We start from the raw sequence: 230686 nt of genomic DNA, 5'->3' as shown, positions 1-230686 counted from the left end.
CCGGGACGGATCAGCCGAGGTCCAGACCGCGCAGGACCAGTCCTGTGGCGGGCTTGGGGCCGAACGACGTCGACTTGCGGGGCATGGTGACGCCCTGCCGGGCCAGGTCCCGGACCAGGCCCTCGCGTACCGGATGCATCAGCACCGCGGTGGAACCGTGCCGCTCCGCCTGCTCGACGGCGGCCGCCGTGTCGTGGATGTAGGCGATCCGGGACGGATCGTCGTCGGGGACCCGCCAGACCTCGCCGAGGAGCGCCGCGTGCAGGACCGTCGCGTCCAGGGAGCGGTAGGCGGCCGGGCGGTCCGCCGGGACGGTCCGGGCGAGCAGGGCCTCGTCCGGCCGGTCGACGAGGTGGAAGGCGCCGTCGCCCGCCAGCAGGAACGCGTTGCCCTCCGCCGCCGCACCGGCCAGCGCGTCCAGGGCGCGGGGGAGCGGCCCCTCCACGGTGCGGACCCGGAACAGGCCCGTCAGCGCGGCGAGCGCATCGGCCACGGGAAGCCCGTGCAGCAGCCGGTGGATCGAACGGACCCGCAGCGGATAGTGGGCCGTGTCCACCAGCAGGACCAGGCCGAAGTCCCAGGGGCCGGGCGCGGAGTGCTCGCGGCGCAGCCGCAGATAGGTGGCCCAGCGGTGGTGGCCGTCGGCGATCAGTGCCTGGTGGCCGGCCAGGTCCCGTTCGATCTCCGCCCGGTCTCCGGCGTCCGTGACCGCCCAGAGCCGGTGGTGGAACCCGTCCTCCGTCGTCGTGTCCAGCAGCGGCGGCAGCTCCACCGTCCGCCCGATGACCGCGTGCGTGCCTGTCGGGCCGCCGTCGCCCGGATAGGTCAGCAGCAGCGGTTCGAGGTGGGCCCGCGTCGTCCGCATCAGATCGGCGCGGTCCTCCACGACGTGGTCCATCACGTCCTCGTGCGGGAGCACGATCCCGTCACCCGGCTCCGACAGCTCCAGGGCGCCGATCACCCCGCGCTGGAGGATCCCGTCGCCCCGCTGCTCGTACACGTACAGGACGGGTTCGGGATCCGGGGCCAGGACGCCCTCGGCCCGCCAGCGGCGCAGGGTCGCGGCGGCCTGCTCGTGCCGGGCGGTGGCCGACTCCCCCTGGGGGAGGATCAGACGCACGATGTTGTGCGGATCGGCCGATTCGAGGTGGTGCAGCCCGTCGGGGCGTACGACCACGTCGTACGGGGGCGAGGTCACCGCCGAAAGACTGCCGACCCGGTCGGGGACGTAACGCAGTCCGCGGAACGGAACCAGACGCAGTCCCGGGATCGCCGGGCCTCGTGTGTTCATCCCAGCATCGTAGGTGCGCCCGCCCGATGCGCGATGATCGGGGGATACGCAGCGATGAGGAGTGGCGGACATGAGTGGCGCGAGCAGGACCAGGCCCGGCGGGAGCAGCACCCCGCTGAACGAGGCGTACGACACGGCGCTGCTCGATCTCGACGGAGTGGTGTACGCCGGGGGGCAGGCGATCGGGCATGCCGTCGCGTCCCTCGGCACCGCGCGGGACGGCGGCATGCATCTCGCGTACGTCACCAACAACGCGCTGCGCACCCCGGCCGCGGTGGCGGAGCATCTGACGGAGCTGGGGGTGCCCGCCGAACCCGCCGACGTCATCACCTCCGCCCAGGCCGTCGCCCGGCTGATCGCCGATCAGCTGCCCGCCGGGGCGCGGGTGCTCGTGGTCGGCGGCGAGGGGCTGCGGGTGGCGCTGCGTGAACGCGGGCTCGTGCCGGTGGAGTCGGCCGACGACGACCCGGCGGCCGTGGCGCAGGGGTACGGGGGCCCGGACATGGCGTGGGGGCGGTTCGCCGAGGCCTGTTACGCGATCAACCGCGGGCTGCCGTGGTTCGCGTCCAACACCGATCTGACGATCCCCGGTGCCCGGGGCATCGCGCCCGGCAACGGTGCCGCCGTGGAGGTCGTGCGGATCGCCACCGGCGCCGAGCCGCGGGTCGCCGGGAAGCCGTTGCCGCCGATGCACCGCGAGACGGTGCTGCGGACCGGGGCGGAGCGTCCGCTCGTCGTCGGGGACCGGCTCGACACGGACATCGAGGGGGCGTTCAACGGGGGCGTGGACTCGCTGCTCGTGCTCACCGGGGTGACCGGCGCGGCGGGGCTGCTGTCCGCCGTGCCCGCCCACCGGCCCACGTACGTCGACCGCGATCTGCGCGGGCTGCTGACCGGCCAGCCCGAGGTGGTCCCGGCGGGCGACGGGCATGTCTGCGGCGGATGGACGGCCTCGGTGCGCGGTGAGGCCCTGGTGCTGGACGGTGACGGCGACCCGCTCGACGGGCTGCGCGCCCTGTGCGGTGCGGCCTGGACGCACGCCGGGGACGGGGCCTGCGGGCTCGACGCGGGCAAGGCGGTCGCGCGGCTCGGGCTGTAGGGCGCGGGGAGGGTCCTTCCGGCCCGGGGGGTCGCGGTCCCGATGCCTCCCGACCGGCCCCGGGGCTCGCGGTCCGGATTCCTTCTGTCCGGCCCCCGGGGGCTCGTGGAGCGGGCCTGTCCTTGACCGGCCCCGGGGGGCTTGTGGAGCGGGCCTGTCCTTGACCGGCCCCGGGGCTCCCGGACCGACCCCGTCCGGCCCCGGGCCGGACTCCCCGGCCGCCCATCGGTGGCATGGGGAGGCTAGGCTAACCTAACCGCGTGTTGGTTGAGAGTCCTCCGAACCCCCGTCCGGGCCCGTCCGCCGTGCCCGCCCCGGCCCCGCCGCCCCGGCGACGCGCGATGCGTGCCGCGGGACTGCTGGTGGCCCTGGGGCTCCTGGTGCTGGTCTGTCTGGCGAGTGTCGCGGTCGGCGCCAAGGCGCTGCCGCTCGCCGATGTGTGGGACGGCCTGTTCCACCCCGGCGGCAGCGGCGACGACGTCCTCGTCCGCGAGGTGCGCGTCCCCCGGACCGTGCTCGGACTGCTGGTCGGGGCGGCGCTCGGACTCGCCGGCGCGGTGATGCAGGCGCTGACCCGCAATCCGCTGGCCGAACCGGGGCTGCTCGGCGTCAACGCCGGAGCGTCCGCCGCCGTCGTCTCCGCGATCAGCTTCTTCGGCGTCACCTCGCTGACCGGATACGTCTGGTTCGCGTTCGCCGGGGCCGCGCTCGTCTCGGCCGCCGTCTATCTGCTCGGCGGCAGCCGCTCCGCCAACCCCGTGCGCCTCGCGCTCGCCGGGACGGCCGTCACCGCCGCGCTGTACGGCTACGTCAACGCCGTACAACTGCTGGACTCCGCCGCCCTCGACCGGCTGCGGTTCTGGACCGTCGGTTCGCTGGCCTCCGCGACCCCGGGGACGATCGGCAAGGTCTGGCCGTTCATCGCGCTCGGCGTGCTGCTCACCGCGCTCATCGCCCGCCCGCTCAACGCGCTGGAGATGGGCGACGACACCGCACGCGCGCTCGGCGCGCGGCTGACCCGGACCCGGATCCTCGCCATGCTCGCCGTCACCCTGCTGTGCGGGGCCGCGACCGCCGCGTGCGGGCCGATCGTCTTCATCGGGCTGATGATCCCGCATCTGGTGCGCACGATCACCGGCCCCGACCTGCGCTGGATCCTGCCGTACTCCGCCGTCCTCGCCCCGGTGCTGCTGCTCGGGGCCGACGTCGTCGGCCGGGTCGTCGCCCGTCCGTCCGAACTCCAGGTCGGCATCGTCACCGCGCTGCTCGGCGGACCCGTCTTCCTCCACCTCGTACGCCGCAAGAGGATGGTCCAGCTGTGAGCACCACCACCGGGAAGCGGTCCGTGCGGGCCGTCCGGACCGCAGGCGGGTACTCGTTCCGTACGGACGTGCGTGCCGCCCTCGTCGTCGTGCTGCTCGCCGTCGTGGCGGCCGGCGCGGCCGTCGTCCTCATCGGCACCGGCGACTTCTCCCTGACCCCCGCCGAGGTGGTCCGCACGCTCCTGGGACACGGCACGTTCCAGCAGGAGTTCATCGTCACGGACCTGCGGCTGCCGCGGGTCCTGGTCGGGCTCCTGGTCGGCGCGGCGCTGGGCGTCGGCGGCGCCGTCTTCCAGACGCTCTCGCGCAACCCGCTCGGCAGCCCCGACGTGCTCGGCTTCGGCCAGGGCGCCACCGTGGGCGCGCTGAGCGTGATCGTCCTCTTCCAGGGCGGGGCGACCGCCGTCGCGGGCGGCGCGGTCGCCGGCGGACTGCTCACCGGGGTCGCCGTGTACCTGCTGGCGTGGAAGCGCGGGGTCCACGGATTCCGGCTCGTCCTCGTGGGCATCGGCGCCGCCGCCATGCTCACCGCCGGCACCCAGTACCTCATCACCAAGGCCAACCTGGTGGACGCCACCCGGGCCGTCGTCTGGATGACCGGATCGCTCGACGGCCGCGACTGGGCCCAGGTCTGGCCGCTCCTCGCGGTCTGTGCGGTGCTGCTGCCCGTGGTCTTCCTGCACGGACCCGCCCTGCGGGTGATGGAGATGGGCGACGACGCCGCGTACGCGCTCGGGGTACGGGTCGAACGGACCCGGCTCGTCCTCATGGGCGCGGCGGTGCTGCTCGTCGCGGTGGCCACGGCCGCCGCCGGGCCGATCGCCTTCGTCTCGCTGAGCGCCCCGCAGCTGGCCCGCCGGCTCACCCGCTCCACCGGGCCCAACCTGGTCGCCGCGACCTTCATGGGCGCGGCACTGCTCCTCGTCGCCGACTGGGTGTCGATGCGGGCCTTCGGCGACCGGCAGCTGCCCGTCGGCGTCGTCACCGGTGTGCTCGGCGGCTGCTATCTGCTCTGGCTGCTGGTCACCGAACGCCGGGCGGGCCGCATATGAGGACCCGCACCCGGGACACCGGCCGCGCCGGCGCCCCGTCCACCGCAACCGAACCGAACGACCCCCGGAGTACGACCATGCAGCGCCTCACCGCGGACTCGGTGACCCTCGGCTACGACCAGCGGGTCATCGCGGAGAACCTCTCGGTCGAGATCCCGGACCGGTCGTTCACCGTGATCGTCGGCCCCAACGCCTGCGGCAAGTCGACCCTGCTGCGGGCGCTCTCGCGGATGCTGCGGCCGAGCCGGGGCCGGGTGCTGCTGGACGGGGAGTCCATCCACGCCCTGCCCGCGAAGAAGGTCGCCCGGACCCTCGGGCTGCTGCCCCAGTCCTCGATCGCGCCCGAGGGCATCACCGTCGCCGATCTGGTCGCCCGCGGCCGCTACCCGCACCAGGGGCTGCTCCGCCAGTGGTCGCCCGAGGACGAGCGCATTGTCGAGGAGTCGATGGCGGCCACCGGCGTCGGAGCGCTGGGGGATCGCTATGTCGACGAATTGTCCGGCGGTCAGCGCCAGCGCGTCTGGATCGCCATGGCGCTCGCCCAGCAGACCCCGCTGCTGCTGCTCGACGAGCCCACCACGTATCTCGACATCCAGCACCAGATCGACGTGCTCGACCTCTGCGCCGAACTCCACGAGACCCAGGGCCGCACGCTGGTGGCCGTCCTGCACGACCTGAACCACGCGGCGCGGTACGCCACGCACCTCATCGCCATGCGGGAGGGCCGGGTCGTCGCGGAGGGCGCGCCCGGCGACGTCGTCACCGCGGAACTGGTGGAGCGGGTCTTCGGGCTGCGCTGCCAGGTGATCGACGACCCGGAGACGGGGACGCCGCTGGTGGTGCCCGCCGCCCGGCAGCGTGCCGCGAAGACTGCCGGGGCCTGACCGGCTACAGCAGGGACCGCAGTCTCAGCAGATCGCGGAAGCCCGCCTCCAGCCGGACCCGGCCCGATCCCCACGCGCGCGCGAAGTTCAGCCGGCCGTCCACCATCGCCACCAGATCGTCCCCGGTCATCGCCAGCCGGATCTCGGCCTTCTCCCGGGGCGGCCCCTCGACCGTGTCCAGCACCCGGATCCGGCCGTCCCCGAGCCGGCCGGTGAACGTCACGTCCAGATCCGTGATGTGGCAGCTGAGGGAGCGGTCCAGGGCGGCCGCGCCGCGCACGTCGCCGTCGGCCCCCGCGAGGGTGTCGGAAAGTCTGTCGAGTGCGCCGCGGCACTCCTCCATGGTCGCCATCACGACCGACGGTACCCCAGCGCTTCGGGGTAGCGTTCGCCGTATGAGCGACTCGATGCCGGGGCCGGAGGAGGCCGCCGCACCACCGCCCGGCGCGCCCCCGCGGGACGTGCCGGCCGAGCCCGCCGCACCCGCGCCGCTGGGCCTCGTCCGCACGCCCACGGGCGACGCCGGGGTGGACGCGGCGCTGGAGCGGCTGGCCGACGCGGACCACCTCGCGGCGGACGGACACATCGAGGTGTACGAGGATGTACACCGTGGTCTGCGCTCCGCGCTGACCGCGCTGGACGCCGGGCCCGCACCGGCTCCCGTCCCGACGCCCCCGTACGACAACAGGAGCTGAACCGAACGTGGCAGGAGTGGCCCGTCGCCGCCTCGACGCCGAGCTGGTACGCCGAAAGCTCGCCCGCTCACGCGAACACGCGAGCCAGCTGATCGCCGCGGGACGGGTGACCGTCGGCGGCACCACCGCGACCAAGGCGGCCACCCAGGTCGAGACGAGCGCCGCCCTCGTCGTCACCAAGGACGACAGCGACCCCGACTACGTCTCGCGCGGCGGCCACAAACTCGCCGGCGCCCTCGCCGCCTTCGTCCCCCTCGGCCTGGCCGTCGAGGGGCGGCGGGCCCTGGACGCCGGGGCGTCCACCGGCGGCTTCACCGATGTGCTGCTGCGCGCCGGGGCCCGGCAGGTCGTCGCCGTGGACGTCGGCTACGGCCAGCTCGCCTGGTCGCTCCAGTCCGACGCCCGGGTGGTCGTCAAGGACCGGACCAACGTCCGCGAGCTGACACCGGAGGCCATCGACGGCGAGCCCGTCGACCTGGTGGTGGGCGATCTGTCGTTCATCCCGCTCGGACTCGTGCTGCCGGCCCTGGCGCGCTGCGCCGCCCCGGACGCCGACCTCGTCCTCATGGTCAAACCGCAGTTCGAGGTGGGCAAGGAACGGCTCGGCAGCGGCGGTGTGGTGCGCAGCCCCGAGCTGCGGGCCGAGGCGGTCCGCGAGGTGGCCCGGCGGGCACGGGCGCTCGGACTGGGCGTCCGGGGCGTCACGGCCAGCCCGTTGCCGGGGCCCTCGGGGAACGTCGAGTACTTTCTGTGGCTGCGGGCCGGAGCACCGGAGCTGGATCCCGCGGATGTCGACCGTGCAGTGGCGGAGGGGCCTCGTTGACGACGAATGCGGCACGAACAGTCTTCCTTTTGGCGCACACCGGCCGCCCGGCCGCGATCCGCAGTGCCGAACTCGTCGTCCAGGGACTGCTCCGCAGCGGACTCGGCGTCCGGGTCCTGGCCACCGAGGCGGCGGATCTGCCGCTCCCGCCGTCCGTCGAAACGGTCACCGACGCCACGGCCGCCCCGGTCGAGGGCTGTGAACTGCTGATCGTCCTCGGCGGCGACGGCACCCTGCTGCGCGGCGCGGAACTCTCCCGCGCCTCCGGGGTCCCCATGCTCGGCGTCAACCTCGGCCGCGTCGGCTTCCTCGCCGAGGCCGAGCGCGACGACCTCGACAAGGTCGTCGACCGGGTCGTCACCCGCGCCTACGCCGTCGAGGAGCGCATGACGATCGACGTCGTCGTGCACAGCAACGGCGACGTCGTCCACACCGACTGGGCGCTCAACGAGGCGGCCGTGCAGAAGGTGTCGCCCGAGCGGATGCTGGAGGTCGTGCTGGAGATCGACGGCCGTCCGGTCACCGGCTTCGGCTGCGACGGCATCGTCTGCGCCACCCCGACCGGCTCGACCGCCTACGCCTTCTCGGCCGGCGGCCCCGTCGTCTGGCCCGAGGTCGAGGCGCTGCTGATGGTCCCGATCAGCGCCCACGCCCTGTTCGCCAAACCGCTGGTGACCTCGCCGACCTCGGTGCTCGCCGTCGAGGTCCAGCCGCACACCCCGCACGGGGTGCTCTGGTGCGACGGCCGCAGGACCGTGGAGCTGCCCGCCGGCGCCCGTGTCGAGGTGCGGCGCGGCACCGTGCCCGTCCGCCTCGCCCGGCTGCACCAGGCCTCCTTCACCGACCGGCTGGTCGCCAAGTTCGCCCTGCCGGTCTCGGGATGGCGCGGCGCGCCGCACTGACACCCGGCGCCGCGCACCACCCGATCCGGCGTCCCGGCCCCGACCCGTGTGCACGCGGGGCACGAAACCTCGTATGGTCATGTGCGTGTTGGAGGAGATGCGGATACGGTCGCTCGGAGTCATCGACGACGCGGTGGTGGAGCTGTCACCCGGCTTCACCGCGGTGACCGGTGAGACCGGCGCGGGCAAGACCATGGTCGTCACCAGCCTCGGGCTGCTGCTCGGCGGGCGCGCCGACCCGGCCCTGGTGCGGATCGGTGCCAAGGCCGCCGTCGTCGAGGGCCGGATCACGGTGGCCGAGGGCGACGCGGCGGCGCTGCGCGCCGAGGAGGCCGGGGCCGAGATCGAGGACGGTGCGCTGCTCGTCAGCCGTACCGTCTCCGCCGAGGGGCGCTCCCGGGCCCACCTGGGCGGCAGATCCGTGCCCGTCGGCGTCCTCGCCGAACTCGCGGACGACCTCGTCGCCGTGCACGGCCAGACCGACCAGCAGGGGCTCCTCAAGCCCGCCCGGCAGCGCCAGGCCCTGGACCGCTACGCGGGCGACGGCGTCGCCGTGCCCCACACCGCCTACGCGACCGCCTACCGGCGGCTGCGCGAGGTGGCCGGGGAACTGGACGAGCTGACCACCCGCGCCCGCGAACGGGCCCAGGAAGCCGATCTGCTGCGCTTCGGGCTGGACGAGATCGCCGCCGTGGAACCGCTGCCCGGCGAGGACACCGAACTGGCCGCCGAGGCACAGCGGCTCGGCCACGCCGACGCCCTCGCCTCCGCCGCCGCCCTCGCGCACACCGCGCTGGCCGGCAATCCGGAGGACCCCGAGGCCCTGGACGCGACGACCGTCGTGGCCGCGGCCCGGCAGGCGCTGGACGGGGTGCGCTCCCACGACGCCGCGCTCGCCGCGCTCGCCGACCGGGTGGGCGAGATCTCCATCCTGCTCGCCGACGTCTCGGGCGAACTGTCCGGGTACGCCGACCAGCTGGACGCCGACCCGCTGCGGCTCGCCGCCGTCGAGGAGCGGCGCGCCGCGCTCACCGCCCTCACCCGCAAGTACGGCGAGGACATCGACACCGTCCTGGCCTGGGCGCGGGACGGTGCGGCCCGGCTGACCGAGCTGGAGGGCGACGACGACCGGATCGGCGAGCTGACCGCCGAACGCGACGCGCTGCGCGCCGAACTCTCCGTGCTCGGCGAGGCGTTGAGCGACGCCCGGACGGAGGCCGCGGACCGCTTCGCCGGGGCGGTCACCGAGGAACTGGCCTCGCTGGCCATGCCGCACGCCCGGGTCTCCTTCGCGATCCGGCAGACCGAGGCGCCCGACGAGGCCTCCGGCATCGAGATCGGCGGACGGAACGTCGCGTACGGGCCGTCCGGCGCCGACGAGGTGGAACTCCTGCTGGCCCCGCACCCCGGCGCCCAGCCCCGGCCCATCGCCAAGGGCGCCTCGGGCGGTGAGCTGTCCCGGGTGATGCTCGCCGTGGAGGTCGTCTTCGCCGGCTCCGACCCGGTGCCGACCTATCTCTTCGACGAGGTCGACGCGGGCGTCGGCGGCAAGGCGGCCGTGGAGGTGGGCCGCCGGCTGGCGAAGCTCGCCCGCTCGGCCCAGGTCGTCGTCGTCACCCACCTGCCCCAGGTGGCCGCCTTCGCCGACCGGCAGCTGCTGGTCGAGAAGACCGTGGACGGCTCGGTCACCAGCAGCGGCGTCACCGTCCTGGAGGGCGAGGACCGGGTGCGGGAGCTGTCCCGGATGCTCGCGGGCCAGGAGGACTCCGAGACCGCCCGCGCCCACGCGGAGGAGCTGCTCGCCACCGCGCGGACGGACGCGTAGGGCCTGTGTGCGCCCCCTGCGCGGAGCCGGACCGGCTCCGCACATGGGGCGCACGTATTTCACCCGTGCGAGTGGTGCGCCACGCCGGGTTTGTCGGGGTGAGTCCCGGAGCGACGGTCCGGGCGTGCCGGAACGGGCGTACGGGCTGGCATCCTTGGCGTGTAACGGAGAGGGCCGGCCAGTCCCGGACACGGGACCTTCTGCCGCCGGCCCGGGAGCCCCGGGAGCCATTCAACGTGTCACAGCTGCGTACGGTCCAAGTGCTGGGCGGCGGCAGTGCGGGCAGCAGCGCCCATGTCGGATCGCTGGCCGCCGGACTGATCGCCCGGGGCGTCCAGGTCACCGTCTGCGCCCCGGCCGCGCTGGAACGCGCCTACGGGTTCTCCGCCGCCGGAGCCCGTTTCGCCCCCGTGCCCCGCCGCGCCGACCCCGCCTCGCTCGCCGCGCTGCGCGCCGCCTGCGCCGACGCCGACGTGGTGCACGCCCATGGACTGCACGCCGCCGTGCGCACCGCGCTCGCGCTCGGCGGCCGCCGCGTCCCGCTCGTCTTCACCTGGCACACCCGGGCGCACGCCGAGGGCGCGCGCCGCCGGCTCCTGCACCTGCTGGAGCGGCGGGCGGCCCGCACCGCGTCCGTGGTGCTCGGCGCCTCCTCGGACCTGGTCGACCGGGCCCGGCGGCGGGGCGCCCGCGACGCCCGGCTGGCGCCCCTCGCCGCCCCCCTCGCCCAGAGCGCCGCCCCGGTCGACGGCGACAAGGTGCGCGCCGGACTCGGCGCGGTGGGAAGGCCGTTGGTCATGGCGGTCGGCAGCCTCGTCCCGCAGCACGGCTACGGCACCCTGCTCGACGCGGCGCACGCCTGGCGGCGGCTGGACCCCGCGCCGCTGGTCGCCATCGCGGGGGAGGGGCGGGAGCGGGCCGCCCTGCGACGCCGGATCAAGACCGAGGACCTGCCCGTCGCGCTGCTCGGCACCCGCGAGGACGTTCCCGAACTCCTGGCCGCCGCCGATCTGGTGGTGCTCCCCAGCCGCTGGGAGGCCCGCTCCCTGCTGGCCCAGGAGGCGCTGCGGGCCGGGGTGCCGCTGGTCGCCACCGCCGTCGGGGGCGTACCCGAACTCGTCGGCGACGCCGCGGAACTGGTGCCGTACGGCAACGCGGAGGCGCTGGCCCGTGCCGTGTCCCGGCTCCTGGACGACCCGGAGGAACGCGACCGGCTGGCCGCCGCGGGCATCCGGCAGGCCGCGGGCTGGCCGACCGAGGACGACACCATCGCCCATGTCCTCAGCGTCTACGACGAGTTGGCGCAGCCCCTGGGAGTGCCGCGGACCCGCTGAGCCCCCGGTGCTCAGCCCGCGTGACGGCGGGCGCGCAGGGCCAGGCTCAGCGCGAGGACGGCCTGCGGATCGTCCAGATCGGTGCCCAGCAGCTCACCGATGCGGGCCAGCCGGTTGTACAGCGTCTGGCGGTTCAGATGCAGTTCGCGCGCCGTCTCCGCCTTCCGGCCCGCATGCGCCAGATAGGTCTCCAGCGTCGGCAGCAGCGGCGGCCTGGAGGTGCGGTCGTGATCCCGGAGCGGGCCGATCGCGCGCTCCACGAAGGCCGCCAGATCCGGATGGTCCCGCAGCCGCCACAGCAGCAGGTCGATGTCCAGGCGCCGGGCGTCGTACCAGGGCCGCTGGTCGAGCCCCTGCGCCGCCGTCGCCGTCTCCGCCGCGTGCCGCAGCCCGGCACCGGCCGCCGCCCAGCCGCCCGCGACCCCGACCACCACGACCGGCGGACGGGAGCCCGCCCGTTCCAGACCGGCCCGCTCCACCCCGGCCCGCAGCGCCGCCGCCACCCGGTCGGCCACCGCCGTACGCTCCGTCTCCGAACGCAGCCCCAGCAGCAGCGGCACCCGGCCCTCCACCGGCCGCACCCCGAGCAGCACCGGCACGCCCACGGACGCCAGCTCCTCCAGGACCGCACGGGCCAGCAGCGCCCAGTTGCCCGACGGGGACAGCTCCGGGGCGAGCCGCATCACCACCGGCAGCAGCGGCAGCTCACCCGGCCTGAACCCCAGCACCCGGGCCTGCGCGGGCGCGTCCTCGGGGGTGATCCGGCCCTCCGCGAGATCGGTCAGGAAGTCGCCCCGGCCGCGCGCCGCCAGCTCCTCCTCCTGACGGGCCTGCATCAGCACCACCGCGAGGATGCCCGCAGCCCGCTCCGCCGCCATGCGGTGCACCGTCACCAGCGGACCGCCCACCGCCAGCAGCACCAGCCGGGCCCGCACCGCGCCGGTGCCCGGACCGCCGCCCGGCACGTCCACCAGCACCGCCCCGGACGGCGGCGACTCACGGGCCGCCCGCCCGCCCCGCATGCCCTCCCACACCTGGAGCGGATCGGCCGAGACCGGACCGGAGCGCGGGCCCGCCGCGTACAGCAACTGGCCGTCCGGCGTCTCCAGGAACACCGGATTGGCCGCGAAGTCCGCCAGGATCCCCAGCACCTGCGGCACCCCGCCGCCCCCGAGCAGCGCCTCGGTGCAGCGCCGGTGCACGTCCTCGGCCTGCCGCAGCAGCGCGTAGTGGCCGTTGACGATCTCGGTGTGGATCTCCTCCGTCACCGTCACGAACGGCACCTCGCGGTGGAGCTGCACCAGCGGCAGCCCGGCCGCGCGGGCCGCGTCCACGATCGAGGAGGGCAGCCGGCCGAAGCGCGGGCCGAGCTCCACGACGAGCGCCGCGATGCCCCGGTCGGCCAGCCTGCGGACGAACGCCCGCTGCTCGGCGGGCCGGGTGCCGAGCCCGAGACCGGTGGTCAGCAGCAGTTCGCCGCCCTTGAGCAGCGAGGCGATGTTGGGGACCTCGCCCGCGTGCACCCAGCGCACGGTCCGGCCCAGCCGGTCGGCGCCCGCCACCACCTCGGGCAGCCCGCCGCGCAGTCCGGGCAGCTCCAGGGCACGCTGCACGGTGATGCCGCCTTGGGTCTCCATCGACTCTGGCCTCGCGCTTCGCTTCGGTCGTACCGGGCGCGCGCACGCGCGGGCGCCCTGGTCAGGAAGGTACCGGCCCGCCGCCCCGGCGGCACCGCCGGGGCGGCGGGCCGTTGACAGCCCGCGGCCCCGCTGCGATCTTGACCCTTCGGCACCGGCACGGGGGAGGACCCATGGACGACGCGACAGCCCCGTACGAGGAGGCCCCGCCCGGCCCGCTCGTGGGACCCGACTGGCTCGCCGCCCGGCTGGGGCGGCCCGGACTGCGGGTCTTCGACGCCTCGGTCGGTGCCCACCGGGGAGCCCACGTGCGGATCCCCGGGGCGCGCCCCTTCGATCTGGACGGCGCCCTGTCCGCCCCCGGCGGACCGCTGCCGCACACCATGCCCGACGCCGCCCGGTTCACCGAGGAGATGCGCGCGCTCGGCCTCCACGACGGCGACACGGCCGTGGTCTACGACGCGGCCGGCCTCTACTCGGCCGCGCGAGGGTGGTGGATGCTCCGGGCCATGGGCTTCGACCGGGTCGCGGTCCTCGACGGCGGGCTGCCCGGCTGGACGGCCGCTGGCCTGCCGGTCGAGGAGGGCGCGCCCGGCGGGCCTCCCGAGCGCGGCGACTTCACGGCCGTGGAGCGCCCCGGCCTGTTCGTGGACGCCGACGAGGTGGCCGCCGCCCTCACCGATCCGGCGGCCGCCGTGTTCGACGCCCGGTCCCGGGAACGCTTCCGGGGCACCGCGCCCGAACCGCGTCCGGGCCTGCGCGGCGGCCATATGCCCGGTGCGGTCAGCCTGCCCTTCACCGAGGTCCAGCACGAGGGCCGGATGCGTCCGGCGGCCGAGCTGCGGGCCCTGTTCGACGCCCTCGCCCCGGACCGGAGCAGGCTGCTGTTCAGCTGCGGATCGGGCGTCACCGCCTGTGTGCCCGCGCTCGCCGCCGCACTGGCCGGACGCGGCGGGACGGCGGTGTACGACGGCTCCTGGAGCGAATGGGGCCTGCCCTCGCGGGACCGCCCGGTCGCCACGGGCGACTGAGACCACGACGCGGCGCGGCGGGCCCCGGGGCCCGCCGCGGTCCGGTCCGTCAGCCCACGTACGCCCCGCTCGCCGTCAGCCGCAGGGCCGTGTCGATCAGCGGCACATGGCTGAAGGCCTGCGGGAAGTTGCCCACCTGGCGCTGGAGCCGGGCGTCCCACTCCTCGGCCAGCAGACCCAGGTCGTTGCGGAGCGAGAGCAGCCGCTCGAAGAGCTGCCGGGCCTCGTCGACCCGGCCGATCATCGCCAGGTCGTCGGCCAGCCAGAACGAGCACGCCAGGAACGCGCCCTCGTCGCCCTCCAGCCCGTCCACGCCCGCGTCCTCGCCCGAGGTCGGGTAGCGGAGCACGAAACCGTCCTCGGTGGACAGCTCCCGCTGGATCGCCTCGATGGTCCCGATGACCCGCTTGTCGTCGGGCGGCAGGAAGCCCATCTGCGGGATCAGCAGCAGGGAGGCGTCCAGCTCCTTGGAGCCGTAGGACTGGGTGAAGGTGTTGCGCTCCTTGTCGTAGCCCCGTTCGCAGACGTCCCGGTGGATGTCGTCGCGCAGCTCCCGCCAGCGCTCCAGCGGGCCCTCGGAGTCCCCGGACTCGACGAGCTTGATCGTCCGGTCGACCGCGACCCAGGCCATCACCTTGGAGTGCACGAAGTGCCGGCGCGGACCGCGCACCTCCCAGATGCCCTCGTCGGGCTCGTCCCAGTGCTTCTCCAGGTACTCGATCAGCTTGAGCTGGAGGCCGGTGGCGTAGTCGTTGCGGGTCAGCCCCGTCATGTGCGCCAGGTGCAGCGCCTCGGTGACCTCGCCGTACACGTCCAGCTGGAGCTGGCCCGCCGCCCCGTTGCCCACCCGGACCGGGGCCGAGCCCTCGTAGCCCGGCAGCCAGTCCAGCTCCGCCTCGCCCAGCTCCCGCTCGCCCGCGATCCCGTACATGATCTGCAGGTTCTCCGGGTCGCCCGCGACCGCGCGAAGCAGCCACTCGCGCCAGGCGCGGGCCTCCTCGCGGTAGCCGGTGCGCAGCAGCGAGGAGAGGGTGATCGCGGCGTCCCGCAGCCAGGTGTAGCGGTAGTCCCAGTTGCGGGAGCCGCCGATGTCCTCCGGCAGGGAGGTGGTCGGCGCGGCGACGATGCCGCCGGTCGGCGCGTACGTCAGCGCCTTCAGCGTGATCAGCGAGCGGACGACGGCCTCGCGGTAGGGGCCGTGGTACGTACACTGCTCGACCCATTCGCGCCAGAAGTCCGCGGTGGCCTCCAGGGACCCCTCCGGGTCCGGCAGCGCGGGCGGCTCGTGGTGCGAGGGCTGCCAGCTGATGGTGAGCGCGATCCGGTCGCCCGGGGTGACGATGAAGTCGGAGTACGTCGTGAGGTTCTCGCCGTACGTCTCCGCCGGGGTGTCGAACCAGACGGAGTCGGGTCCGGCGACGGCGACCGTACGGCCGTCCACCTTGTGCACCCACGGGGTGACGCGTCCGAAGCTGAACCGCATCCGCAGCTCGGAGCGCACCGGAACCCGGCCGCTGACCCCCTCCACGATCCGGATCAGCTGGGGCGCCCCGTCGCGCGGCGGCATGAAGTCCGTCACCCGGACGGTGCCGCGCGGGGTGTCCCACTCCGATTCCAGGATCAGGGAGTCCCCGCGGTAGCGGCGGCGGTCCGCCGCCGGGGGGTCGGTGCCGTCCGCGCGGGCCGGTCCCAGGCGCCAGAAACCGTGTTCCTCGGTGCCCAGCAGTCCCGCGAAGACGGCATGGGAATCGAAGCGGGGCAGGCACAACCAGTCGGCCGTGCCGTCCCGGCAGACCAGGGCGGCGGTCTGCATGTCTCCGATGAGTGCGTAATCCTCGATGCGCCCGGCCACGTGCGTCTCCAGTCGAACGGCCATGTCGCCCCGTGGGGCGCTTACTGCGGGTCAAGGGGTCGTTGCGGGGGGTTGAACTGGGGGAACCTGCGAAATTCGTACCCTCGCCCGGGGCGAGTGTCCGAGCAGGATACGACGCACCCGGGTGATCCGCGCGACGCTCTTGACAAGACTGGTGAGCTGATTGGGTGGGACGGGGGAGACCGGGGGTCACAGGGGTTGCGCCGGTGCCCCGCGGTGTGCGGAGTGGCCGGAAGCAGGCTCCCGCCGTCGCTGATACCCTGGTAGCCCGTGGACCGGTGGTCGTCCGCAACCGCAGACGAGGCCCCCGAACCGCAGCGACGGCATCTCCGGAAATCTCCGGACGGCGGCCGGCACGCACCTCATGATCGCGACCACGGGAGCCCCCTTTGGCTATGCAGCCCACATCCACGACGACCAAGCACATCTTCGTCACCGGGGGTGTCGCCTCGTCCCTCGGCAAGGGTCTGACTGCCTCCAGCCTCGGCGCCCTGCTCAAGGCGCGCGGCCTCCGGGTCACCATGCAGAAGCTCGACCCCTATCTGAACGTCGACCCGGGCACGATGAACCCGTTCCAGCACGGTGAGGTGTTCGTCACCAACGACGGCGCCGAGACCGACCTGGACATCGGCCACTACGAGCGCTTCCTCGACGTCGACCTCGACGGCTCCGCCAACGTCACCACCGGCCAGGTCTACTCCCAGGTCATCGCCAAGGAGCGGCGCGGCGAGTACCTGGGCGACACCGTCCAGGTCATCCCGCACATCACCAACGAGATCAAGCACCGCATCCGCCGCATGGCCACCGACGACGTCGACGTCGTCATCACGGAGGTCGGCGGCACGGTCGGCGACATCGAGTCGCTGCCGTTCCTGGAGACCGTCCGCCAGGTCCGCCACGAGGTCGGCCGGGACAACGTCTTCGTCGTGCACATCTCGCTGCTGCCCTACATCGGCCCTTCCGGCGAGCTGAAGACCAAGCCCACCCAGCACTCGGTGGCCGCGCTGCGCAACATCGGTATCCAGCCGGACGCCATCGTGCTGCGCGCCGACCGCGACGTGCCGACCGCGATCAAGCGCAAGATCTCGCTGATGTGCGACGTCGACGAGGCCGCCGTGGTGGCCTGTGTGGACGCCAAGTCGATCTACGACATCCCCAAGGTGCTCCACACCGAGGGTCTGGACGCCTACGTCGTGCGCAAGCTCGACCTGCCGTTCCGCGATGTCGACTGGACCACCTGGGACGATCTGCTGGACCGCGTCCACAACCCCGACCACGAGGTCACCGTCGCCCTGGTCGGCAAGTACATCGACCTGCCGGACGCCTACCTCTCGGTGACCGAGGCCATCCGGGCCGGCGGCTTCGCCAACAAGGCCCGGGTCAAGGTCAAGTGGGTCGCCTCCGACGACTGCAAGACCCCCGCCGGTGCCCGCACCGCGCTCGGCGACGTCGACGCGATCTGCATCCCCGGCGGCTTCGGCGAGCGCGGCGTCATCGGCAAGGTCGGCGCGATCCAGTTCGCCCGCGAGAACAAGGTGCCGCTGCTCGGCCTCTGCCTGGGCCTGCAGTGCATCGTGATCGAGGCCGCGCGCAACCTCGCCGAGATCCCCGACGCCAACTCCACCGAGTTCGACGCCGCGACCGCCCACCCCGTCATCTCGACGATGGAGGAGCAGCTCGCCTACGTCGAGGGCGCGGGCGACCTGGGCGGCACCATGCGGCTCGGCCTGTACCCGGCGAAGCTCGCCGAGGGCTCGCTCGTCCGCGAGGCCTACGACGACCAGCCGTACGTGGAGGAGCGCCACCGCCACCGCTACGAGGTCAACAACACCTACCGGGCCGAGCTGGAGAAGAAGGCCGGACTGGTCTTCTCCGGCACCTCCCCGGACAACAAGCTCGTCGAGTACGTCGAGTACCCGCGCGAGGTGCACCCGTACCTCGTCGCCACCCAGGCCCACCCGGAGCTGCGCTCCCGCCCGACCCGCCCGCACCCCCTGTTCGCGGGCCTGGTCAAGGCGGCCGTGGCCCGCAAGGTGAGCGCGGCCGAGGGCAAGTAACGGCGGCCCGCCAGGCGTTACGGTGGACCGGGACACGCATCCTTCGAGGATGCGTGTCCCGGTCACTGTTTTTTGTGGGAGGACGTAGATGGGTATCCAGGACACGCCCGAGGAATGGCCGGTCACCGCGACCGAGACCCCCTTCCGGGGCAACAAGACCAGCGTCCGCACCGATGACGTGGAGATGCCCGACGGTTCGGTCGTGCGCCGCGACTACCAGGTCCACCCCGGCTCGGTCGCCGTGCTCGCGCTCGACGACGAGGGCCGCGTCCTCGTCCTGCGCCAGTACCGCCACCCGGTGCGCCACAAGCTGTGGGAGATCCCGGCCGGACTGCTCGACGTCCCGGGGGAGAACCCCCTGCACGCCGCGCAGCGCGAGCTGTACGAGGAGGCCTACGTCAAGGCCGAGGACTGGCGGGTCCTCACCGACGTCTACACCACGCCCGGCGGCTGCGACGAGGCCGTACGGATCTTCCTCGCCCGGAACATCTCCGAGGCGGACGGGGAGCGCTTCGAGGTCTCCGAGGAGGAGGCCGACATGGAGCAGGCCCGGGTCCCGCTCCAGGAGCTGGTGCGGGGCGTCCTCGCCGGGGAGCTGCACAACAACTGCCTGGTGGTGGGCGTGCTCTCGCTGGCCGCCGCGCTCGCGGGCGACGGGCTCGACGCGCTGCGGCCCGCCGAGGCGCCGTGGCCCGCCCGGCCGTTCGAGGCCTGACCGTCCCGTACGGCCGACGGGGCGGCCCGCACACCCCCGGTCGGACAAGATGCTGATCCGATCGGGGGACGTCCCCGCCGCGCTCCGCCCGATACGGCCACCCGCCTGAACTACGCTCTGTCTGCCCGGACCGGAGTCCCGGCGGGCGACGCGTGCGGCGAAGTGGAGCGTGGCCCGTGACGGATCAGGCGGTGGACACCAGCGGCCCGGCCGGGACGACGGGGACCGAGGGGCCCGTCACCGTCGCACCACCCCGATTCTTCGGCCGCGCACGCGAGTTGAAGGAGCTGCGGGCCGACATCGAGCGGGCCGGTCTGGACACCATGGCCGGCCGCCGCAGCGGCCGGGCCCGGGTCCTGCTGATCGCCGGACGCCCCGGCTCCGGCCGCACCGCACTCGCCGAGGAACTGTCCCGCCTGCTGCTCGACACCGGCGACTACCCCGACGGGGTGCTCCGCGCGCGCCTCGGCGAGCCCGGCGGCGCCCCCGTCCCCGGCGAGCGCGCCGCCCGGGAACTGCTGAGCCGGCTGGACGTGGCCGGGCCGCCCGGCGCGGACGAGGACGAACTGACCGAGATGGTCCGCGAGGCCCTCGCCGTGCGCCGGGCCGTTCTGCTGCTCGACGACGCGGTCGACGCCGCACAGGTCGACCCGCTGCTGCCGGACAACCCCGACTGCCTCGTCGTCGCCACCGCGCAGGGACCGCTGACCGGCATCCCCGGGGTGCGGCCCTGCACCCTCGGGGGGCTCGACGCCGCCTCCGCAGTCCAGCTGCTCTCCCGGGAGATCGGGGACGTCAGGGTCACCGTCGACCCGCTGACCGCCGAGACCCTGGCCGAGGAGTGCGGCGGACTGCCCGCCGCGCTCGTCCTGGTCGCCGGCCTGCTCGCCGACCGCCCCACCGCCTCGGTCGCGGACGTCACCAAACAGCTGCGGGAGCTGCCCGAGGACACCGAACTGCCCACCGGGGCACGGCCCCTGGCGCGTGCCTTCCGGCTGGTCCACGACTCCCTGGCACCGACCCCCGCCCGGATACTGCGGCTGCTCGCGCTGGCCCCCGCAGGACTCGCCGACGCCCACACCGCCTCGGCGCTGGCCGGCTGCTCCGTCTCCGCCGCCCGCACGACGCTCGACGACTTCGTCCGGCTCGGTCTGCTGCGCGGCGACGGGGCCGGGGAGCCGCAGTACGAGGTGCCCGGCTGTCTGGCGCCGATGCTGCGGGCGCTGCTGGAGGAGCGGGACCGCCCGGCCGAGATCCAGCTCGCCAGGGCCAGGCTGCTGGAGCGGACCGTGCGCCTGCTCCAGTCCTGCCGGGCGGTCACCGACCCCGAGGGCTCCCCGTCCCGGCGCAAGCTCGCCGGGCTGCCGCGCTCGCTGCGCTTCCCGCACCCCGAGGCCGCCGCCGACTGGCTGCGCCGGCGCAGGCCCGCGCTGCTGGCCTCCGCCGCGGTCGCCGTCGAGGACGGTGAACTGGACACACTGGCACGGCGGTTGGTGGCGGCCCTGGTGCGCGCGCTGGCGGTGCACGAGGGCACCGAGGCGGCCGCCCCGGACCTCTACGGACTGCACGGGCTGGTGCTCGCCGTGGCGGAGCGGCGGGACCTGCCCCGGGAGCGGGCCGCGGCCCTGCTCAACCTCGCCGACCTCGACGCGGGGACCGGCCGGACCCGTGAGGCGCTGGTCCGCTACCGGGCCGCGCTGGACGCGGGCCGGGCCGCGAAGGACCCGTACGCCACCGGCCGGGCGATGGAGTCGATCGGCGGCGCCCACGCGGAGCTGGGCGACTACCAGCGGGCCTCCGACTGGTACGGACGGGCGCTCGCCCAGCGCCTCACCCAGGGCGAACGGGCCGACGAGGCACGGCTGTACGGGCGGCTGGGCGCGGTCCACACCTATGCCGGGCGGTACGGCGAGGCGCTGCGGAACTGGCGGGCCGCGGCGGCCGGTCACCGCAGGCTCGGCGATCTGCCGGCCCAGGCGCGCGCCCTCAGCGAGATCGCCCGGGTGCAGGAGTACGCGGGCCGTCCGCAGGAGTCGCTGCAGACCTGCCGGGAGGCCGTGGAGTGGGCCCGGCGGGCCGAGGACGTGCGGCTGCAGGCGGCCCTGGAGCTGCGGCTCGCGGACACCCTCGACCGGCTCGGTGACCCGGCCGCCGCGGGGCTCCACCGGGGCGCGGCCGAGAGATTGCTGGGCGAGGAGAGCACGGCCTACGAAATCCGTAGTGCCGCGACGGAAAATTAATGCTTTGTAAGGCTAGACAGCGAGAAACCCTTCATTAGACTGGCTGTGCCGCGGGTGTTCGCGGTGTCTCCATTTACGCGGTGTCTATCCGGGTATGTATAGCCATGTCCTGATAACCCTCTGAGCCCAAGGACCGTGATCGACGTGAAGGTCGGCATCCCCCGCGAAGTCAAGAACAACGAGTTCCGCGTGGCGATCACGCCTGCCGGTGTGCACGAGCTCGTCCGGCACGGCCACGAGGTCGTCATCGAGCAGAACGCCGGGGCCGGCTCGTCCATCACGGACGAGGAGTACGTCGCCGCCGGGGCGCGGATCCTGCCCACCGCCGACGAGGTGTGGGCCACCGCGGACCTGCTGCTCAAGGTCAAGGAGCCCGTCGCCGAGGAGTACCACCGCCTCCGCAAGGACCAGACGCTCTTCACCTATCTGCACCTCGCCGCCTCCCGCGAGTGCACCGACGCGCTGCTGGAGTCCGGCACCACCGCCATCGCCTACGAGACCGTCGAGACCGCGAACCGCGCCCTGCCGCTGCTCGCCCCGATGTCCGAGGTCGCGGGCCGGCTCGCCCCGCAGGTCGGCGCGTACCACCTGATGCGTTCGGCGGGCGGCCGCGGTGTGCTGCCCGGCGGCGTCCCCGGCACGGCGGCCGGCCGTGCCGTCGTCATCGGCGGCGGCGTCTCCGGCTGGAACGCCACCCAGATCGCCGTGGGCCTCGGCTTCCACGTCACGCTGCTCGACAAGGACATCAACAAGCTCCGCGAGGCCGACAAGGTCTTCGGCACCAAGGTGCAGACCGTCGTCTCCAACGCCTTCGAGCTGGAGAAGGCCGTCGTCGAGGCGGACCTGGTCGTCGGTGCCGTGCTGATCCCCGGAGCGAAGGCCCCGAAGCTGGTCACCAACGAGCTCGTCGCCAAGATGAAGCCCGGAAGTGTACTTGTCGACATTGCAATTGATCAGGGCGGCTGCTTCGAGGACTCGCATCCCACGACGCACGCCGAGCCGACCTTCATGGTCCACGACTCGGTCTTCTACTGCGTCGCCAACATGCCCGGCGCGGTCCCCAACACCTCGACGTACGCCCTCACCAACGCCACGCTTCCCTACATCGTGGAGCTGGCGAACCGTGGCTGGGCCGACGCCCTGCGCCGTGACGCCGCGCTGGCCAAGGGCCTCAACACCCATGACGGACAGGTCATTTACCGCGAGGTGGCCGAGGCGCACGGTCTGCCGCACGTCGACCTGAGCACCCTTCTGGGCTGACGGGTCAACCCCCGGCGTCAACCTCGCGACCGCGGCCGGACCTTGCCGAGCAAGGTCCGGCCGCCGTCGTGCCGGGCGCGGGGCAACTCGCCTCGAACGTAACCGTTCAACCGATTCGTTCCCCGCCGAAAAGTGTGCCCGAGGGGCTGCGCACCCTTGACAGCGGGGTGTTCGATTGCCGACACATCGGGCCGGGTCCGGCGGATTGTGTTGCTGCGGACCGGTGACACGCCATAGAGTCGCCCATCGTCGGCATGGTGCCACGCTGACCTATCGATAAGTTTCCTGGTCACGTCCAAGGAGGTAAGACGACTTGTGAATGAGTCGACATTTACTCCCGGGGGTGTTCAACCAGGGATGCCCGTACAGGGCCAGAGCCCGGAGGGGCTGGAGGCTGTCGGCTCCGTCGCTGTCCGCACCTTCGCCACCCACCAGCACATGACGACAGCCCCCCAGACGATGGACGGCCTACACGTGAACGCCATGGCCGGCAACGAGAGCGGCCGCGACACCGCCCGCCTCGCCGACTTCGACGAAACACCCCAGGGGCACTTCTACGACCCCGACGCCGAGTACGAGCCCGACCCGGAGTACGCGGCCACCCTCGCGCCCGACGCCGCCCGGCAGCGCCGCGAGCGGATCGGCCCGACCGGCCGGCCCCTGCCCTACTTCCCGATCCCGGGCCCGCTCACCGACCACGGCCCCGCGAAGATCATCGCGATGTGCAACCAGAAGGGCGGCGTCGGCAAGACCACGTCGACCATCAACCTGGGTGCCGCGCTCGCGGAGTACGGACGGCGCGTCCTGCTCGTCGACTTCGACCCGCAGGGAGCCCTCTCGGTCGGCCTCGGCGTGAACCCGATGGAGCTCGACCTCACCGTCTACAACCTGCTCATGGAGCGGGGCATGGCGGCCGACGAGGTCCTCCTGAAGACCGCCGTGCCCAACATGGACCTGCTGCCGAGCAACATCGACCTGTCGGCCGCCGAGGTCCAGCTCGTCAGCGAGGTGGCCCGCGAGTCCACCCTGCAGCGCGCCCTGAAGCCGCTGATGGCGGACTACGACTACATCGTGATCGACTGTCAGCCCTCGCTCGGCCTGCTCACGGTGAACGCGCTGACCGCCGCCCACAAGGTGATAGTGCCGCTCGAATGCGAGTTCTTCGCGCTGCGCGGCGTCGCCCTGCTCACCGAGACCATCGAGAAGGTCCAGGAGCGGCTCAACCCCGACCTGGAGCTCGACGGCATCCTCGCCACCATGTACGACTCCCGTACGGTGCACAGCCGCGAGGTCCTGGCGCGCGTCGTCGAGGCATTCGACGACCACGTCTACCACACGGTCATCGGGCGCACGGTCCGCTTCCCCGAGACCACCGTCGCGGGTGAGCCCATCACCACGTACGCCTCCAACTCCGTCGGTGCCGCCGCCTACCGCCAGCTCGCCAGGGAGGTGCTCGCCCGGTGTCACGCCGAGTGAGTCTGCCCGGGGCCGACGAACTGTTCCGTACCACCGGAGGGATGGGCCTCCAGTCCTCCTCCCCGGCGGAGCGCCGCCGGAAGGCGAACGGCGAGGCGACGCGGGTACCGGCTCCGGCCGGTGAGGGCGGGACCGGACCGTCCGGCGAGGGCTCCGAGGCCCCCGAGGGCGCCGACCCCGCCCGGGAGGAGCACTCCGCCGCGGGCGCCGACGCCGGGGACTCGCGCAGCCGGTCCGGCGAACGCGACCGGGCCGCGGTGGCGCCGCAGACCCGCCGCACCCCGCCGCCCGCGCCGGAACCGGCGCAGCAGCCCGCCGTCCAGCCGCAGCGAGGCCGCGGCGGCCGGGGGGCGAACCGCAGGCCCAGCGGCCGGGAGCGCCACGACGAGAAGATCACGGTCTATGTCTCCGCCGAGGAGCTGATGGACCTCGAACACGCGCGGCTGGTGCTGCGCGGCGAGCACGGCCTGGCCGTGGACCGCGGCCGGATCGTCCGCGAGGCCGTCGCCGTCGTCCTGGCGGACCTGGAGTCCCGGGGCGACGCGAGCATTCTCGTACGGCGGCTGCGCGGCCGCTGACCGGCGCGGCGCCGGTAGCCTGCACCGGGGGCCCGCACCCGGCCGACGGGGTCCGGATCCTCCCGCCCGTGTCCCGCCGCACCCTGGATCCCCATGCCGACGCCCGACCAGCCCGCCCGCTCCACCCGCCGCCCCCTGGGCCGCGGGCCGGGGGGCGGCGGCGTGGAGCGGGAACCGTCGGCGGAGACGCCCGTACCGGAGCCCGCGCCCGCGCCCGAGACGGCACCCGAGACCGAGAGCGCGCCCGCGCCCGAGACTGAGCCCGAGACCACCCCTCGGGCTGCTTCCGAGGTCCAGGTGGAGCCGGAACCCGCCGCCGAGGCCGCTCCCCGGCCCTCGGCCGAGGACGGCGACGGTCGCTTCACCGTGCGGCTGGCGAACTTCGAGGGCCCCTTCGACCTGCTGCTCCAGCTGATCTCCAAGCACAAGCTGGATGTGACCGAGGTCGCCCTGTCCAAGGTCACCGACGAGTTCATGGCCCACATCCGCGCCATGGGGCCGGACTGGGACCTCGACCAGACCACCGAGTTCCTGGTCGTCGCGGCCACCCTGCTCGATCTGAAGGCCGCCCGGCTGCTGCCCGCCGCCGAGGTCGAGGACGAGGCCGATCTGGCGCTCCTGGAGGCCAGGGACCTGCTCTTCGCGCGGTTGCTGCAGTACCGCGCGTACAAGCGCATCGCCGAGATCCTCAGCGAGCGCCTGGAGTCCGAGGGGCGGCGCTTCCCCCGTACCGTGGGGCTCGAACCGCACCACGCCGAGCTGCTGCCCGACGTCGTCATCAGCATCGGCGCCGAGGGCTTCGCCCGGCTCGCGGTGAAGGCCATGCAGACCAGGCCCCGGCCGCAGGTCTACATCGACCACATCCACGCCCCGCTGGTCAGCGTGCGCGAGCAGGCGGGCGTGGTGGTGGAGCGGCTGCGCGGGGCCGGGGCGGTCAGCTTCCGGGAGCTGACCGCGGACGCCCCGGACACCCTCACCGTGGTGGCGCGGTTCCTGGCGCTGCTGGAGCTGTACCGGGAGAAGGCCGTCGTGCTGGACCAGGACGAGGCGCTCGGGGAGCTGATGGTGCGCTGGACCGGGGGAGAGGGAACGGGGCCGACGGTGACCGACGAGTTCGACCAGGAGGCGGCGGACGTGCGGGACGAGCGGCGGGACGTGACGGAGTGAGCGGGCCGGAGACCACCGGAGGCGTGGCGGACCTGGACCTCAAGCCGGCGCTGGAGGCCGTGCTCATGGTCGTCGACGAGCCGGCCACCGAGGAGCACCTGGCCAAGGTGCTGGAGCGGCCCCGGCGGGCCGTGGCGGACGCGCTGCGGGAGCTGGCCGACGACTACACCGTGCAGCGCCGCGGTTTCGATCTGCGGCTGGTGGCCGGCGGCTGGCGCTTCTACACCCGGCCCGCGTACGCGGCGGCGGTCGAGCGCTTCGTCCTGGACGGGCAGCACGCCCGGCTCACCCAGGCCGCGCTGGAGACCCTCGCGGTGGTCGCCTACCGGCAGCCGGTCAGCCGTTCCCGGGTCTCCGCGGTCCGCGGAGTGAACTGTGACGGGGTCATGCGGACCCTGCTCCAGAGGGGGCTGGTCGAGGAAGCGGGCGCGGAACCCGAAACAGGTGCGATCCTGTACAGGACGACGAACTACTTTCTGGAGCGGATGGGCCTGCGTGGCCTGGATGAGCTCCCGGAGCTCGCGCCCTTCCTCCCCGAGGCGGACGCGATCGAGGCCGAGACGCTAGAGGGTGTGCCGTCGTTCGATCCGGACGCACCGGACACCCCGGATACTCACGCAGACGACAAGACGGATTTTTGATGCGAAGCAGTGGCAGGAACAGCGGAAGCGGCAGCGGCGGAGGCCGGAGCGGCGGAACCGGCGGCACGGGCCGCGGCGGCTCCGGAGGCAGGAGCGGCGGCGGCCGGAGCGGAGCGCGGAACAACAGCGGCACGGGCCGCAACAGCAACCCGAACGCCCGCGCCCCCCGCTCCGAGCGCGACCAGCAGTGGGAGGAGCGCCCCCGCAAGCCCCGGCCCGAGGAGCGGCGCTACGACACGGCCCCCGACCGCCCCGGCGGTGACGGCGGCGCCCGCAAGGGCCGCGGCGCCGCGGCCCGGGGCGGCGCCAAGGGCGGCCCCAAGGCGGCCTCGGGCGGCTCCAAGGGCGGTTCCCGGCGCGCGCCGTACGGGGCCCCCTCCCGGCCGCGCGAGCTGGACGCCAAGATCGAGCAGCGCAACCGCGACCGGTACGCCGGCAAGGCGGACATCAGGACGCCCAAGACCCACCCGGGCGCCGAGCAGGAGGGCGAGCGGCTGCAGAAGGTCCTCGCCCGCGCCGGCATGGGCTCGCGCCGCGCCTGCGAGGAGCTGATCGAGCAGGCCAGGGTCGAGGTGAACGGCGAGATCGTCGTCGAGCAGGGCATGCGGGTCGACGTCCACAAGGACGAGATCAAGGTCGACGGCCTCACGGTCGCCGCGCAGTCCTACCTCTTCTTCGCGCTGAACAAGCCCGCGGGCGTCGTCTCCTCCATGGAGGACCCGGACGGCCGCCAGTGCCTCGGCGACTACGTCACCAACCGTGAGACGCGGCTCTTCCACGTCGGCCGGCTGGACACCGAGACCGAGGGCATCATCCTGCTCACCAACCACGGCGAGCTGGCCCACCGCCTCACGCACCCGAAGTACGGCGTGAAGAAGACCTACCTCGCCGCCATCCAGGGCCCGCTCCCGCGCGACCTGGGCAAGCGGCTCAAGGACGGCATCCAGCTGGAGGACGGCTACGCCCGCGCCGACCACTTCCGCGTCGTCGAGAACACCGGAAAGAACTACCTGGTCGAGGTGAGCCTCCACGAGGGCCGCAAGCACATCGTGCGGCGGATGCTGGCCGAGGCCGGCTTCCCCGTCGACCGGCTCGTGCGCACCGGCTTCGGCCCGATCCCGCTGGGCGACCAGAAGTCGGGCTGGCTGCGCCGGCTCACCAACACCGAGGTGGGCATGCTCATGCGCGAGGTCGGCCTGTAGACGGACCGCACCCACCCGCTCCGGCCCGCGGCCGGTTCCCGTACGGCGAGATTCCCGTACGAGAACCGGCCGCGGGCCTTTTGCCGCCCCCGATCCTTCTTTATAGTCAGTATGACTATTAAGGAGGCGGGCGTGAGTCTCGCGGATGTACTCGATCCCCTGCAGGAACCCCTGGTGACGGTCCTGGACACCCCGGTCAGCTGGACCGAGGTCCTGGGCTTCGGCAGCGGAGCGCTCTGCGTCTGGCTCGTGGCCCGCCAGCACCTCGCCAACTGGCCCATCGGCATCGCCAACAACGTCTTCTTCATCCTGCTGTTCACCCAGTCCGGGCTGTACGCGGACGCGGGTCTCCAGATCGTCTTCATCGCCCTTGCCGCGTACGGCTGGTGGACCTGGACCCACGGGGGTGGACCAGGGACCGGCGCCCTTCCGGTGCGGCGCACCACCCGCACCGAATGGGCCTGGCTGCTCGCGGCAGGGGCGGTGGGGATCCTCGCGCTGACCGTTCTCCTCGACCGGGCGACCGACTCGACCGTGCCCTTCTGGGACGCCCTGACCACCGCGCTCTCGCTCACGGCGACCTACGGGCAGTGCCGCAAGCTCCTGGAGTCCTGGTGGCTGTGGATCGCCGCCGACGTGGTCTACATCCCGCTGTACGCGTACAAGGAGCTGTATCTGACCTCGCTGCTGTACGCCGGATTCCTGACGCTGTGCCTGATCGGGCTGCGCTCCTGGGCGCGGGACACGGGCCCCGCCGTCCCCCGCCACGAGACCGAGGGAGCCGCCGCGTGAAGCGCTACGCCCACGGACTGGTGCTCGGGAAGTTCTACCCGCCGCACGCCGGCCACCACCACCTCGTCCGCACCGCCCGGGACCGCTGCGAGCGGCTGACCGTGCTGGTCTGCGCCGCCTCGGTGGAATCCGTGCCGCTCGCGGACCGGGTCGCCTGGATGCGGGAGGTCCACCCGGACGTGACCGTCGTCGGCGCCATGGACGACACCCGGATGGATCTCCACGACCCGGCGATATGGGACGCCCACATGGCCGTCTTCACCGGAGCCGTGCCCGAACGGGTCGACGCCGTCTTCACCTCGGAGTCGTACGGGGACGAACTGGCCCGCCGCTTCGGCGCCGAATCCGTCTGCGTCGACCCCGGCCGCACGGTCTTCCCGGTCTCCGGCACCGCCGTCCGCGCCGACCCGGCCGGCTGCTGGGACTTCCTCGAACCGCCCGTCCGCGCCGCCCTCGCCCGCCGCGTCGTCGTCCTCGGCGCCGAGTCCACCGGCACCACCACCCTGGCCCGCGACCTCGCCGGCCACTACCGCAGGCGCGGCGGGATCTGGGCGCACACCGGCTATGTCGCCGAGTACGGACGCACGTTCAGCGAGCAGAAGCTCGCCGCGCTGCGCGAGCGGTGGCCCGGGGCCCAGTGGGAGGACGTCTCCTTCACCACCCACGACTTCCCGCTCATCGCCGAGACCCAGAACGCCCACGAGGACGCCGCCGCCCGCACCGGCTCCCCGCTGCTCGTCTGCGACACCGACTCCTTCGCCACGACCGTCTGGCACGAACGGTACGTCGGCGGGCGCAACCCCCTCGTCGAGCGGATCGCCGACCGGGTGGGCCACCACCTGTGGCTCCTCACCGACCACCGGGGCGTCGCCTTCGAGGACGACGGACTGCGCGACGGCGAGGAGCTGCGCCCCTGGATGACCGAGCGCTTCCGGGCCGAACTGACCCGCACCGGACGCCCGTTCACCGAGATCACCGGCAGCCGCGAGGACCGCCTCGCCGCGGCCGTCGAGGCGGTCGACGCGCTCCTCGCGCGGGGCTGGGACTTCGCCGCGCCCCTCCCGGAGCGCCGATGAGCGCCACCGCCCCGCCGGGCTACGACCCGCACGCCTTCGAACCGTTCGCCGTCACCGTCGACCTGGCCGTCTTCACGGTCCGCGAGACCCGGCTGCACGTCCTCCTCGTCGAACGCGGCGAGGACCCGTACAAGGGCCACTGGGCGCTGCCCGGCGGCTTCGTACGGCCCCGGGAGTCCGCCGAGGACGCGGCCCGCAGGGAACTGGCCGAGGAGACCGGACTCACCGATGACACCGTCTCGGCCCTCCACCTGGAGCAACTGCGCACCTACAGCGACCCGGACCGCGACCCCCGGATGCGGGTCGTCTCCGTCGCCTACGCCGCCCTCGTCCCCGACCTGCCCGAGCCGCGCGGCGGCGGCGACGCCGCCAGCGCCCGCTGGTGGGACGCCGGACGGCTCGGCCCCCTCGCCTTCGACCACGACCGGATCCTCTCCGACGCCCGCGCCCGGATCGGCGCAAAACTCGAATACACCTGTCTGGCCACCGCGTTCTGTCCGCCCGAATTCACCCTGGGAGAGCTCCAGCAGGTGTACGAGACGGTCTGGGACGTCGAGCTGGACCGGCCCAACTTCCGGCGCAAGGTCCTCGCCACGCCCGGCTTCGTCCAGGCCGTGGAGGGACCGCCGCGCCGCACCGGCGGACGGGGCAAACCGGCCGCCCTCCACCGGGCGGGCGCCGCCACCGCGCTGCACCCCCCACTGCTGCGACCGGAAGGAAGAAGCACGTGATCGTGACCAGGACCCTCACCAAACAGGCCGCCACCGGCGCGCTCACCGGGCTCGCGCTCGGCGACGCACTCGGCTTCCCGACCGAGTTCAACAACGTCCCCTCGATCCTCGCCAAGTGCGGCCCGTGGCGCCAGATGCGGCTGCCCAAGCCGGCGTTCGTCACCGACGACACCCAGATGACCCTGGCGCTGGCCCGGGGCATCCGGACCGCGACCGACCGCGGACTGCTCACCCCGCTGCGGCTGGTGCGCCCGGTGCGCGACGAGTTCGTCGACTGGTACCACTCGCCCGACAACAACCGCGCCCCCGGCCGCACCTGCATGACCGCCTGCCGGCTCCTGGACAGCGACCGCCTCTGGCAGGAGGCCAGCCAGACCGGCTCCAAGGGCTGCGGCGCCAATATGCGCGTCGCACCCGTCGGCCTCGTCCCCGGCCTCAGCGAGGAGCAGCGGGCCGGTGCCGCCCAGCTCCAGGCCGCCCTCACCCACGGACACCCCACCGCGCTCGCCGCCTCCGACCTCACGGCCCGCGCGGTGTACCTGCTGGCGCAGGGCGCGGAGCCGATGGGGCTGGTCGGCCAGTTGCGCAGCTACGCGTACGAGAACGGCCACCGCTACCTCACCCGCTGGCTCGGCGACCTCTGGCGCTACGCGGGGGACTCCTCGCCCGAGCAGTACATCCAGCGCGGCTGGGACGAATGCCTCGCCGCCCTCGCCCGGGTCCAGGACGCCCTGCGCCACCCGTCCCCGGAGACCGACCCCTGCGAGGCCACCGGCGACGGCTGGACCGCGGAGGACGCCCTCGCCACCGCCCTGCACTGCTTCCTCCTCTTCCCCGACGAACCCGTCACCGCCCTGCGCCGCGCCGCCTGCACCCGGGGCGACTCGGACTCGCTCGGCTGCCTGACCGGGGCCTTCGCCGGAGCCCACCTCGGCTCGGCGGCCTGGCCCAAGGAATGGTCCGAGCGCATCGAGTACCGGAGCGACCTGCTGTCCCTGGGAGCCCTCTGGGACGCTTGAGCCATGCATACGGACACCGCACCCCTCCGGGACGCCGGGCTGCCGGTCACCGACCTCGGCCCGGTCGTCGCCGCCGAGACCCACCCGCTGCTGTTCGCCACGGTCTCCGGGGCGCATCTGTACGGGTTCCCCTCCCGGGACTCGGACGTGGACCTTCGGGGGGTCCACGTCCTGCCCGCCGAGGACCTGCTGGGGCTGCGCGCGCCGGAGGAGACCCGTTCGCGGATGTGGGACAGCGACGGGGTGGAGATGGACCTCGTCACCCACGACCTGCGCAAGTTCGTCCGGCTGATGCTGAAGCCGAACGGCTACGTCCTGGAGCAGTTGCTCTCGCCGCTGGTCGTGCACACCACCGCGGCCCACGCGGAACTGGCGGCACTCGCCCCGGACGTCCTCACCCGCCACCACGCCCACCACTACCGCGGATTCGCGAACACCCAGTGGCGGCTCTTCGAGCGCACCGGGCTGCTGAAACCGCTCCTCTACACCTTCCGGGCCCTGCTCACCGGCATCCATCTGATGCGCACCGGCGAGGTGCTGGCCCATCTGCCCACGCTGCTCGACCGGGTGCCCGCCCCGGGCTACCTCCCCGGCCTGATCGAGGCCAAGACCGACGCCGAGTACGGCGGGGCGGACGGGGTGGACCGCGAGGCGGCCGCGCGGGACGTGACGGCCCTGCACGCGGTCCTGGAGACCGCACGGGAGGAGACGGGGCTCCCGGACGCCCCGGTCGCCTTCGACGCGCTCCACGAGCTGGTGGTGCGCGTCCGGCTCGGCTCCTAGGCCATGCCTCGGCCCCGCGCCTCAGCCCCGCGCCCCGGCCAGGGCCGAGGCGCGGCGGGCGCGGACCAGGAAGTCCTCGACCCGGGCGCGGTCGGGAGCGGCGGGGAGCGGTGACCGGGGGGCCGCCTCGTCGTTCTCCGCGGCCAGCCGGTTCATCCGCCGCTCCACCTCCTCCCAGGTCACCTCACCGCGCTTGACCGCCAGCAGGGACTCCCGCTCCGCGCCCACGCCGATGACCAGCTCCCCGGTGCGCAGCAGGTCCCGGGCGGACGCCAGGAGGCGCAGGAGATGCATGGCGTGCTTCCAGCGCGGCGCACCGTACCGCCGCACATCCGCCTCCAGCTTGCGGCGCTGCCCGGTCGCGTACCGCGCGAAGGTCTCGTGCACCCGCCGGGACAGGAACGCCCCGCGCAACGACAGCAGCTCCCGGCCCGTCGCGTCGATCCGCTCCACCAGCGGCGAGTGCAGGCACTCCAGTACATTCGGATTGGCCCGCAGCGCCAGGGAACAGAACCGTTCCAGCTCCCAGGAGAACTGCTCCTCGGCCGGACCCTCGACATGCGTCGGCGGCTTGTCGAACCGCCAGTACAGCGCGGTCGGGGCCAGGAACACCCCGCGCCGGTCGGTGTCGCTGTCCTCCGTGGCCAGCCCGAAGGCCCGCGAGCCCATCACACAGGAGTAGACCGTGTGGTCGCGCACCAGCGCCTCGTCCTCGGGGGTGATCATGCGGGGGAGCGTACGGGAAAGTCCGCACGCCGGGGCGTCTCACGGACAGAGCGCACGGGCGCCCGGCCCGCCGGTCCCTCTAGGGTGAAACCCGGCACACACACGGGGCAGGCACAGGCGAGGAGTACGACGTGGCGGTACGAGCGGTCCGGGGAGCCGTCCAGCTGGACCGGGACGAGACGGGGCACATGGGCGAGCGGGTCGGCGCGCTGCTGACCGAGGTCCTGGAGCGCAACAGCCTGGTCCCGGACGACCTCATCAGCATCTGGTTCACGGCGACGCCCGATCTCCACAGCGACTTCCCGGCCGCGGCCGCCCGGAGCCTGGGCATCGTCGACGTCCCGCTGATCTGCGCCCAGGAGCTGGACATCGAAGGCGCCATGCCCCGGGTGGTGAGGGTCCTCGCCCATGTGGAGACCTATCTCGCCAAGTCGGAGATCGCCCACGTCTACCTCGGCGCCACCGCCGCCCTGCGCAAGGACATCGCCCAGTGAGAACCGCCGTCGTCATCGGAACCGGCCTCGTCGGCACCTCCGCCGCCCTCGCCCTCGCGGGGCGGGGCATCACGGTCCACCTCGTCGACCACGACCCCGAGTCCGCCCGCACCGCCGCCGCGCTCGGCGCCGGTACGGACGATCCGCCCGAGGGCCGGGTCGACCTCGCCGTGGTCGCGGTGCCCCCGGCCCACACCGCGACCGTCCTGGCCGCGGCCATGAACGACGGGGTCGCCCGCGGCTACCTCGACGTGGCCAGCGTCAAGGGCGGACCCCGCCGCGAGCTGGAGGCGCTCGGCGTCGACCTCGCCCCGTACATCGGCACGCACCCCATGGCCGGCAAGGAGCGCTCCGGCCCGCTGGCGGCCACCGCCGACCTGTTCGAGGGCCGGCCCTGGGTGCTCACGCCCACCCGGGACACCGACACCGAGGTGCTCAACCTCGCCCTGGAGCTGGTCGCGCTCTGCCGGGCCGTCCCCGTCGTCATGGACGCCGACGCCCACGACCGCGCCGTCGCCCTGGTCTCCCACACCCCGCAGCTGATCTCGTCCATGGTCGCGGCCCGGCTGGAGGACGCCGACGAGACCGCGGTGCGCCTGTGCGGCCAGGGCATCCGCGACGTGACCCGGATCGCCGCCTCCGACCCCCGGATGTGGGTGGAGATCCTCTCCGCCAACCCCGGGCCCGTCGCCGACGTCCTCGCCGGGGTCGCCGCCGACCTCGGCGAGACCGTCACCGCGCTGCGCGCCCTCCAGTCCGCCGACGAGGCGAAGCGCCGCGAGGGCACCGAGGGCATCCAGGACGTCCTGCGGCGCGGCAACGCCGGCCGGGTCCGGGTGCCCGGCAAGCACGGCGCCGCCCCGTCCTCGTACGAGGTCGTGGCCGTCCTCATCAGCGACCGGCCGGGCGAGCTGGCCGCGATCTTCGCGGACGCGGGCCGCTCCGGGATCAACATCGAGGACGTGCGGATCGAGCACGCCACCGGCCAGCAGGCCGGCCTGGTCCAGCTCATGGTCGAACCGAGCGCCGCCCCGTCCCTCGCCGCGGCCCTGCGCGAGCGCGGCTGGTCGATCCGCCCGTAGGGCGCGTCCGGCCCGGACCGTTGTCCACAGGGGTGGTCGGGCCCGCCCCGGCACTCGGTAACCTGGTGCGGGGCGGGTTTCACGCGTCCCGTCCCGCCCGCCCCGTGTACCAGGAAGGTGTCCACCACCGTGGAAACCGCAAGCGCCGCCGTCCGGACCGCCCCGGCCGCCGTGATCGTCGCCATCGACGGCCCCTCCGGCACCGGCAAGTCCAGCACGTCCAAGGCCGTCGCCGCCCAGCTCGGCCTGAGCTACCTGGACACCGGTGCCCAGTACCGGGCGATCACCTGGTGGATGCTGAACAACGGGATCGACGTGCACGACCCGGTCGAGGTGGCCACCGCGGCCGGCAAGCCGGTCATCGTCTCCGGCACGGACCCGGCCGGTCCGACCATCACGGTCGACGGCGAGGACGCCTCCGCCCCCATCCGCACCCAGGAGGTCACCTCCAAGGTCAGCGCGGTCAGCGCCGTCCCCGAGGTCCGCGCCCGGATCACCGAGCTGCAGCGCTCCATCGCGGCCGGCGCGGAGAAGGGCATCGTCGTCGAGGGCCGCGACATCGGCACCACCGTGCTGCCCGACGCCGACATCAAGATCTTCCTCACCGCGTCCGCCGAGGCCCGCGCCGCCCGCCGCAGCGGAGAGGTCAAGGGCTCCGACCTGGCCGCCACCAAGGAGGCGCTGATCAAGCGGGACGCGGCGGACTCCGGCCGCAAGACCTCCCCGCTCGCCAAGGCGGGCGACGCCGTCGAGGTCGACACCACCGAGCTGACCCTCCAGCAGGTCATCGAGTGCGTCGTCACCCTCGTCGGGGAGACGCGGGCCGCGAAGTGACACCCGTCACGGCCGCGCCCTCGCCGCGCGGAGCGGCGATCGGACGCGGCATCGGGATCGGCCTGATGTACGGGCTCTTCCGGCCCCGTGTCCTCGGCGCCTGGCGCGTTCCGGCCTCCGGACCCGTCATACTCGCGGTGAACCACTCGCACAACATCGACGGGCCGATGCTGATGGGCACCGCGCCCCGGCCCGTCCACTTCCTGATCAAGAAAGAGGCGTTCGTCGGCCCGCTCGACCCGTTCCTGCGCGGAATCGGTCAGCTCGACGTGGACCGCACGACCGCCGACCGCACCGCCGTCACCCGGGCCCTCGGGGTGCTGGAGGGCGGCGGGGTGCTCGGGATATTCCCCGAGGGCACCCGGGGCGACGGGGACTTCGCCTCGCTGCGCGCCGGACTGGCCTACTTCGCGGTACGCAGCGGGGCGCCGATCGTCCCCGTGGCCGTCCTGGGAAGCACCGGGCGCCGCGGACGGTTGATATCGGCACTGCCGCCGCTGCGCAGCCGCGTGGACATCGTCTTCGGAGCACCCTTCGAAGCCGGTGACGGAAGCGGCAGGCGTACGCGCAAGGCGCTGGACGAAGCCACGCTGCGCATTCAGGCCCGGCTGACCGGCCACCTGGAGCACGCCGGACGCCTCACCGGGCGTACCGGGTAAGACATGAGTAGTGGACGGCGCGCTGCGCGGTCCATCGATGATGATGCAAAGAGGAACGGACTTCATGAACGACCAGATTCACTCCGGCGGCTCGGACCACGAGCACGGAGCGCTTGGCGATGCCGAGTACGCGGAGTTCATGGAGCTCGCCGCGCAGGAGGGGTTCGACCCCGAGGACGTCGAGGGTGCCATCGGCGAGGCCGGTCACGGCCCGCTGCCCGTGCTCGCCGTCGTCGGCCGCCCGAACGTCGGCAAGTCGACCCTGGTGAACCGGATCATCGGCCGCCGCGAGGCCGTCGTCCAGGACAAGCCGGGCGTCACCCGCGACCGCGTCAGCTACGAGGCCGAGTGGGCGGGCCGCCGCTTCAAGGTCGTCGACACCGGCGGCTGGGAGCAGGACGTGCTGGGCCTGGACGCCTCCGTGGCCGCCCAGGCGGAGTACGCCATCGAGACGGCCGACGCCGTCGTCTTCGTCGTCGACTCGACCGTCGGCGCCACCGACACCGACGAGGCCGTCGTCAAGCTGCTGCGCCGGGCCGGCAAGCCCGTCGTGCTCTGCGCCAACAAGGTCGACGGGCAGAGCGGCGAGGCGGACGCCACCGCGCTCTGGTCGCTCGGCCTCGGCGAACCGCACCCGGTCTCCTCGCTGCACGGCCGCGGCACCGGCGACCTGCTCGACGCCGTCCTGGAAGCGCTGCCCGAGGCGCCCGCGCAGTCCTTCGGCAGTGCCCCCGGCGGCCCGCGCCGCATCGCGCTGATCGGCCGCCCCAACGTCGGCAAGTCCTCGCTGCTGAACAAGGTGGCCAACGAGGAGCGCGTCGTCGTCAACGAGCTGGCCGGCACCACCCGCGACCCGGTCGACGAGCTGATCCAGCTCGGCGGCATCACCTGGAAGTTCATCGACACGGCCGGCATCCGCCGCCGCGTCCACCTCCAGGAGGGCGCGGACTACTACGCCTCGCTGCGCACCGCCGCCGCCGTGGAGAAGGCGGAGGTCGCCGTCGTCCTGATCGACGCCAGCGAGTCGATCAGCGTCCAGGACCAGCGCATCGTCACCATGGCCGTGGAGGCCGGGCGCGCCGTCGTCCTCGCCTTCAACAAGTGGGACACCCTCGACGAGGAGCGCCGCTACTACCTGGAGCGCGAGATCGAGACGGAGCTGGGGCAGGTCGCCTGGGCCCCCCGGGTCAATGTCTCGGCGCTCACCGGCCGGCACATGGAGAAGCTGGTCCCGGCGATCGAGACGGCCCTGGAGGGCTGGGAGACCCGGGTCCCCACGGGCCGGCTGAACGCCTTCCTCGGCGAGATCGTCGCCTCCCACCCGCACCCGGTGCGCGGCGGCAAGCAGCCCCGCATCCTCTTCGGCACCCAGGCGGGCACCAAGCCCCCGCGCTTCGTCCTCTTCGCCTCCGGCTTCCTGGAGCACGGCTACCGCCGCTTCGTGGAGCGCAGGCTGCGCGAGGAGTTCGGCTTCGAGGGCACCCCGATCCACATCTCGGTGCGGGTCCGCGAGAAGCGCGGCCGTAACAAGTAACCCCGCACGGGGGACACGACGGAGCCCCTGGCCCACTCGTCCGGCGAGTGGGCCAGGGGCTCCGTCGTGCGGGGGCGGCCCGCGTCAGGCGTCCCCGGAGCCGGGCGGCAGGGCCGCCGGCGGCCTGCCGCGGCCCGCGTGCCGGCCGACCCGCTGCCAGGAGCCCAGGGAGCCCGCACGGCTGCCCGTGGAGGCGCCGGGGCCGCTCATGCCGCCCCCGGGGCCCGAGGCGGCCGCGGGGACGCCCAGCGGGGCGCGGGTGGCGAAGAAGCCGGCGCCGAAGGCCGGCATCGCCAGACTCTCCTCGCCGCTCCGGTCACCCGGCAGCGCCCGGAACGACCGGCGGTACTCGGAGTACAGCGCGTCGTAGATCGGGGTCTGGGACGGGCCGCCCGACGGGTCCCGCGCGGGGCGCATCGCGGGGATCGGGCTCGGACGCTGGTGAGAGGGGTCGTATGCGTGCACGTATGTGCCAACGACCCCGCCCTCCGTGGGATGCGGCCGAACGGGAGAAAGACGGGAGTGCTCCGGTCGTGCCGCCATGATCAGGTCCCGGCCAGCGGCATCGCGGCGGCGACCAGCAGCCCGCTCGCGGTGGCCTTCTCCAGGGCGTCGCGCAGCAGGTCCTCGCGCGGCTGCTGGCCGATGGAGCCGGAGGGCGCCGCGTACACGAGCACGGTCTGCGACTTGTTGGCGGCGGTCCGCCAGCCCTCGGTGACCTGGAGCGGCGCGTGCGCCTGCCACCAGGCGACCGGGGCGCCGCCGCCCGTGCCGGGCTGGAGCACCGCGTGCAGCTGCCCCATGGCCAGCAGGATCGACCAGCCGTGCAGCACCTCGGGGACCTGGTCCATCCGGTGCACCGGGCGGAAGCCCTGCTCCAGCAGGAGCGGCAGGAACTCGTCGCCGCCGCCCCCGCCGGTCCCCGGCCGGGCGATCGGCCCGGTCGGCTCGACCACCAGCGCGGGGTGCAGCTCGTCGTCGATCAGGACGAGGCCGCTGGTGATGCCGAGCACCGCCTGCTCGGGCGCCCGGTCGAGGTCCTCCGGCTCGCTTCCGGTGATGCTGCGCACGGCCCCCTGCAACTGTTCCTCGGCGACCTGGACGACCTGGGAGGGAATGCAGGTCGCGTGGGCGAAGGCGAGGACGGCGGTCTCCTCGCCGACGAAGAGCACCGTGCTGGTGCGCTCCTGTTCGGAATCGCCGGGGGTCCGGCAGGAGGTGCAGTCGTAGCTGCCGGGGGCGTTGTCGCCGATGAGCAGCCGGTCGGCTTCGGCATCGCCGATCTCGGCGCGTACGTCCTCGCTGACGTCGAGCATGCGCGGCACGGGTGGCTCCTCGAACTCGGTACGTGCGCCGGGCGGTTCCCGGCTCATGAAGGAGACAACGGGCGATCCGCCGCCGGGGTCACGCGGGAAGGCGAACGGAATCGAACCGGGGCCGCGGACGAGGGGCCCCGGGGGCCCGTGCGGACGGGGCCGGGGAGCCGTCCGGGGACACCGGCCGCGTCCGTCGGCGGGGGTCCGGCGCCGGGACGGAATGCGGAGGATCCGGATGTCCGGTATACGGGCGGAAGCGGGCCGAAGGGGCGGGGCGGTCGGATGGTGTGGATATCACCTCCTCCGGATAAGGCTGCGATAAGGATGAGTGAATTCCCGGTGGTGTGTTCATTTACGGGTGGCCATTGCCGGGGGAAACGGACGTCAACCGGTGGTTGTTATTCCGCTTGTTTCCGTCCCCCATTCGGGCCGGTGTGATGATCCTTTCAGAGACTGTGTGATTACTGTGTGTCCGTCGCGGAATCGCACGTTCGGCCGAGGGGTTATGGGGCGAACGTGTGTAGTGATCTTGTGACACAAGTGTGACCGGCGCGGGGCATGCGGATGCCCTGCGACCGGGTGACGCCCCCGCTTCCGCCGCCGTCCCGGGCCGCCTACGGTGAGGGGTATGGCACCCGTACCGAACCCTCCGGCCCGGCCCGACGACCCGCCGGGCGCGTATGTCGGCCTCACCTCCGAGGCCGCCGAGCGGCGCGCCCGGGAGCGCGGCTGGGCCACCGTCAGAGCGCTGCCCCCCGGCACCGTGATCACCATGGAGTTCCAGGCCGGCCGGATCAACTTCGAGGTCGACGCGGGCGTCGTCCGGCGCTGCTGGACCGGCTGAGTCCGCCGCGGCGCGGCCCGGACACGGCGAAGGCCCCGACCGGAGTCGGGGCCTTCGGTGTGCGCGGGGTCAGCCGCCGGCCACCGGCCGCGGGGCCGCGCCGCCGCGCGGTGCGCGGTCCGCGTGCGGCGCCGGGCGGCGGCTGCCGGAGGGCGGGACGGGGGGCCGCTCGGAGCGGGCCGGGTGGCCCTGGTGCCCGGACGGCCCGGACAGGGTGCGTGGACGGCCTCCCGCGGCCGTGACGACCGCCGGGGGGTGCCCGCTCCCGGTGGTCTCGCGGGCGGCGCTCTGCGGGGCGCCCTCGCCGACGGCCGGCCGGGCCGAGGGCGCGGGGCGGGGGGTGCCGGCGGCGACGGGCGCCGGGGCCGGGGTCCGGCCGCGGGCGGACAGCCACTCGCGGGCGGCGAAGATCCAGTTCTCGGCCCGGGTGATCAGCGGTTCGACCCAGGGCAGGCCCAGCAGGATCAGCAGCCCTGCGGCCCAGCCGAGGAGCACGTCGCTGAGCCAGTGCGTACCGAGATAGACCGTCGTGAGGCCGACGCCCAGGGAGACCAGCGCGGACATGGCCGACAGATAGCGCCTGGCCCGCGGGGTGGCGGCCAGGTAGGCGAGGATGCCCCAGGTCACGACGGCGTTCGCGGTGTGACCCGAGGGAAATATATCGCCGCCGGCGAAGAGCTCCGCCGATCCGATCCGGGTCGCGTAGTGCGGGCCGAGCCGGCCGAGGCCGATCTTGACCGCTCCCACCGACAGGTTGAGCAGCAGCAGCGAGGCGCCGAGCGTCAGCAGCGGCCGCAGCGTGTGCTGGCGCCAGGAGCGCCAGCCGAGCCAGCAGGCGACCATGACGGCCGTCGGTCCGCGCTGGCCGAGGACGACGTAGTAGTCGAGGAAGGCGTGGATGCCGGGCCACTGCTGGTACGGCCGGAAGAGCATGACCTTCCAGTCCAGGGCCACCAGCCAGGACGACATGAGCACGGCAATGACGATGGCCACGTAGAAGGCCAACGTCCCGCCGAAGAGAGCGATGCGGTGACGGCTCATCCGCGGTGTCTCTATCTTCGGCGGCTCCGGCTCCCGGTCCAGGCGGGCAAAGATGTCGGTACGCACCCAATCGACGTTACAGCGAGTGAGTGGGTGACCCGGTCGATCCGGGCGCTTTGTGATGACGATGTGATGTGGCCCGCGTCTCGTCGGGGCCTGTTTTCCCTGGCCGCTCCGGATTTCCCGATCTCTTTTTCCGTATTCCGCCGGAGGTCTTTCCATAAAAGCATTCGGTGATGGACGGAAAAAACTACCGGCGCGTATTCCGGCCGTATCCGCGGGTCCGTCGAGCTGAACGGACGGTGGCGGTCCGGTTACGGGAAGGCTTCGCCCGAAGGGCGCCGAGGGGTCCGGACGGCCCCGGATCCGGCCCTCCGGACCGGTCCGCGCAGGTCGCGCACGTGGCCGGGAAGGGGGGCGGCCGAACCGCCCGCCGTGGCGTACGCCACACTCGACGGCGCCGGGGGCTATGAGATCGGCCACGTGTGGCCCTGCCGAACTCGCGTACGCTGCGGATCACTCGCCCGTCGATGCCGGGTCCGGGGGACAGCGGTGCCGCGTCCCCGGGGTGCCCGCCGAGTGCGAGGGACTTCTTGGGAGGTAGCTGCATGTCAGGGACGACCACGGCCCGCATCCGTCTGCGCGAGGCCGCCGGCGGCGCCAACCGCTGGGTCGTCCTGGTCGTGCTCTGCCTCAGCCTGCTGCTCGTGGCGCTCGACGCGACCGTGCTGCACGTCGCCGTCCCCGCCGTCACCGAGGACCTGCGCCCCGGCGCCGAGGCCCTGCTGTGGATCGTCGACGCCTATCCGCTGGTCTGCGCCGCGCTGCTGATCCTCTTCGGCACGCTCGGTGACCGGGTGGGCAGACGGCGCGTCCTGCTGCTCGGCTACGCCCTCTTCGGCATCGCCTCGGCCGTCGCGGCCCTGGCCGGCAGCGCCGGGGTGCTCATCGCCGCCCGCGCGCTGCTCGGCGTCGGCGGCGCGATGATCATGCCCGCCACCCTGTCGATCCTGCGGCAGGTCTTCCCCGACCGGCGGGAACGGGCCGTGGCCATCGGCGTGTGGAGCGCCGTCGCCGCCGTGGGCGCCGCCACCGGACCGGTCATCGGCGGCTTCCTCGTCGAGCACTTCTGGTGGGGCTCGGTCTTCCTGGTCAACATCCCGCTGATGGCCCTGATGCTGCCGGTCGGCCGGCTGCTCCTCCCGGAGTCCCGGGGCGCCCACGACGGACCCTGGGACGTCCTCGGCGCGCTGATGGCCGCCGCCGGGGTCCTCGGCGTGGTCCTCGGGGTCAAACGGGCCGGCGGGGGCGAGGGACTGCTCGCCCCGGCCACCGTCCTGCCGCTGCTGGCCGGGGCCGGGCTGCTGGCCGCCTTCGTCCGCCGGCAGAAGCGGCGCACGCATCCGCTGGTGGACATCGGCATGTTCGCCCGGCCCGCCTTCTCCACCGCGGTCGGCTGCATCGTCCTCGCCATGCTGGCCCTGGTCGGCCTGGAGCTGATCGCCGTCCAGTACCTCCAGCTCGTCCTCGGCCTGAGCCCGCTGGAGACCGGGCTGCGCCTGCTCCCGCTCACCTTCGCCGCCATCGCGGCCGGCGCCACCGGTTCGTACACCCTGCGCCGGGTCGGCCCGCGCCGGATGGTCGGGGCCGGTTTCGTGCTGACGGCCGCCGCGGTGCTCACGCTGACCGCGATGGGCACGCACGACCGGCCCGCGCTGCTGACCGCCGCCTTCGTGGTGCTCGGCTTCGGCCTCCAGTCCACGCTGTTCGGCGCCTACGAGTCGATGCTCAGCGACGCGCCCGCCGACCGGGCGGGCGGCGCCGCCGCGATCGGCGAGACCTCCTACCAGCTGGGTGCCGGCATGGGCATCGCGCTGCTCGGCAGCGTCATGAACGCGGCGTACGCCCCCGGCCTCGCCGGGCTCCCCGACGAAGGCGTCCCGGCCTCCGCCGGCGCGGCCGCCGCGCACTCCCTCGGCGAGGCCTACCAGGAGGCCGCCCGGCTCGGCGGCCCGCTCGGCACCCTGCTGCGCACCACCGCCCGGGACGCCTTCGTCTCGGGACTGCACCTCACCCTGCTGGTCAGCGCCGGTCTGCTGCTGCTCGGAGCGCTCGCCGCACTCCGGCTGCCCCGCCTGATGGAGTGCCCGCCGCCGCACCGCGAACCCGTCCGCACCGGGGCCGGCCGGACGATGCCCGCGCCCCGCCCCGCGACGAGGAGCGCCGCGCCCGGCGCCGTCCCCGCCCCCGGCGAGCAGCCGGCCCGGGAGCGGCCCGAGGTGCTGCCCCGTCTTCCCGCGCGCCGCCGCCCGGCCGAGGCCACGGGCTCTGGACGCACGGCACACTGAGCCGTAACGTCGGCACGTCGCCCAATTAACACTGCTAGTTTTCGACGCGCCGACCCGGGCCGTCCACCGGCCCCGGTCGCCATCGACCCCGTACCGTGCGAGCCGCCGGAGGCACCCCCTCATGTCCACCGCCCCGTCCGCCAAACTCCCGCCCTTCGACCCCCGCGACCCGATCGGCATCGACGATCTGCTGGGCGCCGAGGACCTCGCGATCCGCGACACCGTCCGGTCCTGGGCCACCGACCGGGTCCTGCCGCACATCGCCGAGTGGTACGAGAACGGCGAACTGCCCGGCATCCGCGAACTGGCCCGCGAACTCGGCTCGCTCGGGGCGCTGGGCATGTCCCTGGAGGGCTACGGCTGCGCGGGCGCCACCGCCGTCCAGTACGGACTGGCCTGCCTGGAGCTGGAGGCCGCCGACTCGGGCATCCGCTCGCTCGTCTCCGTCCAGGGCTCCCTCGCCATGTACGCGATCCACCGCTTCGGCTCCGAGGAGCAGAAGCGGCGGTGGCTGCCCGGTATGGCGGCCGGCGAGACCATCGGCTGCTTCGGCCTCACCGAACCGGACCACGGCTCCGACCCCGCGGGCATGCGGACCTTCGCCGAGCGGGACGGCGAGGACTGGGTGCTCGACGGCCGCAAGATGTGGATCACCAACGGTTCCGTCGCCGGGGTCGCCGTCGTCTGGGCGCAGACCGACCGGGACGGCGGGGCCGCCGGCATCCGCGGCTTCCTGGTCCCCACCGACGCCCCCGGCTTCTCCGCACCGGAGATCAGGCACAAGTGGTCACTGCGCGCCTCGGTCACCAGTGAGCTGATCCTGGACGGGGTGCGGCTGCCCGCCGACGCGGTGCTGCCCGGCGCCACCGGACTGCGCGGCCCGCTCAGCTGTCTCAGCCACGCCCGCTACGGCATCGTCTGGGGGGCCATGGGCGCGGCCAGGTCCGCGTTCGAGACGGCCGTCGACTACGCGAGGACGCGTGAGCAGTTCGGGAAGCCGATCGGCGGCTTCCAGCTCACCCAGGCCAAGCTCGCCGACATGGCCGTCGAACTGCACAAGGGCATCCTGCTCGCCCACCACCTCGGCCGCCGGATGGACGCGGGCAGGCTCCGCCCCGAGCAGGTCAGTTTCGGGAAGCTGAACAACGTGCGGGAGGCCATCGAGATCTGCCGCACCGCGCGCACGGTCCTCGGCGCGAACGGGATCTCCCTGGAGTACCCGGTGATGCGGCATGCGACGAATCTGGAATCGGTGCTCACCTACGAGGGAACCGTGGAGATGCACCAGCTGGTACTGGGCAAGGCGCTCACCGGTCTGGACGCTTTCCGGTGAGCACCCTGCTCAGCTCTGGTTGAAGAAGCCGTCGGCCGGCCGGCCGACGGCTTCGCCGCTGACGACGTGGGTGTCGGCGGGGCTCAGCAGGAAGACCCGGGTGGCCACGCGGTCGATCGAGCCGCGCAGTCCGAAGATCAGGCCCGCGGCGAAGTCCACCACGCGCTTGGCGTCGGCCGCGTCCATGGACGTGAGGTTCATGATCACCGGGACGCCGTCCCGGAACAGCTCACCGATGCTCCGGGCGTCCCGGAAGCTGTCGGGGGTCACGGTGGCGATGCGGCGGCCCGTCTCCTCGGCCGTCTCGGTGGCCACCCGCACCCGCGGGTCGGTCACCCAGGCCTGGGCCTGGCCGGTCGTCCCGGTCCGCGCGCCCTCGGCGTACTCCTCGTCGTCGTAGTACCGCTCGTCGTTGTCCTCCACGAGGCCCAGCCAGGCACTCGCCTTGCGCACCGATCCCATGGACGCCTCCTCTCACCGCGGTTCCTTGGTGTTCCGCATGTCTTTCGTATCCCTATGGTCGTCCATGATGCGGATCGTGCGCCAAGGGGATAGGCGGCGCGCAGGGCATTCGTGACGGTACTGGTGCAGAACATGTGGCGATTCGTCAAGGTACGTCCCGCATACGGCCCCTGGACATAGGAAAATATGCTCCTCCGGTCCGTACGGGTGACATGGGGGACGTACGGGTGAACGGATCACTCGATACGATGCACGTCGCGCAGGCGGCCGAGCGCCGCGCACAACTGAACGACTCCCGGGGGATGGCCGTGTTCGGAATCGTCAGGCCCTGTGCCCACCGCCTGTCGGAGGGGCTGAAGACCGAGTGGATGGCCCATCTCTGCGGGCTCTGTCTGGCACTTCGCTCCGACCACGGGCAGTTCGCCCGGATCGTCACGAACTATGACGGTCTGATCGTCTCGGTCCTGACGGAGGCTCAGACCGAACGCACCCCCGCGCAGCGCCGCACCGCGGGCCCCTGCCCGCTCCGCGCGATGCGGACCGCGCCCGTCGCACGCGGCGAGGGCGCCCGGCTCGCCGCCGCCGTCTCCCTCGTGCTGGCCTCTGCCAAGGTGCGCGACCACGTCGCCGACCGGGACGGCCTGTTGGCGCGTCGCCCGGTGGCCGCCGCCGCCCGCCGGGTGGCCGCGGGCTGGGACCGGGCCGGGGCCCGCGCCGGAGCCCGGCTCGGCTTCGACACCGCCGTCCTCGTCGACGCCGTCGACCGGCAGACCGGCATCGAACGGCTCGCCGGCCCCGGCACCCCCGTGCTCACGGTCACCGAACCCACCGAGACCGCCACCGCGGCCGCCTTCGCCCACACCGCGATCCTCGCGGGCCGGCCCCGGAACGCCGGACCCCTGGCCGAGGCGGGCCGGCTCTTCGGGCGCCTCGCCCATCTCCTGGACGCCGTCGAGGACCAGGAGGCCGACGCCGCGTCCGGGGCCTGGAACCCGCTCACCGCCACCGGCACCTCGCGCGCCGAGGCCCGCAGGCTCTGCGACGACGCGCTGCACGGCATACGGCTGGCGCTGCGCGACACCGAGTTCACCGACGGCCGGCTCGCCCATGTGCTGCTCGCCCACGAACTGCGCCGCTCCGTCGACCGGGCCTTCGCCACGGACAGCTGCTCGCACCGGGAGGGCGGACTGCTCACCGCGTCCGGCGGCCCGTCAGAAACCGGGCCCACGGGCGCGTTCGGCCCGCCGCCCGGCAATCCGTACGCCCCGACGGGACCCGGCGCGCCCTTCGGCCCGCCGCAGCCGCCGCCCGAGCCCCCGCGCGACCGGCGCGGACTGATCATGGGCTGTCTGGTGTGGGCGGGACTCGCCTGCACCTGCCAGATGTGCTGCGGCACCTTCGAGGACCCCTGGAGCCACCAGCGGCGCGAAGGGTTGTGCAGCCAGTGCGACTGCGACTGCGGAAGCTGCTGCGACGCATGCGACTGCTGCAGCAACTGCGGCGACTGCTGCGACGGCTGTGACTGCTGCGACTGCGGCTGCGACTGCTGAGGCCGCGTCACCTTCGGGAACGGCGTACGGCCGTGGTCCCGTCCGGGGGACGGGACCGGTGAGGGGAGGGTGGTGCGGAGCTGTGTGTCCGGGGGCGCGCAGGGAAAGGGGCTCAGGCGCCGGTCACGGCGCGAGCGGGAAACGGAGAAGCAGAGGGCGCGCTCAACAGGAACAGGACCACACGCGACCGAAGTCGATGTGGGAGCGCCTGACCAGCCACTGCTGCGCATACATGGCACCAGTGGACCAGGCATCCGGGTGAACCGTCAACTGCCCCCGGACGCACGGCTCACAGTGTGGACGGGCTTGACAGCGCCCCGCGCACCGGGATTGTCTCGGAGCATCGGACCGGGCTGAGGGGCCCGTCCGGACGCCGTACCGAAAGCTGTTCTCCGTGCCGGGGGCGCGCGCCGTGCTCGACCGCCGCATCCACGGAGCTTCCGCATGCCCGCGCAGCCCTTCCCTCGTCCGCCGGTGCCTTCCGCACCCGTTGCCCCCGCCCCCGGCCCGCACCGCCGCACCCGCGCGGGTGCCCGGTGACGCCCGCCGCGTCTCTTGTCGTCGTCGGCGCGGGCCCCCGCGGCACCGGCCTCGTCGAACGCCTCGCCGCCAACGCCCCCGCCCTGTGGGACGGCCGCCCGCTCGACCTCCACCTCGTCGACCCCTACCCGCCGGGCGGCGGCCGGATCTGGCGTGACGGCCAGTCACCCCTGCTGTGGATGAACTCCATGGCCGAGGACGTCACCATGTTCACCGACGAGACCGTCCGCATGGAGGGCCCCGTGCGGCCCGGCCCCGCCCTCGACGCCTGGGCCGCCGCAGCCGGATCCGTCACCGACGACCCCCGGCTCCGCGCCGAGATCGAGGGCCTGCGGGGACAGGACTTCCCCAGCCGGCGGCTGCAGGGCGCCTATCTGCGCTGGGTGTACGCGCAGGCCGTCGCCGCGCTGCCGCCCTCCGTCACCGTCCACGAGCACCGCCGCCGCGCCCTGCGCGTCACCGGCCCCCGCGACGGCCGGCAGCGCGTCCACCTGGAGGGCGGCCCCCCGCTCGACGCCGACCTCGTCGTCCTCACCCTCGGCCACCTCGACGGCGAACCGGACGCCGAACAGCGCCGGCTCGCCCGCTTCGCCCGCCGCCACGGCCTCGTCCACCTGCCGCCCGACTTCACCGCCGACACCGATCTCGACGTCCTGCCCGCGGGCGAGCCCGTCATCGTGCGCGGTTTCGGACTCGCCTTCATCGATCTGATGGTGCTGCTCACCGAGGGCCGGGGCGGCCGGTACGAGAACGGGGCGTACGTGCCCTCCGGCCGGGAGCCCGTCCTGTACGTCGGATCGCGGCGCGGCGTCCCGTACCACTCCAAGATCGGTTACGGCTGGCAGGGCGAGCGGCCCGCCCTGCCGCGTTTCTTCGGGCCCGAGCGGACCGCCGAACTCCTCGGGCGGGGAGGCCCGCTCGACTTCCGCCGCGACCTCTGGCCCCTTGTCGACAAAGAGCTGGGCCACGCCCACTACCACCGGCTCTTCACCACCCATCCCGGGCGCACCGCCTCCGACCGGGCCTCCTTCGAGGAGAAGTACGCGGCCGCCGCACCGGGCAGCGCCGAGCTGAGGGAGCTGATAGCCGCCGCCGTCCCCGACCCCGCCGACCGGCTCGACCTGGACGCGCTCGACCGTCCGCTGGAGGGCGTGCGGTACGACTCCGCCGAGGCCCTCCAGGAGGCGACGCGCGCCTACATCGCCGCCGATCTCGCCCGCCGGCACGATCCGGAACACAGCGAGGACCTCGCGGTCTTCCTCGGACTCCTCTCCGTATACGGCCAGTTGGCCGGGATCGGGGACATCGGCGACCACTGGCACGGCTTCTTCAGCTATCTCGCCTCCGGCCCGCCCGGCCCCCGGCTGCGCCAGCTCCTCGCCCTGTCCGAGGCCGGGATCGTCCGTTTCCTCGGTGCCGGCACGACGGTCGAGACCGACGAGGACAAGGGCCTCTTCCGCGCCCGCGGCACCACCGTCCCGGGGGCGTGGACCGAGGCCCGCGCCCTCGTCGAGGCCCGGCTCCCGGACCCCTCGACCCGGCACACCCGTTCCGCCCTGCTCCGCGCGCTGTACGAGGACGGGGCCGCGGCCACCGCCTCCGGGCTGCTCGCGGTCGACCCGGCCGACGGCCGGATCCTCGGCCGCGACGGAACCCGCCACCCCCGCCGCTTCGCGCTCGGACCCCACACCTCGGCCCGCACCAGCGGCGCCTTCACCCGGCCACGCACCGGAGGTGTGACGTTCGCCCAGAACGACGCCACCGCGCGCGCCGCGCTGGAGGCCCTGCTGCGGATCACGACCGGGGCCACCGGGCTCCGGACCCACGGGGAGGGTTCCCACGCGGGGCCGGCCCCCGAATCCGTCCCTGCCGACGGGCCGGCTTCCGAAGCAGCCCCGGTCTCCGGGGCTGTCCCTGCCTCGGCCTCCGGACCCGTCCTCGTTCCCGGGCCCGCTGCTGGGCCCGCCTCCGAGTCAGCCCCCGTCTCCGGGGCCGTCCCCGCCACCGCCCTCGGCCCCGTCCTCGCTCCCGCCTCCGAGCCAGCCACCGCGTCCGAAGCAACCCCCGCCCCGGAATCCGACCCTGCCTTCGGGCCCGCCTCCGAAGTAGCCCCTGCTTCCGGGCCCGCCTCTGCCTCCGCCTCCGGACCCGTCCCCGCCCCCGGGCCCGTCCTCGCTCCCGCCACCGCGTCCGAAGCAACCCCCACCCCCGAACCTGCCCCCGCCCCCGAACCGCCGGACCGGTTCTGACCCTTCTGCGGGGTTCCGCCGCCGGGCGCCGTGCGGCCCGGTGCCGTAGTGGCCCGTCGGGGCGCGGACCCCGCACCGACCTTCGAAAGAGCCCGTCATGTCACCCTTCCGACCGCTCCATCTGGCCGCCGAGATCGGCGGCCCGCCCCGGTACGACCCGGCCCACTACACGGGCCTCGCGCGTCTCGCCGAGCGCGGGGCCCTGGACTTCGTCACGCTCGGGGACTCCTTCGCCCGGCCCGGCCCCGACGCGCTCGCGGTGCTCTCGCGCGTCGCGCCCGCCACCCGCAGGGTCGGGCTCGTGCCGAGGATCGCCACGACCCACGGCGACCCGTTCACCGTGGCCTCCGCCGTGGCCACGCTGGACTGGGTCAGCCGGGGCCGGGCGGGCTGGTGCGTGGACGTGTCGACGACCGAGGCGGAGGCCCGGCTGTTCGGCCGCCGCACCGCGCCCGCCGCAGGACTGTGGAGCGGGGCCGCCGCATCCGCCGCGGCGGGGGAGCGGCTGTGGGACGGCTGGGCGGAGGGGGCGCGGGAGCCGGACGGCGCTCCCGCTTCCCGGCAGCGGGAGGCCGCCCCGCCGCCGCCCCCGCAGGGCCGCCCCGTGACCGTCGTGGACGGCACGGCGGATCCGGCCAGGGAGGTCGCGGCCCGCCACGCCGATGTGGTCCTGGTCCGGGCCACCACCCCGGAGCGGACCGCCGAGATCGGCGGCGACGTGCGCCGCCGCGCCGCGGACCACGGACGCGACCCCGGTGAGCTGCGGGTCCTCGCCGCGCTCACCGTCGACCTCGGGGACGCCGAGGCGCCGCCGGAACCCGGACTGGCGAGCGGGCCGCCGCTCGCGGGGCACGGCACGTACTACCGGGGCGGCCCGGTCGACCTCGCCGATCTCATCACCCGCTGGCACCGGTCCGGGGCCGTCGACGGATTCCACCTCACCCCGATCACCCCCGGACGCGACCTCGAACGGATCGTCAACGGGACCGTGGCCCTGCTCCAGCACCGCAGCCTCTTCCGCACCTTCCACCCCGGCGGCACCCTGCGCGAGCACCTGGGGCTGGTCCGCCCGGCCGGCCGGCGCAGCCGGGCGGGGGAACGGGTATGACGACCGCCCCGGAACAGATGTGCCTCGCCGTGCGCTTCCCGGATGCGAACGGTGGAACGGCCCGGCGGGAACCCGGCGCGCCGGACCGGAACGAGTTCTCCGCGCTCGAACACCTCGCGCGTACGGCCGAACGCGGGCTGTTCGACTTCCTCCTCCTCCCCGGGCCGCCCCGGCCGCCGGCGCACGCGGGAGCGCGGGGCCCGGGGAGCGGTACCGGCTACCCCGACCCCCTCACCGCGCTGGGCGCGCTCGCGGCCGTCACCGACCGGATCGGCCTGGCCGCCACCGCGGGCACCGCGCCCGGGGAGCCGTACCTCCTGGCCCGCAGGCTCGCCACGCTCGACCACCTCAGCGCGGGCCGCGCCGGATGGCACGCCGCCGGGGAGCCCGGGGGCGGTGACCAGGAGGACGCACGCGCCGAGGAGTTCCTCACCGCCGTCCGGACCCTGTGGGACTCCTGGGCCCCCGACGGCACCCCGCGCCCCTTCGCCCACCGGGGCCGGCACTTCGTCTCCGAGGGCGAGTTCACCGTCCCGCGCTGCCCGCAGGGGCGCCCGGTGGTCATCCGGACCGGGGACACGCCGCGGGACCGCGCCGCGGCCGCGGCCTCGGCCGATGTCCTCGTCGTCCCGCTCGGCACCCCCGCCCGGGGCCGGGCGCTGCGCGCGGACCTGGACGGGCGGCTGGCCGCGCACGGGCGGCGCCCGGACGAACTGAAGATCCTGCCGGGCATCGGGGTGGTGCTGGGGGACAGCGACGCCGAGGCGCGGCGGCGGGCGGCGGGGATCCGGCCGCAGCGTTCGACGGACCGCCAGCCGTTCGTCGGCAGCCCGCGGACCGTGGCGGCCGGGCTGGCGGAGTACGTCGCGGAGGGGGCCGCCGACGGATTCCTCCTCGTGCCCCGGCTCACCCCGGGCGGTCTCGGCGCATTCGTCGACCGGGTGGTCCCGCTCCTCCAGGAACAGGGGGTGTTCCGCACCGCGTACACCGGCTCCACGCTGCGGTCGCACCTCGGACTCGACGAGCCGGTGTGGAAGGGTTGATCCCATGAGCACGGATGCGCAGGCGGAACGCGACTGGAACCACTGGCACGAGGAGCGGACCGCGACGGTCGCGTCGCCGTACGGACCGCTCTCCCTCACCGGCACCCACTGGCTCTCCGACCACCCGGAGGGGCGAATTCCGGCCGTCCCGGGTCTCTGGCGGGAGGACGGCGACCGGATCGCGCTCACGGCGGGCCCCGAGGACGGGCTGACCGTCGACGGGGAACCCCTCACCGGGCAGGTCCTGCTCGGCGCCGACCGGGGTCCGATCGAGGCGTCCCGGGTGGCCGCGGGGCGGCGCAGGCTCGTGGTGCTGAGCCGTGAAGGACTGTGGGCGGTACGGGACTTCGACCCGGACGCGCCGGCCCGGCGGGCCTTCCGGACCATCGAGGCCACGCCCTACGACCCGCGCTGGAGCGTGCCGGGCACCTTCCGGCCGTACGAGACCGCGCACAGCGTGCGGGTGGAGAACGCCGACGGCGTCGAGCGCGGGCTGGGGCTCGGCGGGGAGATCGCCTTCACCCTGGACGGCACCCCGCACACCCTGCGGGTCGCGGTGGAGGACGACGGCTCGCTCTGGGCGGTCTTCGCGGACACCACCAGCGGGAACAGCAGCTACCGCTTCCGGTTCCTGCGGCCGGCCGCCCCGGCCGCGGACGGTTCGGTGACCGTCGACCTCAACCGCGCGCTGCTGCCGCCGTGCGCCTTCGCCGACCACTTCATCTGCCCCTTCCCGCCGCCCGGCAACACGCTCCCGGTGGCCGTCGAGGCGGGGGAGCGGCGGCGGATCGACGGCTGAGCGGCCCGGCGCGACGGCCCCGGCGGAGCGTTCTCCGCCGGGGCCGTCCGCTGTCCCGGACGGTGCGACCTCAGGCCAAAAGGTGGTCTTGCGCCGGAAGTTGACGCCTTGAATACTCCGCTGCAGCGCTTGTCAGGGACACGGCGGTTCCGGAATGCGGACGCGTGCCGTGCGCCTGACTGCGCCTCACGGGTCCGACCACCCCACAGGCGGACCCCCGACCCCCCTCGGGAGGGAACAAGTGAGGATCAAGCGCACCACCCCCCTCAGCGGTACCGCCAGACGCAGCCGGGCCGTCGCCCTGGCCGCCGGTCTCGTGGCGGTCGCCGCGCTCGCCGTCCCCAGCGCACAGGCCAGCACCACCGGTACGTACAGCGTGAACCAGCTCTCCGCCGCGAGCGACGCCGTGCTCGGCGCCGATGTGGCCGGCACGGCCTGGAACGTCGACCCCGTGACGAAGAAGGTCGTCGTCACCGCCGACAGCCGGGTCACCGACGCGCAGATCCGGCACATCAAGGAAACCGCCGGCGCCAACGCCGGAGCCCTGCGTGTCGAACGCACCTCCGGCACCTTCAGCAAGCTGCTCTCCGGCGGCGACGCCATCTACGCGCCCGGCTGGCGCTGCTCCCTCGGATTCAACGTCCGCAGCGGCAGCACGTACTACTTCCTGACGGCGGGCCACTGCACCGACGGCAACCCGCCCTGGTACACCAACTCCTCCAACACCACGTACATCGGTCCGACCGTCGGGTCGAGCTTCCCGAACAACGACTACGGCATCGTCCGCTACGACAACGCCTCCGTGGCCCACGCGGGCACCGTGGGCAGCGTCGACATCACCAGCGCGGCCAACGCCACGGTGGGGATGTCCGTCACCCGCCGCGGCTCCACCACCGGCATCCACAGCGGCAGCGTCACGGGGCTGAACGCCACGGTCAACTACGGCAACGGCGAGATCGTCTACGGCATGATCAGGACGAACGTCTGCGCCGAGCCCGGCGACTCCGGCGGCCCGCTGTACTCCGGCTCCAAGGCGATCGGCCTGACCTCGGGCGGCAGCGGCGACTGCAGCTCGGGCGGCACGACGTTCTTCCAGCCGGTCACCGAGGCGCTCAGCGCGTACGGCGTCAGCGTCTACTGACGCCGGGTCCGGCCGGCTCCGCGCTCCGGAGCCGGTCGAGCCTCGAATGCGCCGGTCGAACACCCCGAGCCCCCGCCCGAATTACGGGCGGGGGCTCCCGCGGACCCCGCGGCTTTTGAGATGATGTGCCGCAGGACGGTCGCGCAGGAGCAACGGGGGCGGATGCTGTGCCGCCCGGAGGAATGCCCTCCGGGAACCCCCGGCAGACACCCCAGGGGGTTCCAGGTCCGTGAAACGCATCGGAGTGACCGGCCATCGCAGCATTCCGCAGGAGGTGCACGAGCATGTGCTCGCGGCGATGCGGGCGGCGCTCGGCGGCATCGACGGCTGTGTGGAGGCGCTCTCCAGTCTGGCCGTCGGGGCCGACCAGATCTTCGCCGACCTCGCCCTCGCCCAGGGCGCCCGGCTGACCGCGGTCATCCCCAGCGGCGACTACGAGGACTGCTTCGCCGACGGCGCCGAGCTGGCGCGCTACCGGGCCCTCAAGGCCCGTGCCGTGCGCGAGGTCAGGCTCGACTTCCCGCACTCCACCGACGAGGCCTACTACGCGGCCGGCGCCTATATCGCCGACCACTGCGACCGCCTGCTCGCGGTCTGGGACGGCCGCCCCGCCCGGGGCCTCGGCGGCACCGGCGACATCGTGACCTACGCCCGCGGCCTCGGCCGCCCGGTCACGGTGATCTGGCGCGACGGGGTGGAGCGCGCCTGACCCCGACGGCCCGTCACATCTGGTGGCGGGCCAGCCAGTCCGTGTGCTGCGGGGAGACGATCCGCTCCGTCTCGAAGACCGCGCGCGGCCACTGCCGCTCGGTGAGCGTCGTCTCCATGGCCACCTGCATCGACTCCAGGTCCTTCTCCACCAGCGAGTGGGCCGAGATCAGCGGGTGGTGGCGGCGCATCTCCACCCAGGCGAGACAGGAGGCCGCCGCGGCGGAGAGCACCCCGGTCAGTGCGAAGGACTGCCCGGCCGAGAAGGCCCTGAACAGCGAGAGCAGCAGCGCGAGCGCCGTCAGCGCGGCGATCGTCGACGACCAGACGAGCGTGGCCCGCCGGGACACCTCCTGCCGCCTGCGGTACCAGGTGCGCTGCTCGATGAGCCGGTCGCGCACATAGGTCTCCTTGCGCACCGTGAATGCCTTGTCCCGCAATGCGCGCATGGAATCCGTGATCAGCCCGCCGGAATCCGCCGTGAGATCCCGGGGATCGGCCCACCCCACCTTCCGCAGCTCCTGAAGCCCCTCCTCCAGCCGGTTGGCGAACACGGCCTCCGGGTGCTGGGTGCCCGTATCGAAAGGTGAGCCATGCACGGAGTAGCGCCAGCACATCGATTTGATGAACTCCGCCGCGGACCGATTCAGTTGCCAATGCGACTTTGCTTTCCGCCGCGACGCCAGATACGTCGTCACCAGCACCCCCGCGTACGCCAACACCGCCGCACAGTCCGTGAGTTGGAGCCCCCCGGCCACCTCCGCCCGCCACGGCAGCGCGGCCGGTACCGTGCCCGCGACCAGCAGGATCAGCTGCCAGCGGGTCGTATTCACCGCCTCCCGCTGACGGGAGACCGCAATGGCGTCCGTGTGGTGAAACAGCTCCGGCAGATCAGCGTTCCTGAAGACCATGCTCTGCAGTGGTCCGGGAATCGCCGTCATGTTCGCTCCCGTCTGCGGTTATGTCGTCACCCAGATGGCGGAATCTTAAGTTCCGCTTGATCGGGGCCGGTCCCGTGTGACGCTCTCGTTCCAAGTCGGCGACCTCAGTTGCCAACCGAGGTCATGAGAGTAAAGTCGTGCCGCCGGACACTGCAATGGTGCAGGTACCAACGCTGGTTTCCTGTCCGGAACCATTCCATCGGAACGAATCCCCTCAAGGACGGCCGTGAAGACCATCGAATCCTCCCTCTCCTTCGCCGGTGCGAAGAAGAGCCGTGTGCCGCTCGCCGCGATCGACGCGCGTGGTGGCGAAGCCGCCAGGAAGCTCGGTCGGGTGCATGTCGCCTCCGCCGGCCGCCCCAGCCAGGCATCCACGTTCAACTCATCACTCTGACAACACCCGTATACGGAACACTCCGCCCGCGCGGTCGTCGTCCGGATCACCCTTCCGGGCTGGCTAGACTGGTGGAATGACAGGACCCCTGGTCCCTTTCCGTGAAGTAGTACTCAAGGTTCACAGCAGGTGCGATCTTGCCTGTGACCATTGCTATGTCTACGAACATGCAGATCAGAGCTGGCGAACCCGTCCGAAAACAATCTCTGACGAAGCCATCTTCAGGACTGCTCAGCGGCTGGCTGAGCATGCCAAGACACATGCACTGCCCTCCGTGTCAGTAATCCTGCACGGAGGGGAGCCCTTGCTGGCGGGCCCCGCCCGGTTGCGCCGGGTGTGCGAGGAGCTGACCGCCGCCTTCGACGGCATCGCCGCGCTTGATCTCCGGATCCATACCAACGGCCTGCAGCTCAGCCCGCGCTATCTCGACCTCTTCTGCGAGTACGACGTCAAGGTGGGGATCTCCCTCGACGGCGACCGCACGGCCAATGACCGCCATCGTCGCTTCGCCGACGGGCGCAGCAGCCATCCGCTGGTCCTCAGAGCGGTCGAACTGCTCCGGCAGGAGCGCTACCGCCATCTCTACCTCGGTCTGCTCTGCACGATCGACATCCGGAACGACCCGCACGCGGTGCTCGACGCGCTCACGGAGCTCGAACCGCCGCTGATCGACTTCCTGCTGCCGCACGCCACCTGGGACGATCCCCCGCTGCGGCCGGACGGTTCGCCCACCGCCTACGCCGACTGGCTCCTCGCGGTCCACGACCGCTGGCAGGAGCAGGGGCGTCCGGTGCCGGTGCGGATCTTCTCCTCGGTCGCCTCGACGCTGAACGGCGGCCCCAGTCTGACCGAATCGCTGGGCCTCGCCCCGACCGACCTCGTCGTCGTCGAGACCGACGGCCGGCTGGAGCAGGTGGACTCGCTGAAGAGCGCCTACGAGGGCGCGGCGGCCACCGGCTTCGACGTGTTCTCGCACCCCTTCGACGAGGTCGCCGCGCACCCCGGGGTGCGCGCCAGGCAGCTCGGTCTGGCGGGCGTCAGCGAGACGTGCCGGTCCTGCCCCGTCGTACGTTCGTGCGGGGGAGGGCTGTACACCCATCGCTACGCCTCCACGGAGGAGGGCGACGGCTTCGACAACCCCTCGGTCTACTGCCAGGACCTCGCCGCGCTGGTGCGGGGCATCGAGGCCCGTACCCCGGTGTACGCGGTGGCTCCCGCCGTGACCGACCCCGGTGAACTGCTCGCGGCCCAGGAGGACCTGACCCGCACCCTGCTCGCCCGGCTCCACGCCGATCTGGACGGCAGGGGCGGCGAGGCCTGGGCGGCGGCCTGGGAGCTGGCGGGCGTGCTGGAGGGCTCGCCCGAGGGCGCCGGGGCGCTGGACGCCGTGCTCGCCCACCCGTACGCGCGCACCCGGCTGCTCGACGCGCTGGACGCCCTGCACGAGGAACGGGCGGACGCCGTGGCCGGGGCCGTGGACGGGGTGCGGGCCCTGCTGGCCGCCGCCGCCGTGCGCGCCGGTCTCGACGGGCTCCGGGTGCCGGTCTCCCTGCGCGACGGCGAGGTCGTCCTGCCCTCCGTCGGCCGGCTCACGGTCGCCGGTCCCGACGGGAACGGCACCGTGCTGCTGCGCGCGGCCGGCGGCGGGTTCCTGGTGGCCCCCCCGGCCGGCGGCCCCGAACGGCGGATCCGGCACACCGGGACGGCGGAGCCCGGCTGGCTGCCGGTGCGCGCGTTCGCCGCGCCCGGGGACCTGCCGGGCGGCGGCTTCGTGATCGACGACCTCGACCCGTACCGCGACTGCTTCGCCGCACCCGCCGCCACGCTCGACGCGGCGTCCGCCGAGCGGCTGGGCGCCGCGCTCACGGCCGCCCGCGCCCTCGTCGAGGAGCGGGCCCCCGCCTTCGGCGCGGCCTGCGCCGACCTCCCGTTCGTCTTCACCCCGCTCACCGGCACGGAGCCGGGCGAGCCCCAGGTGGGCCGGCACGGATACGGCGCGCTGGGCATCGGCGCGGACGAGCGCGCGGACACCCTGGCACTCGCCCTGCTGCGCGGTGTCCGCCGGGCGAGAATCCGCGCACTCGTGGACGTCACGGATCTTTACGCGGCGGACGGCTCCTGGGACCATCGAATGCCCTGGGGGGAGGAATTGGTTCCGTTTTCCCGGCTGTTGTCGGAGACCTATGAGCGGATCGCGCTCGCCGCATTCGACGCGCACTACCGGGACGGAGTCGCCCAGGCGCTCGACGCCTTGGAGGGGGCCGCCGAACTCACCATCGGCGGAAAGCATCTGCTGGCCCTGATGCGAAAAGAATTCTGAATCCTGGATTCCGGTTCGAGGGGAGTGATGTGGGGGAGGCGGACAACTGGGAGGAACGGTCGCAGACCCCACGCGATCACGCGTGCGACCGCGAGGGTCGGGGAACGGATGACTGAAAAGTGGCGTTGAATGACCGAACGCCATGGGGGTGGAGCAAGGTCCGCTCCGGAATGATGAATTCGCTCGCATTCACTTCACTCCTCGGGTGCGGGTGCTCACACAGGACGGGGGTCGTGTGCACGGGACGACGCAGCAGCGAGCGGCGGACCATCGGCCGTACTTCTTCTTGAGTTACGCCCATACACCGGGGTACGGCGGTGGCACGGACCCCGATATGTGGGTCGAGCGGCTCTTCCAGGATCTCTGCGGCCATGTGATGGCCATGACCGATCTTCCGGCCGGCGCCCCCGCGGGCTTCATAGACCGCGAGATACGCTCCGGCGAGGGCTGGTCGGAACGGCTCGGAGAGGTGCTCGCCACCTGCCGGGTGTTCGTACCGCTGTTCTCGCCGCGCTACTTCGCCAGTGAGATGTGCGGCAAGGAGTGGTACGCGTTCGCCCAGCGCGCCATCCACCACCGGGCCCGCTCCAACCAGCCGGCCGAGGCGATCGTCCCGGCCCTCTGGGTGCCCGTGCCGCCCAGTCAGCTGCCCGGACCCGCCGAACGATTACAGTTCAACCACCGTGATTTCGGGGACCGTTACGTCAGTGACGGACTCTACGGACTGATCAAGCTCAAACTCTTCAACGAGGAGTACGAGCGCGCCGTCTACGAACTCGCCAAACGCATCGTCAGCGTCGCCGACACGGTTCGGCTCGGCACCGGCCGGCCCGTCGACTACCGGCTCGCCCCCAGCGCCTTCGGCTCGGCCGGCGGCGGGGCGGGCGGCCCCCGCCCGATGCAGGTCACCATCGCCGCCGCCACCCGCCACGACCTGCCCGAGGGCCGCAACGCCGACTACTACGGCGACAACCCGCAGGACTGGAACCCCTACCACCCCGACGCCGCCCGGCCCCTGGCCTACGTCGCCGAGGACCTGGTGCGCTCCCTCAACTACCAGGCCACCATCGCCTCCTTCGACGAGGACCCCGGCCCGCCCGGCATCAAGCAGGGACCCGCCACCCCGGAGATCCTCCTCGTCGACCGCTGGGCGCTCCGCGACGAGGAGCGCTGCCGCAGACTCGCCGCCTTCGACGCCGAACACCGCCCCTGGGTGACGATGATCGTCCCCTGGAACCGCGACGACCACGAGAGCCGGGCGGCCGAGGCCGAACTGACCGCCAAGCTGGAGCGGACCATGCCCACCAAGATGCGCCAGGGCCGCGCCTACTGCCGGGCCGCCGCCAAAGGCGTACCGAGCATGGAGGCCTTCGGTCAGATCCTGCCGCAGGTGGTCGAGGTCGCCGCCCAGCAGTACCTCAGACACGCGGCCGTCTATCTGCCCGCCACCGGCGGCGGAGGCCCCACCGAACGGACACGGCTGATGGGACCGATGGCGCAGACCCAGTACATCCCCGAGACACATGACGCTGCGACGGATGCGGAGGACACGGATGACGGCCGGTCGTGACGGGCGCATCGTCACCTTCTACTCGTACAAGGGCGGCACCGGGCGCACCATGGCCCTGGCCAACACCGCCTGGATCCTCGCCGCCAACGGCAAGCGGGTCCTGGCCGTCGACTGGGACCTGGAGGCGCCCGGACTCCACCGGTTCTTCCACCCCTTCCTCGACCCGTCGACGCTCGGCGCCACCACCGGCGTCATCGATCTGATCACCGAGTACGCCTGGGCCGCCACCAGCCCGGTGCAGCGGGCCGACGACTGGCACCGGGACTACGCGCGGATCCAGCCGCACGCGGTCTCGCTCACCCCCGAGGCGCTCGGCTGGGAGTTCCCCCAGGGCGGCACGCTCGACTTCGTCTCCGCCGGACGGCAGAACCGCGAGTACTCCGCGACCGTCTCCACCTTCGACTGGGACAACTTCTACGACCGGCTCGGCGGCGGCCACTTCTTCGACGCGCTGCGCGAGGACATGAAGGCCAACTACGACTACGTCCTCATCGACAGCCGTACCGGCCTCAGCGACATCGCCGACATCTGCACCGTCCACCTGCCCGACGTCCTCGTCGACTGCTTCACCCTCAGCGACCAGTCCATCGACGGCGCCGCCTCGGTCGCCCGGCAGATCTCCGAGCGGTACACCGGCCGCCCCATCTCCATCTTCCCCGTCCCGATGCGCATCGACGAGGGCGAGAAGGAGAAGGCGGACGCCGGCCGCGCGCTGGCCCGGCTGAAGTTCGACCGGCTGCCGCGCGACCTGTCGGGCGACGAACTCACCGCCTACTGGGGCGCGGTGGAGATTCCGTACCGCCCCTACTACGCCTACGAGGAGACCCTGGCCACCTTCGGGGACGAGGCAGGGCTCACCAACTCGCTGCTCTCCGCCTTCGAACGGCTCACCGCCGTCATCACCGACCAGCAGATCACCGCGATGCCGCCGGTCGGGGAAGAGGTGCGGCTGCGCATCCGGGACGCCTTCACCCGGCGCAGGCCCGCGCTGCCCGCCGATCTCTTCCTCAGCTATGTGGCGGAGAACCGGATGTGGGCCGACTGGATCGAGTCCGTCCTGACCCGGGCCGGTTTCCGCGTCGTGCCCCGTGACGTCTCCGCCGACCGGGAACCCCAGGACACCGCGGTCACCTCGGAGAACGCCGCCCGTACCGTGGTGCTGCTCTCCAGCGCCTACCTCAAGTCGCAGCGCGCGGTGAACCTCTGGGACCGGGCCGTCGCCGAGGACCCGGGCGGCGGGCGGCGCCATCTGCTGCCGCTCAGGGTCGGTGACGTCCGGCTCTCCGCGCCCTACATCGACCGCAACCCCGTCGATCTGTTCCGGCTCGACGAGGTGCACGCCACGGCCGCCCTGTTACGCGCACTGGACCGGCCGGTGCAGCTCACCGACGCCGTCTCGCCCGGCCCGCGCTTCCCCGGCACCGTCCCCCGGATCTGGAACGCGCCGCCGCGCAACCCCGGCTTCACCGGCCGCTCCCTGGTCCTGGAGCGGATGCGCGACCAGCTCGGCGGCGGCATGGCGGTCGTCCTGCCGCAGCCGCAGACCCTGTACGGACTCGGCGGCGTCGGCAAGACCCAGGTCGCCCTGGAGTACGTCCACCGGTTCATGGCCGACTACGACCTGGTCTGGTGGATATCGTCCGAGCAGACCGACGACGTGGTCGCCGGTCTCGCCGAACTCGCCGTCCGGCTCGGGGCCCAGGGCGGCGACGACATGGCGGCCGCCTCGCAGGAGGCCGTTGACCTGCTGCGGCGGGGGGTGCCGTCGGACCGCTGGCTGCTGGTCTTCGACAACGCCGACGATCCCGAACGGCTCCGCCGCTACTTCCCGCAGGGCGGCTCCGGCCACATCCTGGTCACCTCCCGCAACCAGGCCTGGTCGCAGCACGGCGACGCGCTGCCGGTCGACGTCTTCCTGCGCGAGGAGTCCATCGAGCACCTCCAGCGCAGGGCGCCGGGGCTGAGCGACGAGGACGCCGCCCAGGTGGCCACCGCGGTGGGCGATCTGCCGCTCGCCGTCGAACAGGCGGCGGCGTGGATCGCGGAGACCGCCACCCCGATCGACACCTACCTGGAGATGCTGGCCCAGCAGGCCCCCGAGGTCCTGGCCCTCAACCAGCCGGCCGGCTACCCCGAGCCGGTCGCCGCGACCTGGAACATCTCCATCCAGCGCCTCAAGGAGCGCTCGCCCGCGGCGGTGCGGCTGCTCCAGCTCTGCGCCTTCTTCGCACCCGAGCCGATCTCGGGGAACCTCCTGTACAGCAAGGAGATGATCGAGGCGCTGAAGCCGTACGACGCCTCGCTCCAGGAGAAGCTGGTGCTGGGCCGGGTCATCCGGGAGATCGGCCGGTTCGCCCTGGCCAAGGTCGACCAGGTCTCCAACTCCATCCAGGTGCACCGGCTGGTCCAGGCCGTCATCCGGGCCCAGCTCACCGAGGAGGAGCAGCAGGACGCCCGGCACGCGGTCCACCGGATCCTGGCGGGTGCCCGTCCCGATGACGACGAGCCGATCGACAACCCCGCCAACTGGCCGCAGTTCGCGACGATATGGCCGCACCTCGGCCCGTCCGACGCCCGCAACTGCAAGGAGCCCGAGGCCCGCAGGCTGCTGATCGACCGGGTGCGCTATCTGTGGAAGCGCGGTGACTTCAGGACGGCGAGCACGCTCTGCGAGGAGCTGCGCGAGATCTGGCGCGAGACGCTGGGCGAGCGGGACATCCAGTACCTCTACCTCTGCTTCCACCTCTCCAACCTCTACCGCTCGCGCGGCCGGTACGTGGAGGCGAGGGAGCTCGACGAGATCACCCTGTCCACCCAGCGCGAGGTGCTGGGGCCGGAGCATCCGCACACGTACATGAGCACCAGCAGCCTGGCCACCGACCTCGGCACGCTCGGCGAGTACACCAGGGCGATCGAGCTGGCGACGGAGGCCACCGACGGGTTCAACCAGATCTTCCACGAATCGCACCCCAGGGCGCTGGCCGCGGCCAACAACCTGGCCTTCACCCTGCGGTCCATCGGCCAGTACGCGAGGGCCCGCGAGATCGACCAGGACGTCTTCGACCGGCGGCGGGAGGTGCTGGGCGAGGAGCATCCGTACAGCCTCTCCTCGGCCATGAACCTCGCCCGCGACCTGCGGGACGTCGGCCGGTACGAGGACTCGGTCGGCATCCTCAGCCGGACCTACGACAGCTACAAGGCGACGCTCGGCCGGTCCTTCCCCGGCACGCTCAGCGCGGCCAAGAGCCTCGCGGTCTCGCTGCGCCGGGCCGGCCGGCTGGAGGACGCCCGCCGTCTGACGGTGGCGACCCGGGCCCGCTACCGGGCCAAGTACACCTCCGCCAACCCGGAGTCGCTGGCCTGCGACCTCAATCTGGCCGCGGACCTGTTCGCGGCGGGCGAGGCGGCGGAGGCGCGGGACACCGCGCAGGAGGTCGTCGACCAGTACATGAAGGTGCCGGGGGAGAAGCACCCGTACACCCTGGCGGCCCTGAACAACCTGGGGGTGTACCTCTCGGGCACCGGCGCGGCCGAGGAGTCGGAGATCGTGCTGACCCGGGTGGTCGCCTCGATGCGCGAGGTGTACGGGCCGGAGCACCCCAACACGCTGTTCAGCGTGATGAACCTGGCCAACGCCACGGCGGACCGGGGCGATCTGGACCTGGTGCTGACGACCGAACGACGGCTGACGGTGCAGTTCCGGGACGCCCTGGGCGCCCACCATCCGGAGACGCTGTCCATGAAGTCGAACATGGCGGTCACGCTCGACGCGATGGAACGGGGCGACGAGGCGGCCCAGGTCAGGGCCGAGACGGTCGAGGAACTGTCGCGGCAGCTCGGTGACGACCATCCGCTGACCCGGATCGCCCGGGACGACAGCAGGTTCCAGCGCGAACTGGAACCGCAGGCGGTGTGAGGAGGGAGCGCCCGGTTCCGCCGGGCGCTCCCGGCCCTCAGGTGTCCAGCAGCCAGTTGAGGATGCGGGGCAGGGCGTGCAGCGCGTCGAAGTGCGCTGCCGCCGGTTCCACCACGACCGTGGCGCCGGGGATGCGGCTCGCCAGCCAGCGGGTGTGCGAGACCGGTGAGAACACGTCCTTCTCGCCGTGCCACAGCAGCACCGGGCCGGTGATGGAGGCGGGGTCGAAGCCCCAGGGATGGCTGAACGCGAGGGCGTCGTCGATCCATCCGTACGCCGAGGTCCGCAGCCCCTCGCTGTAGTTGCGCAGCAGCATCGTGCGAACCCCGGCGTCGTTGACCACCATCCGGTCGGAGTCGGTCAGCTCCCGCCGCAGATCGTCGATCAGCCGGACCGGGTTGTGCCGGATCACCGCGGACCGCGAGATGAAGGACTGCGCGAGCCCGTCGGGGTCGGCGGTCGCCGCGGTGTAGGCCAGCACATTGGAGGGCGCCATCCCCTCGAACCAGTCGAGCCCCTCGGCGTCCCGGGGCGCCAGACCGACCAGGGCGGCGGTCCGGGTGACCCGGTCGGGCATCAGCGCGGCGCAGGCCAGGGCGTGCGAGGCCCCGCCCGACCGCCCCACCACCGCGAAGCGGTCGAGGCCGATGTGGTCGGCGATGGCGCGGACGTCCTGGACGGCGTCGGCGACACAGCGTCCGGGCAACCGGTCGGAGTCGCCGTAGCCCGGCCGGTCGTAGGTGATCAGCTGTGTCTTGCGCTGGTAGAGCACCATGCCGCGCGGCGCCGGGCCGAGTCTGCTGCCGGGCATCCCGTGCAGCAGGAAGACCGGTCTGCCGCGGGGATCCCCCAGCCGCTCCACCACCAGTTGCCGCCCGTCGGCCGCGCGCACGCGACTGCGCACTCCGTGCCTCCTCGCGAATCATGCGGACACGGCGCGTGTCCGGCTTTCCCCGCTCCACTAGATGATGACCCATCAAAGTCGTTACGGGGATGGCGCGTGGAGAGAAACTCGGGGGCCTTGAGGTGGTGCGCCGCGCCCGCGCGCGGGGTGTGCGGCGGGAATGTGCGGAGGGAATGTGGGGTGTGTGTATGCGGGGCGTGGCGGGGTTGTCAGGAGGGCGGTGGGGCGTCAGGCCGCCGTGGATCCGCCGCTGAGCGCACCCCCGTCCCGGCCCGTCGTCGTCGGTGCCGGGTCCGGTTTTCTGCGCATGGCCATCAGGAGGTTGACGGCTGTGCCGGCCACGGCCCAGGCGGAGAGGACCAGGAGGGGGCCGGTGACGGCGTTGCCGCGGAAGTAGGCGATGGAGCGGGCGGTCCAGGTGCCGGCGCCGGGGGGCAGGGCGGGGCCGATCGCGCGCCAGAAGTCGGGGAGCATGGGGAGGGGGAAGGCGCCGCCGGCGCTCGGGTTGCCCGCGATGACGACGATCAGGACGGCGAGGCCGATGCCGACGATGCCGGTGAGGGCCTCCAGGGCGAGGGTGATCATGCCGACGGCGAAGACGGTCAGCGCGCCCAGGCCGGACAGGCCCCAGAAGCTGCCGGGCAGTGCGCCGAGGATCGGGCCGATGATGAGCGCGCCGCCGATGCCGCCGGCGATCGAGTACAGGGCCATGACGCCGGTGCGGATCACCGCGCGCCGGCGGTTGGCGGGGCGGGTGCCGGCGCTGATCGCGAGGATCGAGGCGCAGAGGTAGCCGCCCACGCACCAGCCGACGACGAGGTAGAAGGACGAGAGTCCGTCGAAGTCCTCGTCCGAGGCCGGGGCGACGTCCACGGTGCGCACCGTGCGGTGCTGGGGGAGCTCGGCCGCCTTGACGATCCTGTTCAGTGACTGGGCCAGTACCGTGCCGCCGCCGGAGGCGACCATCAGGGTGTCGCGCGTGCTCCTGGGGTCGACGATCAGGGCGCCGTCGAGTTCGCGGTCGAGGATCTGCTGCCGGGCGGCGTCCGCGTCGGAGACCGTACGGGGGTCCAGGGGGCCGCCGGGGAGGTCCTTCAGCGCGGTGACGAGCTGGGCCGACGCCTGCTGGGGTGCGACGACGCCGAACGGGACGTCCGTGGGCTTGGGCTTGTGGAGCGCCCCCACGTACGAGGCGATGAACAGCAGCTGGAGTGCCAGTACGCCGAGGACGAGCAGGGTGGCCCGCGGAGTGACGGCGTTCTTCACCTCGTCAGCGAAAGTCATGCCCCCACGGTCCGGGGTGCCCGGCGTTCACGCAGGCGGGGCCGGGCCGAATGGCTGAGAGGAGGAGCCCCGCTCGGGTATCGTACGAATGTTCGAAGCTTGGTCTATGGTGGAGAGCGAGGGGGTGGTGAGTACGGATTTGTTCAGGAGGTGCGGGTGCCCGGGTTCACGCATCTGCATACCGTTTCCGGGTTCTCCCCGCGCTACGGCGCCTCGCATCCGGGGCGGCTGGCGGAGCGTGCCGCCGAACGGGGGATGGACGCCCTCGCGCTGACCGACCGCGACACCCTGGCGGGCGCGGTCCGCTTCGCGAAGGCCTGCGAGCGGGAGGGGATCCGGCCGCTCTTCGGGGTGGAGCTCGCGGTGGCACCGGACCCGCGCGTGAACGGCGGAGGAGCAGCCCCGCGAGCGGGAGGCGGCGGGTGGCCGGGTGCCGAGTTCGGTGGGGTGCCGGGTGCCGTGCCCGGTGGGTCACCGGGCGTCGGGATCGTCGGGGCGCCGGGTGCCGGGGTCGGTGGGGTATCAGGTGCCGAGTTCGGTGGGCGTACGTCGCGACCGCGTACCCCGGCCCGCGGGGGTGCCTTTGTCGATGAATCGGCTCCCCGTGTCACCTTCCTCGCCCGTGACGGGGCCCTCGGCTGGGCCGGGCTGTGCCGGCTGGTCACCGCCGCCCACGCCGATGTGCCCGACGGGAGCCGCCCCCTGCTCGCCCGCTCCGCGCTGCCCGCCGAAGGGCTCACCGTGCTGCTCGGCCCCGCCTCCGAGGTGGGCCGGGCGCTGGGCGCCGGCCGCCCCGACCTGGCCGCCGCGCTGCTCGCCCCCTGGCGCGAGCTGTACGGCGACGCCCTGCGGCTGGAGGCCGTCCACCACGGCCGCGACGGCACCGGGCCCGGTTCGCTGCGGCTCGCCGCCCGTACCGTCGGCTTCGCCGCCGAACAGGGGGTGCGGGCCGTGCTGACCAACGCCGTCCGGTACGCCGACCCCGGTCAGGGCCCGGTCGCCGATGTGCTCGACTCCGCCCGCCGGCTGGTTCCGGTCGACCCGCGCCGCGCCCCGCTCGACAGCGGTGAGCGCTGGCTCAAGGACGCCCGCGCGATGGCGGAGACCGCCGAGCGGATCACCTCCGCCGCCGGTCTCGCCCCCGGCGCCGGGGCCGGACTGATCGAGGAGACCCGGCGCACCGCCGACGCCTGCGTCGTCGACCCCCGGGCCGACCTCGGCATCGGCTCCGTCCACTTCCCCGAGCCGCGCCTGGTCGGCGCGGACCGGCGTACCGCCCAGCGGGTCCTGGCCTCGCGCGCCGCGGCCGGCATGGTGCTGCGCGGATACGACCGCAGGCCCGCGTACTGGGAGCGGATGCACCACGAGCTGGACATCATCGCCCACCACGGGTTCGCCTCCTACTTCCTCACCGTCGCCCGGGTGGTCGACGACATCCGGGCGATGCGGGTGCGGGTGGCCGCCCGGGGCTCCGGGGCCGGTTCGCTGGTCAACCACCTCCTCGGCATCGCCCACGCCGACCCGGTCGAGCACGGACTGCTGATGGAGCGCTTCCTGTCCAAGCGCCGCTTCGTGCTCCCCGACATCGACATCGACGTCGAATCGGCCCGCCGCCTCGACGTCTACCGCGCGATCATCGGCCGCTTCGGCACCGAACGGGTCGCCACCGTCGCCATGCCCGAGACCTACCGGGTGCGCCACGCCATCCGGGACGTCGGCGCCGCGCTCTCCATGAACCCGGCCGAGACCGACCGGCTCGCCAAGGCCTTCCCGCACATCCGGGCCCGCGACGCCCTCGCGGCCATGGAGGAACTGCCCGAACTGCGCGAGGTGGCGCGGGAGAAGGAGAGGTACGGACGGCTCTGGGAGCTGGTGGAGGCGCTGGACGCGCTGCCGCGCGGGACCGCCATGCACCCGTGCGGGGTCCTCCTCTCGGACGCCTCGCTGCTGGACCGCACCCCCGTCGTGCCCACCAGCGGCGAGAGCTTTCCGATGTCCCAGTTCGACAAGGAGGACGTGGAGGACCTGGGGCTGCTCAAGCTCGATGTGCTCGGGGTGCGCATGCAGTCGGCGATGGCGCACGCGGTCGCCGAGGTGAAGCGGGTCTCGGGGCGCGAGGTGGATCTGGACGCCGTGGAGCCGGGCGACCCCGAGACGTACCGGCTGATCAGGACCGCCGAGACGCTGGGCTGCTTCCAGATCGAGTCGCCCGGCCAGCGCGATCTGGTCGGCAGGCTCCAGCCCGCCGACTTCCACGACCTGGTGGTCGACATCTCGCTGTTCCGGCCGGGTCCGGTCGCCGCCGACATGGTGCGCCCGTTCATCGAGGCCCGGCACAGCCGGGCACCGGTCCGCTATCCGCACCCGGACCTGGAGGAGCCGCTGCGCGAGACGTACGGCGTGGTGGTCTTCCACGAGCAGATCATCGAGATGGTCCATCTGATGACCGGCTGCGGCCGGGACGAGGCCGACCGGGTCAGGCGCGGGCTCTCCGACCCCGAGTCACAGGGCCGGATCAGGGTCTGGTTCGCCCGGCACGCGGCGGCGCGGAAGTACGGCGCGGAGGTGATCGCCCGTGCCTGGGAGATCATCGAGGCGTTCGGCAGTTACGGCTTCTGCAAGGCGCACGCGGTCGCCTTCGCCGTGCCGACGTACCAGTCGGCCTGGCTGAAGGCGCACCACCCGGCGGCCTTCTACGCTGGGCTGCTCACCCACGACCCCGGGATGTACCCGAAGCGGCTGCTGCTGGCGGACGCGCGGCGGCGCGGGGTGCCGGTGCTGCCGCTGGACGTGAACCGGTCGGCGGCCGCTCATCAAATCGAACTGGTGTCTGATGAAAGAGGAGGGGAAGGGCGCTGGGGGCTGCGGCTCGCGCTCTCGGACGTCCATGGGATCAGCGAGGCCGAGGTCGCCCGGATCGAGGCCGGGCAGCCGTACACCTCGCTGCTGGACTTCTGGCAACGGGCCCGCCCCGGCCGCCCGGCCGCCGAACGGCTGGCCCAGGTCGGTGCGCTGGACGCGTTCGGCGCCAACCGCCGTGATCTGCTGCTGCACCTGTCCGAACTGCACCGCGCCCAGCGCGGCGCGGGCTCCGGGGCGCAACTCCCGCTCGGCGGCGGCCACCGCACCGGTTCGCTCGGCCTGCCCGACCTCAACGAGGCGGAACGGCTCAGCGCCGAACTGGGCGTGCTGAGCATGGACGTCTCGCGCCATCTGATGGGCGATCACCGGGCGTTCCTGGAGGAGCTGGGCGTGGTCAGCGCCCAGCGGCTGCGCGAGGCGCGGCACGGGGACACCGTGCTGGTCGCGGGTGCCAAGGCGGCGACCCAGACGCCGCCGGTCCGCTCCGGCCGCCGGGTCGTCTTCACCACCCTGGACGACGGTACGGGCCTGGTCGACCTGGCCTTCTTCGACGACAGCCACGCCGCCTGCGCCCACACCGTCTTCCACTCCTGGCTGCTGCTGGTGCGGGGGGTGGTGCAGCGGCGCGGGCCGCGCAGTCTGAGCGTGGTCGGCGCGGCCGCCTGGAACCTGGCGGAGCTGGCCGAACTGCGCCGCACCGGCGGGCTCGACGCGGTCGCGGACCGGCTGGCGCGGCCCTCCGGGGCGGAGGCGGCCGGTGAGGAGGGCGCCGCCCCGGAGGAACCGGCCGCCGCCGACGACGGCGGACGGCGGATCAGGATGCCCACCGGATACGAGATGAACCCCTGGGCCGACCTCCGGCCGGCCGGTGAAGGGGCGCCCACCGGAAGGAAGTTGTGGCACCAGAGCCCGGGGAGCGCGGGATGAGCGGGCCGGCCGGCATCCTCTGCCTGCGCTTTCGCACGGTCGACGGCGACCCCCCGGACGGCGCCGGTTACGCCGGACTGCTCGCGCTGCTCGGCTCGTTCACCCCGCTCGTCGAGGCGGCGCCACCGGACGGGGCGCTCGCCGATGTGCGGGGCGCCCTGCGCTACTTCGGGCGCGATGTGGCCGGGCTGGCCTCGGTCATCCGGGTCCGCGCCCTGGCCCTGCACGGGGTGGACTGCGCGATCGGGGCGGCCGGCAACCCCATGCTGGCCCGGATGGCGGCGCGCCGGGCCGTTCCGGGGACGACCTTCGTGGTGCCCGCCGGGGAGGAGGCCGCCTTCCTCGCCGACCGGCCGGCCGCCGCGCTGGACGGGGTCGGACCGGCGACGGCCCGCGCCCTGTGCGGCTACGGGCTCGACTCCGTCGGCCGGATCGCGGCCGCCCCGCTCGGCACCCTCCAGCGGATCACCGGGGTGCGGACCGGCCGCGAGCTGTGGGAGCGGGCGCAGGGCATCGACCGCAGCGCCGTCGTGCCGGACGCCGCCGCCCGTTCGCTCGGCGCCGACCGGACCTTCCCGCGCGACGAACTGGACCGCGAGCGGCAGCGGCGCGCGCTCATGTCGCTCACCGAGGAACTGGGGGCGCGGATGCGCGGCACGGGACAGGTGTGCCGCTCGCTCGCGGTCTCCGTGCGCTGCGCCGACCGGACCGGTTACGCGACGCTGACCCGCAGCCGTGCGCTCCGGGAGCCCACCGCGCACTCCGCGGACCTCACCGCGCTCGCCTACCGGATCCACGACTCCTTCGGCCTGCAACGGGCCCGGGTGCGGGGGATCGCGCTGCGCGCCGAGGGGTTGGGCGACGCCGGGCGGGCCGCGCACCAGCTGACCTTCGATCCGGTGGACGAGCGGGCGCGGCGGATCGAGGCGGTCGCGGACCGGCTGCGGGAGCGGTTCGGGCCGAGGGCCGTGATGCCGGGGCGGCTCGCGGCCTGATCCGTGCGCCGGACTTCCCCGAGGGGCGGGGCGGTGTCGCGCGTCCGCACCGTGGGATCGAACATTTTTTACCGACGCGTAACTTCCCAGGGAACCCTACTCCTGCGTAATTTGGCATGAGCACGCTGAATCTCGCGTGTCGCAGAACCCGTGGTCCGGGCCGCAGGGCGCACAGACATCGCACCTCCCTCGAGCCGCAAGGAGACCCCACGATGCCGTCCCGAACCCGCGCGCCGCGCACCCGCACCGTACTCGCCGCACTGCTCCTCGCCGTCGCCGCCGCCGTCCCCACGGCGACCGCCGCGACGGCCGCCCCCGCCGCCTCCCGCGGCTGGAACGACTACTCCTGCACCCCCTCGGCGGCCCACCCCCGCCCCGTCGTCCTCGTCCACGGAACCTTCGGGAACTCCGTCGACAACTGGCTGGTCCTCGCCCCCTACCTGGTAGCCCGGGGCTACTGCGTCTACTCGCTCGACTACGGGCAACTGCCCGGCGTGCCGGTCTTCAACGGCCTCGGCCCCGTGGAGAAGTCGGCCGGACAGCTCTCCGCCTTCGTCGACAAGGTCCTCGCCGCCACCGGCGCCTCCGAGGCGGACCTCGTCGGCCACTCCCAGGGCGGCATGATGCCGAACTACTACCTCAAGTTCCTCGGCGGAGCGGCCAAGGTCAACGCCCTCGTCGGGCTCGCGCCCGACAACCACGGCACCACCCTCCTCGGCCTGACCAAGCTGCTGCCGTACTTCCCCGGCGCGGCCTACCTGCTCGAAGCGGGCACGCCCGGACTCGCCGACCAGGTCGCCGGATCCCCCTTCGTCACCAAGCTCAACTCGGTCCCCGACACCGTCCCGGGAGTGCGCTACACCGTCATCTCCACCCGGTACGACGAAGTCGTGACGCCGTACCGGACCCAGTTCCTGGACGGACCCGGTGTGCGCAACGTCCTGCTCCAGGACCTGTGCCCGGTCGACGTGTCCGAGCACGTGGCGATCGGCACCGTCGACCGGATCGCCTTCCACGAGGTGGCGAACGCCCTCGACCCGGCACACGCCACTCCCACCACCTGCGCCTCGGCCATCGGCTGAGTCCGCAGGCCTGACCGCATCCGGTCCGGGCGGGCGGGCGTGGCCGGTTCCCGCCCGGACCGGCACCACTGTCAGTGGCGGATGGCACGATCGTTCCATGACGACGATCGACTGGGACTCGGCCGCCGGCTCCTTCGACGAGGAACCGGACCACGGACTGCTCGACCCCGTGGTGCGGCACGCCTGGGCGCAGCGGCTGGAGAGCTGGCTGCCGCGCGGGCGGTGCGACGTGCTGGACCTGGGCTGCGGCACCGGAAGCCTCTCGCTGCTCGTGGCGGGCCAGGGCCACCGGGTCACCGCCGTCGACCGGTCGCCGCGCATGGTCGAGCAGGCCCGCGCCAAGCTGCGGGGCACCGGCACCGAGGTGCTCACCGGGGACGCCGTGGCGCCACCGGTCGGCGCGCAGCGCTTCGACGTGGTCCTCGCCCGCCATGTCGTCTGGCTGCTCCCCGACCCCGAGGCCGTGCTGCGGCACTGGTTCGGACTGCTGAAACCCGGCGGCCGGCTGGTCCTGGTGGAAGGCGTGTGGAACGGGGTCGGGCTCTCCGCCGCCCGGCTCACCGCCCTGCTCTCGCCCCTCACCGAACGGATCCACCACGAACCGCTCTCCGGCGACCGCGACCTGTGGGGCAAGGAGGTCCACGACGAGCGCTACGCCCTGGTCGCCCGCGCCGAACCGCCCCGTCGGCACACCGAGGTCGTCGACGTCCATCTGATCCTGCGCCGGGGCCCCGACGTCCTGCTCGCCCGCCGCTCCGGCACGGGATACGCGGACGGTCTTCTGCACGCCCCGTCGGGGCACGTGGAGGACGGCGAGGACGTCCGCGAGGCGATGCTCCGCGAGACGGCCGAGGAGATCGGCGTCGCGCTCGAACCGGAGGAACTGCGCATGGCGTTGGTCATGCAGCACCGGGGGCCCGGCGGGAATCCCCGCACCGGCTGGTTCTTCGAGGCGGCGTACGACCCGGACCGCCCGCCCGTCAACCGGGAGCCCGACAAGTGCTCCGAGCTGGGCTGGTTCCCGCTGGACGCCCTCCCCGACGACATGGTCGCCTACTGCCGGGCCGGCCTCGACGGATACCGGGCGGGGGAGCGGTTCCTGATCCACTGGCACGAGGACGGCGACCCCGTCGCGTACGCGCCCTCCGCCGCCCGCCGGGCCGTCCCGCTGCCGCCGGGAGGGGCGCGCACCGGACGGCTCCACCACATCGAGCTGTGGGTGCCCGATCTGGCGGCGGCCGCGCCCGGCTGGGGCTGGCTCCTGGGCGAGCTGGGCCATGTCCCGTACCAGCGCTGGGAGCACGGGCGCAGCTGGCGGCGGGGCGACAGCTATGTGGTGATCGAGCAGTCGCCCGATCTGGCCCCCGGGGCGCACGAGCGGCGCCGCCCCGGCCTCAACCACCTGGCCTTCCACGTCGAGGACCGGGCCGCCCTCGACGCGCTGGTGGCCCGCGCCCCCGGCCACGGCTGGCGGCTGCTCTTCGCGGACCGCCATCCCCACGCGGGCGGGGACGAGCACGTGGCCGCGTATCTGGAGGACGCGGCGGGGTACGAGGTGGAGCTGGTGGTGGGCTGAGCCCGGGGCCCGGACCGGCGCCGGACGGCCGGCCCCCCCCGGGCCCCGGCGCCGGGCGGGTCAACGGGGTGGGAAGACCAACGGGCCGGACAGGCCGACGGGCCGAGAAGACCAACGGGCCCCGCAGGTCAACGGGGCGGGCAGGCCGGCGGTCCCGGACGAGACGGCGGGGAGCGGGCCGGTGCCCGGGGGCGGGGTCAGGCGAGGAGGCCGGTGAGACCCCGGTCCGTGCGCGCCAGCCGTTCCAGTTCGTCCAGGGCCGCCACCGCGGCCCGCGCCGCCCGGGGATCGCGCACGGCCAGGCCGCTCTCCTCGAACTCGTCCTCGTCCAGCCGCAGTACGGCGGACCGGTCCGCCGACACCCACAGATCCAGGTCCAGGTCCTCGACCAGCAGCTCCCCGTCCCGCAGCACGGCCGGGCGGGTCACATCGCAGTACCAGCCCTTGAGCTCGCCCGCACCGGACCGGACCTCCTTCACCGCGAACCAGGCGTCGCGCCAGTAGTGCTCGGTGAAGACGTCGCCCGGTTCGAACCGTACGAAGCCGAAGTCGCGGACCCCCGGCGCGGCCCAGGGCGCCCGGACCGTCACCCGGCTCCCGTCGTCGCGCACCAGGGCGGCGGGATACCGGATCTTGGTCCGTCCCGCCTTGACCAGGACGACGGTCAGGGCGGTGCCGTCCGCCCCCGTGGCCGGGGCGTCAGCCGAGGGCGCGGACATGACGCACCTCCGTGGCGCAGTGGGCGTATCCGAACCAGCGGTTGACCGCCAGCATCGGCGCGTTGTCGGCGTCGTTGCCCGTGTAGGCGTCGGTGTAGCCGGCGGCGCGCGCCCGGTGCAGCGAGTCGTTCTTCGCGAGCTTGGCGAAACCGCGGCCGCGGTGCGCCCGCCGGGTGCCCGTCATCCCCGACCAGTAGCGGTCCACCCCGTCGGTCTCCGCCACGCTGAACGCCGCCACCTGTCCGCCGGCCATCACGACCGAGGTCAGCGCGTGGTCGAGGCAGGGGCTGTTCCAGGTCTCCGCGAGCCACTCCTCGTAGTCCGCGAGACGGGTCGGGATGTCGCCGGGTTCGTCCTCGGTGGTCTCGGCGTCCGCCTCGAACAGCGGGCGCGGATCGTCGGCGAAGTCGGCGGCGGTGCGCAGCTCCACCCCGGCCGGCGGCTCCTGACGCGGCGGCAGCGTGCCGCCCGCCAGATCGAGATGGAGGAAGTGCGCGGAGCGGCTCGGCGCGTACCCGTGCTTCTCGGCGAACGCCCGGTTGCCCGGGGTGTCCAGCACCCAGCTGTAGACCTTGGTCGCACCGGCCAGGGCCAGATGCTCCTCGGCCGTGCGCAGCAGCAGCGAACCGGCTCCGCGCCCGGTCCGATCCGGATGGGTGTACGGGTTGAAGAACGCCTGTCCGGGATCGGGGCTGTCGTGCGCCAGGCCGACCTGCGCCGTCGCGATCAGCTCGCCGTCCTCCTCGGCGACCAGCAGCCGGTAGTGCTTGCCGGGGGCGGCGCTCTCCAGATCGAAGACGACCTGTTCCGGGGTGGTGACCATGAACGGGAGCGCCGCGCGCCGCACCCGTACCCAGTTCTCGGCGTCGGAGGGGCGGAAGTCGCGCACGATGACAGTCATGCGCCGGACGCTACCCACCGGTCCGGCCCGCCCGCCTCCGATTTTCCGGCGGTGGGGCAGAATCGGGGCCGTGACTCCCAAGATCTCCGTGGACCCGGACGCGGACGCCGCCCCGTACGAGCAACTGCGCACCCAGATCTCCGAACTGGCCCGCTCCGGTGCGCTGCCGGTCGGCCACCGGCTCCCGACCGTACGCGGCTTCGCCGAGGAACTGGGCCTGGCCGCGAACACCGTCGCCAAGGCCTACCGGGCGCTGGAGGCGGACGGGGTGATCGAGACCCGCGGCCGCAACGGGACCTTCGTCGCCGCCGCCGGGGACGCCGCCGAACGCCACGCGGGCACCGCGGCCCGCACCTACGCCGAGGACGCCCACCGGCTGGGCCTGTCCCGGGAACGCGCCCTGGAACTGGCCCGGGACGCGATCCGGGCCGTCTACCCGGACTGACGGCCCGCCGGCTCCCCGGGATCCGCCGCCGGCTCCCCGGGACCCGCCGCCGGACCCCGGACCTCCGCCGTCGGCCGCCCCAGGGTGCGCACCACCGAACCGAGGACCTGGTCCATCGGGCAGGGGCCGTGACTCCGGGAGTCCTCGCTGTGCGGGTTGTCCCCGACCACCGCCAGGCAGCCGGCCGGCACCGGCGCGCCGCCGAACGGCTCGCCCGCCAGGGCGACCGCGCGCTTGATGTACCACTCGGTCGCCGCCAGGTCCCGGCCGACCGGCGCCTTGCCCCGCCACGCCGTGCCCGGCTCCGGGCAGGCGACCACGACGATGCCGTCCCGGCGCACGCCGCGCGTCCCGCGCCGGATCAGCACCCGGGTGCCCGGCCGCAGCGTCGGCATCATGCTGTGGCCGCGCACGGTCACGGCGACGTAGGCGTACCGCACCCACCAGGCGGCCAGTCCCGCCGCGAGCAGACAGACGGCCACCCCGCCCAGGACCGCCCCGGTCACGAGACCCGCCCGTCCCGCACCCGGACCACCCGGTCGCAGCGCTCCACCGCATGGGCGTCGTGCGTGGCCAGCACCACCGTGACGCCCGTCCGCTCCCGCAGCCCGGCCAGCAGGTCCAGCACGTCCTCGCCGGACCGCGAGTCCAGATTGCCCGTCGGCTCGTCCGCGAGGATCAGCCGGGGACCGCCGATCAGCGCGCGGGCGACGGCCACCCGCTGCTGCTGGCCGCCCGACAGCTTCGAGGGCAGCGCCTGCTCCCGGCCCTCCAGCCCCACCGAGGCCAGCAGTTCACGGGCGCGGGCCCGCCGGTCGAAGTCCACCCGGTGGGGCAGCACCGGAGCGATGACGTTGTCCAGGGCGGTCAGCGCGGGCAGCAGATGGAAGCGCTGGAACACGAACCCCACCCGGCGCCGGTACGCCGCCAGCTCCGCCCGGCTCATCGAGGTGACGCGCTCCCCGTCCACGTCGATCGTCCCCGAGTCGGGCCGGTCGAGCGCGCCCAGCAGATACAGCAGCGTCGACTTGCCCGAACCCGAGGGTCCGGTGAGCGCGACGAACTCGCCCCGGCCGATCTCCAGATCCACCCCGTCACAGGCGCGGACCGGGCTGCTCGTGCCGGCCCCGTACGTCTTGTGCAGGGCGTTCACCCCGATCATCGCGGTGCTCACACCTCCACCTCCCTGTCCTGCGCGTACCCGGACGCCTGGAGGGTGAAGAGTCTCGCGTACTCGCCCTTCAGGTCCATCAGTTCGTCGTGGCTGCCGCACTCCCGGGTCCGGCCGTCCTCCAGGACCACGATGCGGTCGGCCCGGCGCACGGTGCCCAGCCGGTGCGAGATCAGCAGACTCGTCGTGCCCTCGCGGTAGGAGCGCAGCCGCTCGTGCAGCCGCTGCTCGGCCGCCGCGTCGAGTCCGGCGCTCGGTTCGTCCAGGACGAGCAGGTCGCGGCCCTCCCGGAGCATCGCCCGCGCCAGCGCCAGGCGCTGCCACTGACCGCCCGAGAGCGTGACGCCCACCGCGTCCGGGTCCTCGTCGTCGGCGTCCGGGAAGATCCGGGACAGCATCGTGTCGTAGCCGCGCGGCAGCCGGGAGACGAAATCGTGCGCGTCCGCCCGGCGCGCGGCCCCGGCGATCCGCTCCGGATCGTCGAGATGGCGCAGATCGCCCATCGCGATGTTGTCCCGCGCCGACAGGTCGTACGCCACCCGGTCCTGGAACACCGCGCTGATCCGCTCCCTGAGCAGGGCCGGGTCCATGGTGCGGATGTCCGTGCCGTCCCAGCGGACCGTGCCGCGCGTCGGGTCGTACAGCCGGCACAACAGCTTGACCAGCGTGCTCTTGCCCGCGCCGTTGAGCCCCACCAGCGCGACCGACTCGCCGCGTCCGAGGGTCAGGCTCACCCCGCGCAGCACCCACGGTCCGTCGTCCCCGTACCGGAACCAGACGTCGTCCAGTTCGATGCGGTCGCGCAGCGGGGGTACGGGCAGCGGGTCGGCCGGGACCGGAAGGTCGGTGGGCAGCCGCCGTATGTCTACATAGTGACGGAAGGTCAGCAGGGCCTGGTAGCCGCTGGTGACATGGAGGATCGAGGAGTTCAGCACCCCCTGCACCCCGGCGGAGGCGCCGAGGAACGCCGAGACGTCACCGGCCCCGAACCGCCCGGACCGCGCCCCGTGGATCATCCAGGCGAGCCCGCACACGGCGATGACCGCGCCCAGCGCGGTGGTCGGCGTCTGGAAGGCGAGGACCCGGCGGTCGAGCCGCTCCTCCGCCGCGTTGATGTCCCGGGTCTCCGCGTTCATCCGGCGGAGGAGGAAGCCCCCGGCGCCGAACAGCCGGACCTCCTTCACGGCGGCCAGGTCCAGCATCATGCTCTGGTAGAAGAGCTGGCGGCGGTTGCGGGGGCTGATCGTCCACATCATCCGGGCCTGCCGGCGGCTGAGCGACACCTGGACGAACAGTGCCGGCACCGCCGCCGCCACGGTGAACACCGTCAGCCAGGGCGAGATCGCGGACAGCACCACGGCGAGCCCCGTCACGGCCGTGGCCTGCTGCACCAGCCCGAACAGCGCGGTGGTGATCTGGTCGGGCGCCCCGGTCGCCGAGTCCTGCGCCAGCCGCAGCCGGTCCAGGAACTCCGGGTCCTCGAAGCGGGACAGTCCGACGAACCCCTCCACCTTCCCGTACAGCTCCTTCTGCGCCCGGTAGGCGATCCCGCGGCGCAGCCGGGACTTGGTGTAGTCCGAGGCGTACGGAAGGACCGCCAGCAGGGTGCCGCACAGACCGAGCCCCGCCACGAGGGTCATCGGCCCGACACCGCCCGGTGTGCGGCCGTCACTCACACAGTCGAAGAGCCACTTGGTGAGCAGGGTGACCCCGGCGGGCAGCAGCCCCTGCACCACGGTCAGCAGGACCTGGCAGACGAAGGCGGCCGGCCCCGCCCGCCAGGTCAGGGCCAGCGCCGCGCCCGCTCCGGTGAGCAGTCCGCGCGGACCGCCCAGCCGGTGGACGGCGGACTCCTGGCCCGCGCTCACGCCGGGAGGCCTTCCAGCACCGGGTTGGTGCCGGCCTGGGCGTAGGTGACCGTGCCGTCGGGGTCCGTCAGCACGGTGGTCGGCGTCGCCTCGATCGAGTACAGCGTGGAGAGCGGTCCCGCGGTCTCCTCGACGACCACGGTCGCGATCTGTGCCAGCGGCTCGGCCATGCGGAGCGCGTCGTCCGCGTCCCCGGCGATCACCACGACCATCTGGCCGGCGTCCATGCCGGTGCGCCGGGCGAACTCGGGGAGGTCGGCCACCGCCATGGTGCAGGCCGAGCAGTCCGTGGAGAGGAAGGTCAGCGCCCCCTGACGGCCCTTCAGGGACGCCGCGGTGACCGTCCCGCCCGCCACCGTGGCGGCCGTGAAGTCCGGAAGCGGCGCACCGGTCTCGGGGCCGGAGTCGATCGTGCCGAAGGGCTGTTGCCGCTCGGACTCCTGGCGGCGCAGCCGCCGGACGACCGCGAGGGTCAGCAGCAGGTTGAGTACGGTGACGGCTCCCACGAGCACGAGCGCGGCGGTCAGATAGATCATGCCCATTCCTCTTTCATGAGATCTTCAGCAGATCGACGATGTCGTCGTAGAAGGCGGTCACCGCGGTGACGACCACCGCGGCCGTCGCGCAGACGACGAGCGCCGGGACGGCGGCCGAGAGCACCCCGGCCGCTTCGGGACCCCAGCAGCCCAGACAGGCCAGGGCCAGCAGGAAGCCGTTGCGCACCACATGGCGCCGGCCGAGCCGGGCCGTGGGCCGGCCGAAACAGGCGCAGCGCACCTCGGTGCGCGCCACCGTCGCCAGGACCGCGAGGGCGGTGAAGCCCGCGGTGAGGACGGCGGCGGCGGCGAGGCCGGGACCGGCGGTCTGCCGGGGCCCCAGCAGTGCGAGACCGGTGGCGGCCTCGGCGGTGACCAGCAGCAGTGCGGCGGGCCGGGTGAACCGCCGCGCGAGGCCGTGTCCGGACGCTCCCGGGCCGGGCGGGGCCTTCCGGACCCGGCCGAGGGCCCGGCCCGTCCGGGTCAGCAAGGGCCGCACCATCTCCAGGGTGTCCGGGAACGCCCGCACCTTGGCGAGCGCGGAGACCAGGAAGATCCCCGCGAGCGCCCAGCGCACCGTCAGTACCGCGTAGTCCACGGCGATCACTCCTCCGCCAGCAGCCGGGCGGTGGGGTGCCGCCGCTGGATCAGTACGGGGACGAGGGCCGCGGCGGCGGAGAGCAGGGTGCCCGCGGCGACCACGGCGCAGGCCGCGGGCACGAGGTCCGTCCAGCCGCCGGGGGAGAGCCGGAGCGCCGCCGCCCCGCCGAGCAGCGCCCCGCCGAGCGAGCCCAGCAGCCCGATGAGCGCGCCCTCCAGCAGCACCAGCCGGGTGACGACCGCGTCGCCCCAGCCGACCGCCCGCAGCAGGGCGAACTCGGCGGCCCGCTCCTGGACGCCCAGATACATCACGTCGCCCACGGCCACGACGGACAGCACCGCCATCGTCACCACCGCGGCCACATCCGTGGCACGGACCTGGACGGAGACGGTCTCGCCGAGCAGCGAACCGGCGAGCGTCCCCTTGAAGGCGTAGGCCGCCGCCAGCAGGACCAGCGCCGCCGCCGACGCCGTCGCCACGGCGGCGGCGCCCAGCAGGCTCCGCCCCCTGGCCCGGACCGCGCCCGCGAGGGCCAGCCCGGTCACCCCGGCGAACATCCGGGCCCGGCCGCCGGTGGAGAGCGCCGGGCGCAGCGCGGTGGCGGGCGGCACCCGGGAGGCCAGCCAGGCCGGGACCGCGCCCGCGGCGGCCGCGACGGCCAGCGCCACGGGCACGGCGGCCAGCAGATGCCCGGCCGGGGCGTCCACCCCGAGGGCGCGCGAGGCCGCCCAGGCCACGCCCGCCCCGAGCACCCCGGCCACGGTGCCGAGCAGCAGCACTTCGCCCAGGACCAGGCCGAAGAGATGGCGCCGCCGCCATCCCACCGCGGCGAGCAGGCCCAGTTCGGACCGGCGGGCCCGGACGGAGGAGGCCGCCGCGTTCCCGACGAAGAGCACACAGACCACCAGCACCAGCGCGAGCAGGACCAGGGACTTCGTGTCGGAGGCCCGGATGATCCGCTCGGCCACGTTCTTCCTGCTCCACCACTCGGTGAGCGCCAGCGCGGGCCGGCCGTTCGTCCCGGCGGGCAGTGCGACGGTGAGCGGGGCCGGGGACGAGCCGAGCGTGATGTCCACCCGCAGTCCGGGGATCCGGCCGAGGGACTCGGCGGCCTGCCGCACGCGTTCCCGGGAGACCGCGTCCGCGCCGGTCACCCCGGCCACCTTGACCCGGATCGCCGAGACCGGTGCGGCGGCCTGTTCCGACGTCAGATAGCCGTGGTCGCCGAGCCAGCGCGCCGCCACCGTCGAGGTCAGCAGCAGCGGCGGCTGCTGGATGTACGAGGTGGGGGACGAGGCGGGGCGCAGGGCCCGGCCGCCGAGCAGCTTCCTGGACCGGGCGTCGGCGCCGGTGAGCGCGGGCTGCCCGTAGGTGCCGAGCGGCAGCCGGCTCCCGGCGTCGAACTCCGGCAGCCGTCTTGGATCGAACGTCCCGACCACCTCCGGCAGCGCCGAGGGGCGTTCGAACTGTTCGCCCTGCGGCACCAGCGAGCGGAACCAGACGTCCTGCCCGTCCAGCGGCAGCAGGGTGGCCGCCTTGTCGGGCCGGGGCACGGTCCGGGGCCGTACGGTGCCGTCCGGACCGGAGTCGTAGGAGACGGGGCCGGTGGCCAGGAGCGAGCCGAGACCGACGGCGACCCGCTCGCCGGACCGTTGCTCGGGCTGCCGGGACGCGGCGTCGAACCGCTGGTCCAGCAGGGGGCGCTTCGCGCCCTCGCGGGTGAGGGTGACCTCCACCGTCAGATCGCCGGCGGCGCGGGAGGACCGCAGGACGGGCAGCACCGCCCCGGGCGCCCCGTCCGCCCCGGCGGGCACGGTCCGGGGCGCGGCGGAGGTCAGATAGCGGCCCTCGGTCACCGCCCCGGCCAGCCCGAAGAGCCTGGACTCGGCCTCCGGGTCGATGCCCGCGACGAGAGAGGTGACCGGGAAGGCGAAGACGACCCGGGTGCGGGGGCCGGAGCCGCCGGACGCGGCCCGCTCGCCCCGTGCGGTCACCCCGGACCAGGACAGACAGGTCACGGCGGCGCTGAGTCCGGTGGACTGCTCCTCGGCGCGGAGCCCTCCCTTGCACACCTCGCGGCGCTTCCCGGAGGGCAGCACCTCGAAGTAGCGGTCCGTCAGGTACTGGGCCTTGCCGTCCGCCTCCTGCCGGGACACCGGCGTGCCGGGCGCGGTCTCCAGCGGGTACGGCGTGATGAACACGGTGTGCGGCCGCTGCGGGAGGGCGGACAGACCTCCGTCGTAGTGCCAGGTCCGGCCGAGCTCGAAGACACCGCGGGTGCCCCGGGGCACCAGACCGGCCAGGTCGACGGAGACCGCGCCCGGTTCGGTGGCGTAGCCGAGCACCTCCAGCGGGGCGGCGACCTCGACGCCCGGCACCCGGCGCACGGCGGCGAGCTGGGCGAGCGTGATGCCGCCGTAGACGTCGGAGAGCGAGTTGGGACGGATGAGGCCCTGTGCGTTCTCCAGCTCCTGGGCCGCGCCGGGCGGGCGGACCAGCAGGTCGTACGCGCCCCGGCTCTTGGCCACGGTGCCGGTGACGGTGAGCCGGGCGGACCGCGTGGTGGCGGACAGCACGGCGAAGGAGGAGACGGCCACCAGGATCCCGACGAGGAGCGCCAGCGAGCGCGCCCAGTGGCTCAGCAGGCGGTGCCGGATCAGCCGGAGCACAGGCCCTCCTCGTCGGGATCCATGGGGACGGGGCGCGGCGGATCAGCGGTCGGCCGCGCCGGTCAGCCGGCGTACGTCAGCAGGAGATGCCGCAGTACTTCCAGGCGCCGCAGTACGGGGCGGTGCAGGAGCTGCCGTTGGCCATGTAGCAGCACCGCGCGAACTGCCGGATGCCCTGCTCGCACTTGTACTGCTTGTACGAGGAACAGCCGGTGCCGCAGGTGACGCAGGCGGCCTGCGCCTCGGCTTCGGGCGCCAGCTTGCTGAGCAGGGTGTCGCCGAGTGCCGTAAGGAACTTCACGGGATTCGCCTCTTCTCGTCGGTGCGCCTCGGTCGGAGAACTGCGGCCCGGCACGGTGGTTCGGGCCGCGGCGGTTCCGTGCCGGGCCCAGGGGCGCGCACGGGTCGCCGCGATGCGCCGGGAGCCGCAGGAGATGACTCCTGTCCGCGGGGCATTGGCATAGACCAATGGAGTAGACCATCCGTCCGGAGGGGCTGCAACCCCTGGTGTCCCATGTGACGCAGGGCACATTGTGGGAGTGCTGCGAGGCAAGTGGCGTGTGATGCCTGTGTGTTGATGCACCGTCCGTCACATCCCGGTTCCGTGCGGGGCGAGTTCGGGTGGCGCGGGTGCGCGGATTCCGCCGCCGTGCGGTCGGATCCGGATATGACGCGATCTCAGAAGGGCGTCTACAGAACATCATGCGATGGACTTGGCATGGACACTACCGAAGTGGGCTTCGCTGCTGCTACCACTGGGTAGGCAGAGATCCTGCTGGTCGGTCCCAGGGAGGTTCCCCCCGTGAAATTGTCCAGACTCGTGGCCTTCTCGTCCTCACTGTTCCTCGGTGCCGTCATCGCGCTCACCGGGGCCGCCACCGCCAACGCGGCGGCCACCGTGCAGGGCGTCGACTACGTCGCCCTGGGCGACTCCTACTCCTCGGGGGTCGGCTCCGGCAGCTACACCAGCGAGAGCGGCAGCTGCAAGCGCAGCACCAAGGCCTACCCCCAGCTCTGGGCGAACGCCCACGCGCCGTCCTCCTTCGCGTTCACCGCCTGCTCCGGGGCGATCACCAGCGATGTGACCGCCAAGCAGCTCGGCCCGCTCACCTCCTCGACCGACCTCGTCTCGATCTCCATCGGCGGCAACGACGCGGGCTTCGCCGACGTCATGACGACCTGTGTCCTCCAGTCGGAGTCCACCTGTCTCAACCGGATCGCCACCGCCCGCGGTTTCGTGGACTCCACGCTGCCCGGCCGGCTGAACACGGTGTACTCGGCGATCCGCGCCAAGGCCCCGAACGCGCACGTCGTCGTCCTCGGCTACCCCCGCTTCTACAAGATCGGCGGCAGCTGCGTCGTCGGTCTGAGTGACAAGGTGCGCTCCGCGATCAACGGCGCCGCCGACTACCTCAACGCCGCCACCGCCAAGCGCGCCGCCGACCACGGCTTCTCCTTCGGCGATGTGACCTCGGCGTTCACCGGGCACGAGATCTGCTCCGGTGACGCCTGGCTGCACAGCCTCAACTGGCTCAACATCGGTGAGTCCTACCACCCCTTCGCCTCCGGTCAGTCCGGCGGCTACCTGCCCGTGCTGAACGCGCTGGACTGATCCGGCGGGGGCCGGCGGACCGCCCTCCTCCGTCCGTCGCCGGGCGGCTGTACGGACGGTCCGTCAACCTCCGTATCCGGGTACGCAATCCTTCGCCCGGGATACACGGGTGTCGGCGCGGGACGATAGGGTTAACCTGCCCGGACCGGGTGCCCTCGTACGGGTGGGGAGTGACATGGAACAGATAACGGTGCGGAGCAGGCCACGGGTGCCTGCGATCACATGCGGGAGCGGTGCGACCAGTTCGCGCCTGGACCGTCATCTCGCGGTGCTGGGCGGCCCCGTCGTCCCGCAGCGCGAGTCCGCGGAGGCGACCTTGCTCATGCGTGAGCTGACCTCGCGCGACGCCGCGCACAGCCGTCGGAGCAGGAGCGCGCGCGTCTCGCTCTTCGCGCCGCTGCGGCGACTGCGCCGCTCGCTCTTCGGCAGCCGCCGCTGACCCGACGCCACCGGTCCCGGCATCGCGCCGCTGTCCGCTCTTCCGTCATCCCCGGAGCGGGCAGTGGCGCGCAGCCATGTCCGGGTGCGCGCGACGGGAGGGGTACTGAAATAATTCGGTGCCGAAGTACTTCTACACTGTGCGCATGTCCGAGAAGCGAGCCGCGCGCCTGAGCCCCGACGAACGAAGGGCGCAGCTGGTGGCGATTGGCGTGGACATGCTTGCGGAATGCTCGCTGGACGAGCTGTCCACGGACGAGGTGGCCCGCCGCGCCGGCATATCGCGCGGGCTGCTCTTCCACTACTTCGACTCCAAGCGGGACTTCTACCGCGCCGTCGTGCGGCGCGAGTGCGACGACTTCGCCGCGGCCACGGAGCCCGATCCCGCGCTCGAACCGGTCGCCTGGCTGCGCGCCTTCATCGCCGGCTTCGCCGCGTACGTCACGGAGCACCGCCGGGTCTACCTCACCCTGGTGCGCGGTGCCGCCGGCAGCCTCCCGGCCGTCGAGGACATCGTGGAGTCCACGCGTACGGTACTGGCCCGGCGGGTGGAGGAGGGGCAGCGGCGGCTCGGCATGCCGGACTCGCCGCGACTGCCCGTCGCCAGCCGGGCCTGGCTGGCCTTCGCCGAGGAGGCCGTCACCACCTGGCCGTCCGGTGGACCGGCCGGTCTCGGGGAACTGGGCGCCTTCCTGGAGTCCGGCTTCGTCTCCCTGCTCGGCGCCCTGGACCGCCCGGTCGCCCTGCGGGGCTGAGCCCCGGCGGACGGCTGCCGCCGGGGACGGGGGTACGGGGGCGGGCCACGCGTCGCCGCGCGCGTGCCGGCGCACCGCGAGGGGCACCGCGACCGCGAGCAGGACGGCCGACCGGGGCAGCGTCCCCGCCACCGGGTGCGCGACCGGCCAGGCGGCTCCGGCGGCCGGTGCCGCGTTGCCGCACAGCGCGCGGACGGCCGCGGCGGCCGCGCTGACCGGGTTCCACTCCGCGAGGGTGCGCAGCCGGTCCGGCAGGTTCCCGGTCGGGATGCAGGCGTGGGAGAGCAGCGGCAGGACGAACGTGGCGCTCTGAGGAGTTCCCCGACGCCCGCAGGGCCTCCGGCCGGGCCCGCCGTCCCTCCGGTCACAGCAGCGCGAACTGCCCGTCCGGGCCCTCCTCGCGGTGGTCGAGGACCGACGCGGGCCGCCGGGCGGCCGCCGGCACCGGCAGGACGCCCGCCGCGCGCAGCTCCCGCACCCCGATCTCCGGCCCCTCGGCCAGCGCCTCCTGCCGGGGGCGCAGTTCGGCGAGCAGCGCGAGCAGCGTGATCAGCTCCAGCAGCTCCGAGGTCCACTCCTGCGGCCAGCCGCGGGGCCGCACGGCGGCCAGCCCCGTCGCCGTCTCCGGCGCCGCCCGGCGGCCGAACCACAGCTCCAGCATCCGCACCCCGCCCACCCGGAACTCCCAGGCACCGGCGGGCACCGGGGCGATCCGGCCGGTGCCCACGGAGAGGGTCTGCTCCTCGGCGTCGTACACGAGACCGTCCGGGACCGGCGGCAGCGCCGCCCGGACGTAGGGACGCCAGCCGCCCGGCAGCCGGGGCCGCTCCCCGCCGCGCGCCCCGCGCAACTGGAGCCGGCGCAGCTCACGCCCCAGCTCCACCCCCGCCCACCAGCGCTCCGTGTCCTTCGGCAGCGGTACGGCGCAGCCGCCCGGCGAGGGGCGGGCGGCCGCGAGGATCCAGGCCTGGACGGACTCGGCGGTGACCGCGTCCCCGTGGTGGCCGCGCACCACGGCGAGCAGGCCCGGGGCGAGATTGGGTTCGGTGCCGCCGGGGCGGCGGTACAGCGGGCGGATCCGGCCGGGGCGGCCCGCCGGTGAGTGGCCGTCGGGCAGCAGGGCGGTCACGGAGACCGCGGGACCGGTGTCCTGGGGGACCCGGCCGTGCTCGACGAGGAACAGCTGATGGCCGTCGGCGACCCGCCACAGCTCGGGCCGCGCCTCGTCGATCAGCCGGTGGTCGGGGAGCAGCCACTGTTCGTCGAACGGGCCGTGCAGGATGCGGACCGGATCGGGGCAGGGCCCCGGCTCTCGGGCGAACGGGCCGGTCCCGGCGGACCGGCCGGGCAGCGCGGCCACCGGCATCCGCGGCGTCCGCGCGCGGGTGGGGGCGAACAGCTCCTCCCGCTCGGACTCCGGCGCGGTCACCAGCCGCTCCCAGCGGGCCCGGAGCGACGCCGCGTCCGGGGCGGTCACCCAGGACCGTCCGGTCCGCAGCGGGCGTACGGACCAGGGCATCAGATCGTCGAGCAGCGGGGCGTGCGGGACCCGGCCGGGACCGGCCGCTGCCGGAACTGCCACCGTGTCGCCTCCCCGTCGCCCCGAGCGTGCCGCCTTCCCCGGCATCGTAACGGCGCGGCCGGGGCCCGCGGCAGGGCGCCCGGGGCCGGCCCCGGCCCTCGGCCGGGGTCAGTGCGCGTCGACCGTCACGGAGAAGGAGAAGCGGTCGCCCCGGTAGCGGATCTGCGCCACGTCGACCACCCGGCCGCCCTCGTCGTACGTCACGCCCGTGTAGTACAGGATCGGGCTGAGCAGCGGGACCCGGAGCAGATCGGCGGTGACGGGGTCGGCGAGCCGGGCCTCGACCGTGTCGGTGATCCGGGCGATGGGCACGCCGACGCGGTCGCGCAGCACCTTCGTCATCGGCCAGCGGTCGAGGTCGGCGGGGTCGAGCCCGGCCGCGGTCCCGGGCGGGAGCCAGTTCTGCGCCCAGTTGGTGGGCTCGCCGGTCTCCTCGTCGCACCGCAGCCTGCGGTAGCCGACGACCTCCTGGCAGCCGGGGAAGTACTCCGCCAGCTCGCCCGGGACGGGGGAGGGGCCGTGGTCGAGCAGGGTGGTGCGCTCGCCCGACTGCTGGGCCACGATCGCGTCGATCGAGCCCAGCAGCCGGACCGGCGAGACCCGCCGGGCGCGCGGCTCGATGAAGGTGCCGCGCCGCCGGTGACGGCTGATCAGCCCCTCCGCCTCCAGCTCCTTGAGCGCCTGGCGCATGGTCAGGACGCTGACCCCGTAGTGCGCGGCCAGTTGCTCCTCGGTCGGCAGCCGCAGCGTGGCGTCCGCGGTGCGGCCGAGTATCGAGGCGCGCAGCGACTGCGAGACCTGGTACCAGAGCGGCAGCTTGCGGTTCAGCACCAGCGAATCGGGGGCGAACGCGGCCCCCTGGGGCGCGGGGGGTGTGAGAGGGGGCTGCGTCACCTGGGTCACCTGCGATTCGTCGTCGTGCCGGACGGGCCCGGAGCGGTCCGGGCGCCGCCGGCGCCGGTCAGGGGCGGAAGTTGCGGCTCAGACCCTGCCACACGTCGTCGTACCCCTGCTGAAGATGGCCGGCCGTCGCCGCGCGTTCCGTCGTGACGATCGGCCAGCGGGTCTCGAACATGAAGGCCAGGCCGTCGTCGATCTTCTGCGGCTTCAGCTCGGCCGCGCTCGCCCTCTCGAAGGTCTCCCGGTCCGGGCCGTGCGCCGACATCATGGAGTGCAGCGAGCCGCCGCCGGGGACGAAGCCGCCGCTCTTCGCGTCGTACGCGCCCTCGATCAGGCCCATGTACTCGCTCATGACGTTGCGGTGGAAGTACGGCGGGCGGAAGGTGTCCTCGCCCACCAGCCAGCGCGGCGCGAACACCACGAAGTCGACGCCGGCCAGCCCCGGGGTGTCCGAGGGGGAGGTCAGCACCGTGAAGATCGACGGGTCCGGGTGGTCGTAGCTGATCGACCCGATGACATTGAAGCGGCGCAGGTCGTAGACGTACGGGGTGTGGTTGCCGTGCCAGGCGACGACGTCCAGCGGGGAGTGGTCGTACGTCGCCGACCAGAGGTTGCCGCAGTACTTGTTGATCACCTCGACCGGACGCTCCACGTCCTCGTACGCGGCGACCGGGGCGCGGAAGTCGCGGGCGTTGGCCAGGCCGTTGGCGCCGATCGGGCCGAGGTCGGGCAGGACGAAGGGGCTGCCGTAGTTCTCGCAGACATAGCCGCGCGCGGTGGCGTCCAGCAGCTCGACGCGGAAGCGGACCCCGCGCGGGATCAGCGCGACCTCGCCCGGACCGGCGCTCAGCAGGCCCAGCTCGGTGCGGATCAGCAGACCGCCCTGCTCGGGGACGATCAGCAGCTCGCCGTCGCTGTCGCCGAAGACGCGGTCGGTCATGGAGGTGTCCGCCGCGTACAGGTGCACGGCCATGCCGGAGCGCTGGGCGGCGTCGCCGTTGCCCCCGAGCGTCCACAGGCCGGAGACGAAGTCCGTGCCGGGCGCGGGCTGCGGGAGCGGGTCCCAGCGCAGCCGGTTGGGGTCGGGGACGGTCTCGGTGAACGGGGCGGTGCGCAGCGCGCCGTTGTCGGTCCGGGTGTACGGCGGGTGGGCCGCCGAGGGGCGGATCCGGTAGAGCCAGGAGCGGCGGTTGCGGGCCCGGGGCTCGGTGAACGCCGATCCGCTCAGCTGCTCCGCGTAGAGCCCGAGGGGGGCGCGCTGCGGGGCGTTGCGGCCGTGCGGCAGGGCCCCCGGGACCGCCTCCGAGCTGTGCTCGTTGCCGAAGCCGGAGGAGTAGGCGAGCCCTTCCGCCGCTTTCCTGGCCTGCTCGTTGCCGCCCATGTGCGCTCCCGTGTCCGAGGAATCCATCAATCCTATGGTCAACCGTAGGAATGGATTCTCCGCGCGTCAATGTCATTCGTGGTGCACAGGGGGGTCTCAAAACATGAACATTGCTCTACTCTCCCGCACATGTCGTGGACACGAAGACTTCTGGTGGTCCTGGCGGCGCTCGCCGCCGCCCTCCTCGCGGCCCCGGCCGCCCAGGCGCACGAGGAACGGCCGGTCACCCTGCCCGACGGGACCGGCAGCGTCCCCGTGTACCGCACCGGCGAGCCCGATCTCCTCGTCTGCAAGACCGACCGGGCCGACTTCGAACGCCGGATCTCCGGCTTCCCCGCCGGACTGCGCACCCGGAACCTGACGCTCTTCGACCGGTGCGTGACCTCCGGCTACCGCCACCTCCAGCAGGCCGTCGACGCCGTCGACCGGCCCGGCATGAACATCGCGGTGCTGCCCGGTCTCTACGAGGAGGAGCCCTCGCTGCCGGAGCCCACCGGGGAGTGCTCCCGGCTGAAGGCCCCCAACTCGCAGCTCGGCTACCAGATCCTGAGCTACGCCCAGCAGGCGAAGTGCCCGCACAACCAGAACCTGGTGGCGATCCTCGGCAAGAAGGACCTCCAGATCGAGGGCACCGGCGCCGAGCGCACCGACGTCGTCATCGACGCCAAGTACCGCAAGCTCAACGCGATCCGCTCGGACAAGTCCGACGGCGTCTACTTCAAGAACTTCACCGCCCAGCGCACCACGTTCAACTCGCTGTACGTGCTGGCCCAGGACGGCTTCGTCATCGACGACGTGCTGACCCGCTGGAACGACGAGTACGGCTTCCTCACCTTCGCCAGCGACCACGGCCTCTACAAGAACTGCGAGTCGTACGGCAACGGCGACTCCGGCATCTACCCGGGCAGCGCGTCGAACATCAACGACGGCTACGGCTACGACGTCCCGCGCTACTCGATCGAGATCACCGGCTGCCGCAGCCACCACAGCATGGTCGGCTACTCCGGCACCGCCGGGGACTCGGTCTACGTCCACGACAACGAGTTCGACCACAACATGGGCGGCGCCTCGATGGACAGCGCCTTCCCCGGCCACCCGGGCCTGCCGCAGAACCACGCCCGCTTCGAGCGCAACCTCATCCACGACAACAACGCCGACTACTACCCGTACGTCGCCGACGGCACCTGCGCCAAGCCGCCCGTCGAACGCGGTTACGAGGACGGCGTCGTCTGTCCGCAGATCTCCATGCCGCCCGGCACCGGCATCATCACCGCGGGCGGCAACTGGAACCTCTACGAGGACAACTGGATCTACGGCCAGAAGCGCGCCGCCTTCTTCCTGAGCGCCGTCCCCGCCTTCATCCGCGGCGAGAACGCCCTCGGCAAGCAGACCGACACCTCGCACCACAACCGCTACGCCGACAACCACCTGGGCACGGACAAGCAGGGCCGCTCCCGTCCCAACGGCTCGGACGTCTGGTGGGACGGCCAGGGCGACGGCAACTGCTGGCAGTCCGGCACCGGCGACTCCACCCCGCGCTCGCTGCCCGTCTGCGGCAGCTCCCGCGGCTCCGTCAGCGGCTCCACCGACCGGCTGGTGGGCGAGCCCGTCAAACTGGCCCAGCTGCTGGTCTGCGCCGACTACAACGTGCAGGCGCGACGGCTGCCGGCCGGCTGCGACTGGTACGGGGCGCGCGGCATCGAACGCATCGAGGTGCAGGCGGCCCTGGGCATCGCCGTGGTGCTGGTGCTCGTCGGCGGGGTGCTGTGGTGGCGCCGGATGCGCACCAGCCGGCTCGCCGCCGCCGCGAGCCTCCTGGGCCTCGTCGGCCTCGGACTGGACGTGGCCGGATCGACCATGGGGCTCGCCGCCACCTATGTGCCCGCCCTCGCCCTGCTGCTGACCGGGCTCTGGTGGACCGGCATCGGCCTGGTGCTGCGCCGCGACCGGCCCTGGCTGGGCTGGACCACCGTGGTGCTGGGTGGCCTCACGCTGCTGGACGCCCTGGACAAGGGCGTGTTCATGATCCCGTGGATCCCGCTCAGCCCGGCCTGGGTGCGCGGACTCCTCGGACTCGTCTGGGTCGTCTGGGCCGTGATCGCCGCCGCCCGCCACGGGGAGCAGGGCGCCCGGGAGAGCGCTGGGGACGACGGGAACGGGGACGGCCACGGGGACGGCAACGGCGACGGGAACGGGGGCCGCGACGGGGACGGCGGTGGGGAAGAGGTTGACGGCGCTCTCGTCCCGGCCACCGCGTCCGGCGCTGCGGAGTCGGGTGCCACGGAGCCGCGTGCTACGGAGCCGGGCGGCACGGAGTCGGGCGGCACCGCCTCGGCCGGCACCGCCTCGGCCGGCACCGCGTCGGGCGGCACCGCGTCGGGCTCCGACGCCCCGCCGTCGACGCCCGGCCCGTCCGCCCCGCCCTCGACGCCCGCCCCGCCCCCGTCCACCCCGTCCACCCCCTCCTCCGCACCCGAAGGGGACCCTTCGTGAACCGCCGGCCGGCCCGCGCCGCCCTCGCCCTGGTCACCGCCGCCGTCCTCGCCCTCGGAGCGGGGGCGTGCGGTGGCCGGGCCACCACCCACCACAAGCCCGGCACCAGCCACGCGGAGGACACCGGCAGCAACGGCCGGCTGCTGACCGCCGAGGACGGCGACGGCCACCGGCTGCGCCGGGTCGACGCCGACGGCGCGCCCGAGGTGGGCGTCACCGTACGGCCCGACTCGGAGGACGGCTGGAACGTCCGTCTCACGGTGCGCAACTTCCGCTTCACCCCCGACAGCGTCGGCGGCGCCGCACTCGCCGGACGCGGCCACGCCCGGCTCTTCCTCGACGGCCACCCGCTCGCCCGGGTCTACGGCCTCTGGTACCACCTCCCGAAGTCGCTCGTCCGCGCCGCGGGCGGCGGCACCCGGCTCATCGCGGGGCTGTACGCCGACGACCACACCGCCTGGGCCGTCGGCTCCACCCCGGTCCGGGTCTCCGCGAGCCTCGCCGAGGCCGCCCCGGGCGCGGACGCCTCCTCCGGTGCCCCCGACGACGGCGCACCCGACGACACGGTCACCGTCGACGTCGCCGTGCGCGACGGCAAGGTCAGCCCCGCCCCCGGCCGCACGGAGGTCGAGAAGGGCCGCACCGTGCGCCTGCGCGTCCGCAGCGACCGGGACGACACCCTGCACGTCCACGGCTACGACAAGGAGGCGCGCCTGCCCGCGGGGCGGACCGTCACGGTCACCTTCACCGCCGACCGCACCGGACTCTTCGAGGTCGAGACCCATGAGTCCGATCTGCTGCTGACCCAGCTCGTCGTCCGGTGACGGGCACCCCCGCGCCCGGTGCCGTGAGCGTCCTCGCCCACGGCATCGGCGCCCAGCACGATCTGCCGCTCTCGCCCTTCTACGCCTTCGCCGGCGCCTTCACCGCACTTTTTGTCTCCTTCCTCGCCCTCGGGCTGCTCTGGTCCGACTCCCGCTTCCGCGGCGACCGGGCCGGCCGGCCGCTGCCCGACGCCGTCCGGCGCGCCGCCGACGCCCCCGCCACCCGGACCGCCCTGCGCGCCCTCGGCCTGGCGGCGGCCCTCGCCGTCCTGCTCTGTCTGCTGCTCGGACCCGACGACCCGGACCGCAATCCGGCCCCCGGCGCCGTCTACGTACTCCTCTGGGTCGGGCTCGTCCCCGCCTCCCTGTTGTGCGGACCCGTCTGGGCGCTGCTCAACCCGCTGCGCACCCTGCACCTCGCCCTCTGCCGCGTCCTCGGGCGCGACCCCGCGGCCGGCCCGCCGCCGCCCCCGTGGCTGGGCATGTGGCCCGCGGCGGCCGGGCTGTTCGCCTTCACCTGGCTCGAACTCGTCGCCCCCGACCCCGCGTCCGCGACCGCGCTGCTCTCCTTCCTCGCCGCCTACACCGTTCTCCACCTCGCCGGTGCCGTCCGGTACGGCGCCCGCTGGTTCGACCACGCCGACGCCTTCGAGGTCTACTCACGCCTCCTCGGCCGGCTCTCCCCCCTCGGCCGCCGGGCCGACCGGAGCCTCGTCGTCCGCTCCCCGTTCAACGGACTCGACGCCACCCCCCGCCTCCCCGGACTCGTCGCCACCGTCTGCGTCATGCTCGGCTCCACCGCCTACGACGGCTTCTCCGACGCCCCCTCCTGGATCACCACCGTCCAGACCTCGGCACTCGGCCGGACCACCACCGCCACCCTCGGACTCCTCGCCGCCGTCGTCCTCGTCGCCGCGCTCTACACCCTGTGCGCCGGGGCCACCCGGCTGATCTCCGGCCGCTTCGACCACCCCCTCACGGCCTTCGCGCACTCCCTGGTCCCGATCTCCCTCGGCTATCTGATCGCCCACTACTTCACACTCTTCGTCACCGAATCCCCACGCACCGTCATGATGGCACTCGGCACTGACAACCCCGCCCCGCCCGAACCGCCCCTCGGGCCGGGCGGCATCGCCACCCTCCAGGTCCTCGCGATCGTCACCGGCCATGTCCTCGGTGTCGTCGCCGCCCACGACCGGTCCGTGCGGCTCTTCCCGCCCGGACGCGCCGTCGCGGGCCAACTCCCGCTCCTGGTCCTGATGGTGGCGTACACCTGCGGCGGCCTCGCCCTGCTCATCGCCTGAGGTCGCGCACCGCACCGACCCGGAGAGGCGGCCCACGGCATCATGGAACCCGTGCCCCATGCGAACGCGAACCTCCGTCGTGCCCCCGTGCAGCAGCGCAGCGCCGAGCGTCTGGTCCGGATACTCGACGCCTGCGCCGAACTCCTCGACGAGACCGGTTACGAACAGCTCTCCACCCGTGCCGTCGCCGCCCGCGCCGGTGTGCCCATCGGCTCCGTCTACCGCTTCTTCTCCAACAAGCGCGCCCTCGCCGACGCCCTCGCCCTGCGCAATCTGGACAGCTACGTCGAACGGATCGCCGCCCGGCTCGCCGCCGTCCCGGCCGACGACTGGCGCGGCGCCATCGACGCCGTCCTGGACGAGTACCTCGCCATGAAGCGCACCGTCCCCGGCTTCGCCCTCATCGACTTCGGCGCCCCCGCGCCCGACGAGGACCCGGCCGACGACGCCAACCAGCGGGTCGCCGGCCGGCTCGCGGACCTGCTCTCCGGCCACCTCGGCCGCCCCGCCGACGAGGACCTGCTCCGCTCCGTCCTCATCTGCGTGGAGGCCGCCGACGCCCTGCTCAAGCTCGCCTTCCGCTCCGACCCCGCGGGCGACGGGGCGATCGTCACCGAGACCCGCGTCCTGATCCACGCCTATCTGGCCCGGATCCTGGACTGAACGGCCCCTCCCCGGGGCTGCGGAGCGACCGGACCGCCGGAAGGACTCCCCGGCATGCGTACCGGTCGGTATGCTCAACCCCGCCCGGCCGTGTCCGCCGCAGCCCCGGGGAGGGCCCATGTCGCACGACCCCAGCAACTCCCGTACCGCCCTGCGCATCTGCCCCCTCTGCGAGGCCACCTGCGGGCTCGTCCTCACGATCGAGGACGGGACGGTCACCGGCGCCCGGGGCGACCGCGAGGACGTGTTCAGCAAGGGGTTCATCTGCCCCAAGGGCGCGTCCCTCGGGGGACTCGACGCGGACCCCGACCGGCTGCGCACCCCGCTCGTCCGCAAGGACGGGGTCCTGACCGGGGCGACCTGGGCCGAGGCCTTCGACGCCGTCGCCCGCGCCGTCCCGGACATCCTCCGGGACCACGGCCCCGACTCCGTCGGCGTCGTCCTCGGCAACCCCAACGTGCACACCGTGGCCGGCGCCCTCTACCCGCCCGCCCTGCTCGCGGCGCTGCGGACGAAGTCCCTCTTCACCGCCAGCACCCTCGACCAGATGCCCAAGCACGTCTCCAGCGGACTCCTCTTCGGCGACCCCCACAGCATCCCCGTACCGGACCTGGACCGCACCGACCACCTGCTGCTCCTCGGCGCCAACCCCCTGGAATCCAACGGCAGCCTCTGCACCGCCCCCGACTTCCCCGGCCGGCTCAAGGCCCTGCGCCGGCGCGGCGGCACCCTCACCGTCGTCGACCCGCGGCGCACCCGCACCGCCCGCCTCGCCGACCGCCACGTCGCCGTCCGCCCCGGCACCGACGCGCTGCTGCTCGCCGCCCTGGTCCACGTCCTGTTCGAGGAGAAGCTGACCGACCCCGGCACGCTCGCCCCGCACCTGGAGGGACTCGACGAACTCGCCGACGCCCTCGAGGACTTCTCGCCGGAGGCGGTCGCCGGGGCCTGCGACGTGGACGCCGCGACGCTGCGCACCCTCGCCCGTGAACTCGCCGCCGCCCCCACCGCCGCCGTGTACGGCCGCATCGGCAGCTGCACCGTCGACCACGGCACCCTCGCCAGCTGGCTCGTCGACGTCCTCAACGTCCTCACCGGCAACCTCGACCGCCCCGGCGGCGCCCTCTTCCCGCTCTCCGCCACCGCCCGCGCCCCGCGCCCCGCCGCCCCCGGCCGGGGCTTCGCCCTCGGCCGCTGGACGAGCCGGGTCTCCGGACACCCCGAGGCCAAGGGCGAACTGCCCGTCGCCGCGCTGGCCGAGGAGATCACCACCCCCGGCCCGGGGCGGATCCGCGCGCTGTTCGTCCTCGCCGCCAACCCCGTGCTCTCCGCCCCCGACGGCGACCGGCTCGACGCCGCGCTCGCCGACGGGCTGGACTTCATGGTGAGCGTCGACCCCTACCTCAACGAGACCTCGCGCCACGCGGACGTCGTGCTGCCCCCGCCGCCGCCCGCGCAGAGCGCCCACTTCGACTTCGCGTTCAACACCCTCGCCGTCCGCAACCAGGTCCGCTACACCCGCCCCGCCGTCCCCCTGGACCCGGACCGGATGGACGAGGGCGAGATCCTCGCCCGGCTCGTCCTCGCCGTCTCCGGAGCCCACGGCACCGACCCCGCCGCCGTCGACGCCCTGGTCGTCGACGGCGTCCTCGGCAAGGCCGTCGCCGACCCGCTCTCGCCCGTCCACGGCCGCGTCCCGGCCGATCTCGCCGCCGCGCTCACCGGCCGCACCGGCGCCGAACGGCGTCTGGACCTGATGCTGCGGCTCGGCCCGTACGGCGAGGGCTTCGGCGCCGATCCCGAGGGGCTCACCCTGGACCGGCTCCTCGACCGTCCGCACGGCATCGACCTCGGCCCCCTCGCCCCGCGCGTCCCGGAGATCCTGCGCACCCGCAGCGGACGCGTCGAACTGCTCCCCGGACCCATCGCCGACGACCTGCCCCGGCTGCGCCGGGCGCTGCGCGAACGCCGCGAGCCCGACGCCCTCGTTCTCGTCGGCCGACGCCATCTGCGGTCCAACAACAGCTGGCTGCACAACATCGAGGCCCTGCGCGGCGGCTCCAACGTCTGCACCCTGCACATCCACCCCGAGGACGCGGCACGCCTCGGACTGACCGACGGCGGACGGGCCACGGTCGGGTCCGACGGGGGCACCCTCACGGTCCCGGTCGAGGTCACGGACGACATCAGGACCGGAGTGGTGAGCCTGCCGCACGGCTGGGGCCACCACCGCCCCGGCACCCGCACCTCGGTCGCCGCCCGGGAGCCCGGGGCCAACGTGAACCAGCTCGTCGACGGCAGCCGGCTCGACCCGCTCTCCGGCACCGCCGTGCTCAACGGCATCCCCGTGACGGTCGCGCCCGCGCACTGAACGGACCGGGCGTCGCGGCGAGGGGCGAGCGGCCGGACGTTCCGGACGGAGGGGGAGCACCGGGCGGACCGAATGTTTCGAGCGAACCGGAATCCCTCCTGACACTTCCGGCACGGAGGATTCCGTACGCCCCAACCTTTGCGCGAGTCATTCCCTCACCCTGCGTCATGGGTTAATTTCGGCCCACTGCTGCCGCTCCCCACCGCTCCACCATCACCCTCCCGGGCGGAACCAACATGACTCGCGCCATCACCCTGAACAACGTCAGCAAGGCCTACGGACGGTCCTCGCGTGCCGTCGACCGCCTCTCCCTCTCCGTCGAGCCGGGCGAGTTCGTCGTCCTGCTGGGCCCCTCCGGCTGCGGCAAATCGACCGTGCTCCGCATGATCGCCGGACTGGAGGACATCACCGAGGGCGAGATCCTCCTGGACGGCGAACCCGCCAACCACCTGACCCCCCGCGAACGCGGCATGGCCATGGTCTTCCAGAACTTCGCGCTCTACCCGACCATGACCAACCGCGCCAACATCGGCTTCCCGCTGAAACTGGAGAACCCGCGCCAGGACCACAACGAGCGCATCGAGAACACCGCGCGGATGCTCGGCATCGAGAACGTCCTGGACCGCCTCCCGGGCCAGCTCTCCGGCGGCGAGCGCCAGCGGGTCGCCATGGGGCGGGCGATTTCGCGCCAACCTTCGGCCTTCCTGATGGACGAACCGCTCTCCAACCTGGACGCCAAGCTCCGCAACCATCTGCGGGCCGAGATATCCCAGCTCACCAAGGAACTCGGCGTCACCACCGTCTACGTGACCCACGACCAGGCCGAGGCCATGTCGCTCGGGCACCGGGTCGCGGTGATGCGCGGCGGAGTGCTCCAGCAGGTCTCCACCCCGCGCGAGGTGTACGGACTGCCGGAGAACGTGTTCGTCGCCGCCTTCATCGGCACCCCCCGGATCAATCTGCTCCAGGCCGTCGTCCACGCGCCCCTGGAGGGCCGGATGTCGATCGACCTGGGGCGCCAGCGTCTGCCGCTGCCCGAACCGCTCAGCCCCGACCACCAGTTGCTCCGCATCCAGCAGGGCCGGCGCATCATCGTCGGACTGCGCTCCGAAGCCGTCCGGATCGCCCCGCCCAGCCAGGCCCGCCCCGGCGAGGTCGCGCTCAGCGGCATCGTCGAGCACGTCGAGTACCAGGGGCACGAGGCGCTGGTGCACCTCAACACCGGCTCGCAGCCCGCCGTCGTGCCCGACCTGGAGTCGGCCCGCCAGGACCGCTCCGCCGCCCGCGGCAGGCGCCGCGGCCAGGGCGGCATGGGCATGCTGGAACGGCTCAAGGAGCGGGCCACCGGTCAGTCCGGCGGCTCGGTCGCCGTCCTGGACGCCCCGGACGACTCCCTGCCCGCCGGGGTGCACAGCCCCGACCGGCCCGCGATCACCTCCAGCGACCTGGTCGTCCGCACCGGCCCCGACATGCGGCTGCGCACCGGGGGCCAGGTTCCGCTCCTGGTCGACCTCGCCCATCTGTACGTCTTCGACCACCAGGGCCGCCGGATCTGCCCGCTGCCCAAGGACGTCCCCGGACTGGAGGTCTGAGCCGCCGGAGGGACCCGGGCGTACGGGCCGCCGCGCGGACGGACCCTCAGTCCGCGTCCGTGAGCGGCCCCGCCGCCTCCCGGGCCTGCCGCACCCGGTGCGCACCGGCCGGGTAGGGGAGTCCGGCGGCGAGGGCCGCGGCCCGGCCGAACTCCTCGTGGGCCGCCGCCCGCTGCCCGCAGGCGGCCAGGGCCGCCCCCAGGACCGTGCGCGCCTCGGTCTCGGTGAGCCGTTCACCGACCCGCTCCGCCCGCTCCGTCTCCTCGGCGGCGCGGCGGACGGCCGCGCGCGGATCGCCGGAGCGCAGCTCGGCCCAGGCCAGCAGATGCGCGGTGCCCGGTCCGTGGTCCCGGCCCAGCAGGGTCACGGCCTCGGCCGGACGCCCCTCGTGGACCAGGAGTTCGGCCTGCGCCGTACGGACCTCGTGCAGGGCCTGCCGGTCGGCCTGCTCCTCGGCGGCGCGCCCGGCCCGCTCCAGCAGCTCGCCCGCGCCCGCCCCGCCGGTCAGCAGCCGGACCCGGGCCAGGGCCGCCAGGGCGTACGCCGTGCACCAGCTCTGCTCCGGGCCGCCGTCCCGCACGGCGGCCAGCGCATGCTCCTCGGCCTGCGCGAACTCCCTCAGCAGCAGATGGAGTTCCGCGAGATTGGCGCGTTCGAAGGCGACCGCCGTCGGATCGCCGGTGTGCTCGGCCAGCTTCATCGCCCGCTGCCCGATGGAGACGGCCTCGCCGAGCCGGCCGGACCGGCGGGCGTGCTCACGGAAGACCGAGAGCGTGGTGACCAGCACGTCCTGGTCCCCGTACGCCTCCGCGTGCGGCAGCGCCCCCTCGGCGGCGGGCCGGGCCAGGTCGAAGCGGCCGGCGAGGGCGAGCGAGGTCGCCTGCATGCCCAGCGCGCGGGCGAGCAGCCCGCGCCGCTCGCCGCCCGGGACGGAGTGCGCGGCGGCCTGGGCCAGCCGGGCCGAGATGTGCGCGTCCTCGTAGCGTCCGGAGACGAACCGCAGCCCGCCGGCGGCCAGATGGTGCGTCGCCACGGTCAGCGCCGGGGTCTGCGGTCCCGGGCGGTGGACCCGCAGCAGCTCCTCGCCCTCCTCGGCCCCGCGCATCTTCATCAGGACCTCGCTCAGCCGGGCCGCCGCCAGCACCCGGCCGTCCTCGTCGCCCCGCCGCACCATGTCGTCCAGCGCCTCGCGCAGCACCGTCGCCGCCTCCGGGTAGCGGGCCATCCGGCGCAGCACCGCCCCCCGGTCGATCCGGGCCCGCGCCGCCTCGGCGGCCGAGGCGTCGAGCCGGGCGGTCAGCTCGGCGTAGTAGCGGTCGGCGGTGTCGTTGGCGCAGAGCGCGGCGGCGCGTTCGGCGGCCTGCCGCAGATACCCGGTGGCGCGCGGGTCGTCGGCGCGGGCGAGCTGGGTGGCCAGGGTGTCGACGGCGTCCGGACGGTGGCGCAGCACCGCCTCCGCGTACGCCGAGTGCAGCTGCCGGCGGCGGGCCGCGGACAGGCCGTCGTAGCAGGTCAGCCGGACCAGCGGATGGCGGAAGGCGAGACCGGGCAGCGAGCGTCCGCCCACCACCACGGGCCGCTCCGTCACCACCGAGGCCGTCACCGCCGCGTCCACCGCGTCGGTCGCCTCGGCGGGGGAGAGCGCCGGGTGCAGCCCCTGGCCGGCCACGTCGAGGATCTCCGCGAGGGCCGCGCTGCCCCCGGTGACGGAGATCGCCTCGACCACCCGACGGGCCGCCGGACCCAGCCGGGCCAGCCGCGCCGCGACCAGCCGGCGCACGCCCTCCGGGGCACCCGGGGCGTCCCCGGCCGTGTCGTCCTCGCCCTCGTGGACCGTACGGGCCAGCTCCAGGGCGAAGAGCGGATTGCCCAGGGAGAGCTCCCACACCCGGTCCAGGCCCGTCTCGGCGCCCGCGTCCCGGGCGATCGCCAGGCACTGGTCCCGGTCCAGCCGCCCCAGCTCGACCTTTTCCGCGAGCCGGCCGTGCACCAGGGCCTCCAGGGCCGCGCGGCGCGGATCGTCGGCGTCGAACTCCTCCGCGCGGTAGGTGACCACGAAACGCAGCCCCGCCCCGGTCGTCGCCGCCCGCCGGGCCAGCCGGCTCAGCAGTTGGTACGAACCGGCGTCGGCCGCGTGCAGATCGTCCAGGACCACCAGGACCGGCGCGCCCGCCGCGAGATCGCCCAGCAGCCCCGCCGTGGCCCGGAAGAAGCGGTCCCGCTCCTCCTCGGGGCTGCGCTCGCGCCCGGCGCCGATCTGGCCGAGGGAGGGGAGCAGGGTGGCGAGTTCCGGGTACTCGCCGCCGATGCGCGCCCGCTCCACGGGCGGCCGGTCGGCGAGCCAGGCGTCCAGCGCCTCCACGAAGACGCCGTACGGGGTGTGGCCCTCGGCGTCGTGGCCGGCGCCCCACAGGACGGTGGTGCCGGCCCCGGCGGCGGCCCGCGCCACCTCGGTGGTCAGCCGCGTCTTGCCGACCCCGGCCTCGCCGCCGATCAGCCGGACCGGCGGCCCCTCGGCGGAGAGCAGCGCGCGCAGCGCCGCGTCCCGGCCGCGCAGCGGGGGACCGGCGGGGGCGCGGATCGCCGCGGGCAGCACCGGGGCGGCCTCGGCGGGCAGGACGGCCGTGGTGGCGTCGAGCGCCAGCAGGTGCAGCCGCTCGGTGCCGGGCCCCGGCCGTATGCCCAGTTCGCTGTCGAGCGCCTGCCGGCACAGGTGGTACTGGCGCACCGCCTGCCGCCGCAGCCCCTGGCGCAGATACGCCTCGATGAGGACCCGGTGGGCCCGTTCCTCCGCGGGGGCGGTGGCCAGAGCGCGCAGCGCCACCTCGGTCGCCCGCTCGTTCTCGCCGTCCGCGAGGTGCGCCTCGGCCAGGGCGAGCCGGACCCGGTCGCGCAGCGCGTCGAGCAGGGTGCGCCGGGCCTCGGACCAGGGGGCGTAGCGGTCCTCGGGCAGCAGTTCGCCGGTGAACGCGGCGAGCGCGGTGGCGAGCGAGGCGGTGGCGCCGTCGGCGAGCGCCTGTTCGGCCAGGACCTCCGCCTCGTCCGCGTCGATGACCACGGTCCGCGGATCGAGCCGCAGCAGGGTGCCCTCGGAGGTGAGGTAGGACGAGGAGGCGCGGGGGGCCAGCTCCGGTTCGATGGCGCGGCGGGCGGCGTGCAGGGCGACCCGCAGGCTGCCCAGCGCGGCCTGGGGGTCCGCGTCCGGCCAGCAGATCTCCATGGCCTGTTCGCGGTGGAGGCGGTGGCCGGGGGAGACGGCGAGGAGTTTGACGAGGGCGCGGGCGCTGGGGCGGGGCCACCGTTCGGCCAGGGCCGGACCGCTGTCACGAGTCACCCGGAAACCGCCGAAAAGGTGCAGGCGGAGGAGAGGGGGAGCGAGGTCCGTGCCGTGGTCCGTCGCGTCTGTGCCCATCAGGGCGCAACCTTAACCCGTCAATCCGGACACGCCGAAGCCCCCGGGTGGATGCCCGGGGGGCTGCGACGACCGCGCCTCGGCGGTCCCGCCGCCGGTCCTGAGCGGGCCGCCGTGTCGGCGGCGGCCGGGGCGCGGCGGGGGCCGGTGTGCTGCCGGGGCGGTATGAGCGGCCCCCGCCCCCTCCGTGATCGGGGCACGGAAGGGGCGGTCCCGGTCGGGGACGCTACGGGGTGCCCGTTACTGGCGCGTTACCCACCGCCCGCCGTGCCCTCCGGGGCCCGGTGCCGCCGTGCCCTCCGCCCTCCCGGGGACCGTCCCGCCGTTCGGCGGACGGGGCGGCGGCACGTGACCGGCGTCTCTGGCGCCGGAAAACTAACAGCGCTAGTTTGGGGCGCGGACGACCCCGTCCGCCCCGCACCCGGAAGGAACAGCCATGAAGGCCCATGACGGTATGTACATCGGCGGTGCGTGGCGGCCCGCCGCCGGAACGGACACCATCGCCGTGGTGAACCCGGCGGACGAGCAGGTCATCGCCCATGTACCGGCCGGCGCGGCGGAGGACGTCGACGCGGCGGTCCGCGCCGCGCGCGCCGCCTTCCCCGGCTGGGCCGCCACCCCGCCCGCCGAGCGCGCCGCCCTGATCGGCGCCCTGCGCGATGTGCTGGCCGCCCGCGCCGAGGAGATCGCCGGGACGGTCACCGCCGAACTGGGCGCCCCGCCGCAGCTGGCCCGCTCCGTCCACGCGGGCCTGCCCGTGCTGGTCGCCGGCTCGTACGCCGAACTGGCCGCCACGTACGCCTTCGAGGAGCGCCACGGCAACTCCACCGTCCTGCTGGAGCCGGTCGGCGTCGTCGGTGCGATCACCCCGTGGAACTATCCGCTGCACCAGATCGTCGCCAAGGTCGCCCCCGCCCTCGCGGCCGGCTGCACGGTGGTCCTCAAGCCCGCCGAGGACACCCCGCTGACGGCCCAGGCCTTCGCCGACGCCACGGCGGAGGCCGGGCTGCCCGCCGGGGTCTTCAACCTGGTCACCGGCCTCGGTCCGGTCGCCGGACAGGCCCTCGCCGAGCACCCGGACGTCGACCTCGTCTCGTTCACCGGCTCCACCGCCGTCGGCCGGGCCATCGGCGCGGTGGCGGGCGGCGCCGTCAAGCGCGTCGCCCTGGAGCTGGGCGGCAAGTCCGCCAACGTCGTCCTGCCCGGAGCCGACCTGGCCAAGGCCGTCAACGTCGGCATCGCCAACGTCATGTCCAACTCCGGCCAGACGTGCAGCGCCTGGACCCGGATGCTGGTGGACGCCGAGCGGTACGAGGAGGCCGTGGCGCTCGCCGCCGAGGCCGTCGCCAAGTACGTGCCCGGCGAGCGGGTCGGTCCGCTCGTCAACGCCAAGCAGCGGGCGCGGGTGCGCGGCTACATCGAGAAGGGCGTGGCCGAGGGCGCCCGCCTGGTGGCCGGCGGCCCCGAGGCCCCGCTGCCCACCGGCTACTACGTCAGCCCCACCGTCTTCGCCGACGTCACCCCGGAGATGACCATCGCCCAGGAGGAGATCTTCGGCCCGGTCGTCTCGATCCTCCGGTACGAGGACGAGGAGGACGCCCTGCGCATCGCCAACGGCACCGTGTACGGCCTGGCCGGCGCGGTCTGGGCGGCCGACGACGAGCGGGCCGTGGCCTTCGCCCGCCGGATGGAGACCGGCCAGGTCGACATCAACGGCGGGCGCTTCAACCCGCTCGCCCCCTTCGGCGGCTACAAGCAGTCCGGCGTCGGCCGCGAACTCGGCGCCCACGGGCTGGCCGAATACCTCCAGACCAAGTCCTTCCAGTTCTGAGTTCGTCGTCCGTCCCCCCCGCACCCCGATCAGCAAGGAGTCAGTCCGTGGTCCGCGCCGCCGTACTGTCCGCCGTCGGAGCTCCGCTGGAGATCACCGACATCACGCTTCCGGAGCCCGGCCCCGGCCAGGTGCGGGTCCGCCTCGCCGCCGCCGGGGTCTGCCACTCCGACCTCTCGCTCTCCAACGGCACCATGCGGCTCCCCGTCCCCGCCGTCCTCGGCCACGAGGGCGCGGGCACGGTCGTCTCCGTCGGCGAGGGCGTCGGCCACGTCGCCCCCGGCGACGGCGTCGTCCTCAACTGGGCGCCGTCCTGCGGCGCGTGCCACCACTGCGGCATCGGCGAGGTGTGGCTCTGCGCCGACGCCCTGGCCGGGGCGGCGAACATCCACGCCCATGCCGCCGACGGCACCGCACTCCACCCCGGGCTCAACGTCGCCGCCTTCGCGGAGGAGACCGTCGTCGCCGCCCACTGCGTGCTGCCCGCCCCCGAGGGCATCCCCCTCACCGACGCCGCCCTGCTCGGCTGCGCGGTGCTCACCGGCTACGGCGCGGTCCACCACAGCGCCCGGGTCCGCGCGGGCGAGTCCGTCGTGGTTCTCGGCATCGGCGGCGTCGGCCTCGCCGTGCTCCAGTCCGCCCGGATCGCCGGCGCCTCGAAGATCATCGCGGTCGACGTCTCCCCGGAGAAGGAGGACCTGGCCCGCCGGGCCGGCGCCACCGACTACGTCGTCGCCTCGGACACCACACCCCGCGCGATCCGCGGGCTCACCGGCGGCCGGGGCGCGGACGTGGCCGTCGAGTGCGTGGGCCGGGCGTCCACCATCCGCGCCGCCTGGGAGTCCACCCGCAGGGGCGGCCGCACCACGGTCGTCGGCATCGGCGGCAAGGACCAGCAGGTCACCTTCAACGCCCTGGAGATCTTCCACTGGGGTCGCTCGCTGACCGGCTGCGTGTACGGCAACAGCGACCCGGCCCGCGATCTGCCCGTGCTGGCCGGCCACATCCGCGAGGGCCGCTTCGACCTCTCCATGATGGTCACCGACCGGATCGGTCTGGACGGCATCCCGGAGGCCTTCGACCACATGATCGCGGGGAAGGGCGGCCGGGCGCTGGTGGTCTTCTAGGCCGTGTCGTTCAGACGATGTCCGACCGCCCCGGCGTGAGCAGCCGGGAGGCCATCTCGCCCTTCTCGAAGAGCTGGGAGGCCGGGCCCACGATCAGCGGGTCCGGCTCCCGGGCCACCTCCGGGTCCTTGCCCGGGTAGTCGAAGCGGTGCAGGACGTGGCGCATCGCCTCCAGCCGCGCCCGCTTCTTGTCGTTGCTCTTCACCACGGTCCACGGGGCGTCCGCCGTGTCCGTGTGGAAGAGCATCAGCTCCTTGGCCTCGGTGTACGCGTCCCACTTGTCGAGCGAGGCGAGGTCGACCGGGCTGAGCTTCCAGCGCCGCACCGGGTCGATCTGGCGGATCATGAACCGGTTGCGCTGCTCGTTGCGCGAGACGGAGAACCAGAACTTCACCAGGTGGATGCCGTCGCGGGCGAGCATCCGCTCGAAACCCGGGGCCTGGTGCATGAACTCCAGGTACTCCCGGGTCGTGCAGAACCCCATCACCCGCTCCACACCGGCCCGGTTGTACCAGGAGCGGTCGAAGAGCACGATCTCGCCGGCCGTCGGCAGATGGGCCACGTACCGCTGGAAGTACCACTGCGAGCGTTCGCGCTCGGTCGGCTTCTCCAGCGCCACCACACGCGCGCCGCGCGGGTTGAGGTGCTCGGTGAACCGCTTGATCGTGCCGCCCTTGCCCGCGGCGTCGCGCCCCTCGAAGAGGACGACGAGGCGTTCGTCGTGCTCCTTGACCCAGTGCTGGAGCTTGAGCAGCTCGATCTGGAGGGCCCGCTTGGACTTCTCGTACGCCTTGCGGCCGAGTTTCTCGGTGTACGGGTAGTCCTCGCGCCAGGCGTCCCGGGCCCGGCCCTCCGGTGTCACCAGGACCGGATCGTCGTCGCCGCTGTCGAGCACGTCGAAGCCCTTCAGCGCGGGCCCGCCGTGCCGGGCCGCCTCGGCGAGGGCGGCGTCGCCCTTCGCACGGCCGTCGCGCCGTTCGGTGCTCCTCGCCATGACGGGTCCTCCCCACGGCGGCGCCGGACGCGTCCGCGTCGCACCAGTCTGCGGACGCGGCGGGCCGGCCGCCACCCCGGCCGCGTGCTCAGGGGCGCGGCGCGTACTGCAGCGCGAGCCCGTCGATCAGGGCCCGCAGTCCCGTCTCGAAGGCGCCCTCGTCGACCTTCCGGTCGTGCTCGGCCAGCAGATGGGCCTGGCCCAGGTGCGGATAGTCGGCCGGGTCGTACGCCGCCGCGTCGTCCACGAAGCCCCGGGCGAAGGAGCCGAGGGCCGATCCGGTGATGAAGTAGCGCATCAGCGCGCCGATGTACGTGGCCTGGGCCGGCGGCCAGCCCGCCCGGACCATCGCGCCGAACACCGCGTCGGCGACCCGCAGCCCGGCCGGACGGCGTCCGGGCCCCTGGGCGAGCACCGGCACGATGTGCGGATGAGCGGCCAGCGCCGCACGGTAGGAGACGGCCCAGTCGTGCAGCGCGGCACGCCAGTCGCGCCCGTCGGAGGCGTCGAACATCGACAGATCGACCTGTGCGGAGACGGCGTCGGCCACCGCGTCCAGGATCTCGTCCTTGTTGCGGAAGTGGTTGTAGAGCGAGGGCCCGCTCACCCCGAGTTCCGCCGCGAGCCGGCGCGTGGAGACGGCGTCGAGCCCCTCGGCGTCCACGAGGGCGCTCGCCGCATCCACGATGCGGTCTCTGCTGAGGAGGGGCTTGCGCGGGCGGGCCATGCGGCACATAGTAGGCCCTGCGCCAAGAAAACTAGCAGTGCTAATTAACCTGGAGGGCCGAGCGGTGGACCTGGAGCTGAGCGAGGAGCAGGCGGCCGTCCGGCAGCTCGCCGAGGACTTCGTCGCGCGGGAGGTGACCCCGCACGTCGTCGCGTGGGACCGCAGCGAGAACGTCGACAAGTCGATCGTGAAGAAGCTGGGCTCCCTCGGCTTCCTCGGGCTCACCGTCCCCGAGGAGTACGGCGGCTCGGGCGGCGACCACCTCGCGTACTGCCTGGTGACCGAGGAGCTGGGCCGCGGCGACTCCTCCGTGCGCGGCATCGTCTCGGTCTCCCTGGGGCTGGTGGCCAAGACGATCGCCGCATGGGGCGACGAGGAGCAGAAGCGGCAGTGGCTGCCGCGGCTGACCTCCGGGGACGCGGTCGGCTGCTTCGGCCTCACCGAACCGGGCACCGGCTCCGACGCCGGCAATCTGGCCACCCGGGCCGTGCGCGACGGCGGCGACTACGTCGTCAACGGCACCAAGATGTTCATCACCAACGGCACCTGGGCCGATGTCGTGCTCCTGTTCGCCCGCACCAACGACACCCCCGGCCACCGGGGCGTCTCCGCCTTCCTGGTCCCCGCCGACGCCCCCGGCCTCACCCGGCGCACCATCCACGGCAAGCTCGGCCTGCGCGGCCAGGCGACCGCCGAACTGGTGCTGGAGGACGTCCGCGTCCCCGCCTCCGCCCTGATGGGCCCCGAGGGCAAGGGCTTCTCCATCGCCATGTCCGCCCTGGCCAAGGGGCGGATGTCGGTCGCCGCCGGATGCGTGGGCATCGCCCAGGCCGCCCTGGACGCCGCCGTGCGCTACGCCGGTGAACGCGAACAGTTCGGCACCCCGATCGCGGGCCACCAGCTCGTCCAGGAACTCATCAGCGACATCTCCGTGGACGTCGAGGCGGCCCGGCTGCTGACCTGGCGGGTCGCCGATCTGATCGACCGGGGCCAGGACTTCGCCACCGCCGCCTCCCGGGCCAAGCTCTTCGCCTCCGAGGCCGCCGTCCGCGCCGCCAACAACGCCCTCCAGGTCTTCGGCGGCTACGGCTACATCGACGAGTACCCGGTCGGCAAGCTGCTGCGCGACGCCCGGGTGATGACCCTGTACGAGGGCACCAGCCAGATCCAGAAGCTCATCATCGGCCGCGCCCTGACCGGCGTCTCCGCCTTCTGAGCCGCCCCGGGTGCTGAGTACCGCCTGAGTATCCGTACGGATGTGGTACGCGCCACAGCGGCGGATTCTGGGCCGTATGAGTGACACCACATCGGTCAAACATCAGAACACCGCGGCCTTCTACGGCCAGGCCGTCGCGTCCTTCGGGGTCGCGATCGGCGCCGTCGCCGTCGGCATCTACTCCCTGGACGCGGACGCCTGGGTGCGCGGCTTCCTCGCCATCGGCGTGCTCTACCTGGTCACCTCCGCCTTCACCCTGGCCAAGGTGATCCGGGACCGTCAGGAGGCCGGCCAGCTGGTCAGCCGGGTCGACCAGGCCCGGCTGGACAAGATCCTCGCCGAGCACGACCCGTTCCAGAAGCTCTGAGTCACCGGCGTCCCACCCACCGAACCCTTCCCGGGCCGACCCTAAGCGCTTGCTCAGGATCGGGGTATGGTGTTCGTCCTGCTGACGGAGAGGGGCGAGGGCGATGAGCACGGCGGAGGAGACCGACGGCGGAACGCCGTGGGAGGAAGTGACGCCGGAGGCCGCCAGGCGGCTCCTCGTCGCGGCCGTCGACGCCTTCGCCGAGCGCGGGTACCACGCCACCACCACCCGCGACATCGCGGGCCGGGCCGGCATGAGCCCCGCCGCGCTCTACATCCACTACAAGACCAAGGAAGAGCTGCTCCACCGGATCAGCAGGATCGGCCACGACCGGGCCCTCACCCTCCTGGAGACCGCCGCCTCGGGCGGGGGCACGGCGGCCGAGCGGCTCGCCGAGGCGGTGCGCTCCTTCTGCCGCTGGCACGCCGAGCGCCACACCACGGCGCGCGTGGTCCAGTACGAACTCGACGCGCTGGCCGAGGAGCACCGCGCGGAGATCGTCGAACTGCGCCGCCGCAGCGACGCGGTCGTCCGGCGGATCATCGACGAGGGCGTGGCCGCCGGGGAGTTCGACGTCGCGGACGTGCCGGGCACCACGCTCGCCGTGCTGTCGCTCTGCATCGACGTGGCCCGCTGGTTCAACACCCGCGGCAGCCGCACCCCCGACGAGGTGGGCGAGCTGTACGCCGGGCTGGTGCTGCGCATGGTCGCGGCGCGGGGCTGACCGCACGGCACACGAGGGCGCCGGTCCCCCGGGGGGACCGGCGCCCTCGTCGTGTGCGCACCGCCCGGAGCGGGCCGTGCCGTACCGCTCAGAAGTAGTAGCGCGACACCGACTCCGCGACACAGGCCGGCTTCTCGCCGCCCTCGCGCTCGACCGTGACGACGGCGGTGACCTGGACGCCGCCGCCCGCCTCCTCGACGCTCTTCAGGACGGCGGTCGCGCGCAGCCGCGAGCCCACCGGGACCGTGGAGGGGAAACGGACCTTGTTGGTCCCGTAGTTGATGCCCATCTTCATGCCCTCGACGCGCATCACCTGCGGGACGAGCGCGGGGAGGAGCGAGAGCGTGAGGTAGCCGTGCGCGATCGTGGTGCCGAACGGGCCGTCCGCGGCGCGCTCCGGGTCCACGTGGATCCACTGGTGGTCCCCGGTCGCCTCGGCGAAGAGGTCGATGCGCTTCTGCTCGATCTCCAGCCAGTCGCTGTACCCCAGCTGCTCGCCCACACCGTCGCGCAGCTCCTGCGCGGATGTGAAGATCCTCGGCTCCGCCATGTCCCTGGTCCCTGCCTTCCGCTCCGACGTCCGTTCCGAGCGCTGTCTAAGCGCTTGCTCAGCATCGTGGGCGGGCCGGTTCCTGTCAACGGCCGATGGGCCGCGACCGGGCCACGTAGGGTTCGATGAGTGCCCCAGATCCCACAGACGCTCCATGAACTCACGGTCGGCCAGCTCTCCGCGCGCAGCGGGGCTGCCGTGTCGGCCCTGCACTTCTACGAGGCCAAGGGCCTGATCAGCAGCCGCCGCACCAGCGGCAACCAGCGGCGCTACGCCAGGGACGCGCTGCGCCGGGTCGCCTTCGTCCGCGCCGCCCAGCGCGTCGGCATCCCGCTGGCGACCATCCGCGAGGCGCTGGCCGAACTGCCCGAGGAGCGCACGCCGAACCGTGAGGACTGGGCCCGTCTCTCGGAGGCCTGGCGCTCCGAGCTGGACGAGCGCATCCGGCAGCTGGGCCGGCTGCGGGACCACCTCACCGACTGCATCGGCTGCGGCTGCCTCTCGCTGGAGACCTGTGTGCTCTCCAACCCGGACGACGTCTCCGGTGAGCGCATGAGCGGTTCGCGTCTGATGCCCGAGCGCGGGAAGGCGGTCCGCCCGGCCCGGGAGGGGTGAGCGCGGGCGGCGGCCGGTCCGGTCAGCCGACCGGGGCCAGGCCCTCCGCCGGGGTCCGGCGGGCCCTGGCCAGGGCCTGGGGGGTGAGCACCGGCTGCGGTACGACGATCCCGCAGTCCGCGCAGACCGGGCCGGACCACGGCTCGCCGTCCAGGTCCTGGCGCCAGGCGAGCCGGTGTCCCGCGCACACCGGGCAGCCGCTGCCCGGTCCGGCCTCCAGGGCCGAGATCAGCCGCACCAGCACCTCGGCGAGCGCCGCCCGCGGATGGACGGCCGGATCGTCGCAGCGGGCGACCCCGTTCCCGCCCCAGGTGCGCAGATGCCAGTCGTCGAACGCGGCGGGCCGCCGCAGCCCGTCGTGCTTCTCCCGTCTGCGCCGCGCGGCGAAGCCGGCCTCGTAGGCGAGCCAGACCCCCCGCGCGCGCTCCAGCTCCTCCAGCGCGCGCACCAGCCGCGCCGGGTCGGGGGCCCGGTCCTCCGGGCCGATTCCGTGCCTCCGGCACAGATGGTCCCAGGTCGCCCGGTGACCGTAGGGGGCGAAGCGCTCCAGGCACTTGCGCAGCGAATACCGCCGCAGTGCCAGGTCGCTCCGCGGGTCGCGGACCTGTCTCGCCAGACTCCGGAAACCGGCCATGGCGTCGCCACCTCCGTCGCTCGTGATCCGTCGCCCGTTCTTCGGCGTCACTGAATGGACGAACGGGAGCCCGGATCGGCTCCCGTTCCCGTCCGCCGAATGAGATGACGGGTCGTCATCCGGCCGGATGTGGTGATTCGGAAAAGGTGACCGATGTTCACCTTACCGACGGGTCATACCGTCGGTAACCTCCGGCGCATCCGGCCTCTCCGAGGAGCACGCATGCCCCCACGCATCCGCATGTCCCCACGCACCGGCAGGACGCGGGCCGCCACCGTCGCGGCCGTCCTCGCCCTCGGTTCGTCCCTGCTGGCCTCCGCACCCGGCGCGGGCGCCGCCGAGGCGGACCCCGCGCCCGTCGACTACTGCCAGGGGCAGTGCGCCGACATCCTGCCGCCCGGCGAGAACGGCAACGCCACCCTCGTCGAGATCCTCGGCAACAAGACGGTCGGCACCCATCCCGCCCACAGCGACGACCAGCTCGACCGGTACAACGCCCTGGTCGACGGGCACACCGCCCTGACCGACCGGAAGATCACCGACTTCTTCAACGACGCCTCCTTCGGCGTCCCGCAGGACCGGGTCGAGTCCGTGACCTCGCCCCGCGACGACGTCACCATCACCCGGGACAAGGCCACCGGCGTCCCCCACATCAAGGGGACCACCCGCTACGGCACCGAGTTCGGCGCCGGATACGCCGCCGGACAGGACCGGCTCTGGCTGATGGACCTCTTCCGCCACATCGGGCGCGGCGAGCTGACCTCGTTCGCCGGCGGGGCGCTCGCCAACCAGGGCCTGGAGCAGCAGTTCTGGCCGCAGGCCCCGTACACCGAGGCGGACCTGGAGGCGCAGGTCGAGTACATCAGGACCCATGAGGGCGCCCGGGGCGAGCAGGCCATGGCGGACGCCCAGGCCTATGTGGACGGCATCAACGCCTACCGCAAGAAGTCCAAGGACGGCCGCTACTTCCCCGGTGAGTACGTCCTCACCGGCAAGATCGACGCCATCACCAACATCGGCGAGATCCAGCCCTTCAAACTGACCGACCTGATCTCGATCGCCTCGGTCGTCGGCGGCCAGTTCGGCGGCGGCGGCGGGGGCGAGGTCCAGGCCGCGCTGTCGCTGCTGTCCGCGCAGCAGAAGTACGGCGTCGCCGAGGGCACGAAGGTCTGGGAGTCCTTCCGCCAGCGCAACGACCCCGAGGCCGTGCTCACCATCCACGACGGCACCGCCTTCCCGTACGCGGGCAAGCCCGCCGAGGCCGTCGGCACCGCGCTCCCGGACCCCGGCTCCGTCACCGCCGAACCCCTGATCCACGACCGCACCGGCTCGGCCGGCACCGGGGTGAAGGCCCCCGTCAAGGCCCCGGCCGCGCTCAAGAAGGTCCAGGGCGTCTACGACGACGGCGTCATCCCGGAGGGCTCGCTGCCCGGCTCCGGGTCCGGCGCCCAGAAGCGCGGGATGTCCAACGCCCTGCTGGTCTCCGGCGCGCACACCGCGAGCGGGAACCCGATCGCCGTGTTCGGCCCGCAGACCGGCTACTTCGCCCCGCAGCTGATGATGCTCCAGGAGCTCCAGGGCCCCGGCATCAGCGCGCGCGGCGTCTCCTTCGCCGGTGTCGGCATGTACATCCAGATGGGACGCGGCCAGGACTACGCCTGGAGCGCCACCTCGGCCGGCCAGGACATCACCGACACCTACGCCGTCGACCTGTGCGAACCCGACGGCTCGGCGCCCACCAAGGACTCCACGCACTACCTCTACCGGGGCGCCTGCACCGCGATGGAGAAGATGGAGAAGACCAACTCCTGGAAGCCGACCGTCGCCGACTCCACCGCCAAGGGCTCGTACCGGATGCAGGTGTGGCGCACGGACTACGGCATCGTCACCCACCGCGCCACGGTGGGCGGCAAGCCCGTCGCGTACACCACGCTGCGCTCCACCTACCGGCACGAGGCCGACTCGATCATCGGCTTCCAGATGCTCAACGACCCGTCGTACGTCACCGACGCCGCCTCCTTCCAGCGGGCGGCGAGCAATATCGACTACGCGTTCAACTGGTTCTACGCCGACTCCCGCACCGCCGCCTACTACAACAGCGGCATGAACCCGGTGCGCGCGTCCGGCGTCGACCCGGCACTGCCGGTCCGGGCGGAGAAGGCGTACGAGTGGCAGGGCTACGACCCGGCGGCCAACACCGCCGCGTACACCCCGTTCGCCGAGCACCCGCACTCCAGCGGGCAGGACTACTACATCTCCTGGAACAACAAGCAGGCCGAGGGGTACGCCGCCTCGGGCTTCGGGCTCAGCGCCGTGCACCGGGGCGACCTGCTCGACGACCGGGTGGCGAAGCTGGTCGACGAGGGCGGCGTGACCCGCGCCTCGCTGACCCGTGCGATGGCGGACGCGGCCCTCACCGATCTGCGCGGGGAGCAGCTGCTGCCCGAGCTGCTGAAGGTCGTCCGCTCCCAGCCGGTCACCGACCCGGACCTGAACGCGGTGGTCCAGCAGCTGGACTCCTGGCGGGCGTCGGGCGCCCAGCGCAAGGAGAGCAGCCCCGGCTCGCACACGTACACCCACGCCGACGCGGTGCGGATCATGGACGCCTGGTGGCCGCGGCTGATCGAGGCGGAGTTCCGTCCCGGTCTCGGCGACGACCTGTACGGGGCGCTCACCGCGAACCTCGCCACCGACGAGTCCCCGGCCGCCAGCCACGGGCCGAGCGGGGCGCACAGCGGTTCGGCCTTCCAGTACGGCTGGTGGGGCTTCGCCGACAAGGACCTGCGCCAGGTGCTCGGGCAGCCGGTCAGGGGCCCGCTGGCCAGGCCGTACTGCGGAGGCGGCGATCTGAGCGCCTGCCGTACGGCGCTGCTGGACTCGCTGAAGGCGGCGGCCGCGGTCCCGGCGGCCGAGGTCTACCCGGCCGACGCGAACTGCAAGGCCGGCGAGCAGTGGTGCACCGACTCCATCGTCCACCGGGCGCTCGGCGGCATCTCCCAGAAGGCGGTCCACTGGCAGAACCGGCCGACGTACCAGCAGGTCGTGGAGTTCCCGGCGCACCGCCCGTGACGCCGTGAGGGCGGGCCCGCGTCCGGCGGGCCCGCCCTCCCCGTCTCACCGGTACTGCAGGTACCGCTTCCGCACGGCCCGGAACGCGGCCAGGTCCGACGCCCACGCGCCCACGACCTCGTCCGTGCCGGCGCCCGCGTCGATCATCGTGCGGACCCGGGTGTTGCCCGTCAGCTTGTCGATCCAGTTGTCCGGCCGCCAGGCGAACCCGCTCCAGGACCGCTTCGCCGTCACCAGCAGCGCGATCCCGGTGCGCACCGGGTCGAAGGCCTCGCGGTCCAGCACGTGCAGCTGGACCCCGCCGACGGTCTTTCCCTGGAACTTGGAGAACGTCGGCGCGAAGTACGCCTCGCGGAAGGCCACCCCGGGCAGTTCCAGCGCGTTCGCCGCGTCCGCCCAGGTGTGGTCGACGCCCTCCGCGCCCAGCAGTTCGAACGGCCGGGTGGTGCCGCGCCCCTCGGAGAGGTTCGTCCCCTCGAACAGGCAGGTGCCCGCGTAGACGAGCGCGGTGTCGGGCGTCGGCATGTTGGGGCTCGGCGGGACCCAGGGCAGGCCCGTGGCGTCGAAGAAGTCCCCGCGCGACCAGCCCGACATCTTCACGATGTCCAGGTCGGCCGGGCGGTCCTTCAGGAACTCGCCGTTGAACAGCAGCGCCAGCTCGGTGACGGTCATGCCGTGCGCCTGGGAGATCTCGCGGCGGCCCACGAAGGTGCCGAACGCCGGGTCGAGCACGGGCCCGAGCGCCGCCCGCCCGGAGACCGGGTTCGGCCGGTCCAGCACGACGAACCGCTTCCCGGCGAGGGCCGCCGCCTCCATGCAGTCGTAGAGCGTCCAGATGTACGTGTAGAAGCGGGCGCCCGCGTCCTGGATGTCGAAGACGATCGTGTCCACGCCCGAGGCCGTGAAGACGTCGGCCAGCGCCTGCCCGCTCTTGAGATACGTGTCGTAGACGGGGAGGCCCGTCGCCGGGTCGTCGTAGCGCCCCTCGGAGCCGCCCGCCTGGGCGGTGCCCCGGAAGCCGTGCTCCGGGCCGAAGACGGCGGTCAGGTCCACCCGGTCGTCGGGGTGCATCACATCGACGATGTGGCGTACGTCGGAGGTGATCCCGGTCGGGTTGGTGACGACGCCGACCCGCTGCCCCTTCAGCATCGCGTAGCCGTCCGCCGCCAGCCGGTCGAACCCGGTCCTGACCCGGCCGTGCCCCTTGCCCTTGCCGTTCGGGGGGCCGGCCGCCGCGGGGCCGGCCGATGCGGCCGTCGCCGCGAGCGCTCCCACCGCACCGCCGGCGGACAGCAATCCACGTCGGGACAGGGTCATGCGGCTACCTCCATGATCGCGATCTCTGTCATGGTCACGCACGCTAGCGCGGGGGACGGCCGGGGGGAACGTGTCGGACGAGGTGTTCCGGACGCCGTCCCGGGCCCGCCGGACCCTTCCCCCACGACATACCGACCGGTTAGTCTGCCGGTGCAGTCGGCTGAGAGAGGCGGGACCGATGAGTCAGGTGCACGGCGCGGGCGTAGTGGTCACGGGGGCCGGAGGCGGCATCGGCGCCGCCCTGGCCCGCAGATTCGCCGACGGGGGCGCACGGGTCGTCGTCAACGACCTCGACGAGGCCCGGATCAAGCCGCTCGCCGAGGAGATCGGCGCCGTCGCGGTCGCCGGGGACGCCTCGGAGATCGTCGGCGCCGCCCGGGACGCCCTGGACGGCACCGTGGACGTCTACTGCGCCAACGCCGGACTCGCCTCGCCCGGCGACCCCTTCGCCGACGAGGAGGTGTGGGCCGCCGCCTGGGACGTCAACGTGATGGCGCACGTCCGCGCGGCCCGCGCCCTGCTCCCGGACTGGCTGGAGCGCGGCAGCGGCCGGTTCGTCGCCACCGCCTCCGCCGCCGGACTGCTCACCATGATCGGCGCGGCGCCCTACAGCGTCACCAAGCACGGCGCCGTCGCCTTCGCCGAATGGCTCGCCCTCACCTACCGCCACCGCGGCGTCAAGGTCCACGCGATCTGCCCGCAGGGCGTGCGCACGGACATGCTCACCGGCGCCGGATCGGCCGGCGAGCTCGTCCTCGCCCCCGGCGCCATCGAGCCCGAGGCCGTCGCCGATGCGCTCTTCGACGCCATGGCCGAGGACCGCTTCCTCGTCCTGCCGCACCCCGAGGTCGCCGGCTACTACGAGACCCGCGCCACCGACACCGACCGCTGGCTCGGTGGCATGAACCGCCTTCAGCGCACCTGGGAGGGGACCGGCGCATGAGCGAGTCGATCTACGCGGCGAAGCCCTGGCTCCCGCTGCTCAGCGAGGCCCAGCGGGCCCCCGTCCACCCCGCCGCGACCCTGGTGCACGCCTTCCGCGCCTCGGCCGCCCGCACCCCGGACCATCCGGCCCTGGCCTATTTCGACGGACGCCTCACCTACCGCGAGACGGACGCCCTCTCCGACTCCGTCGCCGGGCACCTCGCCGCCCGCGGCCTGGAGCGCGGCGACCGGGTCGCGATCATGCTCCAGAACTCCCCGCAGTTCGTCCTCGCCCTCCTCGGCGCCTGGAAGGCCGGGGCGACCGTCGTCCCGCTCAACCCGATGTACAAGTCCGCCGAGGTCGGCCATGTCCTGGAGGACGCCGAGGTCACCGCGCTGATCTGCTCCGACCGCTCCTGGGAGGCGTATCTGCGGGAGACCGCGGCGGCCGCCCCGTCCGTCCGGATCACGGTCACCGCCTGCGAACTCGACCTCCAGACGACGAACGACGAGCGCGTCCTCGGCTTCCCGCGGCTCCCCGCCCCCGACGACACCGACGACCTGGTGACCGTCGCCCGCCACGGCCTCGCCGCCCCCGCCGGCCGGGAGCCCGCCGCCGAGGACGTGGCGCTGATCAGCTACACCTCGGGCACCAGCGGCACCCCCAAGGGCGCCATGAACGCCCACGGCAACATCATGGTCAACGCCGAGCGCCAGCGCACCGGCCACCCGGTCCCCGAGGGCGCCGCCTACTTCGCCCTCGCCCCGCTCTTCCACATCACCGGCATGGTCTGCCAGCTCGCCGCCTGCCTCACCAACGCGGGCACCCTGGTCCTCGCCTACCGCTTCCACCCCGGCGTCGTCCTCGACGCCTTCGCCGAGCACCGCCCGGCGTACACCGTCGGCCCCTCCACCGCCTTCATGGCCCTGGCCGCGACCCCCGGAGTCACCCCGGACCACTTCTCCTCGTTCCGGGTGATCTCCTCCGGCGGCGCGCCGCTGCCGCCCGCGCTCGTCGAGAAGTTCCGCGAGGGCTTCGGCCCGTACATCCGCAACGGCTACGGCCTCACCGAGTGCACCGCCCCCTGCGCCTCCGTGCCGCCCGAGCGCGAGGCTCCCGTCGACCCGGTCTCCGGCACCCTCTCGGTCGGGGTGCCCGGCCCGGACACCGTGGTGCGGATCGTCGACGAGAACGGCGCGGACGTGCCCTTCGGCGAACAGGGCGAGATCGCGGTGCGCGGCCCCCAGGTCGTCTCCGGCTACTGGCGCCTGCCCGAGGCCACCGCCGCCGCCTTCCCCGACGGCGAGCTGCGCACCGGCGACATCGGCTTCATGGACCGCGAGGGCTGGCTCTACGTCGTCGACCGCAAGAAGGACATGATCAACGCCTCCGGGTTCAAGGTCTGGCCGCGCGAGGTGGAGGATGTCCTCTACACGCACCCGGCCGTGCGCGAGGCCGCCGTCGTCGGCGTCCCCGACCCGTACCGGGGCGAGACCGTCCGCGCCTACGTCAGCCTGCGGCCCGGCGCCACCGCGGCCCCGGACGAACTCGGCGCGTACTGCAAGGAACGGCTCGCCGCGTACAAGTACCCGCGTGAAGTCGAGATCCTGGAAGAACTTCCCAAGACCGCGAGTGGGAAGATCCTCAGGCGGGAACTGCGTTCACCCCGTTAGACGCACGCGCGGACGCGCTACGCACGAAGGAAGCACGAAGGAAGGTGGCGGCTATGGCCAAGGCGACGGACGGGGACGGTACCCCCGTCCCCCAGCGGCTGCTGGCCGCCGCCACCCGGCTCTTCGCCGAGCAGGGGTACGACCGCACCTCGGTCCAGGAGATCGTCGAGGCGGCCGGCGTCACCAAGGGGGCGCTCTACCACTACTTCGGCTCCAAGGAGGACCTGCTCCAGGAGGTGTACGCGCGCGTGCTGCGCCTCCAGCAGGAGCGGCTCGACGCCTTCGCCGAGGCCGACGCCCCCGTCGAGCAGCGGCTGCGCGACGCCGCCGCCGACGTGGTCGTCACCACCATCGAGAACCTCGACGACGCCTCGATCTTCTTCCGCTCCATGCACCATCTGAGCCCGGAGAAGAACAAGCAGGTCCGGGTGGAGCGGCGCCGCTACCACGAGCGGTTCCGGGCCCTGGTGGAGGAGGGGCAGCGCAGCGGGGTGTTCTCCACGGCCACCCCGGCCGATCTGATCGTCGACTACCACTTCGGCTCGGTCCACCACCTCTCCACCTGGTACCGGCCGGACGGCCCGCTCACCCAGCAGCAGGTCGCCGACCACCTCGCCGACCTGCTGCTGCGCGCCCTGCGCCCTTAGGGCCTGTCGCGACGGCGTCCGTTCCGGCCCGTCCCGCCCCTCAGCCGTCCCCGCCGGTCAGCCGGGTCAGCAGGGCCTCGGCCGCCGGGTTGCGCGGCCGGGGCGCCCGGCCCACCAGGAGGACGGTCCGGCCCGGTTCGGGCTGGCGGATGCGTACGCACGGCAGGCCCGCGTCCTCGCCGATCCGGCGCGGCACGATCGCCACCCCGATCCCCGCCCGCACCAGATCCACCAGCAGCCGGATCTGGGTGACGTCGCAGGTGATCCGGCGCTCCAGACCGCAGTGCGCGGCCAGCCGCCGCACGGCCGTCTCCAGTCCCGTGCCCGCCCGGAAGTCCACGAACGGCTCGTCCGCGAGATCCTTGATCAGGGTCCGGCCCGCGTGGGCCAGCCGATGGCCCGGCGCGGTGATCAGCACCAGGTCCTCCCGCCAGGTCGCGAACGCCTCGATCCCGTCCGGCAGCCCGGCGTTGTCCGGGGCCAGGAAGGCGAGATCCAGCTCACCGGCCCGCACCCCCGCCACCAGCTCCGGCGTCGTCGCCTCGCGCAACGAGATCTGCACCCCGGGCCACAGCCGGTGGTACGCGGCGAGTTCGGCCGCCAGGTCCACGCAGGTCAGCGTCTGGATCGTGCCGACCCGCACCCGCCCGGTCGCCAGCCCCGACACCGCCGCCACCGCGTCCCGCGCCGCGTCCGTCCCGGCCAGCACCGTCCGGGCCGAGGGCAGCAGGGCGCGGCCCGCCTCCGTCAGCACCACCCGGCGGCCGGTGCGCTCGAACAGCTCGGCGCCCAGCTCCCGTTCCAGATTGCGCACCGAGGTGCTGAGCGCCGACTGCACGATCAGCTCCGCACGCGCGGCCGCGGTGAAACTGCCGTGCGTGACCACCGCCATGAAATGGCGGAGCTGGCGAATCTCCATCCATCTACGGTAGCGATGCCAGCCAGCGAATCCATCTGTTGGACCGAAGGCGCGGTCGGGGTGACGCTGGATGCATGGCACACCTCCAGACGACGACGCGCGTGCCGGCCCTGTGGGCCGTCGCGTACGGCCCCCGCCGCTCCGGAACCGTCCGGTTCCTCGCCCGGTGCCTGCTGCGCGTACGGACCTTCGCCCGCGATCTGGCCCTGGCCGACCACACGGGGTCCGGCGGGTACTGACCGACGGCCGTGGACCGTCGCGTACGGGCGCGGCGGGTCACCACGGAAGGCGCGGGCACGCCGGTCCGCCCCGGGCCGTCCGGGGCCCGAGCGCGTCCCGGAATCGCGCTGGTCGGCCCGGACGCCGCGCGGTTAGCATCCGACGATGCGCACGCCGGCCGACGAACCCCGCCTCGCCCCGGACCGACCGGTCGGCGGCGACCCCGGGCAGCGGCACCGGGCCCTGATCCGGCTGGACGTCCACCTGCGCGCGCACCCCCCGGCCGATGACGCCGAGGCGGTCCGCCTCGCCGCGCTTCTCCCGGCCGAGCCGACCGGGGTGCCGGAGGCGGACCTCCTCCTGGCCGGGCTCTACCGGCGCCTCGGCCACCACCGGGGCGACCGCCCCCGCCCCGCCTGGCGCACGGCCGAACCGCTCCCCGCCCGCGTACGGATCGCCTGGCTCCGCGCCGATCTGCTCCACGACCCGGCGGCGGCCCTCGCCGACGAACCGCCGGGCGAGGCCCTGTACCAGGCCGTCCGCGCGACGGACCCCACCGCCGCGCACCACCCCGCCCGCCTCGTCGGCGCACTGGCGGACAGCGGCGACCCCGTCCTGCGGACCGAGGCGCTGCGCCTGGCCCGCGAGGGGCTGTACGCCGCAGTGCTCGCCCCGTCCCAGGTGCGGCGGACGCTGCTCGGGCTCCTGGCGACGGGCGGCGACCCCGTCGTCGCGGGCGCGCTCGGCCTCCTGGCGGAGCCGTGGGCGGCGACGGCGCCGCTGCGCGCCGGTGCGCTCGAACCGTTCCTGTTCCCGGGGGCCGGGAGGGACGGGGCGCGGTCCGCGTACGAGCACGAGGGCACAGGCCCGCGCCCCGCCGGGTCCGGAGAACCGGCCGGGACCCGGCACGCGGACCCCGCCGTCGCCGAGGCCGCCCTGCGCGCCGCCGCGTGCCACGGGCACCGTGACCTCCTGTTCCGGGTCCTCGCCGACCCGGACCGCCCGCCGCTGCTGCGCAGGCGGGCGGCGGAGGCGCTGGGCGGGCTCGCGGAGCGGGGCGACATCGCGGAGCTGACGGCCCTCGCCTCCGGCGACCCGCTGCTGCTCGGCGGGCCCGCCCTGACCTGTCTGCGCGGGCTGCACCGGCGCGGCCACTTCCCGGACGGTCCGGCGGTCCCTGCCGTCGTCGGGCTGGCCCTGGCCGATCACACGCTTCCGCCCGACGACGTGGCGACGGTCCTGCACACCGTCCGCCACGAGGCGCTCCGGGTGCTCACGGACGCCCCGGCCGCCGATCCGGGGTGGCCGCGCCGGCTCGCGCTGCTCGTGGCGCTGGCCGGACAGGGGGCCGGGGACCTGCCCGCCGGAGAGGCCGTCGTCCGGCTGCTGCCCGAGGCCCAGGACCCCGTGCCCTTCCTCGCGGCGATCCGCGCCCTGCGTCCGGCGGACGCCGAAGAGGCCGTTCTCGCCCTGCTGCCCCGGGCACCCGCCGCCGCGCTGGACGCCCTGGAGGCGGTCGGCGGCGAGCGGACCGTACGCGCCCTGCACGAGGGACTGGGCACCACGACGGGCGCGACGGCCCCGTATCTGCGGTCCGTCGCCCCCCGCGCGGTCGAACTGCTCCGGGCACTGGACGACGACCCGGACCGGCGGCGCGCCCTGCTGGACCGACTGGATCCGGACGATCTGCCGCCCCGGATCGCGGCCGGGCTCGGCGCACCGGACGCCCGGGAGACGGCCCTGCTCACCGCGCACCTGGCGGCGGAGGAACCGGAAACGGCGCTGCGCCGGCTCGCGGCCCACGGCGACGCGGGGACACTGCCCGCCCTCGCCGGACTGCTGCTGCGGATCGTCGAGAGGACGGCCGCCGGGTGGAGCCCCGACGCACCACCCCGCGCCGGCGAGGACGGCCGGCCCGCCGGGGAACCCGCCGTGGCACAGGACGTCCTCGACGCGCTGGCCGGGCTCGGCCGGCGGCTGTACGCGCGGGGCGCGATCCGGCCCGTCTGCCTGCTCGACGCCCCCGACGCCGTACCGGCGGGACACGCCCTCGTCGCGAGCACCGCACTGGACCTGCTGGACCGGCCCGGACTCTCCGACGACGCGCGGGTGGTCCTCCTCGAACTGCTGCTCAGGACCCCCTGGCCGGGCACCCGCGCCCGGGTCCACCCGCTGCTGCGCCACCGCGACCGGCACGTCCGCAAGCACGTCGTCGCCCTGCTCGGCCAGGACACCACCGGCCGGGACGCCCGAGCGCTCTCCGCTACCCTCGTCGCGCTGACCCGGGCCCCCGACATCCAGACCGTCCGCCAGGCCCTCCTGGCCCTGGGCCACGCCCGCGCCCACTGGGCCTCCGCCGCCGTCGCCGCCTGTCTCGACCACCCGAACACGAACATCAGGAAGACCGCGGCCCAGGTGCTGGGCCGCGTCCACGAGGACGCCCCCGACGGCACCGCCGCCCCGGCCGCCCTGCCCGCCCTGCTCGACCGGCTGGGCCGCGACACCAACCCCGGACTGCGCACCGCGCTCGTCGCCGCCCTGCGGGCCGTCCTGGGCCGAGTCCGGAGCGACCCGCCCGGCCCGCGGCACCCGGCACCCGCGCACACCGCACCGGCCGGATTCCCGCACCGGACACCGCGGGCCACGCCCCACGGGCGTACGGCGGAACCTTCCGGGCTCGGCACGGGCGACGCCTACGCGGCCACCCTGCTCGCCGCCGCCGAGCACAGCACCGACGAGGCCGTCCGGCTCCGGATCCTGGAGGGCCTGGACGGCGTCCTCACCGCCCGCGCGGTCCTCGCCCTCGACGCCCAGCGCTCCCCGGTGGCCCGGCCCCTCCTCACCCTGGCCGCCTCCCACGCGTTCACCCTCGCCGACGGCGCGCGGGACGACCTGGCCCCGGCCCTGACCCGCCACGGAATCCCCCTCCCGCCCGTCCCCGAACCCCCCGACTCCGTGGACCGCGCCATCGACGCCCTGGTGACGACCGGCTGGGACCCCGCCACCGCCCTCCGCCTCGCCGAACACTCCGGTCCGCTCACCCCCGCGCAGACCGCGCGCCTGCGGCCGACGCTCGCGGACTGGCTCGCCCTCGTCCCCGAACGACGGCCTCTCGGCCCGGTCCTGCGCCTCGCCCTGGCCCTGTGCGCCGACGACTTCCCGTTCGACATGGAGGAGGGGAGCGGCGGTCCGTCCGGTACGGGGGAGGGGCGCGGCGGTGCGGTCGGATCGGGGGACGGGCACCGGTTTCCGGGAAGCGGTGGCGCGTTCCGTACGGGGGAGGGCGGCCGGTCCGCCGGGCGGGCGGCGCTCGTGCGGGCCGTGCCCCTCCTGCTCGACGCCCTGGCCGCCGCCCGCGACGCGGACCGGTACGCGCTCATCGGCGTCCTCGAAGCGGTCGCCCCGCTGGTTCCGGCCCCCGAACGGCCGGATGCCGTCGCCGCCGTACGCGCCCTCGCCCCCGTCCCCGCACGGCCCGGCCGGTCCACGCTGACGCTGCTGCGCCGCCTGGACGCGGTCCTGGTCCGGGACGACCTGGACCGCGCGCTCACGGAGGCCGGGCTCGGCGCCGACCCCTGGCGGGCCGAGACGGCGGTGCTGGCCGAGGCGTTCGGCGTCACGGCGGCCGGGCCCGACGCCGTACCCCCGTCCGCACCGCGCCCCGGGACCGCCCGGACCGGCGGCGCGCCTTCCGACGACCCGGGCACCACCGCCGAGGAGCCCTCCTCACGCCGGCGCCTCGCCGGACTCGTCGCCGCCCACCGCGCCGCCGCCCCCGGCGAACGGGCCGCGCTCGTCGACCGGATGGTCCGGCTCCAGCCGCTCGACGCCCCCGAGTGGACGCTGGCCGAACGGGCCCGCGCGCGCCGCCCGGACGCACGGCGGGTGCGGGACGGCGATCTGGACCAGCCGCGTTCGGCGGCCCAGCGGGAGAGGCTGCTCGCGCTGCTGGCCTCGGACGAGGCGGACCGCCGGCAGGCGGCCGCCGACGCGCTGGCACGGTGGCCCGAACCGGAGGTGCGGCTCCTCGTGCTCCGGGCCCATCTGCGCGGCCGGGTGGACCTGCCGGCCGGGGCCGGGCTCGTGGACGCGGCGGCCGGGCTGGACGAGGCGGAGCTGAGGAGCGGGGGAATCCGGCGCGACCGGGTGGCCGCCCTCGCGGCACGCCTCGACCCCCGGGCCCGGGAACGGCTGCTGCCGCTGCTCCTGGAGTGGTGGCGGGACGCGCCGCCCGCCGAGGCGCGGGCCCTCGGCGACGCCCTGCGCGCCCACCCCGCCGACGCCCTGGCCGAGGCGCTGCGGGACCGTCTCGACGCCGGGGCCTGGGGCTTCCTCGACCTGCTCGCCGGCCGGCCGCTGCTGCGCACCCCGGCCCTGCTCCGCGTCCGCGACCGGCTGCGCGCCGAGGGCCACGGCGAACGCGCCGACCTGCTGCGGCTGGTGACGGGCCCGCTGCGGGACCCGGACAGCGGGCGGCCGGGCACGGCGGAGGCGGACGCCCACGCCCCCGACGGGCCCGGACCCGTGCCGCGCGGACACCGCCCGACCCGGCACGAGCTGCTGGATCTGGCCGAGACCGGTACCCCGGACCAGATCTGCCGGGCCCTCACCGATCTGGCCGGGGCCCACACCGGTCCCGGGCCCGATCCGGATCCGCGCCTCGCGGCCCTCCTGGACGGCCTGCTGACCCACCCCCGGCCCCGCGTCCGGCTGCGCGCGCACCGCACCTCGCGCACGATGCTCGGCCGGGACGCGCACCTGCGCCACACCGCTCTTCTGCTGGAGGACCCCCGCCCCGACGTGGTCCGCATGGCCGCCCGCACGCTCTGCCGGGCCGGCTGGGCACCCGCGATCCCCGCGGTGACCGCACTCCTCGGCCATCCGCACCCCGCCGTCCGCGAGACCGCGGCCGCGTCCCTGACCGGACTCGGCGCCCCGGCCGTCCCGGCCCTCCGGCACGCCGCCGCACACGCCCGTCCGGACCGCCGCTCCCGCTACACGGAGGTCCTGGACCGCATCGGGACCGGGTGACCCGGGACCGGAACGCCCCACCGCCCGCCCGGGGCGCCCAGGCGCCCACCGGCCGGGCGGACGGGGCCGGCGGCGGACGGGCCCGGCGCACCGGCGGGCCGGCCGGCCCAGGACCCCGGCCCGGCCGACCCCGCCCCGTGCCTACAGGTACCGCTTGATCTCGCGCCGGGCCAGCGACCTCTGGTGCACCTCGTCCGGGCCGTCGGCCAGACGCAGCGTGCGGGCCGAGGCCCACAGCTCGGCGAGCGGGAAGTCCTGGCTCACGCCGCCCGCGCCGTGCAACTGCACGGCCTGGTCGAGGATGGCGACGACCGCGCGCGGGGTGGCGATCTTGATGGCCTGGATTTCGGTGTGGGCGCCCCGGTTGCCGACCGTGTCCATCAGCCAGGCGGTCTTCAGCACCAGCAGCCGCAGCTGCTCGACCGTGACCCGGGCGTCCGCGATCCAGTTCTGCACCACGCCCTGCTGGGCGAGCGGCTTGCCGAAGGCCGTACGGTCCACCGCGCGCCGGCACATCAGCTCGATGGCGCGCTCGGCCATGCCGATGAGCCGCATGCAGTGGTGGATGCGGCCCGGACCGAGCCGGGCCTGGGCGATGGCGAAGCCGCCGCCCTCCTCGCCGATCAGATGCGACGCCGGCACCCGTACGTCGTCGAAGACGACCTCCGCGTGGCCGCCGTGCCAGTGGTCCTCGTAGCCGTACACCTGCATGGCCCGCTTCACCGTCAGGCCCGGGGTGTCGCGGGGGACGAGGATCTGCGACTGCTGGCGGCGGAGGTCCGCGCCGTCAGGGTCGGTCTTGCCCATGACGATGAAGATCGCGCAGTCGGGGTTCATCGCCCCGGAGATGTACCACTTGCGGCCGTTGATCACGTAGTCGTCGCCGTCGCGGGTGATCCGGGTCTCGATGTTGGTCGCGTCCGAGGAGGCGACCTCCGGCTCCGTCATCGCGAACGCGGAGCGGATCTCACCGTTCAGCAGCGGCTCCAGCCACCGCTTCTTCTGCTCGTCGGTGCCGAACTCGGCCAGCACCTCCATGTTCCCGGTGTCCGGCGCCCCGCAGTTCGTCACGGTGGGGGCCAGCCGCGGTGAGCGGCCCAGGATCTCCGCCAGCGGGGCGTACTGGAGATTGGTCAGTCCCGCGCCGTGCTCGGTGCCCGGCAGGAAGAGGTTCCACAGGCCCTGCCTGCGGGCCTCCGCCTTGAGGTCCTCCACCACCGGCGGGGTGTCCCAGGGGGAGGAGAGCGCGGCGCGCTGCTCGTCCGCGGTGCGCTCGGCCGGGTAGACGTGCTCGTCCATGAAGGCGAGGAGCCGGCCGCGCAGCTCCTCGGTCCGGGCGTCGAATGCGAAGTCCATGGGTGGGTCAGCCTTCCTGGAGGGTGGTGAGGCCGTGCTCGATGAAGACGGGGACGAGGTCGCCGATGCGGTCGAAGCCGCCGCCGACCGTCTGGCCGAGGGTGTAGCGGTAGTGGATGCCCTCCAGGATCACGGCGAGCTTGAACCAGGCGAACGCCGTGTACCAGGAGATGCCGGAGGTGTCGCGGCCGGAGCGGGCGGCGTAGCGCTCGATCAGTTCGGCCGGCGCCGGGTGGCCGGCGGCTCCGCTGGTGGTGGAGACCGGAGACTCGGCCAGACCCAGGTCGGAGCTGTACATGACGAGCAGTCCGAGGTCGGTGAGCGGGTCGCCGAGGGTCGACATCTCCCAGTCGAGCACGGCCCGGATCGTGTCGTCGGCGCCGATCAGCACGTTGTCCAGGCGGTAGTCGCCGTGGACGACCGTCGGCGCGGGGGAGTCGGGCAGCCGCTTGCCGAGCGCGGCGTGCAGCTCGTCGATGTGCGGCAGTTCGCGGTTGCGGGAGGCCTCCAGCTGCTTGCCCCAGCGGCGCAGCTGACGGTCGAGGAAGCCCTCGGGCCGCCCGAAGTCGGCCAGGCCCACCTCCGCGGGGTCCACGGCGTGCAGATCGACGAGGGTGTCGACCAGACCCAGCACCGCCGTGCGGGTGCGCTCGGGGCCGAGCGGGGCGAGCTGTTCGGCGGTGCGGTACGGGGTGCCCTCGACGTACTCCATGACGTAGAACGGCGCGCCGAGCACCGTGTCGTCCTCGCAGAGCAGCACCGGGGCGGGCACCGGCACCGCCGTCGGGTGCAGGGCGCTGATCACCCGGTGCTCGCGCTTCATGTCGTGCGCGGTGGCCAGGACGTGGCCCAGCGGCGGGCGGCGTACCACCCAGCGGCCGGAACCCGCCGGATCCGTGACGATGTACGTCAGATTGGAGCGGCCGCCCTCGATGACCCGGGCGTCGAGCGGTCCGTTCACCAGGCCGGGCAGCTCGCGGTCGAGATGTCCGCGCAACCGGTCGAGGTCGAGACCTGGCGGGTGGACTGGGCTCATCGTGCGCACCTCCGGGCGTGAGTGAAACGTCGGAGTTCATGATGCCGACCAGTCGGTATGTCGTCCAGTGCGCCCCGGGGGCGGAGTGCGCCGGGTTCGGTCCGCATCCCGGTCGCACTCTGGTGTTCAGTCGTATCTCTGAATACAGTTCACGTATGAATACCGCATGGCTGATCGACGACGTCCGGCTGACCCCGATCCTGATCGCCGACCCCCCACTGCTGAACACCCAGGGGGTCCACCAGCCGTACACCCCGCGGCTCGTCGTGGAGATCGTCACCCGGGGCGGGGTGACCGGCGTCGGGGAGACCTACGGCGACGGCAGGTACCTCGAACTGGCCGAGCCCCTGGCCAGGGCCCTGGTCGGCCGCCCGGTCAGCGATGTGAACGGGCTGTTCGCGCTGGCCGACGCGGTGTGCGGTGATTCACGCGCCGCCGACGAGGGCGTCGACGCGGGCGGACTGCGCGGTGTCCAGAACGCGGACAAGCTGCGGCTCTCGGTCGTCTCCGGCTTCGAGGTCGCCTGCCTGGACGCGCTGGGCAAGACCCTCGGCCTGCCGGTGCACGCGCTGCTGGGCGGCAAGGTGCGCGACAGCGTCGAGTACAGCGCGTACCTCTTCTACCGCTGGGCCGAGCACCCGGAGGGCGGCGAACGGGACGACTGGGGCGCCGCCCTGGACCCCGCCGGTGTCGTCGCCCAGGCCCGCCGCTTCGCCCGCGACCACGGCTTCTCCTCCTTCAAGCTCAAGGGCGGTGTCTTCCCGCCCGACGAGGAGATCGCCGCCGTCCACGCGCTCGCCGAGGCGTTCCCCGGGCAGCCGCTGCGCCTGGACCCCAACGGCGCCTGGTCGGTGGAGACCTCGCTGTACGTCGCCGACCGGCTGAAGGGCGTCCTGGAGTATCTGGAGGACCCGGCGAGCGGCACGGAGGCGATGGCCGAGGTGGCCGCCGGCACCGGCGTCCCGCTCGCCACGAACATGTGCGTCACCACGCTCGCCGAACTCCCCGGGGCCTTCGCCCGCGACGCCGTCCAGGTCGTCCTCTCCGACCACCACTACTGGGGAGGCCTCCACCGCACCCGCGAACTGGCCGCGATCTGCCGCACCTTCGGCGTCGGGCTCTCCATGCACTCCAACACCCACCTGGGCATCAGCCTGGCCGCCATGACCCATGTCGCGGCCACCGTGCCGAACCTCGACTACGCCTGCGACAGCCACTACCCCTGGCAGACCGAGGACGTCCTGACCACCCGCCATGTCTTCACCGACGGCCGGCTCACCGTCTCCGACGCCCCCGGACTCGGCGTCGAGCTCGACCGGGAGCGCCTGGCCGCCCTGCACCGCCGCTGGCTCGACGACGACGGCACGATGCGCGAGCGCGACGACGCCGCCGCGATGCGCAAGGCCGTACCGGACTGGGAGACGCCCGCCGTCCCGCGCTGGTGACGGGCGCGGGGCCGCGGGCGGCCGCGAGGCACTAGAAGAGCATCGCCACGGCGAACACCGCGAGCGCCACCGTGCACGCCGCGGCCGACAGCGCCGCCCGCGCCCCCAGCGCCGGCGGGTGCGGGCGCCCCATGCTCTGCACCCGCCGGTGGGCCACCATCAGGAAGCCCAGCCACGCCAGCGCGCTCATGGACAGCGCGATCACCGTGGCAGGCCCGCCCCCGCCCTGGAGCGCCTGCTTGCAGGCCAGCACCGCGGCGACCGTGCAGGACAGCGTCGTACGCCGCCAGGCCAGCCGGGTCCGCTCCGGCTGGAGCCCGGGATCGCGCTCCGCCGCGCTCACCGCCCCTCCCAGCCGAAGAGGACCACCACCACCATCGCCACCGCGACCACCGCCACCGCGATGCCCAGCAGCGTCGGGAACCGGGAGACCGGCAGATCCTCCCCGCGCCGCATCGCCCGCTCGCACCGCACCCAGTGGTTGACCGCGCGCAGCGCGCACAGCACCCCGGACGCCAGCATCGCGAGCGCCAGCCCCGCCCGGATCGCCCAGGCCAGCTCCGGAAGGAACTGGTCGACCGCGAAACCGCCGCCGATCAGCGCGAGCGCGGTCCGGATCCAGGCGAGGAACGTCCGCTCATTGGCCAGCGAGAAGCGGTAGTCGGGGGTCTCGCCCTCGTCGCGGATCCGCTGCGGCGCGAACCACAGCCGCAGACCCCGTACAAATTCGTTCACGTACGGACCTTATCCGGCGCTTTGCGAGGGTTCCCGGGCCGGACCGGGGAGAGCCGGCGCGGCCCGGTCACGGCACCTCCCGGAAGGCGCGCAGCCGACGGTAGGCCTCCAGCCCGTCGGGCACCCACGGCCAGTCCCCGCCGCCGGCCCGCCCCTCCAGTTCGGCGTCGGTGAGGAAGGTGTGCCAGGCGACCTCCTCCACCTGCGGCCGTACGGGCAGGACGCACCGCACCTGGTAGACGTACGACCACCAGACGTGCCCGCCGCCCCGGTAGAGGAACTTGAACAGCGGCTCGGGCCGGGGCAGTCCGGACACGCCCAGCTCCTCCTCCGCCTCGCGCAGCGCCGCCTCGTCGTAGGACTCCCCGGCCCCCACGACCCCGCCCACGAACATGTCGTAGTGCGAGGGGAACACGGCCTTCGTCGCCGTCCTGCGGTGCACGAAGATCCGGCCCTCGGCGTCCCGGGCCTCGACGAAGACGCAGCGGTGGGGCAGACCCCGCGCGGTCGCCTCACCGCGCGGGGCCCGCCCCACGACCACGTCGTGCTCGTCGACGATGTCCAGGATCTCGTCGGAAGGGCTTCTCGCCCCGTCGGGATTCATGCCCCCATCCAACAGCAGCCCGCGGACACCGCCGCCGGGTCACTGCCCCATGACGTACTTGACGGTCGGACCGGTGGTCCAGCCGCCGTCCACGGCCAGCTCGGCGCCGGTGACGTACGAGGCGGCGTCCGAGAGCAGGAAGACGACGGCCTCGGCTATCTCGCCGGCCTCGCCGACCCGGCCCATCGGGGTGTTCGGGTAGTTGCCGTCGCCCTGACGGATGCCCACGGACGAGGTCATCGGGGTGTACACCATGCCCGGGTGCACGGAGTTCACCCGCACCTTCGCGGTGCCCAGCTCCACCGCGCCGACCTTCGTCAGCCCGCGCACGCCCCACTTCGACGCGCCGTAGCTGGACGTCAGCGCCAGGCCCATCAGCCCGGCCGCCGAGGAGATGTTGACGATCGAACCGCCACCGTTCTCCTTCATCACCGGGATCACCGTCTTCATGCCGATGAACACGGCCGTCAGATTGATGTCGATGACCTTGCGGAAGTGCTCGACCGTCTCCGTCTCCAGCGGCTGCCCGGTCGAGACCCCGGCGTTGTTCACCAGGCCGTCGATCCGGCCGAAGGTGTCGAGGGCGAACGCGGCGACGCGGTTCCAGTCGTCCTCGGAGGTCACGTCGTGGTGGACGAAGCGGGCCTTCGGCCCCAGCGCGGCGGCGGTGGCCGCGCCCTCCTCGTCGAGCACGTCCGTGATCACCACGTCGGCTCCGGCCGCCACCGCGAGGCGCGCGGCCTCCGCGCCGAGGCCGCGGGCGGCCCCGGTGATGACGACGGTCCGGTCGGTGAGATTGTGCTTCTCGGTCATGCCATGTCCTTCGTGCGGTGCGGGTGGTTCACGCGGCCCCGGGCGCGGGGGCGCCCAGGAACGCGGTGGTGGTGACGACGAGATCGGCCAGGAACAGCTCGCGGCCGGTCAGCGGCCGGGTGCCGTCCAGCGCCTGCCGGGCCCGGTCGGCCAGCGCCGCGCCGATCAGGGTGAGTGCCAGGTCCAGCCGCTCCAGCCGGACCGGCCGGGGCAGCTCCTCCAGGGCCCCGGCGATCCGCCCGATCAGCCGCCCGTAGGCGGTGCCGTCCAGCGCCGGGTGCGGCCGGCCGGTCCGCAGACCGGTCTCGTGGCTCAGCTGGGCCGAGATCCGCAGACAGCGCCGGCCCCGGTCGTCGGCGAGCAGGCTCGCCTCCGCCGTCACCAGCGCGGTGAGCAGCTCCGGTATGCCGCAGTCCGCGGGCAGTGCGTCCAGCAGCGGTGCGACGACCCGCTCGGTGCGCTCCTGACGGCCCGCCATCACGGCGTCCAGCAGTCCGGCGCGGGAACCGAAGTGGTACTGCACCGCCGAGGGATTGCTCTGCCCCGCCAGGGCCACGATGTCGCGCAGCTGCGCGCCGTCCGTGCCCTGTGCGGCGAAGACCTCCTCCGCCGCGCGGATCAGCTTCTCCCTGGTCTCGTGTCCCGACGTTCTCGCCATACCGTCAATGTAATGCTGGCCATTATTAATTGCCAGGGCCGGCCGGTGTGAGACAGCGGACAGCGGCTCCGCCCCCGGTCTCAGCGCGGCTGGAGATCGCGGTCGCGCCGCCCGCCCACCGGCCCCTCCGGCATCGCCGGATGCAGCCCCAGCAGCACGATCCCGGCCACGATCGCCGCCAGCCCGGCCGCCTGCCACGCCAGCGCCCCGGCGTCGGTCCGCACCCGGTCGCCCAGGAAGCCGATCCCGCAGGCGATCCCGGCCAGCGGCTGAGCGGCCGTCAGCGCGGGGAGCGACAGCCGCAGCGGGCCCGTCTCGAAGGCGCTCTGCACCAGGATCAGCCCGCTGACCCCCAGCACCAGCACCGCGTACGGCTGCCAGCCGGTGACGAGCGCCGTCCAGCCGCCGTCCGAGAGCCGCTGCCCGCTCACCCGGGTCAGCGCGTCCTGGAGTCCGTACAGCAGCCCGGCCGCCACGGCCAGGAGCGCGGGGGAGACGCCCGAGCGGGTGCGCCGGGCGAACGCGGTCAGCAGCAGCGCCAGGCCCACCACGATCCCGATCACCAGCCAGTGCCGCAGCGGACTCGACACCGCCTGCCCGCCCTGCGGCTCGCCCGCCACCAGGAAGGCGGCGACCCCGCCCGCCAGCAGCCAGAGCCCCGCCCAGCCCTGCCGGCCCAGCCGCTGCCCGGTCCGGTGACGGGACAGCGCCATCGCGAAGAGGAGATTGGTGGCGAGCAGCGGCTCGACGACGGAGACCTCGCCCTTGCCGAGCGCCAGGGCGCCCAGCACCATCCCGCAGACCATCAGACCGATCCCGGCCAGCCAGCTCCGCACCCGCATCAGGTCCAGCAGCAGCCGCGGCGAGAGGTAGTCGCTCCGCGGGGCACGGCGCGCGGCGGCCTGCTGGAGGACGAAGCCGAAGCCCAGACAGCACGCCGCGCTCACGGCGAGCACCAGAACCAGCACCGACATGCTTCTCCACCCCGAGCCGGGCCGAAAGGAGGGTGTGATGTGGTTCGACGATAACGGCTGCGCGGCCCGGTGCGACCGTGGCGCGGCCGACCGGACGGTTGACGCGGGGACGGCCCGTGCCGAAGATCTGACGCACCAGTAACTTCGCGCCCGGCCGTCACGGGCGGCGCGCGCTCCTCCACCGGACCGCGGCCCGGTCGCCCCGACAAGGACGGAACCCCATGGCGTACGACGCTGACGTGATCGTGATCGGGGCGGGACTCGCGGGGCTCGTCGCCACCGCGGAACTCGTCGACGCGGGCCGCTCGGTCCTCCTGCTCGACCAGGAGCCCGAGCAGTCGCTCGGCGGCCAGGCCCACTGGTCCTTCGGCGGCCTGTTCCTCGTCGACTCGCCCGAGCAGCGCCGCATGCGGATCAAGGACAGCGGCGAACTGGCCCTCCAGGACTGGATGGGCACGGCCGGCTTCGACCGCGACGAGGACCACTGGCCGCGCAAGTGGGCCGAGGCGTACGTCGACTTCGCGGCCGGCGAGAAGCGTTCCTGGCTGCACGCCCAGGGCCTGCGGCTGTTCCCGGTGGTCGGCTGGGCCGAGCGCGGCGGCTACGACGCCAACGGCCACGGCAACTCCGTGCCCCGCTTCCACATCACCTGGGGCACCGGCCCCGGCGTCGTCGCCCCCTTCGAGCGCCGGGTCCGCGAGGGCGTCACCAAGGGGCTCGTCACCTTCCGCTTCCGCCACCGGGTCACCGGTCTCGCCCGCACCGGGGGCGCCGTCGACACCGTGACCGGCGAGATCCTGGAGCCGAGCGCCGCCCCGCGCGGCACCGCGAGCGGCCGGGAGACCGCCGGCACCTTCGAGCTGAGGGCCCAGGCGGTGATCGTCACGTCCGGCGGCATCGGCGGCAACCACGACCTCGTGCGCAAGCAGTGGCCCGAACGGCTCGGCACCCCGCCCGCCAAGCTGCTCTCCGGCGTCCCCGCCCACGTCGACGGGCTGATGCTCGGCATCGCCGAGGAGGCCGGCGCCCACCACATCAACCGCGACCGGATGTGGCACTACACCGAGGGCATCGAGAACTGGGACCCCGTCTGGGACAAGCACGCCATCCGCATCCTGCCCGGCCCGTCCTCCCTCTGGCTGGACGCGACCGGCAAGCGGCTGCCCGTCCCGCTCTTCCCCGGTTTCGACACGCTCGGCACCCTCGAACACATCATGCGCACCGGCCACGAGTACACCTGGTTCGTCCTGGACCAGAAGATCATCGGCAAGGAGTTCGCGCTCTCCGGCTCCGAGCAGAACCCCGATCTGACCGGCAAGTCGGTCCGCGGCGTGATCGGCCGGGCCCGCGCCGACGTCCCGGGACCGGTGCGCGCCTTCATGGACAAGGGCGTCGACTTCGTCGTCGAGAAGGACCTCGGCGCCCTGGTCCGGGGCATGAACGCGCTCACCGGGGACGGGCTGATCGACGAGGACGCGCTGCGCCGCGAGATCACCGCCCGCGACCGGGAGATCGCCAACCCCTTCACCAAGGACCTCCAGATCACCGCGATCAGGGGCGCCCGCAGCTACCTCGGCGACAAACTCATCCGTACCGCCGCCCCGCACCGCATCCTCGACCCGAAGGCCGGGCCGCTGATCGCCGTCCGGCTCAACATCCTCACCCGCAAGTCGCTCGGCGGCCTGGAGACGGACCTGTCCTCCCGGGTCCTGACCGCCGACGGCACCCCGCTGGCCGGGGTGTACGCGGCCGGTGAGGCGGCCGGTTTCGGCGGCGGCGGGGTGCACGGCTACCGCTCCCTGGAAGGCACCTTCCTCGGCGGCTGCATCTTCTCCGGCCGGGCGGCGGGCCGGGCGGCGGCGAAGGCGGTCGGCTGACGGCGGCCGGCCGAGGGGCCCCGGGCGCGTCCGTCCGATGGGGTTCCGGGGGCGGAACCGTGGGGAGACGCCCCTGTCCGGGCATGGGAAGAAGATGCCAGGAGTAGCCGAACCCGTCATCAACCTCGTCCGGCGCACCACGGAGCCCGTGGCGGCGCAGACCCTGCGCTCCACGGGCGCCGCGGTCATCGCCTATGCGGTGGCGACCGCGGCCCTGACCGAGCCCGCACCCCTGACCGCACCGCTGACCGCACTGCTCGTCGTCCAGGTCACCCTCTACGCCACCGTCACCATGTCGGTCAAACGCGTGGTGGCCGTCGTCGTCGGCGTCCTCATCGCGAGCGGTTTCAGCGCCCTGGTCGGTCTGTCCTGGTGGAGCCTGGGACTGACCATCTTCACGGCGCTGATCATCGGCAGACTGGTCCGGGTGGACGAGTTCGTCCCCGAGGTGGCGATCAGCGCCATGCTGGTCCTCGGCGTCACCTCGCACGCCGCGCGGTCCAGCATGGCGTGGGAGCGCGTGTACGAGACCCTGATCGGCGCCGGTGTGGGTCTGCTGTTCAACCTGCTGTTCGCCCCGCCCGTCTGGGTGCAGACCGCGGGCGCCTCCATCGACGGGCTGGCCCGCGAGATGGGGGAGATGTTCCGCGATCTGGGCAGCGACCTCGCCCGCCCGGTCACCGTCGCGGAGGCGGCCGACCGGCTGCACCGGGCCCGCCGTCTCGACCACGACATCGTGGAGGTGGACGCCTCCCTGCGGCAGGCCGAGGAAAGCCTCATGTACAACCCGAGGGTGCGGCAGGGGCTGCTGCACCGCGTGGTGCTGCGGACGGGGCTGGACACGCTGGAGATCTGCGCCGTCGTCGTCCGGGTGCTGTCCAGGACCCTGACCGACCTCGCCAAGGACCGGGGCGACGCACCCCAGTTCCCGGCCGAGGTCGCGGCCCACATGACGGAACTGTTCGAACAGATGGCGGGGGCCATCGAGAGCTTCTCGCTGCTCATCACGACCCCGGTCGCCGCCAGCGCCGACGAGGCCGAGGACCGGCTCACGGACGCGCTCGACACCAGCCGCAGAACCCGCGACCTGGTGGCGGACATGCTGCTGGCCGCCGTCCAGGAGCATCCCCGGAAGTGGCAGCTGCACGGGGCGCTGCTCGCCGAGGTGGACCGCATCCTGGACGAACTCGACATCGAGAAGCGCGCCGAGCGCCTGGGCCAGGAGCTGGACCGCCGCTCGGCCGTGCTGCACGAACGCCACCCTCGGCTGCTCGCCTTCCGCCGCCGCCTGGGACTGGAGAAGGGCGCGGGGCGCGGCAAGCGGACGGAGACCGGGGCGCGGTGAGACCGGTCAGCCTTCCGCGCCCGCCTCGACGCGCTCGACCACCCGGAACCGCTCGGCGACGATCATGGTCTCGTCGTCCACGGTGAACTCCGGGTCGCCGAGCGCGTCCCGCATCTCCTCGCTGTGCCAGAACCGCTCGTGGCCCGCCCGCCACTCGGCGACCGACGCGTAGCCCTCGCCCTCGTCCAGCGCGTGCCGGAGGTCCACGTCCGCCAGCCGCAGCACCCGTACCCCGGTCACTTCCAGTACGGCGACCTCCCGGCCGTCCGAGTCGATGAGGGCGGACCGCTCGCCGACCGGCGGCAGCTCCTCCTGCTCGATCTCGTACTCGACGAGCAGTCCGGAGGTCGACACCTTCCGCCCGTCCAGGACCGCGGCGACCAATTGGTCGCGCAGCGGCCCGGGGAAGGCGAGCAGGAAGGGCTTGAGTGCTTCACGGTTCGGCATGGGCGTCAGTCTGGCACCCGGCCCCGGACCGGCGCGCGGCGAAATCTGACGGGACGGTGACGGCCCGCCGCCGGCCCTGGCGCACGGGCGCCCCGGGTGCTCGAATCGTGGAGTGAACAGTTCCCCACCCGATGACGGCCCGGAAGACGACGGCCCGGACGGCGTCGGCGCCCCTGTCGGCCGCCGCGTGGTCCTGGCCATGCTGGGCCTCGGCGCCGCCGGACTCGTCGCCGCGCCCGTGCTGCAACGGACCCTGGAATCGGGCCTGGGCGCGGTGGCCGGAAAGGACCCCACGGGGCTCACCGGACTGCTGCCCAACGGCGGCGGCTTCCGCTACTACTCCGTGGCCTCCTCCGTACCGGCCAAGGGCGCCGCCGACTACCGGCTCACGGTGGACGGGCTGGTCGACCGCCCGGCCGCCTACACGCTGGACGCGCTGCGCGGCATGGAGCAGACCCGTACAGTCCGGGACGTCCAGTGCGTCACCGGCTGGCGGGTCCCGGAGACCGCCTTCGAGGGCGTGCGGCTCTCCGCCCTGCTGGACGCGGCCGGGGTGCGGCCCGGGGCGAAGGCCGTCCGCTTCACCTGCTTCGACGGGACCTACAGCGAGAGCCTGACCCTCGGCCAGGCCCGTCGCGCCGATGTGCTCGTGGCGCTGCGGATGAACGACGAGCCGGTGTCCCACGCGCACGGCGGGCCGGTACGGCTCTACGTGGCCCCGATGTACTTCTACAAGTCGGCGAAATGGCTTTCCGGGATCACCGTCACGGACTCCGTACGCCCCGGTTACTGGGAGAAGCTCGGTTATGACGTCGACGCCTGGGTCGGCCGGTCCAACGGCCGCGACGACGCCCCCACGGTCTGAACCGGCGGGCCGGGTCCTCCGGTTCGCCCGCCCGGCGCGCCTGGTGCACCGGGCCACCGCCGCGCTGATGCTGCTCTGCGTGGCCTCGGCCGCCTGCCTGTACGTGCCGCAGCTCGCCGAACTCGTCGGGCGCCGCCACCTGGTGGTCACCGTGCACGAGTGGTCCGGGCTGCTCGTCCCCGTACCGCTGCTCGCGGGTCTGGCGGCGCGGTCGCTGCGGGCGGACCTGCGGCGGCTCAACCGGTTCGGGCCGCACGACCGGCGGTGGCTGCGGGCGGCGCTGCGGCGCGACCGGCGGCCCGGTGCGCGGCCGGCCGGGAAGTTCAACGCCGGGCAGAAGCTGTACGCGGCGTGGATCGCCGGGGCGGTGCTGGTCATGGCGGGCACCGGGCTGCTGATGTGGTTCACCGGGTTCGCCCCGCTGGTGTGGCGCACCGCCGCGACCTTCGTCCACGACTGGCTGGCCCTCGCGGCGGGCCTGGTGCTGGCCGGCCACATCGCCCTGGCGTGGGCCGACCCGGAGGCACGCCGCGGCATGCGCTCCGGGTCGGTGGGCCGGGAGTGGGCCCGCCGCGAGCACCCGCTGTGGGCGCCCGGGGCGGGGGACCGGCTAGGGCGTGTCCGGAAAGTAGCGCCGTCCGCCCGTAGGGCGGGCTCGGCGGCGTCTGGTGCGTGCGATCGCAAGGCGGAGGGTCGCCCCGATACTGGATGTATCGGGGTGATCCCGACAACGCGGGAGGGGGTCCCCCCGTGGTCGAGCGAAGCCGAGACCATGGGGGAGTGCGTGCCAGGCGTCGCCGAGCAGGCGGGACTTTCCGGACACGCCCTAGAGGACGAGTGACAGCAGCAGGACGAAGACCAGCGACACCACGGAGATGATCGTCTCCATCACCGACCAGGTCTTCACGGTCTGGCCGACGTCCATGCCGAAGTACTCCTTCACCAGCCAGAAGCCGGCGTCGTTGACATGGCTGAAGAAGAGCGAGCCCGCGCCCACCGCGAGGACCAGCAGCGCCGCGTGGGAGGTCGACATGTCGGCCGCCAGCGGGGCCACCAGACCGGCCGCCGAGATGGTCGCCACCGTCGCCGAACCCGTCGCCAGCCGGATCGCGACCGCGATCAGCCAGCCCAGCAGCAGTGCGGGGATCGACCAGTCCTTGGAGAAGTCCAGGATCATCTGGCCCACACCGGCGTCGATCAGGGTCTGCTTGAAGCCGCCGCCCGCGCCCACGATGAGCAGCACACCGGCGATCGGGGCGAGCGACTTCTCCACGGTGGTGGAGAGCCGCGCCCGGGTGAACCCGGCCGCCCGGCCCAGCGTGAACATCCCGACGACGACCGCCGCCAGCAGGGCGATCAGCGGCGAGCCGACCACATCGGTGACCTTCTGGAGACCCTGCTCGGGATCGTCCACCACGATGTCGACGAGCGCCTTGACCAGCATCAGGACGACGGGCAGCAGGATCGTGGCCAGGGTGGCGCCGAAGCTCGGCCGGCGGTCCAGGTCCTCCGAGGGGCGCTGCGGGATCATCTGCTCCGGCGCCTTGATGTCCACCCAGCGGGCGGCGTACCGGGAGAAGAGCGGGCCCGCGATGATCACGGTCGGTACGGCGACCAGCACACCCAGGGCCAGGGTGACGCCCAGGTTGGCGCCGAGCGCGTCGATGGCGACGAGCGGTCCGGGGTGCGGGGGGATCAGCCCGTGCATCACGGAGAGACCGGCGAGCGCCGGGATGCCGATCCGCATGAGGGAGTAGTTGCCGCGCTTGGCGACGAGCAGCACCACCGGGATCAGCAGCACGATGCCGACCTCGAAGAACAGCGGCAGGCCGATGATCGAGGCGATGAGGACCATCGCCCACGGCATGGCCCGTCCGCTCGCCCTCGCGAGGATCGTGTCGACGATCTGGTCCGCGCCGCCGGAGTCGGCGAGCAGCTTGCCCAGGATCGCGCCGAGCGCGATGAGGACGCCGACGCCCGCGACGGTGGAGCCGAGGCCCGCGGTGAAGCTCGCTATCGTCTTCGCCGGCGCGGCCCCGGCGAAGGAGCCGAGGGCCAGCGAGCCGATGGTGAGCGCGAGGAACGCGTGCATCTTGAACTTGGTGATGAGCACGACGATCACGGCGATGCCCGCCAGGACGGCGATGCCCAACTGCGCGTTGCCGGCCGAGGTGATCGGTTCGACGGCGTCCGCTGCCAGCGTCTCGACGCTGAGACTGGTCACGGTGATGATCCTTAACTGTCGAGCCGGCGCAGCGCGTCGACGGCCCGCCGGGTGATGTCCTCGGGGGTGCCGGACACGTCGACGGCCACTCCGGCCTCGTCGTCCGCGAGCGGTTCGAGGGTGGCGAACTGGGAGTCGAGAAGCGCGGTCGGCATGAAATGGCCCGTACGTCCGGCCATCCGCTCCGCGATCAGCGGGCGGGAGCCGGTCAGATGCAGGAAGACGGCACCGGGGGCCTCGCCCCTCAGCCGGTCGCGGTAGGACCGCTTGAGCGCGGAGCTGCTGACCACCCCGCCGAGTCCGGCCCGGCCGTGCGCCCACTGCCCGATCGCGTCGAGCCAGGGCCACCGGTCCGTGTCGTCCAGCGGCACGCCGGCCGACATCTTGGCGATGTTCGCCGGGGGATGGAAGTCGTCGCCCTCGGCGTACGGGACGCCCAGGGCGTCGGCGAGCAGGGGGCCGATCGTGGTCTTGCCGGTTCCTGCGACGCCCATCACCACGACGACGTGGGGGGTGCTCATGTCGGTGCCTCGCTGTCTTCGTCGATGTCGTCCTCGACATCGGTCCGTCGCGCTACTGAAACCTATACGTACGACTTATTCAAGATGCTGTGACATAAACGTCGTACTTTTTGTTCCGGCGGTGGCCGACCGGAAGCGCCCCCGTACGCTGGGGTCATGACCACACGGGGCCAGGGGCTGCATACACATGTGCTGGACACCCTGGGCCTGGAGATCGCGGCCGGGGAGCATCCGCCCGGCAGCGTGCTGCGCACCGACGAGCTGGCGGACCGCTTCGACGTCTCCCGCACGGTCGTGCGCGAGGTGATCCGCGTCCTGGAGTCCATGCACCTCGTCGAGTCCCGGCGCCGGGTCGGCGTGACCGTACGCCCCACCGAGGCGTGGAACGTCTACGACCCCCAGGTCATCCGCTGGCGTCTGGCCGGTGCCGACCGCCCCCGCCAGCTGCGCTCACTGACCGTGCTGCGCTCCGCGATCGAACCCGTCGCCGCCTCGCTCGCCGCCCGCAACGCCACCGCGCGGCAGTGCGCCGAGCTGACCGAACGCGCCCTCGGCATGGTCGCCACCTCGCGCGGCCAGCAGCTGGAGGCCTATCTGGAGCACGACATCGCGTTCCACCGGATCGTCCTGGACGCCTCCGGCAACGAGATGTTCGCGCGCCTGGGCGACGTGGTCGCCGAGGTCCTGGCCGGGCGCACCCACCACCAGGTCATGTTCGAGGACCCCGACCCCGCCGCCGTCACCCTGCACGTCCGCCTCGCCGAGGCCGTGCGCGAGGGCGACGCGGCCGCGGCCGAACGCCTCACCAAGGAGATCGCCACGGGCGCCCTGCACGAACTCGACGTGCTGGCCCCCTGACCCGCCCCGCCCCCGTCACTCCGTGACGTGCCGCAGCCGCGCGGCCGCCGCGGCCAGGACCATCTCCAGCGCCGCCGGGTAGCCGCTGCGCCCCATCTCCGCCACCAGCACCGGCGCGGTCGCCGCGATGTGCGGATGCGTCTCGGCCGGCTGGCGGGCGTAGACCTCCGGCCACGCCTGCTCCTCCAGCGCCCTGGCCCGCTCCGACAGCACCAGCGTGGACGCGTCCAGCGCCGCGAACGACAGCGTCTGGTCCACGAAGACGTGGTAGATCCGCACCGCCTCGGCGTCCGGGAAGCCCGCGCCCCGCAGCACCCCGAGGATCGCCTCCACCGACCGGATCTCGTGGGTCCGCCCGGTCACCCGCGCACACGTCAGCATCGCCGCCTGCGGATGCGCCAGGTAGTCCGCGTGCATCCGCAGCCCCAGCGCCCGCAGATCGGCCCGCCAGTCGCCCGTCGGCCGCCACGCGCGCAGCGTCCGCCCGATCAGCTCGTCGGCCACCGCCAGCAGCAGATCGTCCGTGTCGCGGAAGTACCGGTACAGCGCGCTGGGATCGCAGCCCAGCGCGGCGCCCAGCCGGCGCACCGTCAGCGCCGCCGCCCCGTGCTCGCCGATCAGCCGCAGCGCCGTCTCCACGATCAGCCGCTCGGACAGCACCGTGCCCTGCTTGGTGGGGCGCCTGCGACGCCGCGCGTCCTCCGGCACCACCCGCTCGCTCGCGTTCATGCCGGGCACCTTACGACAACGCCGTTGACGTGCGGAACCCCCGAGGAGTTCGATGTGCCGCCATCGGGGCCGAAGAGCGCCCCCCCGGTAAAGGAGCGGCCGTGTCCTCTCGTCCTGCCCACCGTGACCAGCCACCCGCCGGCCTGCGCAAGAGCCTCGGCGTGGTGGACGGTTTCGCCATCGCGGCCTCGTCCACCGCCGCCACCACCAGCATCGGCATCGGCCTCGGCGTGACCGCGGGCGCCGTCGGCCTCCACCTGCCGATCATCATGCTGCTGGCCTTCCTGCCGATCCTCGGCATCGCGGGCGCCTACTCCCGGCTCAACCGGGTCGAGCCCAACATGGGCAGCGGCTACGTCTGGGTCGGCCGCTCCCTCAGCCCCTGGCTCGGCTTCCTCGTCGGCTGGATCGGCATCGTCTCCACGGTCGTCTTCCTCGCCTACACCACGACCGTCACCGGCTCCGCGGTGATCCAGCTCGCCGGTGAGGCCGGGCTGCACCGACTCGCCGGCCTCACGCTGGACCCCGACTCCACCGCCCAGTCCACCGCCCTCGGCATCGTCGTCCTGGTCGCCGTCACCCTCACCGCGGTCACCGGCATCCGCTCGGCCGCCAACCTCCAGAAGTACCTGCTGGTCTTCGAGTACGCCGTGCTCCTCGGCTTCTGCGGCTACGCCCTGTTCGCCGGCCCCCACCCCTTCAGCCTCGACTGGATCAACCCCTTCACCATCCCGTCCGGTCAGCAACTCGCCCAGGGGCTCCTGCTCTCCGTCTTCTGCTTCTGGGGCTTCGAGTCCACCTTCAGCGTCAGCGAGGAGATCAAGGACCCCCGGGCCGCGTCCCGGGCCGGAACCATCACCCTGTTCACCATGCTGGGCCTGTTCCTGCTCGGCTCGTTCGCCTTCCAGCGCGTCCTCTCGCTCGACGAACTCACCGCCCACGGCGCCCAGGGGCTCACCTACTTCGGCGACCGCCTCGCCGGTGAACCGCTCGCCGCGCTGCCGCTGATCGCGCTCACCTTCTCCGCCGTCGCCTCCCTCCAGTCCGGCGTCATCCCCACCGTGCGCGGCATGTTCGCGATGAGCCGGGACCGCACGCTCGGACCGCTCTGGGCCAGGGTCAGCCCCCGCTACGGCACCCCCGCCGCCGGCACCGTCGTGATCGGCTGCGTCGCCGCGGCCGTCGCCGTGCTCTCGCTCGTCCTCCCGAAGGTCGGCGACCTCGTCCTCGCCTCCGTGAACGCCATCGGCGTCGTCGTCTCGCTCTACTACGCCCTCACCGCGCTGGCCGCCGCCGCCCGCTTCCGGGGCGCCTTCCGGGAGAGCCCGTCCCTGGCCCTGCGGGCCGTGGTCCTGCCCGTCGTCAGCGCCCTGGTGCTGCTCGGCCTCGGCGGCTACCTCTGCTGGACCTTCTACACCTCCGCCGACCACTTCGAGATCAGCCCGGACAACGGCTGGTTCATGCTGCTCTGCCCCGCCGTCATGCTGCTCTCCGGCGTCGCCGCGGCCGCCTGGGCCAAGTGGGCCCGGAAATCCCCCTACTTCGCCACCGGCCGCTCGGTCCCCCCGGCGGAACCGGCCGAGCCCGCCCCCGAACCCGCCCCCGAACCGGCCTGACCCCGCCCCGTACCACCCCACCGAACGGAACCCCATGCCCCGCACCCACGCCGACCTCGTCCTCACCGGCGGCCCCGTCCTCACCATGGACGCCGCCCGCACCCGCGCCACCACCGTCGCCGTCACCGGCGAGCGGATCACGGCCGTCGGCCACGACGAGGTCCGCGCGCTCATCGGCCCGCGCACCGAGGTGGTGGACCTCGCCGGCCGCCTCCTCCTGCCCGGCTTCCAGGACGCCCACGTCCACCCGGTCGCCGCCGGACAGGAGATGGCGCAGTGCGACCTCACCGACGCCCACGACGCCCGTGCCACGCTCGCCGCCGTTCGCGCGTACGCCGACCGCAACCCCGAACGGGAGTGGATCACCGGCGGCGGCTGGTCCATGGAGGCGTTCGAGGGCGGCGCCCCCACCCGGGAACAGCTCGACTCGGCCGTACCCGACCGCCCCGCCCTCCTCGTCAACCGCGACCACCACGGCGCCTGGGCCAACAGCCGGGCCCTGGCGCTCGCCGGGATCACCGCCGCCACCCCCGACCCCGCCGACGGCCGCATCGAACGCGACCACCGCGGCGAGCCCACCGGACTCCTCCAGGAGGGCGCCATGGACCTGGTCGCCCGCCACGCCCCCCGCTCCACCGCCGCCGACCGCCTCGCCGGACTGCTCCGCGCCCAGCGCCTGCTGCACGCACACGGCATCACCGCCTGGCAGGACGCCATCGTCGGCACGTACGGCTCCATGGACGACGTCTCCGACGCCTACCTCACCGCCGACCGCGACGGCACCCTCACCGCCCGCGTCACCGGCGCCCTGTGGTGGGACCGCGAACGCGGCGCCGAACAGATCCCCGGACTCGTGGCCCGGCGCGGGGAACTGACCGGCCGCAACTTTCGCGCAGGCACCGTGAAGATCATGCAGGACGGCGTCGCCGAGACCGGCACCGCGGCCCTCCTCGCCCCCTACCTCGACGCCTGCGGCTGCGCCGGCGGCAACACCGGCACCAGCTTCGTCGACCCCGCCGAACTCTGCCGCCACGTCGCCGAACTCGACGCGCTCGGCTTCCAGACCCACTTCCACGCCCTCGGCGACCGGGCCGTGCGCGAGGCCCTCGACGCCGTCGAGGCCGCCCGCGCGGCCAACGGCCGCACCGACACCCGCCCCCACCTCGCCCACCTCCAGATCGTCCACCCCGACGACCTCCCCCGCTTCCGCACCCTCGGCGCCACCGCCAACATCCAGCCGCTCTGGGCCTCCCACGAACCGCAGATGGACGAACTGACCATCCCTTTCCTCGGCGCCGAACGCGCCGCGCTCCAGTACCCGTTCGCCGCGCTGCTCGACGCCGGAGCCACCGTGGCCGCCGGCTCCGACTGGCCGGTCAGCAGCGTCGACCCGCTGCACGGCATCCACACCGCCGTCAACCGCGTGGCACCCGGCGGCGACGGACCGGTCTTCCTCCCCGGCCAGCGGATCTCCCTGACCGACGCGATCGCCGCGTACACGGCGGGATCCGCGTACGTGAACCACCTCGACGACACCGGCACCCTCCGCCCCGGCGCCCTCGCCGACCTCGTCGTCCTCGACCGCGACCCGTACGACGGACCGCCCGAGGAGATCGCCGCGACGAAGGTCCTGGCGACCTACGTGGGCGGACGGCGGGTGTACGGGGACTGAGCGGACGGCACGGCCGTACGGAGTGCGCCCCGGGGTACGCCCCCGCCGCTCCGGGGCGCGTACGGTGGTCCGAGATCGATCTGCCGGAAAAGTCGGCACGGGTCGATCCCAGGACATGTCGGGAAAGGGAGTCCACGGGAATGGCGCAGCACGTACAAGGGGTCATCGCACCGGGAAAGAACGAGCCGGTCCGCGTCGAGACGATCGTGATCCCGGACCCGGGTCCGGGTGAGGCCGTGGTGAAGATCCAGGCCTGCGGCGTCTGCCACACCGACCTGCACTACAAGCAGGGCGGCATCAACGACGAGTTCCCCTTCCTCCTCGGCCACGAGGCCGCGGGCGTCGTGGAGTCCGTGGGCGAGGGCGTCACCGACGTCGCCCCCGGCGACTTCGTCGTCCTCAACTGGCGAGCCGTCTGCGGCCAGTGCCGCGCCTGTCTGCGCGGCCGTCCCTGGTACTGCTTCGACACCCACAACGCCAAGCAGAGGATGACCCTGCTCGACGGCACGGAGCTGTCCCCGGCCCTGGGCATCGGCGCCTTCGCGGAGAAGACCCTCGTCGCCGCCGGCCAGTGCACCAAGGTCGACCCCGAGGTCTCCCCGGCCGTCGCCGGACTGCTGGGCTGCGGTGTCATGGCCGGGATCGGCGCCGCCATCAACACCGGCCAGGTCGGCCGCGGCGACTCGGTCGCCGTCATCGGCTGCGGCGGGGTCGGCGACGCGGCCGTCGTCGGCGCCCGGCTGGCCGGAGCGGCGAAGATCATCGCGGTCGACATCGACGACCGCAAGCTGGAGACGGCGAAGAAGATGGGCGCCACCCACACCGTCAACTCCCGCGCCACCGACCCGGTCGAGGCGGTCCGCTCGCTCACCGGCGGCCACGGCGCCGACGTCGTCATCGAGGCGGTCGGCCGCCCCGAGACGTACGAGCAGGCCTTCTACGCCCGCGACCTCGCCGGCACCGTCGTCCTGGTCGGCGTCCCCACCCCGGAGATGAAGCTCGAACTCCCGCTGCTGGACGTCTTCGGCCGCGGCGGCTCCCTCAAGTCCTCCTGGTACGGCGACTGCCTCCCCTCGCGCGACTTCCCGATGCTGATCGACCTCCACCAGCAGGGCCGCATCGACCTCGGCGCGTTCGTCACCGAGACCATCGGGCTCGGCGAGGTGGAGCAGGCCTTCGCCCGCATGCACGACGGCGACGTGCTGCGCTCGGTGGTGGTCCTCTGATGGCCGCCCGCATCGACCACCTGGTCACCTCGGGCACCTTCGCCCTCGACGGCGGCGAGTGGGACGTCGACAACAACGTCTGGATCGTCGGCGACGACACCGAGGCCGTCGTCATCGACGCCGCCCACGACGCCGCCGCCATCCGGGCCGCCCTCGGCGGCCGTACGCTGCGCGCCATCATCTGCACCCACGCGCACAACGACCACATCGACGCCGCCCCGGAGCTCGCCGCCGCCACCGGCGCGCCCGTGCTGCTCCACCCCGACGACCTGCCGCTGTGGAAGCAGACCCACCCGGACCGGGCACCCGACGGCGAACTGGCCGACGGCCAGGAGATCACCGTCGCGGGCACCGTGCTGACCGTGCTGCACACCCCGGGCCACGCCCCCGGCGCGGTCTGCCTGTACGCCCCCGCGCTCGGCACCGTCTTCACCGGCGACACCCTCTTCCAGGGCGGCCCCGGCGCCACCGGACGGTCCTTCTCGGACTTCCCGACGATCGTCGGCTCCATCCGGGACCGGCTCCTCGTCCTGGACCCGGAGACCACCGTCCGTACCGGGCACGGCGACTCCACCACGATCGGGGCGGAGGCCCCGCACCTGGAGGAGTGGATCGCCCGGGGTCACTGACCCCGGACCGTCCTCAGCCCTCCGGCCACGCGGAGAGCCGCAGCCCGCTCTCGAAGCGGCGCGGCTCTCCCGTGACCGGATCGGTGAACTCCAGCACCCGCGCCAGCAGTTGCAGCGGCCGCGCGTAGTCCTCGGCCGTGCCCCCGGGCACCACGGCGGGGTAGAGCGGATCGTGCAGCAGCGGCAGTCCCAGCGCGTTCATGTGGACGCGCAACTGGTGGGTCCGTCCGGTGGCGGGCAGCAGCCGGTAGCGGCCGAGTCCGCCCCGGTGCTCCAGCAGCTCGATCCGGCTCTCGCTGTTCGGCTCGCCCGGCTCCTCCCGGGCGGTGACCACACCGCGCTCCTTCACGATCCGGCTGCGCACGGTCCGGGGGAGGACCAGCCCGGGATCGTACGGGGCGACCGCCTCGTACTCCTTGCGCACCAGCCGGTCGCGGAACAGCGTCTGGTACGCGCCCCGGTCTCCGGCCCGCACCACGAACAGCACCAGCCCCGCCGTCAGCCGGTCCAGCCGGTGGGCGGGCTGGAGGCCGGGAAGCCCCAGTTCGCGGCGGAGCCGGGCCACCGCCGTCTCGGTGACATGGCTGCCGCGCGGTGTCGTCGCCAGGAAGTGCGGTTTGTCCGCCACGACGAGACGCGCGTCCCGGTACACCACCCCGACCGGGAAGGGCACCGGCTCCTCCGGGGCGAAATCCCGGTGGAACCAGAGATACCGGCCCGGTGCGTACGGCTCGGCGCCCGTCACCGGACCGTCCACCGAGACGAACCGGCCCCCGTCCAGCATCGCGTCGACCCGTGCCGCGCCGATCGCGCCCCCGAAACGCTCCCGCAGATGGTCCCCGACCGTCGCCCAGGCCCCCGCCGGGTCCTCGGGGAGCCGCACCCGGACCGGATCGACCCCCTCGTGCTGGGGGAGCGGCGGGGCGGGGGGCTTCGCCCGGCCCCTCATCGGGGTCCGCCGGACGGCGTCGTGCTGGTTCTCATGGTGCCCGGAATCCTCCCACAGCGGCCGGGCCGGCAGCGGTGTGGAATTCATGGGACTGAAAGGATTCAATCGTAGTGCGAGCGGGGTAGAAAGCGCTTGCGCGACGCATGGTGCCGCCCGGCGGGAAGCGGGGCGGCACCCGCGCACCCCGCACCCGCGTCCCCGAAGGAGCCCCGTATGCCCCCCGTCCGCAGAACCGGACCCGCCCTGCTGACCGCCCTGGCCGCCGCGGTCTGTCTTGCCACGGCCGCCCCGGCCGACGCCGCCCCCGCCGCCGGGAACGGCCTTCCGGCCGGCTGCTCCGGGAGCGCCCCGGTGGTGTGCCACATCGACGTGGCCCCCGGCACCTACCGCGTCACCGCGCGCCTCGGCGGTGCCGCCGAGGGCCGGACGACGGTGACCGCGGAGGCCCGGCGCACCCTGCTCGCCGAGACGGCCACCCCGGCGGGCCGCACGGTGGTCCGCTCGTTCACCGTCGACGTGCGCGAGCCGGAGGGCGAACCCACCGGCGCGAGCGGCAGCCCCGGGCTCGACCTCGTCTTCGACGGCCCGGCCCCGCTCCTGGCCGGTCTGCACGTGGCCCCGGCCCCGCGCACCCCGCAGCTCCTCCTGATCGGCGACTCGACCGTCTGCGACCAGGCCACCGCCCCCTACACCGGCTGGGGCCAGGAACTGCCGCGGTTCTTCCGGGCCGGGCTCTCCGTCGCCAACCACGCCGACTCCGGGGAGAGTTCGCAGACCTATCTCGACGACCCCCGGCTCTTCGCCACCGTCCGCCCGCTCGTCCGGCGCGGCGACACCGTACTGATCCAGCTCGCCCACAACGACAAGCAGACGACCGAGGCCGACTACCGCGCCGCCCTCACCACGATGATCGAGGGGATACGCGCCGAGGGCGGCCGGCCGGTGCTGGTCACCCCGGTCGTCCGCCGCTGGTTCAACGCCGACGGCACCCTCGACAACGGCACCGCCCTGCTGGTCAACGGCCTCGGCGTGGACCTGCCCGCGCAGATCCGGCGGCTCGCCGCCGAACAGGACGTCCCGCTCGTCGACCTCACCGCCCTCACCCGCCGCCTGGTCGAGGAGTTGGGCCCCGACACCTCCAAGGCGCTCTACCTCACCGACGAGAAGCGGGACAACACCCACACCTCCGAGGCCGGGGCCACCGCGTTCGCCGCTCTGGTCCGCGATTCCTTGCGCGACCAGCACCTGCTGTCCGGACACCTGTTCCGCTGACGGGGTCCCGCCCCGGCCGCGGCCGGGGCGGGAGGGTCCGGCGGAAGCGGGCTCAGCCCAGCGCGGAGAACACGAACGAGAACTCCGCGGGCGCCGCGTCGAGCCGGTACTCCGGCAGCACGCCCGGACCGCAGGACTGCGATCCGATGCCCTGGAGGGCGTGGTCCAGATGAACGTGGACCCGGTCACCCGCCACCAGGTCCGGCCGGTGCTCCGCCGCGTCCAGTCGCTCGTCCGTCCAGCGCCGGGCCGTGAACCAGAAGGGCGTGACGCCCTCGGCCCGCAGCCCGCCGCCGCCCCCGTCCGTCAGCTCGGCCCACCGGACGCCGGCCCGCGCCCCGTTCTCCTGGGGCCGGACGTACGGCGTCTGCAGCGCGTCCACGTCCGACCGCCACCGCCCGAACAGCGCGGCGGCCCGGGTGTCCGGATACGCCTCGCCCGGACCCCCGCCCAGCCAGGCGGCCTCGCCGTACGCCCCGGGCAGCGCGAAGCCGATCCCCAGCCGGGGCAGCGGCACCCGCCACTCGCCCTCCGGCATCACGGACACCGTCAGCCCCAGCCGGTCCCCGTCGGCCGTCCAGCGGTACACCGTCCGCAGCCCCACGTCCCGGCCGGCCGGAGCCACCCGGGTCCGCACCACCAGCGCCTCCCCGTCCGTCTCCACCGCGTCGGTCCGGTGCCGCATCCGGTGCAGCCCCCACTCCCGCCAGCGCAGCCCGTACCGCTCGTCCGGCTGCCACGCCGCGCCGTTGTCGTTGTCCGTCGGCGCCCGCCACACGTCCAGCCGCAGCCCCTCCACCGGCACGGTCCCGACGCGGACCGGGACGCCGGACGCCGCGTCGAACACGCCCGGACCGAGGGTGATCCGCCCTCCGGAGCGCACCGGACGCGCGCCCGTGGCCGGGGCGGGGACGGCGGGCGCGCCGCGTTCGGCCTGGCCCCAGGCCACCACATGGCCGCGAGCCGCCCAGGCGGTGTCCTCGGCGAGCACCGCCCGCACCGTCCACACCCCCTCCGCGTCGCCGCTGCCGCCCGGCACCACCTCGGCGCGGGCGCCCGGGGCCAGTTCCGGGACGTCCAGGGTGCCCGAGGCGACGAGCAGCCCGTCCACCTCGTGCGACCAGAGGAACTCCAGGTGCCCGGTCCCCGAGAAGTCGTACCCGTTGGTCACGGTGAACGCGCCCGCCCCGGGGCCGGCGGCGATCCGCACCGGCTCGACGACCTTCTTGTACTCGACGAGCCCGGGGGAGGGGGTGCGGTCCGGGAAGAGCAGCCCGTCGCAGACGAAGTTCCCGTCGTGCAGCTCCTCGCCGAAGTCGCCGCCGTAGGCGAAACCGTGCCGGGGATGGGCGATGCCGTGGTCGATCCACTCCCAGACGAAGCCGCCCTGGCAGCGTTCGTACTGTTCGAACAGCCGCTGGTACTCGCTGAGCCCGCCCGGTCCGTTGCCCATCGCGTGCGCGTACTCGCACATGACGAACGGCATCGCGCGCCGCCGCGCGTCGAGTTCCGCGTCCGGCCAGGGCTCCTCCGCGCGCCGGCCGATCAGCTCGACCTCGGCGTGCGTCGGATACATCCGGGAGTAGAAGTCGACGTCCTTGCAGGACAGATCGCCCTCGTAGTGGAGCAGCCGCTCGGGGTCCCGGCCGCGGATCCAGCGGGCCATCGCGGTCAGGCCCCGTCCGGTGCCGCACTCGTTGCCCAGCGACCAGATGATCACCGAGGCGTGGTTCTTGTCGCGCTCGACCATGCGGGCCGCCCGGTCCAGCAGCGCCGGGGTCCACCGCGCGTCGTCGACCGGGTTGCCCCGCCACTCCAGGTCGACGAACCCGTGCGTCTCCAGATCGCACTCGTCGATCACCCACAGGCCCAGCTCGTCGCAGAGGTCCAGGAAGTCGGGGTGCGGCGGGTAGTGGCTGGTGCGGACCGCGTTGATGTTGTGCCGCTTCATCAGCACCAGGTCCCGGCGCATGGTCGCCGCGTCGACGGTGCGCCCGGTCTCCGGGTGGAACTCGTGCCGGTTGACCCCGCGGAAGAGCAGCCGCCGCCCGTTGACCTTGATCACGCCGTCTTCGACGAGGACCGTACGGAACCCGATCCGCAGCGGGACGCGCTCGCCGGGCGTCACCAGCTCGGCGTCGTACAGCCGGGGCGTCTCGGCGGTCCACGGCTCGGTCGGCACCGTCGCCGTCGCTCCCGTCGCGAGGTCCAGACCCAGCTCGGGCACGAGGACCCGGCCCTCCGCTCCCTCGCACTCCACCCGCAGGGTGCCCGTGCCGTCCCGGTGGTCGTAGCCGGCGTGCACGAAGAAGTCCCGCGCGGCGCCCGGCGGCCGGTGCTCCAGGGTCACGTCACGGAAGATCCCCGGCAGCCACCACTGGTCCTGGTCCTCCAGATAGCTGCCCGACGACCAGGCGTGCACCCGTACGGCCAGGACGTTCTCCCCGGCCCGCAGCAGCGGCCCCACGGCGAACTCGTGCGGCAGCCGGGACCCCTTGAAGTCGCCCAGCACCTCCCCGTTCAGCCAGACCCGGGCACAGGACTCCACCCCCTCGAAGCGCAGGACGGCCTCGCCGTAGCCCGGCCAGTCGGCGGGCAGTTCGAAGGTCCGCAGATGGTCGCCCGTCGGATTTTCGTCCGGCACCCGGGGCGGGTCGACGGGGAAGGGATAGACCACGTTCGTATAGGCGGGAGCGCCCCCGGCCCCCTGGAGCACCCAGTGCCCGGGAACGGCGACCGTTCCCCAGGCCGAGGCGTCGAAGCCGGTCCCGGCGAACGACTCGTCGTCGCTCCCGGCCCCGGGCGAGAGCCGGAAGGCCCATGTGCCGTTGAGGGACATCCGCCGGGCGTCGGAGACCGCGGACCGGGCCCGGGGCGGGAGCCCGCCGGAACCGGGGCTCGGGTCCTCGTACCAGGTCAGCGAATCGGTGTCGGTGCGACTCATGGTTCTCCTTGTGAGGAATCACCTGTCTCGGAGCTGACGCTAGCCGCGAATGAACCGTTTCAACAAGGGTGGGGACGCACTGTGCCCGAGCAACGCGAAATGCCGACCAGGATCGCTCCTGATCGGCATCTCATGTGGTGGGACGTTCACGAGATCCCTTGACCAGGCACAACAGGGCTAATTGATGTTGAGGTTCCCGCGGGCCGCAAGATCACTCCCCGAGAGCATGCATATGCATCTATTGAACCCGCACCTACGCCCCTGAGGTAGTAGGGGCCTTACCCACTGAGGAGACGAGGGGTGAGACTCCCTCGACTCCTCAGCGGGAAGCTTCATTCGTCGTCATCCCCGTCATCGAGGTCGAAGTCGAAGGCCAGCTGGCCCGACAGAGCGTCGTCCGGCGCGGCCGCAGCCTGGGGCTCCGTCGGGTCCAAAGCCTCCTCGATCTCGTGAGGCAGAGCGTAATCGTCCGCGAGTCGCGCGAGATGGAGGATCAAAGGCAGAGCCAACCCCTCGCGACCAGCACGGTAGTCCTCGCTGAAACGCTGCTGGTGGACGAATGCGGCCCATGCCTCCGCATCGTCACCGGGCTGAAGGCACGCAACGGTCAGTTCGAGGAGGTCCGGATTCCAGGCGTTCGCCGTCGGCCGGTAGGCGTTGTTGCCCGAGGCGTTGGTGTGCGGAGTGAGTTTGGCGTCGTCGTTGGTGAGATTTGGCTGCGAGCCGGACTTGCCGGTCGTGCTGTAGAAGACGCGGTCCGAGTCACCCCGCACTCCGGGCCGCCACAGCCCCATCGCGATGCCCCCACGCTGCTGGTCCTCCAACTTGGGAGAGCGTTCCTCCGCCTCGGCCCAGCGCTGTGCCGTTTCGTCCCGGCTGCCATCGGCGATCCGAACGATACGAAGCTGCTTGCCGTACAGACCGATCCGCTGAACGGGACCCCCGTCGAGGCCGAGCCTGTCCCGTTCCAGCCCGTCGTTCCTCAGCCATGGCCAGCGCTTCCGGACGTCCTGGGCGTGGCTCAGAACGAGCGTCGGGGTACTGCGCAGCTGCGCGAGAGTCTTCTTGACGAAGGCCGCCATGAGGGCCGACTGCTCCGCGCTGTTCTTCTTGCCTTCGACCCTTCCCGTCAAAGACTTGAGGAGTTCGGGGTACGGCACCCATGCGTGCATGTCGGCCGACTTGCCCAGCACGCATTTCGCGCCCGGTCGGATGAGCACCACGATTGGCGTGAACTGCTGCTTGCCTGTGGGCCCGTCAAGGCGGCGTTCCACGAGGTGGAAGGCCACCTGGTTCAGGTTCGCGGGGATGAGCGTGTCACCGAGCGTGTGCTGGGGCACCAGCCGCATACCGGTCTGGCGCAGGCCGTCCGACCAGGCCGCGGCGGCACGCAGACCAGCATCGGCGAGAGCCTCCTCCGTCTCCGCATCCGGGTCTGGTGGACGGATGAACTGGGTCACCAGGCCTGCGTCCGCGCAGCCGAGGCGGATCGCGTGCTTGGGGTCGGTCCGTCGCTTGGCGTGGCGGAAGGCATCCTGCCCGTCGAGCTCCACGAAGGCCAGCCGCACTCCGGGTACGGCTTCCCGTAAGGCGGCCATGGCCCGCGCGACACTGATACGGCGCTCCTCGATGGCCTTGTCGTGATGGAGACCCCGGCGCGGCACGCTGTCGCCTCCCAGCGGTGCGCCGAGAGCGCCCAGGGGCCGCGCGTGCAGCCGGACGGTCAGCTCCTCCGCCTCCCACACCCAGGTATCGGGGCCTTGCGCGTGCCGGTGCCCGGCCAGCCCCAGCCCCATTTCCGCCGCTGCGATCATCTGATCGCGGATGGCATCGTTCTGGTGGAGCACGACCGCGGTGAGGTCTTCCCCTTCGAGGGCTTCGGCCAGGCGTGCCCGCAGAGCCTGAGCGTTGTGGGCCGCGTTCAGCTCACGCTGGTCCAGGATGACCGCGCGCTCTTCGGGATTCTTCTCTTCCATGTTCTTGGGAATGGACGTCAGCTTCTTGAGCTGCTTCTTGGGCGGCCGCGCGTACGCACTGCGCTCGAGCTTCGGAACGGAGACGAACTCGGGAGCGATCGCCTGCTCCGCCCACTCGATCAGCCGTCGGCGTTCACTGGGCATCAGTCCCGTGCCGATCGTGTGCCTGCCCATGGTCGCCTGGTGCCCGATCGCGATCCGGATGCCGTCCCGGCCATGGATCCAGTGGTCGGCCTCCTTCACCAGCCGGTCCGGGGACGGCAGTGCGTCGAGTGCGCTGATCCCGGCGAGCATTCCTTCTGCTCCGCCCTGGCGCCAGTCCGTGGTGCCGTTCTTCCACTCCAGCATGGCGACGGCGAAACGCTGCGACTGCGGGCCATCATGGACGAGGGAGTCGTCCGGGAGCAGGTACGCGGACACGTCCTTGCCGTACGGCATGCAGACCTTGCCGGTGACGAACCGACGTACGCCGGCGGCCACGTGGACGCGCGGGACGGGTGAGAAGGGAACGGTGCGCACGGTGATGCGGAGGGTCGCCGCGTAGTAGGCCGGCTTGCCGTCGCCGCCACCACGCCGCCCGGGTACGTACTCGATCACGTTCGACATCAACTCGGCGCCCCCGCTTCCCTGCCCCCTGGCCCCCGTGCGGCCGGCGACCTGTCGGAACGACAGCTGTTGCCCGTGGTGTTCGTACGGTCCCTGGCGCGCGATCCTTTCGGCGAGGACGTCGGGAAGCAACCGGTACACGTGGGGCGCGGGCAGAGCGGTTCCTCCGGGCGACACCTTCTGCTCGAGGAGGTCGACCCTGCCGGGCCGCCAGCTGAGAGCCGCGATGTCGAGGTCACGAAAGCAGTTCATCAGCAGGGCCGCGGTCTCGGGATCGCCGGCATCGCGCGGGAGGCTCCTGAGCCAGGTGGCGATGTAGAGGTTCGTCACCGCCATCGGGTACGCGTCCTGGCAGTACAGCCAGGGGTTCTCCGAACCGAACCGTGCCGTGGAGTCGACCGTGACGATGTCCGGCGCGGTGGCGCGCATCAGCTGGTTGACAGCCGCTGTGGGTACGCGGCGCCGTCGCTCGGCCTGCCCCTCTGTCATTCCGCCGTGGTAAAGGCGCAGGAGTGGTTCCTCCCAGTGGGCGGGCAGGGAGAGCGTGTGCATCGGGAAGACGAAGGGTCCCCGTGCCGGGTCGGGCAGGTACGCCGTCGGACGGTTGTACTGGTAGGCCATGGTCATGGTGTCGGTTCTCCTCGGAGCAAGGCGTTAAGTCTTCGGACGCGACGCGAACACGTCGGGGGTGTGGTGTGGTGACGGATGCCGTCAGCCCATGTCCATCAGGGCGCGGTAGAGCGGTTCGTACAGCTCACGGACCAGGGACTTGTCGATCGGGGCAAGGTGCCGCTCCGCCGTGTTCCCGTCCTCGAAGAAGGGGGCGAGCACCTCACGCATGCTCGCCAGCAGGCTGGTGTCTGGGGTGTCCGTGTCCTGGAATCCGGCTTCTCTGGGAGAAAAAGCCGCGTCGACGAAGACCACCCGGGCCGGCACGCCGCCGCGCACCAGACGACCGATGACCTGCCACATGACGACGAGCTGGTCCCAGGTGAACGCCGTCTTCTCCTCGTCCCGCAGGCTGGACCAGGCCAGTCGCCGGGTGAGGAAGCGGTTCCACTGACGGCGTGCGCGGCTGCGGAACGCCACAGCCGCCTGGTCGGGGGTGGCGGCGGCGAGCGCGTTCTGCCGGAAGGATCCGTCAGCATCCTGGAGTTGGCGTACGGCCCAGTCGTTGATGGACTGGATGGCGAGCGCGATGTCGTCGGGCCGAGGGTGTGGGCGTGCCAGGAAGTAGACCGTGCCGATGGCCGCCTTGCCATCGCGCAGGACGATATTGTGTCCCCGCTCCACGGCGAGCAGCGGCGCGACGAGAATGTCGCCGCCGACCGAAGGGAAAGCCTTCACGTCACCGCGGGGCAGCGTCCGTGCGGCGGCGTCCTCCGGCAGCCGGGTCCAGGCGGTGTCGGAGTCCGCGTCGTCGGACACGAGTCGGGTGACGCGGCCGTTCCACTCGGGGATCTGGTTGAGGTACTCGGCGGCCCGACGTGCCTCGTCGTAGCTGCCGACGAGCAACAGGATGCGGCGGCGGTCCGGATCGTCGATCTCCTTCAGCTCGGCGTCCAGCATGCTCTCGGCGTCGGGCAGACTCCGGTCGGGCACCGCGAGCTGGTGCAGCATGTGCAGAAGGGCCTGGGGCCGTTCTTCGAGGTCGCAGCCGGACAGGCGCAGCGGCTTGGGCCGGTCGTTTCCGGGCCAGTACAAGAACTCCTTGCGGGACTCGCTGCCCAGGACGGCTTCGACTTCCTCGTCGTGAGGACGTAGAACGGCACCGACGTCGGCGTGCACGTGGTACCTGCTCGACGTGCCCGCCCAGCTCGTTGCGGACATGAGCAGGACGTGCGGGCCCGGGCGGCCGTCCACGGCGCACAGGTCACCGAGCCGCATGAGCAGTTCGCGGCCCACGCCGTTGCAGTGGAAGAAGCGCAGTTCACCGCTGCGGTCACCATCGCGCTCACGGTCGTCGTGGCGGAACTGGAAGCCGAGCACGTTACCCATGGGTGACTCGGGGATGACCGCCTCGTAGTCCTTTGGGGGGCCTGCGGGAGAGCACGTTCGAGGCGCTCTCGAGATTGAGGGCGGCCTCGACGCGCGGCCACAGCGTGGTCATGAAGTCGAGACGGCTGTGCAGAGCGGAAAGGAGCAGGGTGAACTCGAAGCGCCGGGCCTGGAGGTCGGCGTCCGCGAGCACCGTGCTGTCGTCTCCGACGATGTCGGTGAGGGTGTCGCGCAGCCTCTCACGCGTCCGTGCTCCCTGGGGCGCGTGCAGGAGTTCCAGGGCGAGGTGGACGAAGGTGTTCACCAAGGGTGTCACTTCATCGTCGTCTCCCGTGCTCTGCTGCTCGTGGAGCGGGTCGTCGCGGAACCGGCCGAGCGCACCGTCCAGCGTCCGGGCCGCCGCAGGCGGGCGTTCGCCCTCCTTCCGCCCCGGGAACCAGCTGTCCAGCAGCAGGTTGTGGAGGGTGAAGGCACTGAAGTAGTCGACGCTGATCCATCGCCTGAGCTTGTCGTCCTTGACGAGCAGGGCGAAGAGGCGGTCGGTGGCGGCGCTGACCGTGTTGACGGCGTTGGTCCAGTCGTCGACGTCACGGGCGGACAGCTGGAGCCGGCCATCCCGGGCCATCTGCTGGAACTTGTGGACGGCGACCTCGTCGAACCAGGAGTTCGGGGCCTTGCCCACCAGAGTGCTGGCCGGCGCGAAGGCCGTGTCGAGCTGCATCTGCACCCGGTCGGCCTCGTCGACGATGATCAGGTCGCTGAGTCGGCAAGCGAGTTCGAGGTACCGGAGCTGTTCCTGGTGCTGGTGCAGTGGGACGGAGCTGTGCACGAGACCGGCCGGGGTGGCGACCCACACCTTTGCGTCGACCAGATCACGAGCCCCGCGGTGGCGCGGACAGCGGTTCCACAACGGGCACAGTCTCCGCTGCGGCTTCGGGCCTTGTGCGTCACGCTGCGTGCTGTACTCCTCGTCGAGGAGGGGATCGCCGTCCGTGGCCTCCTGCTCGGGGACGGTGTACAGCGTGATGCACGGTGCTTCACGGACGCCGAGCGGGCGGCGGGCTTCCAGGCCGCGCAGCACGTCGACGGGGCAAGCGCTGCTGAGGTAGGCGAAGCCCGCGTGGTCGTGCCCGAGCATGGTAGCGGCGCCGGCCGTGGCAGTGCGGCGGTGCAGCCGGTTGATGGTGCGCTCCCTGGTGGAGTGCCCGAGGATCGGCGCCGCCCGCACACCGAGCCGGTTGAACTGCTCCACCACGGCGAGCGTCTCGGCCACATCGCCGACGACGATGGTGACCCGACGGGGTGTCCGGGTCACGAGGTGGTAGGTCAGGATGTCCCGGAGGGTGGACTTGCCGGCTCCCACCATCCCCACGAGGTGCAGCAGCCGGTCGATCCTCAGCCGTCCCTGTTCTGTGAAGCGGCCGAGTTCCGCGTCGCGCACGAGCAGTTTCACCCGCCGGAGCCGCCCGGCCCAGCCGTTGCGCGGCCCCTGTGCCGTCGCCTCGACGGCGTCCATCTCGTCGGCGGCCTTCTCGAGCTCTTCCCAGGTGACGTCGACGGGCTCTCCACGCCCGGCCGGTGGTGCGTCAAGCGCGTGGGCGCGCGGCAGGGTGTCCGTCAGCAGTTCCTCTTCGAACACCACGGAGTGGGTACGGTCCTGCACCCGGAAGGTGTGCTCTCCCTCCTCGGCGAACGGAATGGACCGCGTCGCGAACCGCGGAGCGGTGCTGAGCAATTCTTCGAAGATCTCGAAACGGCGTGCGGCGCGCGACGGCTCGCGACGGCGTGGTACGGAGCTGGGTCCGTCGATGTCGTATCCGCGCAGGTGCTGGGGGACCTTCAGGTAGTCGGTCAGCGCCTCCGACCAGGCGTGCCGTCGCCGCATGTCCCACAGATAGTGGCGGGCGCGCAGAACACGAAGCCGCTGTTCGTCGCTGCGAACGTCTCCGAACACCTCGCTCTACGGGTAACCGCCCAACAGCGGCCAGACATCGGCGGCCGTGCGGGTGGGCGTCACGTCCTGCAAGAGATACAGGCCCAGTTCGACGTCGAGAAGGTCGCCGGGGCGGAAGCTGCCGAGGTTCGCCGGCCACACCTCGGTGAGCTGCTGCGGCGAGCAGCGCCGGTGCCATCCCCTACGGTCACGCACGGCGTCCTCCTTCGGTACGTGGGTCCCCCGCCTTGTCACGCGGGGTGGAGATCTCATCGGCGACCAGCCGCAGGAAGGCCTGGTCGTCCAGCAGGGTGACCCGATCGGCCAGGTCCTCCGGCAGGTTTCCGCGGAACTGCCGCCCATACGCCTCGTTGTCGCGGAAGCGGTAGCGGGGCACGACGAGGAATGCACGGTCGTACGGCGGCTCGTTCCTGAACGGCGTGAGGGAGCGCGCCAGGAGAACGGGGTTCACCCGGTCCTTAACGTCCGCCGCCCAGTGCCGTCGCTCAGACAGGGGGACGCGCAGGTCGTACGCGTCGTAGTTGGGCCACATCTCGGCGGTGATTCCGAACTTCTTCTCCAGGGCGGCTTGTAGATCGGTCTCCGCGAGCCCGGGGCTGGTGATGAACATCCGCAGGGGGCGGCTGAGCTGGAAGACCCCGCCTTTGTCGGCACGAAGCGGCGTGCCTTCGTCCGATGTGCCGTCGCGGCGGCACCGGTCCAGTTCGCAGCGGTGGCTGCCGTGCAGCAGCGGCACCATGAGGCAGCGGCAGCGAGCGCACTGCCGGTACGTGCCGCGCCTCAGATAGGAGGCGGGCACAGGCTCGTAGCAGCGCTTGATCACGTCGTGCAGCAGCATTCCGCAGTCGGGATCGCCGCCGAGCAGTGCCAGCTCGGCGCCGGTCAGCACGGGCCTGGAGGTGAGCAGGGCCCGGAACGCGGTGTAGGCCTGCGGGGCCTTGGCCGCACGGCACACGGCGAGTGCTTCCCGGATGCGTTCGTTCTCGAAGAGCTCGGCCGCCGGGTCGGCCGCGCTCACCTCCCACTCCAGGCACAGCTGGTGCGGCAGCCGGGTCTCCGGATCGACGAGCAGGGCCGCTCCGGGAAAGTTGTCGGACGGCAGCTCCAACGGCCACTCGATCAGCGGCCGTTTACCAGCCCAGCGAACCATCTGCGGCACGCTGCCCGGCGGTTCCTCGCCCCGGCGCAGGCAGTGCAGGACGAGGCGGTTGTACGCGTTCTGCACCTTTGCCGGGTAGACCGGGTTGGGTACGGTCCGCTGCCGGGACAGGCACGCCAGGGCGCTGGCGATCTGTCGGAGCAACCCCTCGTCCGTGCCGACGGCGTCCTCGGACCGTGCCTCCCTCATGTCGGTCGTGGTCACGACTCCCCCTCTCCCGCGACGGCGCCGTCGGGCGCGGCGCTCGGACACCACCGGGAGACCGGGCAGGACCGGCAATGCGGTCCGGGGCGGGCGTCCCATGTCTCGTCCTCCCGCCACGGGCCGGCGTACCGCCGCAGCACCGACAGCGCCTTCCGCTGTCGGCCGGGGTCCGTCGGGTCGATCACGTGGGGATCGGAACCGTCCGGCCGGAGGATCTCCACCTCGACGCGCGAGCCGTCCGGATCGCCGCCCAGCGCACCCTGAGCCAGGAGCGCGACCGCCAAGGCGAGTTGGGGGTAGGTATCGAGAAGGTCCTCGTGGTGGCGGCGCCGCTTCCGTGTCGTCTTGAGCTCCCGCCACACCCACGAGCCGTCCTCCTGGTAGAGTAGGTCGGGTTTGGCGATGACGACGGCCTGCGCCGCGGTGTCGTGGACGATTCGGAGGGCTTCGGACTCGACCCGCTGGATGAGTGCGGCGTCCTGGAAGGGACAGGCGTCGACGTGGTGGAGCAGCATGTCCCGACCGGTCGCGGCGTCCTCGTCGGAGACCCGCCAGCGTCCCTCTGTCCAGTTCTCGCCCGCCGGGGGCATGTCGCCGACCGCGCACGGCGGCCGTTCCGGGCGCCGGTGCAGCTTCTCGATCCAGCCGTGCACCGCCTGGCCGAGCCTGGCCGCGCTGCCGTATTCGTCAGACTTGGGCAGGTGCAGAGAACGGAGGAACCCCTGTGCGGGGCAGGCCGCGTGATAGTGCAGATCGCTGACCGACACCTTCCTCAGCGGTGCCACCCGCGAGGGAAGGCCGAGGACCCCGGCCCGCGCGGCACGGCCTCGCAGCCCGTGAACTGCTTGCAGTCCACGCAGGATGAGCCGGGTGCCGGCCTGCCGCCCGCCACGACACGCGCCACGTGCGCGTGCCCGTGCTCGGCGTAGTAGGCCTCGGCTTCCTCGGCCGTCCCGTCGAACTGCACGCGCGGCCGTCCGTCGGAGAGCCCGACTTCGACGACACGCACCCGCTCGGGCCGGGCTGTGGGGCCATACGGCTGGAACGCGCGCGCCCACTTCCGCGGCCAGCCCGCCTGGCGCCCGTGAACGGACACGTACACGGCGATGGCGATCTCGCCGGGCTCGGAGTCCTTGGCCTCGCTGTGCCGCAACCGTCGGTACTCGCGCAGGCGTCCGTCGGCCGACTCGTACCTGCGCCACCAGGCGTACATCTCCCAGAACTTGCCGTTCTCCCGCTGGGCCACCCAGTACGGACGGATCGGCCGCAGCCGTTGCTCACCATCGTCGGCGCACGCTTCTATGTACGTACGGAGGGCGTGCTCGGCATACGTCAGGTGACCGGGGTGCAGGGCGGGGGTGCGAGAGCGCAGCCCTGCAAGGGCCTGGTCGGGTGTCTCACCGTGGAATTCGACCCGGTCCACGGCGTCCATCACAGGCCCGAGGGTGAACGTCTCGAGCTCCGGCTTCGGAAGACGGAGACGCCGGGCCGGCCAGAGACCGGGCCGGGCCTTGGCAGCGGCGTGCGAGGGGCAGGTGTGCTCCTCGCTCCCGCCCGTACCGGGCCCCACGCGAACGAGGTCGTCATTCCCGGTCAGCCAGTGCGGCTTGTGCCATGCCGTCGTGTCGTGACTCATTGCCTCCCCCTTGTCTCGGAACAGACGGCACCCTTTGGACCAGCCGGGTGCGCCGTCGCACTCGACCATAGCAGGTAATCTTGGAACTCATTGGAAGTTCTTGGAATAGGTTGGTTGCTGCGCTAAGCTGCCCCACATGGCGGCATCACTGGAGGAACTCGAGCAGCGCCTGTCCCACCTGCGCACCGAGCTGCGCGGTGCCGTGCGCGCACGGGACAAGGCCGAAACCGCGCGCATCCGTCGCGCGCTGCGCGAAGCCGAGGCCGCCTGGGAGCACGCCCTCGAGACCGAGGCGGAACCGGACGGCGAGGCACTCCCGGCCGACCCCCCGGCCCCGCAGGCGTCGGCGACCACAGGCGCACCACACCGCACGGAGCGCCCGGCGCACGGCTCCATCCCGATCCGCGAACAGGTCCACCAGGCGCTCACCCTGCTGGGCGCCCCTGCCTCTCCGAAGCTCATCTCGTCCACGTACGAGGCGTTCTTCACCGAGTCGCTGGTCGCCACCAAACTCGCGTCCCTCCGCCGCGACGAGGAGCGATCCTTCACGGCACAGGGCTATGCCCGCCCGTACTACATCTGCGCGGCACTGACCCACGACCGCCTGGTCCCCGCACGCGGACTCCTAGCCCTGTCCACCTGGCCCGTGGAGCGGCGGATCATCGGCCCACTCAGCCCACGCACCGACTTCCTCACTCACGCGGTGGGAACCGCCGAGCAGATCCAGCGACTCACCACTGCGGGGCATCCGGCCCCAGACGCGGCCTGGCGGCTGCTGCGCCGCTTCGCCCTCACGATCCCGGGCGCCTACGACGCCGCGGCCCCGGAGCCCGACCCCGCCCGCGTGATCGCCGCAGCCCACGCCGAAGCGGCCGTCCACCAGCAGGAGGACGACCAGCAACGGCAAGCGGCCGCGCAGCGCGCCCGTACCCAACTCTCCGACGTACAGCAGCTGTTCGGTGCGGCACCGATGCGTGACGCCCTGCGCGACGCGAGTGGGACCCTGTCCTGACGACCCATTTCCGACGGATGACGTCAGACGCCTCGCACGCCGGTGAGCTCCTGAAGACGTTCCCGAAGACGTTCCCGAAGTAGAGACGATGCCCTCGCAGCAGTCCGAACCTCCCGACGACCGACTCGCACGGCTGCGTGGACCGCAGCCCCCTCAGCCGTACACCGCCCGCAAGATCACCGCCCTGACCGCCAATCCCGCCTGCGCCCGCCGCGCCGTCCTCGACGCCGCCGGGGTGGACAAGGCACTGCTCGCCCAGCAGGTCGGATACGAGCCGCGCTTCGGCCAGTCCCCCTTCGCCCTCGCCCGCGAACAGGCATTCCACGGCCTCGTGAAGTGGGGCAGCTACGCCGAACTCATCCGGCTGCTGCGCGAGCAGCTCTCCGTCCCCGTAGCGGAGGCCCATGTCACCGACCTCAACGAGGTAGGGGGCAACGCTGCCCTGCACCTGCGCGAGCGGGAGACCCGCCGCCTCATCGCGCACGTGGCCTCCGGCCAGGACGTACGCCTCATCCTCCACCGCCCCGCGCTCACCCTCGAAGTCGCCGGTCAGACGGCGTACTTGGAACCGGACGCGCTCACCCACCGCATCGGGGGGAAGTTCCACATCGTCCTGATCCGCTCGTTCGCCGCGATCGACGGCCAGGCCAATCCGACCGCCGTCGCCGAGGCGGCCAAGCAGGCCGCGGTGTACGTCCTCGCCCTGCACCGCGCCTTCGAGACGGCCGGCCTGCCCACCGAGCAGATCTCCCACGAGTTCCTGCTCGTCTGCCCCAAAGACTTCTCCAACCGCCCCTACGGCCGCCTGATCGACCTCCGGCAGGAACTCGACGCCCTCCAGTTCCAGCTCTCCCGGCTGCGGCGCGCAGAGGACCTCGCGGCCCAACTGCCCGAGACGGCAACCCTGGACACGACCCGAAGCGCGGACGAACTTTCCTCTTCCATAGAGGCGTTGGACGCGTCGTACACGCCCTCCTGCCTGTCCTTCTGCGAAATGGCACGCTACTGCCGCGACGAGGCCGACGGATGCGCCTCGCCGGCCCGCCTGGGCAGCGGCGTGCGCAACGACCTGCCGGGCATCGACTCCACCCGCACCGCGCTCGACTACGTGGACGGCGTCGCCACCCCCGGAGAGGCCGAGGCGGAAGCCGCCGACCTGCTGCGCGCCGCCGCCCGGCTGCGCCGACTCCGCCGGGGGGCCGCATGAGCGTCCTGTCCACCGTCGCGGCGCTCACGGCGTCCCGCACCGGCCATGCCGAACCGCTGACGACCGTCCGCCACCAGCACCTGGACGAGAAGCCGTTCGTCCTGGTGCCGTTCACCCTCGCCGGCGAGGCGTGCGCACCCCTGGCCGCGCTCGCGGGTACGGACCCCGAGCACCCGACCCTCCTCACCGTCCGCCAGCCGCGCAACCGCGCCGAACGCTTCCTGTTCGCCGAGCGCCTGGCCGCACTCCTCCTCGCGTACATCGACGGGTGCCGGACGGAGACGGAGCCCTACACCGTCGGCCGCGGCAAGGAGAAGGAGGAACGCCTGCGCTTCCAGCGGGCTCCGCAGCTCCTCGTCCCGAACGGCGAGGGCATCGCGTACGTGCGCCTGCTCGGCCGGCTGACTAGACTGCGCGCCACCGAGGGGCCGTACGCGGTCGACCCATCCGTGCCCACCCTCGGCAAGTGGCTGACCTGGTTCGCGGACCTGGCCGAGTTCCCGGACTCCGGTGTGATGCTCGCGATGACACGGCTGCTCGCCGCCAACTGGGCCACCGGCCAGAGTTCTTCCGAAGACTCCCACCTCGCGTCCCTGCTCTCCTGGATTGATCCACCGGAGGACAACGACGGCGCGCGGGCGGCACGGGAGGCGGAGGACCCCGCTGTGTGGCCGCCGGCCGGTCCGTCCACGGACCCGGTCTTCGACCGGACCCTGCACGAGTTGATGACGCGCTACGACGAGGCGTCCGACGACCGCGGACGCGAGGCGGTCGGCCGCCAGATCGACCGTGAGCTGAGCGGCCAGATGCTTCCCACCTGGCGGCTGATGTGGCACGGCGTGGAACTGCTCCGCGGGCTGCCGGAGGGCGCCCACGTCCCCGGCCGCTGGGCCCTCGACCGGCGTTGGTTCTCCGAGTACGTGGAGTACCTGGACGCTGACGGCCGCCCGCAGGCCCGCCGCGACCAGGCCGTCCGAGCCGCCCGCCGACTGGCCCGGCTGGAGGACGCGGTCACCTGCTACGAGGCGCAGCGCGCGTACGACGACCCGCTGCTGATGGCGGAGTACGAGTTGACCGGCGAGGCGTTCACGGGCACGGTCACGGCCAGGGACGAGAACCGCTTCGTCCCCGGCGACCGTCCCGGCTCCCAGGTGTGGCGCCCGACGATCGTCCTCCGCACCGACACCCGCGTCGGCCTCGCGGTCGGCACGGAGGTGAAGTCCCCCGCCCGGCCCGGCCAGGAAGCCTGCATCCTCGAAGTCAGGCAGGAGGACGATGGCGGCCACACCGTGGTGCTCCAGCTCAAGGGCGGCTTCGCGAGGAAGCGCACACCGCCTGCACCGGCGGCACACTCGCGGAGGCCGGCGAGGAGCTGACGTACACCACGCTCAACCCCACGGCCATGCCGTCCGCCCTGCCCGACGAGGAGAACACCCCCTGGACCCACGGCGGTCCGCCCCATCCGTACGAACCCACCGACGAGGACGCAGAGGAGACCTGGGAGTGACCGCCCTTTTTCCCGACACCGGGGAGCCCGAAGCCCTCACCCCCGGCGAACGCGCGGACCGGGCGGTCGCGGGGATCCTGACCAGCCTCGACACCGCGCCCGGCCGGGGCGTCGTCGTGGACTCGCCTCCCGGAGCCGGGAAGTCCACGCTGGCGGTGAAGGCCACCGGGCACCTGACGTCCGCGGGCCACCAGCTCATGATCGTCGCGCAGACCAACGAGCAGGTCGACGACCTGGTGGACCGCATCGCTCGGGAGTATCCCGGCCTGGCGCTCGGCCGCCTCCACGCCGGCGGCCACGTCCTCCCGCCCCGCGTCACCCGACACCCCAACGTCACCGGGAGCAGCCAGGTGACGGACCTACGCGACCTGCCCGTCGTGGTGTCCACCGCGAAGAAGTGGTCGTTCGTCACGCCGGACAAGTGCGCGCCGTGGCGGTGGGCCATCGTCGACGAGGCGTACCAGATGCGCTCGGACGGGCTCTTGGCGACGGCCCCGCTGTTCGCCCAGGACGACTCGCAGGTCCTCTTCGTCGGCGATCCCGGCCAGCTCGACCCCTTCGCCACCGTGGAGTCCGACCGCTGGCACGGCCTGACCTGGGACCCCCTGCGCAACGCGGTCGACGTCACCCTCGCCCACAACCCCGACCTCGTCCGCCACCAGCTCCCCGTCTCCTGGCGTCTCCCGGAGTCGGCGGCACCCCTGGTCGAGCGGGCCTTCTACCCCTTCTACCGGTTCGTCCCCGGCACGACGGCACCGGAGCGCGTGCTGTCGTACGTCAGCCTGCCCCACGGATCCGGCCCACTGGACGACGTCCTCGCCCGCGTCGCCGACTCCGGCTGGGGCCACTTGGAACTTCCGGCCCGCCACACCTTGGACCAGGACCCGGAGGTGGCGGACGCCCTCGCGGCGACGGCGGCCCGGCTGCTGGAGCGCGGCGCGCTGGTCAACGGCGAGCCCCTGACCGCGAACCGCATCGCGATCGGCACGGCACGCACCGTGCAGGCGGATGCGGTCCGCTCCCGCCTCGGCGCCCGCGGCCTGACCGACATCACCGTGGACACCGCCAACCGCCTCCAGGGCCGCGAGTTCGACGTCACCCTGGTCTGGCACCCACTGTCCGGCCGCCAGGACGCCTCCGCCTTCCACCTGGAAACGGGCCGCCTGTGCGTCCTACTCTCCCGACACCGCTTCGCCTGCATCGTGGTGGCCCGCGCCGGCATCCGCGACTTGCTGGACCGGCATCCGCGGAGCAGTCCTGTGTATCTGGACGTGCCGCCTAAGTTTCCGGATGGGTGGCGGGCACATCAGGTGGTCATGGGGTGGCTGGAGCGGGGGGAACACCGGGTGCCGATTACCTGATCATGCACGAATGGGGTCATTGTCGGTGGCAGGATGTACGGTCCACGCAGATGTGGCGTGAGGGAGATATCTAGAGCATGGCAGCAGTGATCGAGGGCCCGATCATCACTTCGCCGTACTCGGAGCCAGGCTGGCACTGGGAGCTAGACCAGCAGGGCCGACGGACCGGTGAGCGAGTACCCGGCCGCCACCCGAGCGAGACCTCACTCCAACATCCCTTCCCTTGATGTGACTTACGCCCACCATATCCAAGTGCACACCCGGAGGTTCCACTCACATGGTCCCCAGCGACGCAGGTCGCGCCATCGACCAGCTGCGCAAGCACCTGACTGGCGCCACCCGCCTGGACTCGCTGTCGGAGTCGTTCTCGCTGTTCGTCTACGAAGCGCTCCAGGACGAGCTCACCGATGTCGACCTGCGTCTACTCCTGCACGGCCACAGTCTCGAGGAGTTCCCCCTCAACGGGCTTGCGGAGGAGAACCTCAAGCGTGCCCGGCTGGACCAGCACCGCATCGCCCGCGCGTTCGTGGCCTGGGCCGAAGAGCACCTCCAGGCAAGAGCGCTAAAGCGACGGACGCGCGACACCTGGGCGAGCGTCGACGGCCCGTTCCCTTATGTAGTCGACGGCGCGGGACTTGAGGCCGAGAGCCTCGGCCTGGTGGCCTCTCCGAACCTGTACTTCCCCCTGGAGACCACGGACGCGGACAAGGTGGCGCAGACCGTCGTCAACTTCGAGCGGATGTGGCATGACGATGCGACCACCCGCGCCGTCCAGGAGGAGTTCCTCGCCGCTGCTCGAGCCCTCTTCGAGGACAAGGCCCCCGAGTCCGTCTACCTGCGTATCCTGACTTCCCTATTCAAGGACTTCGTCGAAGAAGCCGGCGAAGAGACTGCCGAGCGCGGCAGAACCGGCTTCTACGACTCCGTCGTGTGGAAGAAGCTCTACAAGTTCCAACGTGACGGTGTGCTCGGCGCGATCGAGAAGCTTGAGCGCCACAACGGCTGCATCATCGCTGACAGCGTGGGCTTGGGAAAGACCTTCGAAGCCCTCGCCGTCATCAAGTACTACGAGTTGCGCAACGACCGCGTCCTCGTCCTCGCACCCAAGCGGCTGCGGGAGAACTGGACCGTCTACCGTAGCAACGACAGGCGCAACCCGCTGGCCGCGGATCGCTTCCACTACGACGTCCTCAACCACACCGACCTCAGCCGAACCGGCGGGCTGTCAGGGGACATCGACCTGGCCAACATCAACTGGGGCAACTACGACCTCGTCGTGATCGACGAATCGCACAACTTCCGCAACAACCCTCAGGTCAAGGGCCGAACGACCCGATACGAGCGCCTCATGAACGAGGTCTTCAGGTCCGGGGTCAAGACCAAAGTCCTCATGCTCAGCGCCACGCCGGTGAACACCCGTCTGGCCGACCTCAAGAACCAGGTTCTGTTCGCCACCGAAGGAGACGATCAGGCCCTGGCCACAGACGGGATCAAGAGCATCGAGGCAACCCTGGCCAAGGCACAGAAACTCTTCAAGGAATGGCAGCGCATGCCCGCGGCCACCCGGAGCACGAAGTCCTTGGTCGGCACACTCGGCATGGACTACATCCGCCTGCTGGACCTGGTCACGATCGCCCGCTCACGCAAGCACATCGAGAAGTACTACGGCACCAAGGACGTGGGAAAGTTCCCCGATCGCCTGCCTCCGATCAACCTCAGCCCGCCTATCGACACGTCCGACACGATGATCCCGCTAGAAGAGATCAACCGGTCGATCCTGCGCCTGAACCTGGCGGCCTACAAGCCAACCTCCTACGTCAGCGCGAAGTACGAGAGCAGGTACGCCGACCTGTACGACCAGCAGGTGCGTACGGGTGGCCGACGTGTGTGGAAGCAGACCGACCGTGAGAACAACGTGGTCCACCTGCTGCGCGTGGGACTGCTCAAGCGCCTTGAGTCCTCGGTCAATTCGCTGGGCATGACCCTCGATAAGATCCTCGCCACCATCGACCGCGCGATCGCCAGCATCGACGCCTACGAGGCGAACGGGACCGAGGGAACCTCCATCGACAGCTTCGCCGACCTGGAGCAGGTCGACCTGGACGACCCTCAATTCGAGGACACCGTTGGCGGCAGCGTCAAGGTGTTCCTCCACGACATCGACCGGATTCGGTGGAGGCAGGAACTCGAACAGGACCGCGACACCGTGGCCACCCTGCTTACCGAAGTGAGGGCAGTCGACGCCAGTCGCGACGCTAAGCTGGCCGAGCTCAAGGACTTCCTGCGCGACAAGGTCGAGCACCCCACGAACGACGGCAACCGCAAGGCTCTGGTATTCACCGCGTTTAGCGACACGGCCGAGTACCTCTATGAGCATGTGGCGCGGTGGGCCGCCGACGAGCTGGGCGTACACGTAGCCCTGATTACCGGGCAGAGCACCCGAACCACCCTCCCGATGAAGCGCGTCCACATGATCGACGTTCTCCCCGCCTTCTCACCGCGCTCCAAGGGCGGCGACCTGGAAGACCCGCAGATCGACATCGTGATCGCCACCGACACCATCTCCGAAGGCCAGAACCTTCAGGACTGCGACACGGTGATCAACTACGACATCCACTGGAATCCCGTGCGCATTGTCCAGCGCTTCGGCCGGGTAGATCGCCTGGGCACGATCAACACCAGCGTCCAACTCGTCAACTTCTGGCCCAACATGGACCTGGACGCGTACATCAACCTCGAGACACGCGTGTCCAGCCGCATGACCCTGCTGGACGTCTCCGCGACCGGCGAGGAGAACGTCCTGGACGGCACGTCCGGTGACATGAATGACCTGGACTACCGACGCAAGCAGCTGCAGCAGATGCAGCAGGCCGCCCCCACCATGGAGGACCTCGCTGGAGGTCTGAGCATCACCGACCTGACCCTCTCCGACTTCCGCATGGACGCTGCCGCACGCAAGCGAGGAGACATTCAGGAAATCACCAGCTGGCCCCTGGCCCTCTTCGGAGTCACCCGCTTTGAAAAGGCCCTGGCCGACGACGGACTCGCACCTGGAGTGGCCTTCCTCCTGAGAGTGCGGGACGACGCGTTCACCTTCTCCAAGGCGTACCCGCTGGCCCCGTATGTGCTCGCCTACGTGACCGACGACGGCAGGCTCGCCCACGAGATCGAAGAACCCAAGCTGGCCCTCGACGTGCTGCGCCACCACTGCCTGGGCAACACCGCCCCTGACGCCACTGTCCTCACAGATTTCGACAGAGCGACCAAGTCAGGCAAGTCCATGAAGCACTACCGCGACCTTCTGGATGCAGCGGTCCGAGCCGCTTCCGGCAAGGCCGAGGAGAGCATGGTCGCCTCCCTGTTCTCCGCAGGCCCTTCCCAGCTCGGCACAGACGCCACCGCCCCTGGCCTGGACGCCGTGGACGTCGTCGCCTGGATGCCGGTGATCCCGTGACCGACGTACCCCCCGAGCACGAGGGCGCCAACCTGCTTGCTCTGCCCGATGCGGCACGCCACCAGCACCGCATCACGAAGAAGATGCTCGCCGTGCAGTTCGAGGATCAGGCACCCGCCGATGCCCGCCTGATAAACAAGGCGGTGGCCTGGGCACAGCTGGTCGGGATACTGCGCCCGGAGACCATCCAGGTGCCCAAGTACCAGGACGCCGAACGTGCTGTCATCGACGTTCCGGTCCTGGAAGTTCTCGTGGCGGAGAAGACGTCAGCGGCTGACCGCATCCGCGTGACCGAGCTCGTTCACCGCAGCATGGCCAAACCCGTGGTGCTACTCGCCAACATGCCAGACGGACATACGACACTCTCCCTGGCACTCAGCCATGTCAGCCGTACGGATCCCACCCGGTCGACCTCCGTGATCGACGCGCACGTCATGGTGTCGACCGGAGGGATCGAGCCAGGCGCCCTGCACCTTGATCGACTCGACCGCACCGACATGTGGGCGTTGTACCGCGACCTTGTGCGTACCGCCGCGGCTGACGGACGCCCCGCCAGCACTGCTCTGCAAGCAGTGGATGCCATCGCGCTGCGCCGACGACTGACCGATCTGGAAAGCGAACTGATCACCGTCGTACGTGACGCGAAACGAGCGAAGAACCAGCAACGACGCATCGAGCTCAACATTGAAGCACGGACTCTACGTACACAGATCGGGCATGTCAGAAGCAACCTATACAGTACCGACGACCACAGCGCCTGAACGGCTCTCAAGCCCGCTCCCGCCCCACACAGGAAGACACCACCCGTGACCCTGGACTTCGAACCAGTCGACGACCTGACCGGCCCCGGCGAGGCCAAGTCGAACCTCGACCTTCTGGCCCGCCTCTTCCCCGACGCCGTCGTCGACGGCACCGTCGATATCGAGGCCCTCCGGGACCTGCTGGGTGACAATGCCTCCGCGACTACCGCCGAGGCATTCGGCCTTCGCTGGCCCGGCATGGCGGAGGCCCGCCGCCTGTCCACCCTCCCGGCGACGGGCACGCTTCTGCCCAAGCCCGAAGAATCCGTGGACTGGGACAACACCCGCAATATCGTGATCGAGGGCGACAACCTTGAGGCCCTGCGCCTGCTACGGCGCGGATACACCAACAAGGTCGACGTGATCTACATCGATCCGCCTTACAACACGGGCAACGACTTCGTCTACGACGATAAGCGCACTACATCCCAAGCCGAGCACGAGGTGGCGGCCGGGCAGCGTGACGAAGAGGGAGTACTCCAAACCGGCAAGGGATCCGACCGGGCCCAGGACCGCAGGGTTGGTGCGTCCAGGCATTCCGCCTGGTTGTCGATGATGTATCCCCGCTTGCTTGTCGCTCACCATCTCCTCAAGGAAACGGGCGTCATCATTGCCGCTATTGATGACACGGAGCACGCACGCCTGAAGTTGCTGATGGACAGAGTCTTTGGCGCGGAGAACTTCGCAGCGAACGTCGTATGGCAGGGGTCTGGCCGGAATGACGCCCGGTTCACCTCAGCAGGAATCGACTACATGCTCATTTACGCAAAGTCGAAGACGGCTTTGATTCAAAACGATGCGCGCTGGACTGAGGAGAAGGTTGGTGGTGCCGAAGTTGCGGCGGCGGCCCGCAAGTTCTGGGACGAGAGTGACCGTGACCCGGCAGCAGCAACTGAGGCTTTGCAGAAGTGGTGGAAGACCGCCCCACAGGATATCGCCAAGGGTCTTGGGGGTTCTCGCGGATACAAGGAGATCGATGAGAACGGACGTGTTTTCGCTCGCGGCGACTTGAGCTCCCCGAATCCTCGGGAGAACCTCATGTACGATCTCCCTCACCCAGTCAGCGGACTCCCTGTCCGCAGACACTCAAGCGGCTGGCGTTACTCGCGAGAGACCATGACGCAAAAGATCGCCGAAGGACGGATTCTTTTCGGTGAGGACGAAACAGTAAGCCCCCGATACAAGCGTTTTCTGGACGAGCTTGAGGACCAGCCAATCCGCCCTGTTTTTGAGCGAGATCGCGCGGCTGCGGGGTTGTCCCTTCGCCGCCTTCTCGGCAGCGATGCATTCGAGTATCCGAAAGATCACACAGTACTCGCTAAATGGATCAATGCAGTGACAGAATCAAATTCTGACGCTGTCGTTGTCGACTTTTTTGCCGGATCGGGTTCCACAGGCCACGCGGTCATGGACCTCAACGCAGCTGACGGCGGCAATCGCCGCTACATCCTGGTTCAGCTTGACGAACCCGTCAAAAAGGACGGCTACGACACAATCGCGGACATCGCCCGCGAGCGGCTGCGTCGCGCAGGCAAGCGGATCGTCTCCAGTCAGAGCCCCGACGCCACGCACATCGACACCGGTTTCCGGTCATACCGACTTGCCTCCAGCAACGTAAAGCCCTGGAATGGAACCCCCGACCAGCTCAACCTTCTCGAATCTGTGGACAACCTCGTCGCAGGGCGCACCACGGACGATCTGCTGGTCGAGATGATGTTGCGCCTGGGCGTGGACCTGACCACGCCGCTGGAGACACGTGATGTCGCCGGCAGCACCCTGTACAACCTGGCCGGAACACTATTCGCATACTTCGGTACGGACATCACGGTGGAGCGTGCGAGTGAGGTTGCGAAGGCTCTGGTGGCCTGGCGCGATGAAGACCCAGGCGACGCCGACACCACGGTCGTCGTCCGTGACACAGGCTTCGTCGACTCTTCCGCCAAGCTCAACTTCGCCGCCGCTGTCGAGCAGGCCGGCTTCACCACGCTGCGGAGCATCTGAATGAAGTTTTCCTTCGACGCGGACCTCGACTACCAGCGTCGGGCCATCGACGCGGTCACCGGGCTGTTCAAGGGCCAGGAAAGGATGGAATCCCAGTTCACCGTGCTCGCGCACCCGTCAGCGCGCGCCGGGCTCGACGGGCTGACTGACCTGGGCTACGGGAACATGCTGCACCTGGACCGGGAGACGATCCTGGACAATCTGCATGAAGTGCAGAACCACACCGGTCTTACTCCCGAGCCCTCGTTGGACTCGATGAACTTCACCATCGAGATGGAGACCGGTACCGGCAAGACATACGTCTACCTGCGCACCATCTACGAGCTCAATCAGTTCTACGGGTTCACCAAGTTCATGGTGGTGGTGCCGTCGGTGGCTATCAAGGAGGGCGTCGAGACGTCCATCCGGATGCTGCGCGAGCACTTCGGAGCCCTGTACGGCAACCCGCCGATGAACTTCTTCCAGTTCGACGGCAACAACCCCTCTCGCGTGCGTTCGTTCGCCACCTCGCCGAGCATTGAGATCATGATCGTCACCGTCGGGGCGATCAACAAGAAGACCAACAAGGTCTACCAGCCAGCCGAGGAACTCGACTTCGAGGTACCCGCCGACCTGATCCGGGCCACCAACCCGATCATCATCGTCGACGAGCCGCAGAGCGTGTACGGCGACACCGGTACCGGCAAGAAGAAGGGCGCGGGTCGCAGCGCGCTTGAGGACTTCAACGCCCTGGCCACCCTGCGCTACTCGGCCACCCACCCGAAGGGCGACAAGGCCAACCTCGTTTATCGCCTGGACGCCATCGCCGCCTACGAGAATCAGCTGGTCAAGCAGATCGAGGTCGACTCCCTGGTCACCTCCGCCAGCGGGACAACGCCGTACGTCAGACTGCTCGACGTGAAGCGCGGCAACGGAGCGATCACGGCACGCGTCGAGGCAGACATCGAACAGGGCAACGAGATCAAGCGCAAGGCTGTCACCGTGGACACCACGTCCCGCAGCAACCTCGCGGACGTCACGGGTCGCGATCTGTACAAGGACCTCACCGTGGTCGCCATCAACGCGGCTCAGGGGCAGCAGAGCATCTCCTTCGACACTGTCGCGCAGCCGTTGCGAGCGGGCGACAGCATCGGCGCCGAGGTCAGCATCGACGAGCGAGCCCGCCAGATGATCGCTCAGACTATCCGGCAGCACCTGCGCAAGGAGCAAGAGTTCGCGATCCACGGACGCGACATAAAGGTGCTCAGCCTCTTCTTCGTCGACTCCGTGGCCAAGTACCGCGAGTACGGCCCCGATGGAGAGGCTCTTCCCGGCGAGTACCAGCGGATCTTCGAGGAGGAGTACACGCGCATCGCCTCCGAGCCGGAGTTCAACACCCTGCTGGGCGGCAGTGCCGCAGACCAGGTTGCGCGGGAGGCCCACCAGGGGTACTTCTCCGTGGACCGCCGCAAGGGTGGCGCCGAAGTACTGGTGGACACTAAGGAGACCACCGACAAGGGACGTCAACAGGCAGGTCTCGCCTACGAGCAGATCATGCGGGACAAGGTCGGTCTGACCACACCGGGCACCTCCATCCGGTTCATCTTCAGCCACTCCGCCTTGCAGGAGGGCTGGGACAACCCCAACGTGTTCCAGATCTGTGTGCTGAGGAACATGGGCACCGAACGGTGGAGGCGACAGTCCATCGGTCGTGGCCTGCGTCTATGTGTGGATGGGTCCGGCAACCGTGTGCACGGCTTCGACACCAACCGCCTCACCGTGATCGCGAACGAGTCCTACGAGGAGTTCGCCGATCGGCTTCAGCACGAGTTGGCAGAGGACCTGGGCATCCAGTTCGGCATCGTCACCGTGGACGGCTTCGCGCGCCTGCCCTTCAAGGCGGAGGACGGAAAGGTCGTTCCGGTCGGCTCGGCCGCCGCGCAGACCCTGTACCAGGCTCTGTTCACCGAGGGGTACATCGACGCCAAGGGAAAGGTACAGGACAGCCTGCGCCAGGCCGTAAGGACCGGCGACGAGAACCTCACCAAGATTGTCAGCGACTCCCTGGAGTCCCAGGCCGCAGCCAAGGCGGTGCTCGGACTCATCAAGCGCCTGGCCAAGCCGATCGATGTCAAGAAGGCCGGCGAACGCGTCGCGGTGCCTCTCGTCCAAGAACGCTTGGAGAGCCCCGAGTTCCAGGAATTGTGGAACCGCATCCGGCATCGAACGGAGTACCGCGTCGAGGTCGACGAAGACAGGCTGCGTATGGCGATGGTCAAGGCGCTGCGTGACATGCTTCCCGTGCCCAAGCGTCGGGGCGAGTGGCGCACACACCGCGTGCAGCGCATAGACCAGAGCGGTCTGACCGCGGAGGCAGCAGCGGCGCGGCGCGCGGACGTCACCTACGCGGACAGCGAGGACCTGCCCGACATTCTTTCCGTGCTCGCAGACCGCACCCAACTGACCCGTGCCACAATCGCCCACGTGCTCACCGAGTCCGGCACACTCGGACAGTTCCAGAACAATCCGCAGGTATACATCGACCAGGTGAGCCGCCAACTTAACATTACGAAGGCCGATTTCCTGGTCAAGGGAGTCCGCTACGAGTTGGTGGACTCATCCCGGCCCGAAGCAGACCGCAGGTATGCGCTCAGCCTTTTCCACAAAGCCGATCTCGCCGGTTACACCGGCCCCGGAGGGAACATCGTCACTGACGCGGGCGGCAACGCAGTCTCGTTCGAAGAGAAGTCGGTATACCGGTACCTGGTCATCGACTCGACTCCAGAGAAGGACTTCGCGCTCGCGCTCCTGCAGCGCCCCGAGGTCAAGACCTTCGTAAAACTTCCGGCGTCTTTCAAAATCCCAACCCCTTTGGGAAGTTACAACCCCGACTGGGCGCTGGCCGTTGAGCGAACCGATGGCAGCCGCTACATCGTCTTTGAGACCAAGGATGTCAACGAGCTCGAACTGCTGCGCCCCATGGAGCAAAACAAGATCGCTTCGGCCCGCAAGCACTTCGAAGCCGTGATCCGTGGGGCCGGGATCAGTGACCTCGAGTATGCGGTAGTCAACGGCATTGAGGCGGCGACCGCCATCATGGAACGGGACGATCCGCAGTAGGCGCACCACCAGCGCGATGATCCGTCAGCGAAATGAGCTGGACTCACGGCTCCACTGGCCGTTTCATCAGCCATGAGATCCAGCCCCGCGCTGCCGTCTACCGATCTGGGAAGCGGATCCAGGAACGGTGCCCATGACGCCTTGGCGCAGCTGGGCATACGGAGTTCGAAACGTATCCATGCCGACGGTGTGGTGCGAGGGCGGATGGCACCGCTCCCGCACCACACCGGTCGTCACCCGTCGACGCCTACACCGCTCAGACCTCCCCCACGAACCCCACGAACCGCGACCACCCCTCGCGCCCCACCGCGAAATGAGGGCGCGTCACGTCCTTGGAATCCCCTACGTAGACGGCCTGTCCAGTGACGGCGACCGCGACGCAGCTGTCGCCCTGGGTGCCAACGGGCGTTGACGGGGAATCTCAGTTGTTCGCGACGCCGCGCCGTTGAAAACGCTAAGGTCACGTCGGATGCGCTGGCGTAGGGGACCCGGCGCGCGATGTAGGCGGGGTGGCTGTGGCGAGTGACACGACGACCGGCGAGATCGGCCGTGGAATCTTCGAGGACTTCGGCGCCTATCGGACTCCGACGACGGCGGACTTCACCGCCGTGCTGACGGACGGATTGGTCGCCCCCGACGCGAACGTGCTGCTGAATCTCTACCGGTACACGGAGCAGGCACGGACCGACTTCTCGGGGCACTCGGCGCTCTCGGAGACCGACTGTGGGTTCCGCACCAGGTCGTCGACGAGTTCTGGCGGAACAGGGAAAGTGTCATCAGCGAAGCGCGATCGACAAGCAAGAACGCTTCCCAGGAGATGAGCGGCCACGCCGGGACGGCGGTGCAGACCCTACGCACCTGGGCCAACCGAGTGGCCCTGAGCGACGAGGACTTGGCAGACCTCCGCGACCGGCTGACGGATGTCTTCGGCGAGGTGCAGAAGAAAATCACCGAGGTCGGTGAAGGTGAATGGCAGAACATCACTCATGACACCAGCGTCGATCCGGTGATCGCCGGGCTGGAGCGTGCACTGGCCGGCCGTGTCGGCACGCCCTTCAGCCCCGAGGAACGTGCCGAACTCACCGAAGAGGGCAAGGAGCGCGTCAAGAAGCGCGTTCCGCCCGGTTACATGGATGCCAAGAAGGACGGCGATGGAGCGGTCGGCGACTTCTTCGTGTGGGAAGAGCTTCTTCGTGCGGCGTCCGAGCGCCGGAGCGACGTCCTTTTCGTGACGGCGGATGCCAAGGAAGACTGGTGGCGGAAGGAGCACGGTTACAACCGGGGTCCTCGCCCGGAGCTGACCGCGGAACTCCGGAGGCGGGGCGGAGGCCGGCTGTTCCTGCTGTCGCCGAGACAGTTCCTGGAGGTAGCCGCCCCCATTCTGCAACTCAGTCTCCAAGCCGGCTCCGTCGAGGACATCGAGCGGGTGGAACGCATAGAGGCCGAGCCCGCCCACGGCGGTTGGACCACCGCTGCGATCGAGGCGCTCTTCAACGGCCTCTCATACGAGGGTTACGGCAATCGCGTGGACGTCATCCGCTATGCGGCCGAGATGGACGGCCGCATCGAGGCGTCGTCCGTGTACGACATCTGTGATTACGACGACGAGCGTAGTCTGAGGGGCTTCACCAGACCCATCAAGCGAATCAGCGGAAATCTGATGGAGCAGGGGGCCATCCCGGACTCGGCAGCGCCGGTTCTCACCGCCGAGTATGAGAACGGCCCCGGCCGTGCTTCCGGCTTCAGGGTTCCACCTCTCCTCGTCTCGTTGATCAACGACTTGGTGGACAACGACGAGCATTAGGCTCGACCCTGTAGAGGATCACGGTGCTCCGGCCGCCGGGTCAGGCCGACGCTGGCTCCCAACGGTAGCCCTCAACTGTCTCGCCGTAGGGCAACAACAGCGGTTCCAACTCTGTACGCAGCAAGTCGGCGTCCCCCGGCGGCAGAGTCAGCGACGCCCTGCGCATGCGGACGCTCCAGGTGGCCGGATCAGGGAACACGGAAAGCCGTGGCACAAGATCACGTAGAACCAGCCCCTCGCGGAACCGAGCCAGGCCGGACACCTCCAAGCAGCAACCTTCGGTGAAGATGCGCTCCCCGAAGACGACCGGATCCTGCAGAACTCCCACGGGGCCAACGACCCGGGCCCAGCCGATGACGCGCCCGATATCGCGTGTCGGGTTCCTGAAGCAGCCCCGCGTGGTGTAAAGGAAGACCTCGTCGCCCTCCTCCAAGACCTGAGCCGCCTTGGAACGCCCCGCGGGGAAGGCCATCCGCTGGGCGGTCACCACCCAGCTCAGTGCGGCACGGTCACTGATGATCAGCAGGTGTGTCGACGGCATGCCGATCACGATACCCAGACGGCAGCCCGGCGCACCGGTCACTCCACTTCTACACCTTTCGGAGGACTTACGGTCTCCTTGGTCGTGGCGCATACGGACTCGGCGCCCAGGCTGTCGCGAGCGCCCGCTTCCGGTGGCACGAAGGGTGACCACGTCGACGGCGCCCCAGTACGTGCGGCACCTGCCGACCATTGACTGCCGCTCCGCCCCACACGGCAGCCGAGTGGGGCGGCAGCTCGTCACCGCGTCCGGAGCGCAAGGCCCCGATCGCCCGCTCGACGTCGCCCCGCCACGTAAACAACTCCCTCTGGGGGCGGTGCGCAGGGCCTGGACGTACATGGCCAGCGACCCGGCTGAACCACCCCCAGTACACCCTTTGGGCGGAACCGGGCACCGGGCTTAGACCAATTTCGAGCAGTTCACGCAACGCCTGAAGCCGAATGACCGTCCTGGACTCAGCTCTCCTGCCACGACCCTCGCCCACGTCTCTTGGGCAGATGTGCGCCGGCACGGTCACGTGGCACATCGGGAATCGTTGCTTGCCTCGGTGGGGTGTCAGTGCTTCACCGTAAGGTGACGAGTGAGTACTGGAAGTGGTGGAGGGGATCCCAGTGGTATACGTGCAGCATCTTTCGGTCCGGGTGCCTTGGCACGACACGGGCTGGGAGGGCCGAATCTGCGCCGATCCACTAGGCAATGCGTCGTGCGTGCTACTGGAGAACATCGGGCGGCGGCGAAAGGACGAGCTGGAGGTCGAGTATGCGGGCCAGGCCTTCAGCGCGTTGCCGGACAGCTTGCCCGCGTGTGCCGGTGAGCGGGGCGGGTTTCTGAGCAGCAGGGATCATGTGCTGCGGACGTCCCACCCCTACAACCATGCCCTCAAGACGCTCAAGGGCGCGTCCGTTCCGTTGCCCGCGTGGTCTGTCCACGGCATCCCGTTTCGCTGGCTCAATCGGGCGATGCTTCTGGACGGTGTCATGGAGCAGCAGCCGGTGGACGGCTACAGCTCGGAGGCGGAGGAGCATGCGATTTCCGCGCTGGGCTTCGAACCTCCGTGGGTCCTTCACGGGGACAACCAGAAGGCTGTCATCGACACGTTCTTCCAGGACGTCGTCGAGGGGCAGTCGCTGGTCTTCTTCTATCTCAAGCACGCTCCGTTCGAGGACCATCCCCGTCGAATCCTCGTCGGTGCCGCGTTGATCGCCTCGGTCACGCCACCCGGCCGGTGGCCGGCTGAGGGTCCCACCCCGTTCCCCAATCACATGTGGGAGACGGTGGTACGGCACACGCTGCGGCCGGACGGCAATGGAGGCATCCTGCTGCCGATGCAGGCCCTGGCGCGATTCGCCGCCGACGGTACTGATGTCTCGCGCGCCCTGGCGCAAGCCCCGGAGACGGGCTGGGAGTTCTCGTACGGAACAGAGCACGTGCCGTCAGACACAGCCGTCGCCTCGCTGATGGAGCTCAAGCGTGCCGCTGAAGCTGCCATCGCCCTGGGATGCGAGCTGCCGCAGCGGTCCTTCGACTGGCTCGACGAGCAGCTGCACCATGCCTGGCGCCGCCGCGGTACCGCCCCTGGTCTGCCCGCGGTGCTGAGCCTCCTCGGCGTGTCTCACCCCACGTTCGCGGCCCGGGAGGTGACATCTGCCGTCAGCGACAGGGAGGACCCCTGGCCCGTATTGGAACGGGCCATGCAAGGACGCGGCGGTCCAGCCTCGGTCACCGCACTGGCCACGCCCACCCGCCAGAAGGTATGGGCGGCACTTGGGCACGATCAACGCCAGGCTCTGCGACTGCTGGCCCGCTTCGACCTGACTGCGGACCAAGTGCGCCTGGTATGTGAGCAGAAGAGCGCCATGCCATTGTCCGTGGAGGAGCTACTCGCGGACCCGTACACCTTGGTGACCTGCACCATGGACGACGCGGATCCGATCCGCTTCGAAGCCGTGGACCGGGGCTGTTTCCCCGACCTGCAGCTGACGGACCGGCACCCGCTGCCGATCTCGGAGCCACTCACGGATCCCGACGACAAGCGGCGCCTCGAAGCCGCAATGGCGACCGTGCTGCTGCGCGCCCAGGCAGAGGGACACACTCTGCTGCCGCTCGAAGAGATGCTGGAGGGTCTGGAGAGGCTGAGCTCCGTCAGGCCATTGCGCCCCAGCCAAGCGGTTTTGTCAGCTCACGAGTTGCGCGCCGAGGACCTGGACGACGACTTGGACTTCAACTGGCCGCAGTTGTGCCGGACGCACGTCGCCGATGGAACGGCCGCCTACAAGCTGCGTTCCGCGCTATGGCGCAAGCACGCAATTCGAGAGGTCATCGACCAGCTCCGCTCCGCGGCCCGGCACACGGCACCGAAGGATCTCGCGGTCACCCTGGATTCCGTGCTCGACGAGCAGGGCAAGATCGCCGAGGCCGACCGTTTCGATGAGGCCCGGGCGCGACAGGAGAAGGCCGCGGCCTTGCGTGAGATGTACGAGAGCCGGTTCACCGTGCTCAACGGTCCGGCGGGCACAGGCAAGACCATGCTGGTCAAGGCACTGGTACGACGGCCGGAGGTGATGTCGGAGGGAGTGCTGCTGCTCGCTCCGACGGGCAAGGCACGGGTCCAGTTGCAGAACAAGGTCGGCCATCAGGCCCAGACACTGGCGCAGTTCCTGAGCAAGTCGGGCCGCTACGAGGGCGACACCGCCCGGTATCTGATCACCGGCCAACTGCCCCGCGAGCGGCAGTACGGTACAGTGGTCGTCGACGAGGCCTCGATGCTCACGGAGAACATGCTCGCCGCATTGCTCGACGCCTTGGAGCCTTGGCAGCGCCTGATCTTGGTCGGTGATCCGCGCCAGCTCCCGCCCATCGGCGCGGGCCGTCCTTTTGTTGACCTCGAACGCTCAGCACGGCAGGGCCATAGCGGTTCATGGCCGCGCGTCGCTCCGGGATGGGCCGAACTCACGGTGCTGCGCCGACAGCGCGAGCTGGGCGATGTCCGCCATGACCTGATGCTGGCGCGCTGGTACAGCGGTGACGAGCGCGGGCCGGGCAGCGACGAAATCTGGCAACGTCTCCGCCAAGGCGAGAATATGCCGACGCTCCGAGCAGTTCCTTGGAACGGCCGGACGGCCGCGCAAGTGGTCGATGACGTGCTGCGAGAAGACTTCGGCGTGGTGGACGACGCCTACGGCCTGAGCTTCGCGATCTCCTACGGCGCGGGGAGCACGCAGCGCGGAGCCAGAACGTACCCTGAATTCTCCAAGGCCGCCGCTCAGTGCGGCACTTGGCAGATCCTCAGCCCTGTCCGCGGGACTGCTCACGGAACCGTGGAACTCAATCGCCACCTCAAGCGGCGCTACCGCGGAGCCTCCCTCGAGAATGCCCTGAAGAAGGGCTGGGATCGCAAGGTGCCCAAGCCGCTGGGGGCGGAGCAGATCGTGCTCGGCGACAAGGTCGTTCATACCCGCAACGGCACGCTCTCCGCCTGGTCGCAGACCGACAGCCGGGCAGCGAAGGGCTATGTCGCCAACGGCGAACTCGGTGTGGTCACCGGTCAGGTGAAGACCCCGCGCATGAAGAGGCCGCCTTGGATTACAGAGGTCGAATTCTCGTCCCAGCTCGGACTGCGTTACAAGTACGGGCGCATCGGCGGCGAAGACGACGCGCCCCTGGAGCTGGCGTGGGCCCTTACCGTGCACAAAAGTCAGGGCAGCGAGTTCGGCACCGTCATCGTTGTTCTGCCCGCCACGGCCCGCAGCATCTCGCGGGAACTGCTGTACACCGCCCTCACCCGCCAGACCAAGAGAGTGGTCCTCTGCCATGAAGGGCCGCTCGACGACCTCATCGAACTGACGCGGGCCACCGGATCCGACACCGCCCGCCGGTTCACCGACCTCATCGATACACCGGACCCACGCGCAGTGATGACACCGAGCGGTACTGACTGCAGGCGGGTCGATGCGCGACTTGTCCACGTAGCAGTCAACGGCGTCATGGTCCGAAGCAAAAACGAAGTCATCGTCGCCGGCATCCTCGAACAACTCGCCCCTGGAGCCTGGGCGTACGAGCAACCCTTCAAGGGAAACGACGGCCGCACAGTGCTACCGGACTTCACCATCACGCCGCTGTCCGGGCCTCCCATCTACTGGGAACACCTCGGCATGCTCGACAACCCCGAGTACGCTGCCAGGTGGCAGCGGCGCCTGAAGTGGTACGCGCAGCAGGGCGTGCTCCCCGAAGAAGACGGTGGTGGCCCCAACGGCATCCTGGTCTGGACGAGCGACGAGCACGGCGTGGACGAACCGGAGTGGCGGGCACTCGCCCAACGTGTCATCGGTGCCGCAGCTATCCGTCGAGCCCGGCCTGCTCCCTCGAAGAAGACGGCCGCGCGTCCCCGCAATCCCGAGCGTCCTTGACTTGCCGGCCCATCATGAACTGTCCAGGTTCCACGGAACCCGGGCAGTTCGCATCGGGGCATCTGGTGGGTGGGGTCGTTGTCACAGACTTCTGTTCTGATCATGAGATCCCGCGCGACGCATTTCCATCGTCTCAATGGCCCACAAGAGCTCCTCTGGAAACAATTCCACGCTTCAGTCAGAAATAATCCCTCTCGTCAACATGCCGACGGCTGCGGCCATAGCTGGTCGGATGACGGAGACGAGGATTTCAAGCTCGAAGGACCGAGTGAAGGTCAGCGCTCTGAGGCTTGCCTCGGTGAGGGTGCTCATGGGCTTCCGCCCCGCCACTGGCCGGCGAAGTCACGGCAGAAGAGATGGCCCGCGCGGAGGAACTGGTGCTAACGAAGTTCGCCACCGAGGAGTGGACCGCACGCATGCCGTAGCCGCCGCGCCCTGCCGGGTGCCGCGCGGCACCCGGCAGGCGAATAGGCCCCTGCTCGTGATCACGTCGGCTCGTAATTTCTTCCCCATCCGACCTTCGCCGCCCCTGCCCACCTCAACGGCATTTCGGGACACAAGACCGATCCGAGTCGGCGTTGCTCGCCCGCGCAGACCTTTCCCGGATAGTGCGGCTTCGTTCGTCTCTGTACGAGAGTCACCGTATCGGAATCGTCTGTGCGGCGGGACAGGGCGCCCAGCGTCTGGAGAAGAACGCCGGCTGCCCAATTCTCAGGCAGCGGTCATTGCAGTATCCGTACGGCTTGTGGGCTGCCCAGGCGCGGATCACACTCACCGCATTGAGCTCAGACGGCGTTTGAGATCTGCCGTGTCCCGGGGCGGAAAGGGTCGTTGAGCCGTACGTGAGTGGCTCTGGGGGCGGGTATCCGTCGGATCTGGCGGATGAGCAGTGGGCTCTGGTCGAGCCGCTATTGCCGGCGGCGAGGGTCGGGCCGAAGGGCGGGCGGCGAGAGAAGCACCCACGTCGGCGGATCGTGGATGCAATCTTTTATGTGGTGCGGACCGGGTGTGCCTGGCGTCAGCTGCCGAAGGACTTTCCGCCCTGGCCCACGGTGTACTGGTACTTCACCTGGTGGCACGACGACGGAACTATTGAGCGGGTCCACGACACGTTGCGCGGTCGGGTTCGTGAGGCTGACGGCCGTAGCGCGGAGCCGAGCGCCGGGCTGATCGACTCGCAGTCCGTGCGCACGGCCGACACCGTCCCCGCCAACACCCGCGGCTTCGACGCGGGCAAGAAGGTGAAGGGACGCAAGCGGTTCATCGTCACGGACACCCTGGGCCTGCTGTTGGCGGTTCACGTGGTCGCGGCGAACATCCAGGACCGCGACGGCGCGAAGCGTTCGTTGCTGTGGACCCGCCTGGACCATCCGGGCGTGCAGAAGATCTGGGCGGACCAGGGCTTCGCCGGCCGCCTCGTGGAGTGGTCACGAACGATCCTCGGCCGCGAGCTGGAGATCGTGCGCAAGGCCCCGGACCAGCGTGGATTCCAGGTCCAGCCCAAGAGATGGGCCGTCGAGCGCACCTTCTCGTGGCTCACCTCCCACCGCCGCCTTGCGCGTGACTACGAGACCAGCACGGCTCACTCAGAGACCATGATCCGCTGGGCAATGATCGGCATCATGGTCCGCCGACTCACCCGTGGCCGACCAGCGACGCGGCCCGGCCCGCGCTTGCTCCTGCGAGACGTTCCATAGATACGCCGGCAAGTTCCTTCCATCGGGAACGTCCTGCGGCGGTGTTCTATGGAGCCAGGAAGTGCTCAACCTTCTGTTGCAGGTCAGGGGGTAGGTCAGCCAGCTTCGAGACGATCTCGCTCAGTTCTCGGCTGAGTTCGGGGAACTCGGCCCAGACCGATGGGTTCCTGGTGAGGACCGCGGACAGCAGATCACCTTCGTACATGTGCCCCTCTGCCATCGGGTTCTCCTGCAGTACCTCTAGCGCCAGTGGCAGGAGGTAGCGCAGGCCTATGTGCTGTCCGATCAACAAGCGCATGTCCTCGACGGTCAGCTCGCCGATCGGCCGACGCCGCAAGGCGTGAGCAGTAGTGACAAGACGAGTGTCGTCGGCTGACGGATCCGGCCAGCAGGCGCGTTCAAGCTCTTCAAGGGACCGGGCGCGATCCAAGTGGTGCGTCACCGATCGATCGTCCCACGACCAGATCTCAAACGCGGTCTCAGAGCTGAAACTCGCGTCGATCCGGGACACGAGTGGCCGGTTAAGCGGCTGCATGTCAGGATCAGACTGTGCCTGTTTTCCTGGACGCTGCCGAGAGGTCGGGGCTCCCTGCCGTGCCGCTTCCCAGGATGCGGCGGGTGGTGTTCGTCGCGGTGCTGAGCTCGGACGGGCGGCTTGCGCTGGTGGCAGACGACCTGTCTGGAGTTCTTCCCCGATGGGTACTCCCTTCAGGATCCGTCCGAGCCACAGAAACCTACCGTGAGGCGGCAGTGCGCGTACTCCTCGATGCGGTCGGCACGATGCCGGTGCGCGGGGGCACTGTTGAAGGATGCCTATGGGCTCAGGTGCCTGTGCCCATAGGCCGGAGCCGTCGAGAGGCGCACGTGTTCATCTTTCGTCTCGCTGGGGCTGGCGCTCCGCCGGGGCATCTGCCCTGGGGAGCGACACGCTGGGCGGGGCCTGAGCAGTGGCAGGAGTTGTGCACACGGTGCGATCTGCCAGATGTGGATGTGCTGTTGACGGGATACCTGGAGGGGTGGCTCCCGGACGGGCGGATCACATTGGGGCCTTGAGGCTCGGCACCTCGGCACCCGCTGTCACTCTGCCCTGGCGATTGCGGTGGCGGTCTCCTGCAGGGCCGTGGCAATCGCTGGCATGTCCTGTTCGCGCAGACGTACGGCGGGTGTGTACACGGAGATCGCGGCGAGCGGTTCCCCGATGCGGTTACGGATGGCCACGCCTACGCCGTGCAGGTCGTGGGCACTTTCCTCGAGGTCTGCTGCCCATCCCCGGACTCTGACTTCCTCCAACTCCACCTCAAGCAGCGGCCACTCAGTGATGCTTCCTGCCGCCGTAGCAGGAAGCACGGCCGGGAGTGCCGCGCGTACATCTGCCGGGTCGCGCAGTGCGAGCAAAGCCTTGCCCGCCGCTGTGACGTGGGCGGGGAGCTCCTGTCCGAGCGGAACGCTGACGCGCAGGACATGCCGGCACTCGACTCCGTCGAGTAGTCGAACGACGGCCGCATCCAGGGAGTACAGGCACACCGTCTCCTGCAGCTTCTCGGAGAGCTCCTCCAGGGGTCTGCGCGCCTGTCGTCGGACGTCCAGCTGGGCGATCGCGGCCAGGCCCATGCGTACGAGCTGCGGCCCCGCTGAGTATCCGTGCTGGCCAGGATCGTGACGCAGGAAACCCGTGCGCTGCAGGGTGACCAGGATGCGGTGTGCAGTGGAACGCGAGATACCGAGCTCCCGGGCGGTTTCCGTAACACCGATTTCCCCCCGGTCATACGCCAGGACGAGAACATCCAGGGCCTTCGTCACCGACGCCAAGGCCTCTGTCGCCGACAGATGCTTGCCATCCACCATGAAGGAACCGTAACGCTCAAACGTTCCCGGAGACCGGGAGCTTCGACAGAATCCACACGTCAGAATTCTGTGGTGGCACGTCTCACAGCTCCGAAGCGGCATCGCACGAACCCGGCGAGCCAACTCTGCACCAAGATAGGTCGAGTCCTGCGATAACCCCGACCGGACTTGGCGTGCTTGAGCGCACTGCTGACCGTTTGATAGCGCCTCACAGGAACTGCGTGCGTGCCACAGTGTGCCGTCCCTACACTGGCAGCGACCTTCCTTAGGAGTTCGCTATGGCGGGATACCGGACCAGCGCACCTGCGTCAGACAAGGGTGTCTACATCGGCCAGGCCCGGCATGCCGTGAAGGAGCTGATCACTTCACTGCGCGGCGAGTTGGCGACATTGGAAGCTGCGTACGCGATGATGTGCCAGGGCGCCGAATCCACCGATGTCCGCGAAGAGCCGCCGGACACTGGCGAGGACGCGGAAACCGCCCAGCCTTCCCGGGAGGGTCCGTCTGAAGTTTCTGTCGCCGACGAGGATCCTTCGTCCGAAGATGCGCGCCCGGGCGTTGGCACTCGAACCCTGGGGCCACCGCGCAACGGAAGCATGCGCGATGCGATTCTCACACTCCTGTGCGCGGCTCAAGAGGCAATGTCCATCACTGATATCGCGGCCGCGGTGCGCCCGGGAGCGGACGCGACGGTCCGCTCATCCGTAGGAAAAACCCTCAACCGCATGAAGCAACTCGGCGAGGTGGAAAACGTAGCACCGGGAATGTTCCGGGCCGTGCTGTCATCCCGGGGTGCTTGATCTACCCAAGAACGACCCTCACCCAACAAGCAGGCCTCCCTCGATTAGCGGTCGAGGGAGGCCGCCAAACACGCGAACGGACGCTTCTCCTAGCAGGGTTCCGGTCCGTCGCGCACGTTCACTCTAGCGCTCCCACGGGTGGCGCTATAGGGCGTCTACGCCATTCCGCACTTGAGCGTGCACGACTGACCTCAAATAGGCAATTGGGGATCAGTCATGAGCACATTGGGTCGCATTCGATCCGGGCCAGAGCGCCAGGCCCAGGGCACGCTCCAGTCGGCAGACAGTCAGCACATCCGGCCAGGTGGCGCCCGCCAGCAGATCGCCGATGGTCTGTCTGCCGACGTTGCTCTGGGCGGCCAGTGCACGCAGCGAGAGCTCCGGCCTCTCACGCAGGGCGGCGGCGAGGCGGCGGGCAATCGTCTGGACCACTGCCGCGGCGGGCTCCCCGGCGATCCGGGCATCCGGCCACTCCTCCGGATCGACGGCGTAGCTCCATGGCGGCGCCGTGCGCGCTCGGCCTCCGGTCATAAAGATGCGTTCCTTCAGATCGTGATCGACACTGACACCAGCGGCCGGTTAATCGGCCGCCTGTCATGGGCCTTGCGCCTGGAGGTCGCTGTGTCGAATCGTCTGCTGGCCTACGCGCCGAAGACGGAGACGGTGCCGCCCGCCCAGTGGCGCCGCATCGCTCCGGTCGTCCGCTCGCTGGGATTCATGGCCGTCGCAGCGGGACCCTACGGCCCAGACGTGGTCATGACGCCGCTCGCACGGCTGGTCGCCTGGGTCGAGTCCCAGGGCCTCCCGCTCGAACCCTCGGTGATCCTTGACCAGAGCACCGTCGAACGGTTCATCCTCGTCGGCTGCCGCGACATGGCCGCCAACAGCCGTCGAACCTGCAGCAGCCAGCTGCGCCGGGCCTCCGAAGCACTCCTGCTGGACCAGCTCGGACAGCATCCGCCGATCCGGCTGAAGGCCACCGCCGCCCCAGTGGCCCCCTACCCGCCGGCAGAAATCGCCTACTGGCTGATCTGGGCGCAGAGCCTGCCCACCCCCGCCCAGCGGCGCAACGCCTGTCTTCTGTTCTGTCTCGGCGTCGGCTGCGGGCTCGCCGTTGAGGATCTTGTGTACGTTCAGGGGCGGGGCATCCTCGCGGGCCCCACCGGCCGGGCACTGGTCAAGGTGCACGGGCGCCGTCCGCGCACTGTCGTATGCCGGTACGCCTACGAGGAACTGCTGCTGGCGGAAGCCGCCCACATCCCGGCAGACGCGTACGCCTTCCGGCCGGACTGGCAGGACCGCACCAGCAAGCACATCGCATCGGACTGGCTGGCCAGGTACCCGCGGATCATCGGTCGTTGTGACGGTGCAGTGCTGCAGACCCAGCGGCTGCGCACAACCTGGCTCGTCGATCTGCTGAATGCAGGTATTCCGCTGAAGGTGATCCTCAAAGCGTCGGGACTCGGGACCCTGCACAGCCTCTCGCGCTACCTCGTCTTCCTCCACGACGTGCCCGAAGCGGAGGCATCCGATCTGTTGCGGGGGGCGGCATGAGCAGGAAGAACCCGGAAGACAAACCCTGCCGGCGTACCGGCCTCGCTCTACGCCCTGCACCGCAGGCCCCCGGCCGTACCCTCAACGACCGCGTTGTGAATCAGGTCTTCGACCTCGTGCGCCACAGCGGAGTACTGGAACGCCTTCCCACCAACGAGCACCGGCCAGGCCCGAAGGGCTTCCCGTTCCGCACAGTGCTGATCGGCCTGATCCTGTCGCAGTACATGGGCAAGAGCGCGAACATCAACGACGCATGGGAAACGCTCTTCTTCGCCCTGTCTCCAGGATCCAAAGCCCTCCTTGACGTCCCCGACGTCGACCTGCACATCCGCGAGGGCGCAACCCGAGAAGAAGTCGACCGCGTCGCGCACCACCAGTACGCGACGTCGAAGCGCGTCTACCGGTCCTGGTCCTCGATGACCCGGCGCCTCGACCCTGCACCGCACGACCGCCGCAAGCCGCTGTCTCTCAGCGAGGCCAAGAAGATCCGACGGAAGTGGAATGCCCGCGACAACCAGGACACCGTGCGTAACCTGGAGGCCATCGCCCAGGATCTGATTCTCGCTCCGGTGATGGCTTCCTACCGGCGCGGCGACTTCGCTCGGTGGCTTGGCCACATCGCGGTTGACGACACTCCGGTTCCGGTCTGGGGCAAAGAGCCGGACTACCACCAAGACCGGGCCTCGCTTGAGATCACCGCCGGGATGTACGTGAAGGGAGGAACACAGAAGAAGTCGCCCAGCGGCAAAGCTGCGGCCTCCACGAACACCGGCACCCGGCGCGGCACGGCAAACAAGCCAGTGCCTCGCAAGACCAAGTCGGCACGGGAGAAGAAGGCCAAGGCGCCGGAGAAGAGAGAGTTCCGCTACGCCATGATGGCCGCGTTCCCAGGCCATGGCCATGGCGACCTCGCCGGCGCCTACCCTGCAGTCTGACTCGGCATGATCCTCCACACCCCGGGCACCGAACCCGGTCCGGCCGCCCTGCGCGCCATCCAGCCAGCCTTCGAACGAGGCTTGGTCAAAGACCTGTTCTGCGCCGACCGGGGCATCACTCAGGCCAAGCCTCACAACCTGCATCTGCAGCTGCTCAAACTCGGACTCAACGCGGTGAAGCACTACAACGACGACAAGGTCGACCGGCAGGGAGAGTTCCGCGGCATGCAGCTGGTCGGCGGCGAGTTCTACTGCCCGCTGATGCCCACCCCGCTCGTAACTGCGGGCGCCACATACATCGACAGCCGCACGGACGAAGATCGCGCCCACGCACTCAACCTGATCCAGTCCCGGAAGGACTACCAGGCCAAGATCAAGGAATACGGGCCCGCAGGGGATCAGCGTCGACAGTGCCCCGCCCTCGGGCCGCACGCCACGGTCACGTGCTACCGCCGACCCCAGCCACGCCCGTCCACCGTCGTCGACCTTGACGCCCCCACTGTCCGTAGCCCGGCAGCCCTGCCCACCATTCCCAGGCCCAAGAGGGACACCCCTGTCTACCCAGACATCTGCAGAGGGAAGAGCATCACAGTCCCGGGCACCGTCTTGGCCAAGTGGCGGCAGAAATACGCCCTGTTCACCCCTCTGTGGCAGGTAGTCTGGTCCGGACTGCGCAGTCAGAACGAGGGCGGCAACGGTAACCTGAAGAAGTCCGCCCTCGACAGCATCGACAATCCCCAGCTCCGCCTGCCGCACGGACGCGTCGCACAGACCCTGCTCAATGCCGTCATCATCTTCGTGGCGAACCTCAGAGCCATCCGACGGTTCCTCCGTGACCAGGGCATCCAGCCCCGCAAAGCCAGCCCGCAGAGCGCCGCAATCCAACCCGTTGAGGCCTTCGACCCGCCCCTGGCGCGACCGCTTCCGACCGAGCAGGTCGAGCCGCCGCCACGCGAGTGACACACCTCCGTCGCGCTCCGCCCCCTGAAAACCCCACGTGCCTACGCGACGGCTACCAGCCGTCGCGTAGGCACGTGGGGTTTCCGCAGGTGAGGGGCGCAGGACCTGGACCGCCACCGCCTCCCCCCCTCATCGGGCCGATCGCGAGGCTCGAGGCCCCAAAAAACGACGAAATACCGGTGAGTTACATGACTCGACCGGTAATTCGTGAACGCTTCGGGACGATCTCGTGAACGTCCCATGTGGTGTCCGAGGGGGGACTTGAACCCCCACGCCCGATAAAGGGCACTAGCACCTCAAGCTAGCGCGTCTGCCATTCCGCCACCCGGACTAGGTGTCTGTCTCGCGGGCCTCGCCCGTTCCGACGTGGAAAACCATAGCAAACAATGCGGGGTGCTCGATCACGCCCCGGTGGGGGCGACGGACCCGCGACGGCCGGGCGGGCGCCCTTGGGTCCTCGGGCCCGGCGCGGGAGGATGAGGGGGAGCACCACAGCGACAGTGGAAGGAACCAGCGTGAGCGAGACCAAAGCGGCCAGGACCGGCTCCGGCGTCAGTGCGGAGAGCGAGGTCGTCGACCTCTGTCGTGACCTGATCAGGATCGACACCAGCAACTACGGGGACCACTCGGGGCCGGGGGAGCGGGCGGCGGCCGAGTACGTCGCGGAGCAGCTCGCCGAGGTCGGCCTGGAGCCGAAGATCTTCGAGTCCCACAAGGGGCGCGCCTCGACGGTGGCGCGGATCGAGGGCGAGGACCCCTCCAGGCCCGCCCTGCTCATCCACGGCCACACCGACGTCGTCCCGGCCAACGCGCACGACTGGACGCACCACCCGTTCTCCGGGGAGATCGCGGACGGCTGCGTATGGGGCCGGGGCGCGGTCGACATGAAGGACATGGACGCCATGACGCTCGCCGTCGTGCGCGACCGGATGCGCAGCGGCCGCAAGCCCCCGCGCGACATCGTGCTCGCCTTCCTCGCGGACGAGGAGGCCGGCGGCACGTACGGGGCCCGCTTCCTCGTCGACAAGCACCCGGACCTCTTCGAGGGCGTCACCGAGGCCATCGGTGAGGTCGGCGGCTTCTCGTTCACCGTCAACGAGAACCTGCGCCTCTACCTCGTGGAGACCGCGCAGAAGGGCATGCACTGGATGCGGCTGACCGTGGAGGGCACGGCCGGCCACGGTTCGATGACCAACGACGACAACGCGATCACGGAGCTGTGCGAGGCCGTCGGGCGGCTCGGCCGGCACACCTGGCCGGTCCGGGTCACCAAGACCGTCCGCTCCTTCCTGGACGAGCTGTCCGACGCGCTGGGCACCCCGCTGGACCCCGAGGACATGGACGCCACGCTCGCCAAGCTCGGCGGGATCGCCAAGATGGTGGGCGCCACGCTGCGCAACTCCGCGGCGCCCACCATGCTCGGCGCCGGCTACAAGGTGAACGTGATCCCCGGCCAGGCGACCGCCCACGTCGACGGCCGCTTCCTGCCGGGGTACGAGCAGGAGTTCCTGGCCGACCTCGACCGGATCCTCGGCCCGCGCGTGCGCCGCGAGGACGTGCACGGGGACAAGGCGCTGGAGACCGACTTCGACGGCGCGCTGGTCGACGCCATGCAGATCGCGCTGAAGGCCGAGGACCCGATCGCCCGCGCGGTGCCGTACATGCTCTCCGGCGGCACGGACGCCAAGTCCTTCGACGACCTGGGGATCCGCTGCTTCGGCTTCGCCCCGCTCCAGCTCCCGCCGGAGCTGGACTTCGCCGGGATGTTCCACGGCGTGGACGAGAGGGTGCCGGTGGAGGGGCTGAAGTTCGGCGCCCGCGTCCTGGACCGCTTCATCGACCACAGCTGACATCCGGGGCAATAATCGCCAGCCTGTACGTACCTGACCGGAACGAGTGAAAGGGATGGATCACACGTAGCCCGGTTACCTCTTCCTCGTTACAGGTGATGCGGTCCGCGGCTGGGACCGCATTGCCAACGAGGAGGAATTTCAATGATCAAGAAGATCGTCGCCGCTGCGGCTGTCACCAGCGGTCTGGTGCTCGCGGGTGCCGGCATGGCCGTCGCCGACTCGGGTGCCCAGGGTGCCGCCATCGGCAGCCCCGGCGTCATCTCGGGCAACACGATCCAGGTTCCCGTCCACGTTCCGGTGAACGTGTGCGGCAACACGATCTCCGTGATCGGGCTGCTGAACCCGGCCTTCGGCAACACCTGCGTCAACGCCTGACGTCGTGCGTCAACCCGTGAGGGTTTGAGCCCGTTCGGCCCCGGAGCACACGCCATGTGCTCCGGGGCCGTCGGGTCCTTTGCCCCCGCACGTCGCGTCCGGGGGTATTCCGGAAGGTAGAAGGCAGGAAAGAACCTATGCGACAGGTCACGCGTAAAGGCCTGATGACCATGGCGGCCGCGGGCGGGGTCCTCGCCCTCAGCGGCGGCTACGCGCACGCGGACGCGGGAGCGGTCGGCGGTGCGTCGAATTCCCCGGGGGTGCTGTCTGGGAATTCGGTCCAGATCCCGGTCGAGGTACCGGTCAACGTCTGCGGCAACTCGGTGAGTGTCGTGGGACTCCTCAACCCGGCGATGGGCAACGCCTGCGCCAACGGTTCGGACAGTGCGTCCGGCCGGCACGGGGGGAAGGCCGGGAACACCGGCAGCCACGCGACCGGCGGCGACCGGGGGGCCCAGACGGGCACCGGCAGGCACCGGGGCCGCAGCGGCGACAACGGAGGCGGAGCGAGCGCACAGGGCCACACCCAGGGCTCGCCCGGACTGCTCTCGGGCAACCAGATCCAGGTGCCCGTCGACATCCCCGTCAACGCCTGCGGGAACGACATCACCATCGTGGGACTGCTCAACTCCACATCGGGCAACACCTGCGAGAACGGCAGCACCCCGGAGCCCGTGCCGGTCCCCCCGGTCCGGCACGTGACGCCGCCGGAGCCGCCCACCGTTCCGAACACGCCCCGGCCGCAGACGCCGCCGGCGAGCACCCCGCAGCTCGCGCACACCGGCGCGGGCGGTCTGGACACGCTCGTCCCGGCGAGCGCCGGACTGCTGCTGGCGGGCGTCGGCACGGTGCTGTACCGCCGCTCCAGGGCCGCCTAGGAGCGGTCCGCCGGACGGCGGAGAAAAGACGAGGAAGCGAACGGGCCCCGCGGCAGCGGGGCCCGTTCCGCTGTCACCAGGTGGCCCGCAGCTGGCGGATGATCCGCCGCCTCAGCCGGACCCGGCGGCTGCCGTCGAGGCGCAGGGTGAGTCGGTCCAACTCCCAGTGCCCGTACTCGGCATGGTCGGTCAACAGGCGGGTCGTGTCCTTCCGGGACACCCCGCGCGGCACGTACACATCGACAAATTCGTATTCCGGCATCGCATCTATTGTGCGGGCACGGGCCCGGTACGGATAGCGTCTGCCCTATGTCTGATGCTGCGCAGCCCACCGCTGCCGAGGTACGCGCCGCCGCCGACGCGGTCAAATCCGCGATCGACCACCACCTCGCGGCGGTCGAACGCCGGACCGGGGACGACGACCCCGCTGTCTACGACGCGTTCAACGCACTGGCCGCCGCCGCCGAGGCCTACGACGAACTCCTCTACGACCGCCACGACGAGGTCACCCCGTTCGAGATCCCGGGGGTGGACGACTCCCTGCCGCCCTACGGCGGTCCCGAGGAGCCGAACGCGCTCAGTGTGCTGATCCGCCGCGACTACGCCGTCGTGGAGCCGCAGCGCCTGCTCGCCCAGGCACAGCGGCTGGCCGACGCCGACCCGGAGGAGCACGCCGGGAGCGCGGCCGTGGTCGGCGGCAGCGTCCATGCCGCGCTCGGGGTGCTCTTCGGGGAGTACGAGCCGGACGAGATCGCCTCCAGGCACACGGAATTCGGGCTGGAGGAGGGCGACTCCACGCTCTGGGTCGCTGCGGCCGAGGAGCTGCCGGAACCGGGGGAGTGGCTGGGCGCCCCCTTCGAGGACACGGACCCGCAGCTCGTGGTCTGCCGCTTCGACGTCAGCTCCGTCTTCGACGAGGACGACCTCGACGAGGAACTGGACGGACTGGCCGGCGACCGGGCCTGAGACGTCCCCGGGGAGCGGGCCGGGGCCGGGGGCGCGTGAGGCGCCCCCGGCCCCGCGCCGTCAGCTCCCGGAGGTCTCCAGCAGCGCGCGCAGCCGGGTGGTGCGGTCCTGGCCCGGGGACCCGGCCACGGCACGGGGCAGCGCCTGGTCCACTCCGTGCACCACGGACAGATGCCGCTCACCGCGGCCGAACGCCGTGTAGACCCACGGGCGGCTCAGGCCCTGCGCCGCGTCCCCGGGGAGCACGACGACGACGGCGGGCCAGCGCATCCCCGCCGCCTGGTGGGCGCTGAGCGCCCACGCGTGCCGCACGGACGCCGCCACCCGCTCCTGCGGGACGACGACGGGGCTGCCCGCGCAGTCCAGGTGCAGCCCCTCCGCGTCGGCCGAGACCACCACCCCCGGCACCGTCCGGCCGGGCGCCGGGACATGGGCCACCCGGTCCCCCGGATCGAAGCCGGCGAAGCGGCCGGGCCCCGGGTTGAGCCGCTGCTTCAGCGCCTCGTTCAGCGCCCGTGTGCCCGCCGGACCGCCGTGCCCGACGGTGATCACCTGGGTGTCCGAGGCGGGCACCCCGAGAGCGCGCGGCACCGAGTCGGCGACCAGCTGCACCGTGCGGTGCACCGCCTCTCCCGCGTCGCGCACCGGCACGATCACGACCTCCTTGCCGGGGGCCTCCACCTGGTTCAGCTCCCCGATGCCGATACCGGAGACCAGCTCGCCGATCGGGCCCGGGTCCGGGGTCCGGGAGACCACCTGCGGGCAGGCACGGGCGGCCAGCACATCGGCGAACACCCGCCCCGCGCCGGCCGAGCCCAGCACCCCGGGGTCGCCGCTCAGCACCAGGCGGGCACCGTCGGCCAGCGACTCCACCAGCATCGCGCCGGTCTCCACGTCCAGCTGCGGGGCGTCCAGCACGACGAGCAGATCGACGCGGAGCGCGCCCTCCTCGTCCCGGCCGGGACCCTCGGCGCCGGAGAGCAGCCCGGCGAGCGTGACGGCCGCCGACGGGTCGCCGACCGCCTCGGCCAGCCGGTGCCGTCCGTCCGCGCTGTGCGTGGCGCCCAGCGCGCGCAGACCGAGGCCGGCGGCCGCGCCGATCAGGGCGGCGGGCTCGGCGCGGGCGGCCTCGCCGCCCGTGTGCGCGACGAGGGCGTGGGCCGCGGCCGCGCGGATCAGCTCGGCGGCCGAGGGGGAGGGGGCCGCGGCGGCCGCGTCCGACCAGTCGGCGTCCTTCTCCCCGGCATTGGCCAGCCGGGCGAGTCCGTCGGCCAGGCTCTCCTCCGCCAGGGCGTACCGGTCGAGGCCGAGGAGGACCTGCACGGGCCGTGCGTCGGCCGCTCCGGCCTCCTGCCCCGGCTCCTCCTCGCCGCCCTCGCCGCCCTCGCCGGCCCGGTCGTCGGCTCCGTCCTGGAAGACCAGGACGACGCCTTCGGCGACCGCGTGCTGCACGGCGGCGTCGGGGTCGCTCACGGCGCGCTCGGCGAGCGCGGCGCGCACCCGCTCCGCGTCCAGCGCGGTGTGCCCCTGGAGCGCGGCGCGCTCCAGCAGCCAGCCGACCAGGGCCGCGGTGCGCCGCTCGTCGTCGGGGCCGCAGGCGGCGCCCAGCAGGGCGCGGGCGAAGCCGTCGGCCTGCTCCGGACCGACGCCCGGCAGGGCCAGCAGCCGCCAGGGGTCGGCGCGCAGCGCCTCGTCGGCCCGCTCGCCCAGGGCGAGGGCGGCCGGGGCGGCCAGCGAGGCGGGCGCCCCGCCCTCGGCGAGCACGGCGGCCACGGCCGTGACCGTCTCCGGTGCGGCCTCCCGGGGCACGGGGACGGCCTCGGGGGCCGGGGCGCGCACCGGCGCGGGCGCGGGGACGCTGCGGCGGGCCGGTGCGGGGGCGGGGGAGTCGAAGAACGCGGCGCCGGGCTTCTCACCGCTCTCCACGGCCCGCACCGCGGCCAGCAGATCGGCCGCCGGCCCGCTCAGCTTCGCCCCCGAGTCGATCGGTCCGGCCTTCTCGGCCTTGCGCTTCTCGATCCGCTCCCGCAGCTCGCGCTGGGCGGCCAGCTCGGCCTCCGCCTCGGAGAGCCCGCCGGCCCCGTCCGCGGCACCCGGCTCCGTACCCGCGTCGGCGTCGGCGTCCGTGCCAGCGTCAGTGCCAGGGTCCGTACCCGCGTCGGCGTCCGTGCCCGGGGCCGGTTCCGTGGCGGCGTCCGCAGCCGCCCCGGTGCCGGGGGCCGTCGCCTCCTCGCCGGTGGCGGCCTCCGTCCCGGGTGCGGCGGCGGGCTCGTCGGCGACGTCGTCGTCGGCGACGGGGCCGGGGGACTCCCCCCGGGGAAGCGCAGTCACAGCGTGCTCCAGTCCTGGTCGGGATAGCGGTGCACGGGCGCCGACACATCGTCGAGCGCCTGGCAGATCTCGTCAGGAAGACTAAGCGTCTCCACTGACAATGCCTCCGCCAGCTGACGCGCGTTGCGCGCTCCTATGATCGGCGCGACCACGCCCGGCCGGTCCCGCACCCAGGCCAGCGCCACCTGGAGCGGGGTGCTGGCCAGCCCGTCGGCCGCCGTGGAGACGGCGTCGACGATGCGGCTCGCCGCGTCGTCGAGATACGGCTCGACGAAGGGGGCCAGCAGCTCGGAGGCGCCGCGCGAGTCGGCGGGGGTGCCCGTGCGGTACTTGCCGGTCAGCACGCCGCGGCCCAGCGGGGACGAGGGCAGCAGCCCCACCCCGAGGTCCAGCGCGGCCGGCAGCACCTCGCGCTCCACACCCCGCTGGAGCAGCGAGTACTCCATCTGCGTACTGGCGATCCGGGTGCGCGCGCCGGGCGCGGCGAGCTGCCAGGTCGCGGCCTTGGCCAGCTGCCATCCGCAGAAGTTCGACACGCCCGCGTACCGGGCGCGGCCGCTGGAGACGGCCAGGTCCAGGGCGTGCAGCGTCTCGTCCAGCGGGGTCTGCGGATCGAAGGCGTGCACCTGCCAGAGGTCCACGTGGTCGGTGCCGAGCCGGGCGAGCGAGGCGTCCAGGGCGGCGAGCAGATGGCCGCGCGAGGCGTCGAACCTGCGGTACGGGTCGGCGACGCTGCCGGCCTTGGTGGCGATGACCAGATCGCGCCGGGGCACCAGCCCCTCGACGAGGCGCCCCAGCAGGTATTCGGCCTCGCCCCCGCCGTACACGTCGGCGGTGTCGACGAGCGTGCCGCCCGCCTCCCAGAAGGCCTTCAGCTGCTCGGCAGCGTCGTGCTCGTCGGTGTCGCGGCCCCAGGTGAGGGTGCCGAGCCCGATCCGGGACACTCGAAGGCCGGTGCGGCCGAGATGCCTCTGCTCCATGGGCGCTGAGATTACTGGCCAGAGCCCCACGCGGAGCAGGCCTGTGGACAACCGGCGCCCGGACGGCCCCTGCCGCATCGCGGTTCCGCGCGCTAGAGTCCGGAACACAGGGACGTTACTGATCAGTAAGGGGAGCGGCTATGCGGCTCGGCATCAATCTCGGTTACTGGGGCGCCGGAATGGACGGCGACAACCTCGCCGTCGCGCAGGAGGCGGACCGGCTCGGCTACGACGTCTGCTGGGCGGCCGAGGCCTACGGCTCCGACGCGCCGACCGTGCTCTCCTGGGTCGCCGCGCAGACCGAGTCCATCGACGTCGGCTCCGCGATCATGCAGATCCCGGCCCGCCAGCCCGCCATGACGGCGATGACGGCGGCCACCCTCGACTCCCTCTCCGGCGGCCGCTTCCGCCTCGGCCTCGGCGTCTCGGGCCCGCAGGTCTCCGAGGGCTGGTACGGCGTCACCTTCGACAAGCCGCTCGCCCGCACCCGGGAGTACGTCGAGATCGTCCGCAAGGCGATGAGCCGCGAGCGGCTGTCGTACGAGGGGCAGCACTGGACGCTCCCGCTGCCGGGCGGTCCGGGCAAGCCGCTCAAGCTGACCGTCCACCCCGAGCGCGAGCACATCCCGCTCTACATCGCCGCCATCGGCCCGAAGAACCTGGAGCAGACCGGCGAGATCGCCGACGGCGCCCTGCTGATCTTCCCGTCCGCCGAGCACCTGGAGGAGACCGCGATCAGCCCCCTGCGGGCGGGCCGGGAGAAGGCCGGGAAGACGATGGAGGGCTTCGACGTCTGCCCGACCGTCCCGCTCGCCGTCGGCGACGACATCCACGGCCTCGCGGACATGTTCCGTCCCTACACCGCGCTGTACGTCGGCGGCATGGGCAGCGCCAAGCAGAACTTCTACAACCGGCTCGCCCAGCGCATGGGGTACGAGAAGGAGGCCGCCGAGATCCAGGAGAAGTACCTCTCCGGGGACAAGAACGGCGCCGCCGCGGCCGTCCCGCACCAGCTGATCGACCAGACCACGCTGCTCGGACCGGTGGAGCGCATCGCCGAGCGCATGCAGGCGTACGCGGAGGTGGGGGTCACGACGCTGACGCTGGCCCCGGCCGGGTTCACGCTCGACGAGCGGATCGCCGCGCTGCGGGCCGGCACGGACGCGCTGGAGAGCGCCGGGCTCGCCTGACGTCGTTGAGGGTCTTCCGTCCGGACCGTGCCGGGCTCGCGCCCGGTCCGGACGGAAGACCCTGCGGCCGCGGTGGGGGCTCGGGGGTCTTCCCCGCCACGGCCGTCACGGGGAACAACGGCGTCGCGGACGCGGGGTTACGGGCAGTGCGGAAACGATTTGCCCGGGGTGGCGCGGGGGTCCGGCCCTGCCCGTTCGGCCCAGTCGGGGGCCGCTCGTGTTGCCCGCCGGAGCGGAGCGCATTTGACTGGCGCTCGGCGGACGGCCGGTACGGAGGTGGCAGCGATGCTCTCGGCAAAGAACCTGTTCCAGGAGATCCTCGACGACGACGAGTCGTTCCGGTTGTTCTGTTCGATCGCGGCCAGCGGGGAGTCCCAGGGCGGCTGGGAGAACGGCCGCATCGCGGCCCTCGTGCCCGAGAGCCAGCGCGCCCTGGCCCCCAGGATCACCCGGCACGGAGCCGACGAGGACAAGCACGGCCGGATCTTCAACGCCCTGCTCAAGAAGCGCGGGCTCACCCCGGCCGAGGTCCCCGGCGACACCGACTACACCATGCTCCTGGAGCGCCACGGCATCGGACTGGCCCACGCGCGGCTGGGCCGGGAGGAACCCCTCTCCGAGCGCGACATCATCACCTACCTCGCGCACAGCCGGGTGACCGAGCAGCGGGCCTCCGAGCAGATGCGGCTGCTGCGCAAGTACTTCGCCGACCACCCCGACCTGGGCCGCGCGGTGAAGATGATCTCCAACGACGAGGACAACCACCTCGCCTACTGCCACGAGGAACTGCTCCGCTTCGCGGCGGCCGGCCACGGCCGGACCATCCAGCGGATCCTGCGCGAGTGCGCGCTCGCCGAGATCCGCGTCTACCGCGACGTCAGCCTCGCCGTGATGGACCACATGGGCCGCATCCTCGGCTGGTCCCGCGCCAGGGCCGCGGTGCTCGCCGCCGGGATCCACGCCGTGTACGCGTACGAACGGGCCGTCGGCTGGCGGCGCATGGTCAGCCTGGCGCCCCCCGAGCGGCGCGACGCGCTGGGCGGGCCCGCCGTCCCGGCGCCCGAGTTCGCCTGAGCGCCGCCCCGGGACCGGTGGCGGCGCGCGGTCTCAGAGCCAGCCGCGGCGCTTGAACTGGCGGTAGAGCCCGAGGACCGCGCCCGCCATCAGCAGCACCACCGCCGGATAGGCCCAGATCCAGTCCAGCTCCGGCATGTGCCGGAAGTTCATCCCGTAGATCCCCGCGACCATCGTCGGCACGGCGGCCATCGCCGCCCAGGCCGAGATCTTGCGCATGTCGTCGTTCTGCCGCACCCCCATCTGCGCGAGATGTGCGGACAGGATGTCGGACAGCAGCCGGTCCAGCCCCTCCACCTGCTCGTTGGCGCGCGTCAGATGGTCCTGGACATCACGGAAGAACGGCTGCGACCGCGCGGGGACGAAGGGCACGCCCGCGCTCGCCAGCCGCGCCATCGGAGCGGCCAGCGGGACCGCCGCCCGGCGGAACTCCAGCACCTGGCGCTTGAAGGTGTAGATGCGGGCCGCGGTGTTCTTCGCGTCCCCGGAACCGCTCGGGGCGAAGACCTGGGTCTCCAGCTCCTCCAGGTCGACCTGGAGTTCGCCCGCCACATCGATGTAGTGGTCCACGATCGCGTCGCTGATCGCGTACAGCACCGCCGTCGGACCGTGCCGGAGCACCTCCGGCTCCGCCTCCAGCCGCCGGCGCACCGCGGCCAGCGGCGCCCCCTCGCCGTGCCGGACCGTCACCACGAACGAGTCGCCGATGAAGATCATCAGCTCGTCCGCGCTCACCGAGTCGCTCTCGTGGTCGTAGACGATCGGTTTGATCACCGCGAACAGCGAGTCGTCGTACACCTCCAGCTTGGGCCGCTGGTGGGCCGAGAGGGCGTCCTCCACCGCCAGCGGATGCAGCCCGAACTCACTGCTGACCCGGTCGAACTCCTTCTCCGTGGGCTCGTGCAGACCGATCCACAGGAACGCGTCCCCGCTCGCCCGCGCCTCGTCCAGGGCGTCGGAGAAGTCGTCGGGGCCGGCCGTACGGCGGCCCTCCCGGTAGATGGCGCAGTCCACGATCACGCGCGCATTCTCCCCCGCCCCGGTCCGCCGCGCACCCTCTGCGGCGCCCCGGCCTACGCTGGCGGGTATGCCCACCCTGATCCTCGTACGCCACGGACGCTCCACCGCCAACACCTCCGGGCTGCTCGCCGGCCGCACCCCCGGGGTCGCGCTCGACGAGCGCGGCGCCGCCCAGGCCGCCGCCCTGCCCGGACGCCTGGCGGCCCTGCCCCTCGCCGCCGCCGTGAGCAGCCCCCTCCAGCGCTGCCGCGAGACGCTCGCCCCCCTGCTCGCCGCCCGGCCGGAACTGGCCTCGCACACCGAGGAGCGGATCAACGAGTGCGACTACGGCGACTGGTCGGGGCGGAAACTCGCCGAACTCAACGACGAACCGCTCATGAAGGTCGTGCAGCAGCACCCCTCCGCCGCCGCGTTCCCGGGCGGCGAGTCGATGCGGGCGATGCAGGCCCGCGCCGTCGACGCGGTCCGCGACTGGAACGCCCGGATCGAGGCGGAGCACGGGGAGAACGCCGCATATGTGATGTGCTCCCACGGCGACATCATCAAGTCCCTCGTCGCCGACGCGCTCGGACTGCACCTGGACCTCTTCCAGCGCATCCACGCCGACCCCTGCTCGGTCACCGCGATCCGCTACACCGGGCTGCGGCCGTTCCTGCTGCGGCTCGGCGACACCGGTGACCTGGCCGGCCTCGCGCCCCGCGAGCCCGGCCCCGACGCCGGCGCGGGGGCGGGCGGCGAGGGCCATGCGGCGGTCGGCGGCGGCGCTGGGGCGCCGTGATCGCTCCGCGCAGTAGGGTGGACGCGCCGTAGGCGCCCCGGGGCCGGTCCGCGAGGACTCTCCCCGGGCCCCGGCCGACCCTCATCCGCGCTCAATTCTCAAGGGAGACAGGACGTGTCCCGTCAGGTGTTCCTGTACGACCCCCCGGACCGTTTCGTGGCCGGCACGGTCGGGCTGCCTGGACGCCGTACGTTCTTCCTGCAGGCATCCTCAGGCGGACGTGTCACCAGCGTGGCCCTGGAGAAGACCCAGGTCGCCGCGCTCGCCGAGCGGGTCGACGAACTGCTCGACGAGGTGGTGCGGCGCACCGGGGGGAACTCGCCGGTCCCGGCCGTCGCCCCGATGGACGTCACCGACACCGCCCCGCTCGACGTGCCCGTCGAGGAGGAGTTCCGCGTCGGCACCATGGCGCTCGCCTGGGACGGCGAGGAACAGCGCATGATCGTCGAGGCGCAGGCCCTCGTCGAGCTGGACGCGGACTCCGTCGAGGACCTGGCGGAGGCCGAGGAGCGACTGCTCCAGGACGAGGAGAACGGGCCCCCGATGCTCCGGGTCCGGCTCAGCGGCGCACAGGCCAGGGCGTTCGCCAAGCGCGCCCTCGACGTCGTGAACGCCGGCCGCCCGCCGTGCCCCCTGTGCAGCCTGCCGCTCGATCCGGAAGGACACGTATGCCCGCGCCAGAACGGATACCGTCGCGGAGCCTGAGCGGCTCCGGGGCGCTCGCCCTCCTCGGCGAGGGACGGCTCACCGTCCTCGGCCAGGTCCGCGGGGCGTCCAACGCGGTCCTGTACTGCTCGGTCGCCCTGGACGGCGAGGAGGCCACCTGCGTCTACAAGCCGGTGGCGGGCGAACAGCCGCTCTGGGACTTCCCCGACGGCACCCTCGCCCAGCGCGAGGTCGCCGCGTACGAGATCTCCGAGGCGACCGGCTGGGGCCTGGTCCCGCCCACCGTGCTGCGCGAGGGACCGTACGGGCAGGGCATGTGCCAGCTCTGGATCGAGCCGGCCCCGCAGGAGGACGACGCACCCGGGCTGCTCGCGCTCGTCGAGGACGAGGAGCCGGGGCCCGGCTGGAAGGCCGTGGTCCGCGCCGAGGTGGGGGAGGGGCGCACCGCGCTGCTCGTGCACGCGGACGACGACCGGCTGCGCCGGCTCGCGGTGTTCGACGCGGTGATCAACAACGGCGACCGCAAGGGTGGCCATCTGCTGCCCGCCCCGGACGGCCGGCTCTACGGCATCGACCACGGGGTGAGCCTCCACACCGAGGACAAGCTGCGCACCCTGCTCTGGGGCTGGGCCGGGGAGCCGCTGACCGCGGAGGCCACCGAGGTGCTGGACCGGCTGGCCGGCCGGCTGGAGCCCGGGGAGCCGCTGGTCACCCGGCTGGCCGAACTCGTCACACCGGCCGAGACCGAGGCGCTGCGGGCCCGGGTGGCCGCGCTGCGCGCCTCCGGACTGCACCGCGTGCCGAGCGGTGAGTGGCCCTCCATCCCCTGGCCGCCGCTGTGACGGGCGCCCCGCGGGGCCCGCGCGGCCACTGAGGCGTACGGGAGGCAGGCACGTTCCGTCCCGGGACGCAAGAGTGCCTCTTCGGACAGGATCCCCCCTCCGGTTCGTATCCGGAAGGGGCGTCCGGTTACGCTCGTGGCATGCATGCCTGGCCCGCTTCTGAGGTCCCCGCCCTGCCCGGCAAGGGCCGCGACCTTCGGATCCACGACACCGCGACCGGCGGACGGATCACCCTTGACCCCGGTCCCGTCGCCCGCATCTACGTCTGCGGCATCACGCCGTACGACGCGACCCACATGGGTCATGCGGCGACCTACAACGCGTTCGACCTCGTACAGCGCGTGTGGCTCGACACCAAGCGGCAGGTCCACTACGTCCAGAACGTGACCGACGTGGACGATCCGCTGCTGGAGCGGGCCGTGCGCGACGGGGAGGACTGGACCGAGCTCGCCGAGCGCGAGACGGCCCTGTTCCGCGAGGACATGACCGCCCTGCGCATGCTTCCGCCGAAGCACTACATCGGAGCCGTCGAGGCGATACCCGGCATCGTGCCGCTCGTCGAACGGCTCCGTGACGCGGGCGCCGCCTACGAACTCGACGGGGACGTGTACTTCTCCGTCGACACCGACCCCCACTTCGGCGAGGTCTCGAACCTCGACGCCGAGGCGATGCGCCTGCTCTCCGCCGAACGCGGCGGCGACCCGGAGCGCCCCGGCAAGAAGAACCCGCTCGACCCGATGCTCTGGATGGCCGCCCGCGAGGGCGAGCCCAGCTGGGACGGCGGCTCCCTCGGCGCCGGACGGCCCGGCTGGCACATCGAGTGCGTGGCCATCGCCCTGGACCATCTGGGCATGGGCTTCGACGTCCAGGGCGGCGGCTCCGACCTGGCCTTCCCGCACCACGAGATGGGCGCCTCGCACGCCCAGGTGCTGACCGGCGAGCACCCCTTCGCCCAGGCGTACGTGCACGCCGGCATGGTCGGCCTGGACGGCGAGAAGATGTCCAAGTCCCGGGGCAACCTGGTCTTCGTCTCGGCGCTGCGCCGCGACGGCGTGGACCCGGCGGCGATCCGTCTGGCCCTGCTCTCCCACCACTACCGCTCCGACTGGGAGTGGACCGACCAGGTGCTCGCCGACGCCGTGGCGCGGCTCGCCCGCTGGCGCGCGGCGGTCTCGCGCCCCGACGGACTGCCGGCCGACGCGCTCGTCGAGGAGGTCCGCGCGGCGCTCGCCGACGACCTGGACGCACCGGCCGCGCTGGCCGCCGTCGACCGCTGGGCCGAGCGTCAGACCGCCGGGGGCGGGGACGACGAGGGCGCGCCCGGTCTCGTCTCGCGCGCCGTCGACGCCCTGCTCGGTGTCGCGCTGTAACCATCCGCCCCGTCAATCCCCTTCACCGGCCCCGGACTTCTTGACGGAGTTCGGGGCCGGTTCCGTTTTGTCCATGGTCAATTGCTTGATGCTGCGCTAAAAGCGCTCTATGCAATCATCAACGCGCATCAGAGGAGCAGTAGTTGCCACGCTGCTGGGTCTGCTCGCGGCACTCCCGGGGCCGGGCGGCGCCCAGGCCGCCGAGCCGCCGGACCCGGCCGCCACGACCGTCGGCGCCGTCACCGGGTTCACCGCCGACGGGCCCGTCTACCGGCTGAGCGCCGGAGCCGCGCGGGCCCGGGTCAGCTTCGTCTCCGAGGAGACCTTCCGGATCGAACTCGCCCCGGACGGCACGTTCGAGGACCCGGCCGGCGACGCCATCGTGATGCCGCAGGGGACCCCGCCCCGGACCCGGTGGAGAGAGCGGGGCGACCGCTACGAGCTGTCGACCGGCAAGGTCACGCTGCGTGCCTACAAGTCGCCGCTGCGCTTCGCCCTGTACCGGGCCGACGGCACCCGTGTCTGGTCCGAGTCCAAGGGCCTCAGCTGGGACGCCGAGCAGACCACCCAGACCCTGGCCCGGGGCGCCGACGAGCAGTTCTGGGGCGCCGGCATGCAGAACGGCCGGGGCAACACCTCGCACCGCGACAAGACCGTCGAGGTGGGCGTCGACTACGACTGGGACGACGGGGGCCACCCCAACTCGGTGCCCTTCTACGTCTCCTCGGCCGGCTACGGCGTCTTCCGCAACACCTTCGCGCCCGGCACCTACGCCTTCAACGACCCGGTGACCACCAGCGAGAAGGAACAGCGCTTCGACGCCTACTACTTCGCGGGCGACGCCAAGGACGTCATCGGGCAGTACACGAAGCTCACCGGCAAGCCCTTCCTGCCGCCCGTGTACGGGATGGAGATCGGCGACGCCGACTGCTACCTGCACAACGCCAACCGGGGCGAGCGCCACACCCTGGACGCGCTGAAGGTCGCCGACGGCTACGTCGAGAACGACATGCCGAACGGCTGGATGCTCGTCAACGACGGCTACGGCTGCGGCTACGAGGACCTGGCCGAGACCGCCAAGGGCCTCCAGGACCGCGGCATGCAGGCCGGACTGTGGACCGAGGACGGCATCGACAAGCTCGCCGACCAGGTGAAGGCCGGCCAGCGCGTCGCCAAACTGGACGTGGCCTGGGTCGGCGCGGGCTACGAGTTCGCCCTCGACGGCTGCAAGGACGCCTACCGGGGCATCGAGGCCAACAGCGACGCCCGCGGCTTCACCTACGCCCCCGAGAGCTGGGCCGGGGCCCAGCGCTGCGGGGTCCAGTGGTCCGGCGACCAGTACGGCACCTGGGACTACATCCGCTGGCAGATCCCGACCTACGCGGGCGCCACCATGTCCGGTCTCGCCTACACCACGGGCGACGTCGACGGCATCTTCGGCGGCAGCGCCAAGACGTACACCCGTGACCTCCAGTGGAAGATGTTCCTGGGGACCACGATGACCATGGACGGCTGGGCCGCCAGCGACAAGCAGCCCTTCCGTTACGGAGAGCCGTACACCTCCATCAACCGCGACTACCTCAAGCTCAAGGAGTCGCTGCTGCCCTACCAGTACTCCTACGCCCACGAGGCGACGAAGACCGGCGTCGGCATGGTCCGGCCCCTCGTCCTGGAGTACCCGGACGACCCGAAGGCCGCGACCGACGCCGCGAAGTACGAGTTCCTGTCGGGCGAGGACTTCCTCGTCGCCCCGGTCTACGAGGACAGCACCGAGCGCGACGGCATCTACCTGCCCGAGGGCACCTGGACCGACTACTGGAGCGGCCGGACCTACCGGGGACCGGTCACCCTCGACGACTACAGCGCCCCGCTCGACACCCTGCCGCTGTTCGTCAGGGGCGGCGCCGCCGTGCCGATGTGGCCGGGCATCCGCTCGTACACCGACCGCACCGCCTCCTCCCCGCTCGCCTGGGACGTCTACCCGCAGGGCCGTTCCTCGTTCACGCTGTACGAGGACGACGGCGTGACGCGCGAGCACCGCGACGGCGCCTACGCCACCCAGACCGCCGAGGTCCGGGCGCCCGCCCGGGGCTCCGGCGACGTGACCGTGGACATCGGCGCGAGCAGGGGGACGTTCGACGGCAAGCAGCGCAGCCGCCCGTACGAGTTCACCGTGCACACCGGCTCGGAGCCGAGCGCGGTCCTGCTGAAGGGCAGGCTGCCCCGGCTCACCTCCGCCGCCGCGTACGCGAAGGCGGAGCAGGGGTGGTTCTACGACCGCGACGACCGGGGCGGTGTGGTCGAGGTCAAGACCGCGGCGCTGCCCACGGACCGCGCGTTCTCCCTGAAGCTGAAGAACGCGAGTGCGGTCGGCGGCCGGAACGCCGACGCCGCGGCCACCGTCTCCGCCCCGCGCGGCCAGGAGACCGGCGCGGGCGCCGCGGGCACCGTCGCCGTCGACATCACCGCGGGCCGGGCGGATGTGACGGACGCCTCCGTCACCCTCGACGTCCCCGAGGGCTGGCGGGCGGTCCCCGCCGCACCCGTGGAGCGGATACCGGCGGGCACCACCCGTCGCGTCGAGGTGGAGGTCACCCCGGCGAAGGACGCCGGGGCCGGGGAGGCGCGGCTCACCGCCCTCGCGCGCTACCGCTCGGCGGGCGAGACCCGCACCGCCACGGAACGCCTCGCGGTCTCCGTCATGCCGGCGCCGCCGACGGGCGGGACCTGGGCGAGCGACATGGAGTGGCTGAACGCGGCCAACGGCTACGGCCCCGCCGAACGCGACCGCAGCAACGGCGAATCGGGCGCCGCCGACGGCCATCCGCTCACCCTCGCCGGGAAGGTCTACGAGAAGGGGATCGGCACCCACGCCGACTCCGACATCGAGCTCTACCTCGGCGGCCGCTGCTCGGCCTTCACCGCCGACGTCGGGATCGACGACGAGATCAACGGCTACGGGGAGGTCGCCTTCTCCGTCGAGGCGGACGGCAAGGTGCTCTGGACCTCGCCGAAACTGACGGGGGCCTCGGACACCGTGCCCGTCGACGTGGCCCTCGACGGGGCCCGGCACGTCCGGCTGAAGGTCACGGACACCAACGGGTCCAAGACCGGTGACCACGGCGACTGGGCCGCGGCGCGCTTCACCTGTTCCTGAGCGAAGGCCGGGGAAGGGGGGAGCCGGGCGGGTGCGCACCCGCCCGGCTCCGCGCCCGTCGGATCACTCCTCGGGGGAATCGTCCGGGGAATCGCCCGAGGCCTCTTCGGGCGGCTCCCCCGGGGAGTCCCCGGACGGTTTCGCCGGGCCGCGCCGGCCGGATCCGCCGGTGCCGCCCGCCGGCCCCGGACCGTTCTCCGGCCGGAGCGGCTTCGGCGGCCTGGTCCGGCCGCTGGAGGTGTCCCGCAGATACGAGGCGTCGCCGCTCTCCGTGGCGTGCCCGCCCGGCGCCTGGCCGGGGCCGGGGTCCCGGCGCCGCAGATAGCGCTCGAACTCCCGGGCGATGGCCTCGCCGCTCGCCTCGGGCAGCTCCGCGGTGTCCCGGGCCTCCTCCAGCGTCTGCACGTACTCCGCCACCTCGCTGTCCTCGGCGGCCAGTTGATCGACGCCGAGCTGCCAGGCACGGGCGTCCTCGGGCAGCTCGCCCAGCGGGATGCGCAGCCCGATCAGATCCTCCAGGCGGTTCAGCAGCGCCAGCGTGGCCTTCGGGTTGGGCGGCTGCGAGACGTAGTGCGGCACCGCCGCCCAGAGGCTGACCGCGGGCACGCCCGCGTGCGTGCAGGCCTCCTGGAGGATGCCGACGATGCCGGTCGGCCCCTCGTACCTGGTCTCCTCCAGGTCCATGGTCCGGGCCAGGTCCGGATCGGACGTGACCCCGCTGACGGGCACCGGCCGGGTGTGCGGGGTGTCGCCGAGCAGCGCGCCGAGCACCACCACCATCTCGACGCCCAGCTCATGGGCGAAGCCCAGCAGTTCGTTGCAGAACGAGCGCCAGCGCATCGACGGTTCGATGCCCCGGACCAGCACCAGGTCGCGCGGCTTCTCGCCGCCGACGCGGACCACGGAGAGCCGGGTGGTCGGCCAGGTGATCTTGCGCGTCCCACCGTCCAGCCAGACCGTCGGGCGGTTGACCTGGAAGTCGTAGTAGTCCTCGGCGTCGAGCGCCGCGAACACCTCGCCCTTCCACTCCCGGTCCAGATGCGCCACCGCCGTGGAGGCGGCGTCACCGGCGTCGTTCCACCCCTCGAACGCGGCCACCATGACCGGGTCGACCAGCTCGGGAACCCCGTCGAGCTCGATCACCCAGGCCTCCTTCCGAAGTTCCCTTGCGTACGGAACAACCTTACGGCTTCCGGCCACTGCTGCCGCAGCCCTCGCGCACGGCCGGGTGAACTCCGGGGCGGCCCGCCCGTAGACCGGTGGCATCTGGGTATCAGCCCCGAAGACATCCGAGCTGTGTGGGGGATTCTCGCGTTCGGCTCTGGACGATCACGCTTTTTCTGGGTTATACATCGGATGACCAGAGTAGAGGTCCGATGTTATTACCCCTGGGGGCGCACATGAGTCAGACCGTCACGGACATCGAGGTCCACGACATCCGTTTCCCGACCTCGGAACAGCTGGACGGCTCGGACGCCATGAACCCCGACCCCGACTACTCGGCCGCCTACGTGGTGCTGCGCACCGACGCCGCCGCACCCGACGACGGGAGCGAGCCCGTCGAGGGGCACGGCTTCTGCTTCACCATCGGGCGCGGCAACGACGTCATGGCCGCCGCCATCGAGGCGCTGCGCCCCCATGTGACCGGCCGCCCGGTGCCGCGGACCGCCGCCGACCTCGGGGCACTCCACCGCGACCTCACCCATGACTCCCAACTGCGCTGGCTGGGACCGGAGAAGGGCGTGATGCACATGGCGGCCGGCGCGGTCGTCAACGCGGCCTGGGACCTGGCGGCCAAGCACGCGGGCCTGCCCGTCTGGGAGTTCCTGGCCGCGATGACCCCGGAGGAACTGGTCTCCCTCGTCGACTTCCGCTACCTCACCGACGCCCTCACCCCCGAGGAGGCGCTGGAGATCCTGCGCGCCGCCGAACCCGGCCGCGCCGAGCGCGCCGCACGGCTCCGCGCCGAGGGCTACCCCGCCTACACCACCTCGCCCGGCTGGCTCGGCTACTCCGACGACAAGCTCGTCCGGCTGGCCGAGGAGGCCGTCGCCGACGGCTTCACCCAGATCAAGCTGAAGGTCGGCGGCGACCTCGGCGACGACGTCCGCAGAATGGCGCTCGCCCGCGAGGCCGTCGGCCCCGGCGTGCGGATCGCCGTCGACGCCAACCAGCGCTGGGACGTGGCCGGCGCGGTGGAGTGGATGACCGCGCTCGCCCCGTACGACCCGCACTGGATCGAGGAGCCGACCAGCCCCGACGACATCCTCGGCCACGCGGCCGTGCGGGCCGGCCAGCCGGTCAAGGTCGCCACCGGCGAGCACGTCGCCAACCGCGTCGTGTTCAAGCAGCTGCTCCAGGCCGGAGCCGTCGACTTCGTCCAGATCGACGCCGCCCGGGTCGCCGGGGTCAACGAGAACCTGGCGATCCTGCTGCTCGCCGCGAAGTTCGGCGTACCGGTCTGCCCGCACGCCGGGGGCGTCGGCCTGTGCGAACTGGTCCAGCACCTCTCGATGTTCGACTACGTCGCGGTCTCCGGCAGCTGGGAGGACCGGGTCATCGAGTACGTCGACCATCTCCACGAACACTTCGTCGACCCGACGGTCATCACGTCCGGGCGCTACACCGCCCCGGCCGCCCCGGGCTTCTCCGCCCGGATGCACCCCGAGTCGATCACCGCACACCGCTTCCCGGAGGGCGCCGTCTGGCAGGCCCGCCGCACCGACAAGGAGGACGCCCGATGAACGGCGCACACGACTTCGACGGAATGAACGCCCTGGTGACGGGCGGCGCCTCCGGGATCGGTGCCGCGGTCGCGACCCTGCTCCTGGAGCGCGGGGCCCGTGTCGCCGTACTGGACCGGGACACCTCACGGGCCCCCGAGGGCACCCTCGCCGTCACCGCCGACGTCACCGACGACACCGCCGTGCGCGAGGCCGTCGACCGGGCCGCCGCCGAACTCGGCTCCCTGCACACGCTCGTCTCCAACGCCGGCATCGGCGCCATCGGCACCGTCGAGGACAACGACGACGCCGAATGGGCCCGGGTCCTGGACATCAACGTCCTCGGCATGGTCCGCACCGCCCGGCACGCCCTGCCCCATCTGCGGCGCGCCGCCGCCGACCGCCCCGGCGCCGCCTCCGTCACCCACACCTGCTCGATCGCCGCGACGGCCGGACTGCCCCAGCGCGCCCTCTACAGCGCCAGCAAGGGCGCCGTCCTCTCGCTCACCCTCGCCATGGCCGCCGACCACGTCCGCGAGGGGATCCGGGTCAACTGCGTCAACCCCGGCACCGCCGACACCCCGTGGATCGGCCGCCTCCTCGGGCAGGCCGACGACCCGGAGGCCGAGCGCGCGGCCCTCGACGCCCGCCAGCCGCTGGGCCGGCTGGTCTCCGCCGACGAGGTGGCCGCCGCCGTCGTCTACCTCGCGAGCCCCGCCGCGGCCTCCGTGACCGGAACCGCCCTGGCCGTCGACGGCGGCATGCAGGGGCTGCGCCTGCGCCCCGCCGGGAGCTGACCGCGGACGCGCGCGGCCGGGACACCCCGGCCGCGCGCTACAGCGTCGAGCGCAGCCACTGCTCCACGCTCGCCACATGGACCGTCGCCCACGACCTCGCCGCCTCCGCGTCACGGTCCCGGAGCGCCGCGAGGATCGCCCGGTGCTCGTGCAGGGTGCGGCTCACCGCGTCCACCTGGGTCAGACCGCGCCAGACCCGGGCCCGCGTCGTCGGCCCCGACAGGCCGTCGAGCAGCGAGCAGAGCACCGCGTTGCCGGACGCGCCCACGATGCTCCGGTGGAACTCCAGGTCGGCGGCGACCAGTTCCTCCACCGAGGGGTGGGCGCCCAGCGCGTCCAGCTGCGCGGCGAGCGCGTCGATCCGCTCCTCCTCGATCCGGAGCGCCGCCATCGCGGTCGCGGCCGGTTCCAGGATCCGGCGGACCGCCAGGAACTCCAGCACCGTGTCGTCGCGGTGGAAGTCCACCACGAAGCTCAGCGCCTCCAGCAGCAGCTGGGGATCGAGGCTCGTGACGTACGTGCCGTCGCCCTGGCGCACGTCGAGGATGCGGATCAGCGACAGCGCGCGCACCGCCTCCCGCAGCGAGTTGCGGGACAGGCCCAGCTCCGCGGCGAGTTCGCTCTCCTTGGGAAGGCGATCGCCCGGCCGTAGCGCTCCCGAGACGATCATTTCCTTGATCTTCTCGATGGCCTCGTCGGTGACAGCCATGGGCGACCTCCAGACATCCGATGTATCGCCCCATTATGCGTCCCCGCACGGGGACGGGCGTACGGTTCGGACCGTCCGGGAGGCCGCCGGCCCCTCAGCCCCGTCCCTCGGCGAGCAGCGCCTCCACCCTGGCCCCGAGCGCCTCGCCCGCCAGCCCCCGGATCGTCAGCGTCGTCCGGCGCCGCAGCACGTCGTCGGCGGTCTCGGCCCATTCGCGGTCCCGCGCGTAGACGACCTGCGCCCAGATCTCCGGGGCGTCCGGATGGATCCGCTCGCCGAGCGCCGGGTTCTCGTTGGCCAGCCGGGCGATGTCGAAGGCGAGCGAACCGTAGTGCGTGGCCAGATGCCGCGCCGTGTCCACGGCCATCCCCGCGCCGGGGGCAGCGCCGTCGGTCAGCAGCCGGTGGGCGACCGCGTTCGGATTGGCGATGCCGGGCAGCGGGAGCTTGCGCGGCAGCCGGGAGACCGGCTCCAGCCCCTCCCCGAGCGGGTGGCCCGGCAGGACGGCCAGCTTGTTCATCACCGTACGGCCGATGTGGCGGAAGGTCGTCCACTTCCCGCCGGCCACCGACAGCATCCCGCCCCGGCCCTCGGTCACCACCGTCTCGCGCCTGGCCCGGGAGGTGTCCCCGGGCCCGCCCGGCAGCACCCGCAGTCCGGCGAAGGAGTACGTGATCAGCTCGGGCGACAGTTGCTGGTCGCGGACCGAGAACGCCGCCTCGTCCAGGATCTGCGCGGTGTCCTGCGGGGTCACCGCCACATCCGCCGGATCGCCCTCGTACACCTCGTCCGTCGTGCCGAGCAGCAGCATGTCCTCCCACGGCAGGGCGAAGGTGATGCGGTACTTGTCGATGGGCGTGGCCAGCGCGGCCCGCCACGGACGGGTCCGCCTCAGCACCAGGTGCGCGCCCTTGGACAGGCGTATCGAGGGCGCCGCCCCCGGGTCCTCCATCCGCCGCAGGTGGTCCACCCACGGCCCGGTCGCGTTCAGCACCAGCCGGGCGTCCACCCCGAACTCGCTGCCGTCCAGCCGGTCGCGCAGCTCCGCGCCCGTCACCCGGCCCCGGGTGAACCGCAGCCCGGTGACCGCCGCGTGGTTGAGGACGGCCGCCCCCGCGTCGACGGCCGCGCGCACCGTCATCAGCGCCATCCGCGCGTCGTTCATCTGGTCGTCGCCGTAGACCGCGACGGCCCGCAGGTTCTCCGTCCGCAGCTCCGGCACGTCGCGCACCGCCCGCGCCGGGCTGATCACATGGCCGACGCCGTCGCCGAACGCGGAGAGCGCCGAGTACGCGAAGACGCCCGCGCCGAGCTTCGCCGCGCCGTGCGGCCCGCCCTTGTACACCGGCAGGTAGAAGGTGAGCGGATTGGCCAGGTGCGGGGCGACCTGGCGGGAGACCGCACGGCGCTCGAAGTGGTTCTCCGCCACCAGCTTCACCGCGCCGGTCTGCAGATAGCGCAGACCGCCGTGGAGCAGCTTGGAGGAGGCGGACGAGGTGGCGCCGGCGAAGTCGCCGGCGTCCACCAGGGCCACCCGCAGTCCGGACTGCGCGGCGTGCCAGGCGGTGGAGATGCCCAGGATGCCGCCGCCGATCACCAGGAGGTCGTACGTCGCCTTGGAGAGCTGCTCCCGGGTCTCGGCACGGCTCGGAAGGGAGCCGGAGGCCGGGTGCGTCCCGAGTGCGGGGACGCTCTGCAGGGTGGTCATGTCGGTCACTCCTCGTCGTCGAGCCAGCCCTTGGTGCGTTCCACGGCCTTGAGCCAGCTCTTGTACTCGCGGGCGCGGGTGTCCGCGTCCATGCGGGGGGTCCACTCGGCGGCCCGGCGCCAGTTGGCGCGCAGGGCGTCGGTGTCGGGCCAGAAGCCGACGGCCAGGCCGGCGGCGTAGGCGGCGCCGAGGCAGGTGGTCTCCGCGACCATGGGCCGCACCACGGGTGCGTCCAGGACGTCGGCGAGCGTCTGCATCAGCAGGTTGTTGGAGGTCATCCCGCCGTCGACCTTGAGCGCGGTCAGCTCGACGCCGGAGTCCTTGGTCATGGCGTCGCTGATCTCGCGGGTCTGCCAGGCGGTGGCCTCCAGCACGGCACGGGCGATGTGCGCCTTGGTGACGTAACGGGTGAGGCCGGCGATGACACCGCGGGCGTCGGGGCGCCAGTACGGGGCGAACAGCCCGGAGAAGGCCGGGACGAAGTAGGCGCCGCCGTTGTCCTCGACCGACAGGGCCAGGGTCTCGATCTCGGCGGCGGACTGGATCAGGCCCATCTGGTCGCGCATCCACTGCACCAGCGAACCGGTGACCGCGATGGAGCCCTCCAGGGCGTAGACCGGCTTCTGGTCGCCGATCCGGTAGCCGACCGTGGTCAGCAGCCCGTTGTAGGAGTTGACGGGCGTCTCGCCGGTGTTCAGCAGCATGAAGGTGCCGGTGCCGTACGTGGACTTGGCCTCGCCCTCGGAGAAGCAGGTCTGGCCGAACAGCGCGGCCTGCTGGTCCCCGAGCGCGGAGGCGACCGGCACCCCGTCGAGCACGCCGCCCCTGGTGGTGCCGTAGATCTCGGCCGAGGAGCGGATCTCCGGCAGCACCTCGGCCGGGATGTCCATGGAGCTGAGGATCTTGGGGTCCCAGCTCAGCGAGTGCAGGTTCATCAGGAGGGTGCGGGAGGCGTTGGTGACGTCGGTGACGTGGACACCGCCGTCGGTGCCGCCGGTCAGGTTCCAGATGACCCAGGAGTCCATCGTGCCGAAGAGGATGTCGCCGCGCTCGGCGCGCTCGCGCAGCCCCTCGACGTTGTCGAGCAGCCAGCGGACCTTGGGCCCGGCGAAGTACGAGGCGAGCGGCAGCCCGGTCTCGCGGCGGAAGCGGTCCTGGCCGACGTTGCGGCCCAGCTCCTTGCAGAGCGCGTCGGTACGGGTGTCCTGCCAGACGAGGGCGTTGTGGACGGGCTCACCGGTGTGCCGGTCCCAGAGCAGGGTGGTCTCGCGCTGGTTGGTGATGCCGATCGCCTTCACGTCGGCGGCCGTGATGCCGGCCTTGACGACGGCACCGGCGACGACCTCCTGGACGTTCTCCCAGATCTCCGCCGCGTCGTGCTCCACCCATCCGGGCTTCGGGAAGATCTGCTCGTGCTCCTTCTGGTCGACGGAGACGATCCGGCCGTCCTTGTCGAAGACGATGCAGCGGCTGGAGGTGGTGCCCTGGTCGATGGCCGCGATGAACGGCCCGGCGCCGTGGCTGCCGGTGGTGTGTGCGTCGGTCACGGTGTGCTCCCGGAAGGTCTGTGTGGTCGTGGGGTTGCGACGGGGTCGGGACGTGCGGTCGTGCTCCGCCGCTCAGGCGAACGCGACGTTGTAGAGCCCGCCCGCCAGCGCGCCGCCGATCAGGGGGCCGACGACGGGGACCCAGGCGTAACCCCAGTCGGATCCGCCCTTGTTCGGCAGCGGAAGCAGCGCGTGCACGATACGCGGACCGAGGTCGCGAACCGGGTTGATCGCGTAGCCGGTCGGGCCGCCGAGCGAGAGGCCGATGCCGACGACCACCAGGGAGGTGATCAGCGCGCCGAGGGTGCCGAGGCCGTCGCCGTCCGCGTTGAGCCCCTGGGTCAGGATCGCCAGGACCAGCACGAGCGTGGCGATGACCTCGGTGAGGACGTTCTGCACGGCGTTGCGGATCTCCGGGCCCGTCGAGAAGATCCCGAGCACCGGACCCGCGGCGGGGGCGGCCGACTGGTCGACCATGCCCTCCTCACCCGCATGGGTGCCGAGGATCTCCGGATCCGTGAGGTGCGCCCGGAACTGCCCGTAGTACGTCAGCCAGACCAGTACGGCGCCGATCATCGCGCCCAGCAGCTCCGAGGCGAGATAGAGCGGAACGTCGCTCCACTCGGTGCCGCCCTCGATCGCCAGGCCGATGGTGACCGCCGGGTTGAGATGCGCGCCGGAGACCCCGCCCGCCAGATAGGCGCCGGTCAGCACCGCGAAGCCCCACCCGAAGGTGATGGCGAGCCAGCCGGCGTCCCGCGCCTTCGAGTGCTTGAGCGTGACGGCGGCGCACACACCACCGCCGAGCAGGATGAGCACGGCGGTACCGATGGTCTCGCCGATGAAGATGTCGGAGCTGGACACCCGCGACTCCTTTGTCCTTCGTCCAGGGAAGCCGAACCACGGGTCCCTCCGGTGGTCCGCGCCCTCGTGGGAGGGCGTTGCCGGCCCTGGGCACCGTCACACCCTAACGTTATTTTCCGTTAGTCGTTCGACAATGCCGACCGGTGAACGGCAGTGTTTCGTCCAGGCGAATGAGGCGTCAAGGGTTCTGTGCCCCAAAACTCGACGGTCAAGGGGCCCGGCGGGATCAGAAGCGGCGGGCCCCCAGGTCCCGGGAGACCGCGCGGGCGCAGTCGCGGACCGCCGCCACCAGCTCCGGCCGCAGCTCACCGCCCGCGCAGACCCGCTCCACCGCGCCGGTCACCGCGACGGCGCCCACGGGCATCCGCCGCCGGTCGTGGATGGGGGCGGCCACCGCGGCCACCCCCTCCCAGGTCTCCTCCACGTCGTCCGCCCAGCCCCGCGCGCGGGTGAGGTCGAGCGTCGCCTCGAAGGCGTCGGGGTCGGTGACGGTGCGGGGGGTGAAGGACTGCCGCTCCGCCTCCACGGCCTCGGTGTGGGCCACCGGGTCGAACGCGGCCAGCACCTTGCCCAGTGCCGTGGAGTGCAGCGGCTGCATGGCCCCCACCTCAAGGACCTGCCGGCTGTCGTCGGGCCGGAAGACGTGGTGGACGATCAGCACGCCGTGCTGGTGCAGCACGCCCAGATGGACGCTCTCGCCGCTGGATCTCGCCAGGTCGTCGGTCCACACCAGGGCGCGGGCGCGCAGCTCGTGCACGTCCAGATAGCTGTTGCCCAGGCGCAGCAGCTCGGCGCCCAGCTGGTAGCGGCCCGAGGCCTCGTCCTGCTCGACGAAGCCCTCGTGCTGGAGCGTGCGCAGGATGCCGTGCGCGGTGCCCTTGGCCAGGTCCAGGGAGGAGGCGATGTCCGAGAGGCCCAGCCGCCGCTCGCCGCCCGCCAGCAGACGCAGCATCGCGGCCGCCCGCTCCAGGGACTGGATGTTCTTGGCCATCGCGCCGTACTCCTCCACCTTGTTCGACAATGCTGAACACTATCGGTCGATGCCGACCCCTGCTCGACAGCGACGGAAATCTTCGGCACCCGACGCCTGAAAGCTTCCTGACAGGATGCCGTCCGATCCCCGGACGGTGTGACGACCCTGGTCCGGACCCGGCTACCCTGGCCGGGTGCGCTCTCCACCGAGGGCGCAAAGCCGACAGCCGTCGCACCCCTGGGAGTAAATCCATGGCCCCGTCGCCGACCCCTTCCGCCGAGAGCCGGAACCGAGCCGCAGCCCTGCGCGAGGCACTCGCCACCCGTGTGGTGGTGGCCGACGGAGCGATGGGCACCATGCTCCAGGCCCAGGACCCCACGCTGGAGGACTTCGAGAACCTCGAAGGCTGCAACGAGATCCTGAACGTCACCCGCCCCGACATCGTGCGCTCGGTCCACGAGGAGTACTTCGCGGTCGGCGTGGACTGCGTGGAGACCAACACCTTCGGCGCCAACCTGGCCGCCCTCGGCGAGTACGACATCGCCGACCGGGTCCTCGAACTCTCCGAGGCCGGCGCGCGCATCGCCCGCGAGACCGCCGACGCCTTCACCGCCTCCACCGGACAGCAGCGCTGGGTGCTCGGCTCGATGGGCCCCGGCACCAAGCTCCCCACGCTCGGCCACGCCCCGTACGACCGGCTCCGCGACGCCTACCAGAAGAACGCCGAGGGCCTGATCGCCGGCGGCGCCGACGCCCTGCTGATCGAGACCACCCAGGACCTGCTCCAGACCAAGGCCTCCGTCATCGGCGCCCGGCGCGCCCTCGCGGCCACCGGCGCCGACCTGCCCGTGATCTGCTCGGTCACCGTCGAGACCACCGGCACGATGCTGCTCGGCTCCGAGATCGGCGCCGCGCTCACCGCCCTGGAACCGCTCGGCATCGACCTCATCGGCCTCAACTGCGCCACCGGCCCGGCCGAGATGAGCGAGCACCTGCGCTACCTCGCCCGCCACTCGACGATCCCGCTCTCCTGCATGCCCAACGCCGGCCTGCCCGTCCTCGGCAAGGACGGCGCGCACTACCCGCTCTCCGCGGCGGAGCTGGCCGACGCGCAGGAGACCTTCGTCCGCGAGTACGGCCTCTCCCTGGTCGGCGGCTGCTGCGGTACGACCCCCGAGCACCTGCGCCAGGTCGTGGAGCGGGTCCGGGGCCTGACCCCGGCCGTCCGCGAGCCGCGCCCCGAGCCCGGCGCCGCCTCGCTCTACCAGACGGTGCCCTTCCGCCAGGACACCTCGTACCTCGCCATCGGCGAGCGGACCAACGCCAACGGCTCCAAGAAGTTCCGCGAGGCCATGCTGGCGGCGCGCTGGGACGACTGCGTGGAGATGGCCCGCGACCAGATCCGCGAGGGCGCGCACATGCTCGACCTCTGCGTCGACTACGTGGGCCGCGACGGCGTCGCGGACATGGAGGAGCTGGCCGGCCGTTTCGCCACCGCCTCCACCCTGCCGATCGTGCTGGACTCCACCGAGCTGCCCGTGCTCCGGGCCGGCCTGGAGAAGCTCGGCGGCCGCGCCGTCCTGAACTCCGTGAACTACGAGGACGGCGACGGCCCCGACTCCCGCTTCGTGAAGGTGACCGCGCTGGCCGCCGAGCACGGCGCCGCGCTCATCGCCCTGACCATCGACGAGCAGGGCCAGGCCCGCACCGCCGAGCACAAGGTCGCCATCGCCGAGCGGCTGATCGCGGACCTCACCGGCAACTGGGGCATCAACGAGTCGGACATCCTCATCGACTGCCTCACCTTCACCATCTGCACCGGGCAGGAGGAGTCCCGCAAGGACGGCATCGCCACCATCGAGGCCATCCGCGAGCTGAAGAAGCGCCACCCCGCCGTCCAGACCACGCTCGGCCTCTCCAACATCTCCTTCGGCCTCAACCCGGCCGCCCGGGTCGTGCTGAACTCGGTCTTCCTCGACGAGTGCGTCAAGGCGGGCCTGGACTCCGCGATCGTCCACGCCTCGAAGATCCTGCCCATCGCCCGCCTGGAGGAGGAGCAGGTCAAGGTCGCCCTCGACCTGATCCACGACCGCCGTGCCGAGGGCTACGACCCGCTCCAGCGGCTCATGGAGCTGTTCGAGGGCGTCAACATGAAGTCCATGAAGGAGGGCAAGGCCGAGGAACTGCTCGCCCTTCCGCTGGACGAGCGCCTCCAGCGCCGCATCATCGACGGCGAGAAGAACGGCCTGGAGGCCGACCTCGACGAGGCCCTGAAGGACACCCCCGCGCTCGACATCGTCAACAACACCCTCCTGGAGGGCATGAAGGTCGTCGGCGAACTGTTCGGCTCCGGCCAGATGCAGCTGCCGTTCGTCCTCCAGTCCGCCGAGGTCATGAAGACCGCGGTGGCCCATCTGGAACCGCACATGGAGAAGTCGGACGCCCAGGGCAAGGGCACCATCGTCCTGGCCACCGTCCGCGGCGACGTCCACGACATCGGCAAGAACCTCGTCGACATCATCCTGTCCAACAACGGCTACAACGTCGTCAACATCGGCATCAAGCAGCCCGTCTCCGCGATCCTGGACGCCGCCGAGGAGCACAAGGCCGACGTCATCGGCATGTCCGGCCTCCTGGTCAAGTCCACCGTGATCATGAAGGAGAACCTGGAGGAGCTGAACCAGCGCAAGCTGGCCGCCGACTACCCGGTGATCCTCGGCGGCGCCGCCCTGACCCGCGCCTACGTCGAGCAGGACCTCCACGAGATCTACGAGGGCGAGGTCCGCTACGCCCGTGACGCCTTCGAGGGCCTGCGGCTGATGGACGCCCTGATCGCCGTCAAGCGCGGCGTGCCCGGAGCCGTCCTGCCCGAGCTGAAGCAGCGCCGCGTGCCCAAGCGCGACACCGCCGTGCTGGAGGTCCAGGAGCCGGAGGAGGGCGTGCGCTCCGACGTCACCGTCGACAACCCGGTGCCCACCCCGCCGTTCTGGGGCAGCCGCGTCGTCAAGGGCATCCAGCTCAAGGAGTACGCCTCCTGGCTCGACGAGGGCGCCCTCTTCAAGGGCCAGTGGGGCCTCAAGCAGGCCAGGGCCGGCGACGGACCGACGTACGAGGAGCTGGCCGAGACCGAGGGCCGCCCGCACCTGCGCGGCTGGCTCGACAAGCTCCACACCGAGAACCTGCTCGAAGCCGCCGTCGTCTACGGCTACTACCCGTGCGTCTCCAAGGGCGACGACGTGATCCTGCTGCACGAGGACGGCTCGGAGCGCACCCGCTTCACCTTCCCGCGCCAGCGCCGCGGCCGCCGGCTCTGCCTCGCGGACTTCTTCCGCCCGGAGGAGTCCGGCGAGACCGATGTGATCGGCCTCCAGGTCGTCACCGTCGGATCGAGGATCGGCGCGGAGACCGCCAAGCTCTTCGAGGCCAACTCCTACCGCGACTACCTGGAGCTGCACGGACTCTCCGTCCAGCTCGCGGAGGCCCTGGCCGAGTACTGGCACGCCCGGGTCCGCTCCGAGCTCGGCTTCGCGGGCGAGGACCCCGCCGACGTCGAGGACATGTTCGCGCTCAAGTACCGGGGCGCGCGCTTCTCCCTCGGCTACGGGGCCTGCCCCGACCTGGAGGACCGGGCGAAGATCGCCGGCCTGCTCCGGCCCGAGCGGATCGGGGTCCACCTCTCCGAGGAGTTCCAGCTCCACCCCGAGCAGTCCACGGACGCGATCGTCATCCACCACCCCGAGGCGAAGTACTTCAACGCCCGGTAAGGCCGCGTTCCACGCGCCGTAGCACGACGAGCCGTACACTGGTCGGTCCAGTGCAGGCCGGTCGCTCTCCTTCGGGAATGGCGGCCGGCCTTCTCGTCCCTCATGAAAGGTGTGCCGGATGACCAGTACGATCCCCGTGTCACTGACCCGTACGGCCGAGGAAGCGGGCCTGCAGGCCGTCCTCCTCGACATGGACGGCACCCTGGTCGACACCGAGGGCTTCTGGTGGGACGCCGAGGTGGAGGTCTTCGCCGATCTGGGGCACCGTCTCGACGAGGCGTGGCGGGACGTGGTGGTCGGCGGCCCGATGACCCGCAGCGCGGGCTACCTGATGGACGTCACCGGCGCCGACGTCACCCTCGACGAACTCACCGTGCTGCTCAACGACCGCTTCGAGCAGCGCATCGCCCGCGGGGTCCCGCTGATGCCGGGCGCGCAGCGCCTGCTCGACGAGCTGGCGGCGCACGAGGTGCCCACCGCCCTCGTCTCCGCCTCGCACCGCCGGATCATCGACCGGGTCCTGGACTCCGTGGGCCGCCACCACTTCGCGCTCACCGTCGCGGGCGACGAGGTCACCCGCACCAAGCCGCACCCCGAGCCCTATCTCACCGCCGCACGCGGCTTCGGCGCCGACCCCCGGCTCTGCGCCGTCATCGAGGACACCGCGACCGGTGTGGCCGCCGCCGAGGCCGCCGGCTGCCGTGTGGTCGCCGTCCCCTCCGTCTCGCCGATCGCGCCCGCCGACGGCCGGGTCGTCGTCGGATCCCTCGAAGAGGTCGACCTCGCCTTCCTGCGAGGACTGGTCACCGGGGCGTCCTGACCCGTCGGTCAGGGCCGCCCGCCCCGCCCACTAAGGTCGTTCTCCCAGGTCCGCACGAGGGAGAACGACCACCATGAACCGCAAGACTCTGGTGCTGCCGGCCGTCGTCGGCCTGCTCGCGCCGCTGCTCGCCGCCTGCGGCGCGCCGGACGGCGGGGGAGAGGACGGCGGCAGCATCGTCGTCGGCACCACGGACCGGTTCGTCGCCCCGCAGGAGGCCCCGGCCCCGTTCGACCCCGCCGTGGCCGACGGCTCGGGTGCCCGCTCCGTGCTCCGGCAGACCCTCCAGACCCTCGTACGCCTGCCCGACGACGGTGGCGCGCCGGTCCCCGAGGCCGCCGAGAAGTGCGGCTTCACCGACACCGGGAGCGAGAGCTACCGGTGCACGCTGCGCCCCGGACTCACCTTCGCCGACGGCGGCGGGCTGACCGCCGAGGACGTCACGTACTCCATCCGGCGCGTGCTGCGGATCAGGACCCCCCACGGCCCCGCCGCGCTCCTCGACACCCTGGACACCGTCGAGGCCGTGAACGACCGCGAGGTCGTCTTCCACCTGCGCACCTCCGACGCGACCTTCCCCTACAAGCTCGCCACACCCACCGCGGGCATCGTCCCGCGCGGCAGCTACCCCGCGGACGCCCCGCGCGAGGGCTTCCAGGTGGACGGCTCCGGGCCGTACACCATGAAGCCCCAGGTGCGCGACGGCCGGGTCACGAAGATCGCCTTCACCCCGAACCCCCGCTACCGGGGGAGCCTGCGGATACGGAACGAGGGCGTCGAACTCGCCCTCTACCCCGACACCACCGCCCTGGGCCGGGCCTTCGACGCCGGACGCGTCGACCTGATGACCCGCACGCTCTCGCCCCAGCAGGCCCAGCGGCTGCGCGAGCGGACCGGTGGCGGCGTCGCACTGACCGAGATGTCCGGTCTCGCCATCGGCTACCTCGGCTTCGACACCGAGGACCCCGCCGTCCGGAACAAGGCCGTCCGCCGGGCCATGGCCCAGATCGTCGACCGCGACCGGATCACCGGCCAGGTCTACGGCTCGACCGCCGAACCGCTCTACTCGCTGATCCCCTCCGGCGTCACCGGACACACCAGCGCCTTCTTCGACGTCTACGGCGAACCCAGCGCGGACAAGGCGGCGGCGATGCTCAGGAAGGCGAAGATACCGACCCCGGTCCGGCTCACCCTGCACTACCCGACCGACCACGACGGCCCGGCCACCGCCGCCGAATTCCGGATGCTGCGGCAGCAGCTCAACGACAGCGGACTCTTCGACGTCACCGTCCGGGGCGTCCCGTGGGCCACCTACCGGGCCGCCCGGCTCCGCGGCGACTACGCCGTCTACGGCATGAGCCGCACCCCCGACTTCCCGGACCCGGACAACTTCACGGCCCCGTTCCTCGGCCCGGACAACGTCCTCGGCTCGCCCTACCGCTCCGCGGCCGCCGAGCGGCAGCTCATCCCGCAGTCGCGACGCGAGAGCGACCGCTCCGCCGCCACCACGATGTTCACCCGGCTCCAGGACATCGTCGCCCGGGACGTCCCCGTCCTCCCCCTCTGGCAGGCCAAGCAGTACGTCGCCGCCCGCGACGGCGTCACCGGCGCCGCCCGGAGCGTCGACTCCGGCTCCGCCCTGCGGCTCTGGGAGATCGGCCGGGACTGACCCACCGGCCCGGACACCGCCCCGGCCCCGGGACCCCGCCGGATCACTGGGCGCCGGGGCGCACCAGTCCGCTCTCGTACGCGTACACCGCGGCCTGCACCCGGTCGCGCAGCCCCAGCTTCGTCAGCACATGGCCCACATGCGTCTTGACCGTCGTCTCGCTGACGAAGAGGTCCGCGGCGATCTCCGCGTTCGACAGACCGCGCGCCACCAGCTTCAGGACCTCCACCTCGCGGTCCGTCAGCGTGTGCAGCGTGTCCGGAACCGGCTCCTCGCCGGACGGCAGATGATCCGCGTACTTGTCGAGCAGCCGGCGCGTGATGCTCGGCGCGAGCATCGCCTCGCCCGCCGCCACCACCCGGATCGCCTGCACCAGCTCATTGGCCGGCGCGTCCTTCAGCAGAAAGCCGCTGGCCCCGGCGCGCAGCGCCTCCACCACGTACTCGTCGAGGTCGAAGGTGGTCAGCACCAGAACCTTCGCCGGTCCGTCCCGGCCGGGCCCGGTGATCTGCCGGGTCGCCTCGACCCCGTCCATCCGCGGCATCCGGATGTCCATCAGCACCACATCGGGCTGCAGCGCCCGCACCTGGTCGAGTGCCTGGAGACCGTCACCGGCCTCGCCCACCACCGCCAGATCGCCCTCCGCCTCCAGAATCATCCGGAAGCCGGTGCGCAGCAGCGGCTGGTCGTCGACCAGCAGGACGCGGATCGCCACGGGATCTCCTCACTGCCCTTCAAGGGCCACAGGCCGTCCGGCCCCGGTGCGGACCGGGTCCATTCTGCCCTGGACATCCTGCGCCGCCTCGGCCGGGCGCACCGACAGCGGATACACCGGGGGAGTCCCGCCGAATTCCGGACAGAGCGCCTGGTGGTCGCACCAGCCGCACAGCTTCGTCGGCCGCGGCCGCCACTCGCCCGTCTCGGTGGCCAGCGCGATCGCGTCCCACAGCGCCAGCAGCTTGCGCTCCACCCGCTCCAGGTCCCCGATCACCGGGTCGTACGTCATCACGTCCCCGCTGCCCAGGTAGACCAGCTGGAGCCGGCGCGGCACCACGCCCTTCAGCCGCCAGATCACCAGCGCGTAGAACTTCATCTGGAACAGCGCGCCCTCCGCGTACTCCGGACGCGGCGCCTTCCCCGTCTTGTAGTCCACGATCCGGACCTCGCCCGTGGGCGCCACGTCGATCCGGTCGATCACCCCGCGCAGCCGCAGCCCCGACTCCAGCTCCGTCTCCACGAACAGCTCGCGCTCGGCGGGCTCCAGCCGCGTCGGGTCCTCCAGCGAGAACCAGCGCTCCACCAGCCGCTCCGCCTCCGACAGCCACCGGGCCAGCCGCTCGCCCCCGGCATCCTCCGCGAACAGCTCCGCCAGCTCCGGCCGCGACTCCAGCAGCCGGTCCCACTGGCCCGGGACCAGCGACGTCGCCCGGCCGGGCGTCCGCTCCGCGGCCGGATTGTCGAAGAGCCGCTCCAGCACCGCGTGCACCAGCGTCCCCCGGGTAGCCGCTTCACTGGGCTTCTCGGGCAGCCGGTCGATGACCCGGAAGCGGTACAGCAGCGGGCACTGCATGAAGTCGCTCGCCCGCGACGGCGAAAGGGACGAGGGCGGCTGGGAGGGCCGCGGCACTGAGGTCATGACGACGACCCTACGGCCCGCCACTGACATCAATCGGCATACCATCGACCACAGACCCTCGAACACTGCATCATCGTGCCGAAACGGCACCGACCGAAGGGACCTCGTGGACGAGAGCGGCGACAGCGGGCGGCCGCGGCCCGGCGCAGGGGGTACGGGCCCCGGCGACGGCCCCGGCAAGGGCGCACCCGGACACCGCGACGAGCCCGGGGGCGGCATCCTCATGGGCCGTCCCTTCGGCGTGCCCGTCTACGTGGCGCCCAGCTGGTTCCTCGTCGCGGCCCTGATCACCTGGGTCTTCGGCGGCCAGCTCGACCGGGTCCTGCCCGACCTCGGCGCCGCGCGCTATCTGGTCGCCCTCTTCTTCGCGATCGCCTTCTACGCCTCCGTGCTCGTCCACGAGCTGGCCCACACGGTCGTCGCGCTGCGCTACAAGCTCCCGGTCCGCCGCATCCAGCTCCAGTTCTTCGGCGGCGTCTCCGAGATCGAGAAGGAGACCGAGACCCCCGGCCGCGAATTCCTCCTGGCCTTCGTCGGCCCGCTGCTCTCCCTGGTCCTCGCCGGGGTCTTCTACGTCCCGATGAAGTTCGTCGAGGGCGGCACCGTGCCCGGCGTCCTGCTCGGCGGGCTGATGATCTCCAACCTCATCGTCGCCGCGTTCAACCTGCTGCCCGGCCTCCCGCTGGACGGCGGACGCATGCTCCGCGCCGTCGTCTGGAAGCTCACCGGCCGCCCCATGAGCGGCACCGTCGCCGCAGCCTGGGTCGGCCGCGCCCTCGCCGTCATCACCCTGGTCGGCCTGCCGCTGCTCACCCGCACCGACACCCTGGGCAACGGCAACCGCGACATCAGCGGCATGGACACGGTCACCGACGCCCTGCTCGCCGCGATCCTCGCCGCGATCATCTGGACCGGCGCCGGCAACAGCCTGCGCATGGCCCGGCTGCGCGAGCACCTGCCCGACCTGCGCGCCCGCACCCTGACCCGGCGGGCCGTCCCGGTCGAGGCCGCCACCCCGCTCTCCGAGGCCCTGCGCCGGGCCAACGAGGCCGGCGCCCGCGCCCTCGTCGTCGTCGACGCCACCGGCGAGCCCCAGGCCCTCGTCCGGGAGTCCGCCATCGTCGCCGTCCCCGAGCACCGCCGCCCCTGGGTCGCCGTCAGCGGCCTCGCCCAGGACCTCACCGAGGGCATGCGGGTCTCCGCCGAACTCGCCGGAGAGGCCCTGCTCGACCGCCTCAAGGCCAGCCCCGCCACCGAGTACCTGGTCGTCGAGGAGACCGGCGAGATCTACGGAGTGCTCTCCACCGCCGACGTCGAACGCGCCTTCGTCGCCGCCATGGCCCGCCCCGCCGCCTGACCCCCGCTCCCACGGGCCGGACGGGCGGACGGAGGCCCCGGAAACACCGGTACGCTGGTCACATGTCTGAACCGACCGGTGCCGCCCGCCGACGCGGGCCCTTCAAGGTCGGGGACCAGGTCCAGCTCACCGATCCCAAGGGACGCCACCACACCTTCACGCTCGAGGCCGGGAAGAACTTCCACACCCACAAGGGTTCCTTCCCCCACGACGAGCTGATCGGTGCCCCCGAGGGCAGTGTTGTCCGTACCACGGGAAACGTCGCCTACCTCGCGCTGCGCCCCCTGCTCCCCGACTACGTCCTGTCCATGCCCCGCGGCGCCGCCGTGGTCTACCCCAAGGACGCGGGGCAGATCCTGGCCTTCGCCGACATCTTCCCCGGCGCCCGCGTCGTGGAGGCCGGGGTCGGCTCCGGGGCGCTGTCCACCTTCCTGCTCCGCGCCATCGGTGAACAGGGCATGCTGCACTCCTACGAGCGCCGCGAGGACTTCGCCGAGATCGCCCGGCAGAACGTGGAGCGCTACTTCGGCAGCCCCCACCCCGCCTGGCAGCTCACGGTCGGCGACCTCCAGGACAACCTCTCGGAGACCGACGTCGACCGTGTCGTCCTGGACATGCTCGCCCCCTGGGAGTGCCTGGACGTCGTCTCCAAGGCACTGGTCCCCGGCGGCATCCTCTGCGCCTACGTGGCCACCACGACCCAGCTCTCCCGGACCGTGGAGTCCATCCGCGAGATCGGCTGCTTCGCGGAACCGCAGCCCTGGGAGTCGATGATCCGCAACTGGCACGTCGAGGGCCTGGCCGTCCGTCCGGACCACCGCATGATCGGGCACACCGGCTTCCTGGTCACCGCCCGCCGGCTGGCCGACGGAGTCACCGCCCCCGCCCGCCGCCGCCGCCCCTCCAAGGGCGCCTACGGCGAGGACTACGAGGGACCGGGCGCCGGGCGCGGCGGCTCCGACCGCGACTGAGCCCGCCCCCCCCATGTACCGGCGTCGTCGCCGGGATTCCGGACCGACCCGGGAACCCGGCGGCGGCGCCTCTTCGTTGCCCGTACGCGACCCCGCGCACGGGAGGGACGATCCCGGGAGCGACCCCACCGTTCCGCTGCCGTGTGAGGTGTGGCACGATGCTGGCCACCCCACCCGGCCGACGACGTCCCGCCGACAGAGCCGCCGCTTCCGGTATTCGGCTCCACAGGAACCACAGGAGACATCCCGCGTGCAGACCTCCGCGCTCCCGGACCTCGCGCACAACGACACCACCCCGCTGCACTGGGTGGCCACGGCGACCGCCATGGCCGCCGTCGTCGCGGCCGCCGGCCTGCTCCAGCCGGACTCCAGCGCCTCGGCCTCCACACCCCACCGCACCGCGGCCTCACACGCGGCCGCCCCGGCCGCCGCCCCCGACCCGGCCCGCGCCGCCTTCCCCCTGGACTGCGGTCAGGCGGGCTACACGGTCGCCAAGCAGGTTCCCGGCGACCTCGACGGCGACGAGCGCCCCGAGACCGTCGCGGTGGTCCACTGCGCGGCCGGATCGGGCACCCCGCCCAGCGGTGTCTACGTCCTCACCCCGGGCAAGGGGAACGGGGCCGCACCGAGGATCGTGGCGACCCTGGTGGACCCCGTACAGAAGATGAGCGTCGGCGACTTCGCGGTGCGCGACGGCGTCGTCGCCGCCACTCTGCTCGGCTACTCCTCGCCCGAGGTGCCCTCCTGCTGCCCCGACGAGCAGGAGAAGGTCACCTGGCAGTGGCAGAACGGCGCCTTCGTCCGCAGCAGCCAGTCCACCGATCCCGCGGACACCGGTATCTGACCCCCGCGCCCGCCGCCCCGCCCGGGGGCGGCCGTCAGGCGGCCTCGGGGCCGTAGACCTCGACCCTGTCCGAAACCCGACGTACGTGGATGCAGTCGCCCGGACACTCCTTGGCGGAGTCCACGACGTCCTGGAGCAGCGGCAGCGGGACCGGCGTCGTGGCCCCCGCGTCCTGGAGCAACTCGTCCTCCGCGCTCTTCACGTACGCGAGACCGTCGATGTCCAGCTCGAACACCTCGGGTGCGTACTGCACGCAGATCCCGTCCCCGGTGCACAGGTCCTGGTCGATCCAGACCTCCAGATCCTGCGTCTCGCCACCGTTGGGAGCGTCCTGCTGCACGGTCATTTCTCCTGCCGTTCCCTGCGTATCCGAACCAGAAAATGCCAGCCCTGACGGGTGTTGAACGCTTCGACGATACAACCGGCGGCTTTCCGATGTTGAAGGGTGGGTATTCCCCTGGGACGAGGGAGAGCGCAAGGGTGAAGATCGGACACACACCGCAGTGTTTGTGATCTAGGGGTTTCAATCATCACCCACCCAGGTAGGGTCAGGAAGCGTCCAGCTCCCTTTGGAGGAGGTGAGGACCGTGGCAGCCCACGACGACGACATCAACCGCGGCATCCGGCCCGGACGGGGGTCCGAAGACCCGGCCGGCCAGGTCGCCTATCTTGAGCAGGAAATCGCCGTCCTGCGACGTAAGCTCGCCGACTCTCCGCGTCATACGAGGATTCTCGAAGAGCGGATCGTCGAGTTGCAGACCAACCTCGCAGGCGTGTCCGCGCAGAACGAGCGGCTCGCCAACACGCTCCGCGAGGCCCGCGACCAGATCGTGGCCCTCAAGGAGGAGGTCGACCGGCTCGCACAGCCGCCGGCCGGTTTCGGTGTGTTCCTGCAGGCGAACGAGGACGGTACCTGCGACATCTTCACCGGGGGCCGCAAGCTCCGGGTGAACGTCAGCCCCAGCGTCGAACTGGACGAGCTCCGGCGCGGCCAGGAAGTCATGCTCAACGAAGCGCTCAACGTGGTCGACGCCATGGAGTTCGAGCGCGCCGGGGACATCGTCACCCTCAAGGAGATCTTGGAGGACGGCGAACGGGCCCTGGTGGTCGGGCACACCGACGAGGAACGGGTGGTGCGGCTCGCCGAGCCCCTGCTGGACATCACCATCCGTCCCGGCGACGCCCTCCTGCTCGAACCCCGCTCCGGCTACGTCTACGAGGTCGTTCCCAAGAGCGAGGTCGAGGAACTCGTCCTCGAAGAAGTCCCGGACATCGACTACGACAAGATCGGCGGACTCGGCGACCAGATCGAACTGATCCGGGACGCGGTCGAGCTGCCCTATCTCCACCCGGACCTCTTCAAGGAACACGAACTGCGGCCCCCGAAGGGCATCCTGCTGTACGGCCCGCCCGGCTGCGGCAAGACGCTCATCGCCAAGGCCGTCGCCAACTCCCTTGCCAAGAAGGTCGCCGAGGTCACCGGCCAGCCGGCCGGGAAGAGCTACTTCCTCAACATCAAGGGCCCCGAGCTCCTCAACAAGTACGTCGGCGAGACCGAGCGCCACATCCGCCTGGTCTTCCAGCGGGCCCGTGAGAAGGCGAGCGAAGGCACCCCCGTCATCGTCTTCTTCGACGAGATGGAGTCGCTCTTCCGCACCCGTGGTTCCGGTGTCAGCTCGGACGTGGAGAACACCATCGTCCCCCAGCTGCTCGCCGAGATCGACGGTGTCGAGGGCCTGGAGAACGTCATCGTCATCGGCGCCTCCAACCGCGAGGACATGATCGACCCCGCGATCCTGCGCCCCGGCCGCCTCGATGTGAAGATCAAGATCGAGCGTCCGGACGCCGAGGCGGCGAAGGACATCTTCGCGAAGTACCTCACCCCCTCGCTGCCGCTCCACGCGGACGACCTCGCCGAGCACACCGGCTCGAAGGAGGCCGCCGCCCACGCCATGATCCAGTCGGTCGTGGAGCGCATGTACACCGAGTCCGAGGAGAACCGCTTCCTCGAGGTGACGTACGCCAACGGCGACAAGGAGGTCCTGTACTTCAAGGACTTCAACTCCGGCGCGATGATCCAGAACATCGTCGACCGGGCCAAGAAGATGGCCATCAAGGCGTTCCTCGAAGAGGGCCAGAAGGGCCTTCGCGTCTCCCACCTCCTCCAGGCCTGCGTGGACGAGTTCAAGGAGAACGAGGACCTGCCCAACACGACCAACCCGGACGACTGGGCGCGGATCTCCGGCAAGAAGGGCGAGCGGATCGTCTTCATCCGCACGCTCGTCACCGGAAAGCAGGGCGCGGACACCGGCCGCTCCATCGACACGGTGGCCAACACCGGGCAGTACCTCTAGAAGGCGGACCGGCTGCGGATGCCCGGCAGGGTGTCCGCAGCCGGTTGCTTTCCGGACAGCTCCCGCGACACCGCAGGAATGACGTAATTGATCTCCCCACCAGCACAGAGGCGCTCTAGGCTCTGGCGTACCGCCCGGTCGGGCAGTGCGGGGACGGACGGACCGCGCACACACCGGAGAAGCAGCGGTACGTGAGCGTCGCCCCCGGAAGGGGAGCGCCGCCGGGCAAGGAGGGCCGCATGACCGTACGGCGAGTAATGGGCATCGAGACGGAGTACGGGATCTCCGTGCCCGGTCATCCCAACGCCAATGCCATGCTCACCTCGTCCCAGATCGTCAACGCCTACGCGGCGGCGATGCACCGGGCGCGGCGCGCTCGCTGGGACTTCGAGGAGGAGAATCCGCTGCGCGACGCGCGAGGCTTCGACCTCGCCCGCGAGACCGCCGACTCGAGCCAGCTCACGGACGAGGACATCGGCCTGGCCAATGTCATCCTCACCAACGGGGCGCGGCTCTACGTCGACCACGCACACCCCGAGTACAGCTCGCCGGAGATCACCAACCCCCGGGACGCGGTCCTGTGGGACAAGGCCGGCGAGCGGATCATGGCGGAGGCCGCCGAGCGCGCGGCCCAGCTGCCGGGCGCCCAGCCGATCCTCCTCTACAAGAACAACACCGACAACAAGGGCGCCTCGTACGGCACGCACGAGAACTACCTGATGAAGCGGGAGACGCCGTTCTCCGACATCGTGCGCCATCTGACGCCGTTCTTCGTCTCGCGGCAGGTCGTCACCGGCGCCGGACGGGTCGGAATCGGCCAGGACGGCCACGAGCACGGCTTCCAGATCAGCCAGCGTGCCGACTACTTCGAGGTCGAGGTGGGCCTGGAGACCACCCTCAAGCGCCCCATCATCAACACCCGCGACGAACCGCACTCCGACGCCGAGAAGTACCGCAGGCTCCACGTCATCATCGGCGACGCGAACCTCTCGGAGATCTCCACCTACCTCAAGCTGGGCACCACCTCGCTGGTCCTGTCCATGATCGAGGACGGCTTCATCAACGTCGACCTGGCCGTCGACCAGCCGGTCCGCACCCTGCACCAGGTCTCGCACGACCCCGGACTGCGGCAGCTGATCACGCTGCGCAGCGGCCGGACACTGACCGCGGTGCAGTTGCAGATGGAGTACTTCGAGCTGGCCCGCAAGTACGTCGAGGAGCGCTACGGCGCGGACGCCGACGAGCAGACCAAGGACGTGCTGACCCGCTGGGAGGACACCCTCAACCGGCTGGAGAACGATCCGATGAGCCTCTCCCGGGAGCTGGACTGGATCGCCAAGCGGGAGCTGATGGAGGGCTACCGCCGGCGCGACAGCCTGGACTGGGACGCGGCGCGGCTGCACCTGGTGGACCTCCAGTACGCCGACGTACGGGCCGAGAAGGGCCTGTACAACCGTCTGGTGGCCCGTGGCCGGATGAAGCGGCTCCTGGACGAGACCGAGGTCGACAGGGCCCGTACGGCCCCTCCGGACGACACCAGGGCGTATTTCCGCGGTCGCTGTCTGGAGCAGTACGCCGACGACGTGGCCGCGGCCTCCTGGGACTCGGTCATCTTCGACCTGCCGGGCCACGACTCCCTCCAGCGGGTTCCGACGATGGAGCCGCTGCGGGGCACCCGGGAGCACGTCAAGGCACTCCTGGACCGCTGCAGCACCGCTGAGGAGCTGGTCCAGGTGCTCTCGGGCGGCTGAAAGGACCGCCCGCTGGGAATCATTCCGATGACCTCCGGACGTTGAGACAAGTACCGGGCCAATGTCGGACCCTCTGGGTAGGGTCTGATCAAGTGCTTCGAACCGAGCGGGGTGAGCTACATGGCGACCAAGGACACCGGCGGCGGACAGCAGAAGGCGACGCGTTCCACCGAGGGCACCGAGGAGCAGGCGCAGGACGCGCAGGCATCCGAGGACCTCAAGGAGCGCCAGGAGAAGCTGAGCGACGACGTGGACGACGTCCTCGACGAGATCGACGACGTGCTCGAGTCCAACGCCGAGGATTTCGTTCGCTCGTTCGTACAAAAGGGTGGCGAGTAACAGGACGGGGCCCTCTCGGGCCGTCGGCGGTCGTGGGGGGGGGGGGGGGGGGGGGGGCCCCCCCCGCCCCCCCCCCCGGCCCCGGGGGCCCCCCCCCCCCCCCGCCGGGGCCCCCCCCCCCCCCCCCGGGGGGGGGGGGGGGGGGGGGGGTGGCCCCAAA

The 230686-nt window shown here is 72.2% G+C and carries 182 protein-coding genes, 1 tRNA gene and 5 pseudogenes; 117 read left to right on the top strand and 71 right to left on the bottom strand.

Annotated features, from left to right (window positions below; all coding sequences use genetic code 11):
• Positions 1-10: 10 nt before the first annotated feature.
• The gene (locus ACZ4FH_RS26185) at positions 11-1291 is read right to left on the bottom strand and encodes a DUF1015 family protein (RefSeq protein ID WP_467307808.1); all 1281 of its coding nucleotides are present in this window, start codon (positions 1289-1291) and stop codon (positions 11-13) included.
• Positions 1292-1361: 70 nt separating this feature from the next.
• Between ACZ4FH_RS26185 and ACZ4FH_RS26180 the strand changes: the two genes are divergently transcribed.
• The 4 genes from ACZ4FH_RS26180 to ACZ4FH_RS26165 all read left to right on the top strand — a co-directional run bounded on the left by ACZ4FH_RS26180 (position 1362) and on the right by ACZ4FH_RS26165 (position 5648).
• Positions 1362-2390, top strand: coding sequence for an HAD hydrolase-like protein (locus ACZ4FH_RS26180; RefSeq protein ID WP_467307807.1), 1029 nt, complete (start codon positions 1362-1364; stop codon positions 2388-2390).
• 362 nt (positions 2391-2752) lie between these two features.
• Positions 2753-3712, top strand: coding sequence for a FecCD family ABC transporter permease (locus tag ACZ4FH_RS26175; RefSeq protein ID WP_467307825.1), 960 nt, complete (start codon positions 2753-2755; stop codon positions 3710-3712).
• Positions 3709-4764, top strand: coding sequence for a FecCD family ABC transporter permease (locus ACZ4FH_RS26170; RefSeq protein ID WP_467307806.1), 1056 nt, complete (start codon positions 3709-3711; stop codon positions 4762-4764). Before ACZ4FH_RS26175 ends, ACZ4FH_RS26170 begins: the two co-directional genes overlap by 4 nt.
• A 77-nt stretch (positions 4765-4841) precedes the next feature.
• Positions 4842-5648 (top strand): ABC transporter ATP-binding protein, encoded by an 807-nt coding sequence (locus ACZ4FH_RS26165; RefSeq protein ID WP_467307805.1) that lies wholly within the window; start codon positions 4842-4844, stop codon positions 5646-5648.
• Between the two features lie 4 nt (positions 5649-5652).
• Here the strand turns inward: ACZ4FH_RS26165 and ACZ4FH_RS26160 are convergent, their stop codons facing one another.
• Positions 5653-6000: an SCP2 sterol-binding domain-containing protein gene (locus ACZ4FH_RS26160; protein WP_383649734.1), complete on the bottom strand. Its 348-nt coding sequence runs from the start codon at positions 5998-6000 to the stop codon at positions 5653-5655.
• Between the two features lie 43 nt (positions 6001-6043).
• Here ACZ4FH_RS26160 and ACZ4FH_RS26155 point away from each other — a divergent pair, with 43 nt between their 5' ends.
• From ACZ4FH_RS26155 to ACZ4FH_RS26135, 5 genes are all read left to right on the top strand, one after another.
• Positions 6044-6343, top strand: a complete 300-nt coding sequence (locus ACZ4FH_RS26155) for a hypothetical protein (protein WP_467307803.1) — start codon at positions 6044-6046, stop codon at positions 6341-6343.
• Positions 6344-6350: 7 nt separating this feature from the next.
• Positions 6351-7166: a TlyA family RNA methyltransferase gene (locus ACZ4FH_RS26150; RefSeq protein WP_467307801.1), complete on the top strand. Its 816-nt coding sequence runs from the start codon at positions 6351-6353 to the stop codon at positions 7164-7166.
• Positions 7163-8068, top strand: a complete 906-nt coding sequence (locus ACZ4FH_RS26145; protein ID WP_383649745.1) for an NAD kinase — start codon at positions 7163-7165, stop codon at positions 8066-8068. The genes ACZ4FH_RS26150 and ACZ4FH_RS26145 overlap by 4 nt, the downstream gene beginning before the upstream one ends.
• Positions 8069-8147: 79 nt before the next feature.
• Positions 8148-9893, top strand: a complete 1746-nt coding sequence (gene recN / locus ACZ4FH_RS26140) for a DNA repair protein RecN (RefSeq protein WP_467307800.1) — start codon at positions 8148-8150, stop codon at positions 9891-9893.
• Between the two features lie 236 nt (positions 9894-10129).
• On the top strand, positions 10130-11227 hold the full coding sequence (locus ACZ4FH_RS26135) for a glycosyltransferase family 4 protein (RefSeq protein WP_467307799.1): 1098 nt from the start codon (positions 10130-10132) through the stop codon (positions 11225-11227).
• 11 nt (positions 11228-11238) lie between these two features.
• Here ACZ4FH_RS26135 and ACZ4FH_RS26130 read toward each other — a convergent pair whose 3' ends face one another.
• Entirely contained in the window at positions 11239-12864 is a 1626-nt protein-coding gene (locus ACZ4FH_RS26130) for a PucR family transcriptional regulator (protein WP_383649755.1), read from the bottom strand.
• Between the two features lie 173 nt (positions 12865-13037).
• On the opposite strand from ACZ4FH_RS26130, the gene ACZ4FH_RS26125 reads away from it, so the two are divergent.
• Positions 13038-13895: a sulfurtransferase gene (locus ACZ4FH_RS26125; protein WP_467307797.1), complete on the top strand. Its 858-nt coding sequence runs from the start codon at positions 13038-13040 to the stop codon at positions 13893-13895.
• Positions 13896-13944: 49 nt separating this feature from the next.
• Here the strand turns inward: ACZ4FH_RS26125 and ACZ4FH_RS26120 are convergent, their stop codons facing one another.
• The gene (locus tag ACZ4FH_RS26120) at positions 13945-15747 is read right to left on the bottom strand and encodes a glycoside hydrolase family 15 protein (RefSeq protein ID WP_467307824.1); all 1803 of its coding nucleotides are present in this window, start codon (positions 15745-15747) and stop codon (positions 13945-13947) included.
• A 416-nt stretch (positions 15748-16163) separates the two neighbouring features.
• Between ACZ4FH_RS26120 and ACZ4FH_RS26115 the strand changes: the two genes are divergently transcribed.
• From ACZ4FH_RS26115 to ACZ4FH_RS26050, 14 genes are all read left to right on the top strand, one after another.
• Positions 16164-17825, top strand: coding sequence for a CTP synthase (locus ACZ4FH_RS26115; protein WP_467307795.1), 1662 nt, complete (start codon positions 16164-16166; stop codon positions 17823-17825).
• An 88-nt stretch (positions 17826-17913) separates the two neighbouring features.
• A complete protein-coding gene (locus tag ACZ4FH_RS26110; RefSeq protein ID WP_467307793.1) occupies positions 17914-18540 on the top strand; it encodes an NUDIX domain-containing protein in 627 nt (208 codons plus the stop codon).
• Positions 18541-18716: 176 nt separating this feature from the next.
• Entirely contained in the window at positions 18717-20780 is a 2064-nt protein-coding gene (locus tag ACZ4FH_RS26105) for a tetratricopeptide repeat protein (RefSeq protein ID WP_467307792.1), read from the top strand.
• Positions 20781-20924: 144 nt separating this feature from the next.
• Complete coding sequence (ald, locus tag ACZ4FH_RS26100) at positions 20925-22040, top strand: alanine dehydrogenase (RefSeq protein WP_467307823.1); 1116 nt, start codon at positions 20925-20927, stop codon at positions 22038-22040.
• Between the two features lie 357 nt (positions 22041-22397).
• A complete protein-coding gene (locus ACZ4FH_RS26095; protein WP_383649777.1) occupies positions 22398-23516 on the top strand; it encodes a ParA family protein in 1119 nt (372 codons plus the stop codon).
• Positions 23513-24094 carry a hypothetical protein gene (locus ACZ4FH_RS26090; RefSeq protein WP_467307821.1) on the top strand — a complete coding sequence of 194 codons (582 nt, stop codon included), beginning with the start codon at positions 23513-23515 and terminating at the stop codon, positions 24092-24094. Before ACZ4FH_RS26095 ends, ACZ4FH_RS26090 begins: the two co-directional genes overlap by 4 nt.
• A 93-nt stretch (positions 24095-24187) precedes the next feature.
• Positions 24188-25261, top strand: coding sequence for a segregation and condensation protein A (locus ACZ4FH_RS26085; RefSeq protein WP_467307790.1), 1074 nt, complete (start codon positions 24188-24190; stop codon positions 25259-25261).
• Entirely contained in the window at positions 25258-25902 is a 645-nt protein-coding gene (gene scpB, locus ACZ4FH_RS26080; protein ID WP_383649787.1) for an SMC-Scp complex subunit ScpB, read from the top strand. The genes ACZ4FH_RS26085 and scpB overlap by 4 nt, the downstream gene beginning before the upstream one ends.
• On the top strand, positions 25902-27104 hold the full coding sequence (locus ACZ4FH_RS26075) for a pseudouridine synthase (RefSeq protein WP_467307789.1): 1203 nt from the start codon (positions 25902-25904) through the stop codon (positions 27102-27104). Before scpB ends, ACZ4FH_RS26075 begins: the two co-directional genes overlap by 1 nt.
• A gap of 132 nt (positions 27105-27236) precedes the next feature.
• Positions 27237-27896, top strand: a complete 660-nt coding sequence (gene pnuC / locus ACZ4FH_RS26070; RefSeq protein WP_467307788.1) for a nicotinamide riboside transporter PnuC — start codon at positions 27237-27239, stop codon at positions 27894-27896.
• Positions 27893-28972, top strand: coding sequence for an AAA family ATPase (locus ACZ4FH_RS26065; RefSeq protein ID WP_467307787.1), 1080 nt, complete (start codon positions 27893-27895; stop codon positions 28970-28972). The genes pnuC and ACZ4FH_RS26065 overlap by 4 nt, the downstream gene beginning before the upstream one ends.
• Complete coding sequence (locus ACZ4FH_RS26060; protein WP_467307786.1) at positions 28969-29703, top strand: NUDIX hydrolase; 735 nt, start codon at positions 28969-28971, stop codon at positions 29701-29703. The genes ACZ4FH_RS26065 and ACZ4FH_RS26060 overlap by 4 nt, the downstream gene beginning before the upstream one ends.
• Positions 29700-30722 (top strand): ADP-ribosylglycohydrolase family protein, encoded by a 1023-nt coding sequence (locus ACZ4FH_RS26055; RefSeq protein ID WP_467307784.1) that lies wholly within the window; start codon positions 29700-29702, stop codon positions 30720-30722. Before ACZ4FH_RS26060 ends, ACZ4FH_RS26055 begins: the two co-directional genes overlap by 4 nt.
• A 3-nt stretch (positions 30723-30725) precedes the next feature.
• Positions 30726-31505: a nucleotidyltransferase domain-containing protein gene (locus ACZ4FH_RS26050; protein ID WP_467307783.1), complete on the top strand. Its 780-nt coding sequence runs from the start codon at positions 30726-30728 to the stop codon at positions 31503-31505.
• A gap of 21 nt (positions 31506-31526) precedes the next feature.
• Here ACZ4FH_RS26050 and ACZ4FH_RS26045 read toward each other — a convergent pair whose 3' ends face one another.
• The gene (locus ACZ4FH_RS26045) at positions 31527-32231 is read right to left on the bottom strand and encodes a nucleotidyltransferase domain-containing protein (protein ID WP_467307780.1); all 705 of its coding nucleotides are present in this window, start codon (positions 32229-32231) and stop codon (positions 31527-31529) included.
• 131 nt (positions 32232-32362) lie between these two features.
• On the opposite strand from ACZ4FH_RS26045, the gene aroH reads away from it, so the two are divergent.
• The 5 genes from aroH to der all read left to right on the top strand — a co-directional run bounded on the left by aroH (position 32363) and on the right by der (position 36834).
• Positions 32363-32725: a chorismate mutase gene (gene aroH / locus ACZ4FH_RS26040; RefSeq protein ID WP_467307779.1), complete on the top strand. Its 363-nt coding sequence runs from the start codon at positions 32363-32365 to the stop codon at positions 32723-32725.
• On the top strand, positions 32722-33807 hold the full coding sequence (locus ACZ4FH_RS26035; RefSeq protein ID WP_467307777.1) for a prephenate dehydrogenase: 1086 nt from the start codon (positions 32722-32724) through the stop codon (positions 33805-33807). Before aroH ends, ACZ4FH_RS26035 begins: the two co-directional genes overlap by 4 nt.
• 117 nt (positions 33808-33924) lie before the next feature.
• On the top strand, positions 33925-34641 hold the full coding sequence (cmk, locus tag ACZ4FH_RS26030) for a (d)CMP kinase (protein WP_383649816.1): 717 nt from the start codon (positions 33925-33927) through the stop codon (positions 34639-34641).
• Positions 34638-35300: a lysophospholipid acyltransferase family protein gene (locus ACZ4FH_RS26025; protein WP_467307776.1), complete on the top strand. Its 663-nt coding sequence runs from the start codon at positions 34638-34640 to the stop codon at positions 35298-35300. Before cmk ends, ACZ4FH_RS26025 begins: the two co-directional genes overlap by 4 nt.
• 64 nt (positions 35301-35364) lie before the next feature.
• Positions 35365-36834 carry a ribosome biogenesis GTPase Der gene (gene der / locus ACZ4FH_RS26020; RefSeq protein WP_383649823.1) on the top strand — a complete coding sequence of 490 codons (1470 nt, stop codon included), beginning with the start codon at positions 35365-35367 and terminating at the stop codon, positions 36832-36834.
• 84 nt (positions 36835-36918) lie between these two features.
• Here der and ACZ4FH_RS26015 read toward each other — a convergent pair whose 3' ends face one another.
• Positions 36919-37251 (bottom strand): hypothetical protein, encoded by a 333-nt coding sequence (locus tag ACZ4FH_RS26015; protein ID WP_383649825.1) that lies wholly within the window; start codon positions 37249-37251, stop codon positions 36919-36921.
• A 128-nt stretch (positions 37252-37379) separates the two neighbouring features.
• Complete coding sequence (locus tag ACZ4FH_RS26010) at positions 37380-38159, bottom strand: hypothetical protein (protein WP_467307774.1); 780 nt, start codon at positions 38157-38159, stop codon at positions 37380-37382.
• A 619-nt stretch (positions 38160-38778) separates the two neighbouring features.
• On the opposite strand from ACZ4FH_RS26010, the gene ACZ4FH_RS26005 reads away from it, so the two are divergent.
• Positions 38779-38994 carry an I78 family peptidase inhibitor gene (locus tag ACZ4FH_RS26005; protein ID WP_467307773.1) on the top strand — a complete coding sequence of 72 codons (216 nt, stop codon included), beginning with the start codon at positions 38779-38781 and terminating at the stop codon, positions 38992-38994.
• Positions 38995-39063: 69 nt separating this feature from the next.
• On the opposite strand, the gene ACZ4FH_RS26000 is transcribed toward ACZ4FH_RS26005, so the two are convergent.
• Positions 39064-40101, bottom strand: a complete 1038-nt coding sequence (locus tag ACZ4FH_RS26000) for a phosphatase PAP2 family protein (protein ID WP_467307771.1) — start codon at positions 40099-40101, stop codon at positions 39064-39066.
• A gap of 542 nt (positions 40102-40643) precedes the next feature.
• On the opposite strand from ACZ4FH_RS26000, the gene ACZ4FH_RS25995 reads away from it, so the two are divergent.
• Both ACZ4FH_RS25995 and ACZ4FH_RS25990 read left to right on the top strand, forming a co-directional pair.
• A complete protein-coding gene (locus ACZ4FH_RS25995; RefSeq protein WP_467307769.1) occupies positions 40644-42383 on the top strand; it encodes an MFS transporter in 1740 nt (579 codons plus the stop codon).
• Positions 42384-42504: 121 nt separating this feature from the next.
• Positions 42505-43716, top strand: a complete 1212-nt coding sequence (locus ACZ4FH_RS25990; protein ID WP_467307768.1) for an acyl-CoA dehydrogenase family protein — start codon at positions 42505-42507, stop codon at positions 43714-43716.
• Positions 43717-43725: 9 nt separating this feature from the next.
• Here the strand turns inward: ACZ4FH_RS25990 and ACZ4FH_RS25985 are convergent, their stop codons facing one another.
• Complete coding sequence (locus tag ACZ4FH_RS25985) at positions 43726-44178, bottom strand: cell division protein SepF (RefSeq protein ID WP_467307767.1); 453 nt, start codon at positions 44176-44178, stop codon at positions 43726-43728.
• 248 nt (positions 44179-44426) lie between these two features.
• On the opposite strand from ACZ4FH_RS25985, the gene ACZ4FH_RS25980 reads away from it, so the two are divergent.
• From ACZ4FH_RS25980 to ACZ4FH_RS25950, 7 genes are all read left to right on the top strand, one after another.
• Positions 44427-45728, top strand: a complete 1302-nt coding sequence (locus ACZ4FH_RS25980) for a DUF5685 family protein (protein ID WP_467307766.1) — start codon at positions 44427-44429, stop codon at positions 45726-45728.
• A gap of 536 nt (positions 45729-46264) precedes the next feature.
• Complete coding sequence (locus tag ACZ4FH_RS25975) at positions 46265-48517, top strand: FAD/NAD(P)-binding protein (RefSeq protein WP_467307765.1); 2253 nt, start codon at positions 46265-46267, stop codon at positions 48515-48517.
• Positions 48518-48614: 97 nt separating this feature from the next.
• Complete coding sequence (locus ACZ4FH_RS25970; protein WP_467307763.1) at positions 48615-49625, top strand: LLM class flavin-dependent oxidoreductase; 1011 nt, start codon at positions 48615-48617, stop codon at positions 49623-49625.
• Positions 49622-50668, top strand: coding sequence for an LLM class flavin-dependent oxidoreductase (locus tag ACZ4FH_RS25965; protein WP_467307762.1), 1047 nt, complete (start codon positions 49622-49624; stop codon positions 50666-50668). The genes ACZ4FH_RS25970 and ACZ4FH_RS25965 overlap by 4 nt, the downstream gene beginning before the upstream one ends.
• Positions 50669-50672: 4 nt before the next feature.
• Positions 50673-51467 (top strand): DUF1684 domain-containing protein, encoded by a 795-nt coding sequence (locus ACZ4FH_RS25960; RefSeq protein ID WP_467307761.1) that lies wholly within the window; start codon positions 50673-50675, stop codon positions 51465-51467.
• Positions 51468-51708: 241 nt separating this feature from the next.
• Positions 51709-52608 (top strand): S1 family peptidase, encoded by a 900-nt coding sequence (locus ACZ4FH_RS25955; RefSeq protein WP_467307760.1) that lies wholly within the window; start codon positions 51709-51711, stop codon positions 52606-52608.
• A gap of 229 nt (positions 52609-52837) precedes the next feature.
• The gene (locus ACZ4FH_RS25950) at positions 52838-53317 is read left to right on the top strand and encodes a hypothetical protein (RefSeq protein WP_467307758.1); all 480 of its coding nucleotides are present in this window, start codon (positions 52838-52840) and stop codon (positions 53315-53317) included.
• A 13-nt stretch (positions 53318-53330) separates the two neighbouring features.
• Here ACZ4FH_RS25950 and ACZ4FH_RS25945 read toward each other — a convergent pair whose 3' ends face one another.
• The gene (locus tag ACZ4FH_RS25945; protein ID WP_467307756.1) at positions 53331-54257 is read right to left on the bottom strand and encodes a DUF4231 domain-containing protein; all 927 of its coding nucleotides are present in this window, start codon (positions 54255-54257) and stop codon (positions 53331-53333) included.
• Positions 54258-54483: 226 nt separating this feature from the next.
• Between ACZ4FH_RS25945 and fxsA the strand changes: the two genes are divergently transcribed.
• The 4 genes from fxsA to fxsT all read left to right on the top strand — a co-directional run bounded on the left by fxsA (position 54484) and on the right by fxsT (position 62457).
• Positions 54484-54651 (top strand): FxSxx-COOH cyclophane-containing RiPP peptide, encoded by a 168-nt coding sequence (gene fxsA, locus ACZ4FH_RS25940; RefSeq protein ID WP_383649889.1) that lies wholly within the window; start codon positions 54484-54486, stop codon positions 54649-54651.
• 76 nt (positions 54652-54727) lie between these two features.
• The gene (gene fxsBH, locus ACZ4FH_RS25935) at positions 54728-56971 is read left to right on the top strand and encodes a radical SAM/SPASM protein FxsBH, inactivated beta-hydroxylase extension form (RefSeq protein ID WP_467307754.1); all 2244 of its coding nucleotides are present in this window, start codon (positions 54728-54730) and stop codon (positions 56969-56971) included.
• 211 nt (positions 56972-57182) lie between these two features.
• Positions 57183-58541, top strand: a complete 1359-nt coding sequence (fsxC, locus tag ACZ4FH_RS25930) for an FxsC protein (RefSeq protein WP_383650140.1) — start codon at positions 57183-57185, stop codon at positions 58539-58541.
• Positions 58525-62457, top strand: coding sequence for an FxSxx-COOH system tetratricopeptide repeat protein (gene fxsT, locus ACZ4FH_RS25925; RefSeq protein WP_467307753.1), 3933 nt, complete (start codon positions 58525-58527; stop codon positions 62455-62457). Before fsxC ends, fxsT begins: the two co-directional genes overlap by 17 nt.
• Positions 62458-62494: 37 nt before the next feature.
• Here fxsT and ACZ4FH_RS25920 read toward each other — a convergent pair whose 3' ends face one another.
• Together ACZ4FH_RS25920 and ACZ4FH_RS25915 are read right to left on the bottom strand one after the other, a co-directional pair.
• Positions 62495-63361: an alpha/beta fold hydrolase gene (locus ACZ4FH_RS25920; protein WP_467307752.1), complete on the bottom strand. Its 867-nt coding sequence runs from the start codon at positions 63359-63361 to the stop codon at positions 62495-62497.
• A 228-nt stretch (positions 63362-63589) separates the two neighbouring features.
• Positions 63590-64645: a DUF3533 domain-containing protein gene (locus ACZ4FH_RS25915; RefSeq protein WP_467307750.1), complete on the bottom strand. Its 1056-nt coding sequence runs from the start codon at positions 64643-64645 to the stop codon at positions 63590-63592.
• A gap of 156 nt (positions 64646-64801) precedes the next feature.
• Here ACZ4FH_RS25915 and ACZ4FH_RS25910 point away from each other — a divergent pair, with 156 nt between their 5' ends.
• The 4 genes from ACZ4FH_RS25910 (at position 64802) to ACZ4FH_RS25895 (ending at position 72087) form a co-directional block, all read left to right on the top strand.
• Positions 64802-68434 (top strand): DNA polymerase III subunit alpha, encoded by a 3633-nt coding sequence (locus tag ACZ4FH_RS25910; RefSeq protein WP_467307748.1) that lies wholly within the window; start codon positions 64802-64804, stop codon positions 68432-68434.
• Complete coding sequence (locus ACZ4FH_RS25905) at positions 68431-69429, top strand: DNA polymerase Y family protein (RefSeq protein WP_383649908.1); 999 nt, start codon at positions 68431-68433, stop codon at positions 69427-69429. Before ACZ4FH_RS25910 ends, ACZ4FH_RS25905 begins: the two co-directional genes overlap by 4 nt.
• A gap of 212 nt (positions 69430-69641) precedes the next feature.
• Positions 69642-70511, top strand: coding sequence for an esterase/lipase family protein (locus ACZ4FH_RS25900; protein WP_467307746.1), 870 nt, complete (start codon positions 69642-69644; stop codon positions 70509-70511).
• A gap of 97 nt (positions 70512-70608) precedes the next feature.
• Complete coding sequence (locus tag ACZ4FH_RS25895; protein ID WP_467307744.1) at positions 70609-72087, top strand: methyltransferase domain-containing protein; 1479 nt, start codon at positions 70609-70611, stop codon at positions 72085-72087.
• Positions 72088-72284: 197 nt separating this feature from the next.
• Here the strand turns inward: ACZ4FH_RS25895 and ACZ4FH_RS25890 are convergent, their stop codons facing one another.
• Together ACZ4FH_RS25890 and ACZ4FH_RS25885 are read right to left on the bottom strand one after the other, a co-directional pair.
• Positions 72285-72806, bottom strand: coding sequence for a ribonuclease FAU-1 family protein (locus ACZ4FH_RS25890; RefSeq protein ID WP_467307742.1), 522 nt, complete (start codon positions 72804-72806; stop codon positions 72285-72287).
• Positions 72787-73707 (bottom strand): GNAT family N-acetyltransferase, encoded by a 921-nt coding sequence (locus tag ACZ4FH_RS25885; RefSeq protein ID WP_467307740.1) that lies wholly within the window; start codon positions 73705-73707, stop codon positions 72787-72789. Before ACZ4FH_RS25885 ends, ACZ4FH_RS25890 begins: the two co-directional genes overlap by 20 nt.
• Positions 73708-73777: 70 nt before the next feature.
• On the opposite strand from ACZ4FH_RS25885, the gene ACZ4FH_RS25880 reads away from it, so the two are divergent.
• The gene (locus ACZ4FH_RS25880) at positions 73778-74152 is read left to right on the top strand and encodes a GntR family transcriptional regulator (protein ID WP_385104290.1); all 375 of its coding nucleotides are present in this window, start codon (positions 73778-73780) and stop codon (positions 74150-74152) included.
• Here ACZ4FH_RS25880 and ACZ4FH_RS25875 read toward each other — a convergent pair.
• The 7 genes from ACZ4FH_RS25875 to ACZ4FH_RS25845 form a co-directional block, all read right to left on the bottom strand.
• Positions 74140-74658 carry a S24/S26 family peptidase gene (locus ACZ4FH_RS25875; protein ID WP_467307739.1) on the bottom strand — a complete coding sequence of 173 codons (519 nt, stop codon included), beginning with the start codon at positions 74656-74658 and terminating at the stop codon, positions 74140-74142. The two genes, ACZ4FH_RS25880 and ACZ4FH_RS25875, sit on opposite strands and share 13 nt — an antisense overlap.
• Positions 74655-75326 (bottom strand): ABC transporter ATP-binding protein, encoded by a 672-nt coding sequence (locus tag ACZ4FH_RS25870; protein WP_467307737.1) that lies wholly within the window; start codon positions 75324-75326, stop codon positions 74655-74657. Before ACZ4FH_RS25870 ends, ACZ4FH_RS25875 begins: the two co-directional genes overlap by 4 nt.
• Positions 75323-77191 carry an ABC transporter ATP-binding protein gene (locus ACZ4FH_RS25865; protein WP_467307736.1) on the bottom strand — a complete coding sequence of 623 codons (1869 nt, stop codon included), beginning with the start codon at positions 77189-77191 and terminating at the stop codon, positions 75323-75325. Before ACZ4FH_RS25865 ends, ACZ4FH_RS25870 begins: the two co-directional genes overlap by 4 nt.
• Positions 77188-77727, bottom strand: a complete 540-nt coding sequence (locus ACZ4FH_RS25860) for a peroxiredoxin family protein (protein WP_467307735.1) — start codon at positions 77725-77727, stop codon at positions 77188-77190. The genes ACZ4FH_RS25865 and ACZ4FH_RS25860 overlap by 4 nt, the downstream gene beginning before the upstream one ends.
• Positions 77728-77740: 13 nt before the next feature.
• Complete coding sequence (locus ACZ4FH_RS25855; RefSeq protein ID WP_467307734.1) at positions 77741-78325, bottom strand: MauE/DoxX family redox-associated membrane protein; 585 nt, start codon at positions 78323-78325, stop codon at positions 77741-77743.
• A gap of 5 nt (positions 78326-78330) precedes the next feature.
• Positions 78331-80997 (bottom strand): FtsX-like permease family protein, encoded by a 2667-nt coding sequence (locus tag ACZ4FH_RS25850; RefSeq protein WP_467307733.1) that lies wholly within the window; start codon positions 80995-80997, stop codon positions 78331-78333.
• Between the two features lie 76 nt (positions 80998-81073).
• Complete coding sequence (locus tag ACZ4FH_RS25845; protein WP_383649940.1) at positions 81074-81298, bottom strand: hypothetical protein; 225 nt, start codon at positions 81296-81298, stop codon at positions 81074-81076.
• 519 nt (positions 81299-81817) lie between these two features.
• Here ACZ4FH_RS25845 and ACZ4FH_RS25840 point away from each other — a divergent pair.
• From ACZ4FH_RS25840 to ACZ4FH_RS25830, 3 genes are all read left to right on the top strand, one after another.
• Positions 81818-82609 carry an SGNH/GDSL hydrolase family protein gene (locus tag ACZ4FH_RS25840; protein ID WP_383650142.1) on the top strand — a complete coding sequence of 264 codons (792 nt, stop codon included), beginning with the start codon at positions 81818-81820 and terminating at the stop codon, positions 82607-82609.
• A 175-nt stretch (positions 82610-82784) separates the two neighbouring features.
• Entirely contained in the window at positions 82785-83048 is a 264-nt protein-coding gene (locus tag ACZ4FH_RS25835) for a hypothetical protein (RefSeq protein WP_467307731.1), read from the top strand.
• 145 nt (positions 83049-83193) lie between these two features.
• Entirely contained in the window at positions 83194-83802 is a 609-nt protein-coding gene (locus ACZ4FH_RS25830) for a TetR/AcrR family transcriptional regulator (RefSeq protein ID WP_467307730.1), read from the top strand.
• Positions 83803-83856: 54 nt separating this feature from the next.
• On the opposite strand, the pseudogene ACZ4FH_RS25825 reads toward ACZ4FH_RS25830, so the two are convergent.
• The 4 genes and pseudogenes from ACZ4FH_RS25825 to hmgA all read right to left on the bottom strand — a co-directional run.
• Positions 83857-84108 (bottom strand): annotated as a pseudogene (locus tag ACZ4FH_RS25825) (ABC transporter permease); the annotation flags it as partial.
• A 58-nt stretch (positions 84109-84166) separates the two neighbouring features.
• Entirely contained in the window at positions 84167-85429 is a 1263-nt protein-coding gene (locus ACZ4FH_RS25820; protein WP_467307728.1) for a type ISP restriction/modification enzyme, read from the bottom strand.
• Between the two features lie 63 nt (positions 85430-85492).
• On the bottom strand, positions 85493-86278 hold the full coding sequence (locus ACZ4FH_RS25815; protein ID WP_467307727.1) for a GntR family transcriptional regulator: 786 nt from the start codon (positions 86276-86278) through the stop codon (positions 85493-85495).
• A gap of 67 nt (positions 86279-86345) precedes the next feature.
• Positions 86346-87665, bottom strand: coding sequence for a homogentisate 1,2-dioxygenase (hmgA, locus tag ACZ4FH_RS25810; RefSeq protein WP_467307820.1), 1320 nt, complete (start codon positions 87663-87665; stop codon positions 86346-86348).
• Positions 87666-87794: 129 nt separating this feature from the next.
• On the opposite strand from hmgA, the gene ACZ4FH_RS25805 reads away from it, so the two are divergent.
• From ACZ4FH_RS25805 to ACZ4FH_RS25780, 6 genes are all read left to right on the top strand, one after another.
• Positions 87795-90158 (top strand): right-handed parallel beta-helix repeat-containing protein, encoded by a 2364-nt coding sequence (locus ACZ4FH_RS25805; protein WP_467307726.1) that lies wholly within the window; start codon positions 87795-87797, stop codon positions 90156-90158.
• Entirely contained in the window at positions 90155-90982 is an 828-nt protein-coding gene (locus tag ACZ4FH_RS25800; RefSeq protein ID WP_467307725.1) for a cupredoxin domain-containing protein, read from the top strand. The genes ACZ4FH_RS25805 and ACZ4FH_RS25800 overlap by 4 nt, the downstream gene beginning before the upstream one ends.
• A complete protein-coding gene (locus ACZ4FH_RS25795) occupies positions 90979-92286 on the top strand; it encodes a hypothetical protein (RefSeq protein WP_467307723.1) in 1308 nt (435 codons plus the stop codon). The genes ACZ4FH_RS25800 and ACZ4FH_RS25795 overlap by 4 nt, the downstream gene beginning before the upstream one ends.
• 42 nt (positions 92287-92328) lie before the next feature.
• Positions 92329-92949, top strand: a complete 621-nt coding sequence (locus tag ACZ4FH_RS25790) for a TetR/AcrR family transcriptional regulator (RefSeq protein ID WP_467307722.1) — start codon at positions 92329-92331, stop codon at positions 92947-92949.
• Between the two features lie 118 nt (positions 92950-93067).
• Positions 93068-95320, top strand: a complete 2253-nt coding sequence (locus ACZ4FH_RS25785; protein WP_467307720.1) for a molybdopterin-dependent oxidoreductase — start codon at positions 93068-93070, stop codon at positions 95318-95320.
• 236 nt (positions 95321-95556) lie between these two features.
• Positions 95557-96912 (top strand): ABC transporter ATP-binding protein, encoded by a 1356-nt coding sequence (locus ACZ4FH_RS25780; protein ID WP_467307719.1) that lies wholly within the window; start codon positions 95557-95559, stop codon positions 96910-96912.
• Positions 96913-96958: 46 nt separating this feature from the next.
• Here ACZ4FH_RS25780 and ACZ4FH_RS25775 read toward each other — a convergent pair whose 3' ends face one another.
• Positions 96959-100324, bottom strand: coding sequence for an ATP-binding protein (locus tag ACZ4FH_RS25775; RefSeq protein WP_467307717.1), 3366 nt, complete (start codon positions 100322-100324; stop codon positions 96959-96961).
• Positions 100325-100760: 436 nt separating this feature from the next.
• On the opposite strand from ACZ4FH_RS25775, the gene ACZ4FH_RS25770 reads away from it, so the two are divergent.
• Both ACZ4FH_RS25770 and ACZ4FH_RS25765 read left to right on the top strand, forming a co-directional pair.
• Complete coding sequence (locus ACZ4FH_RS25770) at positions 100761-102155, top strand: aldehyde dehydrogenase family protein (protein WP_467307715.1); 1395 nt, start codon at positions 100761-100763, stop codon at positions 102153-102155.
• A gap of 47 nt (positions 102156-102202) precedes the next feature.
• A complete protein-coding gene (locus ACZ4FH_RS25765) occupies positions 102203-103282 on the top strand; it encodes a Zn-dependent alcohol dehydrogenase (RefSeq protein WP_467307713.1) in 1080 nt (359 codons plus the stop codon).
• A 10-nt stretch (positions 103283-103292) separates the two neighbouring features.
• On the opposite strand, the gene ppk2 is transcribed toward ACZ4FH_RS25765, so the two are convergent.
• Together ppk2 and ACZ4FH_RS25755 are read right to left on the bottom strand one after the other, a co-directional pair.
• Positions 103293-104177 (bottom strand): polyphosphate kinase 2, encoded by an 885-nt coding sequence (ppk2, locus tag ACZ4FH_RS25760; protein ID WP_467307818.1) that lies wholly within the window; start codon positions 104175-104177, stop codon positions 103293-103295.
• 187 nt (positions 104178-104364) lie between these two features.
• Complete coding sequence (locus ACZ4FH_RS25755) at positions 104365-105003, bottom strand: TetR/AcrR family transcriptional regulator (protein ID WP_383649998.1); 639 nt, start codon at positions 105001-105003, stop codon at positions 104365-104367.
• A 64-nt stretch (positions 105004-105067) separates the two neighbouring features.
• On the opposite strand from ACZ4FH_RS25755, the gene ACZ4FH_RS25750 reads away from it, so the two are divergent.
• The 3 genes from ACZ4FH_RS25750 to ACZ4FH_RS25740 all read left to right on the top strand — a co-directional run bounded on the left by ACZ4FH_RS25750 (position 105068) and on the right by ACZ4FH_RS25740 (position 107310).
• A complete protein-coding gene (locus tag ACZ4FH_RS25750; protein ID WP_467307817.1) occupies positions 105068-106219 on the top strand; it encodes an acyl-CoA dehydrogenase family protein in 1152 nt (383 codons plus the stop codon).
• A gap of 76 nt (positions 106220-106295) precedes the next feature.
• On the top strand, positions 106296-106586 hold the full coding sequence (locus tag ACZ4FH_RS25745; protein WP_467307712.1) for a YiaA/YiaB family inner membrane protein: 291 nt from the start codon (positions 106296-106298) through the stop codon (positions 106584-106586).
• A 103-nt stretch (positions 106587-106689) separates the two neighbouring features.
• On the top strand, positions 106690-107310 hold the full coding sequence (locus ACZ4FH_RS25740) for a TetR/AcrR family transcriptional regulator (RefSeq protein WP_467307711.1): 621 nt from the start codon (positions 106690-106692) through the stop codon (positions 107308-107310).
• An 88-nt stretch (positions 107311-107398) separates the two neighbouring features.
• On the opposite strand, the gene ACZ4FH_RS25735 is transcribed toward ACZ4FH_RS25740, so the two are convergent.
• Positions 107399-107860: a MaoC family dehydratase gene (locus tag ACZ4FH_RS25735; protein WP_450683474.1), complete on the bottom strand. Its 462-nt coding sequence runs from the start codon at positions 107858-107860 to the stop codon at positions 107399-107401.
• A 129-nt stretch (positions 107861-107989) separates the two neighbouring features.
• Here ACZ4FH_RS25735 and soxR point away from each other — a divergent pair, with 129 nt between their 5' ends.
• Positions 107990-108475, top strand: a complete 486-nt coding sequence (gene soxR / locus ACZ4FH_RS25730; RefSeq protein ID WP_467307709.1) for a redox-sensitive transcriptional activator SoxR — start codon at positions 107990-107992, stop codon at positions 108473-108475.
• A 22-nt stretch (positions 108476-108497) separates the two neighbouring features.
• Here soxR and ACZ4FH_RS25725 read toward each other — a convergent pair whose 3' ends face one another.
• Complete coding sequence (locus ACZ4FH_RS25725; RefSeq protein WP_467307707.1) at positions 108498-109109, bottom strand: hypothetical protein; 612 nt, start codon at positions 109107-109109, stop codon at positions 108498-108500.
• Positions 109110-109349: 240 nt separating this feature from the next.
• On the opposite strand from ACZ4FH_RS25725, the gene ACZ4FH_RS25720 reads away from it, so the two are divergent.
• The gene (locus ACZ4FH_RS25720; protein ID WP_467307816.1) at positions 109350-112178 is read left to right on the top strand and encodes a penicillin acylase family protein; all 2829 of its coding nucleotides are present in this window, start codon (positions 109350-109352) and stop codon (positions 112176-112178) included.
• A gap of 45 nt (positions 112179-112223) precedes the next feature.
• Here ACZ4FH_RS25720 and ACZ4FH_RS25715 read toward each other — a convergent pair whose 3' ends face one another.
• Positions 112224-113495, bottom strand: a complete 1272-nt coding sequence (locus ACZ4FH_RS25715; RefSeq protein ID WP_467307706.1) for an exo-beta-N-acetylmuramidase NamZ family protein — start codon at positions 113493-113495, stop codon at positions 112224-112226.
• A gap of 178 nt (positions 113496-113673) precedes the next feature.
• Here ACZ4FH_RS25715 and ACZ4FH_RS25710 point away from each other — a divergent pair, with 178 nt between their 5' ends.
• From ACZ4FH_RS25710 to ACZ4FH_RS25700, 3 genes are read left to right on the top strand one after another with little or no spacing between them, the layout of a single operon-like run.
• Complete coding sequence (locus ACZ4FH_RS25710; protein ID WP_467307705.1) at positions 113674-114438, top strand: SDR family oxidoreductase; 765 nt, start codon at positions 113674-113676, stop codon at positions 114436-114438.
• Positions 114435-116093 (top strand): class I adenylate-forming enzyme family protein, encoded by a 1659-nt coding sequence (locus ACZ4FH_RS25705; protein WP_467307703.1) that lies wholly within the window; start codon positions 114435-114437, stop codon positions 116091-116093. Before ACZ4FH_RS25710 ends, ACZ4FH_RS25705 begins: the two co-directional genes overlap by 4 nt.
• 53 nt (positions 116094-116146) lie before the next feature.
• The gene (locus tag ACZ4FH_RS25700; RefSeq protein ID WP_467307701.1) at positions 116147-116740 is read left to right on the top strand and encodes a TetR/AcrR family transcriptional regulator; all 594 of its coding nucleotides are present in this window, start codon (positions 116147-116149) and stop codon (positions 116738-116740) included.
• Positions 116741-116780: 40 nt separating this feature from the next.
• Here the strand turns inward: ACZ4FH_RS25700 and ACZ4FH_RS25695 are convergent, their stop codons facing one another.
• Entirely contained in the window at positions 116781-117659 is an 879-nt protein-coding gene (locus ACZ4FH_RS25695; protein ID WP_467307700.1) for a LysR family transcriptional regulator, read from the bottom strand.
• 74 nt (positions 117660-117733) lie between these two features.
• Between ACZ4FH_RS25695 and ACZ4FH_RS25690 the strand changes: the two genes are divergently transcribed.
• Positions 117734-117898 carry a hypothetical protein gene (locus ACZ4FH_RS25690; RefSeq protein ID WP_385104261.1) on the top strand — a complete coding sequence of 55 codons (165 nt, stop codon included), beginning with the start codon at positions 117734-117736 and terminating at the stop codon, positions 117896-117898.
• Positions 117899-118043: 145 nt separating this feature from the next.
• Complete coding sequence (locus ACZ4FH_RS25685; RefSeq protein ID WP_467307699.1) at positions 118044-122909, top strand: HEAT repeat domain-containing protein; 4866 nt, start codon at positions 118044-118046, stop codon at positions 122907-122909.
• Positions 122910-123050: 141 nt separating this feature from the next.
• Here ACZ4FH_RS25685 and ACZ4FH_RS25680 read toward each other — a convergent pair whose 3' ends face one another.
• Together ACZ4FH_RS25680 and ACZ4FH_RS25675 are read right to left on the bottom strand one after the other, a co-directional pair.
• On the bottom strand, positions 123051-124265 hold the full coding sequence (locus ACZ4FH_RS25680) for an acyl-CoA dehydrogenase family protein (protein WP_467307698.1): 1215 nt from the start codon (positions 124263-124265) through the stop codon (positions 123051-123053).
• Positions 124266-124272: 7 nt separating this feature from the next.
• Positions 124273-125301, bottom strand: a complete 1029-nt coding sequence (locus tag ACZ4FH_RS25675; protein WP_467307697.1) for a phosphotransferase family protein — start codon at positions 125299-125301, stop codon at positions 124273-124275.
• A gap of 155 nt (positions 125302-125456) precedes the next feature.
• Here ACZ4FH_RS25675 and ACZ4FH_RS25670 point away from each other — a divergent pair, with 155 nt between their 5' ends.
• Positions 125457-126746 carry a glucarate dehydratase family protein gene (locus ACZ4FH_RS25670; RefSeq protein ID WP_467307695.1) on the top strand — a complete coding sequence of 430 codons (1290 nt, stop codon included), beginning with the start codon at positions 125457-125459 and terminating at the stop codon, positions 126744-126746.
• A gap of 31 nt (positions 126747-126777) precedes the next feature.
• On the opposite strand, the gene ACZ4FH_RS25665 is transcribed toward ACZ4FH_RS25670, so the two are convergent.
• From ACZ4FH_RS25665 to ACZ4FH_RS25640, 6 genes are all read right to left on the bottom strand, one after another.
• Positions 126778-127089: a DUF202 domain-containing protein gene (locus tag ACZ4FH_RS25665; RefSeq protein WP_467307693.1), complete on the bottom strand. Its 312-nt coding sequence runs from the start codon at positions 127087-127089 to the stop codon at positions 126778-126780.
• Entirely contained in the window at positions 127086-127481 is a 396-nt protein-coding gene (locus tag ACZ4FH_RS25660) for a YidH family protein (RefSeq protein ID WP_467307691.1), read from the bottom strand. Before ACZ4FH_RS25660 ends, ACZ4FH_RS25665 begins: the two co-directional genes overlap by 4 nt.
• A 67-nt stretch (positions 127482-127548) precedes the next feature.
• The gene (locus tag ACZ4FH_RS25655) at positions 127549-128085 is read right to left on the bottom strand and encodes an NUDIX domain-containing protein (RefSeq protein ID WP_467307690.1); all 537 of its coding nucleotides are present in this window, start codon (positions 128083-128085) and stop codon (positions 127549-127551) included.
• A 39-nt stretch (positions 128086-128124) separates the two neighbouring features.
• Positions 128125-128898: a glucose 1-dehydrogenase gene (locus ACZ4FH_RS25650; RefSeq protein WP_467307689.1), complete on the bottom strand. Its 774-nt coding sequence runs from the start codon at positions 128896-128898 to the stop codon at positions 128125-128127.
• A gap of 28 nt (positions 128899-128926) precedes the next feature.
• A complete protein-coding gene (locus tag ACZ4FH_RS25645) occupies positions 128927-129556 on the bottom strand; it encodes a TetR/AcrR family transcriptional regulator (RefSeq protein WP_467307687.1) in 630 nt (209 codons plus the stop codon).
• Positions 129557-129636: 80 nt separating this feature from the next.
• Entirely contained in the window at positions 129637-130530 is an 894-nt protein-coding gene (locus tag ACZ4FH_RS25640) for a DMT family transporter (protein WP_383650049.1), read from the bottom strand.
• A 221-nt stretch (positions 130531-130751) separates the two neighbouring features.
• Between ACZ4FH_RS25640 and ACZ4FH_RS25635 the strand changes: the two genes are divergently transcribed.
• Together ACZ4FH_RS25635 and ACZ4FH_RS25630 are read left to right on the top strand one after the other, a co-directional pair.
• The gene (locus tag ACZ4FH_RS25635; protein ID WP_467307685.1) at positions 130752-132407 is read left to right on the top strand and encodes an FAD-binding dehydrogenase; all 1656 of its coding nucleotides are present in this window, start codon (positions 130752-130754) and stop codon (positions 132405-132407) included.
• Positions 132408-132501: 94 nt separating this feature from the next.
• A complete protein-coding gene (locus ACZ4FH_RS25630; protein ID WP_467307684.1) occupies positions 132502-133752 on the top strand; it encodes an FUSC family protein in 1251 nt (416 codons plus the stop codon).
• A 6-nt stretch (positions 133753-133758) separates the two neighbouring features.
• Here ACZ4FH_RS25630 and ACZ4FH_RS25625 read toward each other — a convergent pair whose 3' ends face one another.
• Positions 133759-134199: an ASCH domain-containing protein gene (locus ACZ4FH_RS25625; protein ID WP_467307682.1), complete on the bottom strand. Its 441-nt coding sequence runs from the start codon at positions 134197-134199 to the stop codon at positions 133759-133761.
• Positions 134200-134311: 112 nt separating this feature from the next.
• On the opposite strand from ACZ4FH_RS25625, the gene ACZ4FH_RS25620 reads away from it, so the two are divergent.
• Positions 134312-135064: a molybdopterin-dependent oxidoreductase gene (locus ACZ4FH_RS25620; RefSeq protein WP_467307681.1), complete on the top strand. Its 753-nt coding sequence runs from the start codon at positions 134312-134314 to the stop codon at positions 135062-135064.
• Positions 135006-135659, top strand: a pseudogene (locus ACZ4FH_RS25615) (cytochrome b/b6 domain-containing protein); the annotation flags it as partial. The gene ACZ4FH_RS25620 and the pseudogene ACZ4FH_RS25615, both read left to right, overlap by 59 nt.
• A 231-nt stretch (positions 135660-135890) precedes the next feature.
• Here the strand turns inward: ACZ4FH_RS25615 and ACZ4FH_RS25610 are convergent.
• Together ACZ4FH_RS25610 and ACZ4FH_RS25605 are read right to left on the bottom strand one after the other, a co-directional pair.
• Positions 135891-137288, bottom strand: a complete 1398-nt coding sequence (locus ACZ4FH_RS25610) for a GntP family permease (RefSeq protein ID WP_467307680.1) — start codon at positions 137286-137288, stop codon at positions 135891-135893.
• Positions 137289-137299: 11 nt separating this feature from the next.
• Positions 137300-137809 (bottom strand): gluconokinase, encoded by a 510-nt coding sequence (locus tag ACZ4FH_RS25605; protein ID WP_467307678.1) that lies wholly within the window; start codon positions 137807-137809, stop codon positions 137300-137302.
• A gap of 156 nt (positions 137810-137965) precedes the next feature.
• Here ACZ4FH_RS25605 and ACZ4FH_RS25600 point away from each other — a divergent pair, with 156 nt between their 5' ends.
• Positions 137966-138667 carry a FadR/GntR family transcriptional regulator gene (locus ACZ4FH_RS25600; protein WP_467307677.1) on the top strand — a complete coding sequence of 234 codons (702 nt, stop codon included), beginning with the start codon at positions 137966-137968 and terminating at the stop codon, positions 138665-138667.
• Between the two features lie 15 nt (positions 138668-138682).
• On the opposite strand, the gene ACZ4FH_RS25595 is transcribed toward ACZ4FH_RS25600, so the two are convergent.
• A complete protein-coding gene (locus ACZ4FH_RS25595; protein WP_467307676.1) occupies positions 138683-139396 on the bottom strand; it encodes a TetR/AcrR family transcriptional regulator in 714 nt (237 codons plus the stop codon).
• A gap of 101 nt (positions 139397-139497) precedes the next feature.
• On the opposite strand from ACZ4FH_RS25595, the gene ACZ4FH_RS25590 reads away from it, so the two are divergent.
• The 4 genes from ACZ4FH_RS25590 (at position 139498) to ACZ4FH_RS25575 (ending at position 144539) form a co-directional block, all read left to right on the top strand.
• Positions 139498-141012, top strand: coding sequence for an APC family permease (locus tag ACZ4FH_RS25590; protein ID WP_467307674.1), 1515 nt, complete (start codon positions 139498-139500; stop codon positions 141010-141012).
• Positions 141013-141046: 34 nt separating this feature from the next.
• Positions 141047-142684, top strand: coding sequence for an amidohydrolase (locus ACZ4FH_RS25585; protein ID WP_467307673.1), 1638 nt, complete (start codon positions 141047-141049; stop codon positions 142682-142684).
• Between the two features lie 140 nt (positions 142685-142824).
• Positions 142825-143910, top strand: coding sequence for an S-(hydroxymethyl)mycothiol dehydrogenase (locus ACZ4FH_RS25580; protein ID WP_467307671.1), 1086 nt, complete (start codon positions 142825-142827; stop codon positions 143908-143910).
• Entirely contained in the window at positions 143910-144539 is a 630-nt protein-coding gene (locus tag ACZ4FH_RS25575; RefSeq protein ID WP_467307670.1) for an MBL fold metallo-hydrolase, read from the top strand. Before ACZ4FH_RS25580 ends, ACZ4FH_RS25575 begins: the two co-directional genes overlap by 1 nt.
• Before the next feature lie 13 nt (positions 144540-144552).
• Here the strand turns inward: ACZ4FH_RS25575 and ACZ4FH_RS25570 are convergent, their stop codons facing one another.
• The gene (locus ACZ4FH_RS25570; protein WP_467307815.1) at positions 144553-145488 is read right to left on the bottom strand and encodes a pseudouridine synthase; all 936 of its coding nucleotides are present in this window, start codon (positions 145486-145488) and stop codon (positions 144553-144555) included.
• Between the two features lie 213 nt (positions 145489-145701).
• Here ACZ4FH_RS25570 and ACZ4FH_RS25565 point away from each other — a divergent pair, with 213 nt between their 5' ends.
• On the top strand, positions 145702-146760 hold the full coding sequence (locus ACZ4FH_RS25565; RefSeq protein WP_467307669.1) for a rhamnogalacturonan acetylesterase: 1059 nt from the start codon (positions 145702-145704) through the stop codon (positions 146758-146760).
• A gap of 52 nt (positions 146761-146812) precedes the next feature.
• Here ACZ4FH_RS25565 and ACZ4FH_RS25560 read toward each other — a convergent pair whose 3' ends face one another.
• The 7 genes and pseudogenes from ACZ4FH_RS25560 to ACZ4FH_RS25530 all read right to left on the bottom strand — a co-directional run bounded on the left by ACZ4FH_RS25560 (position 146813) and on the right by ACZ4FH_RS25530 (position 159237).
• Positions 146813-149704, bottom strand: a complete 2892-nt coding sequence (locus tag ACZ4FH_RS25560; RefSeq protein ID WP_467307667.1) for a glycoside hydrolase family 2 TIM barrel-domain containing protein — start codon at positions 149702-149704, stop codon at positions 146813-146815.
• A gap of 332 nt (positions 149705-150036) precedes the next feature.
• The gene (locus tag ACZ4FH_RS25555; protein ID WP_467307666.1) at positions 150037-152913 is read right to left on the bottom strand and encodes a pPIWI_RE module domain-containing protein; all 2877 of its coding nucleotides are present in this window, start codon (positions 152911-152913) and stop codon (positions 150037-150039) included.
• Positions 152914-152997: 84 nt separating this feature from the next.
• Positions 152998-154284, bottom strand: coding sequence for a hypothetical protein (locus tag ACZ4FH_RS25550; protein ID WP_467307665.1), 1287 nt, complete (start codon positions 154282-154284; stop codon positions 152998-153000).
• A pseudogene (locus tag ACZ4FH_RS25545) lies at positions 154277-156301 on the bottom strand (pPIWI_RE_Z domain-containing protein). Before ACZ4FH_RS25545 ends, ACZ4FH_RS25550 begins: the two are co-directional and overlap by 8 nt.
• A gap of 124 nt (positions 156302-156425) precedes the next feature.
• Positions 156426-157601, bottom strand: a complete 1176-nt coding sequence (locus ACZ4FH_RS25540; protein ID WP_467307664.1) for a pPIWI_RE_Y domain-containing protein — start codon at positions 157599-157601, stop codon at positions 156426-156428.
• Positions 157598-158386: a PD-(D/E)XK nuclease family protein gene (locus tag ACZ4FH_RS25535; RefSeq protein WP_467307663.1), complete on the bottom strand. Its 789-nt coding sequence runs from the start codon at positions 158384-158386 to the stop codon at positions 157598-157600. The genes ACZ4FH_RS25540 and ACZ4FH_RS25535 overlap by 4 nt, the downstream gene beginning before the upstream one ends.
• On the bottom strand, positions 158374-159237 hold the full coding sequence (locus ACZ4FH_RS25530) for a hypothetical protein (protein ID WP_467307662.1): 864 nt from the start codon (positions 159235-159237) through the stop codon (positions 158374-158376). Before ACZ4FH_RS25530 ends, ACZ4FH_RS25535 begins: the two co-directional genes overlap by 13 nt.
• A gap of 136 nt (positions 159238-159373) precedes the next feature.
• Between ACZ4FH_RS25530 and ACZ4FH_RS25525 the strand changes: the two genes are divergently transcribed.
• The 8 genes from ACZ4FH_RS25525 to ACZ4FH_RS25490 all read left to right on the top strand — a co-directional run bounded on the left by ACZ4FH_RS25525 (position 159374) and on the right by ACZ4FH_RS25490 (position 173678).
• Positions 159374-160249 carry a hypothetical protein gene (locus tag ACZ4FH_RS25525; protein WP_467307661.1) on the top strand — a complete coding sequence of 292 codons (876 nt, stop codon included), beginning with the start codon at positions 159374-159376 and terminating at the stop codon, positions 160247-160249.
• 88 nt (positions 160250-160337) lie between these two features.
• Entirely contained in the window at positions 160338-161456 is a 1119-nt protein-coding gene (locus tag ACZ4FH_RS25520; RefSeq protein WP_467307659.1) for a hypothetical protein, read from the top strand.
• Complete coding sequence (locus ACZ4FH_RS25515; RefSeq protein WP_467307658.1) at positions 161453-162832, top strand: hypothetical protein; 1380 nt, start codon at positions 161453-161455, stop codon at positions 162830-162832. The genes ACZ4FH_RS25520 and ACZ4FH_RS25515 overlap by 4 nt, the downstream gene beginning before the upstream one ends.
• Before the next feature lie 127 nt (positions 162833-162959).
• A complete protein-coding gene (locus ACZ4FH_RS25510) occupies positions 162960-164324 on the top strand; it encodes an AAA family ATPase (RefSeq protein WP_467307657.1) in 1365 nt (454 codons plus the stop codon).
• A 277-nt stretch (positions 164325-164601) separates the two neighbouring features.
• Positions 164602-167778 carry a helicase-related protein gene (locus ACZ4FH_RS25505; RefSeq protein ID WP_467307655.1) on the top strand — a complete coding sequence of 1059 codons (3177 nt, stop codon included), beginning with the start codon at positions 164602-164604 and terminating at the stop codon, positions 167776-167778.
• Positions 167775-168539: a DUF4391 domain-containing protein gene (locus tag ACZ4FH_RS25500; RefSeq protein ID WP_467307653.1), complete on the top strand. Its 765-nt coding sequence runs from the start codon at positions 167775-167777 to the stop codon at positions 168537-168539. The genes ACZ4FH_RS25505 and ACZ4FH_RS25500 overlap by 4 nt, the downstream gene beginning before the upstream one ends.
• A 45-nt stretch (positions 168540-168584) precedes the next feature.
• A complete protein-coding gene (locus ACZ4FH_RS25495) occupies positions 168585-170579 on the top strand; it encodes a site-specific DNA-methyltransferase (protein ID WP_467307652.1) in 1995 nt (664 codons plus the stop codon).
• Entirely contained in the window at positions 170580-173678 is a 3099-nt protein-coding gene (locus ACZ4FH_RS25490) for a restriction endonuclease (RefSeq protein WP_467307651.1), read from the top strand. It begins immediately after the preceding gene.
• Positions 173679-173934: 256 nt separating this feature from the next.
• On the opposite strand, the pseudogene ACZ4FH_RS25485 reads toward ACZ4FH_RS25490, so the two are convergent.
• Positions 173935-174078: pseudogene (locus ACZ4FH_RS25485) on the bottom strand (DUF397 domain-containing protein); the annotation flags it as partial.
• 109 nt (positions 174079-174187) lie between these two features.
• On the opposite strand from ACZ4FH_RS25485, the pseudogene ACZ4FH_RS25480 reads away from it, so the two are divergent.
• Positions 174188-175482: pseudogene (locus ACZ4FH_RS25480) on the top strand (PIN domain-containing protein).
• 40 nt (positions 175483-175522) lie between these two features.
• Here ACZ4FH_RS25480 and ACZ4FH_RS25475 read toward each other — a convergent pair.
• A complete protein-coding gene (locus tag ACZ4FH_RS25475; protein WP_467307649.1) occupies positions 175523-176065 on the bottom strand; it encodes a hypothetical protein in 543 nt (180 codons plus the stop codon).
• Positions 176066-176730: 665 nt separating this feature from the next.
• On the opposite strand from ACZ4FH_RS25475, the gene ACZ4FH_RS25470 reads away from it, so the two are divergent.
• Together ACZ4FH_RS25470 and ACZ4FH_RS25465 are read left to right on the top strand one after the other, a co-directional pair.
• Positions 176731-180429: an AAA family ATPase gene (locus ACZ4FH_RS25470; protein ID WP_467307647.1), complete on the top strand. Its 3699-nt coding sequence runs from the start codon at positions 176731-176733 to the stop codon at positions 180427-180429.
• Positions 180430-181271: 842 nt separating this feature from the next.
• The gene (locus ACZ4FH_RS25465) at positions 181272-182126 is read left to right on the top strand and encodes an IS5 family transposase (RefSeq protein WP_467307645.1); all 855 of its coding nucleotides are present in this window, start codon (positions 181272-181274) and stop codon (positions 182124-182126) included.
• 46 nt (positions 182127-182172) lie between these two features.
• On the opposite strand, the gene ACZ4FH_RS25460 is transcribed toward ACZ4FH_RS25465, so the two are convergent.
• Positions 182173-182637 carry a contact-dependent growth inhibition system immunity protein gene (locus ACZ4FH_RS25460; RefSeq protein WP_467307644.1) on the bottom strand — a complete coding sequence of 155 codons (465 nt, stop codon included), beginning with the start codon at positions 182635-182637 and terminating at the stop codon, positions 182173-182175.
• A 566-nt stretch (positions 182638-183203) separates the two neighbouring features.
• Positions 183204-183971, bottom strand: a complete 768-nt coding sequence (locus tag ACZ4FH_RS25455) for an IclR family transcriptional regulator (protein ID WP_467307642.1) — start codon at positions 183969-183971, stop codon at positions 183204-183206.
• A gap of 278 nt (positions 183972-184249) precedes the next feature.
• On the opposite strand from ACZ4FH_RS25455, the gene ACZ4FH_RS25450 reads away from it, so the two are divergent.
• Positions 184250-184771 (top strand): hypothetical protein, encoded by a 522-nt coding sequence (locus ACZ4FH_RS25450; RefSeq protein ID WP_467307640.1) that lies wholly within the window; start codon positions 184250-184252, stop codon positions 184769-184771.
• Positions 184772-184981: 210 nt separating this feature from the next.
• Here the strand turns inward: ACZ4FH_RS25450 and ACZ4FH_RS25445 are convergent, their stop codons facing one another.
• Positions 184982-185302 carry a helix-turn-helix domain-containing protein gene (locus tag ACZ4FH_RS25445; protein ID WP_079259476.1) on the bottom strand — a complete coding sequence of 107 codons (321 nt, stop codon included), beginning with the start codon at positions 185300-185302 and terminating at the stop codon, positions 184982-184984.
• A gap of 21 nt (positions 185303-185323) precedes the next feature.
• Here ACZ4FH_RS25445 and ACZ4FH_RS25440 point away from each other — a divergent pair, with 21 nt between their 5' ends.
• From ACZ4FH_RS25440 to ACZ4FH_RS25430, 3 genes are read left to right on the top strand one after another with little or no spacing between them, the layout of a single operon-like run.
• Positions 185324-186325 carry a hypothetical protein gene (locus ACZ4FH_RS25440; protein WP_467307639.1) on the top strand — a complete coding sequence of 334 codons (1002 nt, stop codon included), beginning with the start codon at positions 185324-185326 and terminating at the stop codon, positions 186323-186325.
• Positions 186322-187260 (top strand): hypothetical protein, encoded by a 939-nt coding sequence (locus ACZ4FH_RS25435; RefSeq protein ID WP_467307637.1) that lies wholly within the window; start codon positions 186322-186324, stop codon positions 187258-187260. The genes ACZ4FH_RS25440 and ACZ4FH_RS25435 overlap by 4 nt, the downstream gene beginning before the upstream one ends.
• A 6-nt stretch (positions 187261-187266) precedes the next feature.
• Complete coding sequence (locus tag ACZ4FH_RS25430; RefSeq protein ID WP_467307635.1) at positions 187267-188220, top strand: hypothetical protein; 954 nt, start codon at positions 187267-187269, stop codon at positions 188218-188220.
• 243 nt (positions 188221-188463) lie between these two features.
• On the opposite strand, the gene ACZ4FH_RS25425 is transcribed toward ACZ4FH_RS25430, so the two are convergent.
• Positions 188464-188551 (bottom strand) — tRNA-Leu (locus ACZ4FH_RS25425).
• Positions 188552-188735: 184 nt separating this feature from the next.
• Here ACZ4FH_RS25425 and ACZ4FH_RS25420 point away from each other — a divergent pair.
• The 3 genes from ACZ4FH_RS25420 to ACZ4FH_RS25410 all read left to right on the top strand — a co-directional run bounded on the left by ACZ4FH_RS25420 (position 188736) and on the right by ACZ4FH_RS25410 (position 191326).
• Positions 188736-190070 carry a M20/M25/M40 family metallo-hydrolase gene (locus ACZ4FH_RS25420; RefSeq protein ID WP_383650100.1) on the top strand — a complete coding sequence of 445 codons (1335 nt, stop codon included), beginning with the start codon at positions 188736-188738 and terminating at the stop codon, positions 190068-190070.
• A 144-nt stretch (positions 190071-190214) separates the two neighbouring features.
• Entirely contained in the window at positions 190215-190448 is a 234-nt protein-coding gene (chpH, locus tag ACZ4FH_RS25415; RefSeq protein ID WP_467307633.1) for a chaplin ChpH, read from the top strand.
• 137 nt (positions 190449-190585) lie between these two features.
• Complete coding sequence (locus tag ACZ4FH_RS25410) at positions 190586-191326, top strand: chaplin (protein ID WP_467307632.1); 741 nt, start codon at positions 190586-190588, stop codon at positions 191324-191326.
• A gap of 73 nt (positions 191327-191399) precedes the next feature.
• On the opposite strand, the gene ACZ4FH_RS25405 is transcribed toward ACZ4FH_RS25410, so the two are convergent.
• Entirely contained in the window at positions 191400-191588 is a 189-nt protein-coding gene (locus tag ACZ4FH_RS25405; RefSeq protein ID WP_383650108.1) for a DUF5703 family protein, read from the bottom strand.
• A 47-nt stretch (positions 191589-191635) separates the two neighbouring features.
• Here ACZ4FH_RS25405 and ACZ4FH_RS25400 point away from each other — a divergent pair, with 47 nt between their 5' ends.
• The gene (locus tag ACZ4FH_RS25400; RefSeq protein ID WP_467307630.1) at positions 191636-192292 is read left to right on the top strand and encodes a hypothetical protein; all 657 of its coding nucleotides are present in this window, start codon (positions 191636-191638) and stop codon (positions 192290-192292) included.
• A gap of 60 nt (positions 192293-192352) precedes the next feature.
• Here the strand turns inward: ACZ4FH_RS25400 and ACZ4FH_RS25395 are convergent, their stop codons facing one another.
• Positions 192353-194623: a helix-hairpin-helix domain-containing protein gene (locus ACZ4FH_RS25395; protein WP_467307629.1), complete on the bottom strand. Its 2271-nt coding sequence runs from the start codon at positions 194621-194623 to the stop codon at positions 192353-192355.
• Complete coding sequence (locus ACZ4FH_RS25390) at positions 194620-195603, bottom strand: aldo/keto reductase (protein WP_383650116.1); 984 nt, start codon at positions 195601-195603, stop codon at positions 194620-194622. The genes ACZ4FH_RS25395 and ACZ4FH_RS25390 overlap by 4 nt, the downstream gene beginning before the upstream one ends.
• A gap of 140 nt (positions 195604-195743) precedes the next feature.
• Between ACZ4FH_RS25390 and ACZ4FH_RS25385 the strand changes: the two genes are divergently transcribed.
• Positions 195744-196793 (top strand): LLM class F420-dependent oxidoreductase, encoded by a 1050-nt coding sequence (locus tag ACZ4FH_RS25385; RefSeq protein WP_467307627.1) that lies wholly within the window; start codon positions 195744-195746, stop codon positions 196791-196793.
• 285 nt (positions 196794-197078) lie between these two features.
• The gene (locus ACZ4FH_RS25380; RefSeq protein ID WP_467307625.1) at positions 197079-197867 is read left to right on the top strand and encodes a ferritin-like domain-containing protein; all 789 of its coding nucleotides are present in this window, start codon (positions 197079-197081) and stop codon (positions 197865-197867) included.
• Between the two features lie 33 nt (positions 197868-197900).
• Here the strand turns inward: ACZ4FH_RS25380 and corA are convergent, their stop codons facing one another.
• Positions 197901-198887, bottom strand: a complete 987-nt coding sequence (corA, locus tag ACZ4FH_RS25375; RefSeq protein ID WP_467307623.1) for a magnesium/cobalt transporter CorA — start codon at positions 198885-198887, stop codon at positions 197901-197903.
• A 67-nt stretch (positions 198888-198954) separates the two neighbouring features.
• On the opposite strand from corA, the gene ACZ4FH_RS25370 reads away from it, so the two are divergent.
• The 5 genes from ACZ4FH_RS25370 (at position 198955) to ACZ4FH_RS25350 (ending at position 205700) form a co-directional block, all read left to right on the top strand.
• On the top strand, positions 198955-199665 hold the full coding sequence (locus tag ACZ4FH_RS25370) for a histidine phosphatase family protein (RefSeq protein ID WP_467307622.1): 711 nt from the start codon (positions 198955-198957) through the stop codon (positions 199663-199665).
• Between the two features lie 114 nt (positions 199666-199779).
• Positions 199780-200370 (top strand): DUF3090 domain-containing protein, encoded by a 591-nt coding sequence (locus ACZ4FH_RS25365; protein WP_020207450.1) that lies wholly within the window; start codon positions 199780-199782, stop codon positions 200368-200370.
• Positions 200334-201173 (top strand): SCO1664 family protein, encoded by an 840-nt coding sequence (locus tag ACZ4FH_RS25360; RefSeq protein WP_467307619.1) that lies wholly within the window; start codon positions 200334-200336, stop codon positions 201171-201173. The genes ACZ4FH_RS25365 and ACZ4FH_RS25360 overlap by 37 nt, the downstream gene beginning before the upstream one ends.
• Positions 201174-201313: 140 nt before the next feature.
• Positions 201314-202543: a cysteine--1-D-myo-inosityl 2-amino-2-deoxy-alpha-D-glucopyranoside ligase gene (gene mshC / locus ACZ4FH_RS25355; protein ID WP_467307617.1), complete on the top strand. Its 1230-nt coding sequence runs from the start codon at positions 201314-201316 to the stop codon at positions 202541-202543.
• A 109-nt stretch (positions 202544-202652) separates the two neighbouring features.
• On the top strand, positions 202653-205700 hold the full coding sequence (locus ACZ4FH_RS25350; RefSeq protein WP_467307615.1) for an NPCBM/NEW2 domain-containing protein: 3048 nt from the start codon (positions 202653-202655) through the stop codon (positions 205698-205700).
• Between the two features lie 63 nt (positions 205701-205763).
• Here ACZ4FH_RS25350 and ACZ4FH_RS25345 read toward each other — a convergent pair whose 3' ends face one another.
• Entirely contained in the window at positions 205764-206843 is a 1080-nt protein-coding gene (locus tag ACZ4FH_RS25345; protein ID WP_467307613.1) for a PAC2 family protein, read from the bottom strand.
• 257 nt (positions 206844-207100) lie between these two features.
• Between ACZ4FH_RS25345 and ACZ4FH_RS25340 the strand changes: the two genes are divergently transcribed.
• Entirely contained in the window at positions 207101-208444 is a 1344-nt protein-coding gene (locus ACZ4FH_RS25340; RefSeq protein ID WP_467307611.1) for an enolase C-terminal domain-like protein, read from the top strand.
• Positions 208441-209220 carry an SDR family NAD(P)-dependent oxidoreductase gene (locus ACZ4FH_RS25335; protein WP_467307609.1) on the top strand — a complete coding sequence of 260 codons (780 nt, stop codon included), beginning with the start codon at positions 208441-208443 and terminating at the stop codon, positions 209218-209220. Before ACZ4FH_RS25340 ends, ACZ4FH_RS25335 begins: the two co-directional genes overlap by 4 nt.
• 37 nt (positions 209221-209257) lie before the next feature.
• On the opposite strand, the gene ACZ4FH_RS25330 is transcribed toward ACZ4FH_RS25335, so the two are convergent.
• The 5 genes from ACZ4FH_RS25330 to ACZ4FH_RS25310 form a co-directional block, all read right to left on the bottom strand.
• Positions 209258-209929 carry a FadR/GntR family transcriptional regulator gene (locus tag ACZ4FH_RS25330; RefSeq protein WP_467307608.1) on the bottom strand — a complete coding sequence of 224 codons (672 nt, stop codon included), beginning with the start codon at positions 209927-209929 and terminating at the stop codon, positions 209258-209260.
• Between the two features lie 94 nt (positions 209930-210023).
• Positions 210024-211637, bottom strand: coding sequence for a glycerol-3-phosphate dehydrogenase/oxidase (locus ACZ4FH_RS25325; RefSeq protein ID WP_467307606.1), 1614 nt, complete (start codon positions 211635-211637; stop codon positions 210024-210026).
• A 5-nt stretch (positions 211638-211642) separates the two neighbouring features.
• Positions 211643-213184 carry a glycerol kinase GlpK gene (gene glpK, locus ACZ4FH_RS25320; RefSeq protein ID WP_467307604.1) on the bottom strand — a complete coding sequence of 514 codons (1542 nt, stop codon included), beginning with the start codon at positions 213182-213184 and terminating at the stop codon, positions 211643-211645.
• Between the two features lie 72 nt (positions 213185-213256).
• Positions 213257-214048 (bottom strand): MIP/aquaporin family protein, encoded by a 792-nt coding sequence (locus ACZ4FH_RS25315; RefSeq protein ID WP_383645484.1) that lies wholly within the window; start codon positions 214046-214048, stop codon positions 213257-213259.
• Between the two features lie 226 nt (positions 214049-214274).
• Positions 214275-215039, bottom strand: coding sequence for an IclR family transcriptional regulator (locus tag ACZ4FH_RS25310; protein WP_467307813.1), 765 nt, complete (start codon positions 215037-215039; stop codon positions 214275-214277).
• Positions 215040-215272: 233 nt separating this feature from the next.
• On the opposite strand from ACZ4FH_RS25310, the gene metH reads away from it, so the two are divergent.
• From metH to ACZ4FH_RS25295, 3 genes are all read left to right on the top strand, one after another.
• Entirely contained in the window at positions 215273-218785 is a 3513-nt protein-coding gene (metH, locus tag ACZ4FH_RS25305) for a methionine synthase (protein WP_467307601.1), read from the top strand.
• A 118-nt stretch (positions 218786-218903) separates the two neighbouring features.
• Positions 218904-219605 carry an HAD family hydrolase gene (locus ACZ4FH_RS25300; RefSeq protein WP_467307600.1) on the top strand — a complete coding sequence of 234 codons (702 nt, stop codon included), beginning with the start codon at positions 218904-218906 and terminating at the stop codon, positions 219603-219605.
• Between the two features lie 73 nt (positions 219606-219678).
• Positions 219679-221274: an ABC transporter substrate-binding protein gene (locus ACZ4FH_RS25295; RefSeq protein WP_467307598.1), complete on the top strand. Its 1596-nt coding sequence runs from the start codon at positions 219679-219681 to the stop codon at positions 221272-221274.
• A 43-nt stretch (positions 221275-221317) separates the two neighbouring features.
• Here the strand turns inward: ACZ4FH_RS25295 and ACZ4FH_RS25290 are convergent, their stop codons facing one another.
• Both ACZ4FH_RS25290 and ACZ4FH_RS25285 read right to left on the bottom strand, forming a co-directional pair.
• Positions 221318-221989, bottom strand: coding sequence for a response regulator (locus ACZ4FH_RS25290; RefSeq protein WP_093541287.1), 672 nt, complete (start codon positions 221987-221989; stop codon positions 221318-221320).
• Positions 221990-221998: 9 nt separating this feature from the next.
• Positions 221999-222844 carry a RecB family exonuclease gene (locus ACZ4FH_RS25285; RefSeq protein ID WP_467307812.1) on the bottom strand — a complete coding sequence of 282 codons (846 nt, stop codon included), beginning with the start codon at positions 222842-222844 and terminating at the stop codon, positions 221999-222001.
• Between the two features lie 172 nt (positions 222845-223016).
• On the opposite strand from ACZ4FH_RS25285, the gene ACZ4FH_RS25280 reads away from it, so the two are divergent.
• From ACZ4FH_RS25280 to ACZ4FH_RS25270, 3 genes are all read left to right on the top strand, one after another.
• Complete coding sequence (locus ACZ4FH_RS25280; protein ID WP_467307595.1) at positions 223017-224267, top strand: site-2 protease family protein; 1251 nt, start codon at positions 223017-223019, stop codon at positions 224265-224267.
• 62 nt (positions 224268-224329) lie between these two features.
• Positions 224330-225238, top strand: a complete 909-nt coding sequence (locus ACZ4FH_RS25275; RefSeq protein ID WP_467307593.1) for a tRNA (adenine-N1)-methyltransferase — start codon at positions 224330-224332, stop codon at positions 225236-225238.
• A gap of 250 nt (positions 225239-225488) precedes the next feature.
• Positions 225489-226082 (top strand): hypothetical protein, encoded by a 594-nt coding sequence (locus tag ACZ4FH_RS25270; protein WP_385104214.1) that lies wholly within the window; start codon positions 225489-225491, stop codon positions 226080-226082.
• A gap of 34 nt (positions 226083-226116) precedes the next feature.
• On the opposite strand, the gene ACZ4FH_RS25265 is transcribed toward ACZ4FH_RS25270, so the two are convergent.
• Positions 226117-226428, bottom strand: a complete 312-nt coding sequence (locus ACZ4FH_RS25265; protein WP_383645504.1) for a ferredoxin — start codon at positions 226426-226428, stop codon at positions 226117-226119.
• 241 nt (positions 226429-226669) lie between these two features.
• On the opposite strand from ACZ4FH_RS25265, the gene arc reads away from it, so the two are divergent.
• From arc to ACZ4FH_RS25250, 3 genes are all read left to right on the top strand, one after another.
• Positions 226670-228436: a proteasome ATPase gene (gene arc / locus ACZ4FH_RS25260; RefSeq protein WP_383645507.1), complete on the top strand. Its 1767-nt coding sequence runs from the start codon at positions 226670-226672 to the stop codon at positions 228434-228436.
• A gap of 239 nt (positions 228437-228675) precedes the next feature.
• Entirely contained in the window at positions 228676-230187 is a 1512-nt protein-coding gene (gene dop, locus ACZ4FH_RS25255; protein WP_467307589.1) for a depupylase/deamidase Dop, read from the top strand.
• Between the two features lie 120 nt (positions 230188-230307).
• A complete protein-coding gene (locus ACZ4FH_RS25250; protein ID WP_069173386.1) occupies positions 230308-230526 on the top strand; it encodes a ubiquitin-like protein Pup in 219 nt (72 codons plus the stop codon).
• Positions 230527-230686: the final 160 nt, after the last annotated feature.

The sequence above is a fragment of the Streptomyces sp. NPDC024555 genome (genome assembly GCF_055559335.1).
The sequence above is the reverse complement of the archived record's forward strand: the minus strand, read 5'-3'. Positions and strand labels throughout refer to the sequence as shown.

Coding starts and splice junctions, on each gene's coding strand:
- ACZ4FH_RS25990 (WP_467307768.1), top strand. CDS start 42,505: ATGTCCACCGCCCCGTCCGCCAAACTCCCGCCCTTCGACCCCCGCGAC.
- ACZ4FH_RS25325 (WP_467307606.1), bottom strand. CDS start 211,637: ATGACCACCCTGCAGAGCGTCCCCGCACTCGGGACGCACCCGGCCTCC.
- ACZ4FH_RS25390 (WP_383650116.1), bottom strand. CDS start 195,603: ATGGAGCAGAGGCATCTCGGCCGCACCGGCCTTCGAGTGTCCCGGATC.
- ACZ4FH_RS25635 (WP_467307685.1), top strand. CDS start 130,752: ATGGCGTACGACGCTGACGTGATCGTGATCGGGGCGGGACTCGCGGGG.
- ACZ4FH_RS26115 (WP_467307795.1), top strand. CDS start 16,164: ATGCAGCCCACATCCACGACGACCAAGCACATCTTCGTCACCGGGGGT.
- ACZ4FH_RS25380 (WP_467307625.1), top strand. CDS start 197,079: ATGCTCTCGGCAAAGAACCTGTTCCAGGAGATCCTCGACGACGACGAG.
- ACZ4FH_RS25350 (WP_467307615.1), top strand. CDS start 202,653: ATGCAATCATCAACGCGCATCAGAGGAGCAGTAGTTGCCACGCTGCTG.
- ACZ4FH_RS25650 (WP_467307689.1), bottom strand. CDS start 128,898: ATGACCGAGAAGCACAATCTCACCGACCGGACCGTCGTCATCACCGGG.
- ACZ4FH_RS25715 (WP_467307706.1), bottom strand. CDS start 113,495: ATGACCCTGTCCCGACGTGGATTGCTGTCCGCCGGCGGTGCGGTGGGA.
- ACZ4FH_RS25580 (WP_467307671.1), top strand. CDS start 142,825: ATGGCGCAGCACGTACAAGGGGTCATCGCACCGGGAAAGAACGAGCCG.
- ACZ4FH_RS25915 (WP_467307750.1), bottom strand. CDS start 64,645: ATGACTTTCGCTGACGAGGTGAAGAACGCCGTCACTCCGCGGGCCACC.
- ACZ4FH_RS25275 (WP_467307593.1), top strand. CDS start 224,330: ATGTCTGAACCGACCGGTGCCGCCCGCCGACGCGGGCCCTTCAAGGTC.
- ACZ4FH_RS26155 (WP_467307803.1), top strand. CDS start 6,044: ATGAGCGACTCGATGCCGGGGCCGGAGGAGGCCGCCGCACCACCGCCC.
- ACZ4FH_RS25835 (WP_467307731.1), top strand. CDS start 82,785: ATGGAACAGATAACGGTGCGGAGCAGGCCACGGGTGCCTGCGATCACA.
- ACZ4FH_RS26045 (WP_467307780.1), bottom strand. CDS start 32,231: ATGATCACCCCCGAGGACGAGGCGCTGGTGCGCGACCACACGGTCTAC.
- ACZ4FH_RS25820 (WP_467307728.1), bottom strand. CDS start 85,429: ATGCCGGGGAAGGCGGCACGCTCGGGGCGACGGGGAGGCGACACGGTG.
- ACZ4FH_RS25400 (WP_467307630.1), top strand. CDS start 191,636: ATGTCTGATGCTGCGCAGCCCACCGCTGCCGAGGTACGCGCCGCCGCC.
- ACZ4FH_RS25805 (WP_467307726.1), top strand. CDS start 87,795: ATGTCGTGGACACGAAGACTTCTGGTGGTCCTGGCGGCGCTCGCCGCC.
- ACZ4FH_RS25720 (WP_467307816.1), top strand. CDS start 109,350: ATGTCCCCACGCACCGGCAGGACGCGGGCCGCCACCGTCGCGGCCGTC.
- metH (WP_467307601.1), top strand. CDS start 215,273: ATGGCCCCGTCGCCGACCCCTTCCGCCGAGAGCCGGAACCGAGCCGCA.
- ACZ4FH_RS25630 (WP_467307684.1), top strand. CDS start 132,502: ATGCCAGGAGTAGCCGAACCCGTCATCAACCTCGTCCGGCGCACCACG.
- ACZ4FH_RS25575 (WP_467307670.1), top strand. CDS start 143,910: ATGGCCGCCCGCATCGACCACCTGGTCACCTCGGGCACCTTCGCCCTC.
- ACZ4FH_RS25530 (WP_467307662.1), bottom strand. CDS start 159,237: ATGAGTCACGACACGACGGCATGGCACAAGCCGCACTGGCTGACCGGG.
- ACZ4FH_RS26015 (WP_383649825.1), bottom strand. CDS start 37,251: ATGCGCCCCGCGCGGGACCCGTCGGGCGGCCCGTCCCAGACCCCGATC.
- ACZ4FH_RS25710 (WP_467307705.1), top strand. CDS start 113,674: ATGAGTCAGGTGCACGGCGCGGGCGTAGTGGTCACGGGGGCCGGAGGC.
- ACZ4FH_RS25900 (WP_467307746.1), top strand. CDS start 69,642: ATGCCGTCCCGAACCCGCGCGCCGCGCACCCGCACCGTACTCGCCGCA.
- ACZ4FH_RS25740 (WP_467307711.1), top strand. CDS start 106,690: ATGAGCACGGCGGAGGAGACCGACGGCGGAACGCCGTGGGAGGAAGTG.
- ACZ4FH_RS25560 (WP_467307667.1), bottom strand. CDS start 149,704: ATGAGTCGCACCGACACCGATTCGCTGACCTGGTACGAGGACCCGAGC.
- ACZ4FH_RS25570 (WP_467307815.1), bottom strand. CDS start 145,488: ATGAGGGGCCGGGCGAAGCCCCCCGCCCCGCCGCTCCCCCAGCACGAG.
- ACZ4FH_RS25265 (WP_383645504.1), bottom strand. CDS start 226,428: ATGACCGTGCAGCAGGACGCTCCCAACGGTGGCGAGACGCAGGATCTG.
- ACZ4FH_RS25885 (WP_467307740.1), bottom strand. CDS start 73,707: ATGACTGTCATCGTGCGCGACTTCCGCCCCTCCGACGCCGAGAACTGG.
- ACZ4FH_RS25520 (WP_467307659.1), top strand. CDS start 160,338: ATGCCCTCGCAGCAGTCCGAACCTCCCGACGACCGACTCGCACGGCTG.
- ACZ4FH_RS25310 (WP_467307813.1), bottom strand. CDS start 215,039: ATGGCCAAGAACATCCAGTCCCTGGAGCGGGCGGCCGCGATGCTGCGT.
- ACZ4FH_RS25995 (WP_467307769.1), top strand. CDS start 40,644: ATGTCAGGGACGACCACGGCCCGCATCCGTCTGCGCGAGGCCGCCGGC.
- ACZ4FH_RS25550 (WP_467307665.1), bottom strand. CDS start 154,284: ATGGGTAACGTGCTCGGCTTCCAGTTCCGCCACGACGACCGTGAGCGC.
- recN (WP_467307800.1), top strand. CDS start 8,148: ATGTGCGTGTTGGAGGAGATGCGGATACGGTCGCTCGGAGTCATCGAC.
- ACZ4FH_RS25455 (WP_467307642.1), bottom strand. CDS start 183,971: ATGGTGGATGGCAAGCATCTGTCGGCGACAGAGGCCTTGGCGTCGGTG.
- ACZ4FH_RS25895 (WP_467307744.1), top strand. CDS start 70,609: ATGACGACGATCGACTGGGACTCGGCCGCCGGCTCCTTCGACGAGGAA.
- ACZ4FH_RS25585 (WP_467307673.1), top strand. CDS start 141,047: ATGCCCCGCACCCACGCCGACCTCGTCCTCACCGGCGGCCCCGTCCTC.
- ACZ4FH_RS25670 (WP_467307695.1), top strand. CDS start 125,457: ATGAATACCGCATGGCTGATCGACGACGTCCGGCTGACCCCGATCCTG.
- ACZ4FH_RS25725 (WP_467307707.1), bottom strand. CDS start 109,109: ATGGCCGGTTTCCGGAGTCTGGCGAGACAGGTCCGCGACCCGCGGAGC.
- ACZ4FH_RS25285 (WP_467307812.1), bottom strand. CDS start 222,844: ATGCAGTGCCCGCTGCTGTACCGCTTCCGGGTCATCGACCGGCTGCCC.
- ACZ4FH_RS26050 (WP_467307783.1), top strand. CDS start 30,726: ATGCATACGGACACCGCACCCCTCCGGGACGCCGGGCTGCCGGTCACC.
- ACZ4FH_RS25675 (WP_467307697.1), bottom strand. CDS start 125,301: ATGAGCCCAGTCCACCCGCCAGGTCTCGACCTCGACCGGTTGCGCGGA.
- ACZ4FH_RS25505 (WP_467307655.1), top strand. CDS start 164,602: ATGGTCCCCAGCGACGCAGGTCGCGCCATCGACCAGCTGCGCAAGCAC.
- ACZ4FH_RS25450 (WP_467307640.1), top strand. CDS start 184,250: ATGGCGGGATACCGGACCAGCGCACCTGCGTCAGACAAGGGTGTCTAC.
- ACZ4FH_RS25295 (WP_467307598.1), top strand. CDS start 219,679: ATGAACCGCAAGACTCTGGTGCTGCCGGCCGTCGTCGGCCTGCTCGCG.
- ACZ4FH_RS25490 (WP_467307651.1), top strand. CDS start 170,580: ATGAAGTTTTCCTTCGACGCGGACCTCGACTACCAGCGTCGGGCCATC.
- der (WP_383649823.1), top strand. CDS start 35,365: ATGAACGACCAGATTCACTCCGGCGGCTCGGACCACGAGCACGGAGCG.
- ACZ4FH_RS25445 (WP_079259476.1), bottom strand. CDS start 185,302: ATGACCGGAGGCCGAGCGCGCACGGCGCCGCCATGGAGCTACGCCGTC.
- ACZ4FH_RS25860 (WP_467307735.1), bottom strand. CDS start 77,727: ATGATCTATCTGACCGCCGCGCTCGTGCTCGTGGGAGCCGTCACCGTA.
- ACZ4FH_RS25970 (WP_467307763.1), top strand. CDS start 48,615: ATGTCACCCTTCCGACCGCTCCATCTGGCCGCCGAGATCGGCGGCCCG.
- ACZ4FH_RS25385 (WP_467307627.1), top strand. CDS start 195,744: ATGCGGCTCGGCATCAATCTCGGTTACTGGGGCGCCGGAATGGACGGC.
- ACZ4FH_RS25600 (WP_467307677.1), top strand. CDS start 137,966: ATGACCACACGGGGCCAGGGGCTGCATACACATGTGCTGGACACCCTG.
- ACZ4FH_RS25890 (WP_467307742.1), bottom strand. CDS start 72,806: ATGTCCGCGCCCTCGGCTGACGCCCCGGCCACGGGGGCGGACGGCACC.
- ACZ4FH_RS25705 (WP_467307703.1), top strand. CDS start 114,435: ATGAGCGAGTCGATCTACGCGGCGAAGCCCTGGCTCCCGCTGCTCAGC.
- ACZ4FH_RS25965 (WP_467307762.1), top strand. CDS start 49,622: ATGACGACCGCCCCGGAACAGATGTGCCTCGCCGTGCGCTTCCCGGAT.
- ACZ4FH_RS25370 (WP_467307622.1), top strand. CDS start 198,955: ATGCCCACCCTGATCCTCGTACGCCACGGACGCTCCACCGCCAACACC.
- dop (WP_467307589.1), top strand. CDS start 228,676: ATGACCGTACGGCGAGTAATGGGCATCGAGACGGAGTACGGGATCTCC.
- ACZ4FH_RS26160 (WP_383649734.1), bottom strand. CDS start 6,000: ATGGCGACCATGGAGGAGTGCCGCGGCGCACTCGACAGACTTTCCGAC.
- ACZ4FH_RS25565 (WP_467307669.1), top strand. CDS start 145,702: ATGCCCCCCGTCCGCAGAACCGGACCCGCCCTGCTGACCGCCCTGGCC.
- ACZ4FH_RS25625 (WP_467307682.1), bottom strand. CDS start 134,199: ATGCCGAACCGTGAAGCACTCAAGCCCTTCCTGCTCGCCTTCCCCGGG.
- fxsT (WP_467307753.1), top strand. CDS start 58,525: ATGACGGCCGGTCGTGACGGGCGCATCGTCACCTTCTACTCGTACAAG.
- ACZ4FH_RS25695 (WP_467307700.1), bottom strand. CDS start 117,659: ATGGAGATTCGCCAGCTCCGCCATTTCATGGCGGTGGTCACGCACGGC.
- ACZ4FH_RS25735 (WP_450683474.1), bottom strand. CDS start 107,860: ATGGCGGAGCCGAGGATCTTCACATCCGCGCAGGAGCTGCGCGACGGT.
- ACZ4FH_RS25360 (WP_467307619.1), top strand. CDS start 200,334: ATGCCCGCGCCAGAACGGATACCGTCGCGGAGCCTGAGCGGCTCCGGG.
- ACZ4FH_RS25405 (WP_383650108.1), bottom strand. CDS start 191,588: ATGCCGGAATACGAATTTGTCGATGTGTACGTGCCGCGCGGGGTGTCC.
- ACZ4FH_RS25410 (WP_467307632.1), top strand. CDS start 190,586: ATGCGACAGGTCACGCGTAAAGGCCTGATGACCATGGCGGCCGCGGGC.
- hmgA (WP_467307820.1), bottom strand. CDS start 87,665: ATGGGCGGCAACGAGCAGGCCAGGAAAGCGGCGGAAGGGCTCGCCTAC.
- ACZ4FH_RS25685 (WP_467307699.1), top strand. CDS start 118,044: ATGCGCACGCCGGCCGACGAACCCCGCCTCGCCCCGGACCGACCGGTC.
- ACZ4FH_RS25250 (WP_069173386.1), top strand. CDS start 230,308: ATGGCGACCAAGGACACCGGCGGCGGACAGCAGAAGGCGACGCGTTCC.
- ACZ4FH_RS25770 (WP_467307715.1), top strand. CDS start 100,761: ATGAAGGCCCATGACGGTATGTACATCGGCGGTGCGTGGCGGCCCGCC.
- ACZ4FH_RS25340 (WP_467307611.1), top strand. CDS start 207,101: ATGAGTCAGACCGTCACGGACATCGAGGTCCACGACATCCGTTTCCCG.
- ACZ4FH_RS25700 (WP_467307701.1), top strand. CDS start 116,147: ATGGCCAAGGCGACGGACGGGGACGGTACCCCCGTCCCCCAGCGGCTG.
- ACZ4FH_RS25945 (WP_467307756.1), bottom strand. CDS start 54,257: ATGACGGCGATTCCCGGACCACTGCAGAGCATGGTCTTCAGGAACGCT.
- ACZ4FH_RS25330 (WP_467307608.1), bottom strand. CDS start 209,929: ATGGCTGTCACCGACGAGGCCATCGAGAAGATCAAGGAAATGATCGTC.
- ACZ4FH_RS26060 (WP_467307786.1), top strand. CDS start 28,969: ATGAGCGCCACCGCCCCGCCGGGCTACGACCCGCACGCCTTCGAACCG.
- ACZ4FH_RS26185 (WP_467307808.1), bottom strand. CDS start 1,291: ATGAACACACGAGGCCCGGCGATCCCGGGACTGCGTCTGGTTCCGTTC.
- fxsBH (WP_467307754.1), top strand. CDS start 54,728: ATGACAGGACCCCTGGTCCCTTTCCGTGAAGTAGTACTCAAGGTTCAC.
- ACZ4FH_RS26110 (WP_467307793.1), top strand. CDS start 17,914: ATGGGTATCCAGGACACGCCCGAGGAATGGCCGGTCACCGCGACCGAG.
- ACZ4FH_RS26125 (WP_467307797.1), top strand. CDS start 13,038: ATGGACGACGCGACAGCCCCGTACGAGGAGGCCCCGCCCGGCCCGCTC.
- ACZ4FH_RS25960 (WP_467307761.1), top strand. CDS start 50,673: ATGAGCACGGATGCGCAGGCGGAACGCGACTGGAACCACTGGCACGAG.
- chpH (WP_467307633.1), top strand. CDS start 190,215: ATGATCAAGAAGATCGTCGCCGCTGCGGCTGTCACCAGCGGTCTGGTG.
- ACZ4FH_RS25905 (WP_383649908.1), top strand. CDS start 68,431: ATGAGCGGGCCGGCCGGCATCCTCTGCCTGCGCTTTCGCACGGTCGAC.
- ACZ4FH_RS25605 (WP_467307678.1), bottom strand. CDS start 137,809: ATGAGCACCCCCCACGTCGTCGTGGTGATGGGCGTCGCAGGAACCGGC.
- ACZ4FH_RS26085 (WP_467307790.1), top strand. CDS start 24,188: ATGCCGACGCCCGACCAGCCCGCCCGCTCCACCCGCCGCCCCCTGGGC.
- ACZ4FH_RS25775 (WP_467307717.1), bottom strand. CDS start 100,324: ATGGGCACAGACGCGACGGACCACGGCACGGACCTCGCTCCCCCTCTC.
- ACZ4FH_RS25780 (WP_467307719.1), top strand. CDS start 95,557: ATGACTCGCGCCATCACCCTGAACAACGTCAGCAAGGCCTACGGACGG.
- mshC (WP_467307617.1), top strand. CDS start 201,314: ATGCATGCCTGGCCCGCTTCTGAGGTCCCCGCCCTGCCCGGCAAGGGC.
- ACZ4FH_RS25830 (WP_467307730.1), top strand. CDS start 83,194: ATGTCCGAGAAGCGAGCCGCGCGCCTGAGCCCCGACGAACGAAGGGCG.
- ACZ4FH_RS26005 (WP_467307773.1), top strand. CDS start 38,779: ATGGCACCCGTACCGAACCCTCCGGCCCGGCCCGACGACCCGCCGGGC.
- ACZ4FH_RS25515 (WP_467307658.1), top strand. CDS start 161,453: ATGAGCGTCCTGTCCACCGTCGCGGCGCTCACGGCGTCCCGCACCGGC.
- ACZ4FH_RS25980 (WP_467307766.1), top strand. CDS start 44,427: ATGCACGTCGCGCAGGCGGCCGAGCGCCGCGCACAACTGAACGACTCC.
- ACZ4FH_RS25435 (WP_467307637.1), top strand. CDS start 186,322: ATGAGCAGGAAGAACCCGGAAGACAAACCCTGCCGGCGTACCGGCCTC.
- ACZ4FH_RS25430 (WP_467307635.1), top strand. CDS start 187,267: ATGATCCTCCACACCCCGGGCACCGAACCCGGTCCGGCCGCCCTGCGC.
- ACZ4FH_RS25300 (WP_467307600.1), top strand. CDS start 218,904: ATGACCAGTACGATCCCCGTGTCACTGACCCGTACGGCCGAGGAAGCG.
- ACZ4FH_RS26095 (WP_383649777.1), top strand. CDS start 22,398: ATGCCCGTACAGGGCCAGAGCCCGGAGGGGCTGGAGGCTGTCGGCTCC.
- ACZ4FH_RS26075 (WP_467307789.1), top strand. CDS start 25,902: ATGCGAAGCAGTGGCAGGAACAGCGGAAGCGGCAGCGGCGGAGGCCGG.
- ACZ4FH_RS25745 (WP_467307712.1), top strand. CDS start 106,296: ATGAGTGACACCACATCGGTCAAACATCAGAACACCGCGGCCTTCTAC.
- ACZ4FH_RS25985 (WP_467307767.1), bottom strand. CDS start 44,178: ATGGGATCGGTGCGCAAGGCGAGTGCCTGGCTGGGCCTCGTGGAGGAC.
- ACZ4FH_RS25785 (WP_467307720.1), top strand. CDS start 93,068: ATGTCGCACGACCCCAGCAACTCCCGTACCGCCCTGCGCATCTGCCCC.
- ACZ4FH_RS25640 (WP_383650049.1), bottom strand. CDS start 130,530: ATGTCGGTGCTGGTTCTGGTGCTCGCCGTGAGCGCGGCGTGCTGTCTG.
- ACZ4FH_RS26180 (WP_467307807.1), top strand. CDS start 1,362: ATGAGTGGCGCGAGCAGGACCAGGCCCGGCGGGAGCAGCACCCCGCTG.
- ACZ4FH_RS26165 (WP_467307805.1), top strand. CDS start 4,842: ATGCAGCGCCTCACCGCGGACTCGGTGACCCTCGGCTACGACCAGCGG.
- ACZ4FH_RS25655 (WP_467307690.1), bottom strand. CDS start 128,085: ATGAATCCCGACGGGGCGAGAAGCCCTTCCGACGAGATCCTGGACATC.
- ACZ4FH_RS25690 (WP_385104261.1), top strand. CDS start 117,734: ATGGCACACCTCCAGACGACGACGCGCGTGCCGGCCCTGTGGGCCGTC.
- ACZ4FH_RS25755 (WP_383649998.1), bottom strand. CDS start 105,003: ATGGCCCGCCCGCGCAAGCCCCTCCTCAGCAGAGACCGCATCGTGGAT.
- ACZ4FH_RS26130 (WP_383649755.1), bottom strand. CDS start 12,864: ATGGAGACCCAAGGCGGCATCACCGTGCAGCGTGCCCTGGAGCTGCCC.
- ACZ4FH_RS25645 (WP_467307687.1), bottom strand. CDS start 129,556: ATGGCGAGAACGTCGGGACACGAGACCAGGGAGAAGCTGATCCGCGCG.
- ACZ4FH_RS25335 (WP_467307609.1), top strand. CDS start 208,441: ATGAACGGCGCACACGACTTCGACGGAATGAACGCCCTGGTGACGGGC.
- ACZ4FH_RS25525 (WP_467307661.1), top strand. CDS start 159,374: ATGGCGGCATCACTGGAGGAACTCGAGCAGCGCCTGTCCCACCTGCGC.
- ACZ4FH_RS25555 (WP_467307666.1), bottom strand. CDS start 152,913: ATGACCATGGCCTACCAGTACAACCGTCCGACGGCGTACCTGCCCGAC.
- ACZ4FH_RS25595 (WP_467307676.1), bottom strand. CDS start 139,396: ATGAACGCGAGCGAGCGGGTGGTGCCGGAGGACGCGCGGCGTCGCAGG.
- ACZ4FH_RS25680 (WP_467307698.1), bottom strand. CDS start 124,265: ATGGACTTCGCATTCGACGCCCGGACCGAGGAGCTGCGCGGCCGGCTC.
- ACZ4FH_RS25790 (WP_467307722.1), top strand. CDS start 92,329: ATGGAACCCGTGCCCCATGCGAACGCGAACCTCCGTCGTGCCCCCGTG.